Origin of the sequence: Rhizobium sp. BK619 (assembly GCF_014195245.1) — a bacterium.
GTDB classification, from domain to species: domain Bacteria; phylum Pseudomonadota; class Alphaproteobacteria; order Rhizobiales; family Rhizobiaceae; genus Rhizobium; species Rhizobium acidisoli.
In genome coordinates this window covers 113,827-290,585 of the sequence record NZ_JACIBH010000012.1, presented here as the reverse complement: position 1 = coordinate 290,585, position 176,759 = coordinate 113,827, and the positions used below count along the sequence as shown (strand labels likewise).

169 protein-coding genes and 1 tRNA gene (1 of these 170 running past the window's edge) are annotated in these 176,759 nt (G+C 62.4%); 79 read left to right on the top strand and 91 right to left on the bottom strand.

Annotated features, from left to right (window positions below):
- Nucleotides 1-569: 569 nt before the first annotated feature.
- From FHX14_RS23655 to FHX14_RS23645, 3 genes are all read right to left on the bottom strand, one after another.
- Nucleotides 570-3,965, bottom strand: coding sequence for an acyl-[ACP]--phospholipid O-acyltransferase (locus FHX14_RS23655; RefSeq protein ID WP_184379026.1), 3,396 nt, complete (start codon nt 3,963-3,965; stop codon nt 570-572).
- 94 nt (nt 3,966-4,059) lie between these two features.
- The gene (locus FHX14_RS23650) at nt 4,060-4,341 is read right to left on the bottom strand and encodes a YiaA/YiaB family inner membrane protein (protein ID WP_003569708.1); all 282 of its coding nucleotides are present in this window, start codon (nt 4,339-4,341) and stop codon (nt 4,060-4,062) included.
- A gap of 50 nt (nt 4,342-4,391) precedes the next feature.
- Complete coding sequence (locus FHX14_RS23645; RefSeq protein ID WP_184379024.1) at nt 4,392-5,078, bottom strand: PspA/IM30 family protein; 687 nt, start codon at nt 5,076-5,078, stop codon at nt 4,392-4,394.
- A 111-nt stretch (nt 5,079-5,189) separates the two neighbouring features.
- Here FHX14_RS23645 and FHX14_RS23640 point away from each other — a divergent pair, with 111 nt between their 5' ends.
- Both FHX14_RS23640 and FHX14_RS23635 read left to right on the top strand, forming a co-directional pair.
- Entirely contained in the window at nt 5,190-5,807 is a 618-nt protein-coding gene (locus FHX14_RS23640) for a TetR-like C-terminal domain-containing protein (RefSeq protein WP_184379022.1), read from the top strand.
- Nucleotides 5,808-6,267: 460 nt separating this feature from the next.
- Nucleotides 6,268-7,047 (top strand): SDR family NAD(P)-dependent oxidoreductase, encoded by a 780-nt coding sequence (locus FHX14_RS23635; RefSeq protein ID WP_184379020.1) that lies wholly within the window; start codon nt 6,268-6,270, stop codon nt 7,045-7,047.
- 35 nt (nt 7,048-7,082) lie between these two features.
- On the opposite strand, the gene FHX14_RS23630 is transcribed toward FHX14_RS23635, so the two are convergent.
- From FHX14_RS23630 to FHX14_RS23620, 3 genes are all read right to left on the bottom strand, one after another.
- Nucleotides 7,083-7,790 (bottom strand): hypothetical protein, encoded by a 708-nt coding sequence (locus FHX14_RS23630; RefSeq protein WP_184379018.1) that lies wholly within the window; start codon nt 7,788-7,790, stop codon nt 7,083-7,085.
- Nucleotides 7,791-7,799: 9 nt separating this feature from the next.
- The gene (locus FHX14_RS23625) at nt 7,800-8,816 is read right to left on the bottom strand and encodes a type I restriction enzyme HsdR N-terminal domain-containing protein (RefSeq protein ID WP_184379016.1); all 1,017 of its coding nucleotides are present in this window, start codon (nt 8,814-8,816) and stop codon (nt 7,800-7,802) included.
- Nucleotides 8,817-9,078: 262 nt separating this feature from the next.
- Nucleotides 9,079-9,152, bottom strand: a tRNA-Gln gene (locus tag FHX14_RS23620).
- Nucleotides 9,153-9,317: 165 nt separating this feature from the next.
- On the opposite strand from FHX14_RS23620, the gene FHX14_RS23615 reads away from it, so the two are divergent.
- The 3 genes from FHX14_RS23615 to FHX14_RS23605 are packed head-to-tail and all read left to right on the top strand — an operon-like array spanning nt 9,318 to nt 12,427.
- Nucleotides 9,318-10,226, top strand: a complete 909-nt coding sequence (locus tag FHX14_RS23615) for an MBL fold metallo-hydrolase (RefSeq protein ID WP_184379014.1) — start codon at nt 9,318-9,320, stop codon at nt 10,224-10,226.
- Between the two features lie 21 nt (nt 10,227-10,247).
- Nucleotides 10,248-10,697 carry a DCC1-like thiol-disulfide oxidoreductase family protein gene (locus FHX14_RS23610; RefSeq protein ID WP_184379012.1) on the top strand — a complete coding sequence of 150 codons (450 nt, stop codon included), beginning with the start codon at nt 10,248-10,250 and terminating at the stop codon, nt 10,695-10,697.
- Entirely contained in the window at nt 10,694-12,427 is a 1,734-nt protein-coding gene (locus FHX14_RS23605) for a DUF4166 domain-containing protein (RefSeq protein WP_184379010.1), read from the top strand. Before FHX14_RS23610 ends, FHX14_RS23605 begins: the two co-directional genes overlap by 4 nt.
- A gap of 702 nt (nt 12,428-13,129) precedes the next feature.
- On the opposite strand, the gene FHX14_RS23600 is transcribed toward FHX14_RS23605, so the two are convergent.
- Nucleotides 13,130-14,035, bottom strand: a complete 906-nt coding sequence (locus FHX14_RS23600) for a DUF1499 domain-containing protein (RefSeq protein ID WP_184379008.1) — start codon at nt 14,033-14,035, stop codon at nt 13,130-13,132.
- Nucleotides 14,036-14,392: 357 nt separating this feature from the next.
- Here FHX14_RS23600 and FHX14_RS23595 point away from each other — a divergent pair, with 357 nt between their 5' ends.
- A complete protein-coding gene (locus FHX14_RS23595; RefSeq protein WP_184379006.1) occupies nt 14,393-14,782 on the top strand; it encodes a hypothetical protein in 390 nt (129 codons plus the stop codon).
- A gap of 15 nt (nt 14,783-14,797) precedes the next feature.
- Here the strand turns inward: FHX14_RS23595 and FHX14_RS23590 are convergent, their stop codons facing one another.
- Nucleotides 14,798-15,043, bottom strand: a complete 246-nt coding sequence (locus FHX14_RS23590; protein ID WP_037073946.1) for a hypothetical protein — start codon at nt 15,041-15,043, stop codon at nt 14,798-14,800.
- A 122-nt stretch (nt 15,044-15,165) separates the two neighbouring features.
- On the opposite strand from FHX14_RS23590, the gene FHX14_RS23585 reads away from it, so the two are divergent.
- Nucleotides 15,166-15,363 (top strand): hypothetical protein, encoded by a 198-nt coding sequence (locus FHX14_RS23585; RefSeq protein ID WP_184379004.1) that lies wholly within the window; start codon nt 15,166-15,168, stop codon nt 15,361-15,363.
- Between the two features lie 453 nt (nt 15,364-15,816).
- On the top strand, nt 15,817-16,092 hold the full coding sequence (locus FHX14_RS23580) for a hypothetical protein (protein ID WP_183696203.1): 276 nt from the start codon (nt 15,817-15,819) through the stop codon (nt 16,090-16,092).
- Nucleotides 16,093-16,125: 33 nt separating this feature from the next.
- Here FHX14_RS23580 and ppdK read toward each other — a convergent pair whose 3' ends face one another.
- Nucleotides 16,126-18,810 (bottom strand): pyruvate, phosphate dikinase, encoded by a 2,685-nt coding sequence (gene ppdK, locus FHX14_RS23575; protein WP_184379001.1) that lies wholly within the window; start codon nt 18,808-18,810, stop codon nt 16,126-16,128.
- Between the two features lie 259 nt (nt 18,811-19,069).
- Here ppdK and FHX14_RS23570 point away from each other — a divergent pair, with 259 nt between their 5' ends.
- Complete coding sequence (locus FHX14_RS23570; protein ID WP_128715516.1) at nt 19,070-19,378, top strand: hypothetical protein; 309 nt, start codon at nt 19,070-19,072, stop codon at nt 19,376-19,378.
- A 737-nt stretch (nt 19,379-20,115) separates the two neighbouring features.
- A complete protein-coding gene (locus FHX14_RS23565; protein ID WP_184378999.1) occupies nt 20,116-21,099 on the top strand; it encodes a phosphotransferase in 984 nt (327 codons plus the stop codon).
- 90 nt (nt 21,100-21,189) lie between these two features.
- On the opposite strand, the gene FHX14_RS23560 is transcribed toward FHX14_RS23565, so the two are convergent.
- The 5 genes from FHX14_RS23560 to FHX14_RS23540 all read right to left on the bottom strand — a co-directional run bounded on the left by FHX14_RS23560 (nt 21,190) and on the right by FHX14_RS23540 (nt 27,055).
- On the bottom strand, nt 21,190-24,651 hold the full coding sequence (locus tag FHX14_RS23560) for a chromosome segregation SMC family protein (protein WP_184378997.1): 3,462 nt from the start codon (nt 24,649-24,651) through the stop codon (nt 21,190-21,192).
- Between the two features lie 105 nt (nt 24,652-24,756).
- A complete protein-coding gene (locus FHX14_RS23555) occupies nt 24,757-25,533 on the bottom strand; it encodes a DsbA family protein (protein ID WP_184378995.1) in 777 nt (258 codons plus the stop codon).
- 148 nt (nt 25,534-25,681) lie between these two features.
- Complete coding sequence (locus FHX14_RS23550; RefSeq protein ID WP_184378993.1) at nt 25,682-26,263, bottom strand: Fic family protein; 582 nt, start codon at nt 26,261-26,263, stop codon at nt 25,682-25,684.
- A gap of 3 nt (nt 26,264-26,266) precedes the next feature.
- A complete protein-coding gene (locus tag FHX14_RS23545; protein ID WP_012556851.1) occupies nt 26,267-26,461 on the bottom strand; it encodes a hypothetical protein in 195 nt (64 codons plus the stop codon).
- A gap of 102 nt (nt 26,462-26,563) precedes the next feature.
- Nucleotides 26,564-27,055, bottom strand: coding sequence for a DUF721 domain-containing protein (locus FHX14_RS23540; protein ID WP_003588027.1), 492 nt, complete (start codon nt 27,053-27,055; stop codon nt 26,564-26,566).
- A 108-nt stretch (nt 27,056-27,163) separates the two neighbouring features.
- Here FHX14_RS23540 and mutY point away from each other — a divergent pair, with 108 nt between their 5' ends.
- The 3 genes from mutY to FHX14_RS23525 are packed head-to-tail and all read left to right on the top strand — an operon-like array spanning nt 27,164 to nt 29,251.
- Nucleotides 27,164-28,261: an A/G-specific adenine glycosylase gene (gene mutY / locus FHX14_RS23535; RefSeq protein WP_184378992.1), complete on the top strand. Its 1,098-nt coding sequence runs from the start codon at nt 27,164-27,166 to the stop codon at nt 28,259-28,261.
- The gene (locus FHX14_RS23530) at nt 28,258-28,881 is read left to right on the top strand and encodes an HAD family phosphatase (RefSeq protein WP_184378990.1); all 624 of its coding nucleotides are present in this window, start codon (nt 28,258-28,260) and stop codon (nt 28,879-28,881) included. The genes mutY and FHX14_RS23530 overlap by 4 nt, the downstream gene beginning before the upstream one ends.
- A gap of 4 nt (nt 28,882-28,885) precedes the next feature.
- Nucleotides 28,886-29,251, top strand: coding sequence for a nuclear transport factor 2 family protein (locus tag FHX14_RS23525; protein WP_184378988.1), 366 nt, complete (start codon nt 28,886-28,888; stop codon nt 29,249-29,251).
- A 99-nt stretch (nt 29,252-29,350) separates the two neighbouring features.
- Here the strand turns inward: FHX14_RS23525 and FHX14_RS23520 are convergent, their stop codons facing one another.
- The 3 genes from FHX14_RS23520 to FHX14_RS23510 form a co-directional block, all read right to left on the bottom strand.
- Nucleotides 29,351-30,493, bottom strand: a complete 1,143-nt coding sequence (locus FHX14_RS23520) for a site-specific DNA-methyltransferase (protein WP_184378986.1) — start codon at nt 30,491-30,493, stop codon at nt 29,351-29,353.
- Between the two features lie 124 nt (nt 30,494-30,617).
- Entirely contained in the window at nt 30,618-30,968 is a 351-nt protein-coding gene (locus FHX14_RS23515; RefSeq protein WP_184378984.1) for an antibiotic biosynthesis monooxygenase, read from the bottom strand.
- Entirely contained in the window at nt 30,965-31,294 is a 330-nt protein-coding gene (locus tag FHX14_RS23510) for an NIPSNAP family protein (RefSeq protein ID WP_012556844.1), read from the bottom strand. The genes FHX14_RS23515 and FHX14_RS23510 overlap by 4 nt, the downstream gene beginning before the upstream one ends.
- A gap of 70 nt (nt 31,295-31,364) precedes the next feature.
- On the opposite strand from FHX14_RS23510, the gene FHX14_RS23505 reads away from it, so the two are divergent.
- Nucleotides 31,365-32,051, top strand: a complete 687-nt coding sequence (locus tag FHX14_RS23505) for a metalloregulator ArsR/SmtB family transcription factor (RefSeq protein WP_184378982.1) — start codon at nt 31,365-31,367, stop codon at nt 32,049-32,051.
- A 50-nt stretch (nt 32,052-32,101) separates the two neighbouring features.
- On the opposite strand, the gene FHX14_RS23500 is transcribed toward FHX14_RS23505, so the two are convergent.
- Nucleotides 32,102-32,533 carry a hypothetical protein gene (locus FHX14_RS23500; RefSeq protein WP_003588038.1) on the bottom strand — a complete coding sequence of 144 codons (432 nt, stop codon included), beginning with the start codon at nt 32,531-32,533 and terminating at the stop codon, nt 32,102-32,104.
- A 279-nt stretch (nt 32,534-32,812) separates the two neighbouring features.
- The gene (locus FHX14_RS23495) at nt 32,813-33,025 is read right to left on the bottom strand and encodes a hypothetical protein (RefSeq protein WP_184378980.1); all 213 of its coding nucleotides are present in this window, start codon (nt 33,023-33,025) and stop codon (nt 32,813-32,815) included.
- Nucleotides 33,026-33,289: 264 nt separating this feature from the next.
- On the opposite strand from FHX14_RS23495, the gene FHX14_RS23490 reads away from it, so the two are divergent.
- From FHX14_RS23490 to FHX14_RS23460, 7 genes are all read left to right on the top strand, one after another.
- Nucleotides 33,290-33,862, top strand: coding sequence for a hypothetical protein (locus FHX14_RS23490; protein WP_179611466.1), 573 nt, complete (start codon nt 33,290-33,292; stop codon nt 33,860-33,862).
- Between the two features lie 52 nt (nt 33,863-33,914).
- Nucleotides 33,915-34,259 (top strand): hypothetical protein, encoded by a 345-nt coding sequence (locus FHX14_RS23485; protein ID WP_003588042.1) that lies wholly within the window; start codon nt 33,915-33,917, stop codon nt 34,257-34,259.
- Nucleotides 34,260-34,268: 9 nt separating this feature from the next.
- Nucleotides 34,269-34,712, top strand: coding sequence for a hypothetical protein (locus FHX14_RS23480; protein ID WP_184378978.1), 444 nt, complete (start codon nt 34,269-34,271; stop codon nt 34,710-34,712).
- A 220-nt stretch (nt 34,713-34,932) separates the two neighbouring features.
- Nucleotides 34,933-36,747: a methyl-accepting chemotaxis protein gene (locus FHX14_RS23475; protein ID WP_184378976.1), complete on the top strand. Its 1,815-nt coding sequence runs from the start codon at nt 34,933-34,935 to the stop codon at nt 36,745-36,747.
- A gap of 150 nt (nt 36,748-36,897) precedes the next feature.
- Nucleotides 36,898-37,281: a type II toxin-antitoxin system RelE/ParE family toxin gene (locus FHX14_RS23470; protein ID WP_348649266.1), complete on the top strand. Its 384-nt coding sequence runs from the start codon at nt 36,898-36,900 to the stop codon at nt 37,279-37,281.
- Nucleotides 37,265-37,567 carry a DNA-binding transcriptional regulator gene (locus FHX14_RS23465; RefSeq protein ID WP_012556837.1) on the top strand — a complete coding sequence of 101 codons (303 nt, stop codon included), beginning with the start codon at nt 37,265-37,267 and terminating at the stop codon, nt 37,565-37,567. The genes FHX14_RS23470 and FHX14_RS23465 overlap by 17 nt, the downstream gene beginning before the upstream one ends.
- A 189-nt stretch (nt 37,568-37,756) precedes the next feature.
- Entirely contained in the window at nt 37,757-38,446 is a 690-nt protein-coding gene (locus tag FHX14_RS23460) for an HAD family hydrolase (RefSeq protein WP_184378972.1), read from the top strand.
- A 728-nt stretch (nt 38,447-39,174) separates the two neighbouring features.
- On the opposite strand, the gene FHX14_RS23455 is transcribed toward FHX14_RS23460, so the two are convergent.
- Nucleotides 39,175-39,819, bottom strand: a complete 645-nt coding sequence (locus tag FHX14_RS23455) for a hypothetical protein (protein ID WP_172643301.1) — start codon at nt 39,817-39,819, stop codon at nt 39,175-39,177.
- Between the two features lie 72 nt (nt 39,820-39,891).
- On the opposite strand from FHX14_RS23455, the gene FHX14_RS23450 reads away from it, so the two are divergent.
- From FHX14_RS23450 to FHX14_RS23425, 6 genes are all read left to right on the top strand, one after another.
- Nucleotides 39,892-40,086 (top strand): hypothetical protein, encoded by a 195-nt coding sequence (locus FHX14_RS23450; RefSeq protein WP_167315871.1) that lies wholly within the window; start codon nt 39,892-39,894, stop codon nt 40,084-40,086.
- Nucleotides 40,083-41,507, top strand: coding sequence for a threonine synthase (gene thrC / locus FHX14_RS23445; protein WP_184378970.1), 1,425 nt, complete (start codon nt 40,083-40,085; stop codon nt 41,505-41,507). Before FHX14_RS23450 ends, thrC begins: the two co-directional genes overlap by 4 nt.
- A 3-nt stretch (nt 41,508-41,510) precedes the next feature.
- Nucleotides 41,511-42,809 (top strand): pitrilysin family protein, encoded by a 1,299-nt coding sequence (locus FHX14_RS23440; protein ID WP_003588058.1) that lies wholly within the window; start codon nt 41,511-41,513, stop codon nt 42,807-42,809.
- Nucleotides 42,810-42,838: 29 nt separating this feature from the next.
- Nucleotides 42,839-43,453, top strand: coding sequence for a GNAT family protein (locus FHX14_RS23435; RefSeq protein ID WP_003588059.1), 615 nt, complete (start codon nt 42,839-42,841; stop codon nt 43,451-43,453).
- Entirely contained in the window at nt 43,450-46,362 is a 2,913-nt protein-coding gene (locus FHX14_RS23430; RefSeq protein WP_184378968.1) for a sensor domain-containing phosphodiesterase, read from the top strand. The genes FHX14_RS23435 and FHX14_RS23430 overlap by 4 nt, the downstream gene beginning before the upstream one ends.
- Before the next feature lie 160 nt (nt 46,363-46,522).
- Nucleotides 46,523-47,038: a hypothetical protein gene (locus FHX14_RS23425; RefSeq protein ID WP_041671315.1), complete on the top strand. Its 516-nt coding sequence runs from the start codon at nt 46,523-46,525 to the stop codon at nt 47,036-47,038.
- Nucleotides 47,039-47,145: 107 nt separating this feature from the next.
- Here FHX14_RS23425 and FHX14_RS23420 read toward each other — a convergent pair whose 3' ends face one another.
- Nucleotides 47,146-47,628 (bottom strand): Lrp/AsnC family transcriptional regulator, encoded by a 483-nt coding sequence (locus tag FHX14_RS23420; RefSeq protein WP_184378966.1) that lies wholly within the window; start codon nt 47,626-47,628, stop codon nt 47,146-47,148.
- 104 nt (nt 47,629-47,732) lie between these two features.
- Between FHX14_RS23420 and FHX14_RS23415 the strand changes: the two genes are divergently transcribed.
- The 6 genes from FHX14_RS23415 to FHX14_RS23390 all read left to right on the top strand — a co-directional run bounded on the left by FHX14_RS23415 (nt 47,733) and on the right by FHX14_RS23390 (nt 54,945).
- A complete protein-coding gene (locus tag FHX14_RS23415; RefSeq protein ID WP_184378964.1) occupies nt 47,733-48,944 on the top strand; it encodes a diaminopropionate ammonia-lyase in 1,212 nt (403 codons plus the stop codon).
- The gene (locus tag FHX14_RS23410; protein ID WP_184378962.1) at nt 48,941-50,185 is read left to right on the top strand and encodes a Zn-dependent hydrolase; all 1,245 of its coding nucleotides are present in this window, start codon (nt 48,941-48,943) and stop codon (nt 50,183-50,185) included. The genes FHX14_RS23415 and FHX14_RS23410 overlap by 4 nt, the downstream gene beginning before the upstream one ends.
- Complete coding sequence (locus FHX14_RS23405; RefSeq protein WP_184378960.1) at nt 50,182-51,342, top strand: M20 aminoacylase family protein; 1,161 nt, start codon at nt 50,182-50,184, stop codon at nt 51,340-51,342. The genes FHX14_RS23410 and FHX14_RS23405 overlap by 4 nt, the downstream gene beginning before the upstream one ends.
- A 147-nt stretch (nt 51,343-51,489) precedes the next feature.
- The gene (locus FHX14_RS23400; RefSeq protein ID WP_003588074.1) at nt 51,490-51,915 is read left to right on the top strand and encodes a hypothetical protein; all 426 of its coding nucleotides are present in this window, start codon (nt 51,490-51,492) and stop codon (nt 51,913-51,915) included.
- A gap of 383 nt (nt 51,916-52,298) precedes the next feature.
- The gene (locus tag FHX14_RS23395) at nt 52,299-54,479 is read left to right on the top strand and encodes a methyl-accepting chemotaxis protein (RefSeq protein WP_184378958.1); all 2,181 of its coding nucleotides are present in this window, start codon (nt 52,299-52,301) and stop codon (nt 54,477-54,479) included.
- 157 nt (nt 54,480-54,636) lie between these two features.
- On the top strand, nt 54,637-54,945 hold the full coding sequence (locus FHX14_RS23390) for a Dabb family protein (RefSeq protein ID WP_003588076.1): 309 nt from the start codon (nt 54,637-54,639) through the stop codon (nt 54,943-54,945).
- 31 nt (nt 54,946-54,976) lie between these two features.
- On the opposite strand, the gene FHX14_RS23385 is transcribed toward FHX14_RS23390, so the two are convergent.
- From FHX14_RS23385 to FHX14_RS23365, 6 genes are all read right to left on the bottom strand, one after another.
- Nucleotides 54,977-55,876 carry a zinc ABC transporter substrate-binding protein gene (locus FHX14_RS23385; RefSeq protein ID WP_184378956.1) on the bottom strand — a complete coding sequence of 300 codons (900 nt, stop codon included), beginning with the start codon at nt 55,874-55,876 and terminating at the stop codon, nt 54,977-54,979.
- Between the two features lie 16 nt (nt 55,877-55,892).
- A complete protein-coding gene (locus tag FHX14_RS23380; protein ID WP_184379042.1) occupies nt 55,893-56,765 on the bottom strand; it encodes a metal ABC transporter permease in 873 nt (290 codons plus the stop codon).
- Nucleotides 56,762-57,511, bottom strand: coding sequence for a metal ABC transporter ATP-binding protein (locus tag FHX14_RS23375; protein WP_184378954.1), 750 nt, complete (start codon nt 57,509-57,511; stop codon nt 56,762-56,764). Before FHX14_RS23375 ends, FHX14_RS23380 begins: the two co-directional genes overlap by 4 nt.
- Complete coding sequence (locus tag FHX14_RS33405; RefSeq protein WP_281414175.1) at nt 57,508-57,636, bottom strand: hypothetical protein; 129 nt, start codon at nt 57,634-57,636, stop codon at nt 57,508-57,510. Before FHX14_RS33405 ends, FHX14_RS23375 begins: the two co-directional genes overlap by 4 nt.
- A gap of 699 nt (nt 57,637-58,335) precedes the next feature.
- Entirely contained in the window at nt 58,336-58,821 is a 486-nt protein-coding gene (locus FHX14_RS23370; RefSeq protein WP_184378952.1) for a peroxiredoxin, read from the bottom strand.
- A 91-nt stretch (nt 58,822-58,912) separates the two neighbouring features.
- On the bottom strand, nt 58,913-59,764 hold the full coding sequence (locus FHX14_RS23365; RefSeq protein WP_184378950.1) for a protein-disulfide reductase DsbD domain-containing protein: 852 nt from the start codon (nt 59,762-59,764) through the stop codon (nt 58,913-58,915).
- A gap of 140 nt (nt 59,765-59,904) precedes the next feature.
- Here FHX14_RS23365 and FHX14_RS23360 point away from each other — a divergent pair, with 140 nt between their 5' ends.
- The 3 genes from FHX14_RS23360 (at nt 59,905) to FHX14_RS23350 (ending at nt 62,007) form a co-directional block, all read left to right on the top strand.
- Nucleotides 59,905-60,510, top strand: coding sequence for a YqgE/AlgH family protein (locus FHX14_RS23360; protein ID WP_003588087.1), 606 nt, complete (start codon nt 59,905-59,907; stop codon nt 60,508-60,510).
- Between the two features lie 142 nt (nt 60,511-60,652).
- Complete coding sequence (locus tag FHX14_RS23355; RefSeq protein WP_003546001.1) at nt 60,653-60,844, top strand: CsbD family protein; 192 nt, start codon at nt 60,653-60,655, stop codon at nt 60,842-60,844.
- A gap of 92 nt (nt 60,845-60,936) precedes the next feature.
- Nucleotides 60,937-62,007, top strand: coding sequence for a putative zinc-binding metallopeptidase (locus tag FHX14_RS23350; protein ID WP_184378948.1), 1,071 nt, complete (start codon nt 60,937-60,939; stop codon nt 62,005-62,007).
- A gap of 214 nt (nt 62,008-62,221) precedes the next feature.
- Here FHX14_RS23350 and FHX14_RS23345 read toward each other — a convergent pair whose 3' ends face one another.
- The 6 genes from FHX14_RS23345 to FHX14_RS23320 form a co-directional block, all read right to left on the bottom strand.
- Nucleotides 62,222-62,452: a hypothetical protein gene (locus tag FHX14_RS23345; RefSeq protein WP_184378947.1), complete on the bottom strand. Its 231-nt coding sequence runs from the start codon at nt 62,450-62,452 to the stop codon at nt 62,222-62,224.
- 25 nt (nt 62,453-62,477) lie between these two features.
- Nucleotides 62,478-62,933, bottom strand: a complete 456-nt coding sequence (gene rnhA / locus FHX14_RS23340; protein WP_003588090.1) for a ribonuclease HI — start codon at nt 62,931-62,933, stop codon at nt 62,478-62,480.
- Nucleotides 62,930-63,895, bottom strand: coding sequence for a homoserine kinase (locus FHX14_RS23335; protein ID WP_184378945.1), 966 nt, complete (start codon nt 63,893-63,895; stop codon nt 62,930-62,932). The genes rnhA and FHX14_RS23335 overlap by 4 nt, the downstream gene beginning before the upstream one ends.
- An 80-nt stretch (nt 63,896-63,975) precedes the next feature.
- Nucleotides 63,976-64,977, bottom strand: coding sequence for a 4-hydroxy-3-methylbut-2-enyl diphosphate reductase (ispH, locus tag FHX14_RS23330; RefSeq protein WP_003588093.1), 1,002 nt, complete (start codon nt 64,975-64,977; stop codon nt 63,976-63,978).
- A 63-nt stretch (nt 64,978-65,040) separates the two neighbouring features.
- The gene (locus FHX14_RS23325) at nt 65,041-65,796 is read right to left on the bottom strand and encodes an SURF1 family protein (RefSeq protein ID WP_184378943.1); all 756 of its coding nucleotides are present in this window, start codon (nt 65,794-65,796) and stop codon (nt 65,041-65,043) included.
- Nucleotides 65,789-66,169 (bottom strand): DUF983 domain-containing protein, encoded by a 381-nt coding sequence (locus FHX14_RS23320; RefSeq protein WP_012556814.1) that lies wholly within the window; start codon nt 66,167-66,169, stop codon nt 65,789-65,791. Before FHX14_RS23320 ends, FHX14_RS23325 begins: the two co-directional genes overlap by 8 nt.
- Before the next feature lie 132 nt (nt 66,170-66,301).
- Between FHX14_RS23320 and FHX14_RS23315 the strand changes: the two genes are divergently transcribed.
- Complete coding sequence (locus FHX14_RS23315; RefSeq protein ID WP_184378941.1) at nt 66,302-66,943, top strand: chloramphenicol phosphotransferase; 642 nt, start codon at nt 66,302-66,304, stop codon at nt 66,941-66,943.
- A gap of 237 nt (nt 66,944-67,180) precedes the next feature.
- Here FHX14_RS23315 and FHX14_RS23310 read toward each other — a convergent pair whose 3' ends face one another.
- From FHX14_RS23310 to FHX14_RS23280, 7 genes are all read right to left on the bottom strand, one after another.
- Nucleotides 67,181-68,059 (bottom strand): cytochrome c oxidase subunit 3, encoded by an 879-nt coding sequence (locus tag FHX14_RS23310; RefSeq protein ID WP_003588098.1) that lies wholly within the window; start codon nt 68,057-68,059, stop codon nt 67,181-67,183.
- A gap of 61 nt (nt 68,060-68,120) precedes the next feature.
- Nucleotides 68,121-68,729 carry a cytochrome c oxidase assembly protein gene (locus FHX14_RS23305; RefSeq protein WP_184378939.1) on the bottom strand — a complete coding sequence of 203 codons (609 nt, stop codon included), beginning with the start codon at nt 68,727-68,729 and terminating at the stop codon, nt 68,121-68,123.
- The gene (locus FHX14_RS23300; protein WP_003569857.1) at nt 68,726-68,866 is read right to left on the bottom strand and encodes a hypothetical protein; all 141 of its coding nucleotides are present in this window, start codon (nt 68,864-68,866) and stop codon (nt 68,726-68,728) included. Before FHX14_RS23300 ends, FHX14_RS23305 begins: the two co-directional genes overlap by 4 nt.
- A complete protein-coding gene (locus tag FHX14_RS23295) occupies nt 68,866-69,816 on the bottom strand; it encodes a heme o synthase (protein ID WP_012556811.1) in 951 nt (316 codons plus the stop codon). Before FHX14_RS23295 ends, FHX14_RS23300 begins: the two co-directional genes overlap by 1 nt.
- A 66-nt stretch (nt 69,817-69,882) precedes the next feature.
- The gene (gene ctaD, locus FHX14_RS23290) at nt 69,883-71,589 is read right to left on the bottom strand and encodes a cytochrome c oxidase subunit I (RefSeq protein WP_003588102.1); all 1,707 of its coding nucleotides are present in this window, start codon (nt 71,587-71,589) and stop codon (nt 69,883-69,885) included.
- 17 nt (nt 71,590-71,606) lie between these two features.
- Nucleotides 71,607-72,491 carry a cytochrome c oxidase subunit II gene (gene coxB / locus FHX14_RS23285; protein WP_003588103.1) on the bottom strand — a complete coding sequence of 295 codons (885 nt, stop codon included), beginning with the start codon at nt 72,489-72,491 and terminating at the stop codon, nt 71,607-71,609.
- Nucleotides 72,491-72,796 (bottom strand): hypothetical protein, encoded by a 306-nt coding sequence (locus tag FHX14_RS23280; protein WP_131711370.1) that lies wholly within the window; start codon nt 72,794-72,796, stop codon nt 72,491-72,493. Before FHX14_RS23280 ends, coxB begins: the two co-directional genes overlap by 1 nt.
- Nucleotides 72,797-72,807: 11 nt before the next feature.
- Between FHX14_RS23280 and FHX14_RS23275 the strand changes: the two genes are divergently transcribed.
- The 3 genes from FHX14_RS23275 (at nt 72,808) to FHX14_RS23265 (ending at nt 75,789) form a co-directional block, all read left to right on the top strand.
- On the top strand, nt 72,808-73,467 hold the full coding sequence (locus FHX14_RS23275) for an invasion associated locus B family protein (protein WP_184378937.1): 660 nt from the start codon (nt 72,808-72,810) through the stop codon (nt 73,465-73,467).
- Between the two features lie 397 nt (nt 73,468-73,864).
- A complete protein-coding gene (gene tldD, locus FHX14_RS23270) occupies nt 73,865-75,280 on the top strand; it encodes a metalloprotease TldD (protein WP_184378935.1) in 1,416 nt (471 codons plus the stop codon).
- Between the two features lie 17 nt (nt 75,281-75,297).
- Nucleotides 75,298-75,789 carry a GNAT family N-acetyltransferase gene (locus tag FHX14_RS23265; protein ID WP_184378933.1) on the top strand — a complete coding sequence of 164 codons (492 nt, stop codon included), beginning with the start codon at nt 75,298-75,300 and terminating at the stop codon, nt 75,787-75,789.
- A 16-nt stretch (nt 75,790-75,805) separates the two neighbouring features.
- On the opposite strand, the gene FHX14_RS23260 is transcribed toward FHX14_RS23265, so the two are convergent.
- On the bottom strand, nt 75,806-76,123 hold the full coding sequence (locus tag FHX14_RS23260) for a MazG nucleotide pyrophosphohydrolase domain-containing protein (protein WP_184378931.1): 318 nt from the start codon (nt 76,121-76,123) through the stop codon (nt 75,806-75,808).
- Nucleotides 76,124-76,252: 129 nt separating this feature from the next.
- Nucleotides 76,253-77,536, bottom strand: a complete 1,284-nt coding sequence (locus tag FHX14_RS23255; protein ID WP_184378929.1) for a D-alanyl-D-alanine carboxypeptidase family protein — start codon at nt 77,534-77,536, stop codon at nt 76,253-76,255.
- A gap of 217 nt (nt 77,537-77,753) precedes the next feature.
- On the opposite strand from FHX14_RS23255, the gene FHX14_RS23250 reads away from it, so the two are divergent.
- On the top strand, nt 77,754-78,791 hold the full coding sequence (locus FHX14_RS23250; protein WP_184378927.1) for a polysaccharide deacetylase family protein: 1,038 nt from the start codon (nt 77,754-77,756) through the stop codon (nt 78,789-78,791).
- Nucleotides 78,792-78,797: 6 nt separating this feature from the next.
- Here FHX14_RS23250 and pdxH read toward each other — a convergent pair whose 3' ends face one another.
- Nucleotides 78,798-79,418: a pyridoxamine 5'-phosphate oxidase gene (pdxH, locus tag FHX14_RS23245; protein WP_003588111.1), complete on the bottom strand. Its 621-nt coding sequence runs from the start codon at nt 79,416-79,418 to the stop codon at nt 78,798-78,800.
- 65 nt (nt 79,419-79,483) lie between these two features.
- Here pdxH and FHX14_RS23240 point away from each other — a divergent pair, with 65 nt between their 5' ends.
- The 4 genes from FHX14_RS23240 to FHX14_RS23225 all read left to right on the top strand — a co-directional run bounded on the left by FHX14_RS23240 (nt 79,484) and on the right by FHX14_RS23225 (nt 83,087).
- Nucleotides 79,484-79,942, top strand: a complete 459-nt coding sequence (locus tag FHX14_RS23240; protein WP_003588112.1) for an RT0821/Lpp0805 family surface protein — start codon at nt 79,484-79,486, stop codon at nt 79,940-79,942.
- Nucleotides 79,943-80,313: 371 nt separating this feature from the next.
- Nucleotides 80,314-81,534 carry a DnaJ C-terminal domain-containing protein gene (locus FHX14_RS23235; RefSeq protein WP_184378925.1) on the top strand — a complete coding sequence of 407 codons (1,221 nt, stop codon included), beginning with the start codon at nt 80,314-80,316 and terminating at the stop codon, nt 81,532-81,534.
- 122 nt (nt 81,535-81,656) lie between these two features.
- Nucleotides 81,657-82,475, top strand: coding sequence for an enoyl-ACP reductase FabI (gene fabI / locus FHX14_RS23230; RefSeq protein WP_003588115.1), 819 nt, complete (start codon nt 81,657-81,659; stop codon nt 82,473-82,475).
- A 21-nt stretch (nt 82,476-82,496) separates the two neighbouring features.
- Nucleotides 82,497-83,087 (top strand): histidine phosphatase family protein, encoded by a 591-nt coding sequence (locus FHX14_RS23225; protein ID WP_003588116.1) that lies wholly within the window; start codon nt 82,497-82,499, stop codon nt 83,085-83,087.
- Nucleotides 83,088-83,102: 15 nt separating this feature from the next.
- Here FHX14_RS23225 and FHX14_RS23220 read toward each other — a convergent pair whose 3' ends face one another.
- From FHX14_RS23220 to FHX14_RS23210, 3 genes are all read right to left on the bottom strand, one after another.
- Nucleotides 83,103-83,297: a type II toxin-antitoxin system HicA family toxin gene (locus FHX14_RS23220; protein WP_184378923.1), complete on the bottom strand. Its 195-nt coding sequence runs from the start codon at nt 83,295-83,297 to the stop codon at nt 83,103-83,105.
- A gap of 4 nt (nt 83,298-83,301) precedes the next feature.
- Nucleotides 83,302-83,544, bottom strand: coding sequence for a DUF1902 domain-containing protein (locus tag FHX14_RS23215; RefSeq protein ID WP_184378922.1), 243 nt, complete (start codon nt 83,542-83,544; stop codon nt 83,302-83,304).
- Nucleotides 83,545-83,671: 127 nt separating this feature from the next.
- The gene (locus FHX14_RS23210) at nt 83,672-83,932 is read right to left on the bottom strand and encodes a DUF1344 domain-containing protein (RefSeq protein ID WP_003569889.1); all 261 of its coding nucleotides are present in this window, start codon (nt 83,930-83,932) and stop codon (nt 83,672-83,674) included.
- A gap of 227 nt (nt 83,933-84,159) precedes the next feature.
- On the opposite strand from FHX14_RS23210, the gene FHX14_RS23205 reads away from it, so the two are divergent.
- The 3 genes from FHX14_RS23205 to ribB all read left to right on the top strand — a co-directional run bounded on the left by FHX14_RS23205 (nt 84,160) and on the right by ribB (nt 89,711).
- On the top strand, nt 84,160-87,348 hold the full coding sequence (locus FHX14_RS23205; protein ID WP_246713434.1) for an EAL domain-containing protein: 3,189 nt from the start codon (nt 84,160-84,162) through the stop codon (nt 87,346-87,348).
- A 152-nt stretch (nt 87,349-87,500) separates the two neighbouring features.
- A complete protein-coding gene (aroC, locus tag FHX14_RS23200) occupies nt 87,501-88,598 on the top strand; it encodes a chorismate synthase (RefSeq protein ID WP_184378918.1) in 1,098 nt (365 codons plus the stop codon).
- Between the two features lie 9 nt (nt 88,599-88,607).
- Nucleotides 88,608-89,711 carry a 3,4-dihydroxy-2-butanone-4-phosphate synthase gene (gene ribB, locus FHX14_RS23195; protein WP_003588124.1) on the top strand — a complete coding sequence of 368 codons (1,104 nt, stop codon included), beginning with the start codon at nt 88,608-88,610 and terminating at the stop codon, nt 89,709-89,711.
- 336 nt (nt 89,712-90,047) lie between these two features.
- Here ribB and FHX14_RS23190 read toward each other — a convergent pair whose 3' ends face one another.
- Nucleotides 90,048-91,238 (bottom strand): winged helix-turn-helix domain-containing protein, encoded by a 1,191-nt coding sequence (locus tag FHX14_RS23190; protein ID WP_184378916.1) that lies wholly within the window; start codon nt 91,236-91,238, stop codon nt 90,048-90,050.
- 311 nt (nt 91,239-91,549) lie between these two features.
- Here FHX14_RS23190 and FHX14_RS23185 point away from each other — a divergent pair, with 311 nt between their 5' ends.
- Genes FHX14_RS23185 through FHX14_RS23175 form a run of 3 tightly spaced genes read left to right on the top strand, consistent with a single transcriptional unit; the run spans nt 91,550 to nt 93,420 of the window.
- The gene (locus FHX14_RS23185; RefSeq protein WP_184378914.1) at nt 91,550-92,224 is read left to right on the top strand and encodes an ABC transporter ATP-binding protein; all 675 of its coding nucleotides are present in this window, start codon (nt 91,550-91,552) and stop codon (nt 92,222-92,224) included.
- A complete protein-coding gene (locus tag FHX14_RS23180; protein ID WP_184378913.1) occupies nt 92,224-92,832 on the top strand; it encodes an energy-coupling factor transporter transmembrane protein EcfT in 609 nt (202 codons plus the stop codon). Before FHX14_RS23185 ends, FHX14_RS23180 begins: the two co-directional genes overlap by 1 nt.
- 24 nt (nt 92,833-92,856) lie before the next feature.
- Entirely contained in the window at nt 92,857-93,420 is a 564-nt protein-coding gene (locus FHX14_RS23175; protein ID WP_003588128.1) for a biotin transporter BioY, read from the top strand.
- 147 nt (nt 93,421-93,567) lie between these two features.
- On the opposite strand, the gene FHX14_RS23170 is transcribed toward FHX14_RS23175, so the two are convergent.
- The 3 genes from FHX14_RS23170 to FHX14_RS23160 form a co-directional block, all read right to left on the bottom strand.
- Nucleotides 93,568-94,473 carry an acyltransferase gene (locus tag FHX14_RS23170; RefSeq protein ID WP_246713433.1) on the bottom strand — a complete coding sequence of 302 codons (906 nt, stop codon included), beginning with the start codon at nt 94,471-94,473 and terminating at the stop codon, nt 93,568-93,570.
- A gap of 827 nt (nt 94,474-95,300) precedes the next feature.
- The gene (locus FHX14_RS23165; protein ID WP_184378911.1) at nt 95,301-96,866 is read right to left on the bottom strand and encodes a methionine--tRNA ligase; all 1,566 of its coding nucleotides are present in this window, start codon (nt 96,864-96,866) and stop codon (nt 95,301-95,303) included.
- A gap of 252 nt (nt 96,867-97,118) precedes the next feature.
- Entirely contained in the window at nt 97,119-98,012 is an 894-nt protein-coding gene (locus tag FHX14_RS23160; protein ID WP_184378909.1) for a LysR substrate-binding domain-containing protein, read from the bottom strand.
- A 249-nt stretch (nt 98,013-98,261) separates the two neighbouring features.
- Between FHX14_RS23160 and FHX14_RS23155 the strand changes: the two genes are divergently transcribed.
- Nucleotides 98,262-98,648 (top strand): ectoine synthase, encoded by a 387-nt coding sequence (locus tag FHX14_RS23155; protein ID WP_003588146.1) that lies wholly within the window; start codon nt 98,262-98,264, stop codon nt 98,646-98,648.
- A 178-nt stretch (nt 98,649-98,826) separates the two neighbouring features.
- Entirely contained in the window at nt 98,827-99,453 is a 627-nt protein-coding gene (locus FHX14_RS23150; protein ID WP_184378907.1) for a 2'-5' RNA ligase family protein, read from the top strand.
- A gap of 163 nt (nt 99,454-99,616) precedes the next feature.
- On the opposite strand, the gene FHX14_RS23145 is transcribed toward FHX14_RS23150, so the two are convergent.
- Nucleotides 99,617-101,488: a HAMP domain-containing methyl-accepting chemotaxis protein gene (locus FHX14_RS23145; RefSeq protein WP_348649264.1), complete on the bottom strand. Its 1,872-nt coding sequence runs from the start codon at nt 101,486-101,488 to the stop codon at nt 99,617-99,619.
- A 55-nt stretch (nt 101,489-101,543) separates the two neighbouring features.
- Between FHX14_RS23145 and FHX14_RS23140 the strand changes: the two genes are divergently transcribed.
- Nucleotides 101,544-101,735, top strand: coding sequence for a hypothetical protein (locus FHX14_RS23140; protein WP_184378905.1), 192 nt, complete (start codon nt 101,544-101,546; stop codon nt 101,733-101,735).
- A gap of 246 nt (nt 101,736-101,981) precedes the next feature.
- Nucleotides 101,982-102,992, top strand: a complete 1,011-nt coding sequence (locus tag FHX14_RS23135) for a PAS domain-containing protein (RefSeq protein ID WP_184378903.1) — start codon at nt 101,982-101,984, stop codon at nt 102,990-102,992.
- 94 nt (nt 102,993-103,086) lie between these two features.
- Here the strand turns inward: FHX14_RS23135 and FHX14_RS23130 are convergent, their stop codons facing one another.
- The 4 genes from FHX14_RS23130 to FHX14_RS23115 form a co-directional block, all read right to left on the bottom strand.
- Nucleotides 103,087-104,190: a helix-turn-helix transcriptional regulator gene (locus FHX14_RS23130; RefSeq protein ID WP_184378901.1), complete on the bottom strand. Its 1,104-nt coding sequence runs from the start codon at nt 104,188-104,190 to the stop codon at nt 103,087-103,089.
- A gap of 278 nt (nt 104,191-104,468) precedes the next feature.
- On the bottom strand, nt 104,469-105,818 hold the full coding sequence (locus tag FHX14_RS23125; RefSeq protein WP_184378899.1) for an SLC13 family permease: 1,350 nt from the start codon (nt 105,816-105,818) through the stop codon (nt 104,469-104,471).
- Between the two features lie 92 nt (nt 105,819-105,910).
- Nucleotides 105,911-107,425 carry a malonyl-CoA synthase gene (locus FHX14_RS23120; RefSeq protein ID WP_184378897.1) on the bottom strand — a complete coding sequence of 505 codons (1,515 nt, stop codon included), beginning with the start codon at nt 107,423-107,425 and terminating at the stop codon, nt 105,911-105,913.
- Nucleotides 107,422-108,846, bottom strand: a complete 1,425-nt coding sequence (locus FHX14_RS23115) for a malonyl-CoA decarboxylase (RefSeq protein WP_184378895.1) — start codon at nt 108,844-108,846, stop codon at nt 107,422-107,424. Before FHX14_RS23115 ends, FHX14_RS23120 begins: the two co-directional genes overlap by 4 nt.
- Nucleotides 108,847-109,009: 163 nt before the next feature.
- On the opposite strand from FHX14_RS23115, the gene FHX14_RS23110 reads away from it, so the two are divergent.
- Nucleotides 109,010-109,660 carry a GntR family transcriptional regulator gene (locus FHX14_RS23110; protein ID WP_054181466.1) on the top strand — a complete coding sequence of 217 codons (651 nt, stop codon included), beginning with the start codon at nt 109,010-109,012 and terminating at the stop codon, nt 109,658-109,660.
- A 6-nt stretch (nt 109,661-109,666) separates the two neighbouring features.
- Here the strand turns inward: FHX14_RS23110 and FHX14_RS23105 are convergent, their stop codons facing one another.
- Nucleotides 109,667-110,068, bottom strand: coding sequence for a hypothetical protein (locus FHX14_RS23105; RefSeq protein WP_003588154.1), 402 nt, complete (start codon nt 110,066-110,068; stop codon nt 109,667-109,669).
- A gap of 188 nt (nt 110,069-110,256) precedes the next feature.
- Here FHX14_RS23105 and FHX14_RS23100 point away from each other — a divergent pair, with 188 nt between their 5' ends.
- From FHX14_RS23100 to FHX14_RS23085, 4 genes are all read left to right on the top strand, one after another.
- On the top strand, nt 110,257-111,192 hold the full coding sequence (locus tag FHX14_RS23100; RefSeq protein WP_184378893.1) for a histone deacetylase family protein: 936 nt from the start codon (nt 110,257-110,259) through the stop codon (nt 111,190-111,192).
- 2 nt (nt 111,193-111,194) lie between these two features.
- Entirely contained in the window at nt 111,195-111,446 is a 252-nt protein-coding gene (locus FHX14_RS23095; protein WP_003545921.1) for an exodeoxyribonuclease VII small subunit, read from the top strand.
- Between the two features lie 147 nt (nt 111,447-111,593).
- Nucleotides 111,594-112,361 (top strand): SDR family oxidoreductase, encoded by a 768-nt coding sequence (locus FHX14_RS23090; protein WP_054181464.1) that lies wholly within the window; start codon nt 111,594-111,596, stop codon nt 112,359-112,361.
- A gap of 116 nt (nt 112,362-112,477) precedes the next feature.
- On the top strand, nt 112,478-113,401 hold the full coding sequence (locus FHX14_RS23085) for a pirin family protein (RefSeq protein ID WP_012556788.1): 924 nt from the start codon (nt 112,478-112,480) through the stop codon (nt 113,399-113,401).
- 43 nt (nt 113,402-113,444) lie between these two features.
- On the opposite strand, the gene FHX14_RS23080 is transcribed toward FHX14_RS23085, so the two are convergent.
- Nucleotides 113,445-115,424, bottom strand: a complete 1,980-nt coding sequence (locus FHX14_RS23080; RefSeq protein ID WP_054181463.1) for a phospholipase D-like domain-containing protein — start codon at nt 115,422-115,424, stop codon at nt 113,445-113,447.
- A 288-nt stretch (nt 115,425-115,712) separates the two neighbouring features.
- Between FHX14_RS23080 and dxs the strand changes: the two genes are divergently transcribed.
- Complete coding sequence (gene dxs, locus FHX14_RS23075; protein ID WP_184378891.1) at nt 115,713-117,629, top strand: 1-deoxy-D-xylulose-5-phosphate synthase; 1,917 nt, start codon at nt 115,713-115,715, stop codon at nt 117,627-117,629.
- Between the two features lie 872 nt (nt 117,630-118,501).
- Here the strand turns inward: dxs and FHX14_RS23070 are convergent.
- Together FHX14_RS23070 and FHX14_RS23065 are read right to left on the bottom strand one after the other, a co-directional pair.
- Nucleotides 118,502-120,439 carry a methyl-accepting chemotaxis protein gene (locus FHX14_RS23070; RefSeq protein ID WP_184378889.1) on the bottom strand — a complete coding sequence of 646 codons (1,938 nt, stop codon included), beginning with the start codon at nt 120,437-120,439 and terminating at the stop codon, nt 118,502-118,504.
- A gap of 233 nt (nt 120,440-120,672) precedes the next feature.
- Nucleotides 120,673-121,665 carry a DUF4424 domain-containing protein gene (locus FHX14_RS23065; protein WP_184378887.1) on the bottom strand — a complete coding sequence of 331 codons (993 nt, stop codon included), beginning with the start codon at nt 121,663-121,665 and terminating at the stop codon, nt 120,673-120,675.
- A gap of 92 nt (nt 121,666-121,757) precedes the next feature.
- On the opposite strand from FHX14_RS23065, the gene FHX14_RS23060 reads away from it, so the two are divergent.
- Nucleotides 121,758-122,543 carry a TlyA family RNA methyltransferase gene (locus FHX14_RS23060; RefSeq protein WP_246713431.1) on the top strand — a complete coding sequence of 262 codons (786 nt, stop codon included), beginning with the start codon at nt 121,758-121,760 and terminating at the stop codon, nt 122,541-122,543.
- Complete coding sequence (locus FHX14_RS23055) at nt 122,540-123,790, top strand: class I SAM-dependent RNA methyltransferase (RefSeq protein WP_184378885.1); 1,251 nt, start codon at nt 122,540-122,542, stop codon at nt 123,788-123,790. The genes FHX14_RS23060 and FHX14_RS23055 overlap by 4 nt, the downstream gene beginning before the upstream one ends.
- A gap of 25 nt (nt 123,791-123,815) precedes the next feature.
- Here FHX14_RS23055 and FHX14_RS23050 read toward each other — a convergent pair whose 3' ends face one another.
- Nucleotides 123,816-124,265 (bottom strand): helix-turn-helix domain-containing protein, encoded by a 450-nt coding sequence (locus tag FHX14_RS23050; RefSeq protein ID WP_179611507.1) that lies wholly within the window; start codon nt 124,263-124,265, stop codon nt 123,816-123,818.
- Nucleotides 124,266-124,351: 86 nt separating this feature from the next.
- Here FHX14_RS23050 and FHX14_RS23045 point away from each other — a divergent pair, with 86 nt between their 5' ends.
- The gene (locus tag FHX14_RS23045) at nt 124,352-125,170 is read left to right on the top strand and encodes an oxidoreductase (protein ID WP_184378883.1); all 819 of its coding nucleotides are present in this window, start codon (nt 124,352-124,354) and stop codon (nt 125,168-125,170) included.
- 81 nt (nt 125,171-125,251) lie between these two features.
- Nucleotides 125,252-126,256: an MBL fold metallo-hydrolase gene (locus tag FHX14_RS23040; RefSeq protein ID WP_184378881.1), complete on the top strand. Its 1,005-nt coding sequence runs from the start codon at nt 125,252-125,254 to the stop codon at nt 126,254-126,256.
- A 126-nt stretch (nt 126,257-126,382) separates the two neighbouring features.
- Here the strand turns inward: FHX14_RS23040 and FHX14_RS23035 are convergent, their stop codons facing one another.
- Together FHX14_RS23035 and FHX14_RS23030 are read right to left on the bottom strand one after the other, a co-directional pair.
- The gene (locus FHX14_RS23035) at nt 126,383-127,138 is read right to left on the bottom strand and encodes a crotonase/enoyl-CoA hydratase family protein (protein ID WP_184378879.1); all 756 of its coding nucleotides are present in this window, start codon (nt 127,136-127,138) and stop codon (nt 126,383-126,385) included.
- 29 nt (nt 127,139-127,167) lie between these two features.
- Nucleotides 127,168-128,946 (bottom strand): acyl-CoA dehydrogenase, encoded by a 1,779-nt coding sequence (locus tag FHX14_RS23030; RefSeq protein WP_184378877.1) that lies wholly within the window; start codon nt 128,944-128,946, stop codon nt 127,168-127,170.
- A gap of 223 nt (nt 128,947-129,169) precedes the next feature.
- On the opposite strand from FHX14_RS23030, the gene FHX14_RS23025 reads away from it, so the two are divergent.
- Both FHX14_RS23025 and FHX14_RS23020 read left to right on the top strand, forming a co-directional pair.
- Entirely contained in the window at nt 129,170-130,165 is a 996-nt protein-coding gene (locus FHX14_RS23025) for a transporter (protein ID WP_003588172.1), read from the top strand.
- Between the two features lie 508 nt (nt 130,166-130,673).
- Entirely contained in the window at nt 130,674-130,937 is a 264-nt protein-coding gene (locus FHX14_RS23020; RefSeq protein ID WP_003588177.1) for a DUF982 domain-containing protein, read from the top strand.
- 64 nt (nt 130,938-131,001) lie between these two features.
- Here FHX14_RS23020 and FHX14_RS23015 read toward each other — a convergent pair whose 3' ends face one another.
- Complete coding sequence (locus FHX14_RS23015) at nt 131,002-131,472, bottom strand: BA14K family protein (protein WP_012556774.1); 471 nt, start codon at nt 131,470-131,472, stop codon at nt 131,002-131,004.
- A gap of 137 nt (nt 131,473-131,609) precedes the next feature.
- Nucleotides 131,610-132,854 carry an aromatic ring-hydroxylating dioxygenase subunit alpha gene (locus FHX14_RS23010; protein WP_003588181.1) on the bottom strand — a complete coding sequence of 415 codons (1,245 nt, stop codon included), beginning with the start codon at nt 132,852-132,854 and terminating at the stop codon, nt 131,610-131,612.
- Between the two features lie 403 nt (nt 132,855-133,257).
- On the opposite strand from FHX14_RS23010, the gene FHX14_RS23005 reads away from it, so the two are divergent.
- The 3 genes from FHX14_RS23005 (at nt 133,258) to FHX14_RS22995 (ending at nt 136,400) form a co-directional block, all read left to right on the top strand.
- Nucleotides 133,258-133,866, top strand: a complete 609-nt coding sequence (locus tag FHX14_RS23005; RefSeq protein WP_054181450.1) for a DUF6656 family protein — start codon at nt 133,258-133,260, stop codon at nt 133,864-133,866.
- Between the two features lie 88 nt (nt 133,867-133,954).
- On the top strand, nt 133,955-134,929 hold the full coding sequence (locus FHX14_RS23000; RefSeq protein ID WP_012556771.1) for an L-threonylcarbamoyladenylate synthase: 975 nt from the start codon (nt 133,955-133,957) through the stop codon (nt 134,927-134,929).
- Nucleotides 134,930-134,963: 34 nt separating this feature from the next.
- Nucleotides 134,964-136,400, top strand: a complete 1,437-nt coding sequence (locus FHX14_RS22995) for an FAD-binding oxidoreductase (protein WP_184378875.1) — start codon at nt 134,964-134,966, stop codon at nt 136,398-136,400.
- A gap of 179 nt (nt 136,401-136,579) precedes the next feature.
- On the opposite strand, the gene FHX14_RS22990 is transcribed toward FHX14_RS22995, so the two are convergent.
- Nucleotides 136,580-139,915 (bottom strand): DUF1217 domain-containing protein, encoded by a 3,336-nt coding sequence (locus tag FHX14_RS22990; protein WP_054181448.1) that lies wholly within the window; start codon nt 139,913-139,915, stop codon nt 136,580-136,582.
- A gap of 297 nt (nt 139,916-140,212) precedes the next feature.
- Between FHX14_RS22990 and FHX14_RS22985 the strand changes: the two genes are divergently transcribed.
- On the top strand, nt 140,213-140,779 hold the full coding sequence (locus FHX14_RS22985; RefSeq protein ID WP_012556768.1) for a DUF6101 family protein: 567 nt from the start codon (nt 140,213-140,215) through the stop codon (nt 140,777-140,779).
- Between the two features lie 81 nt (nt 140,780-140,860).
- Here the strand turns inward: FHX14_RS22985 and ubiA are convergent, their stop codons facing one another.
- From ubiA to FHX14_RS22960, 5 genes are all read right to left on the bottom strand, one after another.
- Entirely contained in the window at nt 140,861-141,820 is a 960-nt protein-coding gene (ubiA, locus tag FHX14_RS22980; protein WP_003588189.1) for a 4-hydroxybenzoate octaprenyltransferase, read from the bottom strand.
- A gap of 164 nt (nt 141,821-141,984) precedes the next feature.
- Nucleotides 141,985-142,797 (bottom strand): MipA/OmpV family protein, encoded by an 813-nt coding sequence (locus FHX14_RS22975; RefSeq protein ID WP_054181447.1) that lies wholly within the window; start codon nt 142,795-142,797, stop codon nt 141,985-141,987.
- A 172-nt stretch (nt 142,798-142,969) separates the two neighbouring features.
- Nucleotides 142,970-143,551, bottom strand: coding sequence for a histidine phosphatase family protein (locus tag FHX14_RS22970; RefSeq protein WP_054181910.1), 582 nt, complete (start codon nt 143,549-143,551; stop codon nt 142,970-142,972).
- Nucleotides 143,552-143,586: 35 nt separating this feature from the next.
- Nucleotides 143,587-144,846, bottom strand: a complete 1,260-nt coding sequence (locus FHX14_RS22965; RefSeq protein ID WP_003588195.1) for a cyclopropane-fatty-acyl-phospholipid synthase family protein — start codon at nt 144,844-144,846, stop codon at nt 143,587-143,589.
- Between the two features lie 133 nt (nt 144,847-144,979).
- Nucleotides 144,980-147,289, bottom strand: a complete 2,310-nt coding sequence (locus tag FHX14_RS22960; protein ID WP_054181446.1) for a Tex family protein — start codon at nt 147,287-147,289, stop codon at nt 144,980-144,982.
- Nucleotides 147,290-147,715: 426 nt separating this feature from the next.
- Between FHX14_RS22960 and glyS the strand changes: the two genes are divergently transcribed.
- Complete coding sequence (gene glyS, locus FHX14_RS22955; protein WP_184378873.1) at nt 147,716-149,899, top strand: glycine--tRNA ligase subunit beta; 2,184 nt, start codon at nt 147,716-147,718, stop codon at nt 149,897-149,899.
- A gap of 281 nt (nt 149,900-150,180) precedes the next feature.
- Here the strand turns inward: glyS and FHX14_RS22950 are convergent, their stop codons facing one another.
- The 10 genes from FHX14_RS22950 to FHX14_RS22905 form a co-directional block, all read right to left on the bottom strand.
- Nucleotides 150,181-152,001 (bottom strand): methyl-accepting chemotaxis protein, encoded by a 1,821-nt coding sequence (locus FHX14_RS22950; protein WP_184378871.1) that lies wholly within the window; start codon nt 151,999-152,001, stop codon nt 150,181-150,183.
- Nucleotides 152,002-152,433: 432 nt separating this feature from the next.
- Nucleotides 152,434-152,895, bottom strand: coding sequence for a plant virulence effector HPE1-like domain-containing protein (locus FHX14_RS22945; protein WP_054181443.1), 462 nt, complete (start codon nt 152,893-152,895; stop codon nt 152,434-152,436).
- 93 nt (nt 152,896-152,988) lie between these two features.
- On the bottom strand, nt 152,989-154,272 hold the full coding sequence (gene purD / locus FHX14_RS22940) for a phosphoribosylamine--glycine ligase (protein ID WP_179611524.1): 1,284 nt from the start codon (nt 154,270-154,272) through the stop codon (nt 152,989-152,991).
- A gap of 65 nt (nt 154,273-154,337) precedes the next feature.
- Nucleotides 154,338-156,272, bottom strand: coding sequence for a DUF2207 domain-containing protein (locus FHX14_RS22935; RefSeq protein ID WP_184378869.1), 1,935 nt, complete (start codon nt 156,270-156,272; stop codon nt 154,338-154,340).
- Between the two features lie 36 nt (nt 156,273-156,308).
- Entirely contained in the window at nt 156,309-157,580 is a 1,272-nt protein-coding gene (gene aroA, locus FHX14_RS22930) for a 3-phosphoshikimate 1-carboxyvinyltransferase (protein WP_183697930.1), read from the bottom strand.
- A gap of 83 nt (nt 157,581-157,663) precedes the next feature.
- Nucleotides 157,664-158,215: a LemA family protein gene (locus FHX14_RS22925; protein WP_184378867.1), complete on the bottom strand. Its 552-nt coding sequence runs from the start codon at nt 158,213-158,215 to the stop codon at nt 157,664-157,666.
- Nucleotides 158,216-158,277: 62 nt separating this feature from the next.
- The gene (locus FHX14_RS22920) at nt 158,278-158,829 is read right to left on the bottom strand and encodes an AAA family ATPase (RefSeq protein WP_184378865.1); all 552 of its coding nucleotides are present in this window, start codon (nt 158,827-158,829) and stop codon (nt 158,278-158,280) included.
- Nucleotides 158,826-159,782: a glycine--tRNA ligase subunit alpha gene (locus FHX14_RS22915; RefSeq protein ID WP_184378863.1), complete on the bottom strand. Its 957-nt coding sequence runs from the start codon at nt 159,780-159,782 to the stop codon at nt 158,826-158,828. Before FHX14_RS22915 ends, FHX14_RS22920 begins: the two co-directional genes overlap by 4 nt.
- Nucleotides 159,783-159,995: 213 nt before the next feature.
- Nucleotides 159,996-160,187, bottom strand: coding sequence for a hypothetical protein (locus tag FHX14_RS22910; RefSeq protein ID WP_003588221.1), 192 nt, complete (start codon nt 160,185-160,187; stop codon nt 159,996-159,998).
- 18 nt (nt 160,188-160,205) lie between these two features.
- On the bottom strand, nt 160,206-161,066 hold the full coding sequence (locus FHX14_RS22905) for a S49 family peptidase (protein WP_003588223.1): 861 nt from the start codon (nt 161,064-161,066) through the stop codon (nt 160,206-160,208).
- A 216-nt stretch (nt 161,067-161,282) separates the two neighbouring features.
- On the opposite strand from FHX14_RS22905, the gene FHX14_RS22900 reads away from it, so the two are divergent.
- Nucleotides 161,283-162,623, top strand: coding sequence for an Nramp family divalent metal transporter (locus tag FHX14_RS22900; RefSeq protein WP_012556753.1), 1,341 nt, complete (start codon nt 161,283-161,285; stop codon nt 162,621-162,623).
- A gap of 26 nt (nt 162,624-162,649) precedes the next feature.
- Here the strand turns inward: FHX14_RS22900 and FHX14_RS22895 are convergent, their stop codons facing one another.
- The gene (locus FHX14_RS22895) at nt 162,650-163,426 is read right to left on the bottom strand and encodes a methyltransferase (RefSeq protein ID WP_012556752.1); all 777 of its coding nucleotides are present in this window, start codon (nt 163,424-163,426) and stop codon (nt 162,650-162,652) included.
- A gap of 7 nt (nt 163,427-163,433) precedes the next feature.
- Nucleotides 163,434-163,661: a DUF2007 domain-containing protein gene (locus FHX14_RS22890; protein WP_012556751.1), complete on the bottom strand. Its 228-nt coding sequence runs from the start codon at nt 163,659-163,661 to the stop codon at nt 163,434-163,436.
- A 108-nt stretch (nt 163,662-163,769) separates the two neighbouring features.
- Here FHX14_RS22890 and FHX14_RS22885 point away from each other — a divergent pair, with 108 nt between their 5' ends.
- From FHX14_RS22885 to moaB, 4 genes are all read left to right on the top strand, one after another.
- The gene (locus tag FHX14_RS22885; protein WP_003588228.1) at nt 163,770-164,786 is read left to right on the top strand and encodes a polyprenyl synthetase family protein; all 1,017 of its coding nucleotides are present in this window, start codon (nt 163,770-163,772) and stop codon (nt 164,784-164,786) included.
- A 133-nt stretch (nt 164,787-164,919) separates the two neighbouring features.
- Nucleotides 164,920-166,752: a tetratricopeptide repeat protein gene (locus FHX14_RS22880; RefSeq protein WP_003588229.1), complete on the top strand. Its 1,833-nt coding sequence runs from the start codon at nt 164,920-164,922 to the stop codon at nt 166,750-166,752.
- 12 nt (nt 166,753-166,764) lie between these two features.
- Complete coding sequence (locus FHX14_RS22875) at nt 166,765-167,661, top strand: 4-(cytidine 5'-diphospho)-2-C-methyl-D-erythritol kinase (RefSeq protein WP_184378861.1); 897 nt, start codon at nt 166,765-166,767, stop codon at nt 167,659-167,661.
- Nucleotides 167,661-168,212, top strand: a complete 552-nt coding sequence (gene moaB, locus FHX14_RS22870) for a molybdenum cofactor biosynthesis protein B (protein WP_054181432.1) — start codon at nt 167,661-167,663, stop codon at nt 168,210-168,212. Before FHX14_RS22875 ends, moaB begins: the two co-directional genes overlap by 1 nt.
- Before the next feature lie 21 nt (nt 168,213-168,233).
- Here the strand turns inward: moaB and FHX14_RS22865 are convergent, their stop codons facing one another.
- Together FHX14_RS22865 and FHX14_RS22860 are read right to left on the bottom strand one after the other, a co-directional pair.
- Entirely contained in the window at nt 168,234-168,548 is a 315-nt protein-coding gene (locus FHX14_RS22865; protein ID WP_054181431.1) for a hypothetical protein, read from the bottom strand.
- 340 nt (nt 168,549-168,888) lie between these two features.
- The gene (locus FHX14_RS22860) at nt 168,889-169,407 is read right to left on the bottom strand and encodes a glycosyl transferase (protein WP_184378859.1); all 519 of its coding nucleotides are present in this window, start codon (nt 169,405-169,407) and stop codon (nt 168,889-168,891) included.
- 138 nt (nt 169,408-169,545) lie between these two features.
- On the opposite strand from FHX14_RS22860, the gene FHX14_RS22855 reads away from it, so the two are divergent.
- Both FHX14_RS22855 and FHX14_RS22850 read left to right on the top strand, forming a co-directional pair.
- Nucleotides 169,546-170,703, top strand: coding sequence for a PA0069 family radical SAM protein (locus FHX14_RS22855; protein ID WP_184378857.1), 1,158 nt, complete (start codon nt 169,546-169,548; stop codon nt 170,701-170,703).
- A 220-nt stretch (nt 170,704-170,923) separates the two neighbouring features.
- The gene (locus FHX14_RS22850; protein WP_183697946.1) at nt 170,924-171,613 is read left to right on the top strand and encodes a ribonuclease HII; all 690 of its coding nucleotides are present in this window, start codon (nt 170,924-170,926) and stop codon (nt 171,611-171,613) included.
- Nucleotides 171,614-172,026: 413 nt separating this feature from the next.
- On the opposite strand, the gene FHX14_RS22845 is transcribed toward FHX14_RS22850, so the two are convergent.
- The 7 genes from FHX14_RS22845 to FHX14_RS22815 all read right to left on the bottom strand — a co-directional run.
- Nucleotides 172,027-172,518, bottom strand: a complete 492-nt coding sequence (locus tag FHX14_RS22845) for a F0F1 ATP synthase subunit B (protein ID WP_003588236.1) — start codon at nt 172,516-172,518, stop codon at nt 172,027-172,029.
- Between the two features lie 3 nt (nt 172,519-172,521).
- On the bottom strand, nt 172,522-173,145 hold the full coding sequence (locus FHX14_RS22840; RefSeq protein WP_012556745.1) for a F0F1 ATP synthase subunit B: 624 nt from the start codon (nt 173,143-173,145) through the stop codon (nt 172,522-172,524).
- 77 nt (nt 173,146-173,222) lie between these two features.
- Complete coding sequence (locus FHX14_RS22835) at nt 173,223-173,450, bottom strand: F0F1 ATP synthase subunit C (RefSeq protein WP_003588243.1); 228 nt, start codon at nt 173,448-173,450, stop codon at nt 173,223-173,225.
- Nucleotides 173,451-173,518: 68 nt separating this feature from the next.
- Nucleotides 173,519-174,271 (bottom strand): F0F1 ATP synthase subunit A, encoded by a 753-nt coding sequence (locus FHX14_RS22830; protein ID WP_003584570.1) that lies wholly within the window; start codon nt 174,269-174,271, stop codon nt 173,519-173,521.
- A gap of 62 nt (nt 174,272-174,333) precedes the next feature.
- Entirely contained in the window at nt 174,334-174,666 is a 333-nt protein-coding gene (locus tag FHX14_RS22825) for an AtpZ/AtpI family protein (RefSeq protein WP_184378855.1), read from the bottom strand.
- Nucleotides 174,667-174,937: 271 nt separating this feature from the next.
- Nucleotides 174,938-176,146, bottom strand: a complete 1,209-nt coding sequence (locus tag FHX14_RS22820; protein ID WP_184378853.1) for a cell wall hydrolase — start codon at nt 176,144-176,146, stop codon at nt 174,938-174,940.
- A 266-nt stretch (nt 176,147-176,412) separates the two neighbouring features.
- On the bottom strand, nt 176,413-176,759 hold the 3' end of the coding sequence (locus FHX14_RS22815; RefSeq protein ID WP_003588247.1) for a potassium transporter Kup. 1,552 nt of this gene lie beyond the right edge of the window; only the last 347 of its 1,899 coding nucleotides appear in the window; its start codon lies beyond the right edge, outside the window; the stop codon is at nt 176,413-176,415.

The following is a 176,759-nucleotide window of genomic DNA, read 5'->3' as shown; positions in this document are numbered from 1 at the left end:
TCACCCCAATCCAATGCTTGCAACGAATCGCTCATGACCAAGATGAATCACTCGCGACCATCACCGTCAAGACTAAGTTAGCGCGTATGGGGTCACGCCCGAGGACGACAGAGGGTGGGGGGAGCCTCGGTGGCAAATAGCGAAGTGCGCAGCGGTTTTGTCGGAATGGCGTCATTGTTTGCGTAATCCCAGTCAAAACCGCTCGCGCATTTGCTGGAATTTCCCCAGACGTCTCGCCCCTTGCCGATCGTGCCCCCCACTCTCCGTCATACTCGGGCTTGACCCGAGTATCCATGCCGCAAGCGCCTCGCTTGCATGTGTTCGGTTACGATCGTTTTGTCAGGGTGAGCACGAACGCAGCGCTCGTGGCCATGGGTCCTCGGGTCAAGCCCGAGGACGACGGAGGGTGGGGGAGTCCTTGTGGCAAGTAGCGAAGTGCGCAGCTGGCGTATCGTCGCCAGGGCAGAGAAAGACCGAGCGTGCGCCTCCTGCCGATCTCCCTCCTTGTGGGGGAGATGCCCGGCAGGGCAGAGGGGGGTGCCACAGGACGCGGCGCCCCGAGCGTTTGCCTAAGCCGCCTCCCCCTTCTCAACCGCACCCTCCGCCAGCTTACGCGCCGCGACGAAATCCACCTTGCCCGATCCCAGCACCGGCACCTTGCCGATATTAACTTCGGCCGGCACCATCATGTCCATGGCGCCCTTGGATTTGGCGAAGGCGAGGAATTCGGCGCGGGTGGCATTCGGGGCATCGGTCAGGAGCACCAGGCGTTCGCCCTTCTTGGCGTCGGGCAGCGACGAGACGACCGACAGCGCCCCGGGCCAGAGTTCGGCAGCCAGCGTTTCGACGGCGGCGAGCGAGATCATTTCGCCGCCGATCTTGGCGAAACGCTTGGCGCGGCCGCGGATCTTGACGAAGCCGTCCTCGTCGATGGTGACGATGTCGCCGGTATCGTGCCAGCCGTCGGCGAGCGGCTCGAGCACGCCGGGCTTTTCGGCGCGGAGATAGCCGGCCATGACATTGGCGCCGCGCACATGCAGCCGGCCGCCCTCATCGATGCCGGGCACCGGCTCGAGCTTCCATTGCATGCCCGGCAGGATTTTGCCGACCGTGCCCGAGCGGTTGTACATCGGCGTGTTGATCGAAATGACAGGCGCGGTCTCGGTGACGCCGTAGCCTTCGAGGATGCGCAGGCCGAATTTTTCCATATAGGTGTGGCGGGTGGAAGCCTTCACCGGCTCGGCGCCGGAGAAGATGTAGCGGATCGAACGGAAGTCATAAGGGTGCGCGGTCCTGCTATAACCGTTGAGGAAGGTGTCGGTGCCGAAGATGATCGTGGCGTTGGAGACATAGATCAGCTCCGGCACGATGCGGTAATGCAGCGGCGACGGATAGAAATAGACCGGCACGCCTGAGATCAGCGGCAGCACGGTGCCGGCCGTCAGCCCGAAGGAATGGAAAACGGGCAGGATGTTGAACACCTTGTCGCCGCTGTGGAAATCGATGCGGGCGGCGGCCTGGGCGGCGTTCGACAGGATGTTGCGGTGGGTCAGCACCACGCCCTTCGGCGTGCCCTCGGAGCCGGAGGTGAAGAGGATGACGGCCGGATCATCCGGCCGGCGCTTGACCAGCGGCCGCCCCTTGCGGATGAGCCCGCGGATCTTGTCGATAAGGCCGACTTCGGCTCTGAGATCATCGAGCCAGACGATCGTCACCTGCTTTTCCATCTCGGCGATGACGGGGCCGAGCTTGGCCTGGGCGACGAAGGCGCGCGAGGTCAGCACGTGCTTGATCTCGGCTGCCTTGCAGGCGGAGAGAATATTGGCGGCACCGGCGGTAAAATTCAGCATGGCCGGTACCTTGCCGGCGCTCATGACCCCGAGAATGGTGGCAGCGGCGCCATTGGCATTCGGCAGCATGACGCCGAGGTTGTTTTCCGGGAACTTGGCGCGGAATTTGGCGCCGAGCACGGCGGCACCCGTCAGCAGCTTGCCATAGGTGAGGCTGCCGGTGACCGGATCCTCGACGGCGAGCTTTTTCATGCCGAATTCCTGGGCCGCCTGGATGACGCGGCCGAGCACGGTGGACGAGGTATCGGCGGTCTCAAACAGCAGGTTCGACATCACCTGATAGAGGGCGGCACCCGCCGCCGTGCGGCGTTTGCGGCCTTTCAGCTCGGCCGGCACTTCGAGTTTCACCGGTTCGAGAATGGTGACCTTGACCTTGGGGAACAGCCGGCGGCGGATCTTGCCGTTATCGAGGTAAGAGAGATAGCTCTTCTCCAACCCGTCGATCCTGACCGGCACCACCATCGAGCCTGTTTTGTCGGCGACCATGGCGGCGCCATCATAGACCTTCATCAGCGTGCCGGTCACCGTCAGCCGGCCCTCGGGGAAGATGCCGATCGGGTTGCCGTCCTGCACCACCTTGATCAGCGAGCGCGTCGCCATCGGCTTTGTGGGGTCAAGCGGCAGGAACTTGCACATTTTCAGGAAGGGCCGCACCCACCAGGCCTGGGCAATCTTGTAATCGACGGCGAAGGTCGGCTCCTCCTCGGTGATGGCGAGCGCCAAGGCGCCGTCGAGCAGGCTGACGTGGTTGAGCGCGATGATCGGCGCGCGGCCGGCCTTCTTGATATTCTCCAGCCCCTCGACCTCGAGCCGCATGAAGGCGCGGAACAGGATCGAGATGAAATCGCGGAAGGGATTGGTCGGCAGCGTCTTCAGCATCAGCCAGGCGACGGCAAAGTTGAGGATGCCGAGGCCGATCAGGATCTGCGGAATGGAAGCGCCGAGCGCCTGGATGGCGGCGACGAGGCCGAGGCCGACGGTGATGAACAGCGCCGAGAGCACATTGGCGGCGCCGATGACGCGGGCGCGGCGGTCCTCATGCGCCCAGGTCTGCAGCGCGGCGAAGGTGGGCACGGCGATGAAGGCGCCTGATATGGCCATGCCGGCGAGATCGATGGCGACGCGGATGGTATTTTGGCCGGCGAAGAAACCGGTGATCGTTGTCGCATGGGTGACCGATGCCAGGCCCCAGAGGTTCCAGGCGAGATCGAGGCTGAAGAGGCCAAGCAGCGCCGTGCCGACAGGGGCCGGCAGCAGCACGATACGGCCCGACGACATCCAGGCGGCAATCGCCGAACCGACAGCGACGGCGATGGCGAAGACGGTGAGATAGGCGGGCACGACCAGTTCGGAGCCGCCGAGCAGCTCGGTCACCATGGTCGGCAGGATGGAGAGAACGAAGGCGCCGACCAGCCAGAACCAGCAGTTCATCAGCGCCGAACGCCACAGGCGCTTATCGGAACGGATTTCCATGACGAGGGTATAGCTGGAGCGGATGACGTTGCGGTCGATCTGCAGATCCGGCGCCTTGGAGCCGGTGGCCGGGATCATCCGGCTGGCCAGCCAGCAAAGCACCGAAAGCCCCATCATCATCGAGCCGAACAGCAGCACATTGTCGCCGCTGGAGAAGGCCAGTGCGGCGATGATCGTGCCGGCGAGGATGGCGATGAAGGTGCCGCCCTCGATCCAGGCATTGGCCTTCGGCAGGTCGCGGCGGTCGAGGTGATCGGGCAGGATGCCGTATTTGATCGGCCCGAACAGCGCCGAGACGACGCCAAAGCCGAAGAGGGCCGCCATCAGCACAAAGATCGAGGAGAAGGCCAGGCCGACGACGGCAAGCGCCGCAATGCCGATCTCGCAACGTTTCAGCAGTTCGGCGATCTTGGCCTTGTCGTGCTTATCGGCGAGCTCGCCGCCGAGCGCCGAGAGCAGCAGGAAGGGCACGATCAGGATGACGCCGGCAAGCGTCACCAGGGCGGCGCCTTCGCTCGCCGACATCTTGAAGAGAATGAGGAACACCAAAGTGTTCTTCAGAAAATTGTCGTTGAAAGCCGTGAGGAACTGGGTCCAGAACAGCGGCGCGAATTTCCTAGACGTCATCAGATTGTGGTGCACGGGCGTGGTCCCTCTTTCGGCCTGCTGAGAAGGCCACAGAGTTGTTACCCATTGGTTGAATGCGGCAACAACTCTGCGCTGTGGTTAAGGAAGATCAATCTTCATCGCTACGATTGAACTTGACCAGCAGCTTTTCCGTGCGGGCATCCTCGACCTTGCGGATCAGCTTCTCGGATTCGGCATTGTCGCGCAGCGTCTTGGTAATATTCACCGTGGTCTGCACCAGCATCAATATGCCCATGGCGAGATAACCTTTGCCCCAGAGATCGAGCGGCATCATGTAGAGGCCGAGCGCCAGCATGAAGGCGGCCGAGCCGAAGGAGATGTAGGAGAAGCTGACCCAGCTGGCGGAATGTTTCTGGAAACTGTCGTTCATGATCGTAATCCTCAAGGTTCTATGGATTGGATGGTTGAATGGATGCGATTTCAGGCGGCCGGCGTGATGCGGCTCTTCAGCCGGGCGAGCACCTCATCGGCGGAGGAGTGAAGCGCCGGGCCGCAGCCGGCATTGGCAAGCTTTTCGATGATGCCGGCCGGGCGGATTGCGCCTTCCATCTCCTTCAGTGCTGCCGCCGTCAGATCATTCTGGCTCTGGCGGATGCGAAGGCGGGCCAGGGTCTCCTCGGCCTCGTCGAGCGTCGCGAGGCCCGGACCGGCGACCACCACGTCGAGCTTCTGCGCCTCCTCGGTGGCGCGCGCCAGCCGCTCGCCGCGCTGCAGCGCCTGCAGCCGCGCTTCGGAGGCCCGGACGATGCCCTTCAATTTGTCGATGCCGGCGGTGAACTGGGCTTGCGCCTTTTCCGACGCATCCCGCTCGGCTTCGAGAAAGGCGATCGCCTCGGCCGCTTCCCGGGCGAGCCCCTCATTGCCCTTGGTGAGCGCTGCGGTGGCGCGGTTTTCGAGATCGGCGATGCGGGCAACGATCGTTGCATGCTGCACCTTCTCCTGCTCGTTCTGGGCGATGGCGACGGCGACGCTGCGGCGCGCCGACTGGATCTGTTGGGCGGCATCGCGGATCTGCTGAGACAGCAGCGGCACGGCGTGGCGATCGGCAAAAGCCTGTTCGGCATCATGCGCCCTGCCCCGCAACAGAATGGAAATCAGTTTGAACATTTCTTGCCTCCGGTTTATGAACGTTGTTCACGAGATGAGTTATGGCAGAATCGTGAACGTCGTTCAAGATAAATTTTGAACAACGTTCAAAAAATCGAAATGGAGTGGTTAATGGCCGGTAGACGAGAAGAAAAACGCGAGGATTTGAAGGCCCGGCTGATCGAGGCGGCGCGCGAACGCATCGCCCGCGACGGGCTGACCAATCTGCGCGCCCGCGACATCACCCAGGACGCCGGCTGCGCCCTCGGTGGCCTCTACACCGTCTTCTCAGACCTCGCCGAGCTCGTCATCCACGTCAACTCCGCAACGCTGAAGGCCTTGGAGGCCAGGCTGACCCTGCCCGAGGCCAAAGACAAAAGCCCCACCGACCGCCTGCGCAACCTCGCCCAGGGCTACCTCGCCTTCGCCGTCGAACACCGCAACCTCTGGAAGGCCCTCTTCGACCACTTCCCCCCCGACACCAGCCCGACGCCGCAATGGCACCTCGACGAACACCTCTTCCTGATGGACGTGATCGCCGAACCGCTGGCCGAACTGCAGCCCGACATGCCCGCGCAAGACCGCGCCATCCGCGCCCGCACCCTGTTCGGCGCCGTCCACGGCGTGGTCAGCATCAGCCTGGAAGGCCGCTTCGTCGGCCTGCCGCTGGCGCGGCTGGCAAGAGAGGTGGACGAGCTGGTGCAGACGATTGCGGCCGGGGCGGAGCGGCGAAGAGAAGAGGGCGCGTAAGTGCGGCCGGGGTGGGTTTGGCAAGAGCCCTCCTCCCCTCCGTCGTCCTCGGGCTTGACCCGAGGACCCATGCCCACGGCTTGAGGGCCGGCTCCTTCATCCGGCTGACGGCATTGCGGTTCCAGCCGAAGCCCCACCCCACCCTCCGTCATCCTCGGGCTTGACCCGAGGATCCACACACAGCACTCGACGTTCATACGTTCCCGGTAGGACGCCCCCTTCCGTTCCCGCTGCCGACGGCCAGCACAGCGCTCGTAGCATGGATCCTCGGGTCAAGCCCGAGGATGACGGAGAGTGTTGAAACCAATCTACAAAACCGCCCCCGCAAGCTGCCGGAATTCCCCCACCACCTCGCCTCCAGCCAATCGCCTCCCCCCACCCTCCGTCGTCCTCAGACTTGACCCGAGCACCCCTACCCAAGCACTCTGCCCCCACCACGCCGCAAGCGAAAGGAACCCCCATGAGCCGCATCTTCATCACCGGTTCCACCGATGGCCTCGGCCTTGCCGCCGCCCGCACCCTCATCCGGCAAGGCCACGACGTCGTCCTCCACGCCCGCTCCCGCGAGCGCGCCGCCGCCATCGCCGACACTTCAGCTACCGCCCTCGGTCTCGTCATCGGCGATCTCGCCAGCGCCGCCGAGACGCGCTCCATCGCCGACCAAGTCAACGCCATCGGCCGCGTGGACGCCATCATCCACAATGCCGGCATCTACCTCGAACGCAGCCGCGGCGAAACGCCGGAAGGTCACGCCAAGACGCTGGCGGTCAACGTGCTCGCCCCCTATCTCCTCACCGCCTGGATCACCCGCCCCGACCGCCTGATCTATCTCACGAGCGGCATGCACCGCAGCGGCGCCAGCAGCCTGGACGATCTCGACTGGAAGCGGCGGCCCTGGAATGCCAGCCAGGCCTATTCGGAAAGCAAGCTCTACATCGCCACCCTTTCCGCCGCCATCGCCCGCCACTGCCCGGATATCCTCAGCAACGCCGTCGACCCCGGCTGGGTGCCGACCAAGATGGGCGGCGCCGGCGCGCCGGATGATCTGGAGATGGGGCATCTGACGCAGACGTGGCTTGCGACGAGTGAGGATGGCGCGGCCAGGATCAGCGGCGGGTATTGGTATCATCGGCAGCGGCGGGAGACGGCGGCGGAGGTTGGTGATGTCGGGTTTCAGGAGGCGCTGGTGGAGAGGCTGGCGGAGTTGACTGGGGTTCGTCTGTTCGCAGAGGGCGAATGAGGCGCGAGACATGCCGGCTAGCTGCTTGGACGCCGCTAAGGACTTGAGCTGTTGACCCAAATTCTCTCATATGTCTCCCTGACTGCGGAGAACGTGTCAGTGACTTGCATCAACGAAGTTGGGCTATGAAGACCGCCGTCTTTGAACGAGGCGCCAGAATGATATCCTTGAGATCCATCGACCAAAACGTAACGGTCGTGAATCTCCGGCGCGCGTCGAACCTCAACTGTGAGACCATATTGATTTGCGAAGAGGGTTGCGGCTTGCAACAAACCTTCGGTGCCTTTTTTGCCTAACAATCGGACCGACGCCGATTTGCTCACGTCCGGGAGATACCGCGCCAAGAAGTCGCTATTGAGATATGGATCAATAAAAAACAGATCGCTTCGCGCCTCCTGGATGACTTTCTTAAGTGCATCATAATAGTCGAACACCATCCCGCGATCCACAGTCACGCTCAATGGTCCGACCGTCGCCATACGCAATTTATGCCGAGCAGATCTCAATAGGACTCGTAAGTTGCGTTGGTGATCCCATGACGAGATAGACGAGTTGAGCCCCATAATTGCCATATTGGCTTCCAGTTGACCGCCAAGCCGTGTGTCGGAAAATATGGCTTTTACTCTGCCGAGCCAATCAAAGGTCTCGTCATCTGTGCCGCTCATCTCGGAGAATCCGGGAGTTGTGCGGATTATATCCTCAATCTCCGCAAGCAGATCGGCATCTGATAGGCGTTCTGTCATCGCCAGCTCCTATTCAAAAGTAACCTCAAACGGACCTTCCGAACGAATCCGAAATTCTTGGAACGGCAGCCCCAGCATTTTTGCCCCAACCATCTTGTAGAGGTAGTCGATAACGAAAGTGCCCTTGAACTGCTTATCCTCGATAAAGCCGGTTGCTTCCGTATAGCATTCACCTACAAGGTCGAAGGGAAGCACGCCCGCAGGGCCGAGCAGCGTCGCAGGGATTTGCGTTCCTGCCGGGATATCGATCGCAACGAGATTTTGCATCAACGTCGGGCTCTCTCGATTAACAGAGATGTATTCGTCAGCGGCTTTGAAAAGGAAAGGTGAAAAGCCGAAACGCTTATTTAGCTCATCAAGTCCCGCAAAAGCGGACACGATCTCAACGACGGCTGAAATGAGACCGTCATCCGTCCGAAACACTCGGCTCCCAGTTATACCGTTCCTGATTCCATCCATCTTCAAATCGACCGGAAGAGAACAAGTGTTCCTTTCGTAGACGACGTGGCCGTTCAAGATCCGCGCCTCTGACCCCAGCCCTTCTGCTAGTGGCTTACCGATATCGATCTTGACGCCCGCCCGCTTTCGCATTGCATCCGGTCCCAGCAGATTGCGCAAGGTCGGTAGCTTTTCGTCGGTTTCATCCTTCAACCACGAAAAAATCGGAGCGTCAGGATTGCCTGCCCGATAGACTTTGAACTCCCGGCCGTTTGACAGAAGATAGAATTCCGCAGCGATTTCGGGATGGGTAGCATACGTGTGCGCCTGATAGCTGTCGTTTTGGGAAAGTTGAATTGACGGCTTCTTAGCCTCAACCACCCATCGGGCGTATGAAACGACCTCGCAGACGAAATCAGGCTTCCCGCGCAAGACGGGGTCTTTCTCGCCCTTCTTGTGCCCCAGGAAGGCCTTGTCGTATTGCAACGAAACTTGGCTTCGCAAATTGGCTTCCGGGTTTCCCTGCGTGTAGCCCAGCGCACGGCACAGTGGGCGCACCAGCTCTCCCGCAACGTCGTCTTCGTTCATCGTCTCGATGTTATGCGCGGCAAAATAGACATGCGTAATCTCCGAATCGCCTGAGTTTCTCGCAATGGCTGAAATTATCTAGCTGCCGCATTCGTTGAGGTTGTTTAATCCCCAAGAAATCAGATCGGGGGACAACTTGGCAAGCCGTTGACCCGGCCTCTAGAACCGCCAGTCGCGATACGGAAGTTTGCTTCGGAAAACTGTTACGGTTAGCCTTCGCTAATGCTTCTCAAGCACTTGATTATGTTGGAAAAATTAGCAGTGGCTGGGGCGCCTGGATTCGAACCAGGGATGACGGTACCAAAAACCGTTGCCTTACCGCTTGGCGACGCCCCACCAGAGCTTGAGCGGAAACCGCTTGCTCAAATCGACGCCTGATTAGCAAAGCTCTCCGTCTGTCACAATGACTAAGTTGCCCCTCGCGCAGATTTATGCGCTGCAGAGTGCCAAGGCCCGTGCTAGGAATGGGCGGTGTCATCGGCCTCGAGAGCATCGCCCCGCATGGAAAGCCCCGCATTCGACCTTGCTTTCGAGCCGGCCTATGGGCGGGCCGTGCCGGTGGCGCCTGATGTCGAGCGGGTCACGGCGGAAAATCCGGGGCCTTTCACTTTTTACGGCACCAACAGCTATATCGTCGGCGCTTCCTCGGTCGCGGTCATCGATCCCGGGCCAGAGGACGAGGCGCATTTTCAGGCGCTGATGGCAGCGCTTGGCGGGCGGGAGGTGACGCATATCTTCGTCAGCCATACGCATCGCGACCACTCGCCGCTTGCCCGCCGGCTGCAGGCGGCGACGGGGGCGGTGACGGTGGGGCAAGGGCCGCACCGGCCGGCGCGGCAGCTGCGGGCGGGCGAGATCAATCCGTTTTCCGAGAGTTCGGATATGGAATTCGTGCCGGATCTCGCGCTCGGCGACGGTGAGAGCATTGCGGGTGATGGCTGGGCGCTGACATCGGTGCTGACGCCGGGGCACACGGCCAATCATGCCGCCTTCGCGCTTGAAGGCCGCGATATACTCTTCTCCGGCGATCATGTCATGGCCTGGTCGACCTCGATCGTCGCGCCGCCGGATGGATCGATGGCGGATTATATGGCCTCGCTCGAGCGGCTGATCGCGCGTCAGGACCGCCTGCTGCTGCCCGGCCATGGCGGGCCGGTGACGGAGCCGGCCAGCTTCCTGCCGGCGCTGAAGGCGCATCGGCTGAAGCGCGAGCGGGCGATTCTCACACGCATCCGGGCGGGCGACCGGCAGATTGCCGAGATGGTGAAGGCGATCTACAGCGATACCGATCCGAAGCTTTATGGGGCGGCCGCGCTTTCCGTGCTCGCCCATATCGAGGATCTCTTGGAGCGCGGCGAGATTGCTGCGGATGGGCCGCCCTCGCTTGCCGCCACCTACCGGCTGTTGTAAGCGGGAGATGGGGAGATTACCATGACGCGCGCCGCTTACAGCTATCGCAACGATCCCGCCGTGCCCGCTTTTGCCGATGACCAGCCGTTGATCGTCTTCGATGGCGAATGCGTCTTCTGCTCCGGCTGGGTGAAGTTCGCGCTGAAACACGACAGGCAGCGGCGCTACCGGTTTCTCGCCGCTCAGACGCCGCTCGGCGAAGCGCTCTACCGGCATTACGGGCTGAATGAGCGCGATTACGAAACCAATATCCTCATCGACAACGGCCGCGCCTTCTTCAAATCCGACGGCTCGATCCGCATGGTGGCGGGCCTCGGTTTTCCCTATTCGCTGGTCAGGCTCTTCCGGCTGCTGCCGCGGCGCGTTGCCGATGCGCTTTATGAATTCATCGCCCGCAACCGGCTGAAGATCGCCGGCCGGCAAAGCTGCATGGTGCCGACGCCGGAGCAGCGCAGCCGCTTCATCCCATGAGCGGCGACCGGCTCTCGCTGCTGATCATCGGCGGTTACGGCACGTTTGGCGGCCGGCTGGCGCGGCTGCTTGGCGATGAACCGCGGCTCCGGCTGCTGATCGCCGGGCGGTCGCTTGAGAAGGCCGACGATTTCGTTGCCGATCTCAGAGCCCCGAAGGATGGATCTGAGGGCCTGGGAAGCAGCAATCTGGGCGCGAGCCTGCAGGCCGTGCGCTTCGATCGCGATGGTGATCTGGCGGAACAGCTGACGCGGCTGCAGCCGGATCTCGTCGTCGATGCCTCCGGGCCGTTTCAGAGCTTCGGGGATGATCCCTATAAGGTGGTGCGCGCCTGCATCGGCCTCGACATCGATTATGCCGATCTCGCCGACAGCACCGGCTTCGTCACCGCGATCGGCGGGCTTGATGCCGAGGCGAGAGCGAGGGGCGTCTTCGCGCTCTCCGGCCTCAGCAGCCTGCCTGCCCTTTCCTTCGCCGCGCTCGAGGTCATGGCGCCGCAGTTCGCCTGGGTCGAGGCGGTGGCGGCGGGCATTGCCCCCTCCTCGCATGTGAAGATCGGCCTCAATGTCGTCAGCGCGATCGCCAGTTATGCCGGCAAACCCGTGCCGCGGCTCAGCGATGGCAAGGTTTCGAGCGGGCGCGGGTTGATCGATGCGATGCGGGTGACGGTGGCGCCGCCAGGTGCGGTGCCGCTTCAGAGCCGCGAATTCCTGCTGGTGGATGCGCCGGATCTGGCGCTGCTGCCGGCGCGTTTTCCTGAGCTGCAATCCAGCTTCACCGGGGTCGGCACGGAGCCGCAGCCGCTGCAGCGGCTGCTTGGCCTTGCAGCACAGCTGGTGCGGCTGAAGCTCTTGCCGTCGCTCCTGCCGTTTTCGCGGCTGATCCAGCGCGCCAGTCACGGCTTTGCGATCGGCGCGCATCGCGGCGGCATGTTCGTGCGTGTGACCGGCGTCGATGCCGCGGGCAAAAGCCTGATAGGCGGCTGGCATCTGATTGCCGAGGGTGATGACGGGCCGTTCATTCCGGTGACCGGGGTGGCCGCGCTGGTGCGGCAGCTGCTCAAGGGTATCCGGCCGGAGAATGGCGCGCGGCCGGCAACGGGCGAATTGCGATTGGACGATTTCGAAGCGGAATTCCGGCGGTTTTCGATCACGACCGGGATCCGGATGGAAAGCGAGGGCGCCTGCCTGCCGCTCTACCACAGGGTTCTCGGCAGCGCCTTCGAGCGGCTGCCACCGGCGATTGCCGCCATCCACGCAGTCGGGCCTGCAGGCGGGGCGCGCATCGCCTCCGGCCGGGCGCGGATCGAGCGCGGTCGCGGCTTCCTCGCCGGCATCGTCGCCCGGCTGATCGGCTTTCCCCCGGCGGGCGAGGATGTGCCGGTCACGGTGCGTTTTTCCACCGATGGCGAGAAGGAGATCTGGACGCGGGATTTCGGCGGCAAGACCTTCCACAGCCAGCAGCTCGAGGGCAAGGACCGCGACCGGCATCTGCTCGCCGAGGTGTTCGGGCCGTTCCGGGTGCTGGTGGCGCTGGTGCCGGAGGGGAGCAAGTTGCGGCTGGTGGTGCGGGGGTGGCGTTTTCTCGGGCTTCCGCTGCCGCTGTTTCTGGCGCCGGGTGGGGAGACTTTCGAGGAGGAGCGGGATGGGCGGTTCCATTTTCATGTGGAGATCGGCGGGCGGCTGACGGGGTTGGTGGTGCGGTATTCGGGGTGGTTGGTGGTGGAGTGAGGGGGTGGTGCGCCCTCACTTGAGCCGGTGCGCCTAGCCGCCGCCCTCTCTCCAGCCTCATCCTGAGGTGCGCAACCCGCAGGGCGGAGCCTCGAAGGACGGGGCTGGCCACCGGAGCCACCCGCTCTCGTCCTTCGAGGCCCCTGGCGGGGCACCTCAGGATGAGGGCTGATCGTTGTGCGTGCCCATTAAGCGTGAAATGTCTCCCGCACCCAAGGACTTGGGCGCACTGGATTCCTGTGACATCCCTCGGGTCAAAGCCCGAGGACAGGAATGAGGGAGGTTGGGTGGGGGATATCGCAGGCACGCCGCATTCGCCGCACCGTAAATGTCGAGCCTGCCGCACCCTCTCTCCAGCCTCATCCTGAGGTGCGTAGCCCATAGGGCGAAGCCTCGAAGGACGGGGCTGGCCACCGGACACCCGCCCTCGTCCTTCGAGGCCCCTGGCGGGGCACCTCAGGATGAGGGCTGATCGTTGTGCGTGCCCTCCCCTCGCATTCCAGTGTCCTCAGGGCGTTGCCCGAGGGATGTCACAGGAATGAGGGAGGTTAGGTGGGCGATCTAACAGCGACCTGGCGTTCGCGGCACCGTCAGCATGTCGAGCCTGCCGCACCCTATCCCGGCCCTTCGCTTTGGGCTCAGGGCGTTCGCAACTGCAATCGATTCACTGGATCGATTGCTGGCGCTTTGCGCCACCGTTGCTTACCCACCAGCAATCCCCAGCAGTTCGGCGTCCAGCGCCTTCAGATAATCGCCGGCGATTTCGGCGCTGAAGCCGAGGTCGTGTTGGCCATAGCGGGAGGCGACGCGGATGTCGACGAAGGTGGTTTCGGCCTCTTCGCGCAGGCGGATGAGGATATCGAAGCGCAGGCCGAGGATCAGTGTGCGGTTGGTCGCCTGCAGCGTCACGCCGTTGGCGCCGCGGATCAGCTTGGCGACGTCGTCGTCATAGGGGCGCGGCGTCGGCACGGGGATGATGCCGGGCGCATCGGCAACGGCCTCGTCGCCGGGCTCGGGTTTGGCCGGTCCGTCCTCCGGGTCGCGGTCCGGCTCGCTGGTGCCGGTGCTCCTGACGATGACAAAACCGCTCTGCTTGGCGACCTTGCGCACCGCTTCCAGCACGCGGTCGAGCGCGCCCTCATATCGCCGGCCGGTCAGCTCGGGATAGGCCGCCATCTGCTTTTCGCGATCCTCCGGCGTCACGAGATTGCGCTTCAGCCAGATCTGATCGGATTTCGGGGTCGACAGCCAGTCCGGGGCAGAAACCGGGTCGGTGGAGACGTCGTAGATATCAGGCAGGGTCATATACCGCTCGACGGCGAAGGCGCCGATGCCGAGCGGAAAGGCGGCATAGATCAAGGCGGCGAGTGCGGCCAGCCCGCCTTCGGCGCCTGTCATCCAGAGGCTGCGCAGGCCGACAGCGGCCAGCATGGCGGCCAGCAGCCCGCAACCGGCGGCGGCGATCAGCAGCAGCACCAGATAGGGGGTGGCGAGGCCGCCGAAGCGATGGGCGATCAGCACCGCCAGCGCCAGAACCAGCGAAAACGCCCCGAGCAGCCGCGAAAAGCGGGCGGCGCCTGAAATGGGACGGTCGAAACGGATGGCCATCAAACTTACCGGTTGCTCGTCAGCGCCGCGCCATCAAACAACGCAAATCGCCATAACCCTGTTTAGAGCATGATGCCGAAAAGTGTGAAGCGGTTTTCGGACGACATCATGCTCTATTTCTTTGATTTAGATCCGGATTCAGATTTTAGGCCAGCCCGGCCTGAAATCATCCGGATCTGGGCAAGATTCGGCTGAATTGAAACTGTTGTCTTGGAATATCAGCCGGAATTCGCCTGGGATGACGAGGGAGGAGCCAGGGGCGAAAAGCCGCCCACCTCATGAGCCCTTGCTGATATGGTAAAAAAGGGCCATTCTGCCGCGGTTTCATCTCCGAATTCAAAGGCAAGGAGAGACGGGATGATTTCACCGGAGATAGCAGCCAGGCCGCAGGCGTCTGCGCTTGGCGGGATCGATCACAGCGAGCCGATGCTGCCGATGGCGCTGCTCGAGCTCGAACTATCGCTCGAAGGTTATGCCGGCGGCGATGCCGGCTTCTGCGAGGCGGTGCGCCAGGCAGCACAGCGCTCGGGCGGCGAATTGCTGTTCGACCTGCCGGCCGGCGGTCTTATCGCGGATTGCCGGCGCATCGCCGTGCTGCGCATTCCCGATGACGGCAGTCAGATGCGCGTCGTGCTGGCGCTGCTCGATTATGCCGGCACCGAAATCCGCATGCAGGCGCCGGATGAGGAGACCGCGCATCTGGTGCGTTTCGCCGATGCCTTCGTCGCACTGCTGGAGCGGATCTAAGTTTGACCGTGCGTTCTAGCGCCGCTCGGCCGCAGCCTCCGCCAGGCTGCGGAAGGGAAACTTGCGGCCGCATTCGCATTTCAGCATGAAGCTTTCCTGGTGGTTGGACGGCCGCTGCACGCCAAAACCGCGCGGCAGCTGATCGACCTTGAAATCCGGATGCTTGCGCTTGGGATCGTCGATCTCCGAGGCCTCGGCAAAGCCCTCATTGCCGCATTGCGGGCAGTTCAGTTTTTTCGAAAATCGATCGCGGATGGCCATGCTCGTTCCCATGCTTGCCGGCCTCTCATACAGAGAAATCCCCCTTATGCATAGGAAGGTGGCTGGCGAAAGTGGAACCAAGTGCGGCCGATGCCGTTCCTTTTTTCGAAAAGGAGGCGATCATGCCGAACAGAGATCCGATGCCAATCCCGAACGCCGATACGCCACGCGGGCCGACGCCGACCCCCGGCATTCCCGACCCCATCCAGCATAAGCCGCCGCTGACCCCGGCGCAGGATCCGGCCGATACGAAGAACCCGCAGGACCCGCCGCTTGATCCGGCGCTGCTGCCGATCGGCGATCCGGCCGGGGCGGCGTGACCGTCCATCTTCACACTCGCTCGTTCTTGTGCGGAGTCTCCCTATTCTGGCGGCGCGTTTGGCGAAAACGCCAACCACACTCTCCGTCATCCCAATGGATGCGGAGTGGATGCTCTGCTCAAGGCCGAGCATGACGGAGCGTGGGGTGGACACTCGCTCGTTCTTGTGCGGAGTTATTCCTACTCCGGCGGCGAGTTTGGCGAAAACGCCAACCATCCTCTCCGTCATCCCAGGCCTTGAGCCTGGGATCCATGCAACTGTCGCTGATGGATGCGGCGTGGATGCTCGGCTCAAGGCCGAGCATGACGGAGGGTGGGGTGGGCAGGAGAAACCATTCACAGGTAGACGTCCCTGTCGGCCATCCGCCAGCGAAACCAGGGGCACGCCCGCGGCCCAAAGCTTGACGCCCGCACCCGAATGGCATTTCCTCAGGGAAAAGCTAGGAACACACCAATGCGCATTCCCCTTCTCATCACCCTGCTTGCCGTGACGGCCGGGCTTTCCGCCTGTCAGACGATGACGCCGGAGGAGCGGCGGGCGGCGGATGAGCAGCGGTGTTTAAGCTATGGTTTCCGCCGCGGCACCGATGGTTTTGCCACCTGCCTGCAGCGCATCGATCTCGACCGACGGGCCGAATCGCGGGCGCAAAGTGCCGAGATGATGCAGAGCATGGCATGGGATCTGAACGGGCCCTATATCTACCGCGATCGCTGGCGGCATCATCATTGATCCCAGGCGCCCGAAGGGCTGCCGCGGGCGCTACTATTTCCCCCCAAGGTCTTTCAGACCTCCTGCAATGACCGCCTGCGCCGCCGCCAGTCTGGCGATCGGCACGCGAAACGGCGAGCAGGAGACATAATCAAGCCCTATCGTTTCGCAGAAGCGGATCGAGGCCGGGTCGCCGCCATGTTCGCCGCAAATGCCGAGCTTCATGTCGTTGCGGGTGCGCCGGCCGCGTTCGGCGGCAATGCTGATCAATTCGCCGACACCGTCGAAATCGAGCGAGATGAACGGGTCGTGCTCGATGATGCCCTTGCGCTGATAGGTGGGGATGAAGGCGGAGGCGTCGTCCCGCGAGATGCCGAAGGTGGTTTGCGTCAGGTCGTTGGTGCCGAAGGAGAAGAATTCGGCGGCTTCGGCAATCACATGGGCGCGCAGTGCGGCACGCGGCAGCTCGATCATCGTGCCGACGAGATAATCGATCTTCATGCCGGCCTCGCGCATCACATCGCCGGCGACCTCGTCGATACGCGCCTTGACGTAATCGAGCTCGGAGCGCAGGCCGACCAGCGGCACCATGATCTCCGGCACGACGGCAGCCCCGGTCTCCTTGGCTGCGGCAACCGCCGCCTCGAAGATGGCGCGAGCCTGCATTTCGACGATTTCAGGATAGGAGATCGCCAGCCGGCAGCCGCGATGGCCGAGCATCGGATTGAACTCGTGCAGCGCATCGACACGCTGGCGAAGGGCAGTCGCCTCCATCCCCATGGCGAAGGCGACCTCGGCGACCTCGTCATCGGTCTTCGGCAGGAATTCGTGCAACGGCGGATCGAGCAAGCGGATCGTCACCGGCAGGCCGTGCATGACGGTGAAGAGGCCGGTGAAATCCAGCCGCTGCATCGGCAGCAGCTTGTCGAGCGCCAGCCGCCTGCCCTTCTCATCGACGGCCAAGATCATCTCGCGCATGACATGGATGCGCTCACCCTCGAAGAACATGTGCTCGGTGCGGCAAAGGCCGATGCCCTCGGCGCCGAAGGAGCGGGCGGCGCGCGCATCGGCCGGCGTATCGGCATTGGTGCGCACCGTCATGCGCCTGGCGCGGTCGGCCCAGCCCATGATGCGGCCGAAATCGCCCGAAAGCTCCGGCTGGATCATCGGCACCTCGCCCTTCAGCACCTGGCCGGCCGAGCCGTCGATGGTGATGATATCGCCCTTCTTCAGGGTGACGCCGATGCCGAGCAGCCGCTCGTTGCGCTGATCGATGCGCATGGTGCCGGCGCCGACGACGCAGGGGATGCCCATGCCGCGGGCAACGACCGCCGCATGGCTGGTCATGCCGCCGCGCGTCGTCAGAATGCCTTCGGCGGCATGCATGCCGTGAATATCCTCCGGGCTGGTTTCGACCCGGAGCAGGATGACCTTGCGGCCTTCGGACTCGGCCTCGACGGCCTCTTCGGCGGTAAAGACGATGGCGCCGGTCGCGGCCCCCGGCGAGGCCGGCAGGCCGGTGCCGATCACCTGGCGGGTGACACGCGGATCGATCGTCGGATGCAGCAGCTGGTCGAGGCTGGAGGGTTCGATGCGCAGCACCGCCTGTTCCTCGGTAATCACCTTTTCATCGACCATGTCGACGGCGATCTTCATCGCCGCCCGGGTCGAGCGCTTCCCCGATCGCGTCTGCAGCATCCACAGCTTGCCGCGCTCGATGGTGAATTCGATATCCTGCATGTCGCGGTAATGGATTTCGAGCTCGCTGCAGATGCGGCAAAGCTCGCGGAAAGCCTCCGGCATCAGCTTTTCCATCGAGGGTTTTTCCGAGCCGGAGGAAAGCCGCCCCTCCTCGGTGATGCTCTGCGGCGTGCGGATGCCGGCCACGACATCCTCGCCTTGCGCATTGACCAGGAATTCGCCGTAAAGCGCCTTTTCGCCGGTCGAGGGGTTGCGGGTGAAGGCGACGCCGGTCGCCGAGGCATTGCCGAGATTGCCGAAGACCATCGCCTGGATGTTGACCGCCGTGCCCCAGCCTTCCGGAATATTATGAAGCTGGCGGTAGGTGACGGCGCGCGCGCTCATCCAGCTGGAAAACACCGCGCCGACGGCGCCCCAGAGCTGCACTTCCGGATCCTGCGGGAATTCCTGCTCCAGCTCCTCCTCGATCAGCTTCTTGTAGAGGAAGACGATATGCTGCCATTCCGAAGCGCTGAGTTCGGTATCGGTTTCATGGCCGAGCTTGGCCTTCTCGTCTTCGAGGATTTCCTCGAAGGCATCGTTGCCGAGGCCCATGACGACATCGGCATACATCTGGATGAAGCGGCGGTAGCTGTCCCAGGCAAAACGCGCGTCGCCGGCATCGTGGCCGAGCGCCTGCACCGTCTCGTCATTGAGGCCGAGATTGAGCACGGTGTCCATCATGCCGGGCATCGACACGCGGGCGCCGGAGCGCACCGAGAGCAGCAGCGGCTGGCTGCCGGCGCCGAAGCGGCGGCCGGTGATCGCCTCTATGCCAGATATGCCGGCGCGCACCTCGGCCTTTACACCGTCTTCGATATGGCGGCCATTCCGGTAATAGGTGTTGCAGGCATCGCCGATGATCGTCAACCCGGGCGGAACGGGCAATCCCAGCGCGCACATCTCCGCCAGATTGGCGCCCTTGCCGCCCAGAATTTCGTGATCGCGCGCCCGGCCCTCAGCCTGCCCGTCGCCGAACGTATAGACCCACTTGGTCATCTTCCCCCCAACACCAAACCGGGATTAGCTTAATCCGTTGGTGTTGAAATGAAAATCGACAAATGCGGCGGAATGTTGCGTTGCACAATAATTCTTCGGCAGGGCAGCGTTCGAAACGATTGAAACATCGCCCGGCAGGAAGACGGCATAAAAAAAGCTTTGCGGGACTGCAACATGTCCCGCAAAGCCTTGTTTCCGTCCGGCCAGGAAAACCGGACGGGGGGTCCCTCAACCCAGGGCACTTTCCTCAAGTAATGGAATGCCCTATCGCTTGGTCTTCACGCAATTCCTGCGAAAGCCGCTTTGCGCGCTTCTTGGAATTGCCCCCGATTTTCCGGTTCTTGCCCTCTGCCCGGAAAACCGCCTGCAAATTCGACAATACGCACATTTGACCGCCCACGTTTCCGCAGAAGCATCAGGTTGCGTTGAAACAACTTCTAATGCAAGTCATCGCAAAGAGCATCACCCAAATGGGGTACAGGCCGCAAAGAAGCCGACCTTTTTTGGTGCTTACGAAATTTCCGGCAAAAGTGCGGGCCTTTTCAGCAACTTTCGGCCGTCGGCCTGACTGTCTCAGCCCCTGCGAGGCCACTCTTCCATGCCTCAGAAATCACGCCGTATGGCGCGCTGTTACGCAATATGACCAAACGCCTCCCGACAAGCCCCGTCTCCCGCCGGTTTCGCCCTCTCTCCTCGCTCAACCCAGGCCCTGAGTCTCGGATCCACGGCCCGACGTTGGTGGATGCCGCATGGATCCTCGGGTCAAGCCCGAGGAGGACGGAGGGTGGGTGGCCGCCGCAGCAAAACAGCGATGGCTGAGGGCGAATGCGGTGGCGTTTCCTGTCCGTCCGCTGCTTCGCGCCGGGTCCACGCCTCCTGCCCGCCCGTCCCCTCAACCTTGGTCATTCCAGGCCTTGAGCCTGGAATCCACGGCCCGGCCTCGGCGGATGCCGCATGGATCCTCGGGTCACGCCCGAGGAGGACGGAGGGTGGGGTCACCGCCGCAGCAAAACAGCCACGGCCGAGGGCGAATGCGGTGGCGCTTCCTGTCCGTCCGCCGCTTCGCGCCGGGTCCACGCCTCCTGCCCGCCCGTCCCCTCAACCTCCGTCATTCCAGGCCTTGAGCCTGGAATCCACGCCGCTGCTGCTGATGGTGCCGAGAGTCCTTGGCGCCCCCCCGGGAAGACGGAGCGCCAGGCGCTGGGTCGAGTTCGCCGAGGCCTGCTTGCCACAAGCAAGCGTTGCAAGTGGCGCACACACTTCCTATCCTGCAGAGCCTGCCAGCGCTTTCTACGGGACCTTCCCATGCTCGATTTTGACCCGCTCTATTCGACCGCGCAGATAGGGGCGATCGGACAGTTCATCGATAAACACTATCCGCTCGCCGGTCCCATTCATTGCCGCATGCTTCATCGCGGCCTGAACGACGTCTATCTTGTCGTTGGCAGCAACGGCGAGCGTTATGTCTTCCGGCTGTCCCACAACCGCGCACGCGGTCGAGCCGACGTCAAAACCGAGACGGCCTTTCTCACGCATCTTTCGCAAGCGGGCGTTCCGGTGGCGGCCCCCATCCCGACACGCGACGGTGCCTTCTTCCTGCTGGGTCATGCGCCGGAAGGCCCTCGCGAGGGTGTGCTCTTCCGGGCGATCGATGGCCGCGGAATAAACGCGACGGACGCCGGCGATGCCAGCGCCAACGGCAGGACGCTTGCCCTGATGCACAATGCCGCCCAGACATTTTCCCCTGACGGCGCGCTATATCGGCTTGACCTCGAACATCTGCTACATCGCCCGCTTACGCGCATATGCGACAGCGGCATCGTCGAAGACGCCGATGTTCTTCGCGATCTTGAAGATATCGCCACGCGGACGGGCAAGGCGATCGAGGCATTCGACACGCTGACCTGGACCTATTGTCACGGAGACTGCCACGGCTTCAACGCGCGCATCAACGATGCCGGTGAAGCGGTGTTTTTCGATTTTGACGACAGCGGCCCGGGATACCTCGCCTACGACCTGTCGGTTTTCCTCTGGGCGAAAGTTTCCTTCGGCCGCAATTTGACCGGCATGTGGGAGGCCTTCATAGACGGATATCGCGCCGTCCGGCCGATCACGCCCCAAGACTTCGAAGCCGCCCACCGCTTCGTCATTGTCCGCCACTTCTGGCTGATGGGCGAATATGCCAGCCGGGCGCAAGAATGGGGAAGCGAAGCCGTCGGCTGGATTGCGCGGGAAGCGAATTTTCTGAAGACCTGGGAGACCGATCAATTTGTCGACCGCCTGTTTTGACCTCCCCTCGCCGCCCTGATCGGCGACGGGCGGAATGGATGATTTCGGCAAGTTGCCTGAAAAGACACGCGGCGCCCTAAATGGGCAACCTCAGGCAATCTCCCGCAAGCGTTCGGCGGTCTGCAGGTCGACGGAGACGAGGGTGGAGACGCCCTGCTCGGCCATGGTGACGCCGAAGAGGCGGTTCATGCGGGCCATGGTAATCGGATTGTGGGTGATGATGACGAAGCGGGTTTCGGTGGAGGCCGCCATTTCGTCCATCAGGTTGCAGTAGCGCTCGACATTATGGTCGTCGAGCGGTGCGTCGACTTCGTCGAGCACGCAGATCGGCGCCGGATTGGTGAGGAAGACGGCAAAGATCAGCGCCATCGCCGTCAGCGCCTGCTCGCCGCCCGAGAGCAGCGTCATGGTCTGCGGCTTCTTGCCGGGCGGCCGGGCCAGGATTTCGAGGCCGGCCTCCAGCGGATCGTCGGATTCGATCAGCTGCAGCTCGGCGGTGCCGCCGCCGAAAAGATGGGTGAACAGCCGCTGGAACTGGGCGTTGACGATGTCGAAGGCGGCGATCAGCCGTTCGCGGCCCTCGCGGTTGAGGCTCTGGATGGCGCCGCGCAGCTTGCGGATCGCATCGATGACGTCGTCACGTTCCCTGATCAGCGCCTCGAGCTTCTCGCTCAGCTCCTTCTGTTCCTCATCGGCGCGCAGGTTGACGGCGCCGAGCCGCTCGCGCTCGATCCGCAGACGCTCGAGCTCGCGCTCGACCTCGCGCGGATCGGGAAGCGCCTGCATGGCCGGGCGCCCGGTCAGTTGCAGCGCCTCGTGCGGCGCGACGTTCAGCACTTCGCGGATGCGGCCTTCGCTTTCCTGGCGCTTCTCGCGGGCCGAAACCAGGCGCTCCTCGGCGCGGCCGCGGCGTTCGCGGCACTCGGCAAGCTCGGAAAGGGCGGTTGCCGCCTGATGATCGGCCTCGCGCTGGATGCGTTCGGCCTCGGCCAAGAGATCGCCGGCGTTGCGGCGCGCCTCCTCGGCCTTCTGCAATTCGCTGAGCAGAGCGCGGCGCTTGTCGTCGAATTCATCCGGCGCCATTTCGAGTTCGGCCGCCTCTTCGCGCGCCTCTTCCTCGCGCTCGCGCAGCGTCGCGACCTGGTCCTCGCCGCTTAGCGCCCGCTGGCGCCAGGTCTCGCGCTCCTGGCCGATCGCCATGATGCGGCGTTGGCGGGCCTCGTTTTCTCGCGCCAGGCTTTCGTGGCGGGCGCGGCTTTCGGCCAGTGCGCCGCGATCGGTCGCGACCTCCGCCTGCTGGAAGCGCAGCCGCTCGTCGATCGCGGTCAGATCGGGCGCATCCTCCAGCTCGATACGGGCATTCTCTTCCTGGACGCCGATCTCCTCCATCTGGGCGCCCAGCTGGCTGACCGCCTCGCTGACGACATCGCGGCGGCGGATGAGATCGCCGGAGGCACGCTCGGCCGCGACAAGCGCTTCGCGCGCCTCGGCGAGATGCCGGGCCGAAAGCCGGCTCATGTCGCGGGCCTCGGCAAGCCGGCGCTCCTCGCCGCGGATCGCATCAGTGGCGGCCGCCTGCCGCTCTTCGGCTTCGACGAGCACATCGCGGGCAAGCGCCGCCTCGCCTTCGAGTTCGGCCAGGCGGTTCTTCTGGGCAAGGCGAAGGGCGGCCGCACTCGGCGCGTCGGCGCCGGTGACATGGCCGTCCCAGCGATAGACGGCGCCCTCTTTCGTCACCAGCCGCTGGCCGGGCTGCAGCGCCGCCATCAGGCGCTCCGCATCGCCTACGGCGACCAGGCCGATCTGGCGCAGGCGGCGGGTGAGTGCTGAGGGCGCGCTGATATGGCCGAGCAGCGGTGTGACGCCTTCGGGAAGGGCGGGATCGCCGGAACCATCGCCATTCTCCGACCAATGGGCCGGCGCCTCGGCAGCAAGCGGTGACTCCAGATCATCGCCGAGGGCGGCACCGAGCGCGGTTTCGAAGCCACGATCGACCTTCAGCTCTTCGGCAACGGGGGAAAATTTCCCGGCCGCGGCACCGGCGGCGAGCATGCGGGAAATGGTGCGCGCCTCGGTTTCCAGCGCATTGAGGCTGGCGCGGGCCTGGTCGACCGGGGCGCGTGACAGCGCCTCGGTCTGGCGGGCAGCGGCCAGCGCCTGCTCCACCACCTGGACGGCGGCCTCGGCGTCGGCAAGGGCGATCTCGCCGGCCTCGACGACGGCGCGTTTTTCATCCGGGTCAGGCAGGCCGGCAATCTTGTCGCCGATGGCTGCGAGTTCGTGGTTGGCCTCGTCCATCTGGCGCTCGAGGCGCATGCGGCGATCGGCGAGATCGCGGATGGCGCGTTCCAGCTGGTTGCGGCCGGCAGCGGCTTCGGCGCGTTCGGCGGTCAGCGCGGTAAAAATGCGCTCGCTGTCGGCAAGTTTTGCGGCGGCTTCCTCAAAGGCCTCGCGGGTTTCCTCGGCATAACGGCCGGAATCGGCCAGGACTTCCGCAATCTCGGCTTCTTCGGCGTCCAGCCTTGCCAGGATAACGGCATTGTCGGCGACCAGCCGCTCCTCGCGGCGAATATCCTCGCCAAGCTGGGCGAGACGGCGGGTCAGCTCGTCGCGGCGGCGCAGGATGCGGCCGGCATCTTCCTCCAGCTGGCTTCGGGCGATCTGCAGGCGCTGCAGCGCGGCGGCGGCACGCGCCTCGCCCTCGCGCAGTTCCGGCAGCTTCAGGCTGGCGATGCCTTGGTTCTTCGCTGCCTCCATCTGCATCTGCGCCTTTTCGGCAACGACTGATGTCGCCTGGTTCAGCGCGCTGTCGGCCTCGGCCTCGGCCTCCTTGGCCTGCACCCAGCGGATATGCAGCAGCATCGCCTCGCGGGCGCGGATATCGGCAGACAGCGTCTTGAAGCGGTTGGCCTGGCGGGCCTGGCGCTTCAGGCTCTCGATCTGGCTTTCGAGCTGCGAGGTGACGTCGTCGAGACGCTCGAGATTGCCTTCGGCGGCGCGCAGCCGCAGTTCGGCCTCGTGGCGGCGGGAATGCAGGCCGGAGATGCCGGCTGCCTCTTCCAAGAGCTGGCGACGGGCCTGCGGTTTTGCCTGGATCAGCTCGCCGATGCGGCCTTGGCCGACCATCGAGGGCGAACGGGCGCCGGTGGAGGCATCGGCAAACAGCAGCTGCACGTCCTTGGCGCGGCTTTCCTTGCCGTTGATGCGATAGAGCGAACCCTGCTCACGCTCGATACGGCGGGTGACCTGGATCTCGTCGCTGTCGTTGAAGGCGGCGGGCGCGGTGCGCGTCGCATTGTCGAGATAAAGCGCCACCTCGGCGGTGTTGCGGGCCGGGCGGTTTCCGGAGCCGGAAAAGATCACGTCGTCCATGCCCGAGGCGCGCATGTTCTTATAGGAATTCTCGCCCATCACCCAGCGCAGCGCCTCGACGAGGTTGGACTTGCCGCAGCCGTTCGGGCCGACGACGCCGGTCAGCCCCCGCTCGATGATGAATTCCGTCGGCTCGACGAAGGATTTGAAGCCGACCAGGCGCAGCTTGTTGAACTTCATGCAGAAGCTCCGAAGCGGCGGGCGGAGTGCTTCTTGCAATTAAGCAGCGACAAAAAAACGGGCGCACGGCTTTCGCCGTCGCCCGTCGTTTCGAAACGATCCGGTTCAGATGAGGCTGTCGATGAGCGCCGACAAGGTTTCAACCGGCATGTCTCCAGAGTAGCGCTTGCCATTGATGAGGAACGTCGGCGTGGCGTTGACGCCGAAATCCTTGGAACCTCTTTCCCGCGTGGCGTTCACTTCATCCAGAAGCTTCTGGTTCGTCAAGCATTTCGTGAAGCTATCCTCAGTAAATCCGGCAAGCTTCGACATCTGCAGCAGTGCGGCGCGGCCATCATCGGCGGCGGCCCAGACCTGCTGCTGCTTGAACAGCATGGAGACCATCGGGAAATACTGTTCCGGCGTGCTCAGCTGCTCCGGATTGGAAGCGCTGCAGCGGGCGAGCATGAAGGCGGCGGCGGCGCGCGGATCGAAGGGGAATTCGCGGATGATGAACTGCACCTTGCCGGCGTCGACATATTTCTGCTTGATGGCATCGAAAGTCGTGTTGTGGAAATGGGCGCAATGCGGGCAGGTCATCGACATATATTCGACGATCTTGACCGGGGCATCGGCCTTACCCAGCGCCATCTCCGGCAGAGCGCCGGGCTTCAGCACTTCGGCCATGTCGACATCGCCGTCGGACTGCGGCATTTCGGTCGGCGATGTCGCCGCCGTCTGCATGGTATCGACATTGGTGCCGTCGGCCATGGTCTTGCCGGAAGACGTTGCATCGGCAGCGTCCTTGCTGTCGTTGCAGGCGGCAAGCGCTGCGGCAGCTGCGGCGATGGCGATCCCACCCAGGAGGCGGCGTTTCGTCAGTTGCATTTCGGACATCTGCATGGGTTCCCCATAAGCAATGAGATTGACGGCATGACTGTGCGATATAACGGCTGGCGGCCGCTCACAAGCCACGGTTCACCAACTTCCTTCAAAGAATTGTGACCGTGATGGGACCGCCCGACAAAATTGCGATCGGTCGGCTTGCGCATCAAGGTTCGGTGATGATGTCGAGGATCAGCGTCGCCAGTGGCTGCTCGGAGCCTGCAAAGCTCTCGATCATGGCCTCGATGACACGGTCGCGATCAAGCACGTCGGCATTGAACGGCAGACCAGCACGCTCGGCCAGAAGAGCGAGAAAGGTCAATTGGGTGCGGCCGTTGCCCTCACGGAAAGGGTGGATGGCGTTGATCTCGGCGAGGAGGTGCGCGGCTTGAATTGCAAAGTCTGCCTGTGTCAGTCCTTGGAAATAGTTCGCCTGGGCCAACTCCTGAAAAATCCGACTCAGTTCGTGCGCAATGAATTCAGGATAGCAGAACCAGTTGCCGCCTTTGCCAATACGGATGGTGCGTATCTCGCCAGCCCAATCGTAAACATCCTGGAACAGATGCTGATGTAGGGTGAGATAGTGAGTGACATCCAGATCGCCCTCCGGCCAAGGCTCATCCGAGCGGAGCACGAACATCGCTGTTTCGAACTCATCGAGATCCTTCTGGTCCGTGAGGTCCAGTTTGTTGAGGAGCACAGGCGTGCCCGGATAACAGAGTGGGTCGTGTTCGGCCGTATAGACCAACGTTTAGGCAGACTTGCGGAGAAACTGCGCGCGGATCGCTTGACGGCGCTCTTCTGTCGGCTGGTCTGCAGTCTCGGCGAGGAGCTTACGCATGCGCGGGCTGAGCACTAGGCCTTCGACCGCACTGATTTTTTCGGCACGTGCCTGGGTCAGGCGACCGGTATTGGCATTGCGGGTCAACTTGGGCTTTTTGCTCATCGTGAGTCAGAACGTAGCACGACCTCATGCAGACTCGCAAAAGGAATTCGTATGATTTGGACGCCGGGATCACTGCGTGCAAGATACAGATAGGCAATCGGATCACCGTCCCCGCTTGCCCATCACCGCGGTCCCCAGACGCTGGATCGCCTGGCGCAGCTTGTCGCCCTCTATGCCCTCCATCATGCCTTCGAGCCTGCGGGCGGCTTCGCCTTTCAGCGGCGGCGGGGTGCGGGAGCGGCGGGCGGCTTGGGAGACCGGCTTTTGGACGATGCGGATCTGGTGGACGGCGGCGAAGCCGAAGAAGCTGTTGATGCGCTGGATGAGTTCGCCCTGGGCATGGGTGAGGAAAAGTGCGCGTGCGCCTTCGCAGGCGATCGTCAGCACGCCGGGGCGGAAGCCGCCGTCCTCATTGCCGCCGCGGGCCCAGGCGATCTTTTCCGGCCGGGTGCAATCGGCGAAATCCTCGCCGGCGATTTCGCTCCACGAGCCGAGCAGCGCCGTGTTGATGCCGGCGCGGCGCGCCAGGACGGGATCGATCAGCCCGTTCGCCAGCTCGGAAATCTGCTTTGCACCTTTGCGTGGATAACTCATCGAAACCCTTGGACGCCCCTGCCAATCGCACAGGCAATTCGCATCACCGGCTTGATCGCGCGGCATTGCTTCGCCAAGTATAGGCACTTCCCCCGATCCCGGCAAACCATGACGATCACGACACCCGACACGCCCACCGCAAAGCCCCTGCTCGACTGGTACGACCGCCACCACCGCGATCTGCCCTGGCGCATCTCGCCTGGCATGGCGGCCGGCGGCGTCAAACCCGATCCCTATCGCGTCTGGCTTTCGGAGGTGATGCTGCAGCAGACGACGGTGCAGGCGGTCAAACCCTATTTCGCCAAGTTTCTGCAGCGCTGGCCTGAGGTCACCGATCTTGCCGCTGCCGAAAACGATGCCGTGATGGCGGCCTGGGCCGGGCTCGGCTATTACGCGCGGGCCCGCAACCTGAAGAAATGCGCCGAGGCGGTGGCGAAAGAGCATGGCGGCGTCTTTCCCGATACTGAGGAAGGGCTGAAGTCGCTGCCTGGCATCGGCGATTATACGGCGGCGGCCGTCGCCGCCATCGCCTTCAACCGGCAGGCGGCTGTGATGGACGGCAATGTCGAGCGGGTGATCTCCAGGCTTTATGCGATCGAAACGCCGCTTCCCGCGGGAAAGCCGCTGATGAAGGAAAAGGTGGCGCGGCTGACACCGGCGACGCGGCCCGGCGATTTCGCCCAGGCGATGATGGATCTCGGGGCGACGATCTGCACGCCGAAGCGGCCGGCCTGTTCGCTCTGTCCGTTCCGCGGCGCCTGCGCGGCGCTGAAACTTTCCGATCCCGAACTCTATCCGGTCAAGGCGGCGAAGAAGGAGAAGCCGGTGCGGCAGGGTGCGGCCTTCGTCGCGGTCACCGCCGACGGCGAGATCCTGCTCAGGCGGCGCGCCGAAAGCGGCCTGCTCGGCGGCATGACCGAGGTGCCGACAACGGCCTGGACGGCGCGGCTCGACGGCGAGACCTCGGCTGCGGCCGCGCCGTTCGAGGCGGCATGGCAGGCCTGCGGCACCGTCATCCATGTCTTCACCCATTTCGAACTCCGGCTGTCGATCTGGCGCACGGCGATCGCCGGCAAGGTGGATGACCGCCCGAATGACGGATGGTGGGAGCCGGTTACAAATCTTGAAGCGCAGGCACTGCCGACCATCATGAAAAAAGCGATCGCAGCGGCTATTCCTCTCGCGTTCAAAACATCCAAGGGATGACCATGACTACGACTGAGATAAAACATATCGTTTTCGATATCGGCAAAGTCCTTATTCATTACGATCCGCATCTTGCCTTCGCCCGCCTCATTCCCGACGAGACGGAGCGCAACTGGTTCTTCGCCAATATCTGCACCCATGACTGGAACATCGAGCAGGACCGCGGCCGCACCTGGGCGGAGGCCGAAGCGCTGCTGATTGCCGAACACCCGGCCCGCGAAGAGCATATCCGCGCCTTCCGCAAATACTGGCACGAGATGGTGCCGCACGCCTATGAGGACAGCGTCGCAATCATGGAAGGGCTGATTGCCGAAGGGCGCGATGTGACGATGCTCACCAACTTCGCCTCCGACACCTTCCGGGAGGCGCAGGCGCGTTTCCCCTTCCTCACCAAACCGCGCGGCGTCACCGTCTCCGGCGATGTCGGCCTGATCAAGCCGGATCTGGCGATCTACGAGACCCACACGAAAAGCTTCGGCCTCGATCCCAAGGCGACGATCTTCATCGACGATGCGCCGGTTAATGTCGAAGGCGCCAAGGAATTCGGCTGGAACGCCGTGCTTTTCTCTGGCGCGGACAAGCTGCGCAGCGATCTTGCCGCTTACGGCCTGAAGGTTTGAAGCCATGGCTTTCGATCCCGCCGAGGAAATCGACCGCTTTCACGCCGCCATCAACGCCCTCGACTTCGCCGCCATCGAGGCCTATTTCGCCGAGGATGCCGCCTATGTCTCGAACGGCGTCGGCAGCCTTGCGGGGCGGACCGAGATCATGGCCGCCTTCCGGAAATATTTCGACGATTATCCCGATCAGACGGCGGAAAATTCGCTGGTGGAGACCCTGACGCCGCTGTCCGGCCGGGCCGTCTGGTCGCTTCGCGCCACCCACAGCAAGACGGGCAAGGTGCTGATCCGCGAGGGCGAGGAGACAATCACCTTCAACGAAGAAGGCCGCATCATCTGCGTCGATGTCACCGACTACAAAGACTTCTGAAAATAGAAGACGCCCGGGGTTCGAGCCCCGGGCGCCTTGGCCTTCTTCCGCAACTGGAGGAAACCGGAAGAAGCTATTTCGATCCGCCGAAAGTGGTGCTCACTCCACTTTTGCCAGATCACTGCGGATGACGGACCTGAGATCGTCGATCGGGCGCAGGGACTGCCCGTCTTCGAAATGCCAGAAGGTCCATCCGTTGCAAGCATCGAGACCCTGCACCTTGGCGCCGAGACGATGAATGGAGCCGGCGTCGCCGCCTGAAGCCACGGTGCCGTCGGCGCGCACGATGGCGCTATAACGGCGTTTGGCATCGGTCAGCACTTGGCCGGGCTTGATCAGGCCGCTTTCGACCAGCACGTTGAAGGCGACGCGAACCTCGGCCTTCTTGCCGGTCATGACGGTCAGTTCCGCCTTCCCCAGCGGCTCGACGGCGGCGATGCGGGCCGAAGCCGCATCGATATAGTCCTGTTCGCGCTCGATGCCGACGAAGTGACGGCAGAGACGCTTGGCGACGGCACCCGTCGTTCCCGAACCGAAGAAGGGGTCGAGGACGATATCGCCTGGTTTGGTCGAGGCCATGATGACGCGGGCAAGCAAGGCTTCAGGCTTCTGCGTCGGATGCACCTTCTTGCCGTCCTCGCCCTTCAATCGCTCATTGCCGTTGCAGATCGGGAACAGCCAGTCGGAGCGCATCTGCACGTCGTCATTGGCGGCCTTCATCGCATCGTAATTGAAGGTATAGCCCTTGGCCTTGGCATTGGGGCTTGCCCAGATCATCGTCTCATGGGCGTTCTGGAAACGGCGGCCCTTGAAATTCGGCATCGGATTGGTCTTGCGCCAGATGATGTCGTTGAGGATCCAGAAGTTCAGATCCTGCAGCGTGGCGCCGACGCGGAAGATATTGTGATAGGAGCCGATCACCCAGATCGAACCCGTCGGCTTCAACACCCGCCGGCAGGCGAGCAGCCAGGCGCGGGTGAAGGCGTCATAGGCTTCGAAGGAAGCGAACTGATCCCATTCGTCATCGACGGCATCGACCAGCGACTGGTCGGGACGGTGCAGCGTTCCGCCGAGCTGGAGGTTATACGGCGGATCGGCAAAGATGATATCGACGGAGTGGGTCGGCAAAGCCTCAAGGGCACTGACGCAATCACCCTTGATGATCGTGTCGACCCAAGACCCCGGCCGGGAATCCGACCTGATGGAAGCCTTGAGGTCGGCAAGCGGAAAAACTGATGCCATTCTGATACTCACTCATACGCTTGACGCTTAACTCTCCGTTATGGTTACCCAACTTAGTTACCAAAGCCTGAAGCGGTGGTTGAATTCGGGAATTTATTGCGGACGGTATCGCCGCTGCCCCTCCTCACGCCGCATCGTGAACGCTGCGGCTGTCCTCCGGCGCCTCGTCGCGTTCGAACATGCCGTAATCGCGTACGACGCTGGCGATGCGCAGGCGATAGTCGGCGAAGATTCCGCCGCGGCCGGCTTGCTGGGCGGCCCTATGGGCTTCGAGGTTGCGCCATTTTTTGACCGCCTCCTCGTCGCGGAAGAAGGAGAGCGACAGCAGCTTGCCGCGGTTCGTCAGGCTCTCGAAACGCTCGATCGAGATGAAGCCGTCGATCTTTTCGAGCTCTGATCGCAACTCTCCGGCGAGGTCGAGATATTTATGGCGCTCGCCCATATAGGGCACGACTTCGAAGATGACGGCGATCATGGCAGCACCAGCTTGGCGTGAGGGGCGGAGACGCTCTTCAGGAAGATGCGATCCTCCTTGAGGATGAAACGCTCGCGCCTGGAAAATTCATAATTCTCACGGCCGAGCGGGTCGGCGGCCAATCGGGCGCGATAGGCTTCGTAGGCGGCGAGGCTTTCGATGTTGTAGACGCCGTAGGCCGTCGTCGCTGATCCCTCATGCGGGCCGAAATAACCGATCAGGTCGGCGCCATTCCTGGGGATCGCCTGGCCCCAGTTGCGGGCATATTCGGCAAAAGCCTCCTTCTTGAAAGGGTCGATCTCGTAGCGGATAAAGCAGGTAATCATCGGTTTCTCCTTGTGCTCTCCATCCTTTTCGCACATTGCCTGACGGCGATGCTTCGGTTACGATCGAAGTATGAAGGAAGGTCCTGACATTGCGCAGATCGGCGCGCTCATCGGCGATCCCGCCCGCGCCAACATGCTGGCGGCGCTGACGGGCGGGCGGGCGCTGACGGCGACCGAGCTTGCCGGCGTCGGCGGCATCACCGTGCAGACGGCGAGCACGCATCTTGCCAAGCTCGAAGCCGGCGGGCTGCTTGCCCAGCGCAAGCAGGGGCGTCACCGCTATTTCACCTTGGCCGACGAGGCCGTTGCCCGGCTGATCGAAAGCATGATGGGATTTGCCGCTGGACGCGGGCATCTGCGTCATCAGCCGGGGCCGAAAGAGCCGGCACTGCGCAAGGCGCGCATCTGTTACGATCATTTGGCCGGCGATTACGGCGTGCGCATGCTCGACAGCCTGATCGCCTCAGGCTCGATCGACGCGGTCGGAGACGGGCTGTCGCTGACCGATAAGGGCGAAAACAACCTCAAATGCATCGGCATCGATGTCGGCGACCTCCGATCCTCGCGCCGCCCGCTCTGCCGCTCCTGCCTCGACTGGAGCGAAAGGCGCGCCCATCTTGCCGGCAGCCTCGGGAAAGCCTTGCTTTCAAGCTTTCTCGACAAGGGCTGGGCGCGGCGCACGCCCGAAAGCCGCTCGGTCCTCTTCACCCCGGAAGGCGACCGGCAGTTTCTGAAGCTCTTTCCGATCGATGCATAGGTTTGCTGCGGATCTGCACAACCATTCAGCGCCATTCCGGCTGGTGCTGGCTATAGACCCCCGGCCTTCCACCCATCCTGCTGCCGCACATGCGCCCGCAGCGCCGCGAGTGTGAGCGCCAGTGCGGCGTGATTGCTTTCGGCTTCACCCAGCACGTTTTCGCCTTCCTCGATCTCGCGCAATTGCGCGCCGTAAAGGCAATCGTCAGACGCCTGGCCGCGGGCAAGGTGCCAGACCGCATCCGGCCGGATCTCCCGGCAGAGATCGATGGCGTGATTGACGTCGTGGGTGAACGGCCGCGCCATCAGGAAGCCGTGCTGCGACTTGATGCTGCTCGGCAGGTAATCATGGGGACCGTCGAAATCGTTCGGCTCGGCCGGCCGGAGCTGCTTCAACAAAAAGGCACAGGTGATGAAGGCGTCGATCCGGCCGTCGGGCATATCCGTCTTTTCCAGGGTTTCGATAATGTCCTCGATCGTCATGCAGGCTTCCTCTTGGTCGGTTCTTCGGCGTGCCGCCTCTCCTCTTCCCCATGGCGGCGGTGGCGTCCTCTTCCCCGAGCGCCATCTAGTGCGTGAGAATGCCAAAGGTAGTCCCGGGGCTGGAATGGGCCGGTGATCACGCGGATTTCATCGAATCGCACCCGCCTCGCTTGAGGCAACAGCCTGACGCGCACGTCCCGGTCGAGCGGTCTTTGATCTCGGCATAGCGGTCGGCCGCCAGACGGCATTCGTCGCCGGCTTTCGTGGACTGCCTGCCGCCTAGCAGCCCTTCTTCCTCATCTTCTTTTCGACCTTGGCCCGCCTCTCGGGACCATCACTGGCATGTTTTCCGCCGGTCAGCCCATGATCCATCATCGCCTGCAGCTGCGCACAACTGTGGTGCTTGCCGCCCTTGGCAGTGACGTCGGTGGATGTGAAGGCAAAAAGCAGCGCTACGGCTGCCACCGATCGAACAAGAGCTGAAAGCCTCATAGTCCCTCTCCTCTTGCCTTGCATGCTACGCTCAAGCCCTTGAGCCCGCAATGAGGATGGTGTCCGGATACTGGGTGTTCGGACGAGCCCGGCGGACGGGAAGCGCCCCTCGATGAAAACCCGTGTTAGCGCTCAGACCAAGGTCCGGCACCCCTCCGACTGAGGACCTAAGGGAGGAACAGTGGGGCCGAACCGAAGTTTGTCAGGCAGCTATTCATCCGCTCGGGATGCGATAGCCGCTCAAAAACAAACGGAGGATACATCATGATGAAACTAACCCATCTCGCCTTGGCAGCGGCATTTCTGGCCGGCACGGCCGTTTCCGGCTTTGCGCAATCGTCAAGCACGGTCGGCACCGGCGGTTCGTCGGCTGGCGGCGGAACTGCGAGCAGCACGGTTGGTACTGGTGGCAGCTCTGCCGGGGGCACCTGCCCCGCCGGCGCAACCAACTGCAATTCCGGCTCGTCCTCGACGGTCGGCACCGGCGGCTCGTCGGCCGGTGGCGGCACCTCGAGCAGCACTGTCGGCACCGGCGGCTCTGCCGCGGGTTCAGGCTCCGGCTCGGGTTCTGCTTCGACGCTCGGCACTGGCGGTTCCTCGGCTGGCGGCGGCACCTCGAGCAGCTCGGTCGGCACCGGCGGTTCTGCCGCGGGATCGGGCGATGCGAACTCGGCCTCGAGTGTCGGAACCGGCGCCTCGTCGGCGGACGGCGACAAGACGGGCAGCACCGTCGGCACCGGCGGCAGTGCGGCTGGAACCTCCCATGACAGCAAGGGCAAGAAGGGCTGCGCGCCCGGCCAGGTCAAGAAGGATGCCGCCGGCACCAAGGGCTGCTGACGCTATCGGCCGGCGCCTTTGTGGCGTCGGCCAAACCCTTGGAGATAAGACAATGACCCAACTTTCCACAATCGCACTCAGCACTTGCCTGGTCTTGATCGCCGGGCAGACGATGTCGGAGGAGATCAAGCTCGACGACGGAACGACATGCACGATCGTCCAGTCCCAAGCGGGAGATATGTCCACCACCGTCACGGCCGGCAACGGGCACGTGTCTTCGTCGACCACAACAGGCAGCGGCTCGGCCGGTTCCTCCTCTTCATCCGCCTCCGCCGGCTCGTCGGCGGGATCGGGAAGCGTCGACAGCTTTTCGACGGCAAGCATCACAAGACCCGACGGCACCGTCATCACCAAACGTTCCGACGGCACCTGCTCAATGACGAAACCGACGAAATAGGAGAGGACGATGAAACATCTCAATCTTATCGCAGCCGCCTCGATCGCGCTGCTCGCCTCGAGTTCGGCGGTTCCTGCAGAGGATTGCAACGCGGCCGGTACCGTCGGCACGGGCGGAAGCGCTGCGGCCGGCGGCACGTCGGCGAGCTCGGTCGGCACCGCAGGCACCTGCCGGACCGACGGCGGCACGACCTCCTCGATCGGATCGGGGGGAAGTGCAGCCACCATCGATGGCAAGGCGCAAAGCAAGACCCATCTCAACGATCATGGCGACAAGCTCAAGGCACAAACCAAGGCGCAGGCCGTCGACAAGGGGACGTTCAGCAAGTCCCGCACGAAGACCAGCACCGACGGCAGCTCGCTGGAAAGCACGACCCGCACCATGTCGCATGTTCCCGGCGAGAAGCCGGTCAAGAATACCACCAATCAGAAGATCATCCTGCCGGAACAGTAGGTTAGATGGGCTCGCCTCACGCAAGCAAGGGCGAGCCCTTGGCCTTGGCGCAATGGCCTCCGGTGCTTAAAGCCCGTCTTTCTCCAGCGCATTCAACTGCTCATCGCACGAGGCAAACACTACAACCTGTTGTTTTTACGCGGCTTAGCGCGGTCTCGCTGAGAAATCATTAAGCATGTTCCGATAATCTCAGGTTCTACATTAACGTGAGAGCCCCGACATGGCGTCGATCCAGCATAAGATCATCATTGCAAGCATCGCGATTTTCGCCTTGGCGGGCGGGGCCACAGGGGTCGGCATCTGGTCTGCCTCTACCCTGTCGGCCAACAGCGCCGATGTCGCTCAGTCGGCGCAAATTCTGCGCAACCACATGCAGGCCGATATGATGCATGACGCGTTGCGCGCCGACGTGCTCGCCTCCCTGCTGGCATCCAACCCGGCGGCAGGCATAGACGCCGCCGCGGTGAAGGCGGATCTGGCGGAGCACGAGGCATCGTTCCGCGAGATGATCGACGCCAATAAGGCGCTTGTCTCCGACGCAAAAACGAAAGCGGTCCTTGCCGACATCGAACGGCCCCTTCTCGTCTATGTCGACAGCGCCACCAAGATGGTCGATCTTGCGGGCAAGGATTCGGCGGCAGCGTTGAAGGCGCTGCCGGAATTCATGCAGCAGTTCTCGACATTGGAAACGGCCATGGAACAGGCCGGCGATCAGATCACCGCCGTATCGGATGATATTTCCAAGCGTAGCGCCGACATCAAAGCCTCGGTCGATATCACTCTCAAAGCCCTTCTGGCCTCGGCCGCGTTGTTCGCCTTCGGCCTTTATTTCCTGACCCGCAAAACCGTCACCAAGCCGATCCTTTCGCTTTCCAACGATATGCAAAGGCTCGCCGGCGGTGACACCGCCATTGCCTGCAGCGGGATCGGCCGCACTGACGAAATCGGCACGATGGCATCGGCTGTCGAAATCTTCCGCCAGGCGGCGATTACCAATAAGCAGCTCGAGCAGGATGCAGAAACCGCTCGCCTGCAGGGCGAAACCGAGCGGGTCACGGCTCGCAAGCAGGCGGACGAAGATGCGGCCGAACGGCTGCGGGCAGCAACATCCGGTCTTGCCGCCGGCCTGAAGCGGCTTGCCTCCGGCGATCTCGCCTTCCAGATCGAAGAGCCCTTTGCCCCCGACTTCGAGAGCCTCCGGCATGATTTCAACATGTCGATCCGCCAGCTCGATCAGACGCTCGGCGCCATCGCCACGGCCATTGCCGCGATCGACGAAGGCACAAGGGAAATTGCCTCCGGGGCCGGCGACCTGTCGAAACGCACCGAACAGCAGGCGGCCTCGCTCGAACAAACCGCCGCAGCGCTCGATCAGATCACCGCCAATGTCTCGAACTCCAGCAAGCGCACCGACGAGGCGCGCACCGAGGCGACGGACGCCAATCGCAATGCCGCCAAATCGGCGGAGGTCGTATCGCATGCCGAAGAGGCCATGCGCCGCATCGAGGCCTCGTCGCAGCAGATCTCCAGCATCATCGGCGTAATCGACGAAATCGCCTTCCAGACCAACCTGCTGGCCCTGAACGCCGGCGTCGAAGCTGCGCGCGCCGGCGAAGCCGGCAAGGGCTTTGCCGTCGTTGCCCAGGAAGTCCGCGAACTCGCCCAACGCTCGGCGCAGGCGGCCAAGGAAATCAAGGGCCACATCCAGAAATCGTCGGTGGAAGTGGAAAGCGGCGTCAAGCTGGTTCTCGACACCAGCCAGGTTCTGAGCGCCATCAGCGAGCAGATCGCCCGTATCAACCAGCACATGGATGCCATCGCCGTATCGGCAAGAGAGCAGTCGACCGGCCTTGCCGAAGTCAATACCGCCGTCAATTCGATGGATCACGTGACCCAGCAGAATGCGGCAATGGTCGAGCAATCGACCGCCGCATCCGGCCATCTCGCTCAGGAAGCCGCCAAGCTGCGCGAACTCGTGTCCCGCTTCAAGCTGCGTGCGACTGCTTCGACGCAATTCGCACGACGGGCGGCGTGACGGCTTCTCTCCGCTCACCATTGTTCACGCCTGCGATTTCGGCGGTCTGAAATGATCGCCGTTCGCCGCTCGATCCCCTCCTCCTCAGCGGTCGCCGAACCTGCCGCGCCGACTTGATATCTATATCACGGAGTAATATATAAATTGCCGGTGAGAATTCTGAAGGATTTGGAATTCGATGACTGGGCCGACGATTACGACGTGACCGACGCCATGTTGTGCACTGCCGCTAGGGAGATCGAAGCCGGATTGATCGATGCCAGATTGGGCGGCTTTCTTCTCAAGAAGCGAGTGGCGGCTCCAGGGCGCGGCAAACGTGGAAGCTATCGGGCGATCGTTGGCTATCGTCAGGCCGACAGGCTTATTTTCATATACGGCTTCGCCAAGAATGAGACGGACAATATCACCAGGAAAGAGAAGGAAGCCCTTCGAAAACTATGTGATATCTACATGCGCGCCGATGACAAGACGCTTGCCGAGATGATCGAGAAGAGACAGATACTGGAGGTCCAGTGCCATGAGCAGGATTCTTAAGAACGTCCATAAGTCTGCTGCGCGACTGCACGAAGCCGGCTTTGTCGACGATGTGACGATGAGGGAGTTCGACGCCCTTTGCCTCCCTCCCCTTCGTGACTATACGCCCGAGGAAATCAAGAGGATTCGAAACGCAAACAAAGTCAGCCAGGCGGTGTTTGCCGAGTTCATCAACGTCAAGAAAATCACCGTTGCCGCATGGGAACAGGGAACGAAGAAGCCCAGCAGCACGGCCATCAAGATCCTTGATCTTGTCGAACGAAAAGGGCTGGAAGTGCTGCGATAGCAGCTTGTTGACCGGAAAGGATTGTCCGTCTTGTGCCGGCACCAACAGCGGCCGATCCGGCAGCGACCACGGAGCCGGTCGCTTGCCGCATCGCAGCCATGCTTGAGATCCGGTTGAGCTTTGGGCGGGCATCGTGTAAAGCCGCTGCATCCCCGGACAAGACCCAGATTTCCAGCAAGGCGTGAACATATGAACGGCTTCGATCTCATTATCTTCGATTGCGACGGCGTGCTCGTCGATTCCGAAATCATCGCCGCAGAAGTCGAATCCGCGCTTCTGACGGAGGCCGGATATCCGATCGGCGTCGAGGAAATGGGCGAACGTTTCGCCGGCATGACATGGCGCAACATCCTGCTGCAGATCGAGCGCGAAGCGAGCATTCCGTTTTCGGCCTCGCTGCTTGAGAAGTCCGAGCAACTGCTCGACACCAGGCTGGCAAATGACGTCAACGCCATTCCGGGCGTCGAATTCGCCGTCTCAAGGCTCTCGATGAAGCGCTGCATCTGCTCGAATTCGAGCAGCAAGCGGCTCGACATGATGCTCGGCAAGGTGGGGCTGAAGCCGCTGTTTGCCCCCAATATCTTTTCCGCCAAGGATCTCGGCCCCGACCGGGCCAAGCCGAAGCCCGACATCTTCCTGCACGGCGCAAGCCAGATGGGTGTCTCGCCCGACAAGGTGGTCGTCGTCGAGGATTCCGTGCACGGCGTGCATGCGGCGCGCGCCGCCGGCATGCGCGTCATCGGCTTCACCGGCGCCTCGCACAGCTATCCCGCCCATGCCGACAAGCTGACCGATGCCGGCGCCGAAACGGCGATCTCCCGCATGAACGACCTGCCTGGTGTCGTCGCCGCGCTTGCGGCCTGGGAAGGCGTGCTTTAGGCCTTAGGCGCTGGGCCATCGCACCCGCCCTTTTGCCAGGAACCGGGCAAATAACAGGCGGCAACTCCAATAATCCGCAGCACACTTGCGGCCCTTGCCGCACACGCTCCCCCACCCTCCGTCGTTCTCGGGCTTGACCCGAGGACCCATGGCCGCAAGCACGTCGTTTCCTGTTGAACTGGCAAGGCGACGCGAACAGAAATCAAGCGGGGGGCTCGTGGCGTGGATACTCGGGTCAAGCCCGAGTATGACGGAGAGTGGGGAGAGCGACCGGCAAGAGGCGAGATGTCTGGAGGAATTCCAGCAAATGCGCGGGCGGTTTTGCGGGGAATCGCGGATATCACTGGCGGCAACTCCAAGAAAATTACCCCACATTGCGGCCCTTGCCGCACACGCTCCCCCACCCTCCGTCGTTCTCGGGCTTGACCCGAGGACCCATGGCCGCAAGCACGTCGTTCCTGTTGAATTGGCAAGGCGACGCGAACAGAAATCAAGCGGGGGGCTCGTGGCGTGGATACTCGGGTCAAGCCCGAGTATGACGGAGAGTGGGGAGAGCGACCGGCAAGAGGCGAGATGTCTGGAAGAATTCCAGCAAATGCGCGGGCGGTTTTGCGTGGGAATCGGGCGAACATCAACTACCACAAACCGCGGCGTCTGCGGCACCTGCCGCCCTCGCTCCCCCACGCTCCGTCGTCCTCGGGCTTGACCCGAGGACCATGCGGGCGGCTTTAGCTGTTCTTCTTGGTCTTTGCCGCCTGGGTGTCGAAGCCGATGTTGACGCGCACCAGGGCGCCGGCGCCGACCGGCATTTTGATGCCGTCCTTGCGGAAGATCACCTGGGTGCCCGGCGCGCCTGCCGGGATCTCGGTCGGGAATTTGGTGACTTCGGAATAGAGCACGTTCTCGCCGTCGAGGATGGTGACGCGGATCGGCAGCGTCACCGGGCCGGGGGCGCCGGCCGGGCCGGTGATGAGGCGCAGCTGGGCAACCACCGTCATCGTCAGGTTCGTATCGTTCAGCGTGCACTGGCGGGTGTAATCGCCGAAGGAAGCCTGGAAGACGATCTGCTGCGCATCGTCCTTCTTGCCCTTGGCATAGGTGCGGAAGATCGCATCCTGATCGCGCATGAAGATCTGCGGGCAGGCGCCCTGGACGACGGGGGCGACGGCGCCCTGCGCGGTCTTGGCGGTGCCGATCGAAGGATTGTTCGAGGTTGGGTTGGCGGGCGCCAGCGGCATGATCTGGGCGGTGCCGTTTGGCTGTGCCGGCGCCGCCGACTTGCTGTCGCCGCCGATGCCGAGCGTATCGCAGCTGGCGAGCAGGGCAAGAATGGAAGCGGAGACGATGAGACGCGAGACCTTGCCGAGCACTATGTTCCACCCTTTGCACAAGCGTTTCTTGGAGGCCCCATGTCTTTTGCGCGGGGCCTTTCATGACGGTTTGCGATGGTCTATATCAGCGGCGCAAACAAAAATCGATTGGGTACGCGCCGTTTTGATGCACTTTTCGCCCCCGGATGCGGGCAACTTCAACAAGATAACGGCGATGGTATGGCCGCAAGCGCATCCCTCGCCGGTTTCCGGCTGCGCGAGCCACGGCCCGGCCCGGCCGAATTTCCTCAAGCGATAGATCAAGGATGACCAAGGTGGACTATATCTCGACCCGCGGCGAGGCCCCCGCCCTCGGCTTTTGCGACGCCCTGCTGACGGGCCTGGCGCGCGATGGCGGGCTCTATGTTCCCCGTGAATGGCCGCAGTTTTCGAAGAAAGAAATCCGCGCGCTCAGGGGCAAGACCTATCAGGAAATCGCCTTCACCATCCTTTCGCCCTTCACCAATGGCGAGATCCCCGAGGCGACCTTCCGGGCGATGATCGACGAGGCCTACGGCACCTTCCGCCATCCGGCGATCGCCCCGCTCGTCCAGACCGGGCCGAACAGTTTTGTCATGGAGCTGTTCCACGGCACGACGCTTGCCTTCAAGGATGTGGCGATGCAGCTGCTCGCACGGCTGATGGATTATGCGCTTGAGAAGCGCGGCGAGCGGGCGACGATTGTCGGCGCAACCTCCGGCGATACCGGCGGGGCGGCGATCGACGCCTTTGCCGGGCGCGAGCGCACCGACATCTTCATTCTCTTCCCGCATGGCAAGGTCTCGCCGGTGCAGCAGCGGCAGATGACGACGTCGACGGCCGCCAATGTGCATGCGCTTGCCGTCGAGGGCAATTTCGACGATTGCCAGAACCTGGTGAAGGCGATGTTCAACGACGCGGCGTTCCGCGACAAGGTCAATCTCTCCGGCGTCAACTCGATCAACTGGGCGCGCATCATGGCCCAGATCGTCTATTATTTCACGACCGCGGTGGCCTTGGGCGGGCCGGACCGGAAGATCTCGTTCACGGTGCCGACCGGCAATTTCGGCGACATCTTCGCCGGCTACTGCGCCAAGCGCATGGGGCTGCCGATCGACCGGCTGGTGATTGCCACCAACGAAAACGACATTCTGGCGCGGACACTGAAGACCGGCCGCTACGACATGAAGGCTGTGAAGGCGACGAGCTCGCCGTCGATGGACATCCAGATCTCGTCAAATTTCGAACGGCTGCTGTTCGAAGCCTATGGGCGCGACGCCTCGAAGGTGCGCGCGGCCATGGAAAGCCTCAAACAATCCAACGGCTTCGAGATCGGCGCGCAGGCGCTGAAGGCGATCCGCCGCGACTTCCGGGCCGGCCGCGCCAGCGAGAAACAAGTGGCCGAGACGATCCGCACGACCCATGCCGAGACTGGCTATCTGCTCGATCCGCATTCGGCGATCGGCGTCTTCGTCGCCAGCAAGAAGGAAAAGCCGAATACGCCGATGGTGACGCTTTCGACCGCGCATCCGGCGAAATTCCCCGCCGCCGTAAAATCGGCCTGCGGTATTGACCCGGCGCTTCCGACGTGGCTTGCTGATCTGATGCACAGGGAGGAGCGCTTCCAGATCATCGAACCGGAGCTGAAAGCCGTAGAGACCTTTATCGGCAAACACGCCCGCGGCAAGACGACGGCAGGCGCAGAAAGATAGCCAATGACAGTTGAGTGCACCCGGCTGAAATCCGGGCTGACAGTAGTGACAGAAACCATGCCGCACCTTGAAAGCGTTGCGCTCGGAGTCTGGATCAAATCGGGATCGCGTAACGAGACGGCAGACGAGCACGGCATCGCCCACCTGCTCGAACACATGGCCTTCAAGGGAACGGGACGCCGCAGCGCCCGCCAGATCGCCGAGGAGATCGAGGATGTGGGCGGCGAGGTCAATGCCGCCACATCGACCGAAACGACCTCCTACTACGCCCGCGTGCTGAAAGACCACGTGCCGCTCGCCGTCGATATCCTCGCCGACATCCTGACGGAATCGGCCTTCGAGGAGGAAGAGCTGGAGCGTGAGAAGCAGGTGATCCTGCAGGAGATCAATGCCGCCAACGACACGCCCGACGACGTGGTGTTCGACCGGTTCTCCGAAGTCGCCTATCGCGACCAGACGCTCGGCCGGGCGATCCTCGGCACGCCGGAGACCGTCGTCTCCTTCACCCCGCAGCAGATCCGCGGCTATCTCGGCCGCAACTACACGACCGACCGCATGTTCGTCGTCGCCACCGGCGCCGTCGAGCATGACGAATTCCTGCGCATGGTCGAGGATCGTTTCGCCAGCCTGCCGAGCGAGCCTTCGGCGCCGCCGGTCATGGAAGCGGCGCGTTATATCGGCGGCAGCGTGCGCGAACCGCGCGACCTGATGGACGCGCAGATCCTGCTCGGTTTCGAGGGCAAACCCTATCACGCCCGCGATTTCTACTGCTCGCAGATCCTCGCCAATATCCTCGGCGGCGGCATGTCCTCCAGGCTGTTCCAGGAGGTGCGCGAGTTCCGCGGTCTCTGTTATTCCGTCTATGCCTTCCACTGGGGCTTTTCCGACACCGGCATCTTCGGCATTCATGCCGCGACCGGCGGCGAAAACCTGCCGCAGCTGGTGCCCGTCATCATCGACGAGCTGCACAAATCCGCCGATCAGATCCACCAGAAGGAAATCGAGCGCGCCCGCGCCCAGATCCGCGCCCAACTGCTGATGGGCCAGGAAAGCCCGGCCTCGCGCGCCGGCCAGATCGCCAGGCAGATGATGCTTTACGGCCGGCCGATCTCCAATATGGAGATGATGGAACGGCTTGAGGGCATCACCATCGAGCGGCTGACGGATCTCGCCGGCCGGCTGTTCTACGACACGGTGCCGACGCTTTCGGCGATCGGTCCGCTGGAACAGCTCGCGCCGATGGAAGACATCACCGCTTCGCTTTCGGTCCCGGCACCGAAGACGATGCAGGCCGGCCGCTGAGCCGGCGTCCGTCCTGCCGGGAGTGATCGATGCCAAAATCGGTGTTTCGGTTTCTGTCGCGGCAGCCGGATGCGGTCGAGCTGGAAAACGACAGATATCTCTTGCGCCTGCCGCGCTACCAGGATTTCAACCAGTGGCACCGGTTGCGCGCCGAAAGCCGCAAGTTCCTGGAGCCCTGGGAGCCGACCTGGCGGCGCGACGAGTTGACCGAGGGCGCCTACCGCGCCCGCGTCATCCGCGGCAAGCAGGAATATGCCTCGGGCCAGGCCATTCCGCTGTTCATTTTCCTCAAGGAAAACCACACTCTCGTCGGCGGCATCACCATCGGTTACATCAGGCGGGGTGCGGCGCAAAGCTGCATGATCGGCTACTGGATGGGCGAGCGCCATGCCGGGCAGGGGCATATGTTCGCCGCCCTGCAAATGGTTATTCCTTATATCTTCACCGGGCTTGAGTTGCACCGTATCGAAGCAGCCTGTATTCCAGATAACGCGCGCAGCATCCGTCTGCTTGAAAAGGCCGGGTTTCAGCAGGAAGGTTATCTGCGCGGATACTTGAAGATCAACGGTCAGTGGCATGACCATGTGATGTTTTCACGTCTCGCCACCGATACGGATAAAGGCAGGAAAACCGACAGCCGATGACCAGAGACCGCATGCTGCCCAAGTCACCGTCCGGACGAGTGATCGCGGTGATCGCAGCCCTTTTCCTGGCGGCCTTCGCCCTGGCGGCGGGCGCTGCCCAGGCGGCCGAACCGGTGAAGATTTCCCGTGACGATACCGCGCTCGATCTGACCGCGACGACCGAAATCTACGTCAATCAGGGCGAGGCCTTCCAGGTTTCGACGGCTGCCGGCGCCGACGGTATCCGCCGCCGCATCGAGGTGAGGGCAAGCTCGGAAAATCACCAGGGCGACTGGGCGGTGTTTGCGCTCGCCAACGTCTCGGAGGAACAGCTGGAGCGCGTCATCGTCGCGCCGCATTTCCGCCTGGTCAATTCCAAGCTGTTCTGGCCGGATCTCGGCTCGCAGCGCATCAGCGCCATCACGCCGAGCGAAGGTTTTGCGCTCGATCGGCAGCCGAGCGACGAGGCCGACGTCTTCCGCATCACGCTGAACCCCGGCGCCGTCATCACCTTCGTCGCCGAGCTGTCGACGCCGGAGCTGCCGCAGATCTATCTCTGGGAACCGAACGCCTACAAGGACACGATCAACGCCTTCACGCTCTATCGCGGCATCGTGCTCGGCATTGCCGGCCTGCTCGCCGTGTTCCTGACCATCCTCTTCGTCGTCAAAGGCACCTCGATGCTGCCGGCGACGGCGGCACTCGCCTGGGCGGTGCTCGGCTATATCTGCGTCGACTTCGGTTTTCTCGGCAAACTGATCAGCGTCGCCTCGGCCGACCAGCGAATATGGCGCGCCTGCGCCGAAGTGGCGCTCGCCTCCAGTTTCGTCATCTTCCTCTTTACCTATCTCAACCTCAACCGCTGGCATGCGCATCTCGGTTACGCCACGCTTGCCTGGGTGCTCGGCCTTGCCCTGCTCTTCGGCGTGGCGATCTACGATCCGTCGATTGCCGCCGGCATCGCCCGACTGTCCTTCGCGCTGACGGCGGCGACCGGGCTCTTGCTGATCATCTATCTCGGCTTCAACCGCTACGACCGCGCCATCCTTTTGGTGCCGGCCTGGGCGCTGACGCTCGTCTGGCTGTTCGGCGCATGGATGACCGTCACCGGGCGGCTCGACAACGACATCATCCAGCCGGCACTCGGCGGCGGGCTGGTGCTGATCGTGCTTCTGATCGGCTTCACCGTCATGCAGCACGCCTTTGCCGGCGGCGCCTTCCAGCAGGGGCTGTTTTCCGATCTCGAGCGGCAATCGCTGGCGCTGACCGGATCCGGCGACATGGTGTGGGATTGGGACGTGGCGCGCGACCGCGTCGTCACCATTCCCGACGTCTCGGCCAAGCTCGGCCTATCGCCGGGCACCATGCATGGGGCGGCGCGCAACTGGCTGCCGCGGCTGCACCCGGATGATCGCGACCGCTTCCGCGCCACGCTCGACGTGCTGCTCGAACACCGTCGCGGCCGGCTGAACCACGAGTTCCGTATCCGCGCCGAGGACGGGCATTTCCACTGGCTGCTGATCCGCGCCCGGCCGGTGCTCGGCTCGAACGGCGAAATCATCCGCTGCGTCGGCACGATCGTCGACGTGACCGAGCAGAAGAATTCCATCGAGCGGCTGCTGCACGATGCCCTGCACGACAATCTCACGGGCCTGCCGAACCGGCAGGTGTTCCTCGACCGGCTGCAGGCGGTGCTGGCGCTGGCGCCGGGCGGCGACACGCTCAAGCCGACCGTGATGGTGATCGACATCGACCGCTACAAGCTGGTCAACGATGCGCTCGGGGTTGCGGCCGGCGACAATATCCTCATCGCGTTGACCCGGCGCCTGCGCCGGCTGTTGAAGCCGCAGGACACGCTGGCGCGGCTGGCCGGCGACCAGTTCGGCCTCATCCTGGTGTCCGAGCACAATCCGGCCAAGGTCGCCGATTTCGCCGATGCGATCAGCAAGGCGATCATGGTGCCGATCAATTTCGCCAACCGCGAGATCATCCTGACGGCCTCGATCGGCCTGACCTCGTGGGTGGACCGGCAGGAGAGCGCCACCGGCCTGCTCAGCGACGCCGAGCTTGCGATGTACCGGGCAAAACGGGCCGGCGGCAACCGCGTCGAGCCGTTCCAGCCGGCCTTCCGCGATTTCGGCACCGACCGGCTGCAGCTCGAAACCGATCTGCGCCGCGCCATCGAGCGCAAGGAATTGTCGATGGTCTACCAGCCGATCGCCCGGCTTGAAGATGTCGAGGTCGCCGGCTTCGAGGCGCTGATGCGCTGGGAACATCCCAAGCGCGGCAATATCCCGCCATCCGAATTCATCCCGATCGCCGAGTCCTCCGATCTCATCGGCCCGCTCGGCATGTTCGCGCTGGAACAGGCGACCAACGATCTGATGAGCTGGCAGAACCAGACCGGCGAACTGCCAATCTTCGTGTCGATCAATCTGTCGAGCGTGCAGCTGCTCAACAACGAGCTCTATGACGATGTGCGCTCGGTTCTTGCCAAGACCCATTGCCAGCCCTCGCGCCTGAAGCTCGAACTGACCGAGTCCATGGTGATGGAAAACCCGGAACAGGCCCGGCTCGTGCTGCAGAAGCTGAAGGAAGCCGGCATCGGGCTGGCGCTCGACGATTTCGGCACCGGCTATTCGTCGCTTGCCTATCTCACCCGTTTTCCCTTCGACATGATCAAGCTCGACAAGGCCCTGGTGCGCGACGGCAGCGACAAGAAGGCGACCGTGCTCAGATCGGTGATCGCAATGGCGCGCGAACTGGAGATGAAGGTGGTGGCCGAGGGTATCGAATCCAACGAGGATGCGATCGAGCTCGCCAAGATGGGCTGCAGCTACGGACAAAGCTATCTGTTCGGCCCGCCGATCGCTTCGGAATCGGTGCTGCGGCTGCTGCGGGAGCGGTTTCCGCTGACCAAGCGGGCGTGAGATAACCTGCTGGTTTCGTCGGTTACCGCGTCGGCGGCAAAGGCCACCTTTGGCCACGACTGATAAAGTGATAGGCCCGGAGGGAGCGCCGGCCCAGCGCTTTTGGCCACCCACTGCCACCACATAATCGTTTTGCTTTTTCACATTTGGGGGGCCGCGCATGGATGGGCAAGCCGAAGTCGACCTTCCAACTCAGAGACAAAAGCGGGCTTGGGCATCGGCGGCGTTGCTTTGTGTTCTGGCATCGCCAGTCTTCCTCGTCCTGAAAACGCTCGCTTTTATGATTGGCCTGAATCCGTTCCTGTTTTTATTCGGGGCATTCCTCGTCGTCGCTGGCGTTGGGTTTCTTCTTGGCCCGGTGTCGGTGGTTTGGAGTGGGTATATAGCGGTGACCGAAGTCATTCTTGGGCTTTCGGAAGACCACCAATACTTCTTGTGCTGTTCGCCGAAAAATCGAGCTGAGGCAGAATTTGCTTCATTCGTGCCAGTTTTGATGTTTCCGGCAGGAATGACGAGCTGCCTACTTCTAGCTCGGCTTATGTTTTGGAAATCCCTCACGCTCCGACAGATGATATTGGTTGTCGCGGTCTCGACTGTTATCGCGCAAAGTCTGTTGTGGTACTACGAATGGCAAGAGGTGATTGTGAAATGTTCGGCCGTTCAGTGTAATTTCTGAAATGATTTGCGAATTGATTGAGGTAGCGTACGGAACTTCTATGGTCGCCGATTCGTCTGAATGTCCGGGAGCGCTTTCCACTGACCAAGCGGCCTGAAGCGCCGGTCTCAGCGCTCGACGGGAACGCTTAAGCCCACCTTCACCCGATCCATCGCGACGAATGTGCGGAAGCGCTTGACGTTGTTGTTCCCGAAAAACAGCCGCCGCGTCAGCGCCTCGTAGTCGGCCATTGAGGGGACGACGATGACCAGGATGAAATCCGCCTCGCCGGTGACGTAGTAACACTGCTGAATCTCAGGCGCGGCGGCGAACTGGCTTTTGGCCTCTTCGATCTGTTTTGCCGTTTCGCTGATCACCTCCACCTCGACGAAGATGGTGATCGATTGCCCGAGGGCTGCGGGGTCGAGAACGGCGACATTTGCCCGGATGACCCCGTCCTCGGTCATCCGTTTGATCCGGCGTTGGACGGCAGGCGCAGACAGGCCGACGGCTTCGCCGATCGTTCGTTGCGGCGTCATATTGTCCCTTTGCAGGATCGCCAGGATTTTGTGATCGAAAGCATCCAAGGGAGATTTTAGTGGCCGGCTCAAAACGGGCTCCAATGAAACAAAATTGCAAAACAAGGCCCGAAATACAGCGCCTTTTTCACCTCGCCTGCAATATGTTTTAGCCGAACAATTGAAACAAGGCGCTTATGTTTCTGCTGAATAGCAATGCCGACTACCGTCAGCCCCTCGACCCGCGGGACGCCGAAATCCTCGGCATGGAGGCCGGAGACGCGGTGGAGCGGCACCTGGCTTTCCGGGAAAACCATGCGGAAACGCCGCTCGTTAATCTGCCGGCGCTGGCGGCCGAACTCGGTGTCGGCTCGATCCATGTGAAAGACGAGGGCCACCGGCTCGGCCTTGGAAGTTTCAAGGCGCTTGGCGGTGCCTATGCCGTGATCCGGCTGGTCCTCGAGGAAGCGGCAAGGAGGCTCGGCCGTGCCGTCGATATCTCGGAATTGCATTCTTCTGATGTCCGAGAGGTGGCCGAGACGATGACCGTCGCCTGCGCCACCGACGGCAATCACGGCCGGTCGGTGGCGCAAGGTGCGCAGTTGGTGGGAGCCCGGGCGGCGATTTTCGTGCATGCCGGGGTCAGCGACGAACGCGTCGCCGCCATCGCCCGCTTCGGCGCCGAGATGATCCGTGTCGACGGGACCTATGACGATTCCGTTCGGGAGGCGGCGCGCATTGCCGAGGAGAAAGGCTGGACCATCGTCTCGGACACCTCATGGGGGGGTTATGAGCGCATTCCCGGGCTGGTGATGCAGGGCTACACCGCCCTTGTCCGGGAGGCGCTGAGGGCAATGCAGCAGCCGCCCACCCATGTCTTCATCCAGGCCGGCGTCGGGGGGATCGCCGCCACTGTCGCAGGCCACATGGCGATCGCGTTCGGCGATGAACGCCCGACCTTCACCGTCGTCGACCCCGCCCGCGCCGCCTGCCTGTTCGAAACGGCGCGGGCCGGACATCTGGTGACCGTTGCCCATGGCGAGCCGACCGTCATGGCGATGCTCGAATGTTACGAACCCTCACTTGTCGCCTGGCGTATTCTCTCTCGTGTCGCCGATGCATTCATGACCGTGGATGAGGACGAGGCAATCGCGGTGATGAGGCGGCTTGCCGATCCGGCTGGAAACGACCCGGCGATTGTCGCCGGCGAAAGCGGCGGGGTCGGGCTTGCCGGGCTGATCCGCGCTGTCGGCAATCCCGAGATCAAGCAGGCATTGTCTCTCCACGACCATTCCCGCATCTTCCTGGTCAACACCGAGGGCGCGACCGACCCCGGCAAGTATGAGGAGATCGTCGGGCTGTCACCGGCCGCGGTCGCCTGGAAAGACAGGACTGGAGCTTCAGCATGAGCCATCGTTCGATCGATTCCGCGCGTCTGCTCGGACGCATCGCCGAGCTCGGCGCGATCGGCCGCGATGCCGAGGGAAGGCTTGTCCGCTTGGCGGCGTCCGATAGCGAAAAGCTTGGGCGCGATCGGTTCGTCTCCTGGCTCGAGGACGCCGGGCTGGAGGTGGCCGTCGACCGGATCGGCAATATCTTCGGTATCTGGAATGGCACCGGTGGGGGTGAAAAGCCGATCATGATCGGTTCCCACATCGACACGGTGATCAATGCCGGCATCTATGACGGATGTTATGGCGTGCTGGCTGGCCTCGAAGTGATCCAGACGCTGAAAAGCGAAGGCTTTAAACCGTCGCGCCCCATTGTCGTTGCCGCCTTCACCAATGAGGAAGGGGTGCGCTATGCACCGGATATGATGGGTTCGCTGGTCTATTCCGGAGGCCTCGATGTCACCGCAGCACTCGAGACGGTGGGCACTGACGGTACGGTGCTCGGCGATGAACTGGCGCGGATCGGCTATGCCGGCAGCCATGCGTCCGGCTTCATGACGCCGCACGCCTATGTCGAACTGCATATCGAGCAGGGTCCTGTTCTCGAAAGGAAGGGCGTGCCGGTCGGCGCGGTAGAGAACCTGCAGGGTATTTCCTGGCAGAAGGTGATCATCGACGGCGATGCCAACCATGCCGGCACGACACCGATCTCGATGCGCCGCGACGCCGGCTACGCGGCTGCCCGCGTCATCACCTTTCTGCGCGACCGCGCCAGGGCATCGAACACGCCGACGGTCGCGACCGTCGGCTGCATTGCTTTTGAGCCGAACGCCATCAATGTCATTCCTTCACGCGCCACCTTCACGGTCGATCTGCGCGATCCGGACGAGGACCGGCTGCAGGAAGAGGAAACCGCGCTCGCCGCATTCCTCGAGCTGCTTTCGGCCGAGGAAGGGGTTGGCATATCCGTCGAACGGCTGGCGCGCTTCGAGCCGGTCAATTTCGACCAGGCGATCGTTCGCCTGATCGAAGCTGCCGCCAGGGATCGCGGCCTGGCGTGCAAGCGCATGACGTCGGGCGCCGGCCATGACGCCCAGATGATTGCCCGCATCGCGCCTGGGGCGATGATCTTCGTGCCGAGCCGCGGCGGCATCAGTCACAATCCGAAGGAATTCACATCAGATACGGAGCTTGTCGCGGGGGCGAATATCCTCCTCGACGTCGTTTGCGGACTTGCAACAGGGGAACTGCCGAGATGAGCGTCGACAGCCGGAAGCTGGAACAGGACATGACCGCCTGGAGGCGCGACCTTCACAGCCATCCCGAATTCGGCTTCGACGAGAAGCGGACGGCGGCTTTCGTCGCCCGGAAACTGCGGGAGTTCGGGCTCGACGAGGTTGTCGAAGGTGTCGGCGGCACAGGGGTTGTCGGAACGCTCCGGCGCGGCGGCGGCAACCGTTCCATCGCGCTCCGCGCCGACATGGATGCTCTGAGGATTACCGAACAGGGTGATCGGCCCTATCGATCGCAGACCGCCGGTGTCATGCATGCCTGCGGCCATGACGGCCATACGGCAATGCTGCTTGGCGCCGCCAAGATGCTGTCGGAGGACGGCGATTTCGACGGCACGGTCCGCTTCATCTTTCAGCCGGCCGAGGAGTGGGGCAAAGGCGCGCTGGCGATGCTCGACGATGGGCTGATGACGCGCTTTCCCTTCGACGAAATCTACGGTCTGCACAACATGCCGGGCCTTCCGGTCGGCGTCTTCCAGACCCGCGCCGGCGCGATCATGTCGGCTGAGGATAATTTCGAGATCGTGCTCAAGGGCGTCGGCGGACACGCCGCGCGTCCGCACTCCGGCAACGAAGTCCTGGTCGCCGCCTGCGCATTGGTGACGAACCTCCAGACCATCGTTTCCAGGCGGCTCGATCCGACCGATATCGGCGTCGTCTCCGTCACCGAGCTTCTGACCGACGGCACTCGCAACGCCCTGCCTGGACTGGCCCGCATCCTCGGCGATGCCCGCAGCTTCCGTCCGGAGGTCAGCGCGGCGATCGAAAAGCAGATGCGCCGCATCGCCGAGGGCACCGCGCTTGCCCACAATGTCTCGGCCGAAGTGAACTATACGAGAGAATTCGTTCCCCTGCTCAATGATGCCGCCCTGGCCGAGGAAGCCTTTGCCGCAGCCCGCAGCGTCTTCCCGTCCGAGAACGTCAAGGTCCGGCGCGAGCCGATGACCGGATCGGAAGACTTCGCCCGCTTCCTCGACCATGTCCCCGGCTGCTTCGTCTTCCTCGGCAATGGCGAAGGTTCCGCGCCGCTTCACAATCCGAATTACGATTTCAACGACGCCGGACTGATCCATGGCGCCAAATTCCACGCGAGCATCGTGTGTCGGCGGTTGAACGCCAGCTGACGATCGGGCGCCGCCCACTGTCCTTGAGCCGGTTTTCGGATGGCAGTGGGTTACGCGAATGATGAGAGCATTTGCAACCGCCTTCGCCAAACCATTGACCAACGGCCTGCGATGTGCGCCTCTCATGGCTTGCACAAGGAAAATTCCATGCTCAAGTTTCTGCTCACCCTCTCCTTGGGTGTTTTTTGCGTCTCGCCGCTTCAGGCCGGCGAACTCACTCCCGCCACCAAGAGCTGCCTGTCGGGAGAAAAACAGGGGCATTGCGAGCGGTGGGTCAAGGATTACAAGACGGCCATGGATCTGGCGCAGAAGGGCGATCACGGCGCCCAGGTGACCGTTGCCTTCTGCCTGTCGACAGGCTGCCATGGCGCAGTCACCATCGACAGGGTCGCCTCCTGCAGCTGGCACCTCGTCATTGCCAATTCCGGTGCTGCGACAGTGCTGGACAGTTCCAACCTCAGGAACACCTGCCGGCCGATGACACCGGCGGAGAAAGACCAGGCCCGCGCCTTGTCCAGCGATCTCGTAAAGAAGATCTACAAGCGCTCGATGATCACGACCGATCAGATGTAGTTCCAATGTTGCCTGATGGGCTTGTGTCATCGGCATGCGTGATTCACTTGGTTTTTCACCGTCCGAACGCGGCCCACTGCGCGGTTTTTCTCTAGCCCTTAAACTTATATTCACTGACTGCTGATCTTGTGTTGCCTGCAATGATGATCGTCATCGCGATGCGGAGAAATTGCCGCTTCGATGACGATCCGCACGGCGCGCGGTGATGTTTCCGCTTGCATCTTCGGGATGAGCCCGCCGAAATTTTCAAATCGCCTGGTTTCGAAGACAGAGACGCGTGCCTCACCCGCACGCCTGCGTGGCTCGCAATCCCTCATTCAGCGCCGCCAGTCTTTCCCTCGCGCCCACAGCACATTTCATCAGCCGACATGAAGGGCTTTCAGATGATCAGAACCGTTTCAGCGAAACTCATCCTGGCGACCGGCACCGCGATCGCCGGCGTCCTGATCGCTTACACCGCCTTCAACGCGGTGAGTGCCAAGAACAATACCGAGCGGGAGGTCATGGCGCTGGCGACGGAACAGGCGGCCGTGGTCAGCCAGCAGGTGGCGACCGATATCACCGAGGCCACCTCGGCCGGCGCGGCTCTTGCCGCAAGCCTCTCCGGTTTCGTCGAGGGCGGATCGAAAAGCCGGGCCGACATCGTCGCGATGATCAAGACCGTGGCGCCGCAATATCCGAGCGTGTTCGGCGCCTGGATGTGTGAATTGATCGATGGTCCCCACCCGACGACCGGCACGGACGCCTTGAACAAGGAAGGCATTTTCACGCCCTATTGGACGAAGGGCGACGACGGCAAGATGGAATTCTCGACGTGGAGCATCAAGCCTGAGGACGAATATTACAGCGCGCCGCTGAAGAGCGGAAAGGCGATCATCACCTCCCCCTATCTCACCAATATGAAAAAGCTGGTCACCTCGGTTTCGGTGCCGATGCGGGTGAACGGGACTGTGGTTGGCCTCGCCGGCGTCGATATCAAACTCGACGATCTCACAGCTGCCCTGACTGAGATGCACCCCTTCGATGGCGGGCGGGTCATGCTGCTTGCCAATGACGGCAAGTGGCTCGCCCATCCCGACAAAGGCAATCTGATGAAGGACTATGCCGACGCTGGTGCTGGCGACGTCAAGCAGGCGCTCGCCGACGGCAAGATGCGGGTGATTTCAGGCTTGCCCGACGGTGCCGTGCGCCTGGTCTATCCGTTCACCGCCCGTGGCATGAACACCACCTGGGCCGCCGTTCTCGACGTGCCGGCCGCGACCTTCTCGGCGCCGGTCTGGCAGCAGATCTACAACACCGTCATCGGCGGCGTTCTCATTCTGGCGGTGATGCTCGGCGTCATCCTGACGGCGAGCCGCATCCTGATCGGCAAGCCGCTGAAGGGCATTCTGAGCGCCGTCCAGAAAATGGCAGGCGGGAATTATCGCGAGCCGATCGACCATAATGGCAGCGGTGACGAGCTCGGCAGCCTGAAGGGCGCGCTCGAGAAATTCCGCCATCAACTCGCCCGCGGCGAGACGCTCAAGGACGAGCAGGAAGCGCTGCAGGCACAGGTCGAGACCGACCGCAAACGCCAGGGTGACCTCGAGCAGGCAAAGGCGGAGGATCTGCGCCATTTCGTCGAAGTCGTGCAGAGCCGGTTCGATCGTCTGGCTTCGGGTGATCTCACCGTGCGGATGAACGAGAAGGTGGCGCCGGAATTCGAGACGATCCGGGCGAATTTCAACACGTCGGTTTCCGCCTTGGAAGACACCATTCGCAACGTCGTCAACGCCGTCTACACCATCCGCTCCGGCCTCGGCGAGATTTCGACGGCATCGAACGATCTGGCACGGCGCACGGAACAGCAGGCCGCCTCGCTGGAGGAAACCGTCGCAGCCTTGGGTGACGTCACCCGCGGCGTCAACGACACCTCGGACGGGGCAAACAGCGCGCAGCAGACGATGAAGCTTGCCCGCACTGACGCCGAAAAGGGCGGCGAGGTCGTTGCCCGCGCGATCGAGGCGATGACCGAAATCCAGAACTCCTCTGGCAAGATCGGCAATATCATCCGCGTGATCGACGAAATCGCCTTCCAGACAAACCTGCTGGCACTCAATGCCGGTGTCGAGGCAGCGCGCGCCGGTGAAGCCGGCAAGGGCTTTGCCGTCGTCGCCCAGGAGGTGCGCGAGCTCGCGCAGCGTTCCGCCCAGGCGGCGAAGGAAATCAGCGGGCTGATCTCGATGTCGTCGTCGCAGGTTCAGACCGGCGTCAACCTGGTCGAGGAAACCGGCGTGGCGCTCTCCAAGATCGTCGATCGCGTCGTCGGCATGAGCGACACGGTCAATGAAATCGCCACCAGCGCAAAGGCTCAGGCAACCAGCCTGCGGGAAGTTTCCGCCGCCGCCGATCTGATGGACAAGGTCACCCAGCAGAACGCCGCCATGGTCGAGGAGACGACAGCCGCAGCCCAGGGACTTGCCCAGGAAACGGAAACCCTCGCAGCCGTCGTCGGCCGCTTCGGCCTCGGCGGCGCCATGTCCCGCGGCAGCCAGTCGCCGGCCGCGATGAAGCTGGCGAGCTGATCAATGCATGACACCCGGAGGCGCGCAGCGGTTCCGGGCGTCATGCATAAACGGAAGAGCCGACCTTCACGCCGCAACGCCTGCGTGAAAATAAATCCCATTGCCCTCCCGGCTTTCGCGGCTATTCTGCCGACACAGAAAATCGGGAGGCTTACTGATGATCCTGCACTGCGTATTCCTGCGGCTGAAGACCGCGGTGACTGGAGACGAGAAGCAATCACTGTTTGCGGCGATCGCCGCCCTGAAACAGGTCATTCCCGGCATATTGGATATCAAATACGGGCCGAACGTTTCGCCCGAAGGCCTGCATGGCGGCTTCGTCGACGGCTTTGCCGTGACCTTCGAAAGCCCCGAGGCCCGCGACGCCTATCTCATTCATCCCGAGCACGTGACCGTCGGCGAGCGCATCGTCTCGTCGACCGATGGGGGCTTGGCCGGCATCCTGGTCTTCGACCTCAACCTGTGAGGCCGCGGGCGAACCCGCAGCCCCTCGCTCCTCAGCTCGATTTCGCCATGGCGGCGGCGAGCTGGTCGACATTGTAGCGGAACATCTTCTCATAGGTCGGCGCCGGTCCCTTGGCGTCGGAGAGCGATTCGACATAGAGCTCGCCGCCGGGCTCGGCACCGGTTGCCTTGGCGACCTGTTTGACCAGGCGGGGATCGTTGGAATTCTCGAAGAAATAGGCCTTCACATGCTCGCTCTTGATCTGCCCGATCAGCTTGGCGACGTCGGCGGCGGAGGCCTCGCTTTCGGTGGAGAGGCCGAGCGGCGCCAGGAAAGTGACATTATATTCGCGGCCGAAATAGCCGAAGGCATCATGGCTGGTCAGCACCTTGCGGCGGTCGTCGGCGACCTTGTCGAATTTCGCATGGGCGTAGGCGTTCAATTCGTTCAGCGTCCTGGTGTACTTCTCGGCATTGGCCTTGAAGGCAGCGGCATCGGCGGGATCGGCTGAAGACAGCGCCTTTTCGATATTGGCGACCCAGATCTTGACGTTCTCAGGGCTGTTCCAGACATGCGGATCGGTGATTTTTTCGCCATCCTCTTCCATGGTGCGGGTGTTAATGCCTTCGGAGACCGTCACCGGCTTGCCCTTGTAACCCGAGGCGGTGATCAGCCGGTCCATCCAGCCTTCCAGGCCTTCGCCGCTGACGAAGGTCACTTCGGCCGCATTCAAATTCTTGGCGTCAACAGGCGACGGCTCGAATTCATGGGGATCGCCGTTCGGCCCGACGAGGCTTGTCACCTTTACGTGGTCGCCGCCGACCTGTTTGACGACATCGGCAAGCACGGTGAAGGACGCCACAACCTTCAGCGTTTCGGCAGAGGCCGGCACGGCCGACAGCGCCATCAAAGCGGGGATGGCGGCGGAGAGAAGCAGTCTGTGCGAAGTCATCGAAGTCTCCTTGGGATCAGCCCTTCAGATGCGGGCGGGGAAAGAAGCGCCGGGCAATGCCCGAGGGCGCGAAAAGGATGGAGAAGGCGTAAATCAGCGCCGCCGTCATGATGATCGTCGGGCCGGAGGCAAGTTCGAGATGATAGGAGGCGATCAGGCCGAGATAGCCGGAGGCGGCGGCACTGGCGGCCGCGATCGCCATCATCACGGCTAGACTGCGCGACCAGAGCTGGGCGATGGCTGCCGGCAGCATCATCAGGCCGACCGCCATCAGCGTGCCGAGCGCCTGGAAGCTGGCAACGAGGTTCAGGACCACCAGCAGCAGGAAGAGCACATGATAGACCGGCCCGCGGCCGCCGACGGCGCGCAGGAAGTTGGGATCGAAACACTCGGCCACCAGCGGCCGGTAGATGACGGCAAGGGTGACGAGGGTCAACGAGGTGATCGCGCCGATCAGATAAAGCGCCGGAGCATCGATCGCCAGGATGGTGCCGAAGAGCACGTGCAGCAGATCGATATTCGAGCCGCGCAGCGAGACGATCAGCACGCCGAGCGCCAGCGATGCCAGATAGAAGCTGGCAAAACTTGCATCCTCCTGCAGCACGGTCATCCGACTGACGGCGCCGGAAAGCAGCGCCACCGACAGGCCGGCGACAAGGCCGCCGAGCCCCATCGCCGTCAGCGACAGCGAGCCGGCGACGAGGTAACCGATCGCCGCCCCCGGCAGCACCGCATGGCTCATGGCATCGCCCATCAGGCTCATGCGCCTGAGCATCAGGAAGACGCCGATCGGTCCGGAGCCGAGCCCGAGGCAGAGGCAGGCGACAAGCGCGCGGCGCATGAAACCGAAATCGGCAAAGGGCGCGAGGAAGAGATCGTAGACCGTCATGCCGCCGGCGCCTGCTCGGGGCCGCAAGCCTCGGCATCCTCGTCCCAGCGCTCGGCCATGGCGCGGGCCTTCAGCAGATTGGCTGACGACATGACCTCGGCGGTCGGGCCCCATCCGACAAGTTCACGGGCAAGCAGCAGGGTCTCGGGGAAATGCGCTCGCACCAGCTCGAAATCGTGCAGCACGGCGATGACAGTGCGGCCCTCGCCGTGCCAGCGGCTGACGATATCGATGAGGTCCCTGGTGGTGCGGGCATCGATTGCCGTAAACGGCTCGTCGAGCAGGATGATGCCGGCATCCTGCAGCAACAGGCGGGCAAACAGCACACGCTGGAACTGGCCGGCCGATAGCGATCCGACATGGCGTTTTCCGAAACCTTCAAGGCCGACGGCGGATAGCGCCTCGCCCGCCCTTTTCATCTCGCCGGGCGCGATGCGGCCGAAGGCGCCTGCCGTCTTCCAGGCGCCGAGCATGACCGTATCGATGACCGAGATCGGAAAACGCCGGTCGATCTCGGCCGCCTGCGGGAGATAACCAAACTCCGCCCGCCCCAGCCGATGCTCGACCCTGCCCTCGGCCGGTCGAAGCTCCCCCATGATCGCCTTCAACAGCGTCGACTTACCAGCCCCATTCGGCCCGGCAATCGCTGTCAGGCTGCCCTTCGCAAAGGCGCCGGAGACGTGATGGATGGCGGGGTGCCGGTTATAGGCGACCGTCAGATTGTCGATACGGATCACCGGCGTCATGGCAGCAGAACCGCCCAGCGGATCGCCAGCCAGAGGACGGCGACGATGAGCGAGATGCCGAGCACCCTTGAAAAAGCCGACTGTCCTAGCAGGCTGACGGAGGGGCGGTCGGGGCTCGGGGGCATTGGCTGATCCTACAATGTAATAACATTACGGTTATGTTATAACGATTGCGGCGAGATTGCGGCGGGGCATCTTGGTGGCGTTGATATTGCCGGAGAGGGAGGTGCGGCCATTTGACAGCTGGGCGCGTCGCCCGAGCTTGCTGGACGCTACCAGAGCAACCGGAGAGAAGCGCAATGTCCGCGCGCGTCCGGCCAGACATCGCTGTGTTGCTCCAAAAGCCACCCCACTCTCCGTCCTCCTCGGGCTTGACCCGAGGATCCACCCCGCCCTCCATCGGCATCGGCACTGGGCATGGATCCCAGGCTCAAGGCCTGGGATGACGGAGATTGGGGAACGCGATTGGCAGGACGCGCAACGACGCCGCTTTTCCGTCGCCCATCGCTGGATTTGCCACAGAGTTCACCCCACCCTCCGTCCTCCTCGGGCTTGACCCGAGGATCCACTCCGCCTCGATCGGCACGGGGCTTGGATCCCAGGCTCGGGGGCCTGGGATGACGGAGATTGGGGGAGCGTTTCTGCCAAATTCGCCGTTGGCGTGGGCCCCTCATCCGGCTGCCGCCACCTTCTCCCCGCTTGCGGGGCGAAGGGACACGCCGCACCCGCTCTTTTAAATCTCAGCGTCGCGTTTGGCACGTCCCCTCTCCCCGCGTGCGGGGAGAGGGTTAGGGTGAGGGGCAGCTCCGACATCTATCGAAAATTCAAAGCAGTTCCAGCATCGCCGCAGCACCCGAAACCGTGGCCTGGCCGGGGTTTTCCTCGATGTTGAGGGCCTTCACAACACCGTCTTCCACCAGCATCGAATAGCGCTTGGAGCGCAGCCCGAGGCCGCCGCCGGAAAGGTCGGCGTCGAGGCCGACGGCCTTGGTGAAGGCGGCGTCCCAATCAGCGAGGAAGTGGATCTTGCCCATGCCGCCGGAGGATTGCGCCCAGGCGCCCATCACGTGCCAGTCATTCACGGCGATGACAGCGATGTCGTCGACGCCCTTGCCGAGGATGGTGTCGCGGTTTTCGAGATAACCCGGCAGGTGGTTCAGCGAGCAGGTGGGCGTGAAGGCGCCGGGCACGGCAAACAGCACGACGCGCTTGCCTGAGAACAGCTGCTCGGTGGTGATTTCGACCGGGCCGTCGGCGGTCTTTTCCTTGAAAGTGGCGGCAGGAAGCTTGTCGCCGATCGCGATGGTCATGATCTTCTCCTTGAGTTCCGGTTTTTTGGGTTTTGGGATTCCGGCTGGGCGGCGGGCGCCGCAGGGGCTCTGCCGCGACTATAAGAGCCGGTCATTCAAAGGCAAGTGTGGCCTCCATCGCCCGCGCGCCGTCGATGACCAGCACGCCCCAGCGCTTGCCCGATATGTCATAATTGTCAGGCAACTTGCCGATGGCGACATCGACCTTGAAGCTGGCGCCGTCGCGTTTGCCGCCGATCTGCTTGGTGAAGGCATAGCCGCTCGGGCCGGTGACGATGATATCGGGGGCGCCCTTACTCTCGCCTGACCCCTTGGCCGGCAAGACCAACGTCAGCGACAGCGTCTTCCTGTCAAGCGACATCGCATGCGCGGTCACCTCGAAATCGGCCGACGGCGGCTGCGGCAGCCTTGTCTCGGCCGCCCGGAGGATCGTCTCCTCCTCCGGATGCGACTGGATGGCGGGGCCAAGCTTCAGCTGAAAATTCGCCTGGAAGGGTATGCAGATATCCCTGCAGATGCCGATAAAGGCCAAGGCGTCGATCTCGACCGGACCTTTGCCTGCCGCCTTCAGCGTCAGCGGCAGCGTCACCGGCGCGTCATAGGCGATATCTTCGATCGCGCCGTTGAAAAAATGCTTCGGGACGGGATAGGCGATCGCATCGAGCGTGACAGCGCTGCCCGGAGCGATGGTCACCTGGGGCGGAATGCCGTTGCCGCCGGGCTCTTTCCAATAGGTGATCCAGCCGGGCTTCGGCTCGATCTGCAGGGCGGCGCGGATTTTGCCGCCGGCATCGGGTGCCAGCGCCACCAGCCGCATGCGGCCGCCCTCATTGTCCGCCCAGGCGCTCATTTCCGCATGAGCGGAACAAAGGGGGACAAGGGCTGCGGCCGCCGAAAAGACCGCCATGAAAAGCCGACGCGGGACCGAGGAAATAATCATCATGGAACAACGGTTTACCGAAACTGCGGTTTGGCCGCCAGAAGTCGCGGCGATTTAAATCTTCATTTTTGGTTGATTGATGTGTGACATTGGCCCATGCTTCTCTTGTCAAGGCCTCGGTGCGGTTGGCAGCAGGAGGAACGATGTCCTTATCGACGCTGAAGAACAGACGGGAACGTGGCTTCTTCGATGGCCAGTTCCTCATCGCCATGCCGGGCATTGAAGACCGCAATTTTACGCGCACGGTGATCTATATCTGCGCTCATTCGGATGCCGGCGCCATGGGCTTCGTCATCAACCGCCCGCAGAGCCTCACCTTCACCGATGTGCTGCTGCATCTCGACATGATCAAGCAGGAAGATCAGATCGTGCTGCCGCAGCGCGCCCGCGACTTCCCGATCCAGACCGGCGGGCCGGTGGAAAGCGGCCGCGGCTTCGTGCTGCATTCGGACGACTATTCCAGCGACTCCTCGATCCCCGTCAGCGACGACATCTGCCTGACGGCGACGCTCGACATCGTGCGCGCCATCTCCAAAGGCGATGGGCCGACGCGCGCGACGATGCTGCTCGGTTATTCCTCTTGGGGCGCCGGCCAGCTCGAAAACGAGGTCGTCAACAATGGCTGGCTCACCTGCCCGGCCAATGAGGAACTGATCTTCGACCGCAGCCTCGACGACAAATACGAGCGGGCGCTGGCCGGCATGGGCGTTACCGCTGCCATGCTTTCGGCCGAAGCCGGGCATGCCTGATAAAGCTGGCCTGATAAAGCTGGCCTGATAAAGCTGGCCTGATAAAGCTGGCCTGATAAAGCTGGAACGAATTGCGCCGGCTGACGTTTCATTTCGGCAAACACGGGCACGAGGCCCATGCTTGACGAAGGAGACATCACATATGGGTAGTACCAGCGACAAGATCTCAGGCAAGGCAAACGAAATTGCCGGCAAGACCAAACAGGCCGTCGGCAAAGCCACCGATGATCGCGAAATGCAAGCCAAGGGCGCCGTTCAGGAAGCCAAAGGCAAGGGCCAGGTCGCAACCGGCAAGGTCAAGGACAAGCTCAAGGGCGCTGTCGACCGGCTCTGAGCCATAAGCTCATCCGTTATCAACCATGCCTGCTGCGCCCCTCGCGCGGCAGGCATTTTTTAATCCGCCCACCCTCATGGCAGGGACATAAGATGAAGCTTTTCGCCTGCGACAACTGCGATCAGGTCGTCCACTTCGACAACCGCCATTGCGTGCGCTGCAACCATCGGCTCGGCTTCCGGCCGGGTGATCTCGCCATGCATGCGCTGGAGCCGCGCGACGAGACGCTCTGGCAACTTGTTTCCAATCCCGAGCGCGACGTCCGCTTCTGCGCCAATGCCGGCCTCGATATCTGCAACTGGCTGGTGGATGGCGACAGCGAAAGCGAATTCTGCGTTGCCTGCCGCCATAACCGGCTGGTTCCGAACACCGATACCCAGAACGGCATCGATCGCTGGCGGCGCATCAGCCAGGCGCAGCGTCATCTGTTTTATTCGCTGTTGCGCTGGAGGCTGCCGCATCCCGATCGGGTGCAGGATCCTGAAGGCGGCCTGGTCTTCGATTTCCTCGAGGATTCGATCGAGAGCAACGGTTATGTCGTGCCGGCCATGACCGGCCACGAGGAGGGCCTGATCACCATCCGCGCCGCCGAGGCCGACGATGCCACGCGCGAGCAGGCACGCAGCTCGATGAACGAACCCTACCGCACCCTGCTCGGCCATTTCCGCCACGAGACCGGCCATTTCATCTGGAACAAGCTGGTGCGCGACCGCGACGGCCTGGCGGAATTCCGCGCCGTCTTCGGCGACGAACGGCAGGATTATGCGGCGGCCCTGCAAAACCACTATGCCGGCGGCGCGCCCCTGGGATGGCAGGACAATTTCATCAGCGCCTATGCGGCCTCCCATCCCTGGGAGGATTTCGCCGAATGTTTCGCCCATTACCTCCATATCGTCGACACACTCGAAACCGCCCGCGCCTTCGGCATCGCCATCGATCCGCGCGGCCACGAGGAAATCGCCGGCGAAGTAGACTTTCTCCCCTACCGGGCGACCAGCGCCGAACAGCTGGTCAGCGCCTGGGTGCCGCTCAGCCTGGCCATCAACGCCATCCAGCGCAGCATGGGCCAGCCGGACTCCTACCCTTTCGTGCTGTCCTCACCCGTCGTCGCAAAGCTCGAATATCTGCACCGGCTCATCCAGGGGGCTGCGACGGCGGCGTAGCGGGTGGGGTGAGTTGCTGCTGGCTCCCCCTCTTCTCCCCAGCGGGGAGAAGGTGGCCCGAAGGGTCGGATGAGGGGGCCGCACGGCACGCCATTCATTGCCCGTCGCTTGTCGCTCAGTGCCTCGCTCCTGTCGTCGCACGCCCCCTCATCTGCCTGCCGGCATCTTCTCCCCGCTGGGGAGAAGGGGAATCGTGGCAGCGCCGCATCCACATTCAACCGCGCTGCGGGTGCGACCCTCTCTGCTCAACCCAATACTTAATCATCATCAGCGCTGCTGCCTTGCTGAGCAACAGATCGCGCTCGTCCGCCAAATCCTGTTCGAAACGCTGACAGAGCCTTTCATAGACATCGAAAACCGCTCGTGCCTCATCCTGCCGACGATACACGCTCTCCATACGATCTATCGTCGAGCTCAGTTCGATTGTCGTGGGAATAGATGACACATCCACCTCCTGAACAGAACACTCCTTAAAACGAAACCGCCTTGCCCTTCTTGAACGGCTCCATGCCCCGGCGCGCAAGTTCATCGGCGCGTTCGTTTTCCGGGTGGCCGGCGTGGCCCTTGACCCAGTGCAGCGTCACGGTGTGGCGGTTGCGGGCTTCTTCGAGCGCCTGCCAGAGTTCGGCATTTTTTACCGGCTTCTTATCGGCGGTCTTCCAGCCGTTTTTCTTCCAGCCGAAAATCCACTTGGAGATGCCGTCCTTGACGTAGGCGCTGTCGGTGTAGAGGTCGACCTCGCACGGGCTTTTCAAGGCCTGCAGCGCCGAGATTGCCGCCAGCAGTTCCATGCGGTTGTTGGTCGTATCCGCTTCGCCGCCGCAAAGCTCCTTTTCGACGTCGCCATAGCGCAGCACGGCGCCCCAGCCGCCGGGGCCGGGATTGCCGGAGCAGGCGCCGTCGGTGAAGATATCGACGTGTTTCATAGGCTCAATCCGTATTCGGCCGGCGATTTAATCTGGCGGTGGAAGCGCAGCTTGCGAAGATATTCGAGCGGGTCCTTCTTGGTGACCATGGCGCCTTCAGGCGTCGTCAGCCAATCATAGAGCCGGGTCAGGAAGAAACGCAGCGCCGAACCGCGCGACAGCACCGGCAAAGCGGCGATCTCTTCGCCGCTCAAAGGGCGCACGCTCTGGTAACCCTCGAGCATCGCCGTGCCCTTGGTGATGTTGTAGGCGCCGTCCTTTTCGAAACACCAGGCATTCAGGCAGATCGAGACGTCATAGGCGAGCAGGTCGTTGCAGGCGAAATAGAAATCGATCAGGCCGGAGAGCGCGTCGCCGAGGAAGAAGACGTTGTCGGGGAAGAGGTCGGCGTGGATGACGCCGGCCGGCAGGCTCTTCGGCCAGGCGACGGCGAGGAAAGCGAGTTCGCCGCGGATCTCGTCCTGCAAGCCGGCCTCGACCTCGCCGGCGCGCGCCTCGGATTTCTCCCAGAGCGTTTGCCAGCCGTCGATTGACAGCGCGTTCGGGCGCTTGAGTTCAAAACCATCGCCGGCGACATGCATTTCGGCCAGCGCCCGGCCGACTTCGCGGCAATGTTTGGCCTCCGGCTTCCGCAGCCACATGCCTTCGAGGAAGGAGATCAGCGCCGCCGGGCGGCCCGACAGCGATCCGAGCAGCGCGCCATCACGGCGCGGCAGCGGCAGCGGACAGGACAGGCCGCGGGCGGCAAGATGCTGCATCAGGCCGAGGAAGAACGGCAGGTCGGTCTTTTCCACGCGCTTCTCATAGAGCGTCAGGATCAGCGGATCTTTCGAGGTATGCAGCAGGAAATTGGAATTTTCGACGCCCTCGGCGATGCCCTTGTAGGAGAGCAGCGTGCCGGCGTCATACTCCGTCAGGAACCACTTCAGATCGTCTTCGGCGATATCGGTATAGACTGCCAAGTGAGGTCTCGCCTTCATGCATTGCGGTTATTGGGCCGCCGGATCGACCATCCGGCGTCGATAGGATTTCCGTCTGGGGATCAGCCGTTGACGAAGGCCATGTCGGCCGCCGTCAGCTCGATGCTGCGCAATTCGCGGTTGACCAGGAAATTCTCGGTTTCCTGCACCGTTTCGGCCAGCTCGACGCGGGCGTCGAAGCGGGCGCGGAAGGCCTCGATGATCTCGTTGACGATGACCTCGGGGGCGGAGGCGCCGGCGGAAAGGCCGAGCGTCGAGATCGCGCCGATCTCATCCCAATCAAGCTCGGCGGCGCGCTGCACCAGGATCGATTTCTTCGCCCCTGCCCGCAGTGCCACTTCGACAAGGCGCTTGGAATTGGAGGAATTCGGCGCGCCGACGATGATGAAGAGATCGCAGCCGGGGGCGGCCTGCTTCACCACTTCCTGGCGGTTGGTCGTCGCATAACAGATCGAGTCGGCGGCCGGCGCCGTCAGGTTGGGAAAACGCTCCTGCAGGCGGGCGATGACACCGGCGGTATCATCGACCGACAGCGTCGTCTGGGTGACGTAACCGAGATTGTCGGCGTCGACGGGAATATAGGCGTCGGCATCCTCGATCGTCTCGATCAGCGAAACCGAACCCTCGGGCAGCTGGCCCATCGTGCCGATCACTTCGGGGTGGCCGGCATGGCCGATCAGGACGACGTGGCGGCCGAGGCGATTGTGGCGCATCGCCTGCTTGTGGACCTTGGAGACCAGCGGGCAGGTGGCGTCGAGGTAGAAGAGGTTGCGGCTCACCGCATCCTCCGGCACGGATTTCGGCACGCCATGGGCTGAAAAGACCACCGGTTGGGCGCGATGCTCGGCCGGGATTTCGTCCAGCTCCTCGACGAAGACGGCGCCCTTGGCCTCCAGCCCCTCGACGACATAGCGATTGTGGACGATCTCGTGGCGCACATAGACAGGCGCGCCATAGGATTTCAGCGCCAGCACGACGATCTGGATGGCGCGGTCGACGCCGGCGCAGAAGCCGCGCGGCCCGCAGAGCCTGATCGTCAAAGGAGGTTTCGCCGCAATATTCATGTCTGTTCCGGATTGAGAGATTTAGGGACCTCTAGCCCAATATAGGTGGAAATTGAAGCGATACTATTGCGCCGGCTGCTTGCCCGGCTTGCGAAACCAGGAGATCCCCACCACGGCAATCAGCACGGCGGCCAGCCCATACCAGGTGAAGGCATATTGCAGATGGTCGTTCGGCAGATCCACCTGGGTGACGCCGCCGATCGGCAAGCCGGCCGGATTGAGAGTTGAATCGGCATCGACGAAAAACGGAATGACACGGGCCTTCTCCAGCCCGACGCTTTCGGCCATGACGTCGAGATCCTTCCAGTAGAAGATGTTCTTGGCGACGTCGTTGTCGGGCACCACCCAGGAGGGTTTGCCGGGAAGTTTTTCGCGCGCCAGGCCAGTGACGGTCTGCTCATCCGTCAACTGGCCCTGCATGCGCATTTCCGGCTCCTTGTTCTCATAGGGAACGAAGCCGCGATTGACGAAGAGCACGCGCCCGTCGGCAAGCTCCAGGGGCGTATAGACGTAGAAGCCGGTCTCGCCGCGCCAGGTGGCGAAGAAGTGCCGCTCCTTGTTGTTGATGTAGCGGCCGGTGGCGGTGACTCTGCGGTATTCGATATCGCCGCCGGTTGCCGCCATCGCCTCGATATCGGCAAGCGACACGGGGGCCGCTGCCTGCCGCGCGGCGATATCGGCGATCAGGCCCTCTTTCCAGTGGAGGCGCTCCACCTGCCAGGTGCCGAGCGAAATCAGGATGGCAAGGGCGATCAGCACCAGCATGCCGGTGAGGACGGGCAGCCGGCGGCGCGGCATGGCATGCTCTATTTCAGTCACTCAGGCGTCCTTCGCGGGCATTGTGGCGGTATTGCATGGCGATCAGGATGCCTTTGAACCAGCGCAGCGTCGCAAGCGACAGGATGATGGTCAACGGGCCGAAGAGCAGGATATGCACCCAGATCGGCGGCCCATAATTCACCTGCAGCCACAGCACCATGCCGATGACGATGAAGCCGACGATGAGGATGACGAAGACGGCCGGCCCGTCGCCGGCATCGGCGAACGAATAATCGAGGCCGCAGGAGGCGCAGCGCGGCTTGACCCCGAGCAGGCCGTCGAACAGCTTGCCCTGACCGCAGCGCGGGCAGCAGCCCTTGATGCCTGTCTTGACCGGATCGACGGGGGGATAATGGGCGCTGTCTTCGCTCATATCATTCCTTCTGGCCATTCCTTCTCGGCAGTCCATCCTGCCTTAACTCTCCCATAAAGTATTCGCATCCCGAATGGAAATGCCTGCGCGCTCTTGTCTCAGTGATTCGCGCCAAACAGAAGAAGAAGACGGATGACCAACGACAACCATGCCGGCCAGATCATTATTTTGAACGGTGCGCCCAGAAGCGGCAAATCCAGCATTGCCCGCGCGATCCAGGACGAATTCGAGGGGCCGTGGATCAACCTCGGCGTCGACAGCTACAATGCCATGACGCCGAAGCGCTACCTGCCCGGCATCGGGCTCAGGCCGGGCGGCGAGCGGCCGGAGCTCGAAGACCTGGTGCCGTTCCTCTATGCGGCGCTTTATGAATCGATCGCCATCCATGCCGGATTTGGCCTCAATGTGGTGGCCGATCTCGGCCATCACGACAGCTACTCGCAGCCGCTCGGCATTCTCGCCGACTGCGCCCGGCGCCTGGACGGCTTTTCCGTGCTGTTCGTCGGTGTGCGCTGTCCGATCGAGACGATCATGCAGCGGCGTGAATTCAAACAGGAAGGCCGCGAGACGCTTTATGTAAGAGCCACCGAGGAGACACCTGTGCCGGAGCCGGTGCAGCGCTGGCAGGACGAGGTGCACCGGCCGGGCATTTATGACATGGAGGTCGATACGTCGGTGCTGACGGCACTCGAATGCGCCGAGGCGATCCGCCAGCGGCTGGATCTCGGCATTCCTGAGCCTTCGGCTTTCGACCGGATTGCTGGCGGGCGGTGATGGCCAGCCCCTCATCCGCCTGCCGGCACCTTCTCCCCGCAGGCGGGGCGAAGGGGACACGCCGCAAGCTCTCCGTCCCTCTCCCACCTCTCGCAGGGCACGTCCCCTCTCCCCGTTTTACGGGGAGAGGGTTAGGGTGAGGGGCAGCCTTCTGAGCAAACAGACAAACCAGGAAAGAAGTCCGGCACACAAAAAAGGCGGGCACCCGGCCCGCCTTTTCCTTGAATATCGCTGCAATCAGCCGGCTGCGACGGGCGCGCCCCAGCCGCCCCAGACGTAGATGCAGAAGAACAGGAACAGCCAGACGACGTCGACGAAGTGCCAGTACCAGGCGGCCGCCTCGAAGCCGAAATGCTGTTTCGGGGTGAAATCGCCGCGCAGCGACCGGATCAGGCAGACCAGCAGAAAGATGGTGCCGATGAGGACGTGGAAACCGTGGAAGCCGGTCGCCATGAAGAAGGTCGCGCCGTAGATCGAATTCTTGAAGGCGAAGGGCGCGTGGGCATATTCATAGGCCTGGACGCTGGAGAAGAAAATGCCGAGCAGCACCGTCAGCGTCAGGCCCTGGATCAGGCCCTTGCGGTCGTTGTGCAGCAGCGCATGGTGCGCCCAGGTGACCGTCGTGCCCGACAGCAGCAGGATGACAGTGTTGTAGATCGGCAGGTGCCAGGGATCGAGAACCTCGATGCCCTTCGGCGGCCAGGTGCCGCCGGTATAGAGCAGGCGCGAGGCCTGGATTGCCTCGTTCGGGTAGAGGCTGGCGTCGAAATAGGCCCAGAACCAGGCGACGAAGAACATCACTTCCGAAGCGATGAACATGATCATGCCGTAGCGCAGGTGCAGCGAGACGACGCGGGTGTGGGCGCCCTCATGGGCTTCCTTCACCGTATCGGCCCACCAGCCGTACATGACGTAGAGAACCAGTGCGAAGCCGATGTAGAAGAGCCAGGGGTTGGCGAGTTCGGCGCCGGCGACCTTGAACGATCCGCCGTTCAGGTAGCGCATGTAGCAGACGCCGCCGATCGCCATGATGAAGGCGCCGAGCGAGGCGAGAATCGGCCACGGGCTCGGATCGATGATGTGATAGTCGTGATTCTTCTGATGAGCATCGGCCATGTAGCTATCCCCGGATGTCTTCCTTCACTCCGTTCCCGGCATAGCCGGAAACGAGCCTTGATCAAAGTTTCTTTTCACTTTTTACCGCTCCACCCTCATTCGAAGCCAACGGCTTCGGACCCTCTTTCGGGTAGAACGTATATGACAGCGTGACCGTGTGGATGTCCTTGGACTCCACGGCCTTGACGATTTCCGGGTCGATGTAGAACACCACCGGCATGTCGAGCTTTTCGCCCGGCTTCAGGTCCGTTTCCGTAAAGCAGAAACATTGCACCTTGTTGAAATAGACGCCCGCTTCACCCGGCGTGACGTTGAAAACCGCCTGGCCGCGCTGCGTCTCGTTCGAGCGATTCTCAGCGGTGAAATGGACCTGGATCGTCTCGCCGATCTTCGGATTGACCTCGCGCTCGACCGGCTTGAAGTCCCATTGCAGGCCGGGCGCGACATTGGCGTCGAAGGTGACGCGCATCGTGCGGTCGAGCACGACGCTCGACACCTGGTCGACGCGCTGCGTCGTGCCGTTATAGCCGGTGACCTGGCAGAAGATCCGGTAGAGCGGCACGGCGGCATAGCTCATCGCGCCCATGCCGAAAACGAAGCTCAGGCACATCATCACGACGGCGCCGTTGTTGCGGGCCGGCTTTTTCGGTGCAGGGGCGTTGTCGCTCATCCGGCCATTCCCCCGCCGATCTTCACGATGGTGATCGCGTAAAAGAGAATGACGAGGCCGGCGAGCACCAGCCCGAGGGCGATGTTGCGGTTGCGCCGCGACTTCATCTGCTTTTCGGTGAGCTTAACGAGATCCATCAGAACCAGCCTCCGGTGTGCGAGACGAAGATCGAGGCCAGCCGGTCGATCATCAGGGCGGAGAACACGGCGAAAAGATAGAAGATCGAGAAGGCGAACAGCTTCTTCGCCGGGATCATCTTCAGATCGCCGTCGGGCATACGCCAGACGGCGATGGAACAGTAGATGAAGATCGCGCCGAGGGCGGCGGCCACCAGGCCGTAGCCGAAGCTTGCGAAACCGAGGAAGGAGGGCAATATCCCGCAAACCGCGGTCAGCACCGCATAGGCGACGATCTGATGTTTTGTCACCCGCTCGCCGGCGACGTTCGGCAGCATCGGCACGCCGACGGCCTCGTAATCGCGCATCTTGAACAGAGCCAGGGCCCAGAAATGCGCCGGCGTCCACAGGAAGATGATCAGGAAGAGAACGGTGCTCTCGATCGTCACGCTGTTGGTGACGCAGGCCCAGCCGATCATCGGCGGGAAGGCGCCGGCGGCTCCGCCGATGACGATGTTCTGCGGCGTCGAGCGCTTCAGCCACATGGTGTAGACGACGGCATAGAAGAAGATGGTGAAGGCAAGGATGCCGGCCGAGAGCCAGTTGACGGCAAGGCCGAGGATGACGACCGAGAAGCCTGATAGCACCAGGCCAAAGGCCAGCGCCTCCGAGGGCGCGATGCGGCCGGCCGGGATCGGACGCTTGGCGGTGCGGCTCATGATGGCGTCGATATCGGCGTCGTACCACATATTGAGCGCGCCGGAAGCGCCGGCGCCGACGGCGATACAGAGAATGGCGATCAGGCCGAGGACGGGATGGATGTGGCCCGGCGCCAGCACCAGGCCGGCAAAGGCGGTGAAGACCACGAGCGACATCACCCGCGGCTTCAGCAATTCGAAATAATCGCGCGCACTCGCTTCCGACAATTCGCCGTCCTTTGCAAGCGCCCCGTGATTGTCGATAACCGTCATCATTCCGTCCTGAATATCAGAATACCAGGACGCCGTAACGAATGCGGCGTCCTGATACCCGCGCAATTACTTGATGCGCGGAAGCTGTTCCCACTGGTGATAGGGCGGCGGCGAAGGCAGCTGCCATTCGAGCGTCGTCGCACCCTCACCCCATGGATTGTCGCCGGCGACGCGCTTCTTGGCGAAGGCTTCGAAGACGCCGAAGAGGAAGATCAGCACACCGAAGGCCGAGATATAGGAGCCGATCGAGGACACATAGTTCCAGCCGGCAAAGGCATCCGGATAGTCGATGTAGCGACGCGGCATGCCGGCGAGGCCGAGGAAGTGCTGCGGGAAGAACACCAGGTTGACGCCGATGAACATGACCCAGAAATGCAGCTTGCCGACCAACTCGTTGTACATGTAGCCGGTCATCTTCGGGAACCAGTAGTACCAGCCGGCGAAGATCGCGAAGACGGCGCCGAGCGACAGAACGTAGTGGAAGTGAGCCACGACGTAATAGGTGTCATGCAGCGAACGGTCGAGACCGGCATTGGCGAGCTGGACGCCGGTGACGCCGCCGACCGTGAACAGGAAGATGAAGCCGATCGCCCAGAGCATCGGCGTGCGGAACGAGATCGAGCCGCCCCACATCGTCGCGATCCAGGAGAAGATCTTCACACCCGTCGGAACGGCGATGACCATCGTCGCGAAAACGAAGTAGCGCTGCGCGTCGAGCGACAGGCCGACCGTGTACATGTGGTGGGCCCAGACGACGAAGCCGACGGCACCGATCGCGACCATGGCGTAGGCCATGCCGAGATAACCGAAGATCGGCTTCTTCGAGAAGGTCGAGATGATATGGCTGACCATGCCGAAGCCGGGCAGGATGAGGATGTAGACCTCGGGGTGACCGAAGAACCAGAACAGGTGCTGGTAGAGGATCGGGTCGCCGCCGCCTTCCGGAGAGAAGAAGGAGGTGCCGAAGTTACGGTCGGTGAGCAGCATGGTGATGCCGCCTGCCAGAACCGGCAGCGACAGCAGCAGCAGGAAGGCGGTGATCAGCACCGACCAGGCAAACAGCGGCATCTTGTGCAGCGTCATGCCGGGGGCGCGCATGTTGAGGATCGTGGTGATGAAGTTGATCGCACCGAGGATCGACGAGGCGCCGGCGATATGGAGCGCAAAGATCGCCAGGTCGACTGCCGGTCCCGGCGTGCCGCTGGTCGCCAGCGGCGGATACATCGTCCAGCCGCCGCCCGTGCCGTAGGCGCCTGCCGGGCCTTCGACGAACATCGACAGCAGGAGCAGCGCGAAGGCCGGAACGATCAGCCAGAAGGAGATGTTGTTCAGGCGCGGGAAGGCCATGTCGGGCGCGCCGATCATGATCGGCACCATCCAGTTGGCAAAACCGCCGATCATCGCCGGCATGACCATGAAGAAGATCATGATCAGCGCATGCGCTGTCGTGAACATGTTGAACATCTGCTTGGCGCCGTCGATCGCGGCATCGCCCTCATAGCCGTAGACCATCGAGGCCAGGCCGTGGAAGATCTGGATGCCAGGCTCCTGCAGTTCCATGCGCATGGCGACGGACAATGCGCCGCCGATGATGCCGGCAATGATCGCGAAGATCAGGTAGAGCGTGCCGATGTCCTTGTGGTTGGTCGAGAACAGCCAGCGATTGGCAAAGCTCGGCTTGTGCCCGTGATCGTGGTGATCGTGGTCATCATGAGCGTGGTCGTGATGGGCGTGATCATGAGAATGATCGTCGTGAGCGGAAGGTCCAGCCATTGTCCCGATCCCCTTAATTACTGTGCTTCGGCGACGTCGAGGGTCTTTGCGGGACCATCGGTTGCGGCCATGAGTGTCTTGTAGGCGCCGGGCAGGTCGCTGGCGGCTGTCGTCAGCCACTGCTTGTACTTGTCCTCGGAGACAACGCGGATGGCGATCGGCATGAACGCATGGTCCTTGCCGCAGAGCTCGGAACACTGGCCATAGAACAGGCCTTCGCGCTCGGCCCGGAACCAGGTCTCGTTCAGGCGGCCCGGCACGGCATCGATCTTGACGCCGAAGGACGGCATGGCGAAGGCATGGATGACGTCGGTCGGGGCCGAGGTCACGAGAACGCGCACCGTCTTGTTGACAGGCAGGACCAGCTCATTGTCGACGGCCAGAAGTCTCGGATAAACCGACTTGTCTTCCTTGCCGGCGGCAGCGCGGTCCTGATCCTTCAAGAGGTAGCTGTCGAAAGCCAGCGGGCTGTCGCCCGAACCTTCATATTCGTAGTTCCACTGCCACTGGGTGGCGGTCGCCTTGATCGTCACGTCGGGGTTTTCAGGCAGCGTCAGCTGCGCCGTCAGCAGGTTGAACGAAGGAATGGCGAGAAGAAGCAGCACCAGGACCGGCCCCACGGTCCAGGCAATCTCGATCAGCGTGTTGTGGCTCGTCTTCGAAGGAACCGGGTTGGCGCTGGCGCGGAATTTGACGCAGACGACAATGAGCAGCACCAGAACGAAGAGCGTGATCGGAACGATAAACCACAGGGTATATTGTTCGAACCAATGGATTTCCCGCATGATCGGCGTCGCCGCCGGCTGCAGCGTTGCCTGCCACGGCAGCGGCTGGTCGGCATATGTGCCGGAAGCAAAAAGCAGACAGACCAGCGTGGTCAGGGCTGCATAAGCCTTCTTCATCACCTTATAATCTCCCTCGAGCGCTTGACCTGCAAAATAGAACGCAGAATCCTTGCCATCTTCAGCGCTTCAAACCACAGTTTGGCATTTGCCGCAACAGGCCAGAGCAATTGTCTATGCGGCATTTTTGCTGAAAGCATAGGCAGGCCGGAAGGGCAAAACATCCCAAGTTTTTCATCAGCATATGAAAAATCGGCTTTCCGGCCAATCCGCGCGCCGCACATTCTTGCCGAAAGGTCCAATTTCCGCCGCAGTCCCCCGGTTTTCACGGGGTGGGGCTTTTCATTTTTGGTGGGCAGCTTCAACAATAGCCGCAATGATTCGATATCCAGAGGTTTCCATGGGTTTCCGTTCCCTCGCGCAGTCGCTTCTCGTGACTGCCAGCATCGCGGCCGCGGCGACGACGCCCGTTTTCGCACAGCAGCAACCGACGCCGACGCCGGCCAAGCCGCCGGCTGCGGCCCCTGCTCCTGCCACAACGCCGCAGCAGCCGAGCGTGGCCAATCCGAATATCCAGGTGACCCCCGGCCAGACCCAGCCGCAGGCGCCGGGCACGGTGAAATCCAATCACGGCGCATGGTCCGTCGTCTGCGACAAGCCGGCAGGTGCTGCGACCGAACAATGCGCGCTGATGCAGAACGTCATCGCCGAGGATCGGCCGGAGGTCGGGCTTTCCGTCGTCGTCCTGAAGACGGCCGACCGCAAATCGAAGATTCTCCGCGTGCTCGCACCGCTCGGCGTGCTGCTGCCGAACGGCCTCGGCCTCAATGTCGACGGCAAGGATATCGGCCGCGCCTATTTCGTCCGCTGCTTCGCCGATGGCTGTTATGCCGAGGTCGTGCTCGAAGACGAGCTGCTGAAGACCTTCCGCAGCGGCGCCCAGGCGACCTTCATCGTCTTCCAGACCCCGGAAGAAGGCATCGGCATCCCCGTCGACCTCAAGGGCTTCGCCGAAGGTTTTGACGCGCTGCCTTGAGGGCATTCGGATAGCGCAACGATGCTCGAATGCCCTCATTCATCGCTGTCCTTGCTCCAATAGCCCCCCCACCCTCCGTCATCCTCGGGCTTGACCCGAGCATCCACGCGGCACCCTCGGTGGCAGCCATGGATCCTCGGCTCAAGGCCGAGGATGACGGAGAATGGGGTGGCGTTCCAGCCAAACTTGGCGATGGCACACGAAATCCATCCGGCAGGAGCGCCCCGCAGCGCAAAGCGATAAACCGCTTACATCTCCCTCGCGCGCCCCCCCCATTTCCTGAGATGAACTTGCCCAACTAAAGAATATTCCGCAACAGGGCTTCACTCCTTATCAATAGGAGCCCTATCTAGATGCGTAAGCGCATTCCCGAACGCATCCCCATTGGAGCCAGACCATGACCACCGATCTCCTGACGCTATTCGATGCCGATGAAGCCACGATGCGTGGTCTGGTTGCCGAGGCGCTCGCCGGCGCCGATGACGGTGAGCTGTTCATCGAGCATGCGCAGGCCGAAGCGCTGACCTTCGACAATGGCCGGCTGAAGGGCGGCAGCTTCAACACCGAACAGGGATTCGGCCTGCGTGCCGTTGCCGGCGAAGCGGTGGGCTACGCCCATGCCGGCGACCTCTCGGTGGCGGCGCTGAAGCGCGCGGCGGATGCGGTGGGCGCCGTGACGCGCGGCTATTCCGGCTCCTATGCGGCGGCTCCGCAAGGCACCAACAAGAAATTCTACGGCGACCAGAACCCGATCGGCCAGCCGAGCTTCGAGGAAAAGGTCAAGGTCCTGCAGGATATCGACGCCTATCTCAGGGAGAAGAACGACAAGGTGCGGCAGGTGACGGCCTCGGTGGCGGCGAGCTGGCAGGTCGTCGACATCCTGCGCGCCGACGGGCATCGCGTGCGCGACATCAGGCCGATGACCCGCATCAATATCTCGGTGATGGTCGGCGAAGGCGATCGCCAGGAAAGCGGCTCCTATGGTAGCGGCGGGCGCATCGGCTTCGGCGATTTCATCGCCGAGGGCAGCTGGCAATATGGCGCCGACGAGGCGCTGCGCCAGGCGCTCGTCAACCTTGAAGCAATTGATGCGCCGGCGGGCACGATGGATGTCGTTCTCGGTTCCGGCTGGCCGGGCGTGATGCTGCACGAAGCCGTCGGCCACGGGCTCGAAGGCGATTTCAACCGCAAGAAAACATCGGCCTTTGCCGGCCTGCTCGGCCAGATGGTCGCCGCTCCCGGCGTGACCGTTGTCGACGACGGCACGATCGACAACCGCCGCGGTTCGATCACCATCGACGACGAGGGCACGCCGTCGGGCTACAACGTGCTGATCGAGAACGGCAAGCTCGTCGGCTATATGCAGGATCGGCAGAATGCCCGGCTAATGGGCATGGCGCCGACCGGCAACGGCCGCCGCCAGGGTTATGCGCATGTGCCGATGCCGCGCATGACCAACACCTATATGCTCGGCGGCGACAAGACGCCCGAGGAAATCATCGCCTCGGTGAAGAAGGGCATCTATGCCGTTTCGTTCGGCGGCGGCCAGGTGGATATCACCTCCGGCAAGTTCGTCTTCGGCTGCACCGAGGCCTATCTGATCGAGAACGGCAAGGTCGGCGCGCCGATCAAGGGCGCGATGCTGATCGGCAACGGCCCGGATGCGATGAAGCGGGTGTCGATGATCGGCAACGACATGAAGCTCGATACCGGCATCGGCAATTGCGGCAAGGGCGGCCAATGGGTTCCGGTCGGCGTCGGCCAGCCGCATCTGCGCATGGATCGGATCACCGTCGGCGGCACCCAGACCTGAGACGAAAGGAGCCTGTCATGGCGGAGGTCGAGATCAGGCGTTTTGCGGAAGGCGACGCCGATGACGTGCTTTCGGTGATCCTGCCGATCCAGCGCGAAGAGTTTGGAATCGACATCACCGCCGATGCGCAGCCGGATTTGAGGGTCATCCCGGATTTCTATCAGTCCGGCAAGGGAGAGTTCTGGGTCGCCGTCAAGGATGGCGCCATCGTCGGCACGCTGGGCTTGAAGGACATCGGCAATCATCAGGCTGCCCTGCGCAAGATGTTCGTCGCCGCCGACGTTCGCGGCCGCGAGCACGGGGTGGCGGCGCTGCTTCTCGACCGCATGTTCGCCCATGCCAGGGATGCCGGCCTTACCGATATCTTCCTCGGCACGACCGACAAATTCGTCGCCGCCCATCGCTTCTACGAAAAGAACGGCTTTGCCGAGATCGCCAAGAGCGCCCTTCCCCGCGCCTTCCCGCTAATGGCGGTGGACACCAAGTTCTACCGGCATAAGGTCGGCTGAGGGCCGCCGAAATGCCTCAGCTCTTCGGCGCTTCCGCCGGCTGAAACAGCCATTTGCGTTCGATCGCCGCGGCAAGATCGATGTCGTTGCTGCGGGCAAACAGCAGGAGGTGGCCGAGAAGGTCGGCGGTCTCGTCGGCCAGATCGCGCCGCATCTCCTCGGGCGATCGGCCTTTCGCGCGGCCGCGGCCGGTCAGCCGGTTCCAGGCCTGCGTCAGCTCGCCCATTTCCTCCTGTAGCTTCAACAGAAACCAGTCGGCATCGCGTTCGATGCCGTTGGCGGCGACATAGGCGGCGGATGAGATTTCGAACTGATCGGCAAGACGACGCAACATCGGCGTTCTCCTTTTGTTTATGGAAGAGACGCTGATTCCCGATGCTTGTCCAGAGTCGATTGTCTTACAGAGCCGCGCGTTTATTCAAACGCGCAAAGGACGCTGTAACACTTTGAATTCCTGCGGCGATCAGCCGTGATCCGGCAGCAGCATGCAGTCGTAGGAGCGCTGCTTCAGCGCATCGCAGGCGGAAACGGCGGCGTCCTTGCTGGCGAAGCCGACGAAGCGGGCGCGGTAGATCTTGTTGGCGCCCTTGCCGACCGCCTCGGTATAGGGCGAGGCGGAAACCAGCGGCGCGCCGCCTTCAGACTTTGCCTGGGCGAGAAGTGCGCGCGCCGCATCGGCGCTCGGAGCGGCCGAGATCTGGATCTGCCAGTCGCCATCGGTCTTTTCCGCCGACATTTTCGGCGCCTTGCCGGCGTTCAGGATTTCGTCCATCGCGACCGGACGCTCCAGCGGCACGACGGCGTCATCGGCATAGGCCAGGCTCTTTGCTGCAAGATCGTCGGCCGAGCGCGGTGCGCTGAGCGGCACGGGAACATCGGAATCGTCGGCGGCAGACGCCACTTCGACAGGCTCCCTGGCGCCGACGCTCGCCACCAGCTTGGCGCCGCCGGAAGAGGAGGCACGGCCGAGATAACGGTCGAGCAGACCGGCCATCTTGTCGTCGCGGCTGCGGGCGGTGCGGCCGCCGAGCACGACGCCGACGACGCGGCGGTTGCCGTCCCGAACAGCGCTGACGAGATTGAAGCCGGAGGCGTTGGTGTAACCGGTCTTGATGCCGTCCATGCCCTGGTAGCGGTACATGAGATTGTTGTGGCCGCGCACGGTGCGGCCGCGGAAATTGAAGCTTGCCACCGAAAACAGCCGGTATTCGTTCGGATAATTCTTCATCAGCGCGATGGCGAGCGTCGACATATCACGCGCCGTGGTGACCTGGCGGCCGTCCGGCAGGCCGGAGGCGTTGACGAAGACGGTGCGGCTCATGCCGAGCTGGCGGGCCTTGGCGGTCATCATCCGGGCAAAACCGCTTTCCGAGCCGCCGAGCTTCTCGCCCATGGCGGAGGCGGCATCATTGGCGGATTTGATGATCATGCCATAGACCGCCTCGCGCACGGTGATCGTGCCGCCGGCCTTGACGCCGAGCTTGGTCGGCGGCCGGGAGGCGGCATATTTCGACATCTTGATCGGCGTATCCCAGGCGATCTTGCCGCGCTTCAAAGCTTCGAAGGTGAGATAGAGCGTCATCATCTTCGTCAGCGAGGCCGGATGGTTCAGCGTATCGGCGTTTTCGGCGGCGAGAACCTTGCCGGTGCGGGCATCGAGGACCAATGAAGCGCTGCCGGCCAGGGCCGCAAGAGGCGCCGAAACGGCGAGCGTTACGGTCAAAACAGCCGCCAGAAGCGTTCTCATGCAGTTCCCCTTGATGCGTCGGCGCTCGATAGGATCGGCGTTGTGCCGTAACGTGACAGAAGCGGCAAGTTTGGCGCGACTTTGAGGCAACTCCTACCATTTTTCTAGTCTTTTCATCGCCTTGGTTAACAGGAAATGAAAGGAGCCGTGCGAAATCGGGATTCAGCAAGGCTTAAGTCGCGCTTGCTAGTTTCCAGCAAAAAACAACGGACGGCGCATGACGGGACAATTGAAGCGACTGGCAAAACGCGCGGCGATCGGCGCCGGGCTCGAGCTTTCCTGGCTGATTGCCGCCGCCGGGCTGATGCGCCAGGCGCGCGGACGCGGCGTCGTCTTCACGCTGCATCATGTCCGCCCGCACGTGCCGGAGGCTTTCGAGCCGAATGCGCATCTCGAAATCACCCCCGGCTTTCTCGATACGGCGCTGCGGCGGCTGAAGCGGGAGGGCTATCGTTTCGTGCCGCTCGATCAGGTGCCGGCGCTGCTGGCCGAACCCGAGGGCGGAGGGCCGTTTGCCGCCTTCACGCTCGACGACGGCTACATCAACAATCTGGAGCACGCGCTGCCGGTGTTCGAACAGCATCGGGCGCCGTTCACGGTGTTCATTGCCAAGGGTTTTGCCGAGGGCTCGCACAGCATCTGGTGGGAGACGCTCGCCATCCTTTTGCGTCGGTCAGGCGAACTTCGCTTCGATTTCGGCCGCGGCAGCGAACGGCTGGCGCTCGACGATCCGCAGCAGCAATGGGATGCCTTCGGCCGATTCGCCGGCTTTATCCACCGGTCCGACGAGGCGCGCGCCGTCGCCGCGATCGACATGCTGGCGCGGGAAAACGGCATCGAGCCGACCGATATCACCCGCGCGCTGGTGATGGAGCCCGGCCAGTTGCAATGGCTTGCGACCCATCCGCTCGCCACACTCGGCGCCCATACGATCAGCCATCGGGCGCTGGCCCGCCTGCCGGAGGCCGAAGCGCGGATAGAAATGCAGGTTTCGGCCGATTACGTCGAGGCGATAACAGGCAACCGTCCCAAGACGATCGCCTATCCCTACGGCACGCCGGAGGCTGCGACCAGCCGCGAGGCGGCGATTGCCCGAAATCTCGGCTTTGAGCTTGCGGTCACCACCCAGCCAGGGCTGCCGGCAGCAGCGCAAACCGGCTATCTCTCGCGCATTTCGCTGAACGGTTTCTACCAGAAGCGACGCTACGTCTCGGCGCTTGCCTCCGGCATTCCGCTGAAGCTGATGGGCAAATAGGGCCGTTTACGGATACATCCTGACCTTGTCCCATGCGCCTTCCGGCAACGGCCGGCGGAATTCGACGCGGTCATGCAGGCGGAAGTTCTGGTCTTTCCAGAATTCGATCGAGGTCGGCCGGATGCGGAAGCCCGACCAATGGGCAGGACGCGGAATTTCGCCGATGGCATAACGGGCGGTATATTCGGCCACCGCCTTTTCAAGCGCGAAACGGCTTTCGAGCGGGCGGGATTGTTTCGAGGCCCAGGCGCCGATGCGGCTGCCGCGGGCCCGCGTCTTGAAATAGGCGTCGGCTTCGGCATCGGTGACGATCTCGACGGGGCCGCGCAGCCTTACCTGGCGGCGCAGGCTTTTCCAGTGAAAGCACATGGCCGCCTTTTTCTGGCCCAGAATTTCACGGCCTTTCTGGCTCTCGAAATTGGTGTAGAAGACGAAACCGTTGTCGTCGAATCCCTTCAGGAGAACCATGCGGACATTGGGAAGACCATCCTCATCGACCGTTGCCAGCGCCACGGCGTTCGGGTCGTTGGGTTCGGAAGCCTCCGCTTCGCCAAGCCATTCGGCAAAGAGCTTGAAGGGTTCGCCACTTTCGGTAAAGTCACCGCTTGTTAACTCGTTTGCCGACATATTGGTTCAAATGCCCCGGATTATTCAAAACTCGCCCAGCTTTTGATAACTGGACAGGATGCAGGGTGGAAGTCATAGCAAAGTCATATCGCCATACAAAGGGCCTGCGGCGTCGCAGCAGCACGTTCTTCGTCATCGGCGCCGCAATGCTTTCGCTTTCCGGCTGCCTGGCAGGCGGCATGGATTTTCTCAGCGAAGCCAAGGTCGACCGGTCGGTGGCAACCGGCACCGTGCCGCAGACGCCGCCGAGCACCGATACGCTGTCGGATGAGATGACCGTGCGCAATGCCGTGACCTCGGCTGATGTGCAAAGGCTCGAGGGCCAACCGCTTCCCTGGGCGAATGCATCGACAGGCAGCGCCGGCGTCATCGATACGATCGTCGAGAACAATGAGTCGGGCCAGGTCTGCCGCCAATTCCGCACGACGCGGCATTCCTATGTCGGCATCGCCAAATTCTACGGCAAGACCTGCCTCGTCGGCGGCGGCAACTGGCAGCTCTTGAGCTTCCAGCCGGAAAGTTAATTTCCGGCGGGAAAGTTAATTTCCGGCGGGAAAGTTAATTTCCGGCGGGAAAGTTAATTTCCGGCGGGAAAGTTAATTTCCGGCGGGAAAGCTGATCCGGCGGGAAAGCTGATCCGGCTCGCCGACAGGTTAACGCCCGACGCCTTTCCGCCGGATGCTTAGCAAAGAGCTAACCATTCGGCGCAAAACACTCCACATCTCTCCATAGAAATAAGAAGTGATTAGCAACTCCGACGCACGATCAGCGTTGAGAGTGGTTGTCCCTGCCTATGCGGCGGGATGGCGCGAATTGTTATTGGGCTTTTGATTTCGGAATTTCGGGATGCCGGGCAAGGACGTGGCTTCCCGCATCGCAACACCGGCGGTTTGACATGCGCGATCCTTATAAAATTCTGGGCGTCAAGCGCGACGCTGCAGCGGACGAGATCAAGGCGGCCTGGCGCAATATGGCCAAGTCAGCCCATCCCGACCACAATCAGGGTGACCCGACGGCGACGGCCCGGTTCGCCGAGATCGGCCGCGCCTATGAAACGCTGAAGGACCCGCGAAAACGCAGCCTGTTCGACAATGCCGTGCGGATGGCGGAAGCCAAGAAAAACGAACAGACGATCATGCAGCAGCGCCAGGCGGCGCGTGAGGCTGCCGTGCGCGCCAAGGCGGCGCAGGCCAATGCCGAGCGGGTGATGGAAGAGCTTGCGCGCGCCGCCCAGAAGGCCGCCGCCGAAGGCTCCAGACAACAGGCAGGATCGGCCGAGCCCGCCGACGAGATGGTCGATCGCATTTTCGGCGCTCAGGCCCGCGCTGCGGCCGGCGGCCAGGCGCAGGCTCGCGCGCAACAGGCGCAATACCAGCAGGCCCAGAGCCAGCAGACACAGAATCAACAGGCCCAGAACCAGCAGGCCCAGAACCAACAGGCGAGCGAGGCCGGCAGGCGCTTGGATGGCGACGCCACCGAGGCCGATACCAGGAGCGACGAGGAGGCCGGCGAGGCTGGGCCAAATGCCGGCGCCAACCTGCCGCTGCCGCTCAGCATCCTGACATCCCTGGTGCGCCGCTTCACCGGCGCCAAGGATACCGGCCTGGAAAAAGCACCGGACGAGGTGGCGACGGCGACGGTAACGATCGACGATGTGCTGAAGAGCGGCTGGATCACCGCGTCACTGCCGGAGGGCCGCGAGATCGGCTTCGCATTGCCGGCCGGCACAAGGGATGGTCACGAGCTGCGGCTCAAGGGACAGGGCTTCAAGCTGCCGGGCATGCAGCGCGGCGATGCCGTCATCAACATTCGCATTGCGCCCGATCCACGCTTCACGGTCGACGGTTTCGATCTGCATGCGGTGCTGCCGCTCAGCATCGAAAATGCCGTTCTCGGCACCGAGGCGCGTATCGAGGGACCGAGCGGGCCGCTCACCGTCACGGTTCCCGCATGGTCGGGCTCGGACAAGACGATCAAGATCCCCGGCCAGGGATTGCCCCGCGAAGAGGGCGGCAGAGGCGATCTCGTCGTCGAATTGCGCATTATCCTGTGGGAAAAGCCCGACGACAAAGTCACCGATCTCATGCGGAGCATGCGCGAAGGCCTGTTCCTGTGAAATATTTATGACTTTCGCACCCTTTGTTACGAAACCTAACAGTTGATGATCCAGGCCAAGCTTGAACCGATTAGCGGCCTATGCCATAGGCAGGATCAATCAGAATTCCTAGGGAGCGAAATATGGCTCAAGCATCCGGCCTCATGGCAGGCAAACGCGGCGTCATCATGGGTGTCGCCAACAATCGCTCGATTGCGTGGGGTATTGCCAAGGCCATTCATGCGCAGGGCGGAGAAGTCGCGCTCACCTACCAGGGCGATGCGCTGAAGAAGCGCGTCGAGCCGCTCGCCGCCGAAATCGGCGCGACGCTGGTAGGCCACTGTGACGTTGCCGACGAAGCCACCATCGACGAGGTTTTCGGAAACGTCGAAAAGCTCTGGGGCAAGATCGATTTCCTCGTGCATGCGATCGGCTTCTCCGACAAGGACGAGCTGACCGGCCGCTACGTCGACACCTCGGCCGACAACTTCGCCAAGACGATGCAGATCTCCGTCTATTCCTTCACCTCGGTCGCACGCCGCGCCGAGAAGCTGATGACGGATGGCGGCGCCATGCTGACGCTGACCTATTACGGCGCCGAAAAGGTGATGCCGAACTATAACGTCATGGGTGTCGCCAAGGCCGCGCTCGAAGCGAGCGTCAAATATCTGGCCGTCGACCTCGGACCGCAGAACATCCGCGTCAACGCCGTCTCGGCCGGCCCGATCAAGACGCTTGCAGCCTCCGGCATCGGCGATTTCCGCTATATTCTGAAGTGGAACGAATACAACGCGCCGCTGCGCCGCACCGTCACCATCGAAGAAGTCGGCGATGTCGGCCTCTATCTGCTGTCGGATCTCTCGCGCTCCGTCACCGGCGAAGTGCACCATGCCGACAGCGGCTATCATGTCATCGGCATGAAGGCGGTCGACGCCCCTGACATTTCGGTCGTCAAGGACTGAAGCATTCCCGGAGCAGAGACCGTGCTTATCTACGTGATCAGACACGGTCAGACCGACTGGAATGCCGAGCGCCGCCTGCAGGGCCAGAAGGACATCCCGATGAACGCCACGGGCCTGGAACAGGCCCGGCAGAACGGGGTGGCGCTTGGCGAAATTCTCGGCGACACAGTCGATGAATTCGATTTCGTCGCAAGCCCGCTGCAGCGCACGCGCGCGACCATGGAAATCGTCCGCGGCGCCATGGGCCTGCCGCCGCTTGCCTATCGCACCGATCCGAGGCTGGTCGAGATCTCCTTCGGCGACTGGGAGGGCTCGACGCTCAAGGAGCTGAAGGCGACGCAGCGCGAGCGGGTGGCCGAACGCAATGCTTCGAAATGGGATTTCATCCCGCCCGGCGACGATGCGGAAAGCTACGAGATTCTCTCCTGGCGCACCGGCTCATGGCTGCAATCCGTCGATCGCCCCACCGTCTGCGTCACCCATGGCGGCGTCATCCGCACACTGTTCCAGATGATCGCCGACCTGCCGAAGAGCAGCGCTGCCGAAGGCGGAATCCCGCAGGACCAGATCGTCAGGATCGACGCCACCGAGCGGACGATTGTCTGGCTGTAGGGCGTCGCACCTGAATCAAAATGCTTTCGGAAGTCCGGCCTGTTTCAGCGTCTCATTGGCTGTATGGCGCGATTTTACCCCATGATCGACCGTGAAATGGCGGTTGGAAATCGGGCTATACCAGATTTCGTGATCACCCTTTCCCGGCCGCACATATTCGCAGCCAGCTTTCAACAGCAGCTCTTTGGGTTCACGTAGATAGCCGGCCATGTGCTCAGTAGGTCGGATTGGGAATGCGAACGAGCTGTTCGGCCATAATATGGATAGGAATTTCCGGCAGGCTCGAAGTAAAACCGTTCAGCTCGAAAAGATCGGTTATAGCTGCGATAACCTTAGGCTCAAGAGCTTCGAGGGTGTCTGCCTCGATCGCCAACCCTTCGATATCGTTGCTGCTGGCAACCCAAACGCCAGCCTCCTCATCCCAATCCGCGCGCACTATGATCGAGGCGTGCTTCATACGATCATTCTCCATAGCGGACACGATTGTCCCACACCGTTGCGTTTGCTCTGCGCCGACGGGTCATAGTGTATATATGTAGCTGAATGAAGACGAATTTTATAGCCGATCTAGACGTTCAGGCTTCCTATTTGACAATATCCAAATCGTTGATGACGCGCTTGCCGTCGACCTCGGTGTAGAAGACGATGACCTTCACGCCGGCTTCGAGGCCGTCGAAATTGAATTCCTCGGGCGCCTGATAGGTTTTGCCGTCATCGAGTGTCAGCACCAGATTGGCGGTATCGACCTTCTTGATCGTCGCCTCGACATCGGCGCTCTCGGCAAAACCGCTCATCGGCGACAGGAAACTTGCTGTTGCCAAAAGCGTGGCGACGACGAAACGCATGGCGACAATCCTTTTCAGACGCTGCACGAGAACATGACTGGCCACACATAGCCTCCTGAATATGGCGAAAATTGCCCGTAAGAATGGCTTTTCCCGCCTAATTGATGAATAGGATTTTAAATATAATCAAGACGCCGTGTTAACCGCTGTTTTTCCCTTCCCATGATTTTTGGCATCGCCTGTGGGCAATCGTAAATTAACCCCAACGCCCTAAAGTCGCCCGGAAGATGGGGAGTTTCATTTTGCTATCCAGGCTGAGCGACAACAAGCAGTTACGGCGCGTGTTGAAGAATACCCGCGTCTCGTTTCTGGTTTCTTCGCTTGTCGCCCTTGTCGTCATCATGGTCGGCTTCGGCCTCGATCGGGCCAATACTCAATCTTATGAGCGCGAACTTCATATCCGCACCGAAAGCGAGGCAAACCTCATCCGCGCCCGGGTCATGGCTGAGATCAATATGGACCTCAGCATGGTCCGCGACCTTGCCAATCTGATCTCCGTCAGCGCCGCAAACGGAGAGGAGATGGAGCGGCAGATCAACTGGCTGCTGATCCAGAATCCGTCCTTCATTCACATCGCGGTCGCACCGGATTTCATTATCGACAACGTCTATCCCAGGCTACCCGGCAATGAGGAGATCGGCCGCGACGTGCGCGCAACGCTGTTTTCACGCCAGGCCATGACGCCGGCGGCCGGCGATCAGTCGGCGCGCTTCTATGGCCCTGTCAGCACCGACGGCCGGGACGGCTTTGCAATATTCTTCCCGGTTTTCGTCAAGGAGAACGGCCAACGGCGGCTGTGGGGGGCGGTCGAACTCGTCATCGACCAGCAGATGTTCTACGAGGCGACCGGGCTCATGCCGGCGCGCGACCGCGAGAACCGGGAACGTTTTCCGCATCTCAACCATCTATCGATCGCCCTCCGGGATATCGGCTCACCGGCGAGGGCCGCGACAGCCGCGCCGTTCTTCGGGTCCTCCGAGATCGACGACAAGAATCCGATGCGCCAGAAGATCGGCTTTGCTGGCGGCAAATGGGAACTCTCCGTCGTTCCGAACAGCGGCTGGGACGCGATACCGGAAAACCGAACGGAGCTGCGCCTGATCGTCGCGGCCGCCGGCTGCATCATCATCGTCCCGATCTTCTTCGCGACCCTCCTGCTCGGCGAGCGCAATCGCAACATCACCGAGCTGGAGACGCGCGAGGCGAAACTCAAGGAACTGTCGCAGCGGCTCGATCTGGCGCTGGAATCCTCGAATATCGGCATCTGGGAGCTGGAGGATCACTCGAGCAGCCTGCTCTGGGATGCGCGCGCCGCGGCCTTGCACGGCAAGCCGGCGCAGGAAGGCAGCCGGGCGCTCGACGAATGGCTGGCAGCGATCCTGCCCGAGGACCGCGAGATCGCCGAAGTGCATTTTTTCAGCTGCAGCATCGCCGGCGCCGCCTGCACGGCGCAGTACCGCATCCTGCTTGCCGATGGCGGCATCCGGCACCTGCGCTCGGTCGGCGCCTTTTATACCGATGCCGGCGGTGTCAGCAGGACGATCGGCATCGTCTGGGACGTGACCGCCGATGCGGAGACGACCGATACGCTGCGCAAGGCGAAAGACATGAGCGAGGTCAAGAATGCCGAGCTGGAGCTGGCGCTTGAAGAGCTTTCCAGCCGCGAGGGACAGCTCGCCGAGCTGTCGAGCCGGCTCGACCTGGCGCTCAACTCCTATCAATGCGGCATCTGGGAAGCGCGGCCCGACCGGGGCGGCTCGATCTGGAACGAGCGCATGCACGAGCTCTATGGGCTTGCGCCGCGCAATGGTTTCATGACCGAGGAGACCTGGCTTGGCTGCATCCACCCCGAGGATCGGGGTCTCGCGCTGGAAAGCGCGCGCCACTTCAAGAAGAACGGCGATACCCACACCCTCGTCTGCCGGGTGATCGTCGACGGCGGCGCGGTGCGCTATGTGCGTTCGGTCGGCAAGGTCCACCAGACGGGAACCGGCGAGATGAAGATCATGGGCATCGCCTTCGATGCCACCGAAGACGTGCTGATGACGATCCGGCTGAAAGCCGCCAAGGACGAGGCGGTCGCCAAGAATATCGAGCTCGAGCTTGCCAAGAACAGGATCGAGCACAATTCGCTGCACGACCCGCTGACCGCCCTCGCCAATCGCCGCAAGCTCGATATTGCGCTCGAAGAGCTGACGAATGACGGCCGCCGGCAGCGGCAGAAATTCTCGATCCTGCACATCGACCTCGACCGCTTCAAGGAGATCAACGACACGCTTGGCCATGCCGCCGGCGATGCCATGCTGGTGCACGCCTCGAAGGTGCTCGCCAAGAATGTCCGCGGCAGCGATATCGTCGCGCGCATCGGCGGCGACGAATTCGTCATCCTCGCCCTCGATGTCGGCGACACGGAGATGGCGCAGCTTTCGGCGCGGATCATCGAGGAGATGCGCCAGCCGATCGATTTCCAGGGTTTTTCCTGCCGCTGCGGCGTGTCGATCGGCGTGGCGCTTGCCAACGGCATTCACGTCGATGCGCGCAAGGTGCTGATCAATGCCGATATCGCGCTCTACCGCGCCAAGAGCACGGGCCGCAACCGCTTCGAATTCTTCAATCACAATCTCCAGGCCGATATCGTCAACACCAAGCGCACGGCCGACGAGATCCTCGCCGGCATCGACAATGGCGAGTTCACCGCCTGGTACCAGCCGCAATTCTCAGCCCGGACGATGGAGCTGACGGGCGTGGAGGCGCTGGTGCGCTGGAAACATCCGGCCAAAGGGTGGCTAGCGCCCGACAAATTCCTGCGCATTGCCGACGAGATCAATGTCGTGCAGATGCTCGACCGGATCGTGCTGGAAACCGCGCTGCGCGACAAGATGCGCTGGACGGCGCAAGGCATTGCCGTCCCCAAGGTCTCGGTCAATGTCTCGGCACGGCGGCTGCATGACGGCAGCCTGCTGGAATCGCTCGCCGATCTGCATATCCGCCCTGGCGAGCTTTCCTTCGAACTGGTGGAATCGATCTTCCTCGACGAGAGCGAGGACGTCGTCTCGCACAATCTCGAGCACATCAAGGCGCTCGGCATCGATATCGAGATCGACGATTTCGGCACCGGCCATACCTCGATCGTCAGCCTGTTGAAGTTGAAGCCCAAGCGGCTGAAGATCGACCGTCAGCTGGTGCAGCCGATCGTCGGCGCCACGCAGGAGCGGGCGCTGGTCCGCTCGATCATCGACATTGCCCGCTCGCTCGGCGTCGAGACGGTGGCCGAAGGGGTGGAGACGGCGGCCCATGCCGAACTGCTGCGCGATCTCGGCTGCGACATCCTGCAGGGCTATGCCTTCTCGCGGCCGCTCTCCTTCGATGATTTCACCACCGAGGCCACCGGAGCGGGATGGCGGCTGGCATCCTGACCGCCTTCCCTTGATAGGGACGGAAACAGCATTTCCGCTGCTGCCGGTTTGACGCAAAGAAAGGCTTTTGCCTCGACGGTTTTTTGGCCTATGAGTGTCGCGCCTTTTCAAGCAATGGCGCAACCGGCTTTGGCGCGCCACCGTGGGAACACATGTCGCACAATACATTCGGTCACCTCTTCCGCGTAACCACCTGGGGCGAAAGCCATGGTCCGGCGCTCGGCTGCGTCGTCGACGGCTGCCCTCCGGGACTGCGTTTCAAGCTCGAGGACCTGCAGGTCTGGCTCGACAAGCGCAAGCCCGGGCAATCCCGCTTCGTGACGCAGCGGCGCGAGGACGACCTGGTGAAGGTGCTCTCCGGCGTCATGCTCGACGCCGACGGCGAGACGATGACGACGACAGGCACGCCGATCTCGATGCTGATCGAAAACACCGATCAGCGCTCCAAGGATTACGGCGAGATCGCCCGGCAATTCCGCCCCGGCCATGCCGATTATACCTATGACCTCAAATACGGCATTCGCGACTATCGCGGCGGCGGCCGCTCCTCGGCACGCGAGACCGCAGCAAGGGTCGCGGCCGGCGGCATCGCCCGGCTGGTGGTGCCCGGCGTGACGGTGCGCGGCGCCCTGGTGCAGATCGGCAAGCACAAGATCGACCGGCGCAACTGGGACTGGGATCAGGTCGGCCAGAACCCGTTCTTCTCCCCCGATGCGGCGATCGTGCCGGTCTGGGAAGAATATCTCGACGGCATCCGCAAGAACGGTTCCTCGATCGGCGCCGTTGTCGAAGTGATCGCCGAAGGCGTGCCGGCCGGCCTCGGCGCGCCGATCTATGCCAAGCTCGACCAGGACATCGCCTCGCTGCTGATGTCGATCAACGCCGTCAAGGGTGTCGAGATCGGCAATGGTTTTGCCGCCGCCGAAACTTCAGGCGAAGACAATGCCGACGAGATGCGCATGGGCAATGACGGCGTGCCGATCTTCCTTTCCAACAATGCCGGCGGTATTCTTGGCGGGATTTCGACCGGACAGCCGGTGGTGGCGCGTTTCGCCGTCAAGCCGACCTCGTCGATCCTGACCGAGCGCCAGTCGATCGATGCCGACGGCAAGAATGTCGATGTCCGCACCAAGGGCCGGCACGACCCCTGCGTCGGCATCCGCGCCGTGCCGATCGGCGAGGCGATGGTCGCCTGCGCCATCGCCGACCATTATCTTCGCGACCGCGGCCAGACCGGCCGCCTGAAATAGGAGTGTCCCATGTCGTATGATCAGAAGCGCGTCGTCGACGCCATCCGGGCCTTCGAGGCCGGCGAGATCGTCGTCGTCATGGACGACAACGATCGCGAGAACGAGGGCGACCTGATCGTTGCCGCCGTCCATACCACGCCGGAGAAGATGGCCTTCATCGTCCGCCACACATCCGGCATCGTCTGCGCGCCGATGCCGAAGGAAGAGGCCAAGCGCCTCAACCTCAACGCCATGGTGGCGGAAAACGATTCGGCCCATACGACCGCCTTCACCGTCTCGGTCGATTTCAAGCACGGCACGACGACCGGCATCTCAGCCGACGACCGGACGCTGACGGTGCGCAATCTCGCCAATCCGAATGTCGGTGCGGCCGATTTCGTCCGTCCCGGCCATATCTTCCCGCTGGTTTCGCGCGAAGGCGGCGTGCTGATGCGCTCCGGCCATACGGAAGCCGCCGTCGACCTCTGCAAGCTTGCCGGCCTGCCGCCGATCGGCGTCATCTCCGAGCTGGTCAATGACGACGGCACCGTCACACGCGGCCCGCAGGTGGTCGATTTCGCCGAGCAGCACGGGCTGAAGCTCGTCTCCGTCGCCGATCTCATCGCCTATCGTCAGCGCAAGGAAACGCTGGTCGAGCACGGCACGAGCTTCGACATCGACACCCCGTTCGGCAAGGCCAAGGCCCATACCTATTCCCTGCCCTGGGACCCGATGCAGCATCTCGCCGTCGTCTTCGGCGACATCCGCGACGGCGTCGACATCCCGGTGCGCCTGCATCCGGAGAATGTCGCCGAAGATCTCTTCGGCAAGAACAGCCCGGTCGATTTTTACATGCAGAAGATTTCCGAGGAAGGCCGCGGCGTCATCGTCTATCTGCGCGAAGGCTCGGTCGGCGTCGGCCACTACGACAACGGCCGCAAGGCCCGCAACCAGGGCCGCGAAGCCCATGCCGAAGCCCAGACCCGCGACAGCGAATGGCTGGAAATCGGCCTCGGCGCCCAGATCCTCAAGGACCTCGGCGTCAGCTCGATCAAGCTGCTCACCAGCCGCGAACGCCACTATGTCGGCCTGGAAGGTTTTGGCATCAAGATCAGCAAGACGGAGATCTGCTGAGGGTTTCTCCTCCCTCATCACGATCAATTCAGGCCGTGACCGACTGCCTGATTTCGCTAGCGGATGGCGGCTGATACGGGCATCTGCGGTGTGAATGTGTCTCCTGCGCACCCCACTCTCCGTCATGCTCGGCCTTGAGCCGAGCATCCACGCCGGGTCCACCGGCAGTCGTGGCATGGATCCCAGGCTCAAGGCCTGGGATGACGGAGAGTGTGGTTGGCATTGTTGCCAAACTCACCGTCGGCGCGCAGAGAAGCACCGCAGCTGGCGTTTCATTCGGCCGGCACTTATCACGGCCTCCCTTGTGAGGGCGCAGTGACCGGCGAGGATAATTCGTTACCCCCTCCACCCCTCCATCAACACCACCTTCTCCACCCCTGCAAACCGCGCCACCCGGTCGAGTTCCGCCTCCAGCCGCTCCAGCCGCCCCGCCGACGGCTTCACGCCCGGCTCCAGCCAGAGCCGCTTGACATCGAGCGTCGATTTCTTCCGATCCGCCTTCATGTCGATGCGGCCGATCAGCCTGTCGCCTTCGAGCAGCGGGAAGACGTAATAGCCATATTCGCGCTTCGGCTCGGGTACGAAGACTTCGATGCGGTAGAAGAAGCCGAACAGGCGTTCGGTGCGGTTACGGTCGCGGATCATCGGGTCGAAGGGGCTGAGCACGCGGATGCGCGGCGGTGCGCCGGGGTAGCTGTCGAGCGTCGAGAGGAAATCGGCAAAGGCCCAGGAGGGGCGCGGCTTGGCCCCGAGCGCCGGTTCGATCAGCACCTCGATCAGCTCGTCACGATGGGCGGCGACCCAGGTTTTGGCCTCGTCAGGCGAGACGAGGCTCCAGAAGGCCGATATCTCGCCATGGGTGGCAAAGCCGAGGCGGCTGAGCGCGCTGCGGCAGGCCCAGTCGATAAATTCCTCGCGGCTCACCTCCGGCTCGCGGAATTCGGCCGGGATGACGCGCTCGGTGAGATCATAGATCTTCTGGAAGTTCGAACGGCCGGCGATGGCGAACTTGCCGGTGTGCCAGAAATATTCGAGCGCCGTCTTGTTCGGATGCCAGTTCCACCAGCCGCCGGAAACGTGGCCGTCCGCCTTGATGTCACGCGCCAGGATCGCGCCGTCGCGCTCGACGCGCTGATAGGTCTCCTCGAAGGCCGCCTCGAAGCCCTCGCCGCGCCATTTGCGCCAGCGCTCGACGATCACCTTCTCCTGATGGCGGAACTTGTGCTTCCAATAGACGAAGAAGGCGCTCGGCAAAATCGAGGCGTCGTGCGTCCAGTGCTCGAACAGCGCGCCGTCCTTTTCGAGCAGCGCCGTCAGGTGCTCGCGCCGATAGGTCTGGTTGCGGGAAAACAGGATCTGATGGTGCGCCCGCTCGACCGTCTGGATGCTGTCCACCTGGACGAAACCCAGCTCACCGATCAGCTGCAGCAGGCCCTCCTTGGTCAAGGCGCGGTTCGGCGGGGCGCTAAGCCCCTGCTTGGCGAGGAAGACCCGGCGGGCGTCGGAATTGGAGAGCAGATTCGTCATGGATGCATCATAACGCGGAAAATCTTCCTAGCCACCCGATATCGCTATCGGATGTCGACAGCGAGGTTTGCTCTTTGTAGAAGCACTGCGATCAGGTCGGCGCCAGTGGCTGCCCCTCACCCTAACCCTCTCCCCGCTCGCGGGGAGAGGAGACGTGCCATGCGAGACGTTGGCGAGGGATGGAGAGGTCGCGGCATATCCCCTTCTCCCCGCCTGCGGGGAGAAGGTGGCGGCAGCCGGATGAGGGGCTGGTCTTCGCAGATCTGCCCATTGAAGGCGCTTTCCAGCGTCGCCGGATGCGAGGGATTGGTTTGGACATAGAATTCGAAGGTGCCGGGGTCAGTTTCGGGGCGCGGGTGGCGCTACAGCCGCTGACGCTTAGCATCAGCGGCAAACGCATCGGCGTCATCGGGCTGAACGGCTCGGGCAAGACCACTTTCGCGCGGCTGATCAACGGGCTGACCAAGCCGACGGTCGGGCGGGTCACCGTCAACGGCCGCGACACGGCCGACGAGAGGACGGCGGCAGCCGATGTCGGCTTCATCTTTCAGTCGCCACAGAACCAGATCATCATGCCGATCGTCCGGGACGACATCGCCTTCGGGCTGAAGCGGCGCGGCTTCACCAAGGCGGAGATCGAGGCGAAGGTCGAGGGCGTGCTGGCCCGTTTCGGCGCCGAGGCGCTGGCCGGCCGCCGGGCGCACGAGCTTTCCGGCGGCGAGCTGCAGGTGGCAGCCCTCTGCTCGGTGCTGGCGACGGGGCCTGGCATTCTCATCCTCGACGAACCCACCAACCAGCTCGATCTCAAGAACCGGGCGCTGGTCGAAGGAATCATCGCCGGGCTTGCCGAAAGCGCCATCGTCATCACCCATGATCTGGAGCTGATCGCCGGCTTCGAGCGGGTGCTGCTGTTTCACGAAGGGCGGCTTGCCGCGGATGCGACGGCGACTGAGGCGATCGCCCGCTACAGGGAGATCGCCCTCTGATGCAGTCGCTCTATGTCGAAGGCAACAGCATAATGCATCGGCTTTCGCCGCGGGTGAAACTGCTGTCGCTTGCGATCTTCAGCATCGTGCTGTTCATCACCGGCAATCTCGTGCTGCTGTCTCTCGCGGTGCTGGCGGCGGCGATCCTCTACAGCATGGTCGGCCTGCCGATGGGAGCCGCGCTGCGGCGGCTGCGGCCGATCTTCCTGACGATCGCGGTCGTCGCGCTCTTCAACCTGCTCTTCAATCCCTGGCAGCAGGCGCTCGTGCCGCCGCTGCGGCTGACGGCGCTGATGCTGCTTGCCGCCGCCGTGACCGCGACGACGTCGATCACCGCCTTCATCGACGAAGTGACGGCACTTGCCCGCCCGCTGGAGCGCGCCGGCCGGGTGCGGGCCGACGATATCGGCCTGGCGTTGGGGCTGGTCCTGCGTTTCGTGCCTGAAATCGTTGACCGTTACCAGGCGATCCGCGAGGCACACAGGGCGCGTGGGCTGAAGGTCCGGCCGGCGAGCCTGCTTGCGCCGCTGATCATCCTGACGCTCAAGGATGCGGATAATATCGCCGCGGCGATTGACGCGCGCGGCATTCGGCGGCATGGAAGTTAACCAATTTTAACCACGGAATTCATGATGAGCACCCGCGACCTCGTTCTCACCGCCCTCTTTGCCGCAATCATCGTGGCGCTCGGCCTGCTGCCGCCGATCCCGCTCGGCTTCATTCCGGTGCCGATCACCGCGCAATCGCTCGGCGTCATGATGGCCGGCGTCGTGCTCGGCGCCCGGCGCGGCGCCGTTGCCGTGCTGATCGTGCTCCTGCTCGTCGCCATCGGCTTGCCGGTGCTTTCCGGCGGCCGCGGCGGGCTTGCGATCTTCGCCTCGCCGACCGCCGGCTTCCTCATCGGCTGGATCTTTGCCGCCTTCGTCACCGGTTATCTCAGCGAGCGCCTGATCAACGACCGGCAGTCCGGCCTGGTGCAGACGGTGAGCTTCTTCCTCACCGCCATGGTCGGCGGCATCGTCGTGCTCTACGCTTTCGGCATCACCTATCTCGCGACGGTCGCCGGTCTCGGCTTCCCGAAAGCCTTCGTCGGCTCGATGGCTTTCGTTCCCGGCGATGTGATCAAGGCCTTCGTCGCCGCCCTCCTCGGCCGCGCCGTCATGGTCGGCTATCCCCTGCTGCCGGCGCGCGCCTAAAGCATAAACGCTCTGTTACGAATGCACCAACGGCCGCCTTCAGGCTCGAAGGCGGCCACTGCGCTTTAATGGCTGCGTTGAACATCGATTGCGTCGTCGGCCAGATCCAGCGATCGGTGACGCGGCGCCATGAGAGGGCTCGAGCAGCTAAACCCGAGACTCCTTTGCCTGAAAACCAGGAGCCCATTGACCAAGCCTCTCGAAAACCATGCGCAAAACGCCTCGGATGGGAGGCTCTCCCCATTTGCACACCGCGAGCGACATGAGACAGACGATCGCAATGGCCAAACCGAGTGCCGGCAGCGGTGTCATTCCCAGATCGGTCAACCAATCGAGAAGCTGAATGCCTATCGCAAAATGCAGAAGATAGAGCGGATAGGTCATTGAACCGAGGGTCTTGGCCGCTTGGAGAAAGGCTTTCGGCAGGTGACTGATCTGCCGGCTATAAGCGACGCTCGCGGCGATAAATATCAGCCCCGCCACCCAGAGGAAGATTGCCGGAAACGGCGAGAAGGAGTGACCAGCTGCGGCAAGCGTTCGCTCGCTGGTGCTGCCGGCTGCCATGTAAATCTGAGTGGCACCCGCTGCCAGCGCGAAGACGAAACCCGCCCACGAAACCCTGCTCATGCGGGTTTGAGACAAAAGCCAGATGTAGATGTAGATGCCGATGGCAAATTGGCAGCCGTAGTAAAAGGGAACGGCCCGCCAGGCGGTATCGGTGAATATCGCCAGCACCTCTGAATCGGGAAAGGCGTTCAACAGAGCGATGAAACCGGTGCTTGCCAACGACAGGCCGAGCGCCAGCGCTGGCATCCTCGTCCTTTGACCGGCCGCACACAGGATGAAGACAAGGGCATAGAAACAGATCTCGCAGGCCAACGTCCAATATTGACCGTCTATCCATGGGCCCCCGGGGTACAGCGTGATCGACCGAAGATAGTTCTTGATAATCCGCCTGTTAACATCCTGCGTTGCGATGAAGAGGAGTGTCAGTGACCCACATATCCATACCGCCGGATATAGCCGCAGAATTCGCCCCTTCAGAAACGACATCGCGGTAGCCGAAGCGGCAGAGTTGATGTGACGAGCCCTGATATGACGAAGAACAGTTCGACGCCAACCCAACCAGGTTGGGCAATATTCTCAATCACGGGCATTTTGTAGCGTCTGAGATATAAGGGCGAAGCCCAGGAAGCAAATCCAAGATGAAACATCGTTACCATTAACGCACACACAAATCGCAATGCGTCGATACCGTAAATATACGGACTGCCAGCTTCGGATTTTACCATAATGATCCCCCCAGAATCTCGTCAAGTACTACCTTGACTTGGATATTGAGGCAAGACACTCGCAGTCAGTGTGGCAATCATTGATTGTATGGCAGGTCAATTCGCTCACTGCCCGTCAGAGAGCCGCAACTTCTCCCATGCCGCACCGGCATGGCCTGGAATCCGGGCAACAAAAAACCGCCTTGAGGCGGTCGGGCATTCTATCGATTTCAGTTTGATTTAGTCTCCTCCACCTCCGTCGCCGCCGTCACAGCCACCGTCGTCCGAGGCGTCGAACCAGCCTCCACCGCCATCGCCGGAGCTTGCTGAACTGCGCTTGCCACTCGCAACTATCAGGGCAAAAACCAGGATGAAGCATGCGAAGGGCATGGCATCCGAGAAAAATGTGTCCAATCAGTATCCTTTCGTTTGCATCGAGAAATCTTGTTTCCCCATTGAAATAATAGATTTTTTTCTCGATCCGGACAATTGTTCCAGTATGAAACTTTTATGACATCCGGGATCGCGTCAAAACGCCCTCTCTTGCCATCGCCCTCCCAACTCTGCGCTGCTGTCGCTGCAGCGCAGAGTATCCGGCCCCGGCGTGATTCAAGCTGCCGCTCTTTGTGGGAAGAGCACGGCTTGCGGGGCAGCCTTGGCCCCAGCCACGATCAGGGGATCCCGATAGAGCCGAGGAGACGATATTCCCAGCCTGGAGTGCAGCGTTGCGGCCGAGGCCGGCAAGAACGGGAGGAGGCAGCGGGCAACGGTCGCAAGGCCGTAGATCTGCTCGGCCAGGCAAGCGCCAAGACGTTCGGCGGTCACCTTGCGATCCTCCGGAGCGGGATCGCCAAGCAGCGCTTTCGCATCCGCCCATGGTGCACCTTTCGTAAACCGCCGGTTCGCCTCACCGACAAACTCGAAAATATCAGCAAGGCCGACATGAAGCTCGTAGGCATCGAAGGCCGCCGCCACCTTGCCCGGAAGGCGGTGAGCTTGCTGCACGAACTCGCTCTCCGGCACCGGCGGTACGATGCCGCCGAACGACTGATATAGAAGAGCAAGCACTCGGTTGGCGAGATTGCCGAGCTGGCCTGCGAGCTCTCCCGACCATGCGGCTTCGAGACGCTCGCCCGAGAAGTCGCCATCGTCTCCCGAGCGTATATGCCGGAGCAGGTAATATCTCAGCGCGTCCGGCGTTCCGTAGGCGTCGATGATGCCTTCCGGGTCGATGCCGTTGCCGGCCGACTTGCCGATCTTCCTGCCGTCCACCGTGACGTAGCCGTGCACGAGGAGCGACGATGGCGGCGGCAGGCCGGCGGACAGCAGGATGGCCGGCCAGTAAATGGCGTGGAACTTGGAGATGCCCTTGCCGACGACGTGGATGCGTTCTCCGCTGTTCCAATAGCGCTGCAGGAGCGCCTGATCGGATCCGTGCCCCAGGCCTGTGAGATAGTTCGCCAGGGCGTCGAACCAGACATAGACAACGTCACCCGCATCGGGACCACCCCCATCGGGAACCGGAACGCCCCAGCCTCTCGCCCGTTCGGCGCTGCGCGACACGCTGATGTCGGTCAGGCCACGCCGCAGCAGGGCAAGGATTTCGTTGCGCCGATGGGCTGGAACGATGCGAAGCGCACCGGTCTCGACGAGTTCGAGGAGCCTGCCGCCGTATCGGGAGAGACGGAAGAACCAGTTCTCCTCACGGACGGTCTCAAGAGCGATCCCATGTTCCGGGCAGCGCCCGTCATCGAGTTCCGATGGCTCGTAGAATTGCTCGCAGCCGACGCAGTAGAGGCCCTCATAGGCCTTGCGATAGAGGTCGCCGTTTTCGGCGCAGGCCCGCCATAAGGCGTGGACACAGGCGACATGCCTTGGATCGCGGGAGGTGCGGACGAATTCCTGGTTGGAGATATGGAGCCGGCCGCCCAGACGCTCGAACCTGTCGGCGTTGGCATTGACGAAGTCCCTCACCTGCAGTCCCCCGGCTTCCGCCGCTCTGACATTCTTCAAGCTGTTGTCATCGGTCCCGCACTGGAACCTGACGTCATGGCCGAGAAGCCTGAGATGACGGGCATAGGCATCGGCCTGCACGAGTTCGAGGGCAAAACCCACATGCGGCGCGGCATTCACATAAGGGATGGAGGTGGTGATATAGATGTCCGTCTTGTTCATCGGTGTTTCCTTTCGAAGGCTGTTATTGCCGGCGAGACGGATCGACCCATGAAAAAACCGCCTCGAGGGCGGTTGCTGGTGCATTATGGACGCACGAAACCCGCCACGCTATGAGCGCGGCATCATCATCACGAAAGTGCTGATCACGTTGTTGTCCATACCACTTTTCTAGCATCAAGGGTGGTTTCGAACAAGCGCGCTGTTTGGGCCGGCGCACTTTGCCCTCCAGTCGAGCGCCCGCCTTGGCCGAGCCTATTCAATGATCGGCGAGCCGGCGGATCGGCATTCCTTCGTGAACCACTCGGTAAAACGACGCACCGGCTTTTTCGCCCAGGCGCTGGTGATCAGGTAATATCCCTGGGTCTCCGCCGTCGAGATGTCCGACAGCACGACGAGGTCGCCGCGATCGATCTCGCGCCGAAACACTTCGACCGGGCATAATGCCACCCCATGCCCGGCGATCACCGCCGTGGCAAGAATGTTGAAGTCCTGAAATACCGTCCCGCGAACCGGCTCGGGCGCCTTTATATCAGTCTTCCGGAACCATTCTTTCCAGCCGTCGACGGACTCGTCGTGCAGCAGGTCGGCCGCTGCAAAGGGAACGCTGCCGACAGTCCAATTCCGCTTGGCCAGATAATGGACGCTGGCCACCGGCTGGTTACGGCGGGAGAAAAGCAGGCGGCTCTCCCGTCCCCCCGACAGGTCTTCTCCCATGGTAATCAGGACGTCCAGGCTTTCGTCATCGAAGCGCTCTTCCGCCTTTGCATAGACGATCCTGACTTCGAGATCGGGATCGCTCTCCCGGAAAGACGGCAGTGCCGGAACCAGCCAGCGCGACGCGATCGAAGGAATGCATCCGACGGTGATCGACCGCATATTGTGGTCTCTGCGCATGTTGCCGGTGGCGTGGGCGATGGCTGCCAGTGAGCCCGAGACAGCCAGATAATATTCATTGCCCGCCGGGGTCAGCGCCACGCCGCGCCCGGATTTTTGCAGCAGCTTGCGGCCGAGCCACGCCTCCAGATGTTTGAGCTGATGACTGATCGCCGCGTGCGTCACATGCAGTTCGTCTCCGGCCTTTGAGAGGCTCATCAGCCGAGCGGTCGCTTCGAAGGCTCTCAAGGCGTTCAGCGGCGGCAGTTGCATATGTTCGTATTCCTAACATGAGCGGCAAGGGTCATTCGCCAACGGAAATGTCAAAACCTAGTCAAAACTTGCTGATATCGGCTCAGCGGAATTCTCGCATCAAACTCACCGCGCGTCAAATTCGGACGCCGCATGTAACTTATTCTAACAGCTTTCTCAATTTTGATCATTTGAAGCAACCGTGGATTCCGGTGCCTATTGGGATCACGGAGATCAAAGACGTCTCCGTCATTTGCGAGAGGAAAGAACATGTTTGTGAGAAGTCTAAAGGAAGTCGAGCAGACCGAGCGCTTCGTCGATTGGGGCAATGGCACGAGCCATCGCCTGCTGACCAATGATGACGGGATGGGGTTCACGGTCTGCCACACGGTCGTTCGCGCCAACACGCAAGCCCTGCTGCAGTACCGCAACCACCTGGAAGCCTGCTACTGCATCCAGGGAGAAGGCGAGGTCGAGGATATGGACGGCAACGTCTTTCCCATCGGCGTCGGCGACATCTACGTCCTCGATAAACATGATCGCCACTATTTGCGGGGCGGCAAGGACAAGGACCTCATTCTCGTCAGCATCTTCAATCCACCTCTGAAAGGGACGGAACGTCACGATCTGAACAACAGAAGCGGTTCCGAATACTGAGGCCCAGCGACGCGGCGGGGTGCTGCAATCTTCCTGAGCGGCTCAAGATCTTCATCATCTGCCGATCTCCGGCAGGGCCTGCCGTCCTTGGCGAACAGTTTGGCGATGTGATAGCAAGGATCGGAATTGCACGCTCTCGGTGCGGCGTGCCCCCGTTGGCTGGAAGGGTCTGCTGCCAGTGATCCGCACGAAGATCGATATGCTGTGGTTCAAGCGGTGCTGTGCGTTTCACCTGCAGTTCCTTCCCGATCGTGAGGCGCTGTCAAAGCTCTGCCTCCTGCAAGACAGCATCGAGCGAGACAGCGCCGCGTCCCTCTCACGCGTCCCGGCCACAAGCCTGCACATGACGGTCGTCACCCTCGTCAAGGCCGCGGCCCAATTCGGCATTCCGAACGAGGAGGTCTGGAGGCAAAACGGGGAAAGATGGACGGAGATCGTCGAGAGACTGATCGACGAGACCCCACCCTTTGACGTTCATTTTCACGAGGTGGCGGCTTCGGAAGCGGCCATCTTCGTAAAAGCCGAGGAGCCGGCGGAATTGCAGAGACTTCGCTCGGCCATTTCGCAGGCCATCTGCTTCGAAGAGTGGCGTCCAACCCCGCCCAGCATAGCGCATATAACACTGTTCAGGTTTTTCGCCGAAGAGCCGGTGCCGGCGGTCAGTTTCGACGCAGGCTGTTTACCCATGGGAGTGCGGGCTGGGTCCCTCACCTTGCTGGAAGAGCACGTTTATCCAAACGTCGAGATCAATATTCTCAGCGAACCGGTCCTCCGCGGCAAAAGCGCAGAATCCTGTAATCGCTAGCCTACCGGCTCCAGCCGGCTGATGCCAACAAGCCTATTGAGCGGCAACACCAGGGCGAGCCGGCCCAGCACGGCTGCATGGCACCCATATGTTCAAACAGGGGCCTGCGGCGGCAGGCTCCGCCGCAGGTTGGGGTTCTGCCGGTTTGAAACCATTTGCTACATTAGCGAAGGGCTGCCCGTCTGGGGGCTCTCGCCGACTCCTCGCCTGGTCTGCGTGCCCAGACTGCGTCCGGCTCGCGGACCTGGGTGCGACGATTGAGTTTAAAGCGGCCGACCAATTCGGTGAGCATTTGGGAATCTGCTGCGAGCGAGTGGCCGATCGCCGTGCTTTCTTCGACCATCGCCGCATTCTGCTGCGTCATCTGATCGATCGAATTCACGGCGCCGCTGATTTCCTGCAGGCCGATCGACTGTTCGCGTGAGGCAGTGGTGATCGCATCGACTTTGGCGTCGATTTCGGTGACGTAGCCGGCGATTTTTGAAAGCGCCCTGCCCGTTTCGTCGACGAGATGAACGCCCGAGGCGACTTCGTCGGTCGAGTTGCGGATCAGCGCAGTGATCTCCTTGGCTGCACTTGCCGAGCGCTGGGCAAGCTCGCGCACTTCCTGCGCCACCACTGCAAAGCCCTTGCCTGCATCTCCGGCTCGCGCCGCCTCGACGCCGGCATTGAGCGCCAACAGATTGGTCTGGAAGGCGATCTGGTCGATGACATTGATGATCTGGCTGATCTGGCCTGAGGCGTCCGCGATTCGTTTCATTGCCTGGACTGCTTCGCCGACCACTTGGCTGGAGGCGGTGGCACAGTCTTTGGCTTCCCGAACGAGGTCGCGGGTTTCGGCCGTGCGTTCGGCCGAAGAACGCACCGTTGACGATACCTCTTCGAGCGAAGCCGAAGTCTGCTCAAGCGCTGCGGCCTGCTGTTCCGTGCGACGTGCGAGATTGTCTGCGGCATCGCGCATCTCTTGCGCCGAGGCCGAGAGATGTCCGGTCTTGGCCAGGACCTGTTCGAGCGTGCCCTGGAAGGTGGCAATCGAATTGTTGAAGTCGTGCCGCAACGGTTCGAAATCGACGGCAAAGGGTTCATCGATCGTGGTGCGGATATTGCAGTCCGCCAGTCGGCCGAGGCCCGCGCCGAGTGTCTGGACGACCTGTTCCAGCAATTCTGCCTGCTGCGCCTGCAGGCGGCTGCGCTCGGCTGCTTCGCGTTGCGCGACGGTGCGGCTGTCATCCATTTCCTGCTGCAAGCGCTGACGCTCCATACCGGAATGGCGGAAGACTTCCACCGCGCCGGCGATGACGCCGATTTCGTCCGTTCGCGAGAGGAAGGGCACAGATTTCGTGTAGTCGCCGCCTGCAAGCTCCTGCATATTGTCGGCGATCGCGAAAAGCGGCCTGATGGCGCGGCTGCGCACGAACCACAAGCCAACCAAAAAGAGTGCAACCGAAATTGCGCTGCCCGACAGGGCAAGCGTCCTCGCCCGAACGCCGGCGGCCTCAGCGGCGGTCTCTGACTTTGCCAACCAGACATTGCTAAGCTGCGCCAGAACATTGACCTGCGCTTCATGCGCATGAAACGCGTCCTTCAGCTGATCAAGCGCTGCGTGAACGGCGTGCTCGTCCTTTTGGGAGACGGCAGAGGCATAGCTGCGCTCGACCTCGTCCCAGAAGACGTCCGCCGAGCTGTAGACACCCGACAGCCTGGCGCGGACTTCCGCGGGAAGGTCAGCCTTTGCCCAGAATGCCTTGCGATCCAGGTATCCCTTGTGAAGCTCGACAATGCGGCCGAGATTAAGATGCAACAGCTCGGTATGCACCGCACCTTCCGTCGCCAGCATATAAGCTTCGACAACGAAAATTGGCGGCGGCAGGATATCGGCAACCAGATCCTTGCCCTCGACGAGGCCGTTATAGACCGGACCCCTGACCCTTAACTCCTCGAAGGCCTTCGTCTGCAGACCGACAGCCAGGATCAAGCCTGCCGTCACGATGATTCCAAACAGCATGATGAGGCGGGAGACAGACAGATTTGGCACGGCGGCGACCTTTGTTTTGTTGGGGAAAAGTTACACAGGAGTGGAAAGCTTGGTCGTGGAACCTGCCAAGTTTCTGGACTTGCTTTGCCCCAGGAACCTGTCGGCAGGATCGACGAAGAAAGAAGGGGACGAACAGTTTGCCTGCGGCGCAGATATTGCAGGCAGTACGAGCATTGCGATTTCGACGGCCACCACGATCATTCACCGGCAATATATTGGAATTCACGATCCGATCCCGAATTCCTGAACTTCCACGTTGAAGTATAGATTAGCGCTATCGAGTAACTCGTCAGTAAGAACGAAGCACCTATGTAACAGATTTCTAATGAACAATAATCGCTCAAAGCTTGGGTTTTGAGCGCTGATTGTTCATGCAGCTCCGAATATCTGCTCACTTGGCGAAATCCTGCTCAATTTGACATATGTCGTATTCGCTGCCTTCCGGAGGTCGTAAGGAAGGCTCTCGGCTCGCCAGAATAGGATGCGCGCGACAATGCCACTCCGGAATGCAAAAACGCCTGAAAAGCGAGCACAACTTATCGAAGTATTCCTTGGAGCGGGAACCTGGACCTATGACCTGATCTCGCGGGAACTGACGTGGTCGGACGGACTCTATCGTCTCGTCGGACTCGATCCAAAAGCCGTTGCGGCGAGTTTCGACCTTTATGAATCCCTGCTGCATCCCGACGACCGGCTGGCGCACGAAGAGATTGTAGAGTTGGCGCATGCGAACCAACTCTCCTCGCGCCGCTTCCGCGTCATCCGGCCCGATGGGCACCTTATTTGGCTCGAAAGCAGATTTGACCGCCAATATGACCGCAGTGGCCGGCTGGCCATCCTCCACGGTGTCGTCCAGGACGTAACCAATGACCAGAAGGCGCAAATTGCACACAATCGCGCCGCCGCGGCCAATGCGTCGTTGCGTAAGCTTGTGGGGGGCGAGTTCTGGCGCGCGGACGGTCAGGGTAAGCTGCTCGACTATACCAACTGGATGCGCTTCACCGGGCAGACGGCGGAGCAGCTCAGGGACTACGACAGGCTTGCAGCGGTTCATCCGGACGATCGGCAACACTTCCGCACCACCTGGCAGGGGGCGATTGAGGGCAAGTGTAGACTGGATCTCTCCGTTCGCGTCCGCCGGCATGACGGCGTCTTTCAACGTTTCGAAAGTACGGCGGTTCCCCTGCTCGATAACGATGGCGAGATCGTCGAATGGCACGGCGTCTCGAAGCTGGTGGAGGATACTCCCGCGAAACCCAATCTGCAGAATGCGGTCAGCGAAGTTCACATCAGGGCCGCGCGCGCGATGCTCGATTGGACGGCTCAGGAACTGGCCGAGCGATCGGGTATTTCCTTTTCCACAATACGACGTATGGAGGTCGACGCTCAGTCAGTCAAAGCTGAAAACGTCCAGCGGGTGCGCGAAACGCTGGAGAACCACGGCATCACGTTCCTGTCTGAACCAGAGCATGCTGTAGCAGTAACATTTGCAGCCAAGAGGTAAGCTGTTTCGGCATCGCGATCATGCGGCTTAACCGCTCTCAGAAGCACGAAATGCGATGAAGGTTAGTCCAACAGTTCCAGCCGCCCGATGCCAATCAGCGCATCAGCAGCGACACCAGGCCGGCCTGCGAGTTGACCCCGAGCTTGGAATAGATGTTCCGCAGATGGGTTCTGACGGTCTCGTAGCTGATCTCGTCGGCTACAGCCACTTCCCTGGCGGAATGGCCCGATGCGATGCTCGATGCGATCCGGACTTCCGTTGCGGTCAGCTTGTAGAGCTGCATCAGCAAATCGCGCCGCTCACCGAGGGGGCTCGCCATCATCGGCTCGGCAATGAGAGCCACGGTCGGCCCCTCCAGGAATTCCGTGAACGCATCCGACTGAAGCCGAACGAGCGTGAGGCGGTAGCTATCCTGGTTCCTGCCCTTGACGATTGCCGTGTGCGGTTTTGTCTGCATGCCGTTTCGGGAGGTCAGGAATTCAAGAACGGCGGCCGACTTCTGGCATTGCAGTCCGAGCTTGCCATCTGCGGTGATCCGCACAGGCAGGCCGGCTTCCATCAGGGCCTCCGCGCTCTTATTCCAGCGACGGACTTTCCCTTTTTCCGAAACGTAAATCAGACCGACCCCGATGCTGTCGAACAGGGTTTGGCTTTCGTGTTCGTGCGGCGCAAACAGATCCCGCTTGCGAATGAAATCGAACGCCCTCTTCAGATGCGGCGCGAGGATCGTGTACCGTTCGGCCGCTTCCCTGTTGAGATCGGGGTCGGCCGAAGATGTCGAGGTCGACAGGATGAAGGTGCGGTTTTCCTCGCGAATGATCGAAACACCCACACTCGTTTCGCATCCGGCCTGCCGCTTCAGCCAGTCATTGTAAAATTCCGATTTGATCAGCTCTTCGCGCGGAAAGATCTCGTCGCCGCACAGGCCCTGGCCGACGGGCACGAGACCCAATCTCGGGATCCAAGGATTGACGGCGGCGAAGTGGCTGCTGAACTGGTCGACCTCGGCCTGCGAGAAGCCCGACATGAAGGGAACATGGGCAACGGACGAGGTCAGATCGTGGTAATGCAGCGCGGCCTTGCCGCCCGGCGACGTTTGCGCAACGCTATCGAGGAAATCCTGCCAGCTGCACTCGCCGAAGAGACTTCCATAAATCAAATCCGTCAAATGAGATGAAACGTCAGTCGATTGAACCATGATCGATTTTCAACTTCAGCGAATGAAAGCATCTTCGAATAATCAATAGCGTTGAATTCGGAAATGCAACGGAATTCGCACGTGAATATCCGATCGCTGCCGGCTGCGCCCAATACTACAACCGGAGCATGCTTCATCTGAGAGCGGCGTTACATTTGGCGACTGGCGCCTTCCAGCCGGGAAATGCGTGGAACTTGGAATGCCCGCGCGCGACGTGGACATCTCGACGCCACGGGTGATGCCCCGCGGCGTCAAACAATGGGTGCGGGTGCCCGTCGTCAAACCAGGCCCGACACGACGAACACCAGCCAGGCGACGATCGGCCCGATGATGGCAATCAGCGCGCTGTAGATCAGCAATTGCCTGAGCACCTGCTCCCGGCTGTCATCCGGGGCATTGGCGACCACGAGCGCGCCATTGGTGGAGAACGGGCTGGTATCGACGATCGTCGTCGAGATCGCGATGGCGGCGACCACGCCGATGGCGCTGACGTGGCCCTGCATGAGGAACGGCACGGCAAGCGGGATGATCGCGCCGAGCAGGGCAGTCGAGGATGCAAAGGCCGAGACGATGGCACCGGTAAAGCAAAGCAGCAGCGCCACCAGCAGCGGCATGCCGAGGCTGGATATGCCGTTCGCCACGTAATCGACCGTACCGGCCTTCTCCATGACGCCGACATAGGTGATGATGCCCGCAATCAGCAGCACGGTCGACCAGCTGACCTTGTCGATAGCCGCCTTCTGGGTTTTCGGGGACAGCAGCGCGAGGGCGACGGCGACGGTCATGGCGACGAGGCCGACATTGAACTTGAAAACCAGGGCGCCGATGCCGAGCGCCGTCAGGCCGATCAGGGTGGTAATTCTCTCATTGTTCAGGCGCAGCGTCGCAGCGGTATCGGCCGCCGTGCCATAGGCATGGTCCCGGATGGGTTTTGCCGGCGTGCCGCCGTGACCTCTGATCGACGCCGACACGCCCTCGGGATGCAGTTCCGGCAAGGGGCCAAAGGACGATGCGGGAACCTGCCGCATGACCTTTGCGCCGCCGAAAACGAAGAAGACCAGCACCGCGATGGCCAGGTTGAAGAAAAAGCTGGAGAGAAACAGGGAGGTCGGAGCGAAAGGCAGGCCGGCCTTCGCGACGATCTGGTTGGTGATGCCGCCATAGATGCTGATCGGCGAAAAACCGCCCGCTTGCGCGCCGTGGATCACCATCAGGCCCATCATGACGGGGTGAATGCGGTACTGGATGGCAAAGCTCAGCGCTACCGGCGCAAGGATGGCGACGGCGGCAGGCCCAAGAGCGCCGAAACCGGTAATGACGGCGGCAACGAGGAACATCACCCAGGGGATCAAGCCTATGTGTCCACGCACCAGGCGGACGGCGCATTCGACGAGCCAATCGATGGTGCCGTTGATCTGCGCGATGGCGAAGAGGTAGGTGACGGCGACCAGCGTCAGGAACAGGTCACTCGGAAAGCCCGCAAAAATGTCGGTGGTTTTCATGCCGATGGTCATCGAGCCAAGCACGAAGGCGCCGGCAAAGGCGAGCGCGCCCATGTTGATCGGCTGGATCGTCGCAATGATGAACATGGCGACCAGCAGGCCTATGGCCAGAATTTCAATACCCATGATTCCCCTCCCTCCGACGCCTCCGGCGCCGTCGCTGCTGTTTGCGATATTGATGCGGATAACGACGCTCCTCCTCCCAGAGGGCGGTCGTCTTACGTCCCGGTGTAAAGCTCGGCGTATTGCTGCCGCAGGATGTTCTTCTGAACCTTGCCCATCGTGTTGCGCGGCAGGTCCTCGGCGAAGATGATGCGTTTGGGCTGCTTATAGCGCGCGAGACGATCCTGGAGGGCGCTGACAATGGTCTTTTCATCCAGCCCGGCGCCGGGCTTGCAGACGACGACGGCCGTTACGCCTTCTCCAAAATCGGGATGCGGCACGCCGATCACGGCGCTCTCGACGACGCCCTCGATCTGGTCGATCTCGCTCTCGACCTCTTTCGGATAGATGTTGTATCCACCCGAGATCACCAGATCCTTGCCGCGGCCGACGATGTGCACATAACCGTCCCGGTCGATCTTGCCGAGGTCGCCGCTGATGAAGAAGCCGTCCGCGGTGAACTCGGCCGCGGTCTTTTCCGGCATGCGCCAATAACCCTTGAAGACGTTCGGTCCCTTGATCTCGATCATGCCGGTTTGTTCAGCCGGCAGCACCTGTCCCGTGGCGGGATCGGTGACGCGCACCGTCACATCAGGCAGCGGCAGGCCGACCGTGCCGGCGATGCGTTTGCCCTCATAAGGGTTGGAGGTGTTCATATTGGTTTCCGTCATGCCGTAGCGCTCGAGAATCGCGTGGCCGGTCCGCTCCTGGAACTGGCTATGTGTTTCTGCAAGCAGCGGCGCCGAGCCGGAAACGAACAGGCGGATGCTGGCTGCCGCCTCTTTGCCGAACCCCGGGCTTTGCAGGAGGCGGACATAGAAGGTCGGCACGCCCATCAGCATGGTTGCCTGGGGCATCAGGGAAACGACCTCGTCGGCGTCGAACTTCGACAGCAGGAACATCGAGGCGCCGGCGAGCAGCGTGACGTTGGTGGCGACGAACAGCCCATGCGTGTGGAAGATCGGCAAGGCGTGGATCAGCCGGTCGTCGGCGGTGACGCGCCAGTAGTCGCGCAAGGTCAGAGCATTCGAGAGCAGGTTCCCATGCGTGAGCATCGCCCCTTTGGACCGTCCTGTCGTTCCCGAGGTGTAGAGGATCGCGGCCAGATCATCGGCGGAGCGCGAAGCGTCGACAAAGTCGGCCGGCTCGTCGCGCGCCAGATCGAGCAACGAGCCGCTGCCGTCGGCGTCGAGCGTTTCGACGATCGCGCCGTACTGCTTGGCGATTTTCTCCACGCCCGCCCGCGCAGCCGAGGCAACCACCACCAGACGCGGCTCGGCGTCGCCGATAAAGTAATCAAGCTCGGCCAGCGTATAGGCGGTGTTGAGCGGCAGGTAGACCGCGCCGCTTCGCAGACAGGCGAGGTAAAGGATCAATGCCTCGGCGCTTTTCTCGACCTGCACCGCAACCCGGTCGCCGGGGCGAATGCCGAGCGTGTCCATCGCGCTGGCAATGCGGCCGGAAAGAGCAAAAGCGTCGCCATAGGTCCATGTCTGAGCGGCGCCGATCCGCATGAACGGTGTGTTGCCGGGCGCAGCCGCCCGCATGGCGTCGAAAAGATGGTTGCTCACTTTCGCCCTCCTCTAAGCGTTGAGTTCATGATCTGCGCGAAGGCTCGAGAGCCTTGCTGGCCGTTGCCGCCGCGACGGCCTTCGTCGTTCTGGTTGAGCAGGCTTTTGACGGCAGGCGAGGCGATCACTTCGCCGCGCTGCGCTAAGGCCTCGTGATTGGCCACGATGTCGTCGAGCTTATAGAGGTAGTTGACCATCAGGCCGTGGGCCTGCTGGACCGCCTTCGGCGACCGGTCGCCGAGAAAATTCACTCTTTCAAGCCGGGCGCCGTTGCCGAGATGGAAGCGGGCGACGGGATCGACCGGACGGCCCTCCTGCGTCCGTTCGGTCAGGAAGTAGCGCGCCGCAAGCGGCAGCAGCACGCGCTCCAATTCGGCGCTGCTCTTCTCCTTGCCCGGCCAGTTCGGGTCGTCCAGCAGGCTCAGCGTTTCCAGGGCCGCTTTGGACAAGGACCGGGCGCCGGCCGGATCGCGCGCCTTGGCAAGCCAGCGGGCAAAGCCCGGGACAGGCGACAGCGTGACGAAATTCTTCAGGCCCGGCAGGTCCCGGCGCAGGTCTTCCACGACCTGCTTGATCAGGAAATTGCCGAACGAGATTCCGCGCAGGCCATCCTGGCAGTTGGAGATCGAATAGAAGACAGCCGTCGTCGCCTCATCGGCATTGATCTGCTCTCTCCCCTCGTCGAGGACATCTGCGATCGCATTGGGCACGGATCGGGTGAGCGCCACCTCGACGAACACCAGCGGTTCTTCGGCCAATCGGGGATGGAAAAAGGCAAAGCATCGACGGTCGGCCGGCGCCAGCCGGCGGCGCAACTCCTCCCAGCTGGCGATCTCATGCACGGCCTCGTATTTGATGATCTTTTCGAGGATGTTTGCCGGCGTCGACCAGTCGATCGGCCGCAGCGTCAGAAAGCCACGATTGAACCAGGAGCCGAACAGATGCGTGAAATCGGCATCGAGCGCGTGATAGGCTTCGGACCGGTCCTTGGAAGCAAGCAGCTGCTGACGCATACGGACCAGCCTGGCGGTGCCGTTCGGCGCCTGATTCAAGCGGCGCAGGAGCTCCTGCCGCCGCGGCTCGGCGGCCTGATGGAGCGCGATGACGGCGCCAGAGCTTTTGTCAGTGCGGTAATTTTCCATCGCCTGGTCGAGCCGCACCGTGTCGGGCCCGAACGTTTCGTGAAGCATATGGAAGAATTGCTGCGCGCCCGCGCTTTCGAGCCCGCCCCAGCGATCGAGTATCTCGGCCGCAAGGGCCATGCCGGATGCTTCACCCCGGCTCGACAACAGCATCTCGCAGAGAGTCTGCAGATCGGCTTTGGCTGCGGCCTGGGTGTTGCGCGAGCCGGAAAACAGAAGCTGGCGTCCGTGATCGGTAATGCTTTGCAACATGTCGGTGAAGAAAGAAGCTTCAGGCATGCCATTCTCCCCTCTCCTGAAGGCCGGCCGCATTGTGCGCCGCCTTGGACCCTGCTTCCCATCAAAGGGCTTCGTCTGTAGTATGTAGATTGTCATTCTTCGTACACGAAGTCAACAATCTTGTATACAAGAATGGAATTTATGTATGAAGGATACGAGAGACATGTCCGAGAACGTCGGCCGATGGCTACGGGATGAGATTGAAAATGCAATACTTTCCTACGAGTTCGCGCCCGGCGAACGGCTGGATGAAACCGTGCTTGCCAATCGTTTCGGCGTGTCGCGAACGCCGGTGCGCGAAGCTTTGATGCAATTGGACGCGATCGGATTGATAGAAATCCGGCCGCGCCGGGGCGCTGTCGTGATCGATCCAGGGCCGCACCGCATTTACGAGATGTTCGAGGTGATGGCCGAGCTTGAGGGCCTTGCGGGAGCGCTCGCCGCACGCCGGTTGGACAAGACCTCCCGGGAAGCGATCACCGCCACCCACAGCCGCTGCGAGCAGTCCGCCGCCGCCGGCGACAGCGATGCCTATTATTACGACAATGAGGAATTCCATAAGGCCATCTACGCCGCAAGCCGAAGCGATTTCCTGCAGGAGCAATGCGTGCAATTGCATCGACGCCTGCGCCCCTATCGCCGTCTCCAGCTGCGGGTGCGCAATCGCCTGTCGACCTCCTTTTCGGAACATTGCGCCATCGTCGATGCGATCTTCGCCGGCGATGGAGATGAAGCCCGCCGCCTGCTGCGAACACATGTCGGCATTCAGGGAGAAAGGTTCAGCGATCTGGTGGCAAGCATGGCGGCCAGATAGAATGTCCTAATCCAAGAACCCATAAAGCCAGTCCCGCGTCTCCTCCGGCAGCGACACCGGCTGCTGATCCTCCTGGGCGCGGGCCTGCCAGATGATCTCAACCTCGGCGGCGCGTTCCTCCCCCGTATCGATCGAGACGATGAAGCCGATGGAGCGCACGCCGATCTTATCGACGGCGGCGGTAAAAAGGGCCGGCTCGTCGTAATGCAGCGGGCGGTGGAGAACGCAGGTAATCTTGCTGGCGATATAGACCGGTTCGTCCTCGACCTCGGGCCGCGCTAACCAGAAGCTCGCAATGACGGACTCGGCATAGGAAATATAGGAGGCCAGAAACATCTGGCCGGTCATATCGACATCGCGAAACGGCACATGTATTTCCGTTACACCCGGGCGTTTCGACTGACTCATCAACAACTCTGCCTACAAAATTCCCCGTTGACGACAGTAGCACGGGGTTTTTCGAAGTAAACCGCTGAGATGACAGGAATTTATAATGCCGGCGGCGGCGAGATGGGGCGCAGGCGCGCTTGTTGAAATCGTCGGGCGATGCCCCATCTGCTGTGGAACATGACATAAGCGACCGATAGAGTGTCTCCATGAGCACCCGTCTTTATGAGCATCCGATCTTCCTGGAACATGTCACGCCCGCCGGCCATCCGGAGAGATCGGACAGAATCCGCGCCATCAATGTCGCGCTCGAACATCCGAATTTCGAGCGGCTGGAGCGCCGGCAGGCGCCTGAGGCGAGCGAGGATGCGGTGCTGCTTGCGCATCCGGAGGAACATCTCAAAGCCGTGATGCGGGAAATTCCCGAGGAAGAGGACCGGATCAACCAGCTCGAAGCCGATACCTATGCCAGCCCCAAAAGCCTGCAGGCGGCGCTGACCGGCATCGGCGGAGCGATGGCGGCGGTGGACGACGTCTTTTCCGGTGACGCCGACAATGTCTTCGTCGCCGCCCGTCCGCCGGGCCACCATGCCGAGAAGATGACGGCGATGGGCTTCTGCTTCTTCAACAATGCGGCGATCGCCGCCCGCCATGCGCAGAAGCGGCATGGCGCCGAGCGCGTCGCCATCATCGACTGGGATGTGCACCACGGCAACGGCACCCAGGATATCTTCTGGGACGACCCCTCCGTGCTGTTCTGCTCGACGCATCAGATGCCGCTTTATCCCGGCAGCGGCGCCAAGGACGAGAAGGGCAAACACAACACCATCGTCAATGCGCCGCTTTCGCCGAATGTCGGCAGCGACCATTTCCGCGAGGCGTTCAAATCGCGCGTGCTGCCGGCCGTCGCCGATTTCCGACCGGATCTCATCATCATCTCCGCCGGCTTCGACGCCCATCACCGCGATCCCTTAGCGCAGATCAACCTGACGGGCGAGGATTTCGACTGGGCGACCGGCCGCGTGCTCGAACTGGCCGACCGGCACGCGAAGAACCGGGTCGTCAGCCTGCTCGAAGGCGGTTATGATCTCGAGGGGCTCGCCGAATCGGCGGGCATGCATATTCTGCGAATGATGAAGGGTTGAGAATGACTGACAGCGCCAAGCCGGAGGTATCCGGCCTTTCCTTCGAAAAGGCGGTCGCCGAACTCGAAAGCATCGTCGCCCGACTGGAACGCGGCGACGTGGCGCTGGATGAATCGATCGAGATCTACGAGCGCGGCGAAGCGCTGAAGAAACATTGCGAGACGCTGCTTTCGGCCGCCGAAAACCGCATCGAGAAGATCAGGCTCGACCGCGCGGGCAAGCCGCAGGGCGTCGAACCGCTCGACGGGGCCTGAGGCTTGATGCATGTCGCCCGGAAGTGTGCGGCGGTTCCAGGATAAAGACATGCATGAAAACAAGTCGCTAAAGCTGCCTTTTGGCGCTTGGCGATCGGCTGGCGGCCGATCTATGATCCCCTTCCGATATCATGAGGGGTCAGAAAAATGACGGACAGATTGAAGGGCAAGGTCGCCATCATCTCGGGCGGCGCGACCGGTATGGGCGGTGCAGCCTCGAAGCTCTTTGCGGCGGAAGGCGCGCGTGTCGCGATCATCGACCGCAACGGCCAGGCGGCTGATGAGACCGTCAAGCAGATCCGTGATGCCGGCGGCGAGGCCGACTGCTGGACGGCCGATGTCTCCGATGAAGAGGCGGTCAATTCAGCCGTCGCCGGCGTCGAGGACCGTTACGGCGCTGTCACCGTGCTCTTCAACCACGCCGGCACGATCGTCATCAAACCCTTCCTGGAAACGACGCTCCAGGAATGGGACTGGCTGCACGCCGTCAATGTGCGCTCGATGTTCCTGATGACCAAGGCGGTGCTGCCGAAAATGATTGCCGCGGGCGGCGGGTCGATCGTCTGCACCTCGTCGATCTCGGCGGTCGCCGCCACGCCGATGGAAGTGCTTTACGATACGACCAAGGGCGCCGTGCACATGTTTGCCCGCGCCATCGCGGTGGAATTTCGCGACCGCAACATCCGCTGCAACGCCGTCTGCCCCGGCTTCATCCGCACGCCGCACGGCCTGCGCGAGGTGGCCGACCTGCAGGCGCTCGGCGTCGACGTTTCGGACGCCGCTATCGCCGCGCAGCAGGGTCGGATCGGCGAACCCGAAGACGTGGCCCGGGCCGCCCTTTACCTCGCCAGCGACGAGTCGAATTTCGTCAACGGCGCCCATCTCTTCGTCGACAACGGTTTTACGGCGATCTGAATAGGGCGGGCTCAGCGCCCGATTGGACGCGCGGCGCTCCAAGCGCTATCTGTGGGCAGTGCAAAGCTGCATCGTTCAAACTGCTGCAGCGGCGCCTCAGATCGGAGAGTTCCATCATGTCCTTCTTTCCCGGTAAAGATCCGCTGCCCGGCGATGCCTTCGCCTGTGATGCGATCGAGAACCTGATCATTCCGCGCACCAGCGATATCGGCGGCTTCCAGGTGCGGCGGGCGCTGCCGACGCGGCAGCGGCGGCTGGTCGGGCCGTTCATCTTCTTCGACCGCATGGGACCGGCGATCCTGAAGCCGAATGAAGCGCTCGACGTAAAACCGCATCCGCATATCGGGCTGTCGACGGTCACCTATCTCTTCGACGGCGAGATCCGCCATCGCGACAGCCTCGGCACCGAAAAGGTCATCCGTCCCGGCGATATCAACCTGATGACGGCAGGCCGCGGCATCGTGCATTCGGAGCGCACGCCCGACAATCTGCGCGGCCATCCGCTGCTGATGTCGGGGCTGCAGACCTGGTTGGCGCTGCCCGACGACAAGGAAGAGATCGATCCTTCCTTCGCCCATACGGAAAAGTCAGACATGCCGCTGATCGAGACTGCAGGCGTGCGCGGGCGCGTGGTCATCGGCTCGTTCGAAGGCATGACATCGCCGGTCGGGGTTTTCTCCGACACGCTTTATGTTGATCTCAGCCTGCAGCCGGGCGCCAAGTTTCCTTTCGGCGCAGCACATGAAGAGCGCGCCGTCTACGTACTGTCAGGCGAGGTCGTCATCTCAGGCGACCGCTTCGCCGCCGATCAGCTGCTGGTCTTCCGGCCGGGCGATCCGATCACGCTCGAAGCCGGCAGCGACGGCTGTCATCTGATGCTGTTCGGCGGTGCGGCGCTGAATTCGAAACGCTATATCTGGTGGAATTTCGTTTCCTCCTCCAAGGAGCGGATCGAAAAAGCCAAGGAGGAATGGCGCAGCGGCCGCTTCGATATCGTCCCCGGCGACGAAGAGGAATTCGTGCCTTTGCCGGAAGGCTGACGGCGGCAATGATCGGCCGCCGCCGGTCACTTGCCTCCGAATTTCAACCCGCCGCGAAATAGCGCGTCAGCGCACCCTTCGTGCGGTTGACATAGCCATCCTGCCAGCTGTCGTCGACGTTGAGAAAGCCCGACCAGCCCTTCTTGCCCTGGCGCTTCAATTCGGCCTCGACGGCGCGGAAGCGATAGTGGTCATAGACATCGAGGATGTGGACGGCATAGGCCTCGGCCAGCGCCCGGTCGCCTTTGACGATCAGCATGTTTTCGTCATTGGCGTAGGAGGCCTTGAAGCCGAGATTGTGGCTGCCGAGGACGACGACGCACTCGTCCGACAGAGGATCGATCACCAGAACCTTGTCGTGAATGATGGCGCCCACCTTCTTGGCCGTCAGTTCCTCCGCGCCGAAATCCGCCAGCAACTGGCGGTCATCGATGCGCGACGCCCGGACGATCGAAACATTGGCCTCGTCGAAGGTATGGGGCGAGACGCCCTCTTCATCGTCATCCGGATCGTCGGGATCGTTGTCCTTGCCGGGGACGTAATTGGGCATGGCCTGCGGGCTGGAAACGGCGCCGGTGACGATCAGCTTCTGATCCTTGAGGCCGATATCGATCGCCTCGCCGACGATGCAATCCTTGCCCGACTGACCGGGATAGAAGGCAAGAAACAGCACCGCATGCTCGGCACGGCGCATCATGCGATAGACCTCGCGAAGGTCGGGCGGAATTGCCTTGCCTTTTCGGCGGCTTTGCATGTTCGGTGAGAACCAGGTTTCAAGCGAAGCCCCGTTGCCTGTGGGTATAATGGAAGGCGTCTCGTTGGAGCGGCGGAATTTCTTGCTCTGCTGGTTGTCGGGCATGCCGTCATCGAATTCGACGGGCGCTTCCAGCGTCGCATTGTCTTCCAGCATCCGCCCCCAATAAGCGAGATAGGCCGCGGCGACCGCGTCGTTCCTGACGATCAGCGCGTTGTTGGATTGGCCGGCAAGTCCGGTCGCCGTCCAGTTGGTGCTGCCGGTGAAAACGCTGCGCTCGGTGCCATCCGGCGGTAGGTGCACGACGAATTTGTTGTGGCCGATCTGGCTCGAATTGTTGAACATCCGGTGGTGGATCTCGACGCCTGCATCGATCAGCGCCTTGCGGGCAGGCGCATTGCGCACATCCCAGGCATCCCCGACCTTTCCGGTATTGGCGAGGATGATGCGCAGCCTGTCCTTGTTGGCAAGCAGCAGCTCCAGCAGTTCCTCGTCCTCCAGCTCGTAAAGCGCGAGGAGAAAACGGCCCGGCGCATTCATGAATTCCTTGAGCATCGGAATGACATCGCCGGCAAGATATTTGCGGATGCCGTTCGACGGAGTGGAAATCATGTCGATCAGCTCGTTCGGCTGTTTCACCCCGTCCTCGAGCAGGACGTTGCGCAACCACTGGGCGGCGAGAATGCCATTGGTGAAGGTGGACTCGAACTGGCCGCGCTTGCGCGTCACATGGACAGGGTTGGAGGCGACGGCCGGCCCGAGATAACCGAGCGGCCGCGGCGGCCCGTCATAGGCCTTGACCGCGACTTTCTCAAAGGTGCCGCCTGCCTTCTCGATCGGTTTGCCGTTGGCGTCCCGCTTGTTGATCTCGACAAGCGCAGGCGTCGGATCGGGCGCAGCCTGCATGCCCGGCTTCAAATCGCCGAGCGGACGGATCTCGTAACGCACCCGCACCTCGTCCGGCCGCCGTTTCATTTCGTTGCGCCGCTTGCGCAGCGTCAAGTCGCGCCAGGAGAGCTTCTGCACCGGCCAGAGCGATGTCGTCTGCGGCAGCCAATGCGGATTGCGCTGTCCCTTGAAGGCGACCCAGGCGGCGCACGTCACCCGGTCCTCGCTGCCATCGGGTCTTTTCGACACGTTTCCCTGTTCGTCGAGATAGACGCGAACGACCTCGAACCCGAGGCATCCGTCGATCTTGGCGTCTATGTCCCAGGCCACATAGGCGACCTCGTTGTTCACATAGGCATGCGCTGCAACAATCGTTCCCATGGCCCGTCTCCCCCGTGAGCGCGGCAACTCTGCTACCATTCCGTGTCATATTCAAGCGGCTCACCAGCCCCTTCGCACGTTCGACCGCCGTTCGGAAAAACGGGGCGGAACCGGCCAAGATCAGGCGAATGCAACGCGCAGAAATAGAATGTGATATCTCCCGAAACCGCTCACACATTTTTCCGCCATGCTCTAAGGTGAAAACCTTCGGTTCCTGAAAATCACTTGTTTTGCCTCGTTCTAATCGAATAAAGCGGTACAAGGAAAAGTAAGAAAGAGCGCCCGCCCGTGACACAACTGCCGAAGACCCCCCTGCTCGATCAGGTCACTTACCCCGCCGACCTGCGCAAGCTTGAGGATCGCGACCTGCCGCAGCTTGCCCGCGAAGTCCGGGACGAAATGATCGATGCGGTGTCGCGCACCGGCGGCCATCTCGGCGCTGGTCTCGGCGTCGTCGAGCTGACGATCGCCATCCACAGCGTCTTCGACACGCCTGATGATCGGCTGATCTTCGATGTCGGCCATCAATGTTATCCGCACAAGATCCTCACCGGCCGACGCGACCGCATCCGCACGCTGCGCCAGGAAGACGGACTTTCCGGCTTCACCCGCCGGGCCGAGAGCGAATACGACCCCTTCGGGGCGGCGCATTCCTCGACCTCGATCTCGGCCGGCCTCGGCATGGCGATCGCCGCCGATCTCGACAAGAACGACCGGCGCGTCATCGCCGTCATCGGCGACGGGGCGATGTCGGCCGGCATGGCCTATGAGGCGCTGAACAATGCCGGCGCGCTCGATGCGCGCCTCATCGTCATTCTCAACGACAACGACATGTCGATCGCGCCGCCGACAGGTGCCATGAGCGCCTATCTCGCCCGCCTCGCTTCGGGCCGCACCTATATGGGCTTCCGCGACTTCGGCAAAAAGCTGACGGCCTATCTCGGCAAGAATATCGACCGCGCCATCACCCGCGCCGTCGAGCATGCCCGCGGCTATGTCACCGGCGGCACCATGTTCGAGGAGATGGGCTTTTATCATATCGGGCCGATCGACGGGCATTCCTTCGACCATCTGCTGCCGGTGCTGCGCAACGTGCGCGACAATGCCCGCGGACCGGTGCTGATCCATGTGGTCACCCAGAAGGGCAAGGGTTATCCGCCGGCGGAAGCCGCCGCCGACAAATATCATGGCGTCAACAAGTTCGACGTCATCACCGGCGCCCAGGCCAGGGTCAAGCCGAATGCGCCGAGCTATACCAGCGTCTTTGCCGAAGCGCTGGTGCAGGAAGCCACCCTCGACGACAAGATCGTCGGCATCACCGCCGCCATGCCGAACGGTACCGGCCTCGACAAGCTCGCCGAAGCCTTTCCGTCGCGCTGTTTCGATGTCGGCATCGCCGAGCAGCATGCCGTGACCTTCGCTGCCGGCCTGGCGGCGGAAGGCTACAAGCCGTTCGCAGCCCTCTATTCCACCTTCCTGCAGCGCGCCTACGACCAGGTCGTTCACGATGTGGCGATCCAGGGACTGCCGGTGCGTTTTCCGATCGACCGCGCCGGCTTCGTCGGCGCCGACGGGCCGACCCATGCCGGCTCCTTCGACACCGCCTTCCTCACCACCCTGCCCGGCTTCGTGGTGATGGCGGCGGCCGACGAGGCCGAGCTCAAGCACATGGTGCGCACGGCTGTCGCCTATGATGCCGGGCCGATCTCCTTCCGCTATCCACGCGGCGAAGGTGTCGGCGTCGACATGCCGGTGCGCGGCGAAATCCTGCAGATTGGCAAGGGCCGCATCCTCAAGGAAGGCACCAAGGTGGCACTGCTCTCCTTCGGCACCCGGCTTGCCGATTGTCTGCTTGCCGCCGAAGATCTCGATGCCGCCGGCCTTTCGACGACGGTTGCCGATGCCCGCTTCGCCAAGCCGCTCGACCACGACCTGATCCGCCAGCTCGCCCGCCACCACGAGATGGTGATCACCGTCGAGGAAGGCTCGGTCGGCGGCTTCGGCAGCCAGGTGATGCAATATCTCTCAAGCGAAGGCCTGCTCGACAACGGCCTGAAGATCCGCTCGCTCGTCATGCCCGATATCTGGATGGAGCAGGCAAAACCCGAGGCGATGAACGCCCATGCCGGGCTGGATCGCGCCGGGATTGTTTCGACCGTGTTCCGGGCGCTTGGGCGCGGGGTTGCGGTCGGGGTTGCGGGGTAAGTATTGTTTGAGGGGATGGTGGCCCCTCATCCGCCTGCCGGCACCTTCTCCCCGTAAACGGGGCGAAGGGGATATGCCGCGACCTCTCCGTCCCTCGCTGGCCTCTCGCAGGGCACGTCCCCTCGCCCCGTTTACGGGGAGAGGGTTAGGGTGAGGGGCAGGCTCTTGCTCCCGCCTATGCTGTTCCAGCCAATAAAAACGGCGCATCTCTTGCACCCATCCGCTGCCGGCACTGACCGGGACGAGTGCTGAGGGAGATTGAGGCAAGCGACCGGCGGGTCGAAACGCTCCCCATTTCACCACCCATCGCGGCACTTGCTCCAGCAGCCATCCACCCTCCGTCATGCTCGGCCTTGAGCCGAGCATCCACACCGCATCCACCAGTGCGGGTGGTATGGATCCTCGGCTCAAGGCCGAGGATGACGGAGTGTGAGAATATGTCCTCGCCAAACTCGCCGCTAAACAGCGGATAACATTACGTTTCCCGTATTTGGTATGGCGATCCGTTCATCCACCCTTGCGGGCACCTGCAAGACTCCAGTCCTGATGAAGATTAAGGAGCCAGCCGGCAGGAGGCTCAACGACTGCTACTGCGCCACCCATCGCTGCACTTGCTCCAGCGGCCACCCCACCCTCCGTCATGCTCGGCCTTGAGCCGAGCATCCACACCGCGTCCACCAGTGCAGATGGCATGGATCCTCGGCTCAAGGCCGAGGATGACGGAGTGTGAGGTGATGCCGCAGCCAAACTCACCATCTAAACAGCTGGTAGCTTTGCGTTTTTTCTCCAATCAGAGTGGATACCATCAAAAAAAGGCAGCGCATCTCTGCGCCGCCCTCTGCATTTTTACGCCCCTTCCGAAAGCCGCCCCCTCAGAACTCCGTCCAGTCTTCCTGAACTGCAACCGCAGCACTTGCCTGGCGGCCGCCGAAGGCCTTGGTGACCTTGTTGGCGAGCGCGCGGGCCGGAGAAGCGACCGGGCGGGCGTTCGGAACGGCGGCGCGCGGTGCGGCATCCGGCCTCGTCTGGCCGAGCCTGAACTGGTGCAGCAATTCGTCCAGCGCGTTTGCCTCCTGGGCGAGCGCATGGCTTGCCGCCGTCTGCTCCTCGACCATCGCTGCGTTCTGCTGGGTGCCCTGGTCCATGTTGTTGACGGCGGTGTTGATCTCCTGCAGGCCGATCGACTGTTCGCGGGTGGCGGTGACGATCGCGCTGACGTGGTGGTTGATCTCCTGCACCTCGGCGACGATTGCTTCCAGCGCCTTGCCGGTCTCGCCGACCAGGGAAACGCCGGCAACGACCTGTTCGCCCGATGTGGTGATCAGCGCCTTGATCTCTTTCGCCGCCTTGGCCGAGCGCTGGGCCAGTTCGCGCACTTCCTGGGCAACGACGGCAAAACCCTTGCCGGCATCGCCGGCACGCGCGGCTTCGACGCCGGCGTTCAAGGCCAGGAGGTTGGTCTGGAAGGCGATGTCGTCGATGACGCCGATGATGTTGGAGATTTCGCCCGAAGATTTTTCGATCTGCTGCATGGCGGAGACGGCCCTGCGGACGACTTCGCCGGATTTTTCGGCGCCGAGGCGGGTGCGCTCGACGAGATTGCCGGCATCCTCGGCGCGCTTGGCGCTGTCGCGGACGGTCGTCGTCACCTGCTCGAGCGCTGCGGCAGTCTGTTCGACGGCGGCGGCCTGCTGCTCGGTGCGGTGGGCGAGATCGTCGGCGGCCGAGCGGATCTCGCCGGCGCCGGCATTGATCGCCGAGGCGTTGCGGCCGACCGATTGCAGGGCTGCCTGCAGCTTTTCGACGGCATGGTTGAAGTCATTGCGCAGGCTGTCATATTGCGGCGCGAACGGCGTCTGGATACGGCCGGCCATATCGCCATTGGCAAGCTCGGCAAGGCCGCCGGCCAACGCGTCGATGGCATGGCGGATCTCGCCTTCCTCGCGGGCCTTCTGCTCGTCGGTTGCCCGGCGCTGGCGTTCGGCGTCGCCGCGCATGCGGTCGGTCTCGCCGGCAAGGCGCAGCTTCTCGATCGCCGCCTGCTTGAAGACCAGCACTGACTGGGCCATGCGGCCGACTTCGTCGCCGCGGTCGGTCGCCGGGACCTCGATATCGTTTTCACCGCCGGCGAGGCGATCCATGGCGCTCGTCATGCCGACGATCGGGCGGACGATGGTGCGCGACATCAGCCAGGCGAGCACGGCGGCGGCAAGCGAGGCGACGATACCGCCGGCAAGCAGCGTCGTCTTCAGATCGCTGTTGGCATCGGCGCGGATTTCAGCAAGCGCGTCGGACTTTTCGCGGGCGCTGGCCTTGATCTTGGCCGAGGCCTGGCGGAACCCGTCGAGCTGGCCCTTGGTGGCGTTGACGCCGATCTTGACGACCTCTTCGATCGGCATGTCGGTTTCCTTGCGCGCCTTGGTCTGGGGCTCGGCCAGTTCATGGAAATAGAGGTCGGCGGCCTTCTGCATGCCGTCGATCATCTCGACCAGTTGCGGCTCTGCCGCGGCCGTCTGCCTGGCGGCGGCGATCGCCTTCAGCATGCGCTCGCGGTTGGCGAAGACATCGCCATAGGTGCTGTCGCTGCGGAAAAGGATGAAGCCGCGCAGGTTGACGGCCTGCTCGAGCATCGCCTGCAGCGCATCGTCGATCTGGTTGACGACCAGCTCGGACTTTTCCTGCTCGGCGGAGGCGGCGGCCGACGCCGTCGCCTTGGAATAAACGAAAGCGGAAACGGCGACGAAAATGAGAATGAGGGCTGCGAAGGTGGCCGCAAGCTTCCCGTTCAAGGATATGTTTTTGGCGGACATCGGTGAATTTCTCCTGACGACAGTCGACGCGGCGAAAGCGGGTCGCGCTTGAGGCGCAACCGCAGGGATGTTTGAAACTGAGAACATGATCGGCGTTGAAACGCTTGCGCCGTCATGGCGCCGAGCAGTCCGGACGGACCGCTGCAATCGGGGCGAAGCTATGCGGGCGAGCTTTAGATTTGCTTAAATTGTGCGCCGCAGCACCGGCCCAGACCCTGATTAAAATGCTTAAATTAAGGCGTCTTCGGTTCCGCTTCCGGCGGATTGAGGATGAGGATGTCGAAGTCCTTGGCGGGATCGAAATCCTCAGCCGTCATCCGAAAGGTCGTCGGACCGATCTTCTCGACATTGCTGCCGCAGAAGCTGATGAGACTGCCGGGCTTGCCCTTGTCGATCGTCAGCTGGAAGCGCCGGATCGGCCCCGCCCAGTTGGCGCCGGTCGACAGCACATAGGAGATCCAGCTTTCGGTGTAGTTGGCGCCGTTCGTCCCGGCTTCCGCGGCACGCTGCTGCGCGACCCGGACGAAGTCTGCGTCCAGGCAGTATTTGCGGGAATATTCCTCGAAGCGCTCACCCTTCGGCTGGCCGTTTTCAAGAAAGCTGATGGCGACGGTGCCGCCGACGGCCGGCTGGTAGCGGTGCTCGACGCTGACCTTCTTCTTCGCCGGAAAGGTCGTGCGCCACCAATAGGTCGAGCGCAGCGTCCAAAGCGGCACCAGATCGGCCTCTGCCATCGGATAGATCAGGCCGCGGGCGATCCAGTCCTTCCGGATGGTTTGAGGAAGCTTGGCAAGCGCGTCGCGGGTCTTGTCGCTGTAGGGCAGGACCGGAATGTTATTTTTGGCGAGTTCGTCGGTGACGTCGATGCCGAGCGAGATGACGCGCTGCTGCAGCTTGGCGGTGATCGGCTTGCCGTCCTGGACGGTGGAAAAATGCAGGAAATTGTCGCTGTCATAATCTGCGATGGCGGAGTTGTTGTCGATCTGGCCCGATATGTCGGGCATCGGAAAGGCGACCAGGCTTTCGACATCCTTGTCGGACGTGTTCTCGAACACGTAATCGACCCGCACCTCAGAAGCGGAAATGAAGAGATCCTCCTGCACCATGCTGACATCGTCGGATTGGGCAAAGATCAGCCCGCCGGTCTTGACCTCGGCCATGGTGTCGTTCGCCAGCGCCGGCGATGCGATCCCTGCCGCGACAAGAAGAGTGAAGAGCTTCAGCATAAAACACCCCCGTGTCTGCGGCCGCCCCGTAATCGCCGCGGCAGGATTATCGCCGAAAGCTTTCGAGGGTCAATGACGCTGTCTGGAACAAAATGCTTGCAACCGGCGGCTTTGCCGGTCATTCACAGCCGATGTCCGATCAAAACAGCCAACGCCTCGACCAACTTCTCGTCTCCCGCGGCCTCTTCGCCAGCCGCTCGCGGGCCCGCGACGCCGTGCAACGCGGCACCGTCCGGATCGCCGGCCAGGTGGTGACGAAAGCCGGCGCGCTCATCGGCGACGATGCCAATATCGAGATCGACGACCCGGCGCAGGACTATGTCTCGCGCGCGGCATTGAAGCTTGCTAGCGCCCTCGAGCATTTCCGGCTCGATCCCACCGGCCATCACTGTCTGGATATCGGCGCTTCCACCGGCGGCTTTACCGAGGTGCTGCTGCAGCGCGGCGCTGCGCATGTCACGGCAATCGATGTCGGCCATGGGCAGATGCATCCGCGCATTGCAGCCGATCCACGGGTGACGAACAAGGAAGGCCTCAACGCCCGCCATCTGACGGCCGAGGATATCGGCGAGCCTGCCGATTTCATCGTCTCCGACGTCTCCTTCATCTCGCTGAAGCTGGCGCTGGCGCCGGCTCTCGATATTGCCGAAGCGGGTGCGGTCGCCGTGCTCCTGGTCAAGCCGCAGTTCGAGGCGGGACGCGAGGCGATCGGCAAGGGCGGACTGTTGAAGGACCCCTCGTCCGCGCCCGCCGTCGCTGCGGAACTGGAGCGCTGGTTCATCGAGGATATGGGCTGGAAAAGCCTTGGCCTCATCCCCTCTCCGATTGCCGGCGGCGACGGCAATCAGGAATATCTTCTGGCAGGATCGAAACCGTGAGCACCGAAACCGTCACCATCGAGAAGCTCGGCGCCCAGGGCGACGGCATTGCCGGCAGCGCCGGCGGACCTGTCTATGTGCCATTCTCCCTGCCGGGGGAAACGGTGGCGATCGCCCGCGTCAAAAGCCAGGGCACGATCATGTCGATCACGACGCCCTCGCCCGACCGGCAGGAGCCGCCCTGCCGGCATTTCGGCCCGGATGGCGTCAACGGCACCTGCGGCGGCTGCACGCTGCAGCATATGGCAGATAGCCCCTACCGCGCCTTCAAGCGCCAGTTGGTCATCGATGCGCTCAGATCGAAGGGGCTGACGCCTGAGGTCGGCGAGATCGTTGCGGCCCGGCCGGGCGAACGCCGGCGCGTGGTGTTTGCCGCGCGCAAGACCGAAAAGGACATGCTGATCGGTTTCAACCAGGCCGAAAGCCATCATATCGTCGCCATCGAGGAATGTCCGATCTCGTCGGCGGGGATTATCGCCCGGCTGCCGGCGATCCGGGCGATTGCCGCAGCACTGGCGACCAATGCCGAGCCCTTCCGCGTCTCGGTGCTCGAAACACTGTCCGGCCTCGATATCGCGGTCGACGAGGTGAAAAAACTCTCCGATGCGCAGCGGCGCAAAGCGGTCGAGATCGTGCTCGGCCTGCGCGGCATTGCCCGTGTTTCGCTGAACGGCGAAATCCTCATCGAGCCGTCGAAGCCGCTCGTCGATTTCGGCGGGATCCAGGTTTCCCCGCCGCCGGGCGGCTTCACCCAGGCGACCAAGCCGGCTGAGGAAGCGATGGCCGAGCTGGTGCTTGCCCATGCCGGCAAGGCCAAACGGATCGCCGATCTTTTTGCCGGCGCCGGCACGTTTTCGCTGCGGCTGGCGCGGATCGGCCGCGTGCATGCCGTCGAAGCCGATGCAAAAGCGCTCGCTGCCCTCGATCATGCCGCCCGCAACACTCCTGGATTGAAGCCGGTGACTATCGAGAGGCGCGATCTCTTCCGCCGCCCGTTGATGACGCAGGAGTTCAAGCCCTATGACGCCGTCATCTTCGATCCGCCACGCGCCGGCGCCGAGTTCCAGTGCAAGGAGCTTGCCCGCTCGAGCGTGAAAAAGATCGCCGCCGTCAGCTGTAACCCGCTGACGCTGGCGCGCGACCTCGCGATCCTCGTCGAGGGCGGCTACCGGATCACCGGCGTGACGCCGATCGACCAGTTCCTCTGGACCTCGCATGTCGAGGTGGTGGCGACGCTGGAGAAATAGGCGGGCCGCCGTCGGCTGCCCCCCGCTATTGGTCGCCGGAGTCCCGTTCCTGACCGGCACTCAGCCGCATTGCCCGGGTTCCGAGTTTGGCACCTGTCACCGCATCGATTGCGATCGGCTCGATCTCCGAGCCCGTTTCGACATCGACATAGCGGGCGAGTTCGCCATCGCAGTGGCGGTGCGCCCACGCTCCGATCATCATCAGCACCGGCAGGAAATCCCGGCCCGCCTCCGTCAGCACGTATTCCTCGCGTGGCGGCCGCTCGGAATAGAGGCGCTTTTCCAGCAGGCCGTCGTCAGTCAGCGCTTTCAGGCGCTTGGTGAGCATGGTCGGCACGATGCCGAGACTCCTCCTGAATTGGTCGAACCGGGTAAGGCCGGTATGTGCGTCCCGCAAGACCAGAATGCTCCACGCATCGCCCACAGATTTCAGGCCCCGGGCGACCGGGCACTGCGGAATTGAACCATTTTTCATTTGGTATCTTTTCGATAGTGACATGATATCGAAAAGATAGTAACACAGCGCCAGCCAATGATCCACTTCCAATGAGAGCTGACAGCATGATCGACAGAACCAAAAACATCGCCCTGGTCACCGGTGCTTCCTCCGGTATTGGCCTTGTCACCGCCCAAACACTGGTGAAAGCCGGATATCGCGTCTATGGGACCAGCCGCAGACAGGTTGCCGGCAAGCCCGGGATCACCATGCTGGTCTGCGACGTGACGGATAAGGCCTCGGTGGAGGCGATGATTGCCGAGATCATGCAACAGGCCGGCCGGATCGACCTTGTCGTCAACAATGCCGGGATCGGCCTGCTCGGCGGCGCGGAAGAATCGTCGATCGACCAGGCCCAGCGCCTTTTCGACGTCAACCTTTTCGGCGTCGCCCGCGTCGTCAACGCCGTGCTACCCATCATGCGCAAGCAGAAGAGCGGCCGGATCGTCAATATGAGCTCGATCCTCGGACTTATCCCATCTCCGTACAACGCCTTCTATGCCTCGACGAAACATGCGATCGAGGGCTATTCGGAATCCCTCGATCATGAAGTGCGCAACTTCGGCATCCGTGTCGTTCTCGTCCAACCCGGCGTCACCAAAACATCCTTCGAGGAGAACCTGACACGCGTCGATCAACCGCTTCCCGTCTACGACTCGGAGCGGACCCGGAGCGAAGCTCTGATGCGCAAGTGGATGGAGGCTGGCGATGCACCTGAGGTCGTCGCCGACATGGTCGTGAAAGCCGCAACCGCCAGGAAGCCGAAGCTGCGCTATTCCGCCGGCAAGCAGTCGCGCCAGGTCCGCTCGCTTCGCCGCTTCCTGCCGGAGCGGCTGGTCGACAGCCTCCTGCGCAAGGTCAACGAGTTTCCTGCCTCCGTGTAGTCTTTAATTTGGAACAGGTTCGGAACCCGGTCGACCTGGCTTAAATCTGAACCTGTTACAGGCAAAGGAAACCGCTTCCGAATGCGCAAGACCAAAAGCCGCAATCCCTATTATAACGGCCCGGTGTCCGATCACTTCAACGGCACGCATTTTTTCAATCCCGACGGTACCGAGCCGCCCGGTTTCGGCGATTTGCTGCGGTGGCAATTCGGCGGCGGCCGTCAGCCTTGGCCGAAATCGGTCCCAAGCCCCTACGCGGCGGCAAAACCCGATACACGTGTCGACGGCGAGGATCTGCGGGTGACCATGGTTGGCCATGCAACCATGCTGGTGCAGGTCGCCGGGCTCAATATTCTCACTGACCCGGTGTGGTCGGAGCGCGTCAGCCCCTTCACTTTTGCCGGCCCCAAACGCGTCGTCCAACCGGGCATCGCGTTCGATGATCTGCCGCCGATCGATCTCGTGCTGGTCTCGCACAATCATTATGATCATCTGGATATCGCGACGCTCAAGCGGCTGCATGCAAAGCACCGGCCGCGTGTGGTGACGCCACTCGGCAACGATACGATCATCCGCCGCGCCGTGCCCGATATGGAGATGACGTCGATGGACTGGGGCGAACGCATCGCGCACGCCGGAATCAGCATCGATGCCGAGCCTGCGCATCATTGGTCCGCCCGCGGCGGCGCCGATCGCCGGATGGCGCTCTGGGCATCGTTCGTCCTCTCGACCCCGGCCGGAAAGATCTATCACATCGGCGATACGGGCTTTCACCAAGGCATCAATTACAAAGCGGCACAGCAGAAGCATGGCGGCTTTCGCCTGGCGATCTTACCTTTCGGTGCCTATGAGCCGCGATGGTTCATGAAAGGCCAGCACCAGAATCCGCAGGAGGCGGTGAGCGGGATGAAGCTGGCGAATGCGGCCTATGTGGCCGGGCATCACTTCGCGACGTTCCAACTGACGGATGAAGCGGTCGACGCACCGGTAAGGGCGTTGCAAGAGGCAATGCGCGAGCACGATATTGCCGCGGACCGGTTCCGCCCGCTCAGGGCCGGTGAGGTCTTCGATGTGCCCATACTCTAAAGTATGTCGCGCAAAAGTGTGCAGCGGTTTTGCCAGGCAAAGCGCTAAGCACTTTCGCCTCAAACGACATGCGTAAAAACAAGGAGCTAAAGTGCAAGGAGCGAATCTGAAAGATCGCGACGCGCTTTAGCGACGCATGAAGGCTTCGAAGGCGGCGCGGGCCTCGGCGCTTTTCAGGCGGGCGGAGAAGTGGCGGGCCTCCTCGTCGATGCGGGCGATGATCTCGCCGCTGTCGCCGCGGATGAGATCGCGGGCGATGCGCAGCGCTTCCGGCGGTTTGGCGGCGAGCCGGGCGGCGGTCGCCAGCGTTACGGCATCGACCTCGCCGGGTTCGACCACTTTCCAGATGATGCCGGCGTCCTTGGCCTCGGCCGCCGAAAAGCCTTCGCCGGCCGCCAGCAGGGCGAAGGCGCGCTGCTGGCCCATCAGCCGCGGCGCAACGAGGCTCGACCCCGCCTCCGGCACCAGCGCCAGATCGACGAAGGGGGTGCGGAACTGGCTGCGGCTCGAGGCGATCGTCAGGTCGCAATGGAGGTGGATCGTCGTGCCGATGCCGATCGCCAGACCGTCGACGCCGGAGATCACAGGTTTTTCGGCCTTCACCAGCGCATAGAGGAAATCGAGGATCTCCTGCTCCAGGCCGCCGCCGCCGACTGCGGCGGCAAGGAAGTCGTTCAGATCATTGCCTGAAGAAAAGCAGCCTTCGGTGCCGAGGAAGGCGGTGGCGCGGATGGTCGTATCGGCATCGGCCGCCTTCAGCGCCTCGGCCATGGTGCGATACATGGCGCGGGTGATGGCGTTCTTCTTCTCCGGCCGGTTGAAGCGAATGATTTGGACGCCGGGATGGGTGGAAGGCTGCTCGACGATGATGTGATCGGTCATTGGATGTCCTCAGAGGTCATGGGGTCGCCTCAGGCAAGCAGGATGCGGGCGGCGGCAAGGCTTGCCGCGCCATTGACGACGCGGTCGCGAAGGGCTGCGGTCTCGGCGAGCAGGTTTTCGGCGGCAAAGCGGCAGAGCACGATGCGGCCCTCGCCCCTGCCATCGCCGCTTTCGGCGAGAGCGCCCTTGGCGAGATAGCAGCCGGTGAGCACGAGGCCGAACAGGCGCTGATAGGGTGTCGCGCCCGAAAGCGCCTCGCCCGCCTTGCCGTCGGCAACCATCTTCGTGAGCCAGTCGGTCGCCGCTTCGAGATCTGAAATCGCTGCGTCGAGCCTGACTGATGTCTCGCCGAAACCATCGAGATTGGAGCGGCGGACGCTATCGGCGATCTCCTTCAGCTCGGCGATGAAGCCCTTCACCTGCTCGCCGCCGGAGAGCGGCAGCTTGCGGGTGACGAGGTCGATCGCCTGGATGCCGTTGGTGCCCTCATAGATCGGCGCGATGCGGGCGTCGCGCAGGTAACGCGCCGCACCGGTCTCCTCGATGAAGCCCATGCCGCCATGCACCTGAATGCCGAGCGAGGCGACGTCGACGCCGGCATCGGTCGAAAAAGATTTGGCGATCGGGGTCAAAAGCGCGGCACGCTCCTGCCAGTGGCGGCTGACGTCGCCGGCCCGGTGGGACATGTCGATCGCGTGGGCGCAGGCATAGGAGATGGCGCGCGCGCCTTGGGTCAGCGCCTTCATGGTGAGAAGCATGCGGGCGACATCGGGATGTTCGACGATCGGGCTCATGCCGGGCCCGCTCCAGCCGGGCGCCCTGCCCTGGGTGCGTTCCTTGGCATAGGCGATAGCCTTCTGGGTGGCGGCCTCGGCGATCGCCACGCCCTGCATGCCGACGGCCAGGCGGGCATTGTTCATCATCGTGAACATGCAGGCGAGGCCCTTGTTCTCCTCGCCGACCAGCCATCCCACAGCCCCCTTTTCGTCGCCGAACCGGCCGTCGCCATAGATCATCGTGCAGGTCGGCGAGCCGTGGATGCCGAGCTTGTGCTCCAGCGAATGGCAGAACAGATCGTTGCGGGCACCCAGCGAGCCGTCCTCGTTCACCAAGAATTTCGGCACCAGGAAGAGCGAGATGCCGCGGGTGCCGGCCGGCGCATCCGGCAGGCGGGCGAGCACGAGATGGATGATGTTGTCGGCCGCGTCATGCTCACCCCAGGTGATGAAGATCTTCTGGCCAAAGATGCGATAGCTGCCGTCGGCGCGGCGCTCGGCGCGAGCCTTGAGCACGCCGAGATCGGAGCCGGCATGCGGCTCCGTCAGGTTCATGGTGCCGGTCCATTCGCCTGAGACCATCTTCTCCAGATATTTTTCCTTCAGCGCGGCGCTGCCATGGGTGCTGACCGCCTCGATGGCGCCCATCGTCAGCGTCGGGGCGAGCGCGAAGGCCATCGAGCCGGAATTCCACATTTCCAGCGCCGCGACGTTCAGCATATGCGGCAGGGCCTGGCCGCCGAAAGCTTCGGGCGCCGTCAGGCCATTCCAGCCGCCGGCGATCCAGCGGCGGTAGAGATCGCGCCAGCCATCCGGCAGCCTGACCTCGCCGCCTTCCAGGCGGGCTCCCTGGCGGTCGCCGATGTCGGCGAGCGGCGCCACTTCCTCTGTGGCAAAACGTCCCGCCTCGGAGAGCACGGCATCGACCAGATCTTCGCTGAGATCGGCGAGAAGCCCATTTGAAATCGCTTCGCCCATGCCGGCTACATGCTTCAACGTGAACGCGATTTCCTCAACGGGCGCCTTATACATTGTATCCTCCGCAGGACCGGCCTGCATCCCGCGCAAAGCCCCTCCGGGGCAAAGGGCTAATTGATTTTTACGTAAACCTCAATTTCGATTTGCCGGCCGGCCATGCCATAATTCGACCGAAACGGCGCCGTGCTCTTGCACCGTCGCACAAATAGCCGTCATGAAGACTCTCTAGGGGGAAACCTCCGAAAACCACATCGCCTTCGCAAAGGATCGGCGACCAATGGATACATTGCCCGTCAACATACCCGGTTTCGTCTGGGCCTATCGCTTCTCCCCGGACGAAAAGACCGCGGTGCGGCTGAACAACAGCGCGACGGTGGCCGATCTGACCGCCGACAATTGTTTCTACTGGCTGCACCTCAACCTTGTCGACGCCCGCGTGCCGGCATTGCTCGAAACCCTCACCGGGCTGACGGAGGACGCGAAATCGGCGCTGACGACGCGCGACACGCATGCGACCATCACCGTCGACGAGCAGATGCTCTACGGCACGCTCATCGACTGCCAGCGCGATTTCGCTGAGGACACCAACAATCTCGGCTGGCTGCATTTCGCCATGTCCGACCGCTTCATCATCACCACCAGGCTGCAGCCGCTGCGCAGCGTCGAGCGGGCGCGGGCGCTGATCGAGAAGAATCCGGGAAAATTCTCGCGGCCGGTCGACCTGTTCGAACTGCTGGTGATCGAGTTTCAGCGCACGCTGATCGCGATCGTCATCGAGCTCACCGACGAGCTGAACCTGATCGAGGATTTCGTCTACGACAATGCGCCGCGCGATGAACGCCGGCGGCTGGCGCCGGTGCGGCGAACCGTGGTCAGGCTGCATCGGCACCTGCGCACGGTGCTGGCGCTGATGCGCCGCGCGGCGGCAACCGACGAGGACGAGATGCCCTTCGGCTTCGACGACGTGGCGCGGCGGCTGACGAGCCGGCTGGAAACGGTCGATCACGACATTTATGCGCTGCAGGACCGGGCGCGCCTGCTGCACGAAGAAATCGATTCGAAACAATCCTCCGAGACCAACCGCCACCTCTATCTGCTGTCGATCATGACGGCCTTCCTGCTGCCGCCAACGCTGGTGACCGGTTTCTTCGGCATGAACACCGCCAACCTGCCCTTCGCCGTCGGCGACTACGGCACCGAATACGCCGTCGCCCTCATCGTCGCCTCGATTGCCTTTGCCTGGTGGCTGCTGCGGCGGGTGGATATTCTCTGAATGGGAGTGGTGGGGTGGGCGCTGCTGCCCTTGCTCCACCATACGATATTTATCACAGGTCACCCCATTCTCCGTCATCCTCGGGCTTGACCCGAGGATCCATGCCCGCTGCGGGGAGGCCAACATGGATCCTCGGCTCAAGGCCGAGGATGACGGAGAATGGGGTGACGTTTCGGCCAAGCTCACGGTCGGTACAACGCATTTGCCCGACGCTGTGCGTACCGTGGTTTCATCAATTGGCGGCACTTCTGACGCGGCCCATAGGGCCGGAACGTGTTGTCGTAGATGCGATAGGTAGCGGTTGGCGCACCAGTCGACGTGGCTGGAACCCATACGGGGCCTGCGGCCACTTCCAGTCTTGCGACGGCTTTCCGTCTGATAGTCGGCCTCGGGTCGCCGGCAATCTCGGCGATCAACGCTCGGCTGGCCAGCTGGTTCACGCCGTCCCCTCGCACGGAACGGTTCTTGCACGGTTACTAATATATTTACCGTGGGGAGGCCTAATGTCATGAAATGGTGCACATCCGAAGAGTTTGCCCCTCTGATGCTCGTTGTGAGTGGGCCGGAAAAATACAAGCTTGTTGCAAGCCTCGTGCAGGCTGCCGAGATGCTGACGGTTGGCTGGCCGATCGACGATGGAGACGAATATCTGATTGCGATCAGGGCGTGCCGGGCCGCAATCCATGGGGAAATTTCAGCGCAAGACGCACGAGCAGCGCTTATCCGCGCCGCCGACGAAGCCGGCATTTCGGTGATCACCGCCGTTCACTGAGTTTCACAGCCCCTCCCCGTTTTGCGGGGAGAGGGTTAGGGTGACGGGCAGCATTCGAGAGCCGTCAATACGGCGAATAGCACTGCTGACGCGGGCCGTTATAGGGCTGGAACGTATTGTCGTAGGCGCGATAGGACCGGTAGCGGTTGGCGCACCAGGCGACGTGGCTTGACCCCATGCGGGGCGCGGGCGCGACGTAGCGCGGCTGGGCGACAATGGCGCCGCCGATGACCGCGCCGGCGCCGAAGGCGGCGAGCGGATACCAGTAGCCGTTATAGTGCCTATAGCCCGGACGGTAATAGGAATATCCGCGATAGCCGCCGTAATAGCCGGGCCGGTAATAGGCGCCGGGGCGATAACCTGGCCGGTAATAATCGCCGCGATAGTAGCGGCGGTATTGGACGTTCTCGACGGTGGAGGATTTTTCCACCTGCGGGGCGGTCGGCATCTGGATTGCCTGCGACGGCACGAAGCCTGTCAGAACGACGGCGGCAGCCAGAACTGCAGTCGCGATCTTGTTACTCAAACCGAACATTCTTCTCTCCCATTCAGCAGCGATAACCGCCTGCTCAGCAACGCTTTCGTGCCGGAATGGTTCCGAAAGCGGCCGGGGTCCGGCTGCTCTCGCATTTTTAAAGAAATCGATCTGAACCGGGCATTAACCGGGAGGCATCAGGCCACGGCGGAGATCTTCGTCTGATCACCCTGCAGACGGTTGACCATGAAGTTCGAGTACCATTCGAGGAACTGCATGACGCCGCCCTCGTGCAGGGAAGAATAGGGGCCGGGTTCATAGGCCGGAGAGTGGATGCCGAAGGCATTCTCTTCGACGATGCGGCGATCCTGGTCGTTGGTCTCGGTCCAGACGTGGGTCAGTTCCTCGAGATTGTAATCCACGCCTTCGACGGCGTCCTTGTGGACGAGCCATTTGGTCGTCACCGCCGTCTCGTTGGCGCTGAGCGGCAGCACTCGGAAGGAGATGGCGTGGTCGCCGAGCAGGTGATTCCACGTCGTCGGATAGTGGAAGAGCAGCATGGTGCCGATATGACTGATCGAGATATCGTCGGCGAGCGAACGCTTGACGGCGGGCCTGCCGGACATGGTGTAGCTTTCGGCATCTTCGATCAGCGGCATGCGGGCGGTGCGGAACTGACCGTCCGGCGATATCTGGAATTTGCTCGGCAGGCCGGCAGCCTCGCAGCGCGCCCAGTGGCCGGCAATCTCCGGATCGTCGGCGCCGCCATCCGTGCCGGTGACGCTCGGGGCTTCGGGATAGGTGCGGCAGAGTTCGGGATGATTGGCGGCGCAGTGATAACACTCGCGGTTATTTTCCCAGACGAGCTTCCAGTTGCCCTTCTCGATGATCGTGCTCTGGAAGGCGACCTTGCTCTCGCTGATCCGGTGCGGCGCGACATAGGGCTCGATCTTGTCGCGCACTGGCTGGAAGTCCGGGGCGGTATTGGCAAGGCAGATGAAGACATAGCCTGCGACGACTTCGCAATGGACGGGTTTCAGGTTGAAGCCCGTCTTGTCGAAATCATCGCCCATGTGGCGGGCGAAGGCGAGCTTGCCTTCAAGGTCGTAGGTCCACTGGTGATAGGGGCAGACGAGGCGCACGGAGGAGCCATGCTCCTTGGTGCAGACGCGCGAGCCGCGATGACGACAGCTATTGTGGAAGGCGCGGATGACATTGTCTTTGCCGCGGACGATGACGACGGGATAGCTGCCGATCTGGACGGTGAAATAGGCGCCGGCCTTCGGCAGTTCGCAATCATGGCCGATGAACAGCCAATCGCGATAATAGATCATCTCCATGTCGAGCTGGAAATAATCCTCGTCGATGTAGAACGGCCGTTCGAGGCTGAAGCCCTCCCGGCGGTTCTTGAGCTGACGCAAAACGTTGCTGCGAATATCCATCTTCATGTCCTCGTGCACCCGGTTGCCGCCTTACACTGAAGGTCGGCGGAAGCGCGCCCGCTTCCTTCTCCTTCGGGAGAATTGTTCATGGCAGCCATTTAATCATCTGGGCTGGCTGCCGCTCGGTTGTAATGCGACATCGGCTTCGAAATTGACGACAGGATGCAAGCGGCCGGTCCCGGTCGATCGCATCTCCCGACTCTGCAGCAATTATCGTCAATTGCGACATGGCGTAAAGACCCGTTGCGTAAAGAGGTAAGCCGGCCGCTATAGATGCCCGTCGCGTTTGCGACATCTGTCGGCATTTGCTTTTTGGCCGGCCGGCTGCCGGGTGATTTTAACATCGCCTTAAGCATACCGCCCTATCCTGCTGTTGATTCAGACCGACCGAAGAACGCGAACCATGGCCAAACTCCGTTATTTCGACGCGAAAGATGCAAGCAGATCGCAGGAGCCGCAGCTGGTTGCCGCGCATTCCGAATTCTTGCGAACCGGCCGCATTCCCCGCGAACGGCGGCACTGGCTGGCCGAGGAAAAGCGCTATTTCACCCATGACGAGGTCGCCGCCAAAACCGGCCGCAAGCTGCAGGTGGCCGGCGAGAAGACGCATCAGCACATCAACGGCTTTCACCACTCGATCCAGTTTCCGAAGATCATCTTCCACCGGACGCTGGAGGACAGCCCGCATCTCGGCTATTGCCACGTCACCGCGGCACGGACGAAATTCGCTCACTACGAAGAGGTCAGCTGGGCCTTCTACATCGCCAATTTCTATTCCGACATCGGCGAGAACGACAACTTCTTCGAACGGATCGATGTCGGTTATTCCCGCATGTATTTCGCCGTCGCCATCAAAGCCGGCGAAAATTCCCAGGATAAGATGACCATCGACCGGTCGGTGCGCGGCAACGGCCTGCTGTTCCGCACCCATGATCCGCAGGCGGCGATCCGCAACATCCTGCTGCTCGGCGCCCGCAACGAACAGCTGCGCGAAATCATCCGCCAGCTGTGACGCGCACCGATGGGTGAGGTCAACAACGCGATTGATCGCAGGCAGCGGAAAGCCTAATGACTGCCGGGACCAAAGCATCGGGCAGCACATGGCACGCATCATCGATATAGAGGCAGACAGGCGGGCAGCACTTGAGGCGGCCTCAGCCGCTCTTGCCGACGGCTTTGCCATCGCCATCCCCACCGAAACCGTCTACGGCCTTGCTGCCGACGCCACCAATCCGGCGGCCATCACCCGCATCTACGAGACCAAGGGCCGGCCGCGTTTCAACCCGCTGATCTGCCATATGGCCGATCTTGCCATGGCCGAAGAACATGCCGAATTCGACCCCGTCTCCAGGGCGCTCGCCGCAGCCTTCTGGCCCGGCCCGCTAACGCTGGTGCTGCCGCTGAAACCGCAAAGCCCGATCCATTCGCTGGCAACCGCCGGGCTCGACAGCGTCGGCGTGCGCGTGCCGAAAGGTTTTGCGGGCGCGTTGATCGGCGCCTTCGGGCGGCCGCTCGCAGCCCCGAGCGCCAATACGTCTGGCGCAATCAGCGCGACGAGTGCGGCCCATGTCGAGGCCGATCTCGGCGCGAAGGTCCCGTTGATCCTCGATGCGGGGCCAAGCACCGTCGGTGTCGAATCGACGATCGTCAAGGTGGAGGGCGACCGGGTGAGGCTGCTGCGGCCCGGCGGCCTGGCAGCGCGCGAGATCGAGCGTGTCGCAGGCCGGCCGCTGCTCAGGGCGAAAACGGCGTCGGCGGCGATCGAAGCGCCTGGTATGCTTGCCTCGCACTATGCGCCGGGCGCCGCCGTGCGGCTCAATGCGACGGCGGTCGAACCCGGCGAAGCGCTGATCGCCTTTGGCGGGGCTGCCGTCTCCGGCACAAACGGCGCCCGGATCGTGCTTGATCTCAGCCCGCGCGGCGACCTTGCCGAGGCGGCGGCCAATCTTTTCGACTATATGAAGCGGGCCGATGCCAGCGGGGCTTCGAGCATCGCCTTCTCGGCCATTCCCGAAGAGGGGCTCGGCGAAGCGATCAACGACCGCCTGCAGCGGGCGGCGGCGCCGCGCGACTGACAGACACGATCAAATCGACCGAGGACCGACCCCGATGAGCAGCACCGGCATTTCCACCGAACTTCTCGACCGTTTCGCAGCCATCGTCGGCGATAAATACGCGCTTCGGGGCGAGGCCGATCTTGCGCCGCATCTGGTCGAAAACCGCGGCCTCTATCATGGCTCCTCCCCTCTCCTGCTGAAACCCGGCTCGGTCGAGGACGTCTCGGCTATCATGAAGCTTGCGACGGAGACCGGGACGGCGATCGTGCCGCAGACCGGCAATACCGGCCTTGTCGGCGGCCAGACGCCGCGCGCCGGCAAGTCCGATATCATCCTGTCGCTCGAGCGCATGAACCGGATCCGCGATGTCGATCCGGTGGCGAACGTGCTGGTCGCCGATGGCGGCGCCATTCTCGCCGATGTCCAGAAGGCGGCCGAGGCGCATGGGCAGCTGTTTCCGCTGTCGCTCGGCTCCGAGGGCTCCTGCCGCATCGGCGGCAACCTTTCCACCAATGCCGGCGGCACGGCGGTGCTGGCCTACGGCAATATGCGCCAGCTCTGCCTCGGCCTCGAAGTGGTGCTGCCGACCGGCGAGATCTGGGACGGCCTGCGCCGCCTGAAGAAGGACAATACCGGCTACGACCTGCGCGACCTTTTCATCGGCGCCGAAGGCACGCTCGGCATCATCACCGGCGCGGTGCTGAAGCTGTTTCCCCAGCCGCTCGGCCATCAAGTGGCATTCGCCGGCCTGAATTCGGTCGAGGACGCGCTTGGTCTCTTCAACCTTGCCTCCAGCCTCTGCGGCACCTCGCTCACCGGTTTCGAGCTGATGCCGCGTTTCGGCGTCGAAATCACCACGCGCCATATCGATGGCGTGCGCGATCCGCTGCAAGCGGCCTATCCCTGGTATGTGCTGATCGACATTTCGACATCGGATTCCGCCGAAACGGCGGAGCGGATGATGAACGGCGTGCTCGAACAGGGTTTTGCGGCCGGACTGGTGCTCGATGCGGCGATTGCCTCATCGGTGGCGCAGCAGCAGGCGATCTGGCACATGCGCGAGAGCATGTCGGATGCCCAGAAGCCCGAAGGCGGGTCGATCAAACACGATGTTTCCGTGCCGGTGTCGCGGATCCCGCACTTCATGGCCGAGGCCGCCGAAGCGGTTCTGGCGGCAATGCCCGGAGCCCGCATCTGCGCCTTCGGCCATATGGGCGACGGCAATATCCATTATAATATTTCCCAGCCGGTCGGTGCCGACAAGGCCGCCTTCATCGGCCGCTGGCGCGAAATGAACCATATCGTCCATGGGCTGGTGCTGGCGCATGGCGGCTCGATCTCGGCCGAACACGGCATCGGCCAGCTGAAGCGCGACGAGCTTGCGGCAATCCGCCCGGCAATCGAAATCGAACTGATGCGCCGCATCAAGCGCGCCTTCGATCCGGCAAATATTATGAACCCGGGAAAGGTGGTCAGCCTCGAGATTTGAGGGTGACGGTTGGGGGCAGCCCCTCATCCGCCTGCCGGCACCTTCTCCCCGTAAACGGGGCGAAGGGGACAAGCCGCTACCTCTCCGTCCCTCGCCAACGTAGCGCAGGGCACGTCCCCTCGCCCCGTTTTTACGGGAGAGGGTTAGGGTGAGGGGCAATCTTAAAGCGTGAAGAGCAATTAAGACGACTGGGTGCCGCCGCCGGTCAGGATTTGTAGCGCCGGCGATTGCTGGGTGCTGTTCTGGACGTCGTACATGGCGGTGAAGCGGCGCAGCAGTTTGTCGACCTTCTTCGGATCCTGGAGATCCTCGAGCTTGACGAAGCGGTTGAGGAGGTCGGCCTGTTTGGTGACATCCATGCCCGACATCTGCGAGGGCAGGCTGTAGGCTGTGGTGACGACCTGATAGAGCGCCTTGTCGCCGAGGATCGAATAGATCGAGGTGATGCTCGGGGCCTTGCGGCTGAAATAGAGCGCCAGGCGCACACCATCATTGCTTTCGCCCTGCTGGGCTTCCATCGTCTGCTGGACGTAGAGCTCCTGGGTGTGCTCCTCGGCGGCCTTGTTCTGGATGGTGCCCATCTTGGCGCGGGTGAGATTGCCGTCCTTGTCGAAGTTGAAGGCGGCAACAATATCCTGGAAGCGCGCATCGGCCTTGGCGTTCAGGTAGCTCTTCTTGTCGTCGGGATCGGAGGTGAAGATCTTCTTCAGCGTCGCCTTGTCGTAATCCTTCGGGTCGAGATTGTTGGCTTTCAGCACCAGATCCGTCAGGCGGCTGTCGTCGAGGAAATCGTCGAGGGATTTTACCTTGGCCATGCCCTTGGCGAAATAATCGACTTCGGTGGTCGCGTCCTTCGATGCCTTGTCCTTCACCGGGCCGGCCTTCAGCAGCATGGTCATATGCGCCTTGTAGTCGGTGGCGTATTTGGCCAGAGTCGCGTCGGGCAGCGCCTGGAAGGGTGACGCCGCCTTGCCGTCCGGGCCGAAATTGAAGGCGCGGGCCATATTGGTGATGCGTTCGTCCTTCAGCGAGGCGATATAGCCGTTCGGATCATAGGCATCGCTCGTCAGGATCTTGCGCATCATCGAGCGCGGCACGTCCTGCTCGGTCAGGCCGAAGGCCTGCAACGCCACATGATAGGGGTCCGGCAGATTGTCGTTGCTCTTCTTGAAATCGGCCGTGGCATTGGTGCGCATGAAATCATTGACGGATTTGATCTCGGCCGTGTCGAGCAGGCTGGTGCTGTCGGCCATCATGCTCGAGTAGTTGGAGGCAACCTCGTCGATCGCCTCTTCGCGCTCGTCGTCATAGCGCGCCATATAGTTGTCATTGGTGGTCTGGGCCTGATCCGCCGTCTGGACGGAGCTGACGACCGGCAGCGATCCATCGGCGGCGAAGTTGAAATCGGCGTTGAGATCGGCATAACCGGCGGCCGAGGCAGCCGTCGCATCGGTCAGGTAGCTCTTCAGGTCGGCGTTCGAAATGTTCAACGGCAGATTATAGGTGCTCTTCAGGAAATTGGTGATGGCGGGATCGGCGATGAGATCGTCGACATTGGCAATCGTCGCCATCCGGGCGGAATAATCGTCGGTGCGCGCTCCGGCGGCAAATTTCGTGTTGCGGATCTGGGTGTCCGTCTGCGCCGCCAGGCCGTCCTTGAGAGAGCCGTCGGCCTTGAAATTGAAGGCGGCGGCGACGTCGGCATAGGTGCCGGTACCGCTCTGATCGGTCAGGATGCCGCGAAGGGCGACGTCGGTCACGGTGGACGGGATGCCGAAGGCGTTGCGCACGAAATTGTTGAGCTTCTGGTCCGATAGCAGCTGATCGACATTGGCGATGCCGGCGATGGTCGCCTGGTAATAGACGGCAGCATTGTCGGCCTTGCTTGATGTGCTGGCACTTTGCGCGGCGGTCTGCGAGGCGTAGAGGGTGGCGACAGAACCGTCGGTCTTGAAATTGAAGAGATCGTGGACGTCGCTATAGCCCTGGGCGCTGGCGGCGGCGGGATCGACGAGGAAGGTCCTCAACGTCGCATCGGAGACGCTGTCGGCGACCTGCATGCTGGTTCTGAGATAGCTGACCGCAACGGGATCGGACATGATGTCGTCGACACTGGTGACACTGTCGATCATGGCGTTGAAGTGGGCCGCGTTCGCTGCCGATTTGTCGGTGGTCGACTTGCGCTGCGTGTCCGTCTGGATCACCGACCCGTTGATCGATCCATCCGCCTGGAAGTTGAAATCGGCATTGAGATCGGCATGGCCTTGCGCGGCGGCATAGGCGGAGTCGGTCAGGATGTTCTTCAGATCGGCATTGCTGAAACCGGTGCCGAGACCATAGGCATCCTTGATATAGCGCGCCATGTTTCCGTCGGCGAGCAGGGCGTCGACATTGGTGATGCTGCTCGATTGCGAGGTCACCTTATAGTAGTTGGCGGTCTGCGATGCGGCCGACGACAGCTTGTTTGCCTGATCGAGCGTCCGGACGCGCGCCGTGCTCGAGGTCGAACCGTCGGACTTGAAGTTGAAGGCGTTGTAGACATTGGTAAAGCCCATCAGCTGGGCATAACCGGGATCGGTCAGGACCGTGCGCAGTGCTGCCGCGGTGAAATCGGCGCCCATGCTGTAGGCCGTCTTGATGTAGGAAGTCAGACGTTTGTCGGCGACCAGATCGTCGACATTGGTGATCGTGCCGATCTTGGCGGTATAATAGGCCTGGTTATAGTCGGCCGCCGTCTTGTTGACGTAGACGACGTCGGAACCGACCGAATTGTCGATGATGACCGACTGGGAGTTCAGCGTGTAGGTCTCGATGACCGAAGCCTTCTGGGCCGCTGTCTGAGCCGTGCCGGTGACTGTGCCGTCGGCGTTGAAGCTGAACTGGGCGGCAAGCGCCTTGTACTTGTCGCCGCCTTGCGTGTTGACGACGCTCGTGGGGTCGCTCAGATCGCTCGTCAGCACCTGGCGCAGAAAATCCTTCGACGCATAGGTGGGATCGATGTTGAAGGTCTTCAGCACGTAGGTGCGAAGCCTCGTATTGTTGACCAGATCGTCGACGGTCGTCACGCTGTCGATATTGTTGCCGTAATAAGTGCTCTCGGCAGTCGTCGCCTTGTCGGCATCGATGAAGGACTGCTTGTAGAGGCCGATCAGATCGTCCTCCTGCGCGTCCGTCTGCACGTCCTTCTCGGGCGCATTGAAATTGAAGGCGGACGCGAATTCGCGATAGCGCGTATCGGAGAGCTTGTTGGCGTAGCTGTTGGGGTCGGTGAGATCGCTTTCCAGCACCTTCTTCATGAAGGCCTTGGCATAGGTCATGTCCTCGAGACCATAGGCCTTCATCGCATAGCTGTAGAGCTTGTAATCGCCGAGGAAGTCGTCGACCGAGGTGACCTTGTTGATATGGTCTGCGTAGTATTCGGCGTCCTTCTTGACCGTCGCCTGCGACGCCACCTTGTTCAGGCTCGACGTCATATCCTTCGACAGGATCGTGTAAGCGAGGGAGGCCGTAATCATCAAATGCGCCCTTTTCGGCAAAATCTCTAAAAGAACGAACTGCTGGTAAGCATATTTTGCCACGAAAAACTTACCTGAGCCTTACCTCAGGATGCATCACTTCAGCACAGCTTGGCGTTCACCTTCCGGAAACCCTGCGGGATTCGGTTTTGATAACCATCAGAGGACGCAAAGTTTTCTTAACCGCAATTTTTAAGCTGTACGGAACGGCAGGCCCCTATTGTCGGCCATAGAGGACGAAAAGTCCCAAGGAGAAGACCGGAAATCGGCTCTCAGGTAAGACAAGGGTAGAATGACATGAACAATCCCGTAATGAAGCCCGCCTGGGCTGGCACGACGTTACGCCTCGATCCGTCCCGCTTTCCGCAGCAGGTCAGCTACGCCATCCATGATTGTTCGGATGACGTGAATATCACCATAGACGAACGCGGCGCGGTCCTGCGCAAGGTCCTCCCCTCCAGCGGCCTGCCGCTCTCGATTGCGCTGCCGAAGCGCGTCTTCCAAGGTGTCGCCGCCCGCGCCATCGACCATGGCGACGGCGAGGTTACCGTCACCCTCGAACTGCATCATGCCGATCCGGAACTCTGCATTCCGCTGCTCGTCGCCCATGATCTCAGCGATATCGCAGCCGACTGGCGCGGCTGGTCGGAAGCCTTCCGCATTCCGATGCTGATGGTCGAGGCCGACGGCGTCGCCCGGCCGCTCGAAGACCATATCGGCGGCTTGCGCACCAGCGATCTCAAGCCGCGCCGCCGCCATTCCTACTTCGCCAACCGCCGCCCGCGCTTCCTCGTGCGCCGCACCACCGGCCGGCTCGGCGTCGCCATGAAGATCGAAGGCAAGGAAATCATCGCCCGTAACTGAGCGATTTCGCGACACTTCGTTTTCGCACACATTTGAAACCCGGCGCCCGCGCCGGGTTTGTCGTTTCGCTCGTCGCTCCATTCAGGGAATGGCGAAAAGCAGCGAGACGAAGAGGCCGAAGAAGATGATCAGGCCGACGCGATTGTTCGACTTGAAAAGCGCCAGGCATTGGGCGGCATCATTGATATCGAGCCGAACGATCTGCCAGGCGAACATGCCGGCGGCGCCGAACAGGGCCAGGAAAGCGATCAGATTGGCGCCGGCAAGCGCGAAAGCGGCAAACATCAGCACCAGCGTCAGCCCATAGAGGCCGATCAGCCATACCCGCGTCCTGTCGCCGAACAGGCGCGCGGTGGAACGGACGCCGATCAGCTCGTCGTCCTCCTTGTCCTGATGGGCGTAAATCGTGTCGTAACCGATCGTCCAGGCGACCGAGGCGGCATAAAGCAGGACGGCGGCGAAGGAGAGCCCGCCCAAAATGCCGGCCCAGCCCATCAGCGCGCCCCAGGAGAAGGCAAGTCCCAGGTAGAATTGCGGCCAGTCGGTGAAGCGTTTGGCGTAGGGATAAAGCGCGACGATGCCGAGCGAGAGCACGCCGAGGAAGACCGTGAACCAGTTGAACTGCAAGAGCACGAAAAGCCCGACGAGGGCCTGCAGGCCGATGAAGATCTTCGCGTGGGCGCGCGTGACGCGGCCGGAGGGAAGCGGACGCGAGCGCGTGCGCGCCACTTCCATGTCGATCTCGTGGTCGACGAGATCGTTATAGGTGCAGCCGGCGCCACGCATGGCGACGGCGCCGATGAAATAGAGCAAAAGGTGGGACACCAGCAGGCTGCCGGAATAGAGCCCCTCGCCGATCGCCGCATTGGCGGCAAGGGTTGCCGACCAGAAACACGGCCACATCAGCAACTGCCAGCCGATCGGCCGATCCCATCGCGCCAGCTGTGCGTAGGGCCACAGCCATGGCGGCAGGATCCGATAGACCCAGTTATCGGAAGGTGCGTCGGAAACGCGATCGTTGAAGTCGCCGGTATCTTGCATGCCGCCATCTAGCGACCGGCCGGCGATCCGGTCAAGAAGCGATCTCTCTGTCTCATGGATGTCGTTATCCCGGAACCGCTACGCACTTCCGGGCGACATGCGTTGGAGTTGATGCATGTCGTTATCCCGGAACCGCTGCACACTTCCGGGCGACATGCATTGGATCACTGCAGGGAGAAATTGAACTTGTAGGTCGCCGAGACGCCGATCAGCACCTGGTTCTTCGAGCCGCGGTCACGCACCAGGCTGCTGTCGGCGGCGGGACCGGCCAGCCGCTTATATTCGAGGAAAGAGCTTGCCGAGAGATTTTCGGTCGCCTTCCACGTCAGGGCCGCGCCGGCGCCATAAGACTGCATGCCCGCCGTCGGCTTGTAAGGATCAAGGCCGCTTTCGGCGGCGTGCTTGGCGCTGACGCCGTAATAGGCATCGTAATAGCCCCTTGTCGCAAATGTCGCGCGCGGGCCGCCCGACAGCTGCAAGTCGGGCGCGATATCGGTGAAGGCATCGATCGCGAGATCGGCGACAACGCCGTCATGGGAGCGGATGCCCTGGCGGACTTCGGCGCGGGCGCGCAGGAAATTCGTGGGGTAGACTTCGACGAAGCCGCCGGCCTCAGCCCCCCATTTGACCTTTCTCAAGCCCTTCAGCTCATGGCCGTCGCCGTCGTCACGCGACGGCACGAACTTGCCGACGATGCCGGCGCGGAAGGCGCCCTTGTCGATCAGGGCGAAGGAGGGGTTGTCGTTGCGCGAGGAAAAGCGCGGGCCGGCGCCTTGGCGACCGACCGAAATCAGCGGGCTGAACTTGAATTCATTGTGCGACGAGCCTTCGAATTTCGGCGCCGAGAAGCCGGCGACGCCGACGTTCAGATACCAGTCGCCCGACCAGAAATGCTGGCCGCTTTCCTGCGCCGCCGCTGAACCGAAAGATAAAAAGGCAATAGCCAAAGAGATCGATACGACTGATCGATGAGACACGTCCGCACTCCAGAAAACGCAAAAACAAAGCCGCGGAGAGCGGCGACAGTTACATTTATCGCGAGGTCGTTACCCCAATGTTAACCACGGGGAACAAAGGGAGCGAATGAAAGTGGTGCCACACGGCTGATGGCATCTGCTATCGAATTCCGCAAACCCACCCCCAGATGCCCTATCTCTGGTTCCACCGGCGAATGACCGGCTCCGTCAGATCGTGTTCATAACCAAGCACGCTGATAGAAGCGGTATCGAGCACGAAATGCGCGCCGCCTTCGGGCGGCAGGCCGAGCCAGCGGGCGGCGAGCACGCGCAGGAAATGCGAGCTGGAGAAAACCAGGATGGGGGCCGCCGCCTCGCGAAGCGCGTGGATGATGGCGTCTGCGCGGGCGCCGACATCGGCGGCGGTTTCGCCGTGCGGGCAGCCGTCGCGAAAGAGCTGCCATCCCGGGCGCTCAGCCAGGATCGCCTTGGTGGTCACGCCCTCATAGGCGCCATAGTCCCATTCGGCGAGATCGTCGCGGATCACTGCACCCGATCCGAAGCCGGCGAGCGCGCAGGTCTTGCGGGCCCGCGCCGACGGGCTCGACCAGACGGCCGAGCAAGAAAGACCTGAAAGCCGATCGGCGAGCTTGCTGGCGGCGGCCTCGCCGTTCCCCGTCAGCGGAATATCGCTGCGGCCGGTATGGCGCCCGGACAGGCTCCATTCGGTTTCGCCGTGCCGAACCAGGTAGATCTCGGGAAACGCACTGCTCATCGGCATGTCCTTTTATCACGTCCGGCTGCTGCCGCTCAGAACGTCACCTTTTCCAGCGGTGCGCGCCTCGCCTCGAATTCCTTCAGCCTGGCCTCGTTACGGGCGATGTAATTGCGGTTGTCGGGAACGGTGAACTGGTTCTTGGCGATCTGGATCTGCAGGATGAAGAGTTCGTCCCAGCGGAAGCCCATTTCCGAGCCGGCCAGGTAGAATTCCCACATGCGGAAGAACTGCTCGTCGTAAAGCGCCACCGCTTCGGCCTTGCGCGCCACGAAGCGCTCGCGCCAGTGACGCAGCGTATAGGCATAATGCAACGGGAGGATTTCGACATCCCTGACCAGGAGCCCGGCCTTTTCGAGCGGCGGCAAGACTTCGCCGACGGAAGGGATGTAACCGCCGGGGAAAATATACTTCTCGATGAAGGCATTGGTACCGAAACTCGGCTTCGGGCGGCCGATCGAATGCAGCACCATGACGCCGTTGTCGTCGAGCAGATCCGACACCTTGCGGAAGAAATTGGGGTAATTGCCGATCCCGACATGCTCGAACATGCCGACCGAAACGATGCGGTCGAATTTCCTGCCCGTCAGGGTGCGGTAATCCTGCAGCTCGAAACGCACGCGCTCGGCAAGGCCGCGCTTTTCAGCACGGCTGCGGGAAACCTTGAGCTGCTCTTCGCTCAGCGTAATGCCGGTGAATTCGGCGCCTTCGGTCGCCTCCGTCAGATACATGCCCATGCCGCCCCAGCCGGAGCCGATCTCGAGGATGCGCTGGTTCGGCTCAAGCAGCAGCTTGGCGGCGATATGGCGTTTCTTGGCGAGCTGCGCCTCGTCGAGCCCGATGCCCGGCGGTTCGAAATAGGCGCAGGAATATTGCCAGTCCTCATCGAGGAAGAGATCGAACAGCTTGGCCGACAGGTCGTAATGATGGGCGACATTGTGCTTGTTGCGATTAACCGGCACGCGGCTCTTCAACTGCTGCCAAGCAATACGGCCGACGAGCAGTGCCGCCATCTTGAAATCGAAGATTTCATTGGTGGTGTTCTGTTTCACCAGCGACAGGAAATCGTAGATGTTGCCCTGTTCGAGAATGAACCGGCCCTGCATGTACATCTCGCCGAGCTTCATCGTCGGGTCGCGCCGGATGGCGTCCTCGGCCTCCTGATCGGCAAGGCGGGCGGCGACCATGTCGCCGGTGTCGTCGCCGATCATGTAGGTGTCGCCATTGGCAAGGGTAAGTTTCAACGAACCCTTGCGGATGATTTGCTGGACGATCGAAAGGAAAGCCGACGCCATGGACGCCTCGCAAATGTGACAGGATGGTCACATCAACTTAATAACTCTCCTTCGCCTTACAAGCGCCGGATTTAGCACTCCGTTCAGAACGTTGCCAAACTGTTGCATTTTTGCCGAAATACCGGCTAAACCCTTATTTTCGCTTCATCGCCTCAGCCAGCGCTGCGCCAAAAGCACCCTGGCTCTCCGGCTTGGGAGCGGCAGGCCGGCGCTCGTTCTGCGGTCGCGAGCCCTGGTTTCCGCGAGAATCACCACGCGGCGGCGGCGCTGTCGAACCGTCGTCGCGCTTCATCGAAAGAGCGATGCGCTTGCGCTTGGCGTCGACCTCGACGACCCGCACCTTGACGACATCGCCCGCCTTGACCACCTCGTGCGGATCCTTGACGAAGCGGTCGGCAAGCTGGGAGACATGCACCAGACCATCCTGGTGCACGCCGATATCGACGAAGGCGCCGAAGGCGGCGACGTTGGTCACCGTGCCCTCCAGCATCATGCCGGGCTTGAGGTCGGAAATTTCGTTGACGCCCTCGGCGAAGGTGGCGGTCTTGAAGCTTGGGCGCGGGTCGCGACCGGGCTTTTCCAGTTCCGAGATGATGTCCCTGACGGTCGGCAGACCGAATTTCTCGTCGATAAACTGGCGCGGATCGACCGATTTCAGCATGGCGCTGTCGCCCATCAATGCGCGCAGATCACGGCCGCAGGCGGCGACGATCTTCTTGGCGACGCCATAGGCCTCCGGGTGGACGGAGGAGGCGTCGAGCGGCTCCTTGCCGTTCGGGATGCGCAGGAAGCCGGCGCATTGCTCGAAGGTGCGGCCGCCGAGGCGGGCAACCTTCAACAGATCGCGGCGCGTCTCGAAACGGCCCTCGCTGTCGCGGTGGCGGACGATGGCGTCGGCGATCGAGGGGCCAAGGCCGGAGACGCGGGAGAGCAGCGGCGCCGAGGCGGTATTGAGATCGACGCCGACGGCGTTCACTGCGTCTTCGACCACGGCATCGAGCGATCGCGACAGCTTCTGCTGGTCGACATCGTGCTGATACTGGCCGACGCCGATCGACTTCGGTTCGATCTTGACCAGTTCGGCGAGCGGATCCTGCAGGCGCCGGGCGATGGAGACGGCGCCGCGCAGCGAGACGTCGAGATCGGGAAACTCGGCCGCTGCGGTCGCCGAGGCGGAATAGACCGAGGCGCCGGCTTCCGAGACGATCACCTTGGTTGGCTTCGGCGCCGGCAGTTCGGCCAGCATGTCGGCCACCAGCTTTTCGGTTTCGCGGCTGCCGGTGCCGTTGCCGATCGAGATCAGTTCGACATTGTGCTTGCGGATCAGCGATGCGAGCTCGATCTGGGCGCCGCGCACGTCGTTCCTCGGCTGGAAGGGATAGACGGTCGAGGTGGCCACGACCTTGCCGGTGCCGTCGACGACGGCGACCTTGACGCCGGTGCGGATGCCGGGATCGAGGCCCATGGTGGCGCGCGAGCCGGCGGGGGCGGCCAGCAGCAGATCCTTGAGATTGCGGGCGAAGACATGGATCGCCTCCTCTTCGGCCCTCTCGCGCAGCTCCCGCATCAGGTCGAGCGACAGCGACATGGAAAGCTTGACGCGCCAGGTCCAGCTGGCGACCTCCATCAGCCAGCGGTCGCCGGGCCGGCTCGCGCCGATCTCATAGGCCACAGCGATCATCCGTTCGACCGGCTTGTTCGGCGAGGCGGTCTCGGCGTCGGCTTCGATCGTCAGCGTCAGCACCTCTTCGTTCCAGCCGCGCAGCATGGCGAGCGCGCGGTGGCCGGGGGCGGTCGCCCAGCGTTCGGAATGGTCGAAATAATCGGAGAACTTCTCGCCCGTCGCCTGCTTGCCGTCGACGACCTTGGCCTTCAGCAGTGACGCCTGGCGCATATGGGCGCGCAATCGGCCGAGCAGATCGGCATTTTCGGCAATGCCTTCGGCGATGATGTCGCGCGCCCCTTCGAGCGCCGTCTTCACATCAGGCACGTCAGCCGTGACGAAGCCTTCGGCGAGCGCCGCCGGCTCCCGGCCGCGCTCGGCAAGGATCGCCTCGGCAAGCGGCCCGAGGCCGCGTTCGCGGGCGATTTCGGCGCGGGTGCGGCGCTTCGGTTTGTAGGGCAGGTAGAGGTCTTCGAGCTCGGCCTTGGTTTCGGCGCCGCCCACCTTCCCCATCAGCTCGTCGGTCATCTTGCCCTGGCCGGTGATCGATTCGACGATCGCGGCGCGCCTCGCCTCGAGCTCGCGCAGATAAACCAGCCGTTCGGCGAGATTGCGCAGCTGCGTATCGTCAAGCCCGCCCGTCACTTCCTTGCGGTAGCGCGCGATGAAGGGCACAGTGGCGCCCTCGTCGAGCAGCTCGATTGCGGCTTTGGCCTGGTCGGGACGGGCGTTGATTTCGGCCGAGATGCGGGCTGCGAGAAAACGGAGGTCAGCGGCCATAGGGTTTCCTGGGGATTTCCTGTTTCGACGAAAGTTGCGGGACCATAGCGGCGAAAAGCGGCAAGGCAATGCCCGACTGTGGTTTCCACAACGGAAGTTGAGTGATTGGGGATCGGCAGACGTGTTGCCGTGTGGCCCCCTCATCTGCCTGCCGGCATTTCTCCCCGAGGGGAGAAGGGACATGCCGCACTGGTTTCCTCTATCACAACGGCAGCGGCAAGAATGGGTCGCTGCCGCACCTCCCCTTCTACCCATCGGGGAGAAGGTGCTCGGCAGGGCGGATGAGGGGGCCACGCGGCACAACGCCTACCCACCATCCACCCTTCGCGCTCCGCCGTTTTTGCGGTTGTGCAGATGCGGCATTCTTTGATAGCAGAAGCAACGTTTTTGGATCGCCCTGCCCGCGGGCGCAAGGAAAAGAGTGACATGCCAAACCTTCTTCTCGAACTTCGCTCCGAAGAGATTCCGGCCCGCATGCAGCGCAAGGCTGCCGGCGACCTGAAGAAGCTCGTCACCGATGCGCTTGTCGAAGCGGGTCTTTCCTATGAGGGCGCCCGCGAATACTGGACGCCGCGGCGTCTGGCGCTCGACATTCACGGGTTGACGGCGCGCTCGGCCGACGTGCGCGAGGAGCGCAAAGGCCCGCGCACCGACGCCAATGAGATGGCGATCGAAGGCTTTTTGCGCGGCGCCGGCCTTTCGTCGGTCTCCGAGGCACAGGTGGTCAGCGATCCGAAGAAGGGCGATTTCTACGTCGCGGTGATTTCCAAACCCGGCCGCGCTGCCGAAGAGATCGTCGCAGAAGTGATGCCTGGCATCATCCGCGATTTTCCCTGGCCGAAGTCGATGCGCTGGGGCAAGGCCTCCTCCAAGCCCGGGGCGATGCGCTGGGTGCGGCCGCTGCAATCAATCGTCTGCACCTTCGGCCCGGAGCATGAAGAGACCGTTGTCATCCCCTTCGAGATCGACGGCATCACCGCCTCCAACATCACCTATGGCCATCGTTTCCACGCGCCCGAGGCGATCACCGTCCGCCGTTTCGACGATTATGCGGCAAACCTCGAGAAGGCCAAGGTCATCCTCGACGCCGAGCGGCGCAAGGACATCATCCTGCACGACGCCCGCGACATCGCCTTCGCCAACGGGCTCGAACTGGTGGAGGACGAGGGCCTGCTGGAGGAAGTCTCCGGCCTCGTGGAATGGCCGCAGGTGCTGATGGGTTCTTTCGAGGAAGATTATCTGTCGATCCCCTCCGAGATCATCCGACTGACCATCAAGACCAACCAGAAGTGCTTCGTCACCCGCAAGCAGGGCGAGGAAACGCTGTCGAACAAGTTCATCCTGGTTTCCAATATCCAGGCGCATGACGGCGGCAAGGAAATCGTCCACGGCAACGGCAAGGTGGTGCGAGCCCGGCTTTCGGATGCGCTGCATTTCTGGAAGCGCGACCAGGGCGACCTGCCGGATCCGGAGACGCTGACGGCGTCGGCGGCAAAATTCGGTCTCGACCTGAAGAAGCCACTCGACCAGCGCATGGCCAAGCTCGACGCGCTTGACGTGACCTTCCATGCCAAGCTCGGCACGCAGGGCGCACGCGTCGCCCGCATCCGCGCGCTGGCGGAGGAACTGGCAAGGATCACCGGCGCAGATGCCGCCCTCACCGATCGCGCCGCGGTACTTGCCAAGGCCGATCTGCGCACCGAAGCGGTCGGCGAATTCCCCGAGCTGCAGGGCCTGATGGGCCGCAAATATGCGGGGCTGCAGGGCGAGAACGCCTCGGTCGCCGCCGCGATCGAGGACCACTACAAGCCGCAAGGTCCGTCGGACCGCGTTCCCGCCGACAAGGTCGCGATCACCGTCGCGCTCGCCGACAAGCTGGACACGCTCATCGGCTTCTGGGCGATCGGCGAAAAGCCGACGGGTTCGAAGGACCCCTTTGCGCTGCGGCGTGCCGCCCTCGGCGTCGTCAGGATCCTGCTGGAGCGCAATGTCAGGCTGCCGCTGCTGACGATCATGAGCCGGACGTTGCTGCTCGCCAAGACAGGCGGCGACACCGTGTTTGCATTCGCAGGCGATCCGGCCGAGACTTTCTTCGACATCCTCTCCTTCTTCCACGACCGCCTCAAGGTCTATCTGCGCGACCAGGGCGCCCGCCACGATCTGATCGACGCGGTGCTGACTTCAGATGCCGACGACCTGTTGATGGTCGCGCGCCGCGTCGAAGCGCTGACGGCCTTCATCACCTCGGAAGACGGCAAGAACCTGCTTGCCGGCACCAAGCGCGCCACGCAGCTGCTCGCCGCCGAGGAGAAAAAGGGCACCGTGATCGCCGATGCCGTTTCACCGGCGCTGCTGAAACTCGACGCCGAGAAGGAGCTGTTCGCGGCGATTTCAGACGCATCGAAAGAAGCGGCCGATGCCGTCGCCGGCGAAGATTTCCGCTCGGCGATGGCAGCCCTTTCCAAGCTGCGCGGCCCGGTCGACCGCTTCTTCGAAGACGTGCTCGTCAACGACGAGGACGCCGCCATTCGCGCCAACCGCCTGGCTCTGCTGCGGCTGATCCGCGAAGCGACGGGAACGGTGGCGGATTTCTCGAAGATCTCGGGGTGAGAGCGGGTTGGGTCGGGTGCTTTGACGCGACCTCAGCGCTTGCGGCCATGGGTCCTCGGGTCAAGCCCGAGGACGACGGAGAGTGGGGAGCCGACGTGGCAAATCGCAAACTACGCGCTGATTTTATTTGCCGCATTTTGTTTACGTGATCCCACGCAAACCACTCGCACATTTTGCTTCGCGGTCGCCTTGTCAGTCCGACCACCAAAGTGCCTCCCAAAAACAGCACGGCCGCTGGAAACCGGCGGCCGCAGGCTCTGGTGATGGAACTCGCGGGCCGTTTAAGCGGCGCGGCGTCCCTGCATGGCCGGAGCCGCGCCGGCACTGCCGACGCGGAAGCCGCGGATCAGATTGATCAACTCGTCGGTGTCGCTGGCCAACGTTTCGGCCGATGCCGTGGTTTCCTCGGCCATGGCGGCGTTCTGCTGGGTGGCGGCGTCGAGCTGGTTCATCGACGACGAGATCGAGCGCAGCGTCGTGTCCTGTTCGGAGGCACTGTGGGCGATCTTGGCGACGATCTCGTTGGCAGCCTTGATCTGGTCGGAGATGCGCTTCAGCGCCTCGCCTGCCTCGCCGACCAGGCGGACGCCGTGCTCGACCTGGCTGGAGGAGCGGGCGATCTGGTCCTTGATCTCCTTGGCCGCGGCGGCGGAGCGCTGGGCGAGTTCGCGCACTTCCTGGGCGACGACGGCAAACCCCTTGCCGGAATCACCGGCGCGGGCCGCCTCGACGCCGGCATTCAGCGCCAGGAGGTTGGTCTGGAAGGCGATTTCGTCGATGACGCCGATGATCTTGGTGATTTCCGACGACGACTTCTCGATGCCGCTCATCGCCTCGATCGCCTGACCGACGATCGCATCGCTGTGGGTGGCCTCGTTGCTGACCGAGTGGACGCGTTTGCTCGCCTCATGGGCGCCATCGGCCGTCTGGCGGACGGCGACGGTGAGTTCGTCGAGGGCTGCCGAGGTTTCCTCGAGGCTTGCCGCCTGGCGCTCGGTGCGCTGCGACAGCTCGTTGGAGGCGCGGCGGATTTCTTCCTTGCTGGTGCCGATGTCGGTGCCCTTGGCGCTGACCTTGGCCATGGCGGCTTCGAGATGCGACAGCGCATCGTTGAAGTTGTCGCGCAGGGCAGCATATTTCTGGCCGAGATCGGCGCAGCGGACAGTCAGATCCCCGCGGGCGATCATCTCCAGCGCCTGGCCGATCGTCGCCACCACACGGGCCTGGAGCGCCGTCTCGTCCTGCTGCTGGCGCTGATTGTTTTCGCGCTCGTTTTCCAGCGCCAGCTGCTGGGCCGCCTCGCGATCCGACATCGCATGGCGTTCGCGGATCTTTTCCTGCAGCGACTGCGTCGCCTTGGCCATCATCCCGACTTCGTTGTTCATGCCGGTATGCGGAATGGCGATGGAAACGTCCTCTTCGGCCACAGCCTTCAGGGCGGCATGGACGTTGTTGAGAGGGCCGGAAATGCCGCGGATGACGAGATAAGCGGCCGCAATAGCCAGGAAGAACAGTATGATGCTGCCGGACAGGGCGGTCAGGATCGTGCTGTTAATCTGGGCATCGAGATCCTCCATGTAGACGCCGGTGACGACCACGACCTTCCAGGGGTCGAAGGCCTGCGCATAGGCCGTCTTACGAAAATCGCCGGCCGGCTGGCCCGGCTTGGCTGTGGAATAATATTCGACGAGACCGCCGCCCTGCTGCCCGAGCCTGACCAGCTCTTCGCGATAGAGCTTACCTTTGCTGTCCGGCTGCCCCTTGTTGACCTGCCCGATTTTCGAGGCATCAAAGTGGAACATCATCTGGATGTCGTAGCTATAGCCGAAGAAATAGCCATCGGGATCGTATTTCATCGCGTTGACGGTGGCGTAGGCCTGCTTCTGCGCCTCTTCGAGCGTCATTTCGCCCGCGGTGACCTTGGCCTGGTAAAGCTTGAGAACGGAGACCGCCGACTGAACTTCGGCGCGGAGCATGTCATAACGCTCCTTGTAGATCGCATCGACCGACGAGCGGATCTGCAGGGATGTGGCGACCGCGAAGGCGATCATCAGGCCGACGACCAGCAGGATGAGCTGCTTGGATATTTTCAGATTTTTCATGACGCCTCGCAACGGGAACGGTGTGTGCAGTCCGGTGCGGTTTCCTACCGCCTGTGCGAGCGCGCCAAAACGGCGACGCATCTACCGCTGCTCAAACAACATGCTGCGACCGGCGATGAACAATTGAGGCTCACCCAATAAGAAAGCTTTAATTTTATTATAAATGCCATGAATTTCCCTAAAATTTCAGGGGTCGCGCCCGAAGCAAACCCGTCGGATTTTCACCGATAGCTGGGTCTCAACTGTTTAACGTTCTTAAGATTTATTTTCCGCCATCCGGAGGCAAACCGCCCTCGGTATCACCCACAAAAGAGAATGCACCCCCGCTTCTCTTCGGGGGTGCATTCGGTCCACCCGAGGTGGAACCCCAAGCGATCGAAACCTTGATCGGGCAGGGGCAGGGAACTTTAACTTGCGCTTGCTGAAATTGCTTCAGAACCGCAGCTTGAATTCGGAAACGTTCAGGGCTGCCGATTGTTCCGCCATGCCGGCCACAACGGGCTTGGCATCGCCGCCGATAACGGCTGCGGTCGTCGCGCTCATATCGATGCCATCCGCGGATGGGGCTGAAGGCGCGGCGGCGATCATCGCTTCCGGGGTCGCCTTGCTGACGAAGACGACGGGCGAGCCGCCCATCCAGCCTTCGGTGCGATAGATCTTCTTTTCACCGCCGACATCGCGGACTTCACTCGCCTGGAGGACACCGGGCTTCAGCTCCGGTACCGTGTAGTCCTTCTTGATGAGTTCTGCCTGGAGCGGCGGGCAAGCGGCACAGCTTTCGGTGACGATGCTGCCGTCAGCCGGCGCCGCGGTCTTGCCGATCACCTCGATGGAGGAGGCCATCGCCGAACCTGCCATCAGCAGGACTGCCGCACCGAGGAAAATCTGACGCATCAATGCACCTCCGTCTCACTATGAGAGCGGTATAGCGCAGCTTTGTTTCCATCCCGTCAGGGGAAAGGGTAAAAATTTAAAGAACGCGGCGGTTTATACTATGTCCGAGCCTGTTTCACGCTCGATCGCCCGCCAGCCGATGTCGCGCCTGGAGAAGCCGTTTTCCCATCTGACCCTGTCGAGCAGCGCGTAGGCGCGGTCCTTGGCCTCGGCGACCGTGCCGCCTGACGCGGTGACGTTCAGCACGCGGCCACCGGTCGCAACCAGCGCGCCGTCCTTCAGGCCCGTGCCGGCATGAAACACCTTCTCCCCCTCGCCTGCCTCAGGCAGGGAGAGGATCGGCGTGTTTTTCTCGTAGGCGGCGGGATAGCCCTTCGAGGCCATGACCACCGTCAGGGCCGGATCGTCGCTCCATTCGGCGCTGACCTGATCAAGCGTGCCGTTGGCGGTGGCGAGCAGCAGCGGCAGCAGATCGCTCTTCAGCCGCATCATCATCACCTGACATTCGGGATCGCCGAAGCGGACATTGTATTCGATCAGCTCCGGCCCCTTGCTGGTGATCATCAGCCCGGCGAAAAACACGCCGGAGAAGGGATGGCCGCTCTCGGCCATGCCGCGCATCGTCGGCTCGATGATCTCCTTCATGGTGCGTTCGACCATTTCGGCGGTCATCACGGGCGCCGGCGAATAGGCGCCCATGCCGCCGGTATTGACGCCGGTATCGCCCTCGCCCACCCGCTTGTGATCCTGGGCGGTTGCGAGCGGCAGCGCATTCTTCCCATCGCAGAGGCAGAAGAAGCTCGCCTCCTCGCCGTCGAGATAGGCTTCGACGACGACTTCGGCGCCGGCCGCGCCAAAGGCGCCTTCGAAACAGTCATCGACGGCGGCCAAAGCTTCATCCAGCGTCATCGCCACCGTCACGCCCTTGCCGGCGGCAAGGCCGTCGGCCTTGACGACGATCGGCGCGCCCTGATCGCGAATATAGGCTTTGGCCTTCGGCGCATTGTTGAAGCGCTGATAGGCCCCTGTCGGAATGCCGTAGCGGGCGCAGATATCCTTGGTGAAGCCCTTGGAGCCCTCGAGTTGGGCGGCGGCTGCCGAGGGTCCGAAAACCACAAGGCCATCGGCGCGCAGCCGGTCGGCAAGGCCGGCCACCAGCGGCGCCTCGGGGCCGACGACGACGAAATCGATCGCCTTGTCCTTACAGAAGGCGGCGACCGCTTCATGATCCTCGATGTTGACGGGCACGAGCACGGCGTGTTCGCCAATGCCGGGATTGCCGGGCGCGGCGTAGAATTCCGTCATCAACGGCGATTGCGACAGCTTCCAGGCGAGCGCATGCTCGCGTCCGCCCGATCCGATCAACAGAACCTTCATGCGCCACCCTTTCCTTTTGCCTCTGGCGGTTAAGGGCCAAGGGGCGAAAGGTCAAGCGGGAAAGCTTACCAGCCCCCGCCTCCCCCGCCTCCACCGCCGCCGCCGGACGAACCGCCGCCGGAAAAACCGGAGGACGAGCTCGACGGCGGCGGTGAGGGTATGGTCGAGGCGATGGTCGAGGCCATCGACGAGGAAAAGCCGCCGACGCGGTCGGAGAAACTGCCGCTGTTGAAATTGCCGGAATACCAGGCGGGCGCATAGGCGGCGGCCGCACCGGCCGCGGCTGCCGCAAGCCAAGTCTCGAAGGTGCGCGACCAGGGTTTCTCGACACCGAGCGCCACGGCGTAGGGCAGCAGCGTCTCGAAATGCTGCGGCGACATTTCAGGCGCGCCTGCCGTGTTCATCCGGTCTTTTTCGGCCAGCGTCAGATATTGGCGCAGGCCGTCTATACCGTCCATCATCCGGGCGCCAAGCGGCGTCGGCGCGCCCATGATGAAGAAATAGAGGATGTTGAGCAGCACGATGCCGCCGACGGCAAAGAGCATCGGCGTTTCGTGCAGCTGCACCAGCGACGAGGCAAGCGCCAGGACGACGACGGCCAGAATGCTGATGCCGACGAAAACGCCGACCGCCGTGGCGATGATGGCGACGATCTTGCCGAACAGCGAGTTGCCGCGATGCATCGACCTCATGAAACCCGCGAAGAAGACAGCAACGAAAACCGAGATCGCCGTCGGGACCAGCATCAGCGCGATCGTGTCCGGCTGCAGCGAGCCGAAAACGAACAGCGCCACCAGGGCGGTGGCGCTGAGCGCGATGCCGCCGGTGGTGTAGCCGATGTTGGAATTGTAATATTTGCCGCGATGCTCTTTCTCGATCGCCGAACGGAAGCTCTGGCCGACGGACTTCACCCGCTCGCCATTGGCCTTGTCGATCGTCAGCGTCGCGCCGGCGCCGCCGGCGACCCTCAGCAATTCGGCCTCGCCGGCCTGGAATTTCTCCTTGCCGAGCGGTTTGCCGGTGCCGCGGATGACGATCGAGTTCTTCAGGTCTTCGAGCTTGACATAACCGCGTACCGCAAGATTGAGCGCGGTTGAAGCAAGCGCCGTCCAACCCCCGGCGGAAAATCCCTTATTATCGATGTAGTTGACCAACGCCGGCGAGATGCCGTCAGGCGCGTCCCAGCGCGGCACGACGACGCCGCGGGCGGGATCGCGGCCGACCTTCAGCCATGATCTGAGATAATAAGCGAAAACCAGGATCAAGCCGCCGAAGCCGATGAAATAATTGCGGTTGTCCTTGAGCCACCATGTGCTTTCCATATCCGCGCTCGGCGGATCGATCGACCCCTTCGGCATGCGGACTGCGAAAGTCAGCCCTTCGTTGGCATCGAGCGGCGCAGTGGTGGCGAAGACAAGGCCGGCCCCTGTCTCGCTGACGCGGGCGTTCTTTCCCGTCGCACCCTGCGGGCCGGTGAAAAACGTCGTCTCGGTGGCGGTGACACCCGGTGGCAGCGTCACCGTTGCCGTCGCCGAGCGGATCGGGAAGATCCAGCCATTGCCGGTGACGTTCCAGTAGAGTTCGTCATGATCGTCGAAATAGCGGATCTGCCGGTTGGTCTTGTAGGTGAAGACGTAGCGGTGACGGCCCGGCGTCACCGACACATCGGCGGAACCGGCATAGATGCGGATGCCGCCGGAAATCGATTCCGTGTGCCATGGCTCCTCCTCGCCGTCGCGGGTGACCGACACCATGTCGAAATCGACGCTGCGGCGACGGCCTTCGGCATCGGTGAAATAGAGCGGGAAGTCACGGAAGATGCCGTGATTGATCCGGTTGCCCTCGGCATTGACGGTGATCGTCTCCGCCACCGTCATCGCGCCGCTCTTTTCCAGCTGGATGGCGGAGGCAAAATTGTCGATGACCTCGGCGGCGAAGGCCGCCGGGGCGGCCAGCATCAAGAGCAGAGCCAAACAAAATCCGAAAAACCGACGTTCCATCCCTGTCTCCCCGCCGGCAGCCTCGGCTGCTTCTCCTCAACCCTTGTCTTGATATGTCACGCCGAGGGCAGCCAGCGTCCGCCAATAGGCGGGGAAGGTCTTGCCGACGCAATCGGGATCAAGAATGGTGATGCCGTCGATCTTCAGACCGGCGAGCGCGAAGCTCATGGCGATGCGATGATCTGCGAAACTGTCGATCTCGGCCGGCAAATGTTGGCCGGCGAGATCAGGATCGGAATGGACGATCAGATCGTCACCCTCCTCGACGGCCAGGCCTTCGCGGATATTGTTGAGCCCGGTGGAAAGCGCCCGGATGCGATCGCATTCTTTGACGCGCAGGTTGGCGATTCCGACGAAGCGAACCGGCGTTTCGTTGAAGGCGGCAAGTACGGCGATGGTCGGAATGGCGTCCTGCATCTGCGAGCCGTCGATTTCACCTGGCAGGTGCGGGAATTGGGCGATCGTCTCATAGGCCTTGGCATCCGGCTGAGTGAAGGCGTCGTTCGGCACACCAAGGTCGATCTTGCCGCCGGTCAGCACTTCGGCCGCCCAGAGATAGGTCGCGGCAGACGCATCCGGCTCGATGACGAAGTCGGCTGCGGTGTAGCCGGTCGGCTTGACACGCCAGGTCGCGGCATCGAGCTGTTTCACCTCGGCGCCGAAGGCCTCCATGGCGGCAAGGGTGAGGTCGACATAACCGCGGGCGCCGATCTCGGTGCCGGCAAGCGCAACGGTCACAGGCGCATTGGCGCCCTGCTTGGCAAGCGGAGCAGCCATCAGAAGGGCCGAAACATACTGGCTGGAGAGACCGGCATCGATCTCGACGCGGCCCGAAGCAAAGTGCCCATTGCCGTGCACGGTCACCGGCGGGCAGCCGGTCGGCGCCTCAGCATCCAATCCAAGTGACTTGAGTGCTGCGACCAGCGGGCCGATCGGCCGCTTGCGCATGTGCTCGTCGCCATCCACGACAACCGTGCCTTCGACCGAGGCCACCGCAGCCGTCAGAAAGCGCGTCGCCGTCCCGGCATTGCCGAGAAAGAGCGGGGCTTTCGGCGGAAGAAGCTTACCGCTGCCTGTCACCACGAAAGTCGTGTCATCGGGCTCGTCGATCTGCACACCCATCGCCCTGAGAGCATCGGCCATATATTTCGTGTCGTCGCTCTTCAAAGCGCCGGTCAGGCGGCTCGTGCCTTTGGCAAGGCCTGCCAACAGCAGCGCGCGGTTGGTGATCGACTTTGAGCCCGGCGGCATGGCCCGGCCCGAAAGCGGCTTGCCCGGCGGGATGATGGTGAGCTTGCCTTTACTCATTTCGCTTGTCTCTTCTGTCCATTGCAGCCGCCGCAAACGGCCATGTCGCACTGCTCATACCAGCTTTTGTGCAAAGACAAAGGTCAGAACTTAACCGACGGTACGGCGCGATCGGCCTCGTTGGTGATTTCAAAGTATTCCCGCTTGGCAAAACCGAACTGGCCGGCGACGAGATTGGAGGGGAAGCTTTCGACCTTGACGTTCAGGTCGCGCGCCGCGCCATTGTAATAACGCCGCGCCATCTGCAACTCGCCTTCCATAGTTTCGAGCGAGGCCTGCAGCTCGGCAAAATTCTGGTTGGCCTTGAGATCGGGATAGGCTTCGGCAAGCGCGATGACCCGGCCGAGCGCCTGGCCGAGCAGCCCTTCCGCCTGCGCCCTGCCGGCGACATCGCCCGATGGCACCGCCTGTGCCTTGTTGCGGAGCGCAACTACCTCTTCGATTGTCGACTTTTCATGGGCGGCATAACCCTTGACCGTCTCGATCAGATTCGGGATCAGATCGGCGCGACGCTTCAGTTGCACGTCGATGCCCGACCAGGCTTCTTCAGCCATCTGCCGGGAGCGAACAAGGCCGTTGTAGATGAAGACGACATAGAGTGCGACCAAAACGATGACGCCAAGCGCAATATACATCGCGAATCCCCCTGCAACGAAGTAATCTTGGTGCGAAGACTACGCAGGATTCCCAGCTGCCGTCAAACACCGATATGCGCGAGAATTCGGGCCGTCGTCTGCTCCGGCGAAAAGTCCGTCGTATCAATTTCGACGGTGTGTTCAGCCAGTCCGCGCAACAGTTTATAGTTTGCCCGAAGCTGTTGAAGCCTCGCCGTATCCGTCAGCTTGAGCGCCTCGGACCGGCCGGGGGAGATAAGGCGCCTGGCATTCTCCTCCGGCGCGCAATCGAGGAGAACCGCAACCAGATCCGCGCCCCTGGCGGCAGCCAGATCGAGATACCAGGAGCACATCGCACTATCATCCTCGTCATCCGAAAGAGCATCGGTGAAGACGAAGCTTTCAGCCGGATCGGTGCGCACGGCATGGTCGAAAACCACCCGCCTAATTTGCCCTCGCAGCGATGCATGCAGAGGGTTGCTGCGGGCGAAAAGAGCCTCTGCCGGATTGAGCAGCATGTGATTGTCGATAAGCCGGACGCCGAGCCTTTTCGCCAGCAAACGGCCGATGGTCAGCTTCCCGGTGCCTGGCCAGCCGTTGATGTGGATGATACGGCTGACAGGCTTTTGCGTCACGCCGCCTCTTTGCCCAGATTGACGCCGCCGGCGTCGGTCAGCAGGAAAGCTTCGCCGCAGGCCTTGGCCAGCGTGCGCACGCGCAGGATATAGCTCTGGCGTTCGGTGACCGAAATGACGCCGCGGGCGTCGAGCAGGTTGAAGACGTGGCTGGCCTTGATGCACTGGTCGTAGGCCGGGAAGACGCATTTGTGCAAACGCTGGTTGGCGTTGTCGGCAGGCGCGCCGGCGTCGAGCAGCGCCCGGCATTCCTTCTCGGCATCGACGAAGTGGCGATGCAGCATTTCCGTATTGGCGAATTCGAAATTATGACGGGAATATTCCTGCTCGGCCTGCAGGAAGACGTCGCCATAGCTGATCTTCTCGTCGCCTTCGCGGCCGTTGAAGTTCAGATCGTAGACATTGTCGACGCCCTGGACATACATGGCGAGGCGTTCGAGGCCATAGGTCAGCTCGCCGGCGACCGGCGCGCATTCGATGCCGCAGACCTGCTGGAAATAGGTGAACTGCGAGACTTCCATGCCATCGCACCAGCATTCCCAGCCGAGGCCCCAGGCGCCCAGCGTCGGGCTTTCCCAATCGTCCTCGACGAAACGGATGTCGTGCAGCAGCGGATCGAGGCCGATCGCCGCCAGCGAGCCGAGATAGAGCTCCTGCAGATTGGGCGGGTTCGGCTTCAGGATCACCTGGTACTGGTAATAATGCTGCAGGCGGTTCGGGTTCTCGCCGTAGCGGCCATCGGACGGGCGCCGCGACGGCTGAACATAGGCAGCCTTCCACGGCTTGGGGCCGAGCGCACGCAGCGTCGTGGCCGGGTGAAAGGTGCCGGCGCCGACTTCCATGTCGTAAGGCTGCAGCACCGCGCAACCCTTGTCCGCCCAGTAGCTATGCAGGGTCAGGATCAGCGCCTGGAAGGAGCGCTTCGGGTTCATATGGTCTGGGATAGCTGACATGACACGGCACCGATTGCATGGGGATTATCGGGGCGACAGGTGCCATGGAGGGCGGCGGGGGTCAAGGGTTTTGCGGGGGGCATGTCGAGAGACGCTACCCTGTCGCCTGCCCCGAGAGAGGTCGGTGGGGACGGAGAGCTCGCGGCTTGTCCCTTTCGCCCCGCATGCGGGGAGAAGGTGCCGGCAGGCGGATGAGGGGCAGCTAGCGACGCCCTATTCCTCATCCCGCTTCAGCCGATATTCCCCGGTGACCGGATCCTTGACCAGCGTGCCGATCGCACCGGTCTGGCGTTCCCTTTCGGCGCGGCGCGATTTTTCCGCGAGCTTGCGGGCGTCGGAGACGAAGCGGCGGTAGAGCCACCAGGCTGAGAACACCAGGACCAGGATGGTGATAAGCTGCGCCATTTCCCTCTCTTGCTCCCCTCAAAGTCCGAAGCGGCTCCACAATGCTCTTTCTTCCGCCGCTTCGACAAGCCCTGTCGCGAGGCCGGATGCAGCACTTTCGAGCGAAACCGGCGACACGCCGGGAACACGGCGGCCGAACAGGCCGCGGCCGGCGGCGACGAGCTCCAGCTTGGTCTTCTGGCCGTAGCGCCGCTTCAATTCCTGGCGCATGTCGCCGAGGCCGTCGACGAGGCCGAGTTCGAGGCCGCGCGTGCCGCTCCAGAACAGGCCTGAGAAGACCGCCGCATCGTCCCTCAGCTTGCCAGCGCGGCGCTCGCGCACCATCGAGATGAAGACCTGATGAATTTCGAGCTGCAGGCTCTTCAGATATTCAATGTCCTTTTCCTTTTCCGGCTGGAACGGATCGAGGATCACCTTGTTTTCGCCAGCGGTATAGACACGGCGCTCGACGCCGATCTTCTTCAAAAGTTCGGGAAAGCCGAAACCGCCGGAGACGACGCCGATCGAGCCGACGATCGAGGTCGAGTCGGCAATGATCTCGTCGCCGGCGAGCGCGATCATGTAGCCGCCGGAGGCGGCAACATCCTCGACGAAGACCAGGACCTTCTTCTGCTTCTCGCGGGCGAGTTCGCGAATGCGGGTGAAGATCAGGCGGGACTGGACGGGCGAACCGCCCGGCGAATTGATCGTTATGGCAACCGCCGGCGCGTCCTTCATGGCGAAGGCCTTTTCCAGAACCGGAGCGACATTGGCGAGATTGAGGGCCGGCCGAAACGGGCCGCCGCCGCTGACGATCGGCCCCTGCAATCTGACGACCGGGATGGTGATGCCGTTCTTGCGGAACCGTTTCGGCAGCAGCTTTCTCCAGAATCCGGCCATCTCTAATCCTTCGCTTTCGGGTCGCACGATCGCGTCAATGACGATCGGCATCCATGTATGCGCTGGAACGACAAACGCAATGGCCGCGTTCTCGAAAACATCGGGCCTGAAAACATTGGGGCCTGAAAACACCGGATTGATTTTCTTGTTGCGAATGACTTGCATTATCATTCTAATTCGTCATAGTGCCACTCACGACTAATAGGTGGAAATCGCATGGACGCCCTGAATCCGAATGCAAACCGCGGCTGGCGGCACGAACGCGGCGAGGCGTCGCTATCGGATGTCTACCGCACCGTCGGAACCGGGCGTCACAGCTCCAGATGGCGGCGGGCGGCGGCTTTCGCCGGACCCGGCTACATGGTCGCGGTCGGTTACATGGATCCCGGCAACTGGGCGACGTCGCTCGCCGGCGGTTCGAAATTCGGCTATGCGCTGTTGACCGTCGCGCTGCTTTCCAACCTGATGGCGATCGTGCTGCAATCGCTCTGCGCGCGTCTGGCGATCGCCTCCGGCCGCGACCTGGCGCAGGCCTGCCGCGACGCCTTCCCCAGATATGTCTCGGTGCCGCTCTGGGCCTTTGCCGAGATCGCCATCATCGCCACCGATATCGCCGAGGTGATCGGCACGGCGATCGGCCTCAACCTCTTGATGGGCATCCCGCTCGAACTCGGCGTGCTGATCACCGCGCTCGACGTCTTCGTCATTCTCTTCCTGCAGAAGCTTGGTTTCCGCTGGGTGGAAGCCTTCATCATCGCCCTGCTCGGCGTCATCGCGATCTGCTTCGGTGTGCAGATCCTGCTGGCCGACCCGCAATGGGGCGCCGTCGTCACCGGCTTCTTCCCGACGACGGAGATCGTCACCAATCCGGAGATGCTCTATCTGGCGCTCGGCATTCTCGGTGCAACCGTCATGCCGCACAATCTCTACCTTCACTCCGGCATCGTTCAGACGCGGGCCTATGGCCACACCGTTCCCGAAAAGAAGGAGGCGCTGACCTTTGCGACGATCGACTCGACGGTGGCTCTGTGCTTCGCGCTGCTGATCAACGCCTCGATCCTGATCCTGGCCGCTGCCGCCTTCAATGCAAACGGCAAAACCGATGTCGTCGAACTCGGCGACGCCTATTCGCTGCTGTCGCCGCTGCTGGGGCTCGCCATCGCGCCGACGCTGTTCGGCATTGCGCTGCTCTGCTGCGGCCTCAACTCGACGGTGACGGCAACGCTTGCCGGCCAGATCGTCATGGAAGGCTTCCTGAAGATCCGGCTGAAGCCGTGGATACGGCGGCTGATCACCCGCGCCATCGCCATCGTGCCGGCGGCAATCGTCACCATCTGGTATGGCGACAAAGGCACGGCCGAGCTGTTGATCCTCACCCAGGTGGTGCTCAGCCTGCAGCTTTCCTTCGCCGTCTTCCCGCTCGTGATGTTCACCGCCAACAAGGCCAAGATGGGCGAGCTCGTGGCGCCGCGCTGGCTGAGCGGCATTGCCTATCTGATCGCGATCGTGATTGCCGGCCTGAACGTCAAGCTGCTCTTCGACTTCGTCACCGGCTAAAGCAATCGCGCGGAAACTGAACCGGCCTAAAGCCGGGCATAGGCCGCCCGGCCATTGTTGAAATCATCGACGAGAGGGGAGAACTTGTGGCTCCCCTCTTCGTGCATGATCAGCGGTGCGCGCAGCGACAGCCGCGCCCGCGAGCCCTTGATACCAGTCACCAGGATACGCACGGCGTTTTCACCCTGTCGCGGATGGATGGCGGTGATTTCGATGCCGCCGAAGCGCCGGCCGCAGGCGGCAATGATCTCGGCGATCGACTGGGGTCTGGCGATCAGCGACAATTGCCCGCCCGGGATCATGATCGCACCCGCCGTGCGGATCCAGCTTTCGAACAGGCCGTCGGTCATCGCATGGGCTTCGGCCTTCAGCGCATCCGGCGTGCGCCGGTCGCCCACATGGTTGAAGGGCGGGTTCATGATGACGTGGTGGAAACTCTCATCGATCAGGCCGGCATCGTTGCGCGCCTTGGCGGTCAGCGTCACATCGGCTTCGATAACGCCGACGCGGGCCGCGAGATGCGCATTTTCGGGCAGGAGGATGCTGCGGCGGGCGTAATCGGCCATTTCGGCCGAGCGCTCGAACAGCACCACCTCCGCCTGGGCAAGCCGCGAGGCGACGGCAAGGCCGGCTGCACCGGCGCCGGCGCCGAGATCGGCGACCCTGACCGGACGGTCGTCGGCAACAAGGGCGGCAAGCAGCATCGCATCCATGCCGGAGCGATGACCCCTGCCGCTTGGCTGCACCACATGGAAGGCGCCGCGATGGAAGGCATCGATGGTTTGGGCGGGCTCGCCGGTCATCCCTTCCTCACGTCCTGTCGCGCAATTCGTCGCCGAGGCCGGCATCGATCAGGATGCGGCGGGCCTGATCGGCCATCTCCTCATCGACCAGCAGACGGCGCGGCAGCATGCCGAGCGAACCTTCCAGCACGCTCATGCCCTGATCGGCGATGAAGCAGTGAATTCCGGCATCCTTCATCAAGCTCTCGGCAAAGGAGAGCAGAACGGCGTCGTTGGCGCGGATAAGTTCATGCATTTGCCGTCGTTTTCCTTCCAATTTCGCCTTGCGCGACAATTCACCCCTTGCCGCGTCCATCGCCCCTTTCTATTGTCAGATGCAAAGAATGAACAGGAGTCCGGGTCGTTGGGCGTGGTCATACCGCTTGAAGAAAGCAAAAACAAACTGGCATCCATCAAGCCATTGGTCGATCTCACCAGGGCGGATATGGAGCGGGTGAACCAGCTCATTCTGTCCAAGGCCGGCTCCGACGTGCAGATGATCCCCGAAGTGGCGAACCATCTGATCTCCTCAGGCGGCAAGCGGCTGCGGCCGATGCTGACGCTGGCGGCCGCCTCGCTGTTTGACTACCGCGGCGAAAACCACGTCAAGCTCGCCACCTCGGTCGAGTTCATGCACACGGCAACCCTGCTGCATGACGACGTCGTCGACGAAAGCGACCTGCGCCGCGGCAAATCGACAGCGCGGATGATCTGGGGCAACCAGGCAAGCGTGCTGGTCGGCGACTTCCTGCTCGGCCAGGCCTTCCGCATGATGGTCGATGTCGGCTCGCTCGATGCGCTCGACGTGCTGTCTTCCGCCGCCTGCATCATTGCCGAAGGCGAGGTGCTGCAGCTTTCCGTCGCCAAGAACATGGAGACGACGGAGGACGATTATCTCTCGGTCATCCGCGCCAAGACGGCGGCGCTGTTTGCCGCCGCCGCCGAAGTCGGGCCGATCGTCGCCGAGGCCGGCAAATCCGGCCGCAACGCGCTGAAATCCTACGGCATGAATCTGGGGCTCGCCTTCCAGCTGGTCGACGATGCGCTCGATTACGGCGGCAAGGCGGCCGATCTCGGCAAGAATGTCGGCGACGATTTCCGCGAGGGCAAGATTACCCTGCCGGTCATTCTCGCCTATCGCCGCGGCACCGAGGACGAGCGCGCCTTCTGGCGCGATGCGATCGAAGCCGGCAACAGCACCGATGCCAACCTCGAAAAAGCGCTGGGGCTGATCACCAAATACGGCACGCTTTCCGACACGATCGGCCGGGCGGTCCATTACGGCACGATCGCACGGGATGCGCTGGCGCCGCTGCCCGATACGGTCTGGAAATCCTCCCTGATGGAAGTGATCGACTTCTGCATCGAGCGCGTCAATTGATCAAACGTCCTTGATCTTAGGCTGAATTTCTTGCGGCGCCGCTTCAAAAAAGCCATCCTGTTATGAATCAGTGAACACAACTGGTTTTGCGACCGGCACCATTGTCGGGACGCTGTCGAAGAAAGGTTTCCTAATGCGGCAGAGAATTGCCATCCGTCTTCTTACAAGCGCAGCGCTTGCCGCTGTCCTTTCGCTGGGCGGTGTCGGCGGCGCGAATGCCGAGGATGCGGCCAAGCCGAGCGATGTGGCGAAGACCGATAGCTTCGATGCCGATAGCGTTACCACCTTCTCCGGCGCCTTCCTTGCGGCGCGCACGGCCGATGTCGATCATGACTACGAGACGGCGATCGAACTCTACAAGAAGGCGCTGCAGATCGAGCCCGGCAATCCCGAGATCCGCCAGCGGCTGATGATCTCGCTGCTGCTCAATGGCGACATCAAGGACGGCGTCAAATATGCCAACGACCTGAAGGGCGATCCCTCTGTCGAGCGCATTACCACGATCGTGCGCGGCATGGATGCCGTGCGCCGCGACGATTACAAGACCGCCGAGAGCATTCTCAAATATAACGGGCCGAACGATCTCGACCGGATGATGAACGACCTGCTGCTCGCCTGGGCCCGCGTCGGCGCCGGCCGCGGCAAGGAAGCGCTCGCCATGGTCGAGAAGATGAAGGGGCCGGACTGGGTCCGCATCTTCCAGAATTATAATGCTGGCGCGATCGCCATCGCCACCGGTGACGTAAAATCCGCCCGGAAGCATCTGAACGACGCCGTGCTCGACAAGGAGGGAGGTGCGACCGCACCCGACACCTTCATGCGCGCGGTGATGGCGCTTGCCCGTCTAGAAGCGACACAAGGCAATAAGCAGAAGGCGCTCGACGCCGTTTCCGTCGGCGACAACCTGCTGCCGAACTACGCGCCGCTGAACGCGTTGCGCGACAGTATCGAAAAAGACGAGAAGCAAGAGCAGCAGGTCAAGACGGCCGAAGAAGGCGCTGCCGGCGTGCTGTTTTCGGTCGGCGGCGCGCTGAACCGCGACGGCGCCGAGGACATCGTCTCGCTTTACCTGCAGACCGCCAATGCGCTCGACCCGAACAGCGCCGATACGCTGGTGCTGCTCGGCGGCATCGCCGAGAAGCAGAACCAGATGGACCGCGCCATTGCGCTCTACAAGAAGGTGCCGGAGAATTCGCCGATGCGGCGCATCTCCGAGCTGCAGCTCGGCCTTGCCCTTGCCCAGGGCGGCAAGGTGGACGAGGCGCGCAAGCACCTGCAGGCGCTGATCGCTTCCGACCCGAAGGACATCCGCAGCTATCTCGCCTATGGCAGCGTGCTCTCCGACGCCAAGGACTACGAGGCGATGGCGGCCAATTACGACAAGGCCGTCGACGCGATTGGCCCGATTCCCGGCCGCGCCAACTGGAGCGTCTTCTTCCAGCGCGGCATCGCTTATGAGCGGCTGAAGAAGTGGGACCAGGCGGAGCCGAATTTCCGCAAGGCCCTCGAACTCAATCCCGACCAGCCGCAGGTGCTGAACTATCTCGGCTATTCCTGGATCGACATGAACCGTAACCTCGATGAAGGTCTCGGCATGATCAAGAAGGCCGTCGACCTTCGCCCCGACGACGGCTACATCATCGATTCGCTCGGCTGGGCCTATTTCCGCCTCAACCGTTTCGACGATGCCGTCGACGAATTGGAGCGGGCAGCCCAGATCAAGGCCGGCGACGCGACGATCAACGACCATCTGGGTGACGCCTACTGGCGCGTCGGCCGCAAGCTCGAGGCCGTCTATCAGTGGAACCGGGCGCTCGCCTCCGAGCCGGAAGCCGCCGAGATCCCGAAGATCAAGGACAAGGTCGCCAATGGCCTGCCCGCCGTCAGCGACGATGCCAAGGCGGCCGACAAGAAGCAGCCGGATCCGGCCCCGGTCACGCCGCCGCCGGTCGACAAGAAATCCTGACGGACGACAAACATGCCTGAAGCGGGCCTGGCCGAGGCTTTCGGCGTCACCGAAGAGGCGCGCGCAAAGATCAATCTCGCTTTGCATGTGACAGGCCAGCGGGCAGATGGCTATCATCTGCTCGACATGCTGGTGACCTTTGCCGATTGCGGCGACCGGCTGGGCTTCCTGCCTGCCCAGACCGACGCCTTCACCCTGTCGGGTCGCTTCGGCGAGATGCTGGCCGGCGACGGCGGCACCAATCTGGTGCTGCGGGCGCGCGATCTCCTGCGCGAGCAGTTCGGCGCCCTCGCCTTCCCCGTCCATATCCACCTGCAAAAGAACCTGCCTGTTGCCTCCGGCATCGGCGGCGGCTCGGCCGATGCGGCCGCGGCGCTGCGCGGGCTGATGCGGCTCTGGGGCATGAGCCTGCCGGTGGAGGCGCTTGCCAGTCTGGCGCTGAAGCTCGGCGCCGACGTGCCGATGTGCCTTGAAAGCCGGCCACTGATTGCCCGCGGCATCGGTGAGGAGATCGAGGCCGTGGCTGATCTGCCGGCCTTTGCCATGGTGCTTGCCAATCCGCTGAAGGGTATGTCGACGCCCGAGGTGTTCCGTCGGCTGACAACGAAGAACAATCCGGCCCTGAGCCTGGCGCCCGGTCTATCCGGGAGTGCCGGCTGGCTGGCAGTGATCGATGCCGCCCGCAATGACCTGGAACCGCCGGCGCGCCAGCTGGTGCCCGAGATTGCGGTCATCTCGGCGATGCTGCAGGCCCGCGGCGCGCCTTTGACCCGCATGTCCGGCTCCGGCGCCACCTGTTTCGGGATCTTTGCGAGCATGGCTGAGGCGCAAGAGGCGGCGGCAGCCCTTCACGGCGAGCGGCCCGACTGGTATTTCCAGGCGACGGAAACGGTTTCGGGAGGCATGTGATGGCAGGTCTGGACGACAAGCGGCCCTTCATCGCCGTCGGCATTGCGGTTCTCACCGTCTCGGATACGCGCACGCCGGAAACGGACAAGTCAGGCGACACGCTGGCGGCGCGAATCACCGAGGCGGGCCACCGGCTGGTCGACCGGGCGATCGTGCCCGATGATCGCGAGAAAATCGCCGCCCGGGTGAAGGCCTGGACCGAGCTAGATGAGATCGACGTCGTCATCACCACTGGCGGCACCGGCTTTACCGGCCGCGATGTGACGCCCGAGGCGCTGGAGCCTTTGTTCGAAAAACGCATGGACGGCTTTTCCGCCATCTTCCACCGGATCTCCTACGAGAAGATCGGCACGGCGACGATCCAGTCGCGCGCCACGGCAGGCGTTGCCAACGCCACCTTCATCTTCGCGCTGCCGGGGTCGCCCGGCGCCTGCCGGGATGCCTGGGACGGCATTTTGAAAGCACAGCTCGACTACCGCAGCCTGCCCTGCAATTTCGTCGAGATCATGCCGCGTCTGGACGAACACCTGAAACGCGGCGCCAAGACATAGTCTGCTTGCCGCTGGCATTGGCTATGTGGCAAGCCCCGGCAGAGTGGGCATCGTTTCCCAGCTGTCACCCGACAGCAGAATGCAGCTTATGCCGTGAACATCCGTGACCACGAGCGTCCAGGTGCCGCTTTCGGCGGCATAGACCTCGAGAACGGCGTTCTCGTTGACCAGTCCGACCGCTGTCAGCTTTTCAGCGAAGTTCTTGTCCAGGAAATTGACGACCTCGGATCGGCCTGCGCAACTGAGCATCGTCTGTGATGCTGCCGAATGCGGATGCGCGATCACCAATGTCGGCAATATGACGGCCAGCAGGCCGTAAGCCATATCGCGTACCATGACGCACCTCCTTCCGCCGGGAACCCGGCAGAAGAGGAGATTGTCGCCGACCTGTTCTGCCGTCCACCGGCATTCATGGCCATCCGTTGCGAAGCGAGGCGCTTCGACGGCGCCATGGCGGAATTATAGCGCAAAATCCGATTGGGCGCCATCTTTGTGCGATCGTGAGCGCGTGATCACTGCTGGCTGCCCCTCATCCGGCTGCCGCCACCTTCTCCCCGTAAACGGGGCGAAGGGGAATAGCCGCAACCTCTCCGTCCCTCGCCAACATCTCGCAGGGCAAGTCCCCTCGCCCCGTTTACGGGGAGAGGGTTAGGGGTGAGGGGCAGTTTCTCGTGTTCTACCGCGCAGCGCGCGCCACCCAGGCGGGGATCAGTTCGCTTGAGAGCTTGCGCAGCTTGCGGCTCTTGACGAATTCGGCCAGCCGCATGCCGCTCGTGGCGGCGGCGAGCGCCTCGCTCTTCGGCATCAGCAAACCGAGCTCCAGCGGAGGGACGGCGCGACCGAGGCGCTGGAAAAACGGGCGCCGGTAGCCGCGCGAGGCGGTGAAGCGCGCCGGCAGCTTGTTCAGCGCCATATATTCGGCGATCTCGTCGATCCAGCCGGCCTGAGGCCGTGCGCCGGGTTCGACGAAGAGCAGCCATTCGCCGCGGGCGGAGCGGACGATGTCCTTGATATCCCACTGCGAATAAAACCGGCAGCCGGCGGCGTCGGCGACCCGCGAGCTGCCGTCGCGCGAGCCGTGATCGAGCACGACCACATCGCTGACGAGCCCCTCCACCGCGCCTGCCACCAATACCGATAAAGTCTGGGCCAGCTCAGCTTCCTGATCCTGACATTCGAGAACAACCGTCAACATTGCCCATTCATAATGCGCCGCACAAATTATTGCCAGCGGCGTTTTCCGCATTTTGTTCTTGCATTGTTCTTGTTTTGCGGATAGGAATTTAATCATCAAAACGGGCGGAAGCGATGGCTTTTGCCGCGGGAGAATCCGATGAGAGAGCAGTCCCTGGCAGGGCAGGCCGCATTTGCGCCTGCCAATACGGCAGATATTGCCGATGCGATGATCGTATCCTCCGGGCTGCGGATCGAGGTCGATAGGCGTCGTGGGCGCGGGGCGGGATTGAACCCGACAGGCAGATTCGAGGCGTTGCAGCGCGAGACCTTCGACGATGGCTGGCAGACGCTGGAAGAGCTGCCGCCGTTCAAGACGGACGTGCAGATCGAGAAGCCGCGCACGGCCATTACCCGCAACGAATCGCCTGACATTGGCTTCGATCGCTCGATCAACCCCTATCGCGGCTGCGAGCATGGCTGCATCTATTGTTTCGCCCGGCCGACGCACGCCTATATGGGGCTTTCGGCGGGGCTCGATTTCGAGACGAAACTCTTCGCCAAGCCGGATGCGGCAAAGCTGCTGGAGCGGGAGCTTGCCAAGCCGGGCTATAAGGTGCGGGCGATCGCGATCGGCACCAATACCGACCCCTATCAGCCGATCGAAAAGGAATGGCGCATCATGCGCAGCATTCTCGAGGTCTTGAACAAGGCGAACCATCCAGTATCGATCGTCACCAAGTCGGCGATGATCCTGCGGGATCTCGACATTCTGCAGGAGATGGCGGCGAAGAACCTGGTGCGCGTCGGTATCTCCGTCACCACGCTCGACCGCAAGCTTGCCCGGACGATGGAGCCGCGCGCCGCCACGCCGCCGCGCCGGCTGGAGACCATTCACACCCTGTCGGAAGCCGGCATCCAGACGGCGGTGATGGCCGCCCCGCTCATTCCGGCGCTGAACGATCACGAGCTGGAGCGCATCCTCGAATCGGCCAAGGCTGCCGGCGCCGCCGAGGCGAGTTATGTCATCCTGAGACTGCCGCTCGAGGTCAGCCCGCTCTTCCGCGACTGGCTGCTGCAGCATTATCCCGATCGCTACCGGCATGTGATGTCGCTGGTGCGCTCGATGCGCGGCGGCAAGGATTATGATGCCGAATTCGGCAAACGCATGAAGGGCGCCGGTCCCTATGCCTGGCAGATCGCCCGGCGGTTTGAAATGGCCGCCCGACGTTTCGGTCTGACGCGGCGCGGCATGCCGCTACGCGACGACCTGTTCGTGCCGCCGGATGGCAGCGGCGTGCAGCTGTCGCTGCTCTAGGCTTTGTTCTTACGCAGTTCCGGACGGAAAACCGCAAAGCACTTTTCCTGGAATTGTTTGAAGCTTGCGCATCGGCCCATCGAAAAACCGCCCTGATTTCGAGCCCGAGCGCAATTCCTGCGGATGGCCCTGACCGCCACCATCCGCCGGACCCGGTCCCCGACCGCCGCCCTGATCGGGGACTTGCGGGCAATCGGGTTGGCGTGCGAGGTTCAGCCGCATGAAACCTCGCACGCCACCCGATTCTCCCCAGCTGTTCCAAGCGGCCCCTCTGGTGCCGGATTTCCGGCTGGAGCTCAAAGCCCGCAAGGCCGGCCACTGGCCGGTGGCCGGCGCCGACGAGGCAGGCCGCGGGCCGCTGGCCGGGCCGGTCGTCGCTGCCGCCGTCATTCTCGATCCGAAGCGCATCCCGGAGGGGCTGAACGATTCCAAGCAGCTTTCGGCGCAACGGCGCGAGGAATTGTTCGTGCAGATCCTGGCGACCGCCACCGTCTCGATCGCCTCATCCAGCTCGACGCGGATCGACGAGACCGATATCCGCAAGGCGAGCCTCGACGCCATGCGCCGCGCCATCTGCAGCCTCGCCATTCCGGCAAGCTACGTGCTGACCGACGGGCTCGACGTGCCGCCCGGCCTTGACTGCCCCGGACAGGCGGTGGTCAAGGGCGATGCCCGCTCGGTCTCGATCGCCGCCGCCTCGATCGTCGCCAAGGTGACACGTGACCGAATGATGGCGCGGGCTCATCACGTATTTCCGGATTACGGCTTTGCCGCCCATGTCGGCTACGGCACGGCGCAGCACCGCGCCGGCATCGAAAAGCTCGGCCCCTGCTCCCTGCACCGGATGAGTTTTCGGCCGCTGCGCAAGGTCGAGGATGGTCCTCAGATGGACGAGCTGATCTCGGAATAGGTCGCCCAAAGAAAACCAGGCAATGAGAAGCCGGACGAGCACCGAAAGAGGCGCGTGGAAAAGAGAGGCCGCGGCATATTCTCTTCTCCCCGGCGGGGAGAAGGTGCCGGCAGGCGGATGAGGGGGCCGCACGGCACGTCCTCACGGAAAACCTATCCGCCACGCCAGCGCTAACCCCGCGCGCCACCGCCCTGAATCAGTCGATATAAGAGCGCAACGGTCGAAGCCCTCATCGGTTTTATTCGGAAAGACCGGCATTCCCGGCCCCCTCATCCGCCCTACGGGCACCTTCTCCCCGAGGGGAGAAGAGGGAATCGAGAGGGAGCGGCATGCCCTCGAACCGAGATTGAGTATTCACCAAAGACAAAAGGCCGGGACATGCCCGGCCTTTTCATCATACCAAACGATACCGCTCAGTTGAGCCGTGTCTTGACCTGGCCGATGGCATTGCCGAAGAGTTCGGACTGGACCTTGCCGTCCGCCTGCTTGGCGAGCACCGTTTCGGCGGCCGCGATTGCGAGATCGACGGCGGCGGAACGGACCGCCTTCATCGCCTCGACCTCGGCCTGCTTGATCTTCTGCTCGGAAAGCGCCGTGCGGTTGGCGACGAATTCTTCCGTCTTCTTCTTCGCCTCGGCGGTCAGCATCTGGGCTTCACGCTCGGCAGCGGCAACGATGTGGGCCGCTTCGGCTTCCGCTTCCTTGCGCTTGCGCTGGTATTCGGCGAGCAGGTGCTGAGCCTCTTCGCGCAGACGCTTGGCTTCGGCCAATTCGTTGCGGATCTGGTCGGCGCGATCGTCGAGCGACCGTGCCATCATGCCCGGAACCTTCAGGTAAACGACCAGTGCCAGGAAGAGGACGAGGCCGACAAAGGCGAAGAAAGTCGCATCAAAGTGAAATTCCATCGATCAAGCCTCCTTCTTGGCGGCCGCGACGGCGGCGGCGACATCTGCCTGAGCAGCGGTGCCGCCGATCAGCTGTTCCACGACGGCAGCCGCCGTTTCCTCGGCAATGGTGCCGACGTCGGCGAAGGCCTTCGCCTTGATGTCGGCGATACGGACTTCAGCAGCCTTGATCTTTTCCGACAGGCTCGCCTCGACAGCGCGGCGATCCTCTTCGGCCTTGAGCTTGGCGGCGTCGCGTGCGGCAGCGCCGATCGCATTCGACTTGGCGCGGGCAGCCGCCAGTTCGCCTTCATAGGTCTGGACGGCAGCGTCGGCTTCCGCCTTCAGGCGGCCGGCTTCTTCCAGATCCTGGGAGAGGCGCGTGTGGCGCTGATCGAGGATGGCCCCGATGCGCGGCGCGATGACCTTTTGCATAAGGAGGTAAAAGACGCTGAACGTAATCACCAGCCACAGCAGCTGGGATGCGTAGGTCGTCGAATCGAAAGGCGGGAACGGGCCGCGGGCGTGTTCGCCTTCGGCAACACCGGTCTCGGTATGGACCTCGCCTGCGGCCGGAGCGGCGTGCGCATCCGTGCCGGTCGCTGCCGCCGGTGCTTCTTCAGCGTAAGCCGGGGTCACAAAAAACATGCTCACCTCCAGGTGGACTGCAAATGCAAAGGATCACGGCGTGCGATCGCAGGCCGTGATCCATCTATTCGCCGATATCAGACGGCGAAGAGGAGGAGGAGAGCGACGAGCAGCGAGAAGATGCCCAGAGCTTCCGTAACGGCGAAGCCGAATACCAGACGGCCGAACTGGCTGTCAGCGGCAGACGGATTGCGCAGAGCGCCGGACAGGTAGCTGCCGAAGATGTTGCCGAGGCCGAGAGCCGTACCGGCCATACCAAAGCAAGCCAGGCCTGCACCGATGAACTTTGCTGCTTCCGCTTCCATGTTGAACTCCTTTGAAATGGTTGTTGCGGCGAATGACTGACGCCCTGGAGACGTCGTTGTCGTTATCCTTAGTGCCCGCCCGGATGGATTGCGTCGTTGAGGTACATGCAAGTCAGCACCGCAAAGACGTAAGCCTGAAGGAAGGCGACGAGGAACTCGAGACCGGTCAGGGCGACGGTCATGATGAGGGGAAGAACTGCGCCGCCGACACCGACCGCACCGAGGGCTCCAAGCGAGGCGACGAAGCCTGCGAACACCTTCAGCGTGATATGACCGGCGAGCATGTTGGCGAAAAGACGAACGGAGAGCGAAATCGGACGGGACAGGAAGGAAATGATTTCGATCGAGACGACCAGCGGCAGCAATATGCCCGGCACGCCCGAGGGCACGAAGACATTCAGGAAGTGGAAGCCGTGCTTATAGAAACCGTAGACGAGAACCGTGCCGATGACGAGGATCGCCAGCGCGAAGGTGACGATGATCTGGCTGGTGATCGTGAAGAAATACGGGAACATGCCGAGCAGGTTCGCCGTCAGCACGAACATGAAGAGCGAGAAGACCAGCGGGAAGAACTTCATCCCCTGCTTGCCCGCGCCTTCCTTCAGCATGTTGGCGATGAATTCATAGGACATTTCCGCAACCGACTGCGAACGGCCCGGCACGATGGCGCGGTTCGAGGTCGCGAAATAGAGGAAGCCGACGGCCACGGCAGCGGACGCTGCCATGAAGAGCGATGCGTTGGTGAACGAAAAATCAATTCCGCCGATTTCGATCGGCACAATCTTGAAGATCTGGAACTGATGAGTCGGATCGTTGGACACCGCTGTTCTCTCTCTTTGGCCCGCAGGACGCGGGGTCATTGCACTGGACCGGGAACCGGTCCTTATTTCTTGTCGTCATCAAGGGGATGGGCCACCACCCCCGCAGAACGCAGCACGTTCAGAACGCCGGCACAGAATCCGAGAAGCAGAAGAACAATCATCCCCCAAGGCGCCGTGCCAACAAAACGGTCGAGAACATAGCCAAGAACGGCACCGACGATGATCGCGGCAATGAACTCGCTGGAAAGCTTCATCGCCTGGGCATAACCTTTGCGGCTTACCTCGGCTCGGGCCTCGCTTGCATGTTCCACTCCCGCCTCAGCGCGCTTGGTCGCGAGTTCCGCTCCCAGTTGCGCACGGCGCTTCTCAAGACTTTCCTCGCGGTCATCCGCCATGGATCTCTCCTCACCTGCCCGTCGCCCGCACTCCCGCTACCCCGGTCATTCGGACCCCGGACGCGAAGGTTGAAACCCTTCCGGCCCGTTCTGAAGTCGCGCGCAACATAGTTTTAGGGATTGGTATAGTCAAGGCGTAGACAGCTTCTGTCCAGCCATAAAATAATTTCGTCAAATCAAAGAGATAACTCGTTTCTGGGGCGATCTCTTAAATTCGATGGAAAGAATCCGCTTTTAAGCCCGGCAAATCGGCTTGCCGGAGCGATTTATCTCAGCTCCAGCCGCCGCCATAGGTGCGATAGAAGACGTGAAGACCGATGCGGCCGACCTTTTCCATGGTCTTTGCCCATTTCGGCCTGACATAGACGGCATGGTAATGCGTCGCCGAGCCCACCTGCGGCAGCCAGATCTTGCCTGATGTCACCGCCATCGCCACATCGCGGGCCATCCGCCAGTGATATTCCGAGTTCACCCTGTCCTTGATGCTGTCGCAGGCGAAGGAAAACTGGCAGCGGTTGCGCCAGTCCTCGTTCTGGTAGACCACGCCGCAGATGGTTTTCGGATAGGACGGGTTGCGGACGCGGTTGAGGATGACCTGGGCGACGGCCGCCTGGCCCTTCACCGATTCTCCCCTCGCCTCGAAATAGATGCCGGAGGCAAGGCACTGCTGCTCGCGGGCAGAAAAGACGCTCGGCGACAATATGCTGGCGGCCCAGGCATGGTCGCGCGGGCCGATCTGCGGGACGAAGCGGCCGCTATCCTGCTCGGTCAGAATGGAATCGAAAGGCGATTGGCGGGAATAGTCGGGTGCCGCCGGCCCATAGGCAGTGGCCAGGACATCGGCCTTGTCGCTGGTGACGAGGCTTGCGAGCATTGCCGGCACGCCATTATCGGTCACCACCGGCTGCTTCTTATAGAAAGAAGTGGCGATCTCGATTTCCTTGCCCTGGATCTTCGGCTTGACGAAAGCCGACCTGTCCTTGAGATCGAAACTCGGGGTGAAGAGCATCCTGGTGCGCTCGAGGATCGAGCCGGCGGAAAAATCCTTCGGCGGCTGCATCTTCTCGACGGCGACGACGCGGCCTTTCTTGGTGCCGCGGTTGACGCGATCCTCGTCGGGCGTGTCCTCGTGGCCTTTTTCCTTGGTGAAAGCGACCTTGCGGCCATCGGGAAGCACCATGCCGGCACCCGACGAGATCGAGCCCGTCACCGCGGGATCGGCAAAGGCAAGTTCGGCCTGATGGATCGAGCCGGCCGGTGAATTGGTCAGCACCATGCGCCAGTTCTCCCCCTCCCGATCGAGACCGGCCAGCATGGCGGCGAGATCGGCATGAGATGCGACGCTCGGGAAGATCAGCCAGCCGGCGAGCCCGAAGATTGCGGGCGACACCCAATTCTCGGGAAGAAGACGCAGCTTGCTACGGGGAGAGCTCTTTCGACGCAACACCAACTCCGGGCATGGAACGCGGGAACATTCCATCGAAAATCTCTCATTAACCTTGACGTCGGGTTAACGGGGCGTGCCGGAATGTGACCATGCGAAGTTTTGCATGTTCTAATGTGGCTTGTTTGACAGGGACGCATCCCCAATCTCTGTCATCCCGGGCCTTGAGCCGAGGATCCATGCCGCGGCTGCTGGTGGGTGCCGTATGGATGCTCGGCTCAGGGCCTGGGATGACGGAGGACGAGGTGGCGGAAGGAGCCAGACAGCGCAGACACGCGTGTCGGGAATGTCGCCCGCACCCATCAAATAATAACGTGCGACCCCAGTTCCACCACGCGGTTGGCCGGCAGGCGGAAGTAGTCCGAGGGGTTGGCGGCGGCGTTGGCAAGGGCGATGTAAAGCCGGTCCTGCCAATAAGGCATGCCGGATTTGGCGTCCGGCACCAGCTTGCGGCGGCCGAGATAGAAGGAGGTCGACATGATGTCGAACTTCAGCCCGGTCTTGCGCAGCGTCGCGAGCGCCTGCGAGACGTTTTGCGATTCCATGAAACCGAACAGCAGTTCGACCCGGGAGAAGCGCTCGGAAATCTGCTCGACCTTATAACGGTCCTGGCTCGGCACGCGCGGCTTGTTGACGGTGCGGATCGTCA

What these genes read in the sequence shown, in the direction of transcription:
- FHX14_RS23650 (WP_003569708.1), bottom strand. Translation starts at nt 4,341, where the DNA reads ATGAACGACAGTTTCCAGAAACATTCCGCCAGCTGGGTCAGCTTCTCC.
- FHX14_RS23645 (WP_184379024.1), bottom strand. Translation starts at nt 5,078, where the DNA reads ATGTTCAAACTGATTTCCATTCTGTTGCGGGGCAGGGCGCATGATGCC.
- FHX14_RS23640 (WP_184379022.1), top strand. Translation starts at nt 5,190, where the DNA reads ATGGCCGGTAGACGAGAAGAAAAACGCGAGGATTTGAAGGCCCGGCTG.
- FHX14_RS23635 (WP_184379020.1), top strand. Translation starts at nt 6,268, where the DNA reads ATGAGCCGCATCTTCATCACCGGTTCCACCGATGGCCTCGGCCTTGCC.
- FHX14_RS23630 (WP_184379018.1), bottom strand. Translation starts at nt 7,790, where the DNA reads ATGACAGAACGCCTATCAGATGCCGATCTGCTTGCGGAGATTGAGGAT.
- FHX14_RS23625 (WP_184379016.1), bottom strand. Translation starts at nt 8,816, where the DNA reads ATGAACGAAGACGACGTTGCGGGAGAGCTGGTGCGCCCACTGTGCCGT.
- FHX14_RS23615 (WP_184379014.1), top strand. Translation starts at nt 9,318, where the DNA reads ATGGAAAGCCCCGCATTCGACCTTGCTTTCGAGCCGGCCTATGGGCGG.
- FHX14_RS23610 (WP_184379012.1), top strand. Translation starts at nt 10,248, where the DNA reads ATGACGCGCGCCGCTTACAGCTATCGCAACGATCCCGCCGTGCCCGCT.
- FHX14_RS23605 (WP_184379010.1), top strand. Translation starts at nt 10,694, where the DNA reads ATGAGCGGCGACCGGCTCTCGCTGCTGATCATCGGCGGTTACGGCACG.
- FHX14_RS23600 (WP_184379008.1), bottom strand. Translation starts at nt 14,035, where the DNA reads ATGGCCATCCGTTTCGACCGTCCCATTTCAGGCGCCGCCCGCTTTTCG.
- FHX14_RS23595 (WP_184379006.1), top strand. Translation starts at nt 14,393, where the DNA reads ATGATTTCACCGGAGATAGCAGCCAGGCCGCAGGCGTCTGCGCTTGGC.
- FHX14_RS23590 (WP_037073946.1), bottom strand. Translation starts at nt 15,043, where the DNA reads ATGGCCATCCGCGATCGATTTTCGAAAAAACTGAACTGCCCGCAATGC.
- FHX14_RS23585 (WP_184379004.1), top strand. Translation starts at nt 15,166, where the DNA reads ATGCCGAACAGAGATCCGATGCCAATCCCGAACGCCGATACGCCACGC.
- FHX14_RS23580 (WP_183696203.1), top strand. Translation starts at nt 15,817, where the DNA reads ATGCGCATTCCCCTTCTCATCACCCTGCTTGCCGTGACGGCCGGGCTT.
- ppdK (WP_184379001.1), bottom strand. Translation starts at nt 18,810, where the DNA reads ATGACCAAGTGGGTCTATACGTTCGGCGACGGGCAGGCTGAGGGCCGG.
- FHX14_RS23570 (WP_128715516.1), top strand. Translation starts at nt 19,070, where the DNA reads ATGCCCTATCGCTTGGTCTTCACGCAATTCCTGCGAAAGCCGCTTTGC.
- FHX14_RS23565 (WP_184378999.1), top strand. Translation starts at nt 20,116, where the DNA reads ATGCTCGATTTTGACCCGCTCTATTCGACCGCGCAGATAGGGGCGATC.
- FHX14_RS23560 (WP_184378997.1), bottom strand. Translation starts at nt 24,651, where the DNA reads ATGAAGTTCAACAAGCTGCGCCTGGTCGGCTTCAAATCCTTCGTCGAG.
- FHX14_RS23555 (WP_184378995.1), bottom strand. Translation starts at nt 25,533, where the DNA reads ATGCAGATGTCCGAAATGCAACTGACGAAACGCCGCCTCCTGGGTGGG.
- FHX14_RS23545 (WP_012556851.1), bottom strand. Translation starts at nt 26,461, where the DNA reads ATGAGCAAAAAGCCCAAGTTGACCCGCAATGCCAATACCGGTCGCCTG.
- FHX14_RS23540 (WP_003588027.1), bottom strand. Translation starts at nt 27,055, where the DNA reads ATGAGTTATCCACGCAAAGGTGCAAAGCAGATTTCCGAGCTGGCGAAC.
- mutY (WP_184378992.1), top strand. Translation starts at nt 27,164, where the DNA reads ATGACGATCACGACACCCGACACGCCCACCGCAAAGCCCCTGCTCGAC.
- FHX14_RS23530 (WP_184378990.1), top strand. Translation starts at nt 28,258, where the DNA reads ATGACCATGACTACGACTGAGATAAAACATATCGTTTTCGATATCGGC.
- FHX14_RS23525 (WP_184378988.1), top strand. Translation starts at nt 28,886, where the DNA reads ATGGCTTTCGATCCCGCCGAGGAAATCGACCGCTTTCACGCCGCCATC.
- FHX14_RS23520 (WP_184378986.1), bottom strand. Translation starts at nt 30,493, where the DNA reads ATGGCATCAGTTTTTCCGCTTGCCGACCTCAAGGCTTCCATCAGGTCG.
- FHX14_RS23515 (WP_184378984.1), bottom strand. Translation starts at nt 30,968, where the DNA reads ATGATCGCCGTCATCTTCGAAGTCGTGCCCTATATGGGCGAGCGCCAT.
- FHX14_RS23510 (WP_012556844.1), bottom strand. Translation starts at nt 31,294, where the DNA reads ATGATTACCTGCTTTATCCGCTACGAGATCGACCCTTTCAAGAAGGAG.
- FHX14_RS23505 (WP_184378982.1), top strand. Translation starts at nt 31,365, where the DNA reads ATGAAGGAAGGTCCTGACATTGCGCAGATCGGCGCGCTCATCGGCGAT.
- FHX14_RS23500 (WP_003588038.1), bottom strand. Translation starts at nt 32,533, where the DNA reads ATGACGATCGAGGACATTATCGAAACCCTGGAAAAGACGGATATGCCC.
- FHX14_RS23495 (WP_184378980.1), bottom strand. Translation starts at nt 33,025, where the DNA reads ATGAGGCTTTCAGCTCTTGTTCGATCGGTGGCAGCCGTAGCGCTGCTT.
- FHX14_RS23490 (WP_179611466.1), top strand. Translation starts at nt 33,290, where the DNA reads ATGATGAAACTAACCCATCTCGCCTTGGCAGCGGCATTTCTGGCCGGC.
- FHX14_RS23485 (WP_003588042.1), top strand. Translation starts at nt 33,915, where the DNA reads ATGACCCAACTTTCCACAATCGCACTCAGCACTTGCCTGGTCTTGATC.
- FHX14_RS23480 (WP_184378978.1), top strand. Translation starts at nt 34,269, where the DNA reads ATGAAACATCTCAATCTTATCGCAGCCGCCTCGATCGCGCTGCTCGCC.
- FHX14_RS23475 (WP_184378976.1), top strand. Translation starts at nt 34,933, where the DNA reads ATGGCGTCGATCCAGCATAAGATCATCATTGCAAGCATCGCGATTTTC.
- FHX14_RS23465 (WP_012556837.1), top strand. Translation starts at nt 37,265, where the DNA reads ATGAGCAGGATTCTTAAGAACGTCCATAAGTCTGCTGCGCGACTGCAC.
- FHX14_RS23460 (WP_184378972.1), top strand. Translation starts at nt 37,757, where the DNA reads ATGAACGGCTTCGATCTCATTATCTTCGATTGCGACGGCGTGCTCGTC.
- FHX14_RS23450 (WP_167315871.1), top strand. Translation starts at nt 39,892, where the DNA reads ATGGTCTATATCAGCGGCGCAAACAAAAATCGATTGGGTACGCGCCGT.
- thrC (WP_184378970.1), top strand. Translation starts at nt 40,083, where the DNA reads ATGACCAAGGTGGACTATATCTCGACCCGCGGCGAGGCCCCCGCCCTC.
- FHX14_RS23440 (WP_003588058.1), top strand. Translation starts at nt 41,511, where the DNA reads ATGACAGTTGAGTGCACCCGGCTGAAATCCGGGCTGACAGTAGTGACA.
- FHX14_RS23435 (WP_003588059.1), top strand. Translation starts at nt 42,839, where the DNA reads ATGCCAAAATCGGTGTTTCGGTTTCTGTCGCGGCAGCCGGATGCGGTC.
- FHX14_RS23430 (WP_184378968.1), top strand. Translation starts at nt 43,450, where the DNA reads ATGACCAGAGACCGCATGCTGCCCAAGTCACCGTCCGGACGAGTGATC.
- FHX14_RS23425 (WP_041671315.1), top strand. Translation starts at nt 46,523, where the DNA reads ATGGATGGGCAAGCCGAAGTCGACCTTCCAACTCAGAGACAAAAGCGG.
- FHX14_RS23415 (WP_184378964.1), top strand. Translation starts at nt 47,733, where the DNA reads ATGTTTCTGCTGAATAGCAATGCCGACTACCGTCAGCCCCTCGACCCG.
- FHX14_RS23410 (WP_184378962.1), top strand. Translation starts at nt 48,941, where the DNA reads ATGAGCCATCGTTCGATCGATTCCGCGCGTCTGCTCGGACGCATCGCC.
- FHX14_RS23405 (WP_184378960.1), top strand. Translation starts at nt 50,182, where the DNA reads ATGAGCGTCGACAGCCGGAAGCTGGAACAGGACATGACCGCCTGGAGG.
- FHX14_RS23400 (WP_003588074.1), top strand. Translation starts at nt 51,490, where the DNA reads ATGCTCAAGTTTCTGCTCACCCTCTCCTTGGGTGTTTTTTGCGTCTCG.
- FHX14_RS23395 (WP_184378958.1), top strand. Translation starts at nt 52,299, where the DNA reads ATGATCAGAACCGTTTCAGCGAAACTCATCCTGGCGACCGGCACCGCG.
- FHX14_RS23390 (WP_003588076.1), top strand. Translation starts at nt 54,637, where the DNA reads ATGATCCTGCACTGCGTATTCCTGCGGCTGAAGACCGCGGTGACTGGA.
- FHX14_RS23385 (WP_184378956.1), bottom strand. Translation starts at nt 55,876, where the DNA reads ATGACTTCGCACAGACTGCTTCTCTCCGCCGCCATCCCCGCTTTGATG.
- FHX14_RS23380 (WP_184379042.1), bottom strand. Translation starts at nt 56,765, where the DNA reads ATGACGGTCTACGATCTCTTCCTCGCGCCCTTTGCCGATTTCGGTTTC.
- FHX14_RS23375 (WP_184378954.1), bottom strand. Translation starts at nt 57,511, where the DNA reads ATGACGCCGGTGATCCGTATCGACAATCTGACGGTCGCCTATAACCGG.
- FHX14_RS33405 (WP_281414175.1), bottom strand. Translation starts at nt 57,636, where the DNA reads ATGCCCCCGAGCCCCGACCGCCCCTCCGTCAGCCTGCTAGGACAGTCG.
- FHX14_RS23370 (WP_184378952.1), bottom strand. Translation starts at nt 58,821, where the DNA reads ATGACCATCGCGATCGGCGACAAGCTTCCTGCCGCCACTTTCAAGGAA.
- FHX14_RS23365 (WP_184378950.1), bottom strand. Translation starts at nt 59,764, where the DNA reads ATGATGATTATTTCCTCGGTCCCGCGTCGGCTTTTCATGGCGGTCTTT.
- FHX14_RS23360 (WP_003588087.1), top strand. Translation starts at nt 59,905, where the DNA reads ATGTCCTTATCGACGCTGAAGAACAGACGGGAACGTGGCTTCTTCGAT.
- FHX14_RS23355 (WP_003546001.1), top strand. Translation starts at nt 60,653, where the DNA reads ATGGGTAGTACCAGCGACAAGATCTCAGGCAAGGCAAACGAAATTGCC.
- FHX14_RS23350 (WP_184378948.1), top strand. Translation starts at nt 60,937, where the DNA reads ATGAAGCTTTTCGCCTGCGACAACTGCGATCAGGTCGTCCACTTCGAC.
- rnhA (WP_003588090.1), bottom strand. Translation starts at nt 62,933, where the DNA reads ATGAAACACGTCGATATCTTCACCGACGGCGCCTGCTCCGGCAATCCC.
- ispH (WP_003588093.1), bottom strand. Translation starts at nt 64,977, where the DNA reads ATGAATATTGCGGCGAAACCTCCTTTGACGATCAGGCTCTGCGGGCCG.
- FHX14_RS23320 (WP_012556814.1), bottom strand. Translation starts at nt 66,169, where the DNA reads ATGAGCGAAGACAGCGCCCATTATCCCCCCGTCGATCCGGTCAAGACA.
- FHX14_RS23315 (WP_184378941.1), top strand. Translation starts at nt 66,302, where the DNA reads ATGACCAACGACAACCATGCCGGCCAGATCATTATTTTGAACGGTGCG.
- FHX14_RS23310 (WP_003588098.1), bottom strand. Translation starts at nt 68,059, where the DNA reads ATGGCCGATGCTCATCAGAAGAATCACGACTATCACATCATCGATCCG.
- FHX14_RS23305 (WP_184378939.1), bottom strand. Translation starts at nt 68,729, where the DNA reads ATGAGCGACAACGCCCCTGCACCGAAAAAGCCGGCCCGCAACAACGGC.
- FHX14_RS23300 (WP_003569857.1), bottom strand. Translation starts at nt 68,866, where the DNA reads ATGGATCTCGTTAAGCTCACCGAAAAGCAGATGAAGTCGCGGCGCAAC.
- FHX14_RS23295 (WP_012556811.1), bottom strand. Translation starts at nt 69,816, where the DNA reads ATGACGGTTATCGACAATCACGGGGCGCTTGCAAAGGACGGCGAATTG.
- ctaD (WP_003588102.1), bottom strand. Translation starts at nt 71,589, where the DNA reads ATGGCTGGACCTTCCGCTCACGACGATCATTCTCATGATCACGCCCAT.
- coxB (WP_003588103.1), bottom strand. Translation starts at nt 72,491, where the DNA reads ATGAAGAAGGCTTATGCAGCCCTGACCACGCTGGTCTGTCTGCTTTTT.
- FHX14_RS23275 (WP_184378937.1), top strand. Translation starts at nt 72,808, where the DNA reads ATGATTCGATATCCAGAGGTTTCCATGGGTTTCCGTTCCCTCGCGCAG.
- tldD (WP_184378935.1), top strand. Translation starts at nt 73,865, where the DNA reads ATGACCACCGATCTCCTGACGCTATTCGATGCCGATGAAGCCACGATG.
- FHX14_RS23265 (WP_184378933.1), top strand. Translation starts at nt 75,298, where the DNA reads ATGGCGGAGGTCGAGATCAGGCGTTTTGCGGAAGGCGACGCCGATGAC.
- FHX14_RS23260 (WP_184378931.1), bottom strand. Translation starts at nt 76,123, where the DNA reads ATGTTGCGTCGTCTTGCCGATCAGTTCGAAATCTCATCCGCCGCCTAT.
- FHX14_RS23255 (WP_184378929.1), bottom strand. Translation starts at nt 77,536, where the DNA reads ATGAGAACGCTTCTGGCGGCTGTTTTGACCGTAACGCTCGCCGTTTCG.
- FHX14_RS23250 (WP_184378927.1), top strand. Translation starts at nt 77,754, where the DNA reads ATGACGGGACAATTGAAGCGACTGGCAAAACGCGCGGCGATCGGCGCC.
- pdxH (WP_003588111.1), bottom strand. Translation starts at nt 79,418, where the DNA reads ATGTCGGCAAACGAGTTAACAAGCGGTGACTTTACCGAAAGTGGCGAA.
- FHX14_RS23235 (WP_184378925.1), top strand. Translation starts at nt 80,314, where the DNA reads ATGCGCGATCCTTATAAAATTCTGGGCGTCAAGCGCGACGCTGCAGCG.
- fabI (WP_003588115.1), top strand. Translation starts at nt 81,657, where the DNA reads ATGGCTCAAGCATCCGGCCTCATGGCAGGCAAACGCGGCGTCATCATG.
- FHX14_RS23220 (WP_184378923.1), bottom strand. Translation starts at nt 83,297, where the DNA reads ATGGCCGGCTATCTACGTGAACCCAAAGAGCTGCTGTTGAAAGCTGGC.
- FHX14_RS23215 (WP_184378922.1), bottom strand. Translation starts at nt 83,544, where the DNA reads ATGAAGCACGCCTCGATCATAGTGCGCGCGGATTGGGATGAGGAGGCT.
- FHX14_RS23210 (WP_003569889.1), bottom strand. Translation starts at nt 83,932, where the DNA reads ATGCGTTTCGTCGTCGCCACGCTTTTGGCAACAGCAAGTTTCCTGTCG.
- FHX14_RS23205 (WP_246713434.1), top strand. Translation starts at nt 84,160, where the DNA reads ATGGGGAGTTTCATTTTGCTATCCAGGCTGAGCGACAACAAGCAGTTA.
- aroC (WP_184378918.1), top strand. Translation starts at nt 87,501, where the DNA reads ATGTCGCACAATACATTCGGTCACCTCTTCCGCGTAACCACCTGGGGC.
- ribB (WP_003588124.1), top strand. Translation starts at nt 88,608, where the DNA reads ATGTCGTATGATCAGAAGCGCGTCGTCGACGCCATCCGGGCCTTCGAG.
- FHX14_RS23190 (WP_184378916.1), bottom strand. Translation starts at nt 91,238, where the DNA reads ATGACGAATCTGCTCTCCAATTCCGACGCCCGCCGGGTCTTCCTCGCC.
- FHX14_RS23180 (WP_184378913.1), top strand. Translation starts at nt 92,224, where the DNA reads ATGCAGTCGCTCTATGTCGAAGGCAACAGCATAATGCATCGGCTTTCG.
- FHX14_RS23175 (WP_003588128.1), top strand. Translation starts at nt 92,857, where the DNA reads ATGAGCACCCGCGACCTCGTTCTCACCGCCCTCTTTGCCGCAATCATC.
- FHX14_RS23170 (WP_246713433.1), bottom strand. Translation starts at nt 94,473, where the DNA reads ATGTCGTTTCTGAAGGGGCGAATTCTGCGGCTATATCCGGCGGTATGG.
- FHX14_RS23165 (WP_184378911.1), bottom strand. Translation starts at nt 96,866, where the DNA reads ATGAACAAGACGGACATCTATATCACCACCTCCATCCCTTATGTGAAT.
- FHX14_RS23160 (WP_184378909.1), bottom strand. Translation starts at nt 98,012, where the DNA reads ATGCAACTGCCGCCGCTGAACGCCTTGAGAGCCTTCGAAGCGACCGCT.
- FHX14_RS23155 (WP_003588146.1), top strand. Translation starts at nt 98,262, where the DNA reads ATGTTTGTGAGAAGTCTAAAGGAAGTCGAGCAGACCGAGCGCTTCGTC.
- FHX14_RS23135 (WP_184378903.1), top strand. Translation starts at nt 101,982, where the DNA reads ATGCCACTCCGGAATGCAAAAACGCCTGAAAAGCGAGCACAACTTATC.
- FHX14_RS23130 (WP_184378901.1), bottom strand. Translation starts at nt 104,190, where the DNA reads ATGGTTCAATCGACTGACGTTTCATCTCATTTGACGGATTTGATTTAT.
- FHX14_RS23125 (WP_184378899.1), bottom strand. Translation starts at nt 105,818, where the DNA reads ATGGGTATTGAAATTCTGGCCATAGGCCTGCTGGTCGCCATGTTCATC.
- FHX14_RS23115 (WP_184378895.1), bottom strand. Translation starts at nt 108,846, where the DNA reads ATGCCTGAAGCTTCTTTCTTCACCGACATGTTGCAAAGCATTACCGAT.
- FHX14_RS23110 (WP_054181466.1), top strand. Translation starts at nt 109,010, where the DNA reads ATGTCCGAGAACGTCGGCCGATGGCTACGGGATGAGATTGAAAATGCA.
- FHX14_RS23105 (WP_003588154.1), bottom strand. Translation starts at nt 110,068, where the DNA reads ATGAGTCAGTCGAAACGCCCGGGTGTAACGGAAATACATGTGCCGTTT.
- FHX14_RS23100 (WP_184378893.1), top strand. Translation starts at nt 110,257, where the DNA reads ATGAGCACCCGTCTTTATGAGCATCCGATCTTCCTGGAACATGTCACG.
- FHX14_RS23095 (WP_003545921.1), top strand. Translation starts at nt 111,195, where the DNA reads ATGACTGACAGCGCCAAGCCGGAGGTATCCGGCCTTTCCTTCGAAAAG.
- FHX14_RS23090 (WP_054181464.1), top strand. Translation starts at nt 111,594, where the DNA reads ATGACGGACAGATTGAAGGGCAAGGTCGCCATCATCTCGGGCGGCGCG.
- FHX14_RS23085 (WP_012556788.1), top strand. Translation starts at nt 112,478, where the DNA reads ATGTCCTTCTTTCCCGGTAAAGATCCGCTGCCCGGCGATGCCTTCGCC.
- FHX14_RS23080 (WP_054181463.1), bottom strand. Translation starts at nt 115,424, where the DNA reads ATGGGAACGATTGTTGCAGCGCATGCCTATGTGAACAACGAGGTCGCC.
- FHX14_RS23070 (WP_184378889.1), bottom strand. Translation starts at nt 120,439, where the DNA reads ATGTCCGCCAAAAACATATCCTTGAACGGGAAGCTTGCGGCCACCTTC.
- FHX14_RS23065 (WP_184378887.1), bottom strand. Translation starts at nt 121,665, where the DNA reads ATGCTGAAGCTCTTCACTCTTCTTGTCGCGGCAGGGATCGCATCGCCG.
- FHX14_RS23060 (WP_246713431.1), top strand. Translation starts at nt 121,758, where the DNA reads ATGCTTGCAACCGGCGGCTTTGCCGGTCATTCACAGCCGATGTCCGAT.
- FHX14_RS23050 (WP_179611507.1), bottom strand. Translation starts at nt 124,265, where the DNA reads ATGAAAAATGGTTCAATTCCGCAGTGCCCGGTCGCCCGGGGCCTGAAA.
- FHX14_RS23045 (WP_184378883.1), top strand. Translation starts at nt 124,352, where the DNA reads ATGATCGACAGAACCAAAAACATCGCCCTGGTCACCGGTGCTTCCTCC.
- FHX14_RS23040 (WP_184378881.1), top strand. Translation starts at nt 125,252, where the DNA reads ATGCGCAAGACCAAAAGCCGCAATCCCTATTATAACGGCCCGGTGTCC.
- FHX14_RS23035 (WP_184378879.1), bottom strand. Translation starts at nt 127,138, where the DNA reads ATGACCGATCACATCATCGTCGAGCAGCCTTCCACCCATCCCGGCGTC.
- FHX14_RS23030 (WP_184378877.1), bottom strand. Translation starts at nt 128,946, where the DNA reads ATGTATAAGGCGCCCGTTGAGGAAATCGCGTTCACGTTGAAGCATGTA.
- FHX14_RS23025 (WP_003588172.1), top strand. Translation starts at nt 129,170, where the DNA reads ATGGATACATTGCCCGTCAACATACCCGGTTTCGTCTGGGCCTATCGC.
- FHX14_RS23020 (WP_003588177.1), top strand. Translation starts at nt 130,674, where the DNA reads ATGAAATGGTGCACATCCGAAGAGTTTGCCCCTCTGATGCTCGTTGTG.
- FHX14_RS23015 (WP_012556774.1), bottom strand. Translation starts at nt 131,472, where the DNA reads ATGTTCGGTTTGAGTAACAAGATCGCGACTGCAGTTCTGGCTGCCGCC.
- FHX14_RS23010 (WP_003588181.1), bottom strand. Translation starts at nt 132,854, where the DNA reads ATGGATATTCGCAGCAACGTTTTGCGTCAGCTCAAGAACCGCCGGGAG.
- FHX14_RS23005 (WP_054181450.1), top strand. Translation starts at nt 133,258, where the DNA reads ATGGCCAAACTCCGTTATTTCGACGCGAAAGATGCAAGCAGATCGCAG.
- FHX14_RS23000 (WP_012556771.1), top strand. Translation starts at nt 133,955, where the DNA reads ATGGCACGCATCATCGATATAGAGGCAGACAGGCGGGCAGCACTTGAG.
- FHX14_RS22995 (WP_184378875.1), top strand. Translation starts at nt 134,964, where the DNA reads ATGAGCAGCACCGGCATTTCCACCGAACTTCTCGACCGTTTCGCAGCC.
- FHX14_RS22990 (WP_054181448.1), bottom strand. Translation starts at nt 139,915, where the DNA reads ATGATTACGGCCTCCCTCGCTTACACGATCCTGTCGAAGGATATGACG.
- FHX14_RS22985 (WP_012556768.1), top strand. Translation starts at nt 140,213, where the DNA reads ATGAACAATCCCGTAATGAAGCCCGCCTGGGCTGGCACGACGTTACGC.
- ubiA (WP_003588189.1), bottom strand. Translation starts at nt 141,820, where the DNA reads ATGCAAGATACCGGCGACTTCAACGATCGCGTTTCCGACGCACCTTCC.
- FHX14_RS22970 (WP_054181910.1), bottom strand. Translation starts at nt 143,551, where the DNA reads ATGAGCAGTGCGTTTCCCGAGATCTACCTGGTTCGGCACGGCGAAACC.
- FHX14_RS22965 (WP_003588195.1), bottom strand. Translation starts at nt 144,846, where the DNA reads ATGGCGTCGGCTTTCCTTTCGATCGTCCAGCAAATCATCCGCAAGGGT.
- FHX14_RS22960 (WP_054181446.1), bottom strand. Translation starts at nt 147,289, where the DNA reads ATGGCCGCTGACCTCCGTTTTCTCGCAGCCCGCATCTCGGCCGAAATC.
- glyS (WP_184378873.1), top strand. Translation starts at nt 147,716, where the DNA reads ATGCCAAACCTTCTTCTCGAACTTCGCTCCGAAGAGATTCCGGCCCGC.
- FHX14_RS22950 (WP_184378871.1), bottom strand. Translation starts at nt 152,001, where the DNA reads ATGAAAAATCTGAAAATATCCAAGCAGCTCATCCTGCTGGTCGTCGGC.
- FHX14_RS22945 (WP_054181443.1), bottom strand. Translation starts at nt 152,895, where the DNA reads ATGCGTCAGATTTTCCTCGGTGCGGCAGTCCTGCTGATGGCAGGTTCG.
- purD (WP_179611524.1), bottom strand. Translation starts at nt 154,272, where the DNA reads ATGAAGGTTCTGTTGATCGGATCGGGCGGACGCGAGCATGCGCTCGCC.
- FHX14_RS22935 (WP_184378869.1), bottom strand. Translation starts at nt 156,272, where the DNA reads ATGGAACGTCGGTTTTTCGGATTTTGTTTGGCTCTGCTCTTGATGCTG.
- aroA (WP_183697930.1), bottom strand. Translation starts at nt 157,580, where the DNA reads ATGAGTAAAGGCAAGCTCACCATCATCCCGCCGGGCAAGCCGCTTTCG.
- FHX14_RS22925 (WP_184378867.1), bottom strand. Translation starts at nt 158,215, where the DNA reads ATGTATATTGCGCTTGGCGTCATCGTTTTGGTCGCACTCTATGTCGTC.
- FHX14_RS22915 (WP_184378863.1), bottom strand. Translation starts at nt 159,782, where the DNA reads ATGTCAGCTATCCCAGACCATATGAACCCGAAGCGCTCCTTCCAGGCG.
- FHX14_RS22910 (WP_003588221.1), bottom strand. Translation starts at nt 160,187, where the DNA reads ATGGCGCAGCTTATCACCATCCTGGTCCTGGTGTTCTCAGCCTGGTGG.
- FHX14_RS22905 (WP_003588223.1), bottom strand. Translation starts at nt 161,066, where the DNA reads ATGGCCGGATTCTGGAGAAAGCTGCTGCCGAAACGGTTCCGCAAGAAC.
- FHX14_RS22900 (WP_012556753.1), top strand. Translation starts at nt 161,283, where the DNA reads ATGGACGCCCTGAATCCGAATGCAAACCGCGGCTGGCGGCACGAACGC.
- FHX14_RS22895 (WP_012556752.1), bottom strand. Translation starts at nt 163,426, where the DNA reads ATGACCGGCGAGCCCGCCCAAACCATCGATGCCTTCCATCGCGGCGCC.
- FHX14_RS22890 (WP_012556751.1), bottom strand. Translation starts at nt 163,661, where the DNA reads ATGCATGAACTTATCCGCGCCAACGACGCCGTTCTGCTCTCCTTTGCC.
- FHX14_RS22880 (WP_003588229.1), top strand. Translation starts at nt 164,920, where the DNA reads ATGCGGCAGAGAATTGCCATCCGTCTTCTTACAAGCGCAGCGCTTGCC.
- FHX14_RS22875 (WP_184378861.1), top strand. Translation starts at nt 166,765, where the DNA reads ATGCCTGAAGCGGGCCTGGCCGAGGCTTTCGGCGTCACCGAAGAGGCG.
- moaB (WP_054181432.1), top strand. Translation starts at nt 167,661, where the DNA reads ATGGCAGGTCTGGACGACAAGCGGCCCTTCATCGCCGTCGGCATTGCG.
- FHX14_RS22865 (WP_054181431.1), bottom strand. Translation starts at nt 168,548, where the DNA reads ATGGTACGCGATATGGCTTACGGCCTGCTGGCCGTCATATTGCCGACA.
- FHX14_RS22860 (WP_184378859.1), bottom strand. Translation starts at nt 169,407, where the DNA reads ATGTTGACGGTTGTTCTCGAATGTCAGGATCAGGAAGCTGAGCTGGCC.
- FHX14_RS22855 (WP_184378857.1), top strand. Translation starts at nt 169,546, where the DNA reads ATGAGAGAGCAGTCCCTGGCAGGGCAGGCCGCATTTGCGCCTGCCAAT.
- FHX14_RS22850 (WP_183697946.1), top strand. Translation starts at nt 170,924, where the DNA reads ATGAAACCTCGCACGCCACCCGATTCTCCCCAGCTGTTCCAAGCGGCC.
- FHX14_RS22845 (WP_003588236.1), bottom strand. Translation starts at nt 172,518, where the DNA reads ATGGAATTTCACTTTGATGCGACTTTCTTCGCCTTTGTCGGCCTCGTC.
- FHX14_RS22840 (WP_012556745.1), bottom strand. Translation starts at nt 173,145, where the DNA reads ATGTTTTTTGTGACCCCGGCTTACGCTGAAGAAGCACCGGCGGCAGCG.
- FHX14_RS22835 (WP_003588243.1), bottom strand. Translation starts at nt 173,450, where the DNA reads ATGGAAGCGGAAGCAGCAAAGTTCATCGGTGCAGGCCTGGCTTGCTTT.
- FHX14_RS22825 (WP_184378855.1), bottom strand. Translation starts at nt 174,666, where the DNA reads ATGGCGGATGACCGCGAGGAAAGTCTTGAGAAGCGCCGTGCGCAACTG.
- FHX14_RS22820 (WP_184378853.1), bottom strand. Translation starts at nt 176,146, where the DNA reads ATGGAATGTTCCCGCGTTCCATGCCCGGAGTTGGTGTTGCGTCGAAAG.